This is a genomic window from Pantoea sp. GABEPS69, from assembly GCF_045780835.1.
In the GTDB taxonomy this organism is placed as follows: domain Bacteria; phylum Pseudomonadota; class Gammaproteobacteria; order Enterobacterales; family Enterobacteriaceae; genus Pantoea; species Pantoea septica.
This window is the reverse complement of record NZ_CP118618.1, coordinates 395,329-622,058: the sequence shown is the minus strand read 5'-3', so window position 1 is coordinate 622,058 and position 226,730 is coordinate 395,329. Positions and strand designations below refer to the sequence as shown.

The window sequence follows — 226,730 nt, the reverse complement described above, 5'->3', positions numbered from 1 at the left end:
CGTGTAGAGATAGGGCATCAGGCGGTAGCGCAGACGAATCGCCTCGCGGATTAGCGGCGTCACCTCCGGATACATCCAGGGCTCGTTCACGGTGTGATCGTCGTTCCAGGAGTGGATGGTGAAGCGCGGATGCATCACGCCGTTCTGCACCCAGCGCACAAAAAGCTCGGCGTCCGGCTTGTCGCCGGAGAAGCCGCCGACGTCGTGACCGACGTTAAACAAGCCTGAAAGGCTCATGCCCAGTCCCATGCGGATGTTGTAGCGCAGCGTCTGCCAGCTGGTGCGGTTATCTCCGCTCCACGTCTGCACGTAGCGCTGCATCCCGGCGCAGCCGGAACGGGAGATCAGATAGGGCCGCTTCTCCGGCGCGAAGCGCTGCTGCGCCTCCAGCGAAGCGCGCATCATCAGCAGCGGCATCACCGGGCGAATGTGTTTAATGGCGATGCTCTGCCCGAAACCGTGGCAGCGCGCTTCACCGTCCCACATTTCATATTCGTTGTTGTCGTTCCAGGTCGCGTCGATGCCCTTCTCCAGCAGCTGCGCGGTGACGTTCTCCTGCCACCAGCGCACCGCCTGCGGATGCGTAAAGTCGAGGTGCGATCCTTCATCGTCCCAGAACACCGAACGCTCGGGGCGATCCTGCTCTGAATCGCGAATAAACAGCCCCTGCGACGCCACTTCCTGATAGCGCGGATGATCCTGCAGCAGGCAGGGTTTGATATTGGCCGCCAGCTTCATGCCCGCCGCGTGGAACGCCGCGCTCATGCCGTTGGGATTCGGCACCTTGTCGTAGTTCCAGTTAAAGACATAGCGCTTGTTGTTGATCGAGGTATAACCCGACGAAAGCTGAAACGAGTCGCAGGGGATCTCATGCTCGCGGCAGAGGCGGATAAAGCCCTGCAGCTGCTGCTGCGCATCGGGGGCGTCGGTGTAGTGCATGGTCGAGCCGCTGTAGCCCAGGCTCCACTTCGGCTGAAAAATAGTCCGGCCGGTCAGGCGCACGAAGGCCTGAGTGACGTCCAGCAGCTTCGGTCCCAGCATCAGGTAGTAGTCGAGATCGCCCGCTTCGGCGCGGTAGCGACGATACGGCAGATGGTAGTTGTCCAGCTCGTTGCCGAGATCGAGCCAGCTGCTGCTCAGGTTGTCGTAGAACAGGCCGAAGCTGACGCCGTCGCGCTGCGTCAGGGTAAAGGGAATGTGCTTATAGAGCGGATCGGTGCTGGCGGCGTTATAGCCCATTGCGTCGAGATTGCGCATCTCGAAGCGGCGGCCGCTGCGGTTCAAGTCGCCGCTCTTTTCGCCGAGGCCGTAGACGCGATCCTGCGGCTGACGACGCTGATAGTGCTCCACGCCGTCGCCGTGCGCGTTCAGCAAATAGGCGCCGGTGTGGCGATCGGCCGCCAGCGGCTGCCACTGCCCCTGATGATAATGCTCCCAGCTCAGGCAGAGCGGATGATGCACCGTCACGCGCAGCCGGTCGGTGCTGATGCGCAGCTGGTTCGCCTCGTGCTCCAGCTGAAAGCCCGGCAGCCCGAACCCGTCGAGGGATTCGCGATCGCGCCCCTCCCAGGGCACGTCATCCCCTGGCGCGATGCTCCAGGTGCGGTTCAGGGCCAGCTCGCCGTCGCGCTTCAGCAGCACGCGCATCAGGCCAGACTCCAGCACATACAGGCGCAGCAGATGGCGGTTATCCACCTTCAGCTCGACAAAATGATCGGCGTGCTGACTCAGCGTCCAGTTCTTCAGGGTTTTCATAACGGTGTCCTTATTGTTCCACGCTGCGCTGCCGACGTTCGGCGATAAACATCACCAGGAAAATCGCGCCCACCAGGTCGAAAAAGCCCATGGCGACGAACAGCGGATTAAAACCAATGGTGTCGGCGGTGACGCCGATAATCAGAGAGAAGATAAAGCTGGCGATCCAGGCGCAGGAGCCGCGCATGCCGTTAACCGTTGCCATATGGCGACGATCGAAGCGCTCTACCACCAGCGCGCTGAGCATGCAGGAGATCACCTGATGGCCGAAGCCGCCGATCGAGATCAGGGCGATCGCCAGATAAGGATCTTTAACGAGGGTCATCAGCGCCAGCGAGATCATCAGCACGGCGCCGGTGATCGAACTGGCGACGATCGAGTTGACGCGCGTCAGGCCGAACCACTTCACGTAGATTTTGGTCAGGTAGCCGCTGGCGACGCTGCCGAGATCGGCGGCGAGAAACGGCAGCCAGGCGAACATCACGATTTGCTTAAGATCCATGCCGCGCTCGTTAGTCAGATAGAGCGGCACCCAGAAGCTCAGCACCGCCCAGGCGGGCTCGGCGAGAAACGCCGGAATGGCGATACCGTAAAATTTCTTCTCTTTGCCGATGGTTTTCAGCGCCTGAAAGAACGGCAGCTTTTCACCCACGGCTTCGTTGTCCTGCGTAATCCAGGCGCGCTCTTCGTCAGAGAGACGGGCATGTTTTTCCGGCGACTGATAGCCCCACCACCAGAGGCCGACCCACAGCAGCCCCAGGCCGCCGGTGAGCAGAAACGCGCCCTGCCAGCCGAAGGTGATATGCGCCACATAGATGATCGGCGGCGCCAGCATCGCGCCGACCGAAAAGCCGACGCCCGCCCAGCCTGCGGCGACCGGACGCTCTTTTTTCGGGAACCAGTCGCCGATCGCCTTGGCGTTGGCGGGCGTGGCCGCCGCCTCCGACGCGCCCATCACAAAGCGCAGCAGCGCCAGATGCAGCCAGCTTCCCGCGCCGGCGTGCAGCAGACAGGTCACCGACCAGACCAGCGCGCAGATCAGGAAGCCCATCTTCAGGCCGATGACGTCGATCAGCCAGCCGCAGAGCGGCTGAAACAGGGTATAGGCAAGCTGAAATGCCGCCACCACCCAGGAGTAGTGTTCGGTGCTCATATTCAGGCTGGTTTTTAGCTCCGGCGCCAGAATGCCGAGCGAATTGCGCGTCACATAGTTTACCGTCACGCCCAGTAGAAACAGTCCCAGCATCCACCAGCGGAGATTTTTAACGGCGCGCAGCGTTCGCGCGGCGCCGATTGGCTTAGTCGTTGATTCAAGGCTCATTTGTCAGCTCCTGTGCAGGCTTTTAACGGCCGGTTTGATCCTTCACACCGCCCTCCGGCGTACTGCGTGAACCTGTCTGGCACCTTAAAAAAGCGCGAAACGTCGGTATAGCCTCTTTTTTGCAAGCCTTTTCATGGCAAACTTTTTGGCGCGTTTAAACCAGCTTGCCTGCCTTATCTGACGCGATTCAGCACGCAATGAAAATTTTTTCATCAGCAGATTTGAGGACGATCACAAAATGAAGCAAAGGCTAAAAATCAGCGAAATTGCGGCGCTGAGCGGCGTCTCGATCAGCACCGTGTCGCGCGTGCTGGCCGGCAAAGCCAATACCCGCGCCAGCACGCGCGATAAAGTGCTGGCGGTGGCGCAGCAGCAGGGCGTGCTGGATAACCTGCACAGCGGCCGCCTGTTGCTGAATAATTTGATGGTGTTCGCGCCGCCGCGCGCGTTCGACGTGCGCAGCGATATCTTTTACTACAAGGTGATTCAGGGCATCGCCCAGGCGATCGCCCCGCACGAGGTGCGTTTACGCTACTGCGCGCTGGAGGAGAATGAGAGCGACACGGCGCTGTTTCTGGAGAAGATGCAGCAAACCGACGCCGCGCTGCTGGTCGGGATCGACGACGATCATATCCACCAGCTTGCGGCGGAGATCGATAAGCCCTGCGTGTTGATCAATGCGATGGATCGCCGCATGCGGCTCTCTTCGGTCTCGCCGCATCATCAGCTGATCGGCGAAAGCGCCGCCCGCTACCTGTTTGAGCAGGGGCACCGCCAGATTTTGTCGCTGCACTGCCTGCGCCGCTACACCATGGAGCAGCGTCTGCAGGGCGTGCGCGACGCCTGGCACGCCATGAACCTGCGCTTCGACAGCCGCCAGCATCTGTTGACGCTCACCAGCTTCAGTCGGATCGAGGCGGCGGAGAGACTGAGCGAATATCTGAAGCACTGCCCGCACGCCCAACGCCCTACCGCGATTCTCGCCAGCGGCGACTATATCGCCGCCGGCGCGGTGGAGGCGCTGCAGCAGGCCGGACTGCGCGTGCCGCAGGATGTTTCGGTGATGAGCATGGACGGCTTCAATCTCGCCGCCATTCACGACATTCCGCTCACTTCCGTGCAGGTGCCGCGCGACGAATTGGGCGCAGAGGCGGTGCGCATGGTGCAGAACATGCGCCTGAACGCGCAGACGCTGCCCGGCACCCTGCTGCTGCACGGCAAGCTGGTGGTGCGCGAGTCAGTGCGCCGTATCCGCGACAACCTGAGCCACGCGCCGGTGCAGCAGCACGGCCTCTACGATTAGGTCGGGCCGGAGAGCGCCTTCAGCCGCAGCTCCGAGGGCTGCGGGCGGCCGAAGTAGTAGCCCTGGAACAGGGTGCAGCCCTCTTCACGCAGCTTCGCGAACTGTTCGCTGCTCTCCACGCCTTCGGCGGTAATCTGAATATCCAGGCTGCGGCTCATGCCGGTAATGGCGCGGATAATTGCCAGCGCCTCGCGGCTGTCGCCCATATCGCTGATAAAAGATTTGTCGATTTTGATTTTGTCGAACGGAAAAGATCGCAGATAGCTGAGCGACGAGTAGCCGGTGCCGAAGTCGTCCAGCGCAATCTGCACGCCGAGTTTCTTCAGGCTCTCCAGCGTGCGGATATTGCCGAGCGAGTCGTCGAGCAGCACCGACTCGGTGATCTCCACCTCCAGCCGGCTCGGCTCCAGACCGGAGTCGCGCAGCGCGGCCTCCACCACCGAGACCAGCGAGCTGTTTTTAAACTGCAGCGGCGACAGGTTGACCGACACCGACTGCTTGCCGTCCCAGGTAGTCGCCTCGCGGCAGGCTTCGAACAGCGCATAGGCGCCAAGCATATGGATCAGCCCGCTCTCTTCCGCGATGGGAATAAAATCGTTCGGCATAATCAGCCCTTTCACCGGATGGTGCCAGCGCATCAGCGCCTCGTAGCCGATAATCGACTGCACCGCTGCGCCGTCGGTAATCGGCTGATAGTAGAGCTTAAGCTGCTGGCTGCCGATCGCCTCGCGCAGATCGTTCTCGATCAGGCGGCGGCTGCGCGCCACGTCGTCCATCTCCAGCGTAAAGTGCTCGTAGCGGTTGCGCCCGTTGCGCTTGGCCTCATAGAGCGCCATATCGGCGCAGCGCAGCATCTGTTCCGGCGTGTTGGTAATGGTCGCGCTCAGGGCGATGCCGACGCTGAGGCCGACGCTCAGGTTATGGCCTTCGATATTGACCGGCGGCCGTATCGCTTCGATCAGCCGCTGGGCGACCAGCGCCGCCTCTTCCGCGCTGCCGATAGCGGGCAGCACAATGGCAAACTCGTCGCCGCCGATGCGCGCCAGCGTGTCGCGATCGCGCAGCGCGGCGCGCAGGCGTTTCGCCACCGCGCGCAGCAGTTCGTCGCCGATCTGGTGGCCGAGCGCGTCGTTAACGTTCTTGAAGTTGTCGAGATCGAGGCAGAGCGTGGCGGTGTGGCGGCCGCTCTGGCTGTCGCCGCGCAGCGCTTCGCTCAGCCGCTGACGGAACAGAATACGGTTCGGCAGGCTGGTGAGGTTGTCGTGATGCGCCATATGGTGAATGCGCGCGTCGGCGGCGCGCTGGTCGGTGACATCCTCGACGAGCAGCATAATATAGTTCTGGCGCGCGTCCTGTCCGCGAATGATGGTGGCGCGGGTATGTAGAATGCGTTCGCCGCTGGCGGTGAGCAGCTGCTGTTCACGCTGGTGAATGCCTTCGCTGCGCAGCGCGATATCCGCCAGGCTGTTAAAGTAGTCGCTGAGTTCAGCCGACATGCATTCGTGCGGCTTTTTGTTGACCAGCAGCGCTTTCGAGACGCCGAACAGCTTTTCCGACCGGTCGTTGACCAGCAGAATTTCGCGCGTAACGGCGTCTTCGACCACCACGCAAGAGGGAATATTGGCGATGATATTGTCGAGGAATTTCGACAGCGCCGACATTTTCGCGCTCTGCGCTTCGGCCAGATCTTTGGCACGCAGCAGCTTCTGCTCCTGCTCGCGGCGCTCGGTGATGTCGCGGGTGATTTTGGCGAAGCCGATTAGTCGTCCTTCGTCGTTATGGATAGCGTCAATCACCACGTGCGCCCAGAAGGCGCTGCCGTCTTTGCGGTAACGCCAGCCTTCATCTTCGAAGCGGCCGTTCGCCAGCGCAATCGCCAGGTTAGCGTCCGGCGCGCCCAGCAAGCGCTCCTGCGCGCTGTAGAATACCGAGAAATGCTCCCCGACGATTTCCTCGGCAAGGTAGCCTTTGGCGCGCTGCGCCCCGGCGTTCCAGTTCACCACGCAGCCCTTCAGATCCAGCATATAGATGGCGTAGTCGGTCACGCCTTCCACCAGCAGGCGGAAGCGCTCCTCCTGCTCACGCTGCGCGCGCAGCATCGCCTGCTGTTCGGTGCAGTCGCGCGTGATCTTGGCGTAGCCGATCAGCTTGCCGCCGTCGTCGCGCACCGCGTCAATGATGACGTGCGCCCAGAAGGCGCTCCCGTCTTTGCGGTAGCGCCAGCCCTGGTCTTCAAAACGGCCGGTGCGATACGCCGTTTGCAGGTTTTTTTCCGGGATATGCGCCTGACGATCCTGGGCGCTGTAGAAGCGGGAGAAGTGCTGGCCGACGATCTCTTCCGCCACGTAGCCTTTGGCGCGCTGCGCGCCGGCATTCCAGTTCACCACCAGCCCGTCGTGATCCAGCATATAGATGGCATAGTCAGTGACGCCTTCCACCAGCAGGCGGAAGCGCGCTTCCTGCTCGCGCTCTTTGCGCTGCTGCGCCTGCTGCTCGGTGCAGTCGCGCGTAATCTTGGCGAAACCGATCAGTTCGCCGTATGGGTCGCGGATGGCGTCGATGACCACATGCGCCCAGAATGCGCTGCCGTCCTTGCGGTAGCGCCAGCCTTCGGTTTCAAAACTGCCGGTGCGCGCGGCGCTGTCCAGACCGCGCTGCGGCACGCCGTTTAAGCGGTCGCTTTTGCTGTAAAACAGCGAGAAATGCTTACCTACGATCTCATCCGGCGTGTAGCCTTTCGCCCGCTGCGCGCCAGCGTTCCAGTTAGCGACCGTGCCGTCTGGTTTCAGCATATAGATGGCGTAGTCGATCACGCTCTGTACCAGTAACCGATACATAACATCAGCATTTTTATCCATTGTTATTAGCCTGTTGCTGCGCTGCCTGAAATTGCCCCAAAAATTTAAGAATGGTCTTAATGACGACCCGACTACATCTGAAACCACCTGTTTTGACAAGTACAAATGAGCGGAACACGAAAGTTAGTAGGTGAGTTATCGGCAGCGGCGAGAAAATGTTCAACTGTAAATGCGCTTATGTTAGTGCGGGGAATCTGGCGGTGAAGGATAAGCAGTTAAAAATCAAAATGCACGCAAAGCCCAGCACTAAACGCTGGGCTTAAGCGCGCCGGGCAGCGCGCTACAGGCGATGAGTCGTCAGGCGCACGCCAGCGGCGCGCGCTTTAGCCTGACGCCTTCTGCGTCACTTCCTGATGCACCGCGATATAGCGGTCGTAGCGCGACGCTTTTAGCCGCGTAAGATCTACCAGCACCAGCCCGTCGATGCAGTGATTAAAGTCGGGATCGCTGCCGAAATCGATAAACTGCACGCCGCCAGACTCGCACAGCTCGGAATATTGCTTATAAAGCGGCGGGATGGCGCAGCCGAGGTTGCTCAACAGCTGCTTAAGCCTGCGCAGATCCGCCTGATAGTTGCCGCCGCTGAACTGCGCCAGCACGTCCGGCAGCGAAGCGGGATAAGGCTGGCGCGACGTCGCCAGCGGCAGCTCGGTAGGAAAATAGAGGCGGTAGAAGGCCACCAGCAGATCGCGTGCCGCCAGCGGCATGCCGCCGGAGATAGAGACCGGGCCGAACAGGTAGCGCGTCTGCGGGTAGCGCGCCAGATACGCGCCGATGCCGAGCCAGAGATAGTCGAGTCCGCGCTTGCCCCAGTAGGCGGGCTGAATAAAGCTGCGCCCCAGCTCGATGCTCTGCTGCAAAATCGGCATCATGCGCTCGTCGTAGTGGAACAGGCTGTGGCTGTAAAAGCCCTCCAGCCCGCGTCTGGCGAGCTGCTCGTCGCCGGGAATAAAGCGGTAGGCGCCGACGATCTCCAACTGCGCGTCGTCCCACAGGATCAGGTGATAGTAGTCGTCGTCGTAATTATCCAGATCGCGGCGGCGGCCGCTGCCCTCACCCACTGCGCGAAAGGCAATCTCCCGCAGCCTTCCCAGCTCGCGCAGCAGCGGCACCCAGGTGGCGCCGTTGCGCCGCCACAGGTAAATCTGCTTGCCGTCGCTGGTGGTGCCAAGATGCTCGCTCTCACGCAGCGCCCGCTTCAGCTCGCCGCGATCTTCGGCGCGCGCGATCGCTTTTTCCGTCTGGAACAGGCCGGGACGCTGCTGGCCAATGCGATAAAGGTGTTTGCGTAGCCGCTTCGCCAGCGCTTTACCCGGCGTATGGCCGTCATGCCAGTGCGCAAAGGGGATCTGCGCGCCGATATGCAGCTTGATGCGCGAGCCGCGCTGGCGGAACATCTCACGCACCAGCATCAGCAGCGCCAGCGGCTGGGCGATTTTAGCCGCCGCGTAGAACAGGCCGCTGTTGCGCCCGTCGACGAAAACCGGCACCAGCGGCGCACGGGCGCGCGCCGCCAGGCGCAGAAAGGCGTGATGCCAGCGGCCGTCGCGCACGCCGCGGCTGCCGAGGCGCGATACTTCGCCCGCCGGGAAAATAATCAGCACCCCGTCGTTGCTAAGGTGCTGCTGCATGCGCTGAAGCTGGTCGCGGCTGGTGCGGTTGCCCATGTTGTCCACCGGCAGCAGCAGCGTGCTGAGCGGCTCCAGCATCATCAGCATGCGGTTGGCGACAATTTTCACATCGCGCCGTACCTGCGCCACCGCCGCCAGCAGCGCCAGTCCGTCGAGCGCCCCCAGCGGATGATTGGCAACGATCACCACCGGCCCGCGCGACGGGATCTGCTCCAGATCGCGCTCGCTCAGCTCGCAGCGCACGTCGAGGTGCTCCAGCATCTGCTCGACCATATCCAGCCCTTTCAGATGCGGGTAGCGCGCGGCGAAGCGCTGAAACTCCTCTTCATGCAGCGCCCAGCGCAGCACACGACGCTGCCAGCCTGCAGGCTGAGCCTGCGGCCAGAAGCGTTCGACAACCTGATCGACAGAGAACATAACGCGCCTTATTTTCGACGATGATGACGCCAAAAATAAGGTGAGTTGTTTTCAAATTTATGACGCGGCGCAGGTCAGAAATGGTCGGCGATCGGCGTCCAGATATCGGTCAGCGCGCCCTCTTTGCCGGTAAAGGGATCGCGCGTCGGCAGCGGCACCTGCTTCACCTGCTGCTCGGCCGCGCGCAGTCTGGCCGGCTCGTCGCGGTTGGTCTCCGGCGCAAAGCCCTCCGGGTAGGCGCCGACCACCATAAAATCCTCGCTGGCATAGACCTGCTTATGGCCGACGCCCGCCGGGATCAGCACCGCGTCGCCCGCGCGCAGGGTCACCATACGGCCGGTGTCGCCGCCGAACAGGACTTCCGCCCAGCCCTGCGCCACGCCCAGCAGCTCATGCGTATTGGGATGGTAGTGGGTATAGGGAAAAATGTCGTAACGCCATGAGGGCGGCCAGCCGTTGCGCGCAAAAGTCTGCTCGAACCAGCCGGCAAGATCGGGCTCCTCCTCGTTCGCCTCATCCAGCGCCACGCGCGGCCAGATAATAAGCGGCAGAGGATTGTTTGGCACGCCGCCCGACGGGCTGGCGAGCATCAGATGCTGCGGATTATTCGACGAGCCGGCGGCAAAGGTGCCCGCCGCGAAGGACATCAGCAACATCAGACTGGAAGAAGAGGCAGTCATACAGGTTCTCCGGGTAGCTTTCCGCTAATTGTGGCAAACCTGATGATTGTTGCAATGTGCGCCCGCCAGCAGATCCGCCATAAAAGCATGATTTTGCTAACCAAACACAAATAACTAAGCAACAATCCTGCTACTTTGTGCGGTCAGCTTATCCCGGCAGCGCCGCGCAGAGCGCAGGCGACGGCAAGACGCCTTTTTTCTGCTCCGGTTCCGGCGCGAAATCGGGCAGCTCCTCGACCTTTTCCGGCGGAACGGGCTTGCCCAGCAGATATCCCTGTAGGGTATTGCAGCCTAAGCCGGTTAAAAAAGCCTGCTGTTCGGCGGTCTCTACTCCTTCCGCCACCACTTTGAGATCCAGCGACTGCGCCAGCGCGACGATGGCGGAAACGATAGTGGCGTCTTCGGTCTGATGCTGCAGTTCGTTAACAAACGCCCGATCGATCTTGAGCTCGCTGGCCGGCAGGCGCTTGAGATAGAGCAGGCTCGAATAGCCGGTGCCGAAGTCATCTATCGACGCCTTAACGCCCAGTCGCGTCAGTTCGGTCAGGATGCGCACGCTCTCGTCCGGATCGCGCATCGCGGTGGTTTCCGTCACTTCCAGCGTCAGCAGTTCGGGCGGAATGGCGTGCGTCGCCAGCGCCTCGGTCACCGTCTCCACCAGATTGCTCTGCTCAAACTGTAGCGCCGACAGGTTGACCGCGACCGACCAGTTGGTGTGCCCCTGCTGGCGCCACTCATGCAGCTGGCGGCAGGCTTCGTTAATGACCCAGCAGCCGATATTCAGGATCATCCCGGTCTTCTCCGCCAGCGGCAGGAAGATATCGGGCGTCAGCAGGCCGCGCGTCGGATGCTGCCAGCGCAGCAGCGCTTCAAAGCCGATAATCGGGCCGCGCGGCGCGCAATATTTCGGCTGGTAAAACAGCCGGAGCTCGTGATTTTCCTGGGCGTGCCACAGATCGTTATTAAGCTGCAGCTGACTCTGCGCCAGGGTATTCATCGAAGGCTGAAAGAAGTTATGCCCGTTGCGGCCGTTGTTTTTAGTGTGGTACATGGCGGCGTCGGCGTTGAACATCAGCTCGCGCTCGTCGTTGCCGTCGCCCGGATAGACGGCGATGCCGATGCTCAGCGACACCATCAGCTCGTAGCGGGAGATCTCAAACGGACGCTCAATAGCCTTCACCAGCGTGTCCGCCACCGTGGCGGCGTCGTTGGGATCGTTAATATCGATCAGCAGCACAAATTCATCGCCGCCCAGCCGCGCCAGCGTATAGTAGCCCTTCATCTGCTCGCTCATGCGCTCGGTGACGGCGATCAGCAGGCTGTCACCGACGTGATGGCCGAAGGCGTCATTCACCGCCTTAAAGCCGTCGAGATCCATAAACATCAGGGCGAACTGGGTGCGCTCGCGGTTAGCCTTATTGATCGCCTGCTCCAGACGATCCTCCAGCAGAATGCGGTTCGGCAGGCGCGTCAGGTTGTCGTGCAGCGCCAGCTGCGCCAGTTCGCGGTTTGCCTCTGCCAGCGAGCGCGCCAGAATGGCGGTGCGCGCCTGCATGCGCGCGTCAAGCATCGACACCAGCAGCGTAATGCCGAGGATCGCCAGCGTTACCACCGTCACCAGAATCGCCAGCCAGTTGCTGTTGACGCCCATCGAGCCGGCATGGCTGTGCGCCGGGAAGCTGGCCGCCGCCATGCCGGTATAGTGCATGCCCGCGATGGCGCATCCCATTACTACCGACGCGCCGACGCGCAGCAGCGTGGTGCGGCCGGTGGTGCCGTCGCGCAGGTTGAATGCCAGCCACAGCGCCGCGCCCGACGCCACCAGCGCAATCACTACCGAGAGCGCAATCCAGCCCCAGTTCCAGCTGATGCCCGGCGAGAACATCAGCGCCGCCATGCCGGTGTAGTGCATCGCCACCACGCCGCTGCCCAGCACCAGCGCGCCGCCCAGCAGTTTTTTTAGCGGCAGATCGCCCTGACAGACCAGCCAGAGCGCGAAGATCGAGGCGATAACGGCAATCGCCATCGAGACGCCGGTGAGCGACGCGTCGTAGCTCATCACCATCTCCATGGTCATCGACAGCATGCCGATAAAGTGCATCGCCCAGATGCCGACGCCCATGGCGAAACCGCCGCCGAACAGCCATATCAGCGCGACTTTTCCTGTCGAGGTGGCGACGCGGCCCGCCATATCCAGCGCGGTAAAGGACGCCAGCATCGCAACGAGAATGGAAACGATGACGGTAAACGAATCGTATGAGGTCACTAACATAGTGAAGTCCCGTTAAAGCGCAAAATCGCAGCCGTGGTGTTGTAATGAAAAAGTCACAAGGATGAATTATCTGCTCAGGTTATCGGCAAAAGGCAAAGGGTAATTAGCCTGCCACGATGAAAGCTTCCGATGCCTGTGAGCGTTAAAATCTATCGTCAGACGGTGGCGAAGTCGGCGATGCGATCGGCCGGCGTCGGTTTGCCCAGCAGATAGCCCTGCAAAGCGTCGAAGCCCAGCCGGGTCAGCAGCGTCTGCTGCTCTTCGGTTTCTACCCCTTCCGCCACCATATGCAGGTTAAGCGTCTGCGCCAGCGCCAGCATCGCGCTCACCACGGTGGCGTCCTGGCTGTCGGCGCGCAGGCTATTGATAAAGCTGCGGTCGATCTTCAGTTCGCTGGCCTCAAGGTGTTTCAGGTGCAGCAGGTTAGCGTAGCCGATGCCGAAATTATCGATCGCCACTCTGACCTCGATTTTTTGCAGCTCGCTGATGCGCTGCTGGCTGAACTGCGGATCGCGCATCGCGATGCTCTCCGTGATCTCCAGCGTCAGCGAGCCGCCCGGCAGCTGATGGCGCAGCAGCGCCTGGCGCACCGTATCCAGCAGATCGCGCTGGTGAAACTGCAGGGCCGAGAGGTTAACCGACACCGTCCAGTTTGGGTGCCCGTCGCTGTGCCACTGTTTGAGCTGGCGGCAGGCTTCGTTAATCACCCAGTTGCCCAGCGCGACAATCTGTCCGGTCTTCTCGGCGCGCGGCAGAAAGATATCGGGCATCAGCAGGCCGCGCGTCGGGTGCTGCCAGCGCAGCAGCGCTTCAAAGCCGATCAGTTCGCTGCTGCTGGAGCGGAACTTCGGCTGGTAGAACAGCTGCATCTCCTGACGCTCCAGCGCCTGCCACAGGTCGTTGGCCAGCGCCAGCTTATGCTGCGCGCTGGCGCTCATCGCCGGCTCGAACAGGCAGTAGCCGTTACGCCCGCTGTGCTTGATGTGGTACATCGCCGAATCGGCGTTGAACATCAGCTCCTGCTTGCTGCGACCGTGCTGCGGACAGAGCGCGACGCCGACGCTGAGCGAGACGCGCAGCAGGTAGCGATCCAGCTCGAACGGCTCGTCAATCGTATTGACCAGCCGCTGCGCCAGCGCCGCTGCTTGCCGGCTCTCGTTGCCCTGCGCCAGCAGCACAAACTCATCGCCGCCGAGGCGCGCCAGCAATATTTTTTCGTCGCTGAGCTGGCGGCGCAGGCGATCGGCGACCGCTATCAGCAGGCGATCGCCCACGTAGTGACCCCAGGTGTCGTTGACCGCCTTAAAGCCGTCGAGATCCATATACATCAGGGTAAAGCCCGGCGTATCGCGCGTTGTCTGGCTGAGCGCGACGTCCAGCCGCTGCTCCAGCATCACGCGATTGGGCAGCGCGGTGAGATTGTCATGCATCGCCAGCTGATGCAGCTCCTGATTCGCCTGGTTAAGGCGCTGCGCCAGACGCGCGGCGCGCAGCTGGGCGTCCAGCATCGAGGCGAGCAGCGTAAAGCCGAGAATAGAGAGCGTGCCGAGCGCGACCCACACCGCCAGCCCCTGGCCGCTAACGCCCTGCGCCAGCGGCATGCTGTGGCGGTCGAACTGCGCCGCCGCCATGCCGGTGTAGTGCATGCCGGCGATGGCGACGCCCATCACCAGCGCGCCGAGCGCGCGCATCGTCAGCAGATATTTTTCGCCCTGGCGCAGACGAAACGCCAGCCAGAGCGCGGCGGCGGAGGCGAGGTAAGCGATGGCGACGGAGAGCGCCACCAGCGAAAAGCGCCAGTGCAGCGCGGGCGAGATCATCAGCGCAAGCATGCCGGTGTAGTGCATCGCCACGATGCCGCTGCCGAGCATGGCGCTGCCCGCCAGCCAGCGTCGGCGGCTAAAATGCCCGTGCTGAGTCTGCGCGAACGCCAGCATACAGGCGACGCAGGCCGCCAGCAGCGACAGCACCGTCAGGCTCACGTCGTAGCGCATCGGCATCATCATCGCCAGCATGCCGATAAAATGCATCGCCCAGATGCCGATGCCCATCGCCATGCCGCCGGCCAGCAGCCATAAACGCGCTATCCAGCCGTGCGATACCGCGACGCGCCCTGCCGTGTCCAGCGCGGTAAACGCGGCGATAAAAGCGACGATCAGCGAAACGCCGACCAGGACGCTATCCCAGGTGACCAACAGCATGTGTAGCTCCCCACAGCCTGCCTGTGAGCAGGCGCTGTGTTGTAATCAACAAAGATTCCAAAAAAAACAGACGGATAAAAAAGTGGTCAGCCGTGCAGTTTATTATTTTCAGGGCCGATTAGCGCTGTCCCGATGCGGGCGGGACGTGATTAAGACTTTTCCTGGCATGGTAACTAAAAGGGTAACTGGACCTGATTAATGTATGAACATATCACTGTTAACGAGGCGGCGGTAGAGGGCAAAATACCCCGCGCTTTGCTTTTTTTTCTTTAACCCAAGGTATTGGTATTACAGGTTTATCGGCCTGAAATGCCAATTGATTAAGGAAAAATTCCGCTATCGCTTCACCGGCGCTTGCGCGCTGTTCTATATTAAGTAAAATTTATAAAAAACCCTTAGCTCAAAGCTAAGATTATCCTCAGGATGAGGCGCCCTTTCCCGCTTTGCCGGGGCCGCAGTTACTAAACTTTGTTTGATTTAATAATTAATCACCGGGCAAAAAAGCACTGACTCTGAATAATCGGTAAGGATTAATTATGAAATTCAAGCTTTTTTTGTTTGCCGCTGCGGGCCTGACCTCGGCACTCCCTGCTGTGACATTTGCCGCCACCACCACAGGGACGATCAACGCCACCCTGACGCTGACCACCGGCTGCCTGGTGAACGGCCAGTCCGCCACGACCGGCGTTAACTTCGGTACCTTGAACTTCGGCAGCAGCGCGGCGACCTTCGATACCCTTAACGCCACGCTGGTCGGCGCGTCCGGCAACGGCATCTACGTGCGCTGCACCACCGGCCAGACTTTCAACGTGCAGGTGACCAGCAGCAACGCGGCGCCCGCCACCATCTACGGCACCGTTTCCGGCCAGCCGCGCTACCTGATCCTCGGCTCCAACAATACTCAGGGGATCGCCTACACCCTTTATAGCGACGCGGCCTTTACCACTGCTATCGCCAATAACACCAATATCGCGCCCAGCGGTACCACCGATCCGACGCTGGGCACCAACTACGCCATATACGGTCGCGTCGTAGGCGGCGGCTTCAACCCGCTGATTCCGGCAGGCACCTATACCGACACCATTAACGTCGCCGTGAATTACTGATCGCGCGGTCAGGAGCATCCGGGTGGCTGCGCCGCGCGCTTTGCGCAGGCTGATCTACGCGCTGCCCCTGCTGACAGGAAGTCTTAGCGCCTGGAGCCTGCCCACCAGCACGTTTCAGGTGTCCGCTTCCATCGTGGCGGGCTGCATCGTCTCCGGTACCAATACCGGGGTTTTCGGCACGCTTGATTTCGGCTCGCAGTCGGGCGTTGCCCGCAACAGCGTCAGCGCCAGTTTTGTGCAGAGCGCCGCTATTACGCTCGCCTGCACCCCTGGCACGACGCTGAGCATGAGCATCAGCGGCGGCAGCAACTACACCACCACGCGCAACCTGAAGCACACCAGCAATACCAATACTGTGCCCTACACCCTCTACACCAACGCCAGCCATACCACCGCGATCCCGGTGAACAGCGCCGTCGCGCTGAGCTACAGCAATGCCAATAACATTACGCTGCCGATTTACGGCCTGCTGCAGCTGCCTGGCCCGACGCGCGCCGGCGTCTACACCGACACGCTGACCGTGACGCTGAGCTGGTAGCCGCATGCTTAAAGGAGAAAGTTGATGATGCGCGCCCTGTTGTTCTTTGTTTCCCTGCTGGCGGCCAGCGCCCAGGCGGCAAACTCGCTGATGATCTGGCCAATCGATCCCGCCATCAATCCGGAGGAGAAAGCGAGCGAGCTGTGGCTGGAAAACCGCGGCAGCGTCACCACGCTGATGCAGGTGCGTATCTTCAGCTGGCAGCAGGTCGGCGGCAAAGAGCAGTACGCCACGCAGCAGAGTATCGTCGCCAGTCCGCCGCTGGTGCGCATCGAGCCGGGGAAAAAGCAGCTGGTGCGCCTGATCAAGCAGACGCCGCCCGGCACGGGCCAGGAGCTGGCGTACCGCGTGGTGCTCGATGAGATCCCGACGCCGCGCACGCCGGGCGAAAACCAGGCGGGCCTGAATTTTCAGATGCGTTACTCGGTGCCGCTGTTCGTCTACGGCGACGGGCTGACGCGCGACGGGGCAAAACCGGATTTAAGCTGGCGGCAGGTGAGCGAAGGCGGCCGATCCTGGCTGCTGATCGCCAATCGCGGCAGCGGCCATGCGCGCCTCAGCAACGTCACCGTCGGCGGACGCAAGCTGGGCGACGGCCTGTTCGGCTACGTGCTGGCGCGCAGCGAAAACCGCTGGCCGCTGAAAACTCCTCTTAGCGGCCAGATGACGGCAGACACCAACGCCGGCGCGTGGCGCAGCGCGCCCAGCCGCTAAATGCCGCGCGCACTTCACCCCTGCGCGCTGGCGGTGGCCAGCGTTTGCGCCTGTCTGACGCCGGCCGCCGCGCTGGCGGAGACCTTTTCGTCGCTGCCGCCGCCGCCGTCGCAGGAGAGCAGCAGCGATCGTCAGCGCTATATGCTGGAGCTGGTGATCAACCAGCGCGAAAGCGGCGTTATCGTGCCGGTAGAGCGGCGCGACGGCCGCCTGCTGGTGCGCGCCGGCGATTTGCAGCGCGTCGGCATTCCCTCGGAGAAATTGCCCGACCCGCAGCAGGTCGACGTCAGCCAGTGGCCCGACGTCAAAGCGGATTACGACGATCGCCGCCAGCGGCTGCTGCTGACGGTGCCGCCCGCCTGGCTCCCCGGCCAAGTGATCGGCGAGGCGCAGAACGGGCCGCGCTACCCTGGACGCGCCACAACCGGCGCGCTGTTCAATTACGACCTCTACGCCACGCGCACCACCAACGCGGGCACGCGCCTTTCCTCCTGGAACGAGCTGCGCCTCTTCGGCTCCGCCGGCCAGTTTTCCAGCAACGGCGTCTGGCAGCAGCAGATTGAGGGCCGCGCCCCCGCGCAGGATGACGGCTATATCCGCTACGACACCTGGTGGAGCAACGAGGATGAGAACAATGCGGTCAGCTGGCGCGTCGGCGATCTCACCACCGACGCGCTGAGCTGGAGCAACAGCGTGCGTCTCGGCGGGATACAGGTCGGCCGCGATTTCAGCGTGCGGCCCGATCTGGTGACCTATCCGCTGCCCGCCTTCTCCGGCCAGGCGGCGGTGCCCTCCACCGTCGATCTCTTTATCAACGGCTACCGATCCAGCCAGGCGAACGTGCAGCCGGGTCCCTGGTCGCTGACCAACGTTCCTTTCGTCAACGGCGCGGGCGATGCGGTGATCACCACGACCGACGTGGTAGGACGTCAGGTCACGACGACGCTGCCCTTCTATGTCTCCAGCACGCTGCTGAAAGCGGGCCTGAGCGACTACTCCTTTTCCACCGGCGCGTTTCGCGACAACTATGGCATCCGCAATTTCGACTACGGCGAGGCGGCGGCGAGCGGCTCGCTGCGCTACGGCGTCGCCGACTGGCTGACGCTGGAAACCCATGCCGAAGGCAGCGACAGCCTGGCGATGGGCGGCGCGGGCGCGATGTTTCGCGTCGGCAGCCTCGGCGTGCTGAACGGCGCGGCGGCGCAGAGCCAGATGAGCGGCGCAGCCGGCACGCAGTACAGCTGGGGCTACCAGTACAACAACAGCTGGTTCAGCATCGGCACGCAGCATATTCTGCGCAGCCGCGACTTCGGCAACCTCGCGCTGCTTAGCAGCCGCACCGGCAACAGCGACACCAGCAATACCACCTATAGCCTGGCGCGCCGCAGCGCCCAGTACAACGCCAGCCTGTCGCTGAGCCAGTACGGCAGCCTCGGCGCCGCTTATATCGATATCAGCGGCGGCGACGGCCAGCATACGCGGCTGCTCAACCTCTCCTGGAGCAAAACCCTGTGGGGTAATTCCAGCCTCTACGTTTCCGCCAGCCGCGATCAGGAGCAGGGCGCATGGAGCGGCGCGATTTCGCTGGTGATCCCGTTCGGCGAGCACGGCAGCGCCTCGGTGAGCATGGAGCGCGACCAGCAGGGCGAAAATAATCAGCGGCTCTATCTCTCGCGCGCGATGCCGAGCGACGGCGGCTTCGCCTGGGACGCCTCCTGGGCTAATCAGGGCGGCGACAGCGGCGACTACCGCCAGGGAAGCCTGCGCTGGCGCAATAACAAAATCGACACCTCGGCGGGCTTCTACGGCGACGACGACTACAACACCCAGTGGGCGGATCTCACCGGTTCGCTGGTGCTGATGGACAATCAGACCTTCGCTGCCAACGCCATCAACGACGCCTTCGTGGTGGTGAAAACCAGCTATCCCGACGTCAACGTGCGCTATGAAAACCAGTCGATGGGGCGAACCGATCGCAACGGCTATCTGCTGGTGCCCTCGATCAGCAGCTACTATCCGGCGAAGTACGATATCGACACGCTCGACCTGCCCGCCGATATGACGACGCCCAACGTTGAACAGCGCTTCGCGGTGAAACGCCAGAGCGGCTATCTGCTGCACTTTCCGGTGGAGAAGCTGCGCGCCGCCAGCGTGATCCTGCAGGATGCCGACGGCCAGCCGCTGCCGGTCTCCAGCCAGGTGCTGCGCGAAGGCCAGGCAACCGAATATGTCGGCTGGGACGGCATCGCCTGGCTGGAAAACCTGCGCGCCCGCAACCCGATGCGCGTCGCCACGCCGGACGGACGCACCTGCAACGCCGAGCTGACCATCGCCAGCGGCCAGCCGCAGGCGCTGAAAACCTATGGCCCCATTACCTGCCCGCTGCCGCCCAGGCCAGCAGGCGCGCCGGTGCCCAGTGCCGATAACTCCACCTCAGGGATTATTCCATGAAAAAAATCCTGCTGCTGCTGGCGCTGATGGCGCTTTTCCCGACGCTGTCGCGCGCCGCCTGCGCCCTGCCCGCCTCCACCGCCAGCTTTGGATCGGTGACGACCTTTGTGGTCAACAGCACGGCGCAGGCGACCTCGACCAACGCCAACGTTAACTGCGGGTCCGGCTCCTCGCTCTCGCTGCTGGGCAATAACCAGATCACCTTTCAGCTGACCGGTGCCACCAACGTCAACGGCACGCGCGGCACGCTCAAGCGCAGCGGTGACACCGGCACCGATAATATTCCGGTGCAGCTCTGCATCGACAGCGCCTGCGCCACCGAGCTCACCATCGGCGCCGCCGCCTACGTCATCAGCCAGTCGGTGCTGGTCAATCTCGCCGGCCTGTTAGGCAGTCTTAACTTCGCCATTCCGGTCTATCTGCGCAGCGTGCCGGGCCAGACGGTGGCCGCCGGCACCTATACCACCACGCTGAACCTGGCGGTGACCTATAACATCTGCACTAGCGTCGGCGTCGGCAACATTTGCCTGTCGCCGCAGACCGGCAGCGGCGTGATCCCCATTACCGTCACCATGGTGGTCACCAACGACTGCACCACTATCACCGCGCCCAATATCAGCTTCGGCAGCGCGCCGCTGGTAGGCAGCTTCTCTGCCGTGTCGCAGACGATTAACGTGGTGTGCAGCAAAGGCAGCACCTACACGGTAGGGTTAAGCAATGGTAACTACCTTAGCGGCACGCAGCGTCAGATGGCGAGCGGCACTAACCGGTTAAGCTATGAGATTTACAAGGGAACCAGCAGCAACCGCTGGGGGCCGAGCGGCACCGAGCGCTACAGCAGCGCCAGCTCCACCAGCGTGAGCACGGACGGGCTGACGCGCGGCTACAGCTATACCGCGCGCATCCTCACCACGCAAAACACGCCGCCCGCGGGGAACTACACGGACAGCGTGGTGGTGGACCTGTCGTTTTAGATTGAGGCGCCGGCGGTCGCGCCGCTGTGGCGCGCACGATACTGCCTGACCATGCGGCCAATCATCAGCGTGCCGATCAGGCCGCAAACGGCGGCGAAGGTGAGCCAGACGCCGGGCATCGCCTTGTCGCCGGTGGCGTGGATCAGATAGCTGGAGATGGCGGGCGTAAAGCCGCCGAACAATGCAGTTGCCAGGCTGTAGGCGAGCGAGAAGCCTGAGGCGCGCACTTCAGCAGGCATGATTTCCGCCAGATAGACCACCATCGCGCCGTTATAGCTGGCATAGAGGAACGAGAGCCAGAGCTCCGCTTCCATCAGATGGGCGAAGGTCGGCGATCCCACCAGCCAGTGCAGCACCGGCCAGGTGGTGAGGATCATCAGCAGCGTAAAGGTAATCAACAGCGGACGGCGGCCGATGCGATCCGACAGCGCGCCCATCAGCGGCAGCCAGATCAGGTTGGAGACGCCGACGCACAGCGTCACCAGAAAGCTCTCTTTATCGCTCATCATCAGCACGGTTTTGCCGAAGGTAGGCGTAAAGGCGGTGATCATATAGAACATCACGGTGGTGGTGACCACCATCAGCATGCCCGCCAGCACCAGCGCCCAGTTGCTCGCCAGCGAACGCATAATCTGCTGCATGGTCGGATGCTGTTTGCGCTGGCTGAAGGCTTCGGTCTCTTCCAGCATGCGGCGCACCCAGAACAGAAAGGGCACGATCATACAGCCAACAACGAAGGGAATACGCCAGCCCCACTCCGTCACCGCCTCTTTCGCCAGCAGATGGTTGAGTAGCAGGCCGAGCAGCGCGGCGAAGATAACCGCAATTTGCTGGCTTCCCGACTGCCAGCTAACGAAAAAGCCTTTGCGCCCTTTTGGCGCCACCTCGGCCAGATAGACTGAGACGCCGCCCAGCTCGACGCCGGCGGAGAAGCCCTGCAGCAGGCGGCCAAGCAGGATGAGAATCGGCGCGGCGGCGCCCAGCGTGGCGTAGCCCGGCACCAGCGCGATAGTGAGCGTGCCGATCGCCATCAGCCCTAACGTCAGCAGCAGCCCCTTGCGGCGGCCATGATGGTCGATATAGGCGCCAAGCACGATCGCCCCTAACGGCCGCATCAGGAATCCGGCGCCGAAGGTCATCAGGGTCAACATGAGAGAGGCGAATGGATCGTCGCCAGGGAAGAAGGTTTTCGCTATGGCGGTGGCGTAGTAGCCAAACACCATAAAGTCATACATTTCAAGGAAGTTACCGCTGGTAACGTTAAAGATAGTTCGGGCGCTGCCCTGAGGCTTTTGTAAAGACGGAGTGTGACTCATAGTGGCTTCCTGCGTTTTTTCTCCGTTTTAGCCTGAGCGAGGCGCGAATAACGTGATTAACCTCACCATTTCACTTTACAATTATGAAACCAAGAGTAACAAACAATTAACCTTGCAATTATGCAGCAGGATTCACCTTTTCACCTGTCCGTGCGGACTGACTCTGCCTTCAGGTAGTCTACAAAGCGACGTATCAAATAAGCAGGTATAACGGGAAAAGTGTCAGAAGAGGCACAATAGCGATACACAGTGGCTTAAACAGCTTAACTTAACAGGGAAATGTCATGCATATCCGTGCCATGTTCGGAGAAACGCTTTTATTTATGTCACTCATATTCTCGGCAACCGCCGCGCAGCCTCTTACCCCGCCCGCTCCTCACGCGCAGCGTATCTCGGTACAGACGCAAGGCGCAGGAACGGATGTCATTTTGATTCCCGGGCTGGCGTCGTCGCGCGAAGTCTGGGCCGATTTAGCTGCAGAATTACGTAAGAAACACCGCATTCATCTGGTAGAACTTGCGGGCTTTGCGAATACGCCAGCCATTGCCAACCCTGAGGGAAAGGTCATCGCGCTGGCAGCTGAGGCCATCGCAGACTATATCCAGACCCAGCACATCAACGCGCCGGCGATTATTGGCCATTCTCTTGGGGGAGAGATAGCCTTGATGCTGGGCGCGCGCTACCCCAACCTGGTCGGTCGCCTGATGATTGTCGATGCTTTACCGTTCTACACGTTGATGATTGATCCTGCGGCGACCAGCGAAACGGCTGAGCGGCACGCCGCCCCTATGCGGGACTGGCTGCTGCAGCAGTCGCCAGAGCAATTCGAAGCGTCCCAGAAAGCATCCATAGCCCGTTTAGCCATGACCGAGGCGGTGAGGCCCGCACTGGTGGCGGCGAGCATCCGTTCCGATCGCAAAACCGTTGCGGATGCCGTGTATGAACTGATGGTGACCGATTTGCGTCCCGAGCTAGGCCGTATCAAAGCGCAGATGGAGATCGTCTATGCGTATGACGCCTTATTTGGCATACCGGCAACCCGCGTAGAGGCGATGTACCGTCAGGCCTATGCCTCTGCACCGCATATCCGTTTCACGCGTATTGATGAGAGTTTTCACTTTGTGATGCTTGATCAGCCAGAACGGTTCGCCAGTGCGGTTAAGGCATTTTTAAATGAATAAAGGATGTTCAGGGCGCAAGCACCGCTTCTGGCACCAGGCGGGCTGATATGCAGGCCGATGTCCGCTATGAGCGAGGAGCGGACGTTCGGTGCCAGAATAAACCACAGCAACTCTAAGGAACCAGGCGCCGCTCTGCAGACAAAATCCTTATAGCCAAATAACCAGTACAATACATTCGGAGTGAAATATTGCACTGCCTTGAGACGTTTCCGTGTTAAAAACACAGGATTAACTTACATGGAGATGTTGTTATTTATGGCTTTTTTTTCTGGGGTTACCGGGCGGCTATTTCTGATAAACGTGATGACCGCCATTTCATATGCCTTCATTTTGCCTGTAATGAGCCTGTTTCTAATAAACGGATTGCATGCAAGCCCGATTTTTATCACTTTCTACAGCCTGGGATTTGCCCTGTCGGGATTATTTTTCAGCCAGCTGATGGGCTCGCTTGCAGATAAAGGATATTCGGTCAGGCAACTTTTCATGATTTCTGTTATGGCGCTTTTTCTGGCGGGCTTAGCCTTCAGTTTCTGTCGTCAACCCATTGAGGCTCTGGCCATCGGCATTCTCCTGATGGGGCCAGGCAATGCGTCTATCCCGTTACTTCTGTCGATGATCCGAAAGCATTCACTGACCGCAGGACTTAACGCTACGCGGCTCAATACGCAAATGCGTTCGGGCGTTTCAATTGTATGGATTGCCGGTCCTGCCCTGGCATTTGTCTTTGCCGACAGATTTGGATTCAGCTTTAATTTTCTGGCCTCAGCCCTGCTTTCAGCCATGACCTTACTTGCCAGTCAGTTGCTGCTTCCAACGAATAAAAAAACCGTCGATACAGGCATAAAAAAAGCAACTCAAGCCGGTAAAGCCTCTGTCACGGGTATGATTTGGATGCTGGGCGCAGTAATGATGCTGGCAAACTTATCCAATAATATGTACCTGACCATTATGCCACTGTACCTGGTACACGAGCTTAATTTACCAGCCTCGTTTCCGGGCTTCCTGCTGGGCGCAACCGCGATAATGGAAATTCCCGTTATGCTTGCCGCTGCACATCTGGCTGAGAGAACAGGTAAAGAGCCGCTGATTATGGCTGGTTTTTTGTTTGCTGCCGTCTATTACTGCCTGCTTCAAATGGCCACCAGCATGACCGAACTTATCGTGTTGCAACTTTTTAACGGATTATTCTTCGGTATTTTTGTCGGCTTGGGCATTTCTCTTATTCAGGACGCGTTGCCGGAACGTAGCGGTTTCGCATCTGCATTTCACTCCAATGCCATGCGCACAGGCATGATGGCAGGTAACGGGATTGCCGGGCTGATGGCGCAACTGGCCGGTTTTAAAATGACTTTGCTTATTCCATTGTTATCAGTCTGTTGCGCTGCTTTACTGATGTTTTGCATAAACAGAAGTCATTCTGTAAAGAAGCGTTCGGTAACGGGCTGACTACGCACATATAAATAAGGGCTGGCAGAACTGCGCTGCCCTGGATGCATTTTATGGGCCTCGCGGTCTCTCTGTAAGGATGATGAAAACGAGCTGAACGTCCGCTGCTGGCACGAAGCGGACATTCGCACTAAAACGCCGTCATCTGCGCACAGCGCCTTCTTTAGAGATAAAAGTCTGACGCCCGGAGAGCAAAGCCTCCCGCGACAGGACAAAAACAAAAAGGGCAGCCCGCAGGCTGCCCTTTTCTCACGCGCGCAAATTTACTTCGCGGCGGTTTCCATCCCCATCAGGCCGATCTTGAGATAACCCGCGCCGCGCAGCTTATCCATCGCGCTCATCAGGGTCTCGTAATCGACCGACTTATCAGCCTGGAAGAAGATAGTGGTCTCTTTGTTGCCTTCGGTCTGGCTGTTCAGCACCGCCACCAGCGTCTCCGGCGTCACCTGCTCATTGCCGATATAAAACTGCTTGTCCGCTTTAATCGACAGATAGACCGGCTTCTCCGGCCGCGGCTGCGGTGCGCTGGTCGAGGCGGGCAGATTAACGCGAACATCCACGGTCGCCAGCGGCGCGGCCACCATAAAGATGATCAGCAACACCAGCATAACGTCGATAAACGGCGTGACGTTGATTTCATGCATCTCGCCGTCGGTTTCCAGATCGTCGTTTAATCGCATCGCCATAAACTTAACCTACGCGTAATTTCTGAGCGGTCGGGCGAGCTTCAGCGCTTTTCGCGTTAAGGTTGCCCAGGTCGATATCGCGGCTCTGCAGCAGCAGAATCTGCGCGGCCACGTCGCCCAGCGACGCTTTATAGCCCACGATCATGCGCGCGAAAACGTTATAGATCACCACCGCGGGAATCGCCGCCACCAGGCCGATAGCGGTGGCCAGCAGCGCTTCGGCGATGCCGGGCGCGACAACCGCCAGATTGGTGGTCTGGGTCTGCGCGATACCGATAAAGCTATTCATAATGCCCCAGACCGTCCCGAACAGGCCGATAAACGGTGCGACGGAACCGATAGTGGCGAGGAAGCCGTTGCCGCGACCGGCGTGGCGGCTAAAGGCGGCGACGCGGCGCTCAAGGCGAAAGCTGGTGCGCTCTTTAATGCCGTCGGTATCTTCGACGCCCGCCGAAAGCGCAATCTCGTTTTGCGCATCATTCAGCAATGCCGCGCTGTGGCTGTGGCTCTTGAACTGCGCGGCGGCGCGGGCGGCGTCGCCCAGGCTGCGGGCTTCGCCCAGCGCCTGCTGCTCGCTTTTCAGTCGACGTTTCGCCGCGCTAAGCTCGGCAAACTTTCCGAAAAAAATCGCCCAGGTGACGACCGACGCCAGCAACAGGCCGATCATTACCACTTTTACCACGATATCGGCATGTTGATACATGCCCCAAACAGAGAGATCCGTTTGCATTAAGTCACTGGCTACCACGCTGCGTCTCCAACTTCATATGCAGGAATAATGGATAAGCGCGAATAATAGCAAAAAACCGGCGAATTGATAGTAGTTCTCATTACTATTTACAAACAGTACGCCGCTCTCACCGGGCTGTTGCCAACCTTTTATGACACTTTTCAGCGCTATTTCAGAAATGTGATTTCCCGTATAAATTTATTAAAACATCGTTTCAAAATGTGAGCTTGTTCATTTAATCAACATTGCCGCATTTTCAGCCAGCACGATTTGCTTATTCTGGCAGCACGCGGGCCACTTCCTCTGCCGCCTATGACCTGTGCCCTCCTCTATCTGCCTGGAGAAAAAAATAATGAGAGTGAATAAATGGATCCTTGCCGTTTCCGTCTCTGCTGCGCTTGGCCTGAGCGCGGCTCCGGCATCGGCGAAGGTATTAAAAGTGGCGGAGGTCCAGCCCGCTGGCTACCCCACCGTCGTGGCGCTGCAGCATATGGGCGACAAGCTGAAACAGGCGACTAACGGGCGGCTGGAGATGAAAGTCTACGCTGGCGGCGTGCTGGGCGATGAAGATCAGACGCTGCAGCAGGTGCAGCTCGGCGCCATCGATATGATCCGCGTCTCGCTGGCACCGGTCACCACCATCGCGCCGGAAACCAGCGTGCTGACGCTGCCCTACATCTTTCGCGACGTCGACCATATGCACAAGGTGCTGGACGGTGAGGTCGGCAAGCAAATTGTCGACAAATTCGACGCCGACGCCAACGCGCGCATGGTGTTTCTCGGCTGGACCGACGCGGGCGAACGCAACATGATCACTAAAAAGCCGCTCAGCAAGCCGGACGATCTCAAAGGAATGAAAATCCGCGTGCAGAACAGCGCCATCTCGCTGGCAACGCTGAAAGCGATGGGCGCCAACCCGGTGGCGATGGGCGTCAGCGAAGTCTTCAGTGCCATGCAGACCGGCGTGGTGGACGGCACCGAGAACAACCCGCCGACCTTCGTCGCTCACAACTATCTGCCGGTCGCGAAGTACTACACCCTGACCGGCCACTTTATCCAGCCGGAGATGATCCTCTTCTCAAAAACCTCGTGGGCGCGCCTGTCGCCGGAAGACCAGGCGCTGCTGAAAAAGCTCGGCAAAGAGGCGCAGGATGAAGAGCGCCAGCTGTGGGCGACCTACACCCAGCAGTCGATCGAGAAGATGAAAGCGGGCGGCGTGACCTTTCAGGAGACCGACAGAGACTATTTCATGAAAGCGACGCAGCCGGTGCGCGATCAGTTTGGCGGCAAATATCAGGATCTGATGACGCAAATCGCCGACGTTAAATAACCTTCCGCCGCCGCGCCTTCCGCGCGGCGTTATTCAGGTAACGCATATGAACCGATACTCTCGTCTGATGGATGGGCTCTATCTGCTGTGCATGGGCATCGCCGCCGTCGCGCTGTTGATTATGGTGACGGTGATCCCTATCGGCATTTTCGCTCGCTATGTGCTTAACGGCGCGCTGGCCTGGCCCGAGCCGGTCGCCATCGTCTGCATGATTATTTTTACCTTTATCGGCGCGCCGGTCGGTTTTCGCGCCGGCACCCATATTTGCGTCTCGATGGTGACCGATCGCCTGTCGCCTGCCGCGCAGCGGCTGATGCTGCGCCTGTGCGATCTGCTGATGGTGGTGACCTGTTTGATCATCTTTCAGGCGAGCTACAACCTGTGCGTGGCGATGTGGATCCAGCCGCTCGCCTCGCTGCCCTCGGTGACCTACGGCGAGATGTATCTGCCGATCCCCATCGGCGCGCTGTTTACCCTGTTGTTTGTTATCGAGCGGCTGCTGAACGGCGATCAAAGCCAGCGGCCTGTGGTGGTTTTAGGCGGTACCCATTAAGGAGCGACCATGGACGCATTGATGTTGATCGGCAGCCTGGTTGTGCTGCTGTTGTTGGGATTTCCCGTCGCCTTCGCCGTGGGCCTCAGCGCCTTTATCGGCGCATGGTGGATCGATCTGCCGCTGGAAGCGGTGGTTATTCAAATTACGAACGGCGTCAATAAGTTCTCGCTGCTTACCATCCCCTTCTTTATCCTGGCGGGGGCGATTATGGCGGAAGGCGGCATCGCGCGGCGGCTGGTGAACTTCGCCTATATCTTTGTCGGCTTTATTCGCGGCGGGCTGTCGCTGGTGAATATCGTCGCCTCGACCTTTTTCGGCGCGATTTCCGGCTCGTCGGTGGCGGATACCGCTTCGATCGGCTCGGTGATGATCCCGCAGATGGAGCAGAAAGGCTATCCGCGCGACTTCGCGGCGGCGGTCACCGCCAGCGGCTCGGTGCAGGCGGTGCTGACGCCGCCCAGCCATAACTCGGTGATTTATTCGCTGGCGACCGGCGGCGTGGTGACCATCTCCTCGCTGTTCGTCGCCGGCATCTTTCCCGGCCTGCTGCTGGGCTTCTGCCTGATGGTGATGTGCCTCGCCTTCGCGCGCAAGCGCGGCTATCCCAAAGGTGAGCGCATTCCGTTTCGCCAGGCGGTGAAGATCTTCTTCGACGCCTTCTGGGGTCTCTTTACCATCGTAATTATCCTGGGCGGTATTCTCTCCGGCATTTTTACCGCGTCGGAGTCGGCGGCGATCGCCTGCCTCTGGGCCTTCTTCGTCACCATGTTCATCTACCGCGACTTTAAATGGAGCCAGCTGCATATCCTGCTGTTCCGCACTATTAAGACGGTGACTATCGTGATGGTGCTGATCGCCTTCGCGGCGGGCTTCGGCGCGGTGATGACCTTTATGCAGCTGCCGACCATTATCACCGACGCCTTTACCAGCCTGTCGGATAACAAGTACGTTATCCTGATGTGCATCAACCTGCTGCTGCTGGTAATCGGCACGCTGATGGATATGGCGCCGATTATCCTGATCCTGACGCCGGTGCTGCTGCCGGTGGCGACCGCGCTTGGCATCGATCCGGTGCACTTCGGCATGATCATGATGACCAATCTCGGCATCGGGCTGATCACCCCGCCAGTGGGCACGGTGCTGTTTGTCGCCAGCGCGGTGAGCAAACAGAAAATCGAGCAGGTGGTCGGCGCGATGCTGCCTTTTTACGGCATTCTGTTTTTGGTGCTGATGCTGATTACTTACGTTCCGGCGATTTCGCTGTGGCTGCCGCGTTTGATGGGGGTGATGTAATCGGTTAAAAGGCGGCGCGGCGCGCCGCCTTTCCACTCTCGGGCAGGTTCTGAATATCAGGATTTGGGGTCAACCCTGACCGGCAATTCGTGGTAACGTGAAGGCTTTGTAGCAGGCGGCAGGGCAGACACGAATGACGACCAAAAAAATCGATACCACCTTAGTCAGCGCGGGGCGCAGCAAACGTTACACGCAGGGCGCGGTCAACAGCGTGATTCAGCGCGCCTCTTCGCTGGTGTTCGATAGCGTCGCCGATAAAAAGCGCGCCACGGCGGGACGCGCCACCGGCGAGCTCTTCTATGGCCGCCGCGGCACCCTCACCCACTTCTCGCTGCAGGACGCGATGACCGAGCTGGAGGGCGGCGCGGGCTGCGTGCTCTATCCCTGCGGCGCGGCAGCGGTTGCCAACGCCATTCTCTCGTTCGTCGACGCGGGCGACCATGTGCTGATGTGCGGCGCCGTCTATGAGCCGACGCAGGACTTCTGCACCAAAATCCTCAGTAAGCTCGGCGTCGCTACCACCTTCTACGATCACACCATCGGCAGCGAAATCGGCGCGCTGGTGCGCCCGGAAACCCGCGTGGTGTTTCTCGAGTCTCCGGCCTCCATCACTATGGAGGTGCAGGATATTCCGGCAATCGTCGCGGCGGTGCGCGCAAAGGCGCCGGACGCGGTGATCATGATGGATAACACCTGGGCGGCAGGCTTTTTCTTCAACGCGCTGGCGCACGGCGTCGATATCTCGATTCAGGCGGGCACCAAGTACCTGATCGGCCACAGCGACGCAATGATCGGCACCGCAGTGGCGAACGCGCGCTGCTGGGAACAGCTGCGCGAGAACTCCTATCTGATGGGCCAGACGGTAGATGCCGACAGCGCCTATATGGCGAGCCGCGGCCTGCGCACCCTCGCCACGCGCCTGCGCCAGCATGAGGCGAGCGCGCTGCAGGTGGCGGAGTGGCTGGCGACGCGGCCGGAAGTGGCGCGCGTCAACCATCCGGCGCTGGCGCAGAGCAAAGGCCACGCCTTCTGGAAACGCGACTTCAGCGGCAGCAGCGGCCTGTTTTCTTTCGTGCTGCATGAAAAACTGGGCGGCGAAAAACTGGCGCATTACCTCGATCGCTTCCACCATTTCAGCATGGCCTACTCGTGGGGCGGCTACGAGTCGCTGATTCTGGCGAATCAGCCGGAAGAGCTGGCGGCGATCAGGCCGGCGGGCGGCGTCGACTTTGACGGCACGCTGGTGCGCCTGCATATTGGTCTGGAGCATGTCGACGACCTGATTGACGATTTAACGGCAGGTTTTGCACGCCTGACGCAGTAGTAACTTAAACAGAACCTCAACCACGCCATGGCGACCGGCCGCAGATCAAATTTCTCTGCCGGATTGCCGCTAAAATAGATTCCTTGTGACTCGATGGGATAGCAGATGAGTGTTTTACACGAGATTGTTCATGCGCTCTGGCATCAGGATTTTGCCGCGCTGGCCGATCCAAATGTGGTTTGGGTAGTTTACGGCGTGATGTTTCTGACGCTGTTTCTGGAGAACGGCCTGCTTCCCGCCTCTTTTTTGCCGGGCGACAGCCTGCTGCTGCTGGCGGGCGCGATGGTCGCCAAAGGGGTAATGGATTTTTTCCCCACCATGGTGATCCTCACCACGGCCGCCAGCCTCGGCTGCTGGCTGAGCTACCTTCAGGGACGCTGGCTCGGCAACACGCGCCTGGTGAAAAGCTGGCTGATGCATCTGCCGGCGCAATATCATCAGCGCGCGTGGCAGCTGTTTAACCGCCACGGCCTGATGGCGCTGCTGGTTGGCCGCTTCCTGGCGTTCGTGCGCACTATTCTGCCAACCATGGCGGGCATTTCCGGCCTGCAGAATGGCCGTTTCCAGCTGTTTAACTGGCTGAGCGGACTGCTGTGGGTGGCGATTGTGGTGGCGTTTGGCTACGGCATCAGTCAGGTGCCCTTTATCAAACGCCATGAAGATCAGGTGATGGCGATCCTGATGGTGCTGCCGATGGTGCTGCTGTTTGTCGGCCTCGCGGGCAGTATCGTGGTGATCTGGAAAAAACGTCGCCAGAAACAGGCCTGATCGCGCGGCGTCAGGCCTGTGGTTCCGCCACGGTCTGACGCACGCGGCTAATCTCCTCTCCCGGCGTCACGCCGAAATAGCGCTTAAACTCCCGTGAAAACTGCGATGGGCTTTCGTAGCCCACCCGCACCGCCGCCGCGCTCGCCTTCAGCCCGTCATGCAGCATCAGCAGCCGCGCCTGATGCAGACGATAGCGCTTCAGGTACTGCAGCGGCGAGGTTTGCGTCACCGCCTTGAAGTTGTGATGAAACGCCGAGACGCTCATGTTCACCTCTGCCGCCAGCGCATCGACGCTAAGGTTGTCCGCATAGTGGTTTTCGATGCGGCGCAGCGCGCGGGCGATCTGGCTGAACTGGGTCTGACGGCTCACCAGCGACAGCAGCGCGCCGCCCGTCGGCCCGGTCAGCACGTAGTAGATAATCTCCCGCACGATCTGCGGCCCCAGCACGCGCGCGTCGCGCGGATGCAGCATAACGTCCAGCAGGCGCTCCGCCGCGCACAGCATCGGCTCGGTCAGCCAGGCGGAGTGAATGCCGGAGGTCTGCGGCTGCGGATGGAAATCTTCGTCGTCGCCAATCTCGATCAGCAGATCCTGCAGGCTGGCGGTATCGACCGTCAGGAACATGCCTGCCACCGGCTCTTCCGGCGACGCCCAGGTTTCGCACTCGACCGGCAGCGGCACGGTGAGCATCAGATATTTCGTGGCGTCATAGGTAAAAACGGTGCTGCCGAGATAGCCGGTTTTGCTGCCCTGAAACAGAATCACGATACCGGGCTGGTACATCATCGGCGTACGCGGCTGATATTGATTAAGGTAGATCAGGTTGACGTTTTCCACCGGGCAAAGGCGGTTGCGTCCATGGGTCATTAGGGTCACGACCTGTTTCGCCAGGTGTTGACACAGAGCTTCGTGCGCCATGCATATCTCTCGCAGAGTAAAGAAACCAGTCTGCCAGGCTGCTGCGAAATTCGCCACTGAAATGGAGAAACAGGCAAGACTTCCGCAGGATCAGGCAGGGCAGGAAACGGAATTGCCAGCCACAATGAAAACGGGGTCAGGTTTGTTGACTAGACTTAAGCCTCACAGGTTCACTGCAACAGAAAGGAGCACCTATGGCAGATCAACCGATTATCAAACTGCACGACGGCAATATGATGCCGCAGCTGGGGCTTGGCGTATGGCAGGCGAGCAACGAAGATGCCCATCGTGCCGTGCTCAAGGCGCTGGAGGTCGGCTACCGCTCGATCGACACCGCTGCCGCCTATAAAAACGAAGAGGCGATCGGCCAGGCGTTACAGGATACCGACGTGCCGCGCGAAGAGATTTTCGTTACCACCAAGCTGTGGAACGACGATCAGCAGAATGTGCAGCAGGCGATGGAAACCAGCCTGAAAAAACTGCAGCTGGAGCAGGTCGATCTCTACCTGATGCACTGGCCGTGCCCGGAGAAAGATCACTATGTCGACGCCTGGAAAGAGATGATCAAGCTGCAGCAGCAGGGGCTGACCAAAAGCATCGGCGTCTGTAACTTCCACGAAGCGCACCTGAAGCGCCTGCTGGATGAAACCGGCGTCTCACCGGTGGTCAATCAGATCGAGCTGCATCCGATGCTGCAGCAGCGCACGCTGCACGCGTGGAACGCCATGCATCAGATCCAGACCGAATCCTGGAGCCCGCTGGCACAGGGCGGCGAAGGGGTGTTCGATCAGGAGATTATTCGCCAGCTGGCGAAGAAGTACGGCAAAACCCCGGCACAGATCGTTATCCGCTGGCATCTCGACAGCGGGCTGGTGGTGATCCCGAAATCGGTGACGCCTGAGCGTATCGCGGAGAACTTCGCCGTGTTCGATTTCCGCCTGGAGAAGACCGAGCTGAGCGAAATCGCGAAGCTGGATCGCGGCAACCGTCTGGGGCCGGACCCGGAAACCTTCAATTAATGCAGGCTATGCGCGCTGTCCTTGCGGGCAGCGCGCCCTTTTCGCCTGAATCCTTACGCCGTCGGCTGCACCAGCAGCTGTCCCGCCGTGCCGAGATCGGCCAGCTCCAGCGTCTGGCTGTAGTAGACAAAGGGAAAATGATCGGACGAGCTTTGCGGAAAGCTCACCAGCAGCTCGACCTCGCCATCCACCCAGACGGTATCTTTCCAGCCGCGATCTTCGCCCATCGGCTGCGCGCCGTTGACGCTCTTGATCAGGAACATCGCTCCCTGAATATGCATCGCCTGCGGCCGGTCGGCGCGCAGGATCCAGCGCTCGAAGGTGCCCTGCTGCACGGTAGTATCGATGCGGTTCAGATCCCACTGCGCGCCGTTGATGCCCGGCATATCCTCGCCGATGCGGAATTCGCGCGTGCGCGTCGCCATGCCGTCGAGGATCTGATCCGCCAGCAGGCGCATCGGCAGATTATCGGTCACCAGCGGCAGCAGACCGGTCGGACGTAGCGTCAGCACCAGCGTATTGGTGAGGATCGATGAAGGTTCGAACAGGCCGCGCAGGCGGTCCATAATGCCCGCCGCCGTGCCGGCGGTAATCGACACCTCGTCGCCCTGCGACATATCTATCAGCACTTCACGGCGCTCGCCCGGCGCTAGCGAGAGCTGCTGCACCGCCACCGGCGCGGGCAGAAAGCCCTGATCGCTGGCGATAACGGTAAAGGGACGGTTATCGCTTAGCGACAGCTGGTAGCGGCGCGCATTCGAGGCGTTGAGCAGGCGCAGGCGCACCCAGCCGCGCGACACCTCGACAAAGGGATTCTGCACGCCGTTGACCAGCAGCACGTCGCCGAGAAAGCCGCCGTCGCGCGGCGGATCGTAGGCGGGCGTGCCGAAGTTATCGAGGCGCTTGTCCTGAATGATCAGCGGGAAGTCGTCGACGCCGTAGTGGCGCGGCAGCGGCAGCTGCTTGCTCACCTCATCCTCGACAAGCCACATGCCCGCCAGCCCGTTGTAAATGTGCGGCGCCATGTGGTTCGGCGTGCTGGCGTGGTACCAGCAGGTCGCGGCGTTTTGGCGGATCGGCAGCACCGGCGCCCAGTCAGCGCCGGCGGACATCATGCGCGGCGCGCCGCCCATCAGCGCGCCCGGCACCTGCAGGCCGCTGACGGTCATCGCCACCGGCTCGTTAAGGCGGTTGCTGTAGATGAGCTTAACGTCGTCGCCGCTGTAGACGCGCACCGTCGGACCGAGATAGAGCCCGTTGACGCCCCATACCGGCACTTTGTTGTTGTCGCCGAGAAAGGACCAGTGGCTGCGCATCAGCGTCAGAAAGATCGGCTGACCGCGACGCGATTCGATAAGCGGCGGCACCGGCAGCGGCGTATCGCCGCCGGGCGCGGAGGCGGCGCGCGCCGCAGAAGGTAAGAGACCTGCGCTAAGCGCAGCGCCAGCAGAAAGCTGGATAAACTGTCGTCTGCTGAAAGACATAGAACGTCAAACCCTTTACGCGTGGCGCTTGCGCGCCAGCCGATTGTTATTCTTGATTTATTGCTGTGTTGCGTCGCGGCGGGCAGAGCGCGCCGCGTGCATCCGTGCGGGTGCCGGCGAGAGGCTGGCCGGTCAGAGTTTACCGCTTTTTTCGCGCGCTTCGACTTCGGCGTTGAGCGCTTCCAGTTTCTCCATCATCAGCTCACGGCAATGGGTGGCGAGCTTGCGCACCGACTGCGTTGTGTAGCCGCTGGTGTCGACCGGCGGCAGCATCTCGACGATCACCAGACCGTTTTTCAGGCGGTTAAGGTTGATCTTGCCGTGCGTGTTGGAGACCACGATAGGAATAATGGGCACGCCTGCCGCTACGGCCGCATGGAACGCGCCGGTTTTAAAAGGTAGCAGACCGCGGCCGCGGCTGCGCGTGCCTTCCGGGAACATCCAGAACGAGATGCGCTTCTTTTTAAACTGATCGACCAGCTGGCTGATGGTGCCATGTGCCTTAGAGCGGTTGTCCCGGTCGATCAGCAGGTTGCCGGTCAGCCAGTAGAGCAGACCGAAGAACGGCACCCACAGCAGGCTCTTTTTGCCGACCGTCACGGTCGTCGGCTGAACAATCTTCGCCGCCGTGATCATGTCGTAGTTGTTCTGGTGGTTGGCGATATAGATAGCGTTGCCGTAATGGGCCGCCTCAGGCGGTTTACGCAGCTCAACCTTTACGCCGAACACGCCGGAGAGACGGCCGAAGAGATGGCCGAAGGTGGCGACGTGGCGCGGGTTGCGCGGCGAAAACAGACACCAGATGCAGCCGAAAACACAGACCAGAATCGAGTAAATCACCACAAAGATGGTGCGCAGTACTAGTAACATATATCCCTCGTTATGGCGCGGCGGAGAAAAGGCTCCGCCGCATTGCTCAGGCTTCGCCGTCTTCGCTGACGGCACGCGCTGGGGCATCCAGCTCTACCTTGTCGATACGCTGCAGGCCGCGCGGCAGCAGCGTGCCGCGACGTCCGCGATCGGCGCGGAACTTCTGCAGCTCTTCGCTGCGCAGCACCAGCTTGCGCTTGCCGACGTAGAGCGTAATCGCGCTGCCCGGCGGCAGGATCATCAGCCACGCCAGCTTATCGTTGCCCGCTGCGGCGTCCGCCGCCGGGATAGAGATAATTTTGTTGCCCTTGCCTTTCGACATCTGCGGCAGCTCGCCGACCGGGAACATCAGCATACGTCCCGCCTGCGTAATCGCCAGCAGCATGTCATCTTCGTGATGCACCGCCATCGGCGTCATAACGCGCGCGTTCTCCGGCAGCGTCAGCAGCGCTTTGCCGGCGCGGTTGCGCGACACCAGATCGGCGAAGGTGCAGATAAAGCCGTAGCCGGCGTCGGACGCCATCAGCAGCTTCTGCTCGTCCGCCTCCATCAGCACCTGCTCCACCACCGCGCCCGGCGGCGGCGTCAGCTTGCCGGTCAGCGGCTCGCCCTGCCCGCGCGCCGACGGCAGCGAGGTGGGATCGAGCGTATAGCTGCGTCCGGTGGAGTCGATAAAGGCGACCGGCTGGTTGCTCTTGCCGCGCGCCGCCGCCAGATAGCTGTCGCCCGCTTTGTAGCTCAGTCCTGACGGATCGATATCGTGGCCCTTGGCGCTGCGCACCCAGCCCATCTGCGACAGAACGATAGTGACCGGCTCGGAGGGCACCAGTTCGTTTTCGCTCAGCGCTTTGGCCTCTTCGCGCTCGTGGAGCGGCGAACGGCGATCGTCGCCGTAGGCGGCGGCGTCCGCCTGCAGCTCTTTCTTCAGCAGGGTATTCATCTTGCGCTCAGAGGCGAGGATCGCCTGAATCTGATCGCGCTCTTTTTCCAGCTCGCTCTGCTCGCCGCGGATCTTCATCTCTTCCAGCTTCGCCAGGTGGCGCAGCTTCAGCTCGAGGATCGCTTCCGCCTGGGTTTCGCTGATGCCGAAGCGCGACATCAGCACCGGCTTAGGCTCATCCTCGCTGCGGATGATATGGATCACCTCGTCGATATTGAGGAAGGCGACCAGCAGGCCCTCAAGGATGTGCAGACGACGCAGCACGCGCTCAAGGCGATGGTTAAGACGACGCTTAACGGTGTCGCGGCGGAACACCAGCCATTCCGACAGAATCTCCAGCAGGTTTTTCACCGCCGGGCGGTTGTCGAGGCCGATCATATTGAGGTTAACGCGGTAGCTCTTTTCGAGATCGGTGGTAGCGAACAGGTGATGCATCACCTGATCGAGATCCACTCGGTTCGAACGCGGCACGATCACCAGGCGGGTCGGGTTTTCGTGATCCGACTCGTCGCGCAGGTCTTCCACCATCGGCAGTTTTTTATTGCGCATCTGAGCGGCGATCTGCTCCAGCACGCGCGCGCCCGAAACCTGGTGTGGCAGCGCGGTGATCACCACCTCGCCATCCTCTTTTTTCCACACCGCGCGCTGGCGAACAGAGCCGCGGCCGGTCTGATAAATTTTACGGATCTCGTCGCGCGGCGTGATGATCTCCGCCTCGGTGGGATAATCGGGGCCCTGTACGATATCCAGCAGCGCGTCGAGGCTGGTGTTCGGCTTATCGATCAGGGCGATCGCCGCCTGCGCCACTTCGCGCAGGTTGTGCGGCGGAATGTCGGTCGCCATGCCGACGGCGATGCCGGTCGTGCCGTTCAGCAGAATGTTCGGCAGCCGCGCGGGCAGCATTTTCGGTTCTTGCATCGTGCCGTCGAAGTTCGGCACGAAGTCCACCGTGCCCTGGCCCAGCTCGCCGAGCAGCACTTCCGCATATTTAGAGAGGCGGGATTCGGTATAGCGCATCGCCGCGAAGGATTTCGGATCGTCAGGCGCGCCCCAGTTGCCCTGGCCATCCACCAGCGGATAGCGATAGGAGAACGGCTGCGCCATCAGCACCATCGCTTCGTAGCAGGCGCTGTCGCCGTGCGGATGGTATTTACCCAGCACGTCGCCCACGGTACGCGCGGATTTCTTGAATTTTGCGCTGGCGCTCAGGCCGAGCTCCGACATGGCGTACACGATACGGCGCTGTACCGGCTTCAGACCGTCGCCGATATAGGGCAAGGCGCGGTCCATGATGACGTACATCGAGTAGTTCAGGTACGCGTTTTCGGTAAATGTATGCAGGGCAAGACGCTCTGCACCATCCTGCGTCAATTCACTCATTGAATTTTTATCCTCACTTCGTGTCCCGCAATGGCGAAACACCCGGCGGTTATTTGGCGAGGATAGTACCTCAATCGCCAGAATTAGTCACAGGAGAAGCGCAGTGCGGCCCAGGATTGCCGGCCGCGACTATCAGCGCGCCGCGCCCATCCACTGCGCCGCGATACGCCCATATTCGCCGGTAGCGGTGGCGAGGTGCAGCCACTGATCGATGTAGGCTTTCCAGCTCATATCGTCGCGCGGGATCATGTAGGCTTTTTCGCCGTACTGCAGCGGCGCCTGCGGATTAATGGCGCAGAGCTGCGGGTAGCGCTGCTGCTGATAGAGCGCTTCGGAGGCGTCGGTGATCATCACGTCGGCCTTTCCGTCCACCAGCTGCTGGAAAATCGTGACGTTATCGTGGAACAGGGTCAGCGTCGCCTGCGGCAGATGGCTGTGGACAAAGGCTTCGTTGGTGCCGCCCGCCGGTTCGATCACCCGCACCGCCGGCGCGTTAAGCTGCTCGACCGTGCTGTATTTCGCCTTGTCGGCGCAGCGCACCAGCGGGATCTTGCCGTCGACGCCGAGCGGCTGGGCGAACCAGGCGATCTGCTGGCGCTTCAGCGTCACCGACACGCCGCCCAGCGCGATATCGCACTGTTTCTCTTTAAAATCTTGCGACAGGGTTTTCCAGCTGGTCGGCACCCAGCTGATCTTCGCGTCCAGACTGGCGGCCAGCGACTGCGCCATGCTGATATCCAGCCCTTCGTACTGGCCGTCCGGGCGCAGGTAGGTGTAGGGCTTGTAGTCGCCGGTGGTGCAGACCTTCAGAGTTTTGCTGGCGAGGATCTGATCCAGACGGGAGTCCGCCTGCGCGACGCCGCTGGCCAGCAGCAGCGCGCTGATAAGGTATGTGCGCATTATTGTTCTTCTGTTTGACGTGATGAGTGTTGTCGGAGTGTGTCATAAGCCGCTGGATTATTGCTTCCAGCGCAAAAGTCTTGTGATCCGAATCCCATTTTTCCGCCGCCGCTAAGGGCGTAGAGTAACCCTCTATTGCAACACACATGAGATTAGCGAATGAACATTCTGATTATCGACGGCGGTAAAACCTTTGCCCACTCCAAAGGCGAGCTGAACCATACCCTGACCGAAGTGGCGGCCAGCCAGCTGCGCGATTTAGGCCATCAGGTTAACGTTACCCTGGCCGACAGCGACTATGTTATCGCGGACGAAGTGCAGAAGTATCTCGACAGCGACGTGGTGATTTACCAGATGCCGGGCTGGTGGATGGGCGAACCCTGGACGGTGAAGCGCTATATCGACGAAGTCTTTACCGAAGGCCACGGCTCGCTCTACGCCAGCGACGGCCGCTCGCGCGCCGACGCCAGCAAAAAATATGGCTCGGGCGGCCTGCTGCAGGGTAAAAAATATATGCTGTCGCTGACCTGGAACGCGCCGCTGGAGGCTTTTACCGATCCCGATCAGTTCTTTGAAGGCGTCGGCGTCGACGGTCTCTATCTGCACTTCCATAAAGCCAACCAGTTCCTGGGCATGGACCCGCTGCCGACCTTTATCTGTAACGACGTCATTAAGATGCCGGACGTGCCGCGCGATATCGCACGTTATCGGACACATCTCAGCGAGATCTTTGCTTAACTGACAGCGGACCCGCAAACAAGGAGACGGACATGCTAACGGTAGTGGCTGAAATTTGTATTAAACCAGGACATCGCAACAAAGTGCTGGAGGCGATCAAGTCGCTTATCCCCTCGGTGCTGGCCGAAGAGGGCTGCCATCAGTACGACGCGCTGGTCGATCATCAGGCGCAGGTGCCGTGGAAGCAGAATTCGCCCGACTCCATTTTTATGCTGGAGCAGTGGGAGTCGCTGCGCCACCTGGAGCAGCATCAGCAGATGCCGCACATGGAAACGCATCGCGAAAAGATTAAAGATGACGTGCTGGACGTGAAGATTCTGGTGCTGGAACCGACCGCCTGACGTCACAGGCTGTTACGCGCCGCGCGCCTCAGGACGCGCGGCTTTTTTTTGTCAGAACAGCGCCTGCGAGGCAATCTCCTGATGGAGAAAGTCGAGAAAACAGGTAATGCGCGACGCCAGTTCCGCGTTGCGGTAGTAAACGGCATGCACGGGCAGCCTGACGTCGTGCGTCTGCTGCACCAGCACCTCTTTTAACCGACCGGCGGCGAGATCCTGATGGCTGACGAAGTCGGATATGCGCGCAATGCCCTGGCCCGCCAGCGCGAGCTGGCGAATGATTTCGCCGCTGGAAGCGGCAATGGTCGGCTGAATGCGCAGCAGCTCGCCTTCACGCTGCCAGACGGGCCAGACGTTATGCATCTCCAGCTGGCTGAAGCCGATAAGCTGATGCTGCGCCAGCGCCTCGACGCTCTGCGGTTCGCCATATTTCTGCAGATAGGCGGGGCTGGCCAGCAGCCGAACCCGGCTGCTGCCGAGCATCCGGGCGCGCATGGTGGAATCCCGCAGCTCGCCGATGCGAATAGCGATATCAGTCTGCTGCTCCAGAAGATCGATCACGATGTCGTCGGTATTGAGCTCCAGCTGGATCAGCGGATAGCGCTGCCGGAACGCGCCGATCAGCGGCACGACGACGTGCTGCATAAAAGGCGCGGCGGCGTTTATGCGCAGGCGGCCAGAAGGCGTCTCCCGGCGTCGGGCGATCTGCTCTTCCGCCTGTTCGACGGAGAGCAAAATCTGGCGTGCATGGGTCAGGAAAAGCTGGCCCTCTTCGGTCAGGGCCAGCCGCCGCGTGGTGCGGTGCAGCAAGGTGCTGTTGAGTTTGGCTTCGAGGCGGCTCAGGGCGCGGCTCACGCCTGAACTGGTTTGATCCAGCAGCTCCGCCGCCGAGGTGATGGAACCGCAGTCCGCCACCGCCACCAGCACGCGCAGCTCTTCCAGCGTGACTTTCATCGTCTACTCCGGGTGCGCGGCGGACGCGCGATTCAGGCCGCAGCCCGGGATCGCGCGCCGCGCCGCAGCGCGATGATTACACTTCGATATCGGCCATATCGCCTTTTTCCTGCAGCCAGTTGCGGCGATCTTCCGAGCGCTTCTTGGCCAGCAGCATATCCATCACGCGCAGCGTCTGCTCGATGTCGCTATCGTCCACCGTTAGCTGCACCAGGCGGCGCGTATTGGGGTCGAGGGTAGTTTCGCGCAGCTGCAGCGGGTTCATCTCGCCCAGCCCTTTAAAGCGCTGCACGTTCGGCTTGCCTTTCTTGCGCTTGAGCTGCTCCAGCACACCCTCTTTCTCATCTTCGTCGAGGGCGTAATAGACCTCTTTGCCGAGATCGATACGGTAGAGCGGCGGCATCGCGACATAAACGTGACCGCCTTTCACCAGCGAGCGGAAGTGCTTCACAAACAGCGCGCACAGCAGCGTGGCGATATGCAGGCCGTCCGAGTCCGCATCGGCGAGGATGCAGATCTTGCCGTAGCGCAGCTGGCTGAGATCTTCGCTGTCGGGATCGATGCCGATCGCCACGGAGATGTCATGCACCTCCTGCGACGCCAGCACTTCGTCGGAAGAGACTTCCCAGGTGTTGAGGATCTTGCCTTTGAGCGGCATGATCGCCTGATATTCGCGATCGCGCGCCTGCTTGGCGGATCCGCCTGCGGAGTCCCCTTCCACGAGGAAAAGCTCGGTTTTATTTAGATCCTGCGCGGTGCAGTCCGCCAGCTTGCCCGGCAGCGCCGGTCCGCTGGTGAGCTTTTTGCGCACCACTTTTTTCGCCGCGCGCATACGGCGCTGCGCGCTGGAGATCGCCAGCTCGGCAAGCTGCTCCGCCGCCTGCACGTTCTGATTGAGCCACAGGCTGAAGGCGTCTTTCACCACCGCCGAGACAAAGGCGGCGCACTGGCGCGACGACAGACGCTCTTTGGTCTGTCCGGCGAACTGCGGATCCTGCATCTTCACCGACAGCACGTAAGCGCAGCGATCCCAGATATCTTCCGCCGACAGCTTCACGCCGCGCGGCAGGATATTGCGGTATTCGCAGAACTCGCGCATCGCGTCGAGCAGCCCCTGACGCAGACCGTTGACGTGCGTGCCGCCCTGCATGGTCGGGATCAGGTTGACGTAGCTTTCGGTCAGCAGTTCGCCGCCTTCCGGCAGCCACAGCAGCGCCCAGTCGACCGCTTCCGTCTCGCCCGAGAAGCTGCCGACGAACGGTTTTTCCGGCAGCGTCGGCAGGCCGTTGACCGCTTCGCACAGGTAGTCGGTGAGGCCGTCTTCGTAGCACCAGCGCTGTTCGGTATTGTTGACCTTGTCTTTAAAGACGATCTCCACGCCGGGACAGAGCACCGCTTTGGCCTTCAGCAGATGGGAGAGGCGGGAAACCGAGAAGCGCGGGCTGTCGAAGAAGCTTTCGTCAGGCCAGAAGTGCACGCTGGTGCCGGTGTTGCGCTTCGCCACCGTGCCGGTTTTGGTCAGCTCCTGCACCTTCTCGCCGTTCTCGAACGCGATGTTGTAGACCTCGCCGTTGCGGCGCACCGTGACCTCGACGCGCTTCGACAGGGCGTTGACCACGGAGATGCCGACGCCGTGCAGGCCGCCTGAGAACTGATAGTTTTTGCTGGAGAATTTGCCGCCTGCATGCAGACGACACAGGATCAGCTCGACCGCAGGCACGCCCTCTTCCGGGTGAATATCGACCGGCATGCCGCGCCCGTCGTCGATGACCTCCAGCGACTGATCGGCGTGCAGGATCACTTCGACCCGTTTGGCATGGCCCGCCAGCGCCTCATCGACGCTGTTATCAATGACTTCCTGACCCAGATGGTTAGGACGCGTCGTATCGGTGTACATGCCGGGACGACGGCGAACCGGCTCAAGGCCGGTCAGAACCTCAATAGCATCCGCGTTATAGCTTGATTGACTCATGATAAGTTTCTAATCAGAAGCGTGAAATTATGTGCAATTTCCGCGAGTTAGTCGTGATTCAGACCCAGAAAGTCCAGAATCTGCGGGAAATAGCGCTCGAATCCGATAAACGCATGATTGCCGCCCTGCTCTACCGTTTGTCGGCACGCGCTGTAGTAGTCGAGCGCCTGGCGGTAATCAAGCACTTCGTCGCCCGTTTGTTGCAGCAGCCAGAGTAAATCGGGCGCTTCCAGCGGGTCAATCTGCATGACTTTCAGATCGTAAATGTGGCGAGACTCTAACACATATTGCTGGCCCGTGTAGGGATTCTGGTTCACCCCAAGGTAATCCGCCAGCAGCTCGAAAGGACGCACCGCCGGATTGACCACCACGGCGGGCAGCATAAAACACTGGGAGAGCCAGGTGGCGAGATAGCCGCCCAGCGAGGAGCCGATTAAGCCGAGCGGCTGGCCGCTCAGGGCCATTACTTTCTCTTCCAGCAGCGCGGCGGCGTCGGCGGGAAAAGCGGGCAGCTGCGGCACGATCACCTCGATATGGGGATGCGTCGCCGCCATCCACTGCTGCAGCTGCGTCGCCTTGGCGGAGCGCGGCGAGCTGTTGAAACCGTGCAGATAGAGCAGCGCCGCCATGCGTCAGTATCCGTCCGATTCCAGGTCCGGCCGAAACGCGTCGGTTTGCAGCCTTTCTACTTCGGTTACGAAAGAGCCGTCCGGATAGAGGGTAAACCAGCGCCAGCCGGGGGCGACGGTGTCGATGGTGAAGCTGGTGCAGTGCGGTTTGAACTGCACGCAGGTCGAGGGCGTCGCCAGCACGCGGCGGCCGCGCCAGTCGATATCCAGCTCCTGATGAATATGGCCGCACACCAGGGTGCGCGCTAAAGGATAGTGTTGCAGCACCGCGTCGAGCTGATGGGAATTGCGCAGGCTGTGCTGATCGAGCCAGGTGCAGCCGCTGGCCAGCGGATGATGATGCAGCACCACCAGCGTGTGGCGCTGCGGATAGAGCGCCAGGGTTTTATCGAGCCATTCCAGCTGATAATCGCTCAGCATGCCGTGCGGCACGCCAAACACCTGGCTGTCGAGCATCACCAGCTGCCAGTGGTCGCCGAGCAGCACATGCTTGCGGGCGTCGATCTTCGCCTCGGCCAGCGTGTCGACCATCGCCGGCTGGAAATCATGATTGCCCGGCAGCCAGACGCAGGGTTTCGGCAGGCGTGCGATGCCCTCAGCGAAGTGCTGATAGGCTTCGACAGAGTGATCCTGAGCGAGATCGCCAGTGGCGATAATCAGATCGTACTCGCGCTGCTGCGCCGCAATGGCGTCCAGCACCGCGTCATAACTCGCCCAGGTATTCACGCCCAGCAGCGATTCATTTTTTCCAGCGAAAAGGTGGGTGTCCGTGATTTGCAAAATCCTGATCCCGGCCCCATTCGCCGCAGGAAGTGTTAGCAGGCTATCCAAAGCGTTTCCTTCGTCTCCACGCCGAATAATGCATTATCTGTGCGATCAGCAGACCGGCGCCGCCATCGCGCCCTGTGCCAGGCAGTAACGCAACCAGTCTGCCAGAAACTGGTTGATCTGATGTTTCTCGTCGCGCTGATGCAATTTTTTATTAGGATAATCATAGCGCGCTTTAAAGCGATAGATCTGCTGTGTTGAACACACTTCGGCGACCAGCGCGTCATGATAGAGCCGCACCGACATGGAAGGCAGGCTCCAGTAGCTGACGGTCGGCGCCACCTGGCGGATCTCCACCAGCGTGGTGTAGCGCGTGGACTCTTCTATGGTCAACTGATAGCGGGCGCCTTTTACCTGATAGACCACCGACGCGCCGGCCTCGTCGCTGCGCGGCAGCAAACGACGCAGCTGGGCGAAATTGGTTTCGCAAAGCCGCATCATTTCGGGGAAATCAGGGATATAGCGCTGTTTCATTTTAGCTTCCACTCTTCTCGTAGTTTTTCATGGTGCAACGCCAGCCATTGCAGAGCGATGACAGACGCCGCGTTGTCGATAATCCCCTCTTCCACCCAGCGGTAAGCCTGTTCGCGGCTTACCACATGCACAAGAATATCCTCATTCTCTTCCTCCAGACCGTGGCATCCTTTTGCCAGGCTGGCATCCACTTCTCCCACCAGGATCGACAAGCGTTCACTGGTGCCGCCAGGGCTGGCGAGGTAGTTTAACACGGGTTTAACCCGACCGACGGTCAGGCCCGCTTCTTCTACGGCCTCGCGTCGCACCACATCTTCGGCGCTTTCGTTAGGCTCGATAATGCCCGCCACCATTTCCAGCAGCCAGGGCGTTTCGCTGACGTCAAAGGCGGGAATGCGGATCTGTTCGATCAGCACCACTTCGTCGCGTAAGGGATCATAGGGTAGCAGCACCGCGGCGTGCCCACGCTCGAAAACTTCGCGCACCACCTCGTTGCTCATTTCGCCGTTAAAGCGGCGGTGGCGAAACCGGTAACGAACAATGGAAAAAAAACCTTTCCAGGCGGTTTCGCGTGCAATAATTTCTACATCGTTTTTTGTAAAAGTCACTGGAGATTTTTTTTCGCCGCTCATTGTCAGGCTCCTTATGCAGATTGGGACGGAGCGGCAAAAAGCCAACCATAGGTCTCCATCCGAGTGGTTCTTTCTGAATTATTTACGTAAATTAGGGGGAGAAGGCACGTTCAGCCAACTTATCTCACAGTCGCACTCTGCTAGAATCTGCGATTATTTTTTGGCTTATCCGGCAGCGCTACCCCTGTAATTTGCTGCAACAAAAGGAATGCAAATGAAAAAACTGCTCCCACTTCTCATTGGGCTGAGCCTGGCCGGTTTCAGCCTTGCCAGTCAGGCAGAGGACCTGCTGCAGGTCTATCAACAAGCGCGTCTGAGCAACCCGGATTTACGCAGCTCCGCAGCTACCCGCGACGCCGCCTTTGAAAAGATTAATGAAGCGCGCAGTCCTTTGTTGCCTCAGTTAGGTTTAGGCGCGGATTACACCTATAGCAATGGTTATCGCGACAGCAGCGGCCTTCATTCCAACACGACCAGCGGATCGCTGCAATTAACCCAGACCATTTTCGACATGTCGAAATGGCGCAACCTGACGCTGCAGGAAAAAACTGCCGGCATTCAGGATGTCACCTATCAGGTCGCGCAGCAGGATTTGATCCTGAATACCGCTACCGCCTATTTCAACGTCTTAAAGGCGATCGATACCCTTTCTTATACCGAAGCGCAAAAGCAGTCGATCTATCGCGAACTGGATCAGACTACTCAGCGCTTTAACGTCGGCCTGGTGGCGATCACCGACGTGCAGAACGCCCGCGCCCAGTACGACAGCGTGCTGGCGAACGAAGTGACCGCACGCAACAATCTCGACAATATGGTCGAGGCGCTGCGTCAGATTACCGGCAACGACTACCTTGCGCTGGCGTCGCTGAATATCGACCGTTTCAAAACCACCAAACCAGATGCGGTCAGCGCGCTGCTGAAGCAGGCGGAGAGCCGTAACCTGAACCTGCTGTCGGCGCGTCTGAACCAGGATCTGGCGCGCGAGCAGATCCGCTACGCCGAAACCGGCCATATGCCGACGCTGGATTTGACTGCGTCAACCGGTCTGTCGAACAGCAAGTATGGCGGCAGCCGCGCCAACCAGAGCGCGGGCAGCACCGACTCGATCAGCGGCACCAACCAGGTTGGCCTGAGCTTCTCGCTGCCGCTCTACAGCGGCGGCGCGGTCACCTCACAGGTGAAGCAGGCGCAGTATAACTACGTTAGCGCCAGCGAGCAGCTGGAGAGCGCGCATCGCTCCGCTGTGCAGACCGTACGCTCCTCCTACAACAACGTGAACGCCTCAGTGAGCAGCATCGAAGCCTACAAGCAGGCGGTGGTCTCCGCGCAAAGCTCGCTGGATGCGTCTGAAGCAGGTTATCAGGTCGGCACGCGCACCATCGTCGACGTGCTGGACGCGACTACCACGCTCTATAACGCTAAGCAGCAGCTCTCCCACGCGCGCTACAGCTACCTGATCAACCAGCTGAATATCAAATATGCGCTGGGTACGCTGAATGAGCAGGATCTGCAGCAGCTGAACAGCCAGCTCGGCAAAGAGATTTCGACTTCGCCGGAAAGCGTCGCGCCGGAAAATCCGCAGCAGACCGCTCGCGTTGACAACGGCCCGTCGGCGGAGCCGGCGGCTCCGACAGCGCGCCCTGCCGCCCAGCGCAGCAGCGGCAATCCGTTCCGCAATTAATCCTCAACGGGCCGCTTTGCGGCCCGTCTTGACGGTGCCAACGTGCGCGATATGGACCGATCGCAAAGTCGCAAAATCGGCATCCCAGCCTGCTCGACACGCGCCCTCCCTGGCGCGTGACGCTTTGCTCTTCGGTCTACATCACACCCGTTTCGAATTTCAGCCGCTGGCCATAACGGCCGCTTTGCGGCCCGTCTCGCCGTTAAACGTATAACAACGTAAAGATCCTTTCCTCATCAGGCCCTCAGCTTCATTTTCCACCAGCGATCCCCTATCCTGAGCATCACCTTTGGGCACAGGACGACAACGATGAAACGGACAAAAAATATTCGCCATGCCGCTTTCCGTAAAAGCTGGCAGGCACGCCATTTAACGCCGGTCGCATTGGCCATCGCTGCGGTATTTACCCTGGCGGGCTGCGAACAGAGCGATGAAACGGTCTCGATGTATCAGAACGCGGATGACTGCAGCAAGGCCAATCCAGGCCAGAGCTCGCAGTGCACCACCGCCTACAACAACGCGCTGAAAGAAGCAGAGCGCACCGCGCCGAAATACGCTTCGCGCGAAGACTGCGTTGCGGAGTTCGGCGAGAACCAGTGCCAGCAGGCGCCGGCGCAGGCTGGCGTCGGCACTACGCAGAACGCCGAAGCGCAGCAGAGCGGCAGCTTCTGGATGCCGTTAATGGCGGGCTACATGATGGGACGCCTGATGGGCGGCGGCGCGGGCTTCGCTCAGCAGCCGCTCTTCTCTCCGCGCACCCCGAACAGCCCGGCGAACGGCCAGTTTGTTGACGCGTCAGGCAAAAACTATGGCGCCGCCACTTCCGGTCGCACCATGAACGTGCCGAAAACCGCGCTGGCGCCGAAACCGGCTACTACTTCGACCATCACGCGCGGCGGCTTTGGCGAAACGGTCGCGAAGCAGAACAGCATGGCGCGCAGCAGCGCTACCGGCACCTCCAGCCGTTCGCTGGGAGGCTGAAGCCGTTATGCAACGCATTGCAATCAACGAGCGTCCCGACTGGCGCGAAAAAGCCACGGAATACGGCTTTCGTTTTCACACCATGCACGGCGAGCCCTACTGGTGCGAAGATGCCTACTACCAGTTCACGCTGGCGCAGATAGATAAGCTGGAAGCGACCACGGCGGAGCTGCACCAGATGTGTCTGCAGGTGGTGGAGAAAGTGGTGGCCAGCGAGCAGCTGCTGGAAAAATTCCGCATTCCGAAGCACACCTGGGATTTCGTGCGCGACTCATGGAAACAGCGCCAGCCGTCGCTCTACTCGCGCCTCGATCTCGCCTGGGACGGTCAGGGCGACGCTAAGCTGCTGGAAAACAATGCGGACACGCCGACCTCGCTTTACGAAGCGGCCTTCTTTCAGTGGATCTGGCTGGAAGATCAGCTCAACGCCGGTCAGCTGCCGCCGGGCAGCGATCAGTTCAACAGCCTGCAGGAGAAGCTGATCGAGCGTTTCGCCGCGCTGCATCAGCAGCACGGCTTTCAGTGGCTGCATTTCGCCTGCTGCCGCGATACCGAAGAAGATCGCGGCACGGTGCAGTATCTGCAGGACTGCGCCACCGAAGCGGGCTTGCCGAGCGAATTCCTCTATATCGACGAGATCGGCCTTGGCGACAAAGGTCAGTTCACCGACGTGCAGGATCAGGTGATCAGCAACCTGTTCAAGCTCTATCCGTGGGAGTTTATGCTGCGCGAGATCTTCTCCACCAAGCTGGCGGATGCGGGCGTGCGCTGGCTGGAGCCGGCCTGGAAAAGCATCATCTCCAACAAGGCGCTGCTGCCGATGCTGTGGCAGATGTTCCCCAATCACCCTAACCTGCTGCCCGCTTATTTCGCCGAAGACAAGGTGCCGCACATGGATAAATATGTGGTGAAGCCGCTGTTCTCGCGTGAAGGCGCCAATATTCGCATCGTGGAAAACGGTCAGGAGATTGCGCGCGTCGACGGGCCTTACGGCGAAGAGGGCATGATCGTGCAGCAGTTCTGCCCGCTGCCGAAGTTCGGCGACAGCTACACGCTGATCGGCAGCTGGCTGATAGACGATCAGCCGGCCGGTATCGGCCTGCGCGAGGATCGCGACCTGATCACTCAGGATCTTTCGCGCTTCTATCCCCACGCTTTTGTCGAATAAACAGAGCGGGCCGCTTCGGCCCGCCTTCGCTTAGCCTACCTGCACCGACAGCATGCTGATAGCGCCCATCTCCAGGCCCTCTACCGGCACGGTCACCGGCTCGCCAGACTGACGCGCGCCCAGCACATAGAGCAGTGGCAGATAGTGTTCCGGCGTCGGATTCGACAGCGCCGCATCCGGATGCTGCATAAAGTTCACCAGCGGATGCGCCTCGGTGCTGCCCTGATAGTCCAGGTTATCCCGTACGAACTGATTGAAGCGCTGCGCCCAGGGCCAGGCTTCCGCCGTTTCGTCCCAGCGCACCTTACGCAGGTTATGCACCACGTTGCCGCTGGCCACGATCATCACGCCGCTGTCGCGCAGCGCCGCCAGCTTTTTGCCCTGCTCAAAATGCCAGGCGGCCGGCTGCGTCGCATCGACGCTCAGCTGCACCACCGGAATATCGGCGTCTGGATACATCTTGATCAGCACGCCCCAGGAGCCGTGATCGAATCCCCATTCGTGGTCGAAGCGCACCGGCGTCGGCGCGAGCGCATCGGCGATCTCCTGCGCCAGCCCGGGCGAGCCCGGCGCCGGATAGCGCGTGTCGAACAGCGCCTGCGGGAAGCCGCCGAAGTCGTGAATGGTACGCGGATCTTCCATCGCCGTGACCGCCGTGCCGCGCGTGTACCAGTGTGCCGATACCGCGATAATGGCGCGCGGGCGCGGCAGCGTCTCGCCTGCATGACGCCAGGCCTGGGTGTAGCGGTTCTCTTCCAGCACGTTCATCGGGCTGCCGTGACCTAAAAACAGCGCAGGCATCGTCTGTTGCATTGTTCATCCTCACTCATTCTCAATGGGACAACGATACGCCCTTTAGCAGTGCCGGAAACGCGCATAAGCATGATGAAGAGCATCAGTGAATTTGAATAACTTTTGGCCGACACTTCTTTACCAAAAATAACTCGACCTTCCGTGGGGTTATCGTTAACTTTATGCGAATGATTATCATTAAGGAGAGTGCGATGTCGGTTCCTTTGCTGCTTACCATTCTGGCTGGCGGCGCTACGTTTATCGGTGCACTATTCGGCGTGCTGGGTCAAAAGCCCTCTAACCGCATGCTGGCGTTCGCGCTCGGCTTCGCTGCCGGGATCATGCTGCTGATTTCGCTGATGGAGATGCTGCCGACCGCGCTGCGTACCGAGGGGATATCGCCGATACTCGGATACGGCATGTTTATGCTGGGCCTGGTCGGCTATTTCGCGCTGGATCGCCTGCTGCCGCATCAGCATCCGCAGGATCTAATGACGGCGCAGCGTCATCCGGCGAAGCTGCGCCGCACGGCCATCCTGCTGACGCTGGGCATCAGCCTGCATAACTTCCCTGAAGGCGTCGCCACCTATGTCACCGCCAGCAGCGATATGGAGCTGGGGCTGGGCATTGCGCTGGCGGTGGCGATCCACAACATTCCCGAAGGTCTGGCGGTAGCCGGCCCGATGTACGCCGCAACCGGCTCGAAAAGCAAAGCGTTGTTCTGGGCCTGCGTCTCCGGCATGGCGGAGATCCTCGGCGGGCTGCTGGCGTTTGCGCTGCTCGGCCCGATGATGTCGCCGGTGGCGATCGCCGCGGTGATGGCGGCCGTCGCCGGTATTATGGTGGCGCTGTCGGTGGACGAGCTGATGCCGCTGGCGCGCGAAATCGATCCCCATAACAACCCGAGTTACGGCGTGCTGTGCGGCATGACGGTGATGGGTGCGAGCCTGGCGCTGCTGCAGGTAAGCGAGCTGGGCTAAGCGCCAGCTACAAACAAAACGGGCCGCTAAGCGGCCCGTTTTTCGTTGGTCAGCAGCGCAGCTTAGCTGGCCTGACGCGTCTCATGCGCGCGGCGATACGCCACCAGGTCTTCAATGGTGACGACCGGCATATTGTTCGCTTTGGCAAAGGTGATAGCTTCCGGCGCGTGCGCCATGGTGCCGTCGTCATTGGTCAGTTCACACAGCACGCCCGCCGGCTTAAAGCCCGCCAGCGTCACCAAATCGATGGTCGCTTCGGTATGGCCGCCGCGCGTCAGCACGCCGCCGTCGCGCGCGCGCAGCGGGAAGACGTGGCCGGGACGATTAAGATCGCTCGGCTTTGCGTTGTCAGCGATCGCTGCGCGAATGGTCGTGATGCGATCCTGCGCGGATACGCCGGTGGTGACCCCTTCAGCGGCCTCAATGGTCACGGTAAAACCGGTGCCGTAGGCGCTGGTGTTGGTCTCCACCATCATCGGCAGCTCAAGCTGCTGACGGCGTTCTTCCGTCAGGCAAAGGCAGACAATGCCGCTGCCGTGGCGAATGGTGAGCGCCATCTGCTCAACGGTCATGGTTTCCGCTGCGAAGATCATATCGCCTTCGTTTTCACGGTCTTCGTCGTCAAGCACCATCACGCCGCGTCCCTCACGGAGCGCAGCGACTGCACGTTCTACACGCTGTTCCGGCGTGCCAAATTCAGAAAGAAGCGTCTGATTCATGGTAATAAAACCTTATAAAATATATGAGTTACCAGAATCAGGGCGAGCTTAGGAGTGATGTCATCAAGACATGGCAATAACGCGAAGCGGGCGTAGCCCGGCAGATGTCGTTACCCTCTCCCATCCGGACTTTAACCGTCGGCCCCGGAATTACACCGGATCTGCTGACCTTCCCGTTGCCGGGAAGCGCTCGCGGGCTTTCAGCTCACGCTGATTTACCGCCGGTGGGGAATTTCGCCCCGCCCTGAGAATAAGCAAAATTACTATAGCGCCATTCAACAGGTCGGGCAATCAACAAAACCGCAAATGCTTTTGCATTTCAGGCTGTAGATAAGGCTCAACAGCGGCAGACAGGGTCCGAAGAGCAAAGCGTCTCGCGTCAGGGACAAAAACGCAGGGAGCGTTTTTGAACAACGCAGCGCGTTGGCCCGGCGACGGGCGCACCTCAAGGATGAGGTGCGTATTTACGCGAGCCGAGCGGGCAAGGATGCCGGGTTTTGCGTCTTTGCGATCGGGCCCTGTCTGCCGCCTGGCGCATTATTCATCACCGCGTACGTTTTGCATTTCCTGCCATGTCGATTTCGGGTTTAACCTTTTCGTTCCAGGCATTACACTTATCCATTATCAGGATCCACCCCCTGCTGTCCCCAGCAACACGAAACCAGGAAATCATCATGATCGACACGAAAAAAATTGAACAACTTGCGCGTCAGGTGCACGAGGCGATGCCGAAAGGGATTCGTGAATTTGGCGACGATGTCGAAAAGAAAATTCGCCAGGTTCTGCAGGCGCAGCTGACGCGTATGGATTTGGTCAATCGTGAAGAGTTTGACGTGCAGACGCAGGTGCTGCTGCGCACGCGTGAAAAGCTGGCCGCGCTGGAGCAGCGCCTGGCGCAGCTGGAAAGCCATCAGCCTTCCGCGCCCGCTCCAGCGGTCGTTACGCCCGATCCGGCAGGCAAGATCGACACCCCGCAGTAAGCTTTAACGGCGGGCGCGATGCGCCCGCCCGCATCACTACTCGCCGCGAATGGTTTTAATAATGTTGGTGGTTGAGATGCCGTCCTCGAAATTCAGCACGCGCACGTCGCCGCCGTTGGCCCACACCTCTTTGCTGCCCGCGATATCTTCCGGCTTGTAATCGCCGCCTTTTACCAGCAGATCCGGCAACACGCTGGCGATCAGGCGCTGCGGCGTATCCTCTTCAAACGCCACGACCCAGTCCACCGCTTCCAGCGCGCCGAGCACAATCATGCGATTGACCAGCGGATTCACCGGACGGCTGCTGCCTTTCAGGCGCTTCGTCGAAGCATCGCTGTTGACCGCCACAATCAGGCGATCGCCCAGCTTGCGCGCATTGGCCAGGTAAGAGACGTGGCCCGCATGCAGAATGTCGAACACGCCGTTGGTCATCACCACTTTCTCGCCGCGCTTGCGCGCTTGCTCGACCGCGATTTTAAGCTGCGCTTCGTTCATAATGCCGAAGCCCTCTTCCGGACGCGCATGAATGGCGTTTTCCAGCTCGACCGGACTCACGGTCGAGGTGCCCAGCTTGCCGACCACGACGCCCGCCGCCGCGTTCGCCATAAAGCAGGCATCCTCAAGGGAGTCGCCTGCCGCCAGGGTCGCCGCCAGCACGCCGATTACGGTATCGCCCGCGCCGGTCACGTCGAACACTTCCTGCGCCTGCGTCGGCAGATGCAGCGGCGCTTTGCCAGGCTGCAGCAGCGTCATGCCATTTTCAGAGCGCGTCACCAGCAGCGCCGAGAGCTCATAATCCGCCACCAGCTGCATGCCGCGGCTGACGATCTCCTCTTCGTTTTTACATTTGCCGACCACCGCTTCGAACTCTGACAGGTTTGGCGTCAGCAGCGTGGCGCCGCGATAGCGCTCGAAGTCGGTGCCTTTGGGATCGATCAGCACCGGCACGTTAGCCTCGCGCGCCAGGCGAATCATGGTCTGCACGCTGGCGAGCGCCCCTTTCGCATAGTCGGAGAGCACCAGCGCGCCGGCGGCCGCCAGCGACTGACGCAGGCGCTGATGGATCGGCTCTGGATCGACCTGATCGAACCCCTCTTCAAAATCGAGGCGCAGCAGCTGCTGGTTGCGCGACAGCACGCGCAGTTTGGTAATGGTGGGATGGGTTTTGACCGCCACGAAGTCACAGCGAACGTTGACGTTTTTCAGCGTTTCGCTCAGCACGCGCGCCGCATCATCTTCGCCGGTCAAGCCGATCAGCTGCGAGGCGGCACCCAGCGCTGCAATGTTCATCGCCACGTTTGCCGCGCCACCGGGACGCTCTTCGATAGCGTCCACTTTTACCACCGGCACCGGCGCTTCAGGAGAGATACGGCTGGTTGGGCCATACCAGTAGCGATCCAACATCACATCGCCTACGACCAGTACCGAAGCACGGTCGAACGCGGGCAAAGTAACTTTCATTCCAGACACTCCAGACTGCAGTAAAAATAGTGCGCGGATGATAGCACAGATGCGATCTGCGCTATCAACAGGCGCTTTAAGGTGCGGGCGGCGACGCCAGCCAGCGCTGCCAGCTCGCCATTACGGTTTGCCGCTCGGCGGCGAAGGCGTCCGGCTCGACGTGGCCGGGCAGCTCCTGCAGCGCCAGATGATGCAGCGCGTCGCGCAGCGTCACGTAAGCATGCGTCAACGCCTGCGCTTCCGCCTCCGGCATTTTGTCGTAGCGCGCCGCCAGTTCGAAAATGCGTACGTTGTCGGACCAGCGCGTCAGCTCGGGCTGCTCGGCGGCCCAGGCTAAGACAAAATATTGCGCGATGAATTCAATGTCGGTAATGCCGCCCTCATCGGTTTTGATCTCCCAGCGCCCTTTGTGCCGGTTGCTGAGGTGCGCGCGCATTTTTTCGCGCATCTCGCGCACCTCTTTTTGCAGCGCCTCCGGCGCGCGCGGCAGACAGAGAATGGCGCGGCGGATAGCATTAAAGCGCCCCGCGAGCGCCTCATCGCCAAACACCACGCGGGCGCGCACCAGCGCCTGATGCTCCCAGGTCCAGGCCTCGTGGCGCTGATACTCGTCAAAGGCGTCAAAGGTGCTGACCAGCATGCCTGCGGCGCCGGAAGGGCGCAGCCGTGCGTCCACTTCGTAGAGGATCCCCGAAGCGGTGCGCGTGCTAAAGAGATGCATAATGCGCTGCGCCAGGCGCAGATAGAACTGACGGCCGTCAATGCTGCGCTCGCCGTCGGTGACCGTCTCTGCCGGGCAGTCATGCAGAAACACCAGATCAAGATCGGAGCTGTAGCCCAGCTCCCAGCCGCCCAGCTTGCCGTAGCCCAGCACCGCAAAGCCGCGCTCGTGCTCGCTTTTCAGATGCTGCGGCCGGCCATAGCGCTGCACCATCATCTGCCACGCCTGCTGCACTACCGATTCGATGATAGCTTCCGCCAGCCATGTTAAGTGATCGCTCACTTTCATAACCGGCAGCGTACCGGCGATATCCGCCGCCGCAATGCGCAGCAGCTGCGCCTGCTTGAACTGGCGCACCGCCTCCAGCTGCTGCTCTTCATCATCTACCGGGATGCGCATCAGATACTGGCGCAGCTCGTCGCGATAGGCGTCGGTGGCGGTCGGCTGATAGAGCGTGGCGGGATCGAGCAGCTCATCCAGCAGCAGCGGATAGCGCGCCAGCTGGCTGGCGATCATCGGCGACGCCGCGCACAGGCGGATCAGGTGCCGCAGGGCGCCGTGATATTCGGTAAGCAGCTCCAGATAGGTGCTGCGCGTGAGTACGCCCAGCAAGAGCGGAACAAGGCGGCTGAAGGTGACCGCGGCGTCGTTGCGCGGACAGACTTCGCTCAGCAGCCGCGGCATCAGCTGGTCGATCGCCAGCCGTCCGCGCGGCCCGATGGTGCGGCGGCTGATGTCCTGGCGAAAATCGTCCAGCGCGCGATGCAGCGCCCGGCGCTGTTCATCGTCGAGCTGCGGCACCAGCGGCGCCAGCTCGGCATCTTCGAGCGAATCCTGCCACATACCGCTGTATTCCAGCAGCTCCGGCTGATCGCTTATTTCGGGAATATCTTCGCCGATTAGCTCGTCGAAAATGATGCGCACCGCCGCCATGTGCGTCTCAAGCTGCGCCGTCAGCGCGTGCCAGCTCTCGGCGTTCATCGCCCAGGCGAGCCGCGCACGGTTAAGCGCATCGCCTGGCAGCGTCTGGGTCTGTTCGTCATTGAGGCTTTGCAGCAGATTCTCCAGGCGACGCAGGAAGAGGTAAGCGTCGCGCAGCGTCGCGACCTGCTCCGGCGTCAGCAGCCCCAGCTCGCCGATGGCGGCAAGCGTTGGCAGCAGGGAACGCAGCTGTAGCGAGCGCTCACGTCCGCCGCGTATCAGCTGAAAGACCTGTACGATAAATTCGGTTTCGCGAATGCCGCCCGCGCCCAGCTTGATATTGTTGGTCAGCCCGCGCCGCCGCACTTCGCGGGTGATCATGCTTTTCATATTGCGCAGCGACTGGATCACGCTGAAGTCGATATAGCGGCGATAGATAAAGGGGCGCAGCATCTGCTGCAGCTCCTGGCTCCAGCGATCCTGATCGTCGCCCATCAGGCGCGCCTTGACCATCGCATAGCGCTCCCAGTCGCGGCCCTGCTCCTGGTAGTAATCTTCCAGCGCGGCGAAGCTCAGCACCAGCGGGCCGCTGTCGCCGAAAGGGCGCAGCCGCATATCGACGCGGTAGACGAAGCCGTCCATGGTGGGCTGATCCAGCACCTTGATCAGCCGCTGCCCCATGCGCGTGAAGAACTGCGCGTTATCCAGCTCGCGTCGTCCGCCGCGCGTCGCGCCGTTTTCCGGCCAGGCGAAGATCAGATCGATATCGGAAGAGAAGTTGAGTTCGCCGCCGCCCAGCTTGCCCATACCGAGGATCAGCATCGGCTGTGGTTCGCCCGCGCTGTTGCAGGGCGTGCCGAAATCCTGGCAGCACGCCTGGTAGACCCAGTCGCGCGCGCGGCCGATCAGCACCTCCGCCAGCACGCTAAGCTGCCGCAGGCTCTGTTCGGTGCTGGCTTCGCCCAGACACTGCATCCAGGCGACCCGCACCAGCATGCGGCGGCGAAACAGCCGCAGCGCGCGCATCAGCGCCGCCTCGCAGTCTACCGCGGCGAGGTCGTCATCCAGCCAGCGCGCATAGTGCCGCCACTCCTCCGGCTGCGGCGCCTGCTGCTGGATCGCCAGCCACCATTCAGGGTGACGTTGCAGGTTCTCGGCGATGAAATCACTGAACGCCAGCGCGGCGCGCTGCGCGTCGGTTAAGGCGTCGGCAGCGACGCCAAGGCGCTCGGCCGCGCTGGCCGCCTGCGCCTGTAATTCAGCGGGTAACTCTAACAACGTCTTCTCTCCCTGATGGGTCAGATTATCGTGGCGCGCTGCTGTTCAGCCAGAAAGCCGGCTGGCGAATCGCCTGGTTCGCCAGCGATCGCAGCCAGTGCTCCTGGTTTTGCGCAATTGACTGTTGCAGCTGCTGCCACGGCGCCAGCCAGACGGAAACGGCTTCCGCCGGGTAGGCGCCTGCCAGCAGATGCACCGCCAGCAGCTGACGCGACAGGCGCGTCGCCTTGTCATGATATTCGTTCAGCTGCTGCACGTCGCTGAAGGTCTCTTTGAGATCGGCTGCGATGCGGCTTAGCATGATGTCGCTAAAACGCTTGAAGGAGCCGTCGAGCTTCGCCTGGTTTTTGGCATCGATCCAGCGCCGCCACTGCGACTCCACCAGCCAGTGAGTAAGCGCTAACTGGGTCTCTACGGAGAGCGACGAGAAGCTCAGCGCCTGCGCATCTTTCACCGGCTCGGCGAGGGTCTCTTCCAGCGTAGTGAGCTTCTGACGCAGCTCGCTGCTCGCCTTGCGCGGCACCAGCGCGCCAAACAGAGAGAAAGCCTGACGCAGCGCTTCCAGCGCTTCGACGACGCTGCGCTGCGCCTCGGCGTTGCCGCGCAGCCAGACCTCTTCATGGTATTGCCAGTGGCTCAGGGCGCTCGACATCGCGGTCACCATCCCCTCTTCCACTGTCGCTTTCGGCGCGGCTTTCAGCAGCGGGAACGGACGCAGCGGTCGCGGCGGGTTGCCTTGCGCCAGCTGATAGCCGCGCGCCGCTTTGCTCAGACTGCCGAGACGCAGGCCGCCGATGGCGATCAGCTCGCGGGCGAAGGTCATCATGTCGCCGCGCTGGCCGCTTTTCAGTTCCAGCTCCACTTCAAACAGATCTTCGCTCAGCGTCTCCGTGGCGACCGCGCCGCGATCGAATGCTACTTCCACTTCGCTTTCGCCTACCTGAACCAGCCAGGTTTCGCGCTGGAAATGGGTGCTAAAGAGCGGCTGCAGGCGCTGCTGCAGCGCGGCGACGTCGGTGCCCTGCGGCCAGACCTCGGCGGGCAGCCGCGCGATATCGAGCTTCGCCTCGGGCAGGTCGATGTTATATTCCGCGCGCTGATGCAGGCCGCCGAGCGTTTTCCCGGCGCTCTTCAGCGTCATCTCATGGTGACCATCAACGCCGCGAATGCGCAGGCCCATATCCCAGCGGCGCAGCTGGTTGTCATCTGTCTCAAAATAGATGTTGCTTAGCGCCCGCGCGGCCTGATGCTGGTGCGGGTAAGCGGCGAGAGCCTGCGTCAGCTTGCTGGCGACGTCAGGCGTGGCAATGAACTTTAGTTCGATTTCGATGGTCATAATTTTTTATTCAATACGCTGCTGGCACTTACGAGGATTATCTGGCGAAGAGTAATGCACAGAAGGCGGGCTGTCTCGGCTTTCTTTGCGCTTTCGCTACCCTTTTCGCAGGGAAATGAGACCAGGATAGTTCTCATTCAGATTTATGCGAGGCGGTTCCAGACTGTGCCGGTAAATTTACAGACCCCCAAGCTAAAACGACATCGAATGAAAAAAATTGTAATCGCAGGCCTTACCTTGCTGGCTATCAGCACGCTCGCACCAGCCCATGCAGATGAAAAACGCTACATCTCCGACGAATTATCCACCTGGGTTCGCAGCGGACCGGGCGATCAGTATCGCCTGCTCGGCAAGCTGAACGCGGGCGAAGAAGTGCAGCTGGTGCAGACCAACAACGATACCAACTACGGCCAGATCCGCGATTCGGAAGGCCGTACCGTCTGGATCCCGCTGTCGCAGCTCAGCGCCGAACCGAGCCTGCGCACCCGCGTGCCGCAGCTGGAGCAGCAGGTCAAAGATCTGACCGCGAAGCTGGGCAATATCGACAACAGCTGGAACCAGCGCACCGCCGAGATGCAGAACAAGGTCGCCAACAGCGACAGCGTCATCAACGGGCTGAAAGAAGAGAATCAGAAGCTGAAAAACGAGCTGATCGTGGCGCAGAAAAAAGTCAGCGCCGCCAACGTTCAGCTGGATGACAAGCAGCGCACCATCATCATGCAGTGGTTTATGTATGGCGGCGGCGTGCTGGGCGTCGGCCTGCTGCTGGGTCTGGTGCTGCCGCATATGGTGCCGCGCCGTAAGAAAAAAGATCGCTGGATGAACTAAGCTTTTTCCCGCGTTTTGCGTTCCGTGCGCCAGGGGCATCCTTTGATGCCCTTTTCGTCATGCCTGCAATCTGGCCATTGTGTGCAACAATAGAGCAACAAGCGCGCTGAATGTTTAGCGGCGGATGTGCCGTCCGGCGCGCCTTTTTATTATCTCTGGAGTTGTTGAGTGAAGACGTATTTAGTAGGCGGCGCCGTTCGCGATGCGCTGTTAAAACTGCCGGTTAAAGACCGGGACTGGGTAGTGGTCGGCGCGACGCCGGAGGCGATGCTGGCGCAGGGCTTTCAGCAGGTCGGCCGCGATTTTCCGGTCTTTCTGCATCCGCAAAGCCGTGAAGAATACGCGCTGGCGCGCACCGAACGCAAAAGCGGCAACGGCTATACCGGCTTCGTCACCTGGTCCGCACCCGACGTGACGCTGGAGCAGGATCTGCAACGCCGCGACCTGACCATCAACGCCATCGCGCAGCGGGAAAACGGCGAGCTGATCGATCCCTTTCACGGCAAGCGCGATCTGCAGGCGCGTCTGCTGCGCCACGTTTCCGACGCCTTTAACGAAGATCCACTGCGCGTGCTGCGCGTGGCGCGCTTTGCGGCGCGTTTCGCCCACCTTAACTTCCGCATCGCCGACGAGACCCAGGCGCTGATGCGCCAGATGGCGGCCAGCGGCGAGCTGAGCCACCTCACCGCCGAGCGCGTCTGGAAAGAGACGGAGAAGGCGCTGACCGCGCGCAATCCGCAGGTCTACTTTCAGACGCTGCGCGACTGCGGCGCGCTTGAGGTGCTGTTCCCCGAGCTCGACAGGCTGTTCGGCATCCCCGCGCCGGCGAAGTGGCATCCGGAGATCGATACCGGCGTGCACACCCTGATGACTCTGACGCTGGCGGCGTCGCTGTCGGACGAGATCGATGTGCGTTTCGCCACGCTGTTCCACGACGTCGGCAAGGCGCTGACGCCGCCGGAGAAGTGGCCGAGCCATCACGGCCACGGCGCCGCGGGCGTGCCGCTGGTGGAAGCGCTCTGCCAGCGTCTGCGCGTGCCCAACGCCATTCGCGATCTGGCGCTGATCGTTACCGAATTCCACGACGTGGTGCATACCATCGAACGTCAGTCGGCGGACGCTTTAGTGGCATTGTTCGACCGCATCGACGCCTGGCGCAAGCCGCATCGGGTTGAGCAAATCGCGCTGACCAGCGAAGCGGACGCGCGCGGCCGCGCTGGCCTTGAGAGCATGCCCTATCCGCAGGGCGACTACCTGCGTCAGGCGTTCGCGCTGGCGCAGTCGGTGCCGACCAAAGCGGTTATCGAGGCGGGTTTTAAAGGGGCAGATGTGAGAGAGGAGCTGACGCGGCGTCGTATCGTCGCCGTGGCGCAGGGCATTGCAGAGATGCGGCCAGCCTGATTGCTGGCCGCGCAGGCGTTACATAAAGATGGCGTAGACCGCTGCCGCGACGATAAAGCGGTAGATGGCGAACGAGACGAACGAGATACGCTTGATCAGCTCAAGGAAGGCCTTGATGGCAATCAGCGCCACGACGAAGGCGGTCACGAAGCCGACGGCGAACATCGGCAGATCGTTCATCGTCAGGAAACCGATGCTTTTATAGAGATCGAGGCCGGTAGCGCCCATCATCATCGGCACGGCGAGGATAAACGAGAACTCCGACGCCGCGTAGCGGCTGACGCCCATCAGCATGCCGCCGGAAATGGTGGCGCCGGAGCGAGAGAAGCCCGGCCAGAGCGCGAGGCACTGGAAGCAGCCGATCATAAAGGCCTGGCGATAAGTGATATCGTCAATGCCCACCGCTTTCGGCTGTTTCGGCTTCAGGTATTCCGCCACCAGCAGCAGTACGCCGCCGACCACCAGCGCGTACATTACGTTGATCGGGTTAAACAGCGTTTTGATCTGGTCATGCAGCAGCAGCCCGATGACCACAGCCGGGATCATGCCCAGCAGGATATGGATCAGCGTCAGATGGCCGCGACCTACTCCTTCATGCTTCACCTGGCCGAAGTGAATGCCGATTAAGCCAAAGAGACGACGCCAGAACATCACCACAACCGCAAGAATGGACCCGAGCTGGATCACCACTTCGAAGGTTTCCGCTTTATCGCCTTCAAAACCCAGCAGGTGGCCGACAATAATCATGTGCCCCGTGGAGGAGACCGGCAGAAACTCCGTCAGCCCCTCCACGATGCCCAGGATTGCAGCCACCCAAAGCTGATGAATATCTGCCATCACATTTTCCTTATATCCGTTTCAAACCCATTAAAAAGGCGGTCGCGAGTCTGCTTCCGCCTGAAATTTTGCCATCGCCTGCCTGAGGGAAACCTTAAGGCTTTCGGCGACCTGTGCGTTTCACAACGCAACGGCGCCTGTTATGACAGACAATAATTTGGGTTGGTTTCATTGTGATGGCAATCACAACGTATTCATTTAGGAATAGTCCCGCGCTCGATGCGCACGCCCACCTGGTTTGCCTGCGCCACCGCGCCCGGTTTGGCGACTTTAATGCGCACGCCAGGCGTGCTGAAACGGGTCATCAGCAGGTCCGCGATTTCCTCCGCTACCCGCTCCACCAGCGCGAAACGCGTGCCGCTCAGGTGCGTGAGGATCGCCTCAGAGACGTCGGCGTAGCTCAGACAGTCGTTTACATCGTCGCTGCGCGCCGCCAGCCGATTGTCCCACGCCATTTCGACATCGAGCACCAGCTTCTGCTGAATGCCCTGTTCCCAGTCGTAAACGCCAATGGTGGTGTACACCGTGAGTTGTTCGATAAAAACGATATCCATGATGACAGTCTCTGTTTTTGGCTAAGCCGGATACCACTTCCGGCATATAATGCGTATTATCCACGGTTCACGAAGACAAAACGACCCTAAAGGAAACGGTACGGTAATATGAGTGCTATCGCGCCTGGTATGATTTTTTTCGCGTATCTTTGCGGTTCGATTTCGAGCGCCATTCTGGTCTGCAAAATCGCCGGACTGCCCGATCCGCGTACTCAGGGTTCAGGTAATCCTGGCGCGACCAACGTGTTGCGCATCGGCGGCAAAGCCGCTGCGGCCTGCGTTTTGATTTTCGATATTCTCAAAGGCATGGTGCCGGTCTGGCTGGCCTATCTGCTGCATCTCGCGCCGCTTTATCTTGGCCTTACCGCTATCGCGGCCTGTCTCGGCCATATCTATCCGGTCTTTTTTCGCTTTCGCGGCGGCAAAGGCGTCGCCACCGCCCTGGGCGCCATCGCGCCTATCGGCTGGGATTTAACCGGGCTGATGACCGGCACCTGGCTGCTGACGGTGCTGCTGAGCGGCTATTCGTCGCTGGGCGCCATCGTCAGCGCGCTGATTGCGCCTTTTTACGTCTGGTGGTTTAAGCCGCAGTTCACCTTTCCGGTGTCGATGCTGTCATGCCTGATTTTGCTGCGTCATCACGACAATATTCAGCGGCTGTGGCGCGGTCAGGAGAGTAAAATCTGGAAGCGCAGGAAAACGCGCGACGAAGAGAAGAAATAAAGCCGGCGATGCCGGCTTTTTTACGCTAGATAGCCGGCAGTTCCGCCAGCGGCCAGCGAGGCCGTACGCTGACGCCCAGTCCGCCGCGCGTGCCGCCCTTCAGACGCACCATGCCCGCATAGGCGATCATCGCGCCGTTGTCGGTGCAGAACTCAGGACGGGCATAGAAGACTTCTCCGCCGCGCGCCTGCATCATCTGCGCCATCCGCTCGCGCAGCGTACGGTTGGCGCTGACGCCGCCCGCGATCACCAGCCGCTTAAAGCCGGTTTGCTCCAGCGCGCGCTTGCACTTGATCATCAGGGTATCGACCACCGCATCCTCGAAGGCGCGGGCGATATCGGCGCGCGTTTGCGCGTCGTCCGCATTCTCGCGAATGGTATTGGCGGCAAAGGTCTTCAGGCCGGAAAAGCTAAAGTCGAGCCCGGGACGATCGGTCATCGGACGCGGAAAGGTAAAACGTCCCGCCACGCCCTGCTGCGCCATTTTCGACAGCATCGGTCCGCCGGGATAGTCGAGCCCCAGCAGCTTGGCGGTTTTGTCGAAGGCTTCCCCGGCGGCGTCGTCGATAGACTCGCCCAGCAGCGCATATTCGCCGATGCCGGTTACGCTAATCAGCTGGGTATGGCCGCCCGACACCAGCAGCGCCACAAACGGGAACTGCGGTGGGTTTTCCTCCAGCATCGGCGCCAGCAGATGCCCTTCCATATGGTGTACCGGAACCGCAGGCACCTTCCACGCGAAGGCGAGCGAGCGGCCAATAGTGGCGCCGACCAGCAGCGCGCCGACCAGGCCAGGCCCCGCCGTATAGGCGACGGCGTCGATCTGCTGCGGCTGCAGGTTCGCCTCTTTCAGCGCCGCCTGAATCAGCGGCACGGTTTTGCGCACGTGATCGCGCGACGCCAGTTCCGGCACTACGCCGCCGTAATCGGCGTGCAGTTTCACCTGGCTGTAAAGCTGATTGGCGAGCAGACCCGCTTCGTCATCATAGATTGCGATGCCGGTTTCATCGCAGGATGTTTCAATACCCAGAATTCGCATAGCGCTTACCCCTTACTTGCGGCGCGCAGTGTAGCATAGCCACGCCTGCGTTCGTCGACGCTTTCGCTGCAAAAAGTGATTTCGTGGCGCGCAAAGAGTGCGCTATACTCCGCACCCTTGAAATAAACCGGCAGCCGCATCGGCAAACGCTCCTGTTGGTTCTTAATTGTCCATGGTGCTTTACAAACCGACTCGCGTTGGAGTAAAATGCTGCACCATTTTGAAATGTGCTGACGCCGCAGTCAGCAGCAAAAACCGAATTTTATCGAGGTGAGAGTTACATGCCGGTAATTAAAGTACGTGAAAACGAGCCATTCGACGTAGCACTGCGTCGCTTCAAGCGTTCCTGCGAGAAAGCAGGCGTTCTGGCTGAAGTTCGTCGTCGTGAGTTCTATGAAAAACCGACCACAGAACGTAAGCGCGCTAAAGCGTCTGCAGTTAAGCGTCACGCCAAGAAACTGGCTCGCGAAAACGCACGCCGCACTCGTCTGTACTAAGTACCTCCGGAGGTTCGCCTCCACCGCGTGTTAAACGCAGACAGAGTCAAGTAAGAGGCCGTGCTTTCCGAAAGGAAGCGCGGCTTGTTGCCGTTTATGAGCTGAAAAACTGGGGCTTATGGCTGGAAGAATCCCGCGCGTTTTTATCAATGATCTGCTTGCCCGCACGGATATCGTGGATCTTATCGATGCCCGCGTTAAGCTGAAAAAGCAGGGTAAGAACTTCCACGCGTGTTGTCCCTTCCATAATGAGAAAACCCCCTCTTTCACCGTAAACGGCGAGAAGCAGTTTTATCACTGTTTCGGCTGCGGCGCGCACGGCAACGCCATCGACTTTTTGATGAATTACGATCGACTGGAATTTGTCGAGAGTATCGAAGAGCTGGCGACGCAGCATGGTCTGGAAGTGCCCTACGAAGCGGGCAGCGGTCCGAGTCAGATGGAGCGCCATCAGCGCCAGAGCCTTTATCAGCTGATGGAAAACCTTAACGGGTTTTATCAGCAGAGCCTGACGCAGTCCAATGCGCGCGCGGCGCGCGACTATCTCAGCAATCGCGGCTTAAGCGCCGAGGTTATTGAGCATTTCGCTATCGGCTTCGCGCCGCCGGGCTGGGATAACGTTTTAAAGCGCTTCGGCGGCAATAAAGAGGATCGCGAGTCCCTGATGGAAGCCGGCATGCTGGTTTCCAACGATAAGGGCCGCACCTATGACCGCTTTCGCGAGCGCGTCATGTTTCCGATCCGCGACAAGCGCGGACGCGTAATTGGTTTCGGCGGCCGCGTGCTGGGCAACGATACGCCCAAGTACCTGAACTCGCCGGAAACCCCGATTTTCCATAAGGGCCGCCAGCTTTACGGCCTGTATGAAGCGCAAAAGAATCATCCGCAGCCTGCCCGCCTGTTAGTGGTGGAAGGCTATATGGACGTGGTGGCGCTGGCGCAGTTCGGCATCGATTATGCCGTGGCGTCGCTGGGCACCTCTACGACGGCGGAGCATATCCAGCTGCTGTTCCGCAGCACCGATACCGTGATCTGCTGTTACGACGGCGACCGCGCGGGTCGGGAAGCCGCCTGGCGCGCGCTGGAAACCGCATTGCCTTACATGAATGACGGACGTCAGCTACGCTTTATGTTTTTGCCGGACGGCGAAGATCCGGACACGCTGGTGCGTAAAGAGGGCAAAGAGGCGTTTGAAGCGCGTATGGAGCAGGCGATGCCGCTCTCCTCTTTCCTGTTCGACTCGCTGCTGCCGCAGGTCGATCTGAGCACACGCGACGGCAAAGCGCGCCTGAGCACGCTGGCGCTGCCGCTGATTAGCCAGATCCCCGGCGAGACGCTGCGCATCTATATGCGTCAGGAACTGGGTAATAAACTCGGCATTCTTGACGATAACCAGTTAGAGAAGCTGATGCCGAAGCTGGCGCCCAGCGGCGCGGCGCCGACAGCGCCGCCGCTAAAGCGCACAACGATGCGCGTACTGGTGGCGCTGCTGGTGCAAAATCCGCATCTTGCGACGCTGGTGCCGACGCTTGAAGGTCTGGCGCAGGTAAAGATGGCCGGCCTACCGCTGTTTGCTGAATTAGTCAGCCGTTGCACCGAGAATCCTGGATTGACTACCGGACAGCTACTAGAGTTATATCGCGGAACAAATTTTAGTCAGACGCTTGAAACCTTAGCCACGTGGAACCACATGATAGTGGATGAGGAAGTTGAAGCGGTGTTTCATGATTCGCTGGCGAGTATTTACGACGCCGCGCTTGAACAGCGTCTGGAAGAGCTGATCGCTCGCGATCGCACCCAGGGTTTAAGCGCAGAAGAGCGCCGTGAATTCTGGACATTAAGCCAGGCGCTGGCGAAAAAGTAGAATTTTCACTGGGTCAGAATGTTGCGCGTAGCTAAAGGCGCATTTCTGGCCCATTCGTTTCTGGGGCAATGCGCCGCAAGCCGAGGCTAAGCGACTCGATAAGCCAAGCCGGAGACGTGACGAGTTTGGCATTACGCAGCGCGCGCTGTTAGCACGACTGGGGCGACGAAGCCGGCCAGTTCAGAGCGCGCTGGCAGACAGGCCAGAACGCACAGCAACAGAGGCGTAGCCTCGAACAGAATACAAAGCGGCTTAAGTGCCGATATATGAGGGGCAAAAGCCCTGGCCGCGACGAAGGCAGCGGCAATAATACAACGCCTTCACTGTTATAGTTGGCTCGCTGCCGACCGACACCAATCTAATTAACAGAAGTGTGGATACCGTCTTATGGAGCAAAACCCGCAGTCACAGCTTAAGCTGCTTGTCACCCGTGGTAAGGAGCAAGGCTATCTGACCTATGCTGAGGTCAATGACCATCTGCCGGAAGATATCGTCGACTCCGATCAGATCGAAGACATCATCCAGATGATTAACGATATGGGTATTCAGGTGGTGGAAGAAGCCCCTGACGCCGACGATCTGATGCTGAACGAAAACAGCGCCGATACTGACGAAGATGCCGCGGAAGCCGCCGCTCAGGTGTTATCCAGCGTAGAATCTGAAATTGGCCGCACCACCGACCCGGTGCGCATGTATATGCGCGAAATGGGTACCGTTGAGCTGCTGACGCGCGAAGGCGAAATCGACATCGCCAAGCGTATCGAAGACGGTATCAACCAGGTACAGTGTTCGGTTGCGGAATATCCGGAAGCCATTACCTATCTGCTGGAGCAGTACGACAAAGTCGAAGCGGGCGAATCTCGCCTCTCCGACCTGATCACCGGCTTCGTGGATCCAAACGCTGAAGAAGATCTGGCGCCTACCGCCACCCACGTCGGCTCTGAGCTGTCTCAGGAAGACCGCGACGACGACGAAGATGAAGACGAAGAGAGCGAAGACGACAGCTCCGACGACGATAACTCGATCGATCCGGAACTGGCGCGCGAAAAATTCGTTGAACTGCGCACGCAGTATGAAACGACCCGCCTTGTTATCAAGAGCAAAGGCCGCAGCCATGCTGACGCAGTAAAAGAGATTCAGAACCTTTCTGACGTCTTCAAGCAGTTCCGCCTGGTGCCGAAGCAGTTCGACTACCTGGTGAACAACATGCGCGAGATGATGGAGCGCGTGCGTACGCAAGAGCGCATCATCATGAAGCTGTGCGTTGAACTGTGCAAAATGCCGAAGAAAAACTTTATCACGCTGTTTACCGGCAACGAGACTAGCGAGAGCTGGTTCAAAGCCGCGCTGGCCATGAATAAACCCTGGTCAGAAAAGCTGAAAGAAGTGGAAGAAGATGTGATGCGCTGCCTGCAGAAACTGCATCAGATCGAAGAAGAGACCGGCCTGACCATCGAGCAGGTAAAAGATATCAACCGTCGCATGTCTATCGGCGAAGCGAAAGCGCGTCGTGCGAAGAAAGAGATGGTGGAAGCGAACCTGCGTCTGGTGATTTCAATCGCGAAAAAATATACCAACCGCGGTCTGCAGTTCCTCGATCTGATTCAGGAAGGCAACATCGGACTGATGAAAGCGGTTGATAAGTTTGAATACCGTCGTGGTTACAAGTTCTCGACCTATGCGACATGGTGGATCCGTCAGGCGATCACCCGCTCTATCGCCGACCAGGCGCGTACCATCCGTATTCCGGTGCATATGATTGAGACCATCAACAAGCTCAACCGTATCTCGCGCCAGATGCTGCAGGAGATGGGCCGCGAGCCGACGCCGGAAGAGCTGGCCGAGCGCATGCTGATGCCGGAAGACAAGATCCGCAAAGTGCTGAAAATCGCCAAAGAGCCTATCTCTATGGAGACGCCGATTGGCGACGACGAAGATTCGCATCTGGGCGACTTTATCGAAGACACCACGCTGGAGCTACCGCTCGACTCTGCCACCTCCGAGAGCCTGCGTTCAGCCACCCACGACGTGCTGGCGGGCCTGACCGCGCGCGAAGCCAAAGTGCTGCGCATGCGTTTCGGCATCGATATGAACACCGACCATACGCTGGAAGAGGTGGGCAAACAGTTCGACGTTACGCGTGAACGTATTCGTCAGATTGAAGCGAAAGCGCTGCGTAAGCTGCGCCACCCGAGCCGTTCGGAAGTGCTGCGCAGCTTCCTGGACGACTAATTCGCTAGCGTTAAAAAAACCCCGGCTCGCCGGGGTTTTTTATTGCCCTTTTTTCGCTGCCGGCTATTTCACGCCCTGCTGCAGCGCATCATAGAGCTGCCGGTATGCCTCGACGATCTCATCGAGCGAGGCGCGATTCAGCCCGCTGGGATTAGGCAGCACCCAGACCTGAGTCTTACCCATAAAGATGCCCTGTAAGCCCCACTCCACCTTGCGCTGATTGAAGGCGCGCTTGAAGGCGTCTTTGCCGAGGATCGCCAGCACGCGCGGCTGGTAGTTGAGTACTTTGTCAGTCAGGCGCGCGCCGCCGTCGCGCAGCTCCTCAGCGGCCAGCTGATTCGCCTGCACAGTGGGACGCTCTACCAGCATAGTGATGCCGCAGCCGGTCTCCAGCAGCCGCTGCTCCTCTTCGGGCCGGAGCTGCTCCCGGGTAAAGCCAGCCAGATAGAGCACCTTCCAGAAGCGGTTGCCGGGATGCGCGAAGTGATAGCCGGTGTGCGCCGTGGAGTGGCCGGGATTAATGCCGCAGAACAGCACTTCCAGCCCCGGGGCGATAATATCGCTGATATTGTGCTCGCTCATGCCGCCTGCTCCAGTCCGGTGCGGCGCTTCAGCGCCTCGCGGCTGCGCGCCAGCATGGCTGCCGAGAGCGCTTTATCGGAGCAGGCGCGCGCCAGCGCCAGCGCGCCGACCATCTCAGCCAGCAGGCTGCTGGCGAGTGCCTCGGCATCGCGCTGCCCCAGCTCGGCAAGCAGCTCGCCTAACCGCTGCAGCATTGACGTCACGCCCTGGGTAAAGACAGTTTTCGCCTCTTCCGGCAGATGACCGACCTCGCTGACCAGCGCGGGCACCGGACAGCCCTCGGCGCGGCAGTCGCGATGCGTCTCCGACAGATAGTAGTCGATCAGCGCGCTCAGCCGCGCGGCCGGATCCGCGCCCTGCCACAGCGGCGCCATCTGCTGCGTCGAGTCGGTGAACATTTCAGCGATAACCGCCTGCACCAGCGCCTCGCGCGAGTCGAAGTGCGCATAGAAGCCACCGTGCGTCAGCCCGACGCGCTTCATCAGCGCCGCCACGCCGATGCTTTCCGTGCCGCATTCGCGCATTACCCGCGCCGCCTCATCCAGAATGCGCTGCCGCGTGCGCGCCTTTTGGCTCTGTTTATCCATCGCTCTTTTCCCGCTGATAGGTTCTGCTGTTCATAGTAATTATTACGACCATCATATTCCAGCTTGACGATATATATGACGACCGTCATATTAACTACAAATATGACAATCATCATACAACAGAGGTTTACCATGTCAGCATCATCGCAAGGCTTTGCTTTAATCACCGGCGCATCCAGCGGTATCGGCGCCACCTACGCACAACGCCTCGCGGCGCGCGGCTACGATCTGATTCTGGTGGCACGCGACCAGGCGAGACTGGAGACGCTGGCGCAGACGCTACAACAGCAGCATCAGATTGAAGCACGTATTCTGCGCGCCGATCTGACCGATGCGGAGGATTTGCTGCACGTCGAGCAGGAGCTGCGGGACAACACGGCGATTACCCTGCTGGCGAATAACGCCGGCATGAGCGTCGACGGCGAGTTTATCGACGCCGATATCGATCGCATTCAGACCATGCTGGCGCTCAACATCATCGCCCCTACCCGCCTGGCGCATGCGGCGGCCAATGCGTTTCGCGCGCGCGGACGCGGCGTGATTATCAATGTCGCCTCGGTGCTCTCGCTGACGCATGAGATGTTTAACGGCGCCTATAACGGCAGCAAATCTTTTGTGCTGACGCTGACCCGCTCGATGCAGCGCGAGCTGGAGAGCAGCAGCGTGCAGGTGCAGGCCGTCCTGCCTGGTGCTACGCGTACGGAGATCTTCGACCGCTCCGGCAAGTCGATTGACGAGCTGCCGGCCGGTATGGTTATGGAAGTGGAAGAGATGGTGGATGCCGCGCTGGCGGGGCTAGAAGCGGGCGAAGCGGTGACTATCCCGGCGCTGGAAGAGATTGCGCTGTGGCAGGATTATGACCGAGCGCGCGGCGCGATGCTGCCCTATCTTTCGCTGAGCCAGTCGGCGTCGCGCTATCGGGAGTAAGGCAAGGGTGTATCGCTGCGGTTGCGGACGATGGCCGGTTTGCATGTGCTCGTTGTTTGCATAATGGAATGAATCGGGCCGCGTATTCTGGAAATCTGTAGTTTAATCAAGCACTCATGCGCTGGAGAATTTTTCAGCATCCGGCGGATGAGTGCTGGATCGCTCTAAACAGATACATTATAATCCCCGCTCCGCTGGCCCCTTAGCTCAGTGGTTAGAGCAGGCGACTCATAATCGCTTGGTCGCTGGTTCAAACCCAGCAGGGGCCACCAAATTATCAACGACTTACCTAAGAAGCTACAGTTAAGCTGGTTTTCCAGGATACTTATAGGATACCGGTCAGAAGTAAATCAAAGTAGCAATCCTTCCACCCCATCTTTATCTCGTCACTCTAAGCTGTTTCAGCCCTAAAATTACGTAATGATCAGGTCACCTGTGGCATAAAGCTGCTCAGCAAATGCAATGTCCTCTTTGAGCGATATGCAGACATTACCAATACAATTCACAATTAATCAATAAGGTGTAGGCCAATTACCGGCCCAGGCTATAGTTGAGCATTCAACTCAGTAATCCTTAGCTACAATGTCCGTGCTGGTGCTATAAGGCACAATCTCAAATATGTAGGATGACTCCAAACATGGGGATCTGATGGCGAAATCCCTCAAGCTCCCTACTGCAGAGATGTTCATTGTTGGCAGAAAAAATGCAATTTTTACTTACCTTGACTACATTAAGAATCGTAGTGCGCAACTTGCTGAAATTCCGGATTGTGGTCATTTCTCGATGTATTCAATCTCGATTTCCCTTTAGGGTAATACCAGCACGTTAAAGAGTTTGGATGGTGAAGGTTAAAGCCAATACAGCCTATTAAACTTTTCAATACTCTATCTAGGCCGTCTCAGATCCGAAACGATTAGTTCAGGGAATGGCTTTGCTATTTAATTTATGTTAAAGTGAAAAGATGATACCCCCTGAATTAATAATTAAATAACTCTTCACTTTTGATGTGGGGTTTAAACAAACCGGCTGTAACGCCGGCTTATTTTTTAGGCGTCTGTGAAAGTAGTCATGCTACTTTAACGAGTTTTAATAGCCATTAAAGCGTTAACTATTTTTTAATGTTTCCCTAAATTTTTGACTAAATTTTAGCTCTTGCCAACTTTCTCCGAATCTTTTTAGTGACATAATTTGGGGCATTATCTCGTCCCATTTTCTGACAATGTGCTTCATGTAAGGAATCACGCCGGGCCGAGATAGCATGCCCTGAATAAAGTAGTTATCGGGGATTCCTCCAAAGTTAGTATGGGCACGAATCCAGTAAAGCGACACTGTATTTGCGGCGCGACCACTTGCAATAACGAGTTTTTTCCTATCATCGCTATCAGGATCCGATAGCATCTCGAAAATGACAGGAATCATAAGTTCCAGTCTTACAAAAGGTTTAGGGTGAGTACCTGATGGAATGGATTGCTCTTCAAACAAATTTTGCCCATTGAAGCGATGCAGGACGACAGCCAGTCCCGTCATTAGGTAATTAGTTGCCAATAGTAAATCGTTTTTTGTATTGAAATGACGTATTAATTCGGCAACACACGTTGATGTTGCAAAATAATCAGCTGCAATCTCTGTGACATGCCATACTATAGATGTTTCCCCATTCATTTCTTTGCTGTTCTGGATGTCACATTCTACTAAAGTGCTGTTACATCTGGATGAATTTCCATTTCTTATTACTCCATGCTCCTGAGATAAATGTCCAAGTTCATGAAAATAAACCCATGTAACTGCTGCCATGTACATATTTTGTATATCTTGTTCTCTAGTAGTTAATGTTAGTAATGCATCAATATGTTTCTCTTCACCCCACCAATATTTAAATGCCTTATCATCCTTTCCGCTTTCAAGGTACTCAAAGTAATGTTTGATATCTAAATATAACTGCCATAACAAATTATATGAGATGCCGATGGCGTGAGAGGGCGTCCCCCCAGGGGCGTACTCGGAATAAGCTTGAGCCTGAAAAATTGGTTCCTCAATCCATTGAAGCTTAAGCTCGCCGCTGAGATCTTCATAATAAGTAGCATTCCAGTCGTCAGTGATGCCTGACAGAGCCTTATAAGCTAAATCGAAAACTTCTTGTTGAGTCATTTTAATTTCCTTATCAAAGAGCACGATAATTTTATGCTATTAGTCCGTCTATCGGATTTTAGGCAACCGGGAACTTGTAGGGCGTATTTTGCAACAGACCAGCTTGAAACGTTCCCGCGACCCGTTTAATGATAATGAACTTAAATCAGCTTAAGCTCACTTTAAGATGGTTGCCAGTGATCTGCAAGTTAACAGTGTAAAAATTATGTTAATACTTTCTATGGTCCTGATGAGCTGCTACCTCATCAGCAAATGCCAACTGGTATAAGTCGCGCATATTTGAGGAGATAATCGATTTAATTTAAGTCCCCCTCCGGCTCCACGGATTCCCGGCAGGATCGAAACGCCAAAGACTGCGTTTCGGGCCTGTCGGTTGGGGGGCTGATGGCAACGTTCACACCCCTCTCCTGTAGCGGGCTGAGGCTGGCGCCCTAACTGGCCAAAGACTGACATGGCCGCTTTTGACCGAACCAGCACACTGCCGCCATCCGGCGCTATGACCTGTTCATTTCCTGCTGTCCTGTTTTGCGCATCGAGTCTCCCCACCGTGCAGAAATCTGTCACCCGGGCGGCCTTATGCAAGGGCCGCTTAGCTAAATGTCTACACTCGGTCCCTGCGGGCTGCGGCTTTGCCGTTTTCCCCTGCATTCTGCTTGATGCCCGCGCTTCCGTTCTGCACTCACGGCGATGAACTCGGAAAAACATCACATGAACGCAAATGGAAGAAACAACATTTCACAGCAGAACGTCAACACACCGGCTTCTGAATCTGAAGAATCATCTCTCCACACCGTAAGTGACAACGTGTGCTTTTTAAGCCGCCTTCCCGTGCGGGATGCGCAGGGCAACTATGCGATGGCAACTGAAAGCCAGATCCTGGCGGAGGCAGAGCTGGCTATCGATTACCGCTATCCCACGGACACCGTCTTTGGCAAGGTGTTCGCCGTCGCGTATCTGAATAACCAGCACCAGATGTTGGACTACGAAGAGAATTTTTACGACTCAATTTTAAGCGTCGAAATTCATCCGCGTGAAATTGTCCGTCGTGCGCTTCAGCACAATGCCGCTGCTGTAATACTTGGTCACAACCATCCCTCATTTTCAACTGAATCGTCCCGGGCGGATATCAACTTAACATTACGTCTGAGGCGGGTTCTTGAAGGAGCCAGCGTTCGGGTTATCTATCACCTGATTGTGGCGGGTAATGAGGGCATATCGTAACAGCAGCCGTTCGTAAGACAGCATTTTACGGTTCTGTTCCTCACCTGATATGTTTATTCAGTGGTGCAGGGAAGATGATTAGGGTGCTATGGGCTTGCCCGATGAAGTTGAGCTTTATGGCATGGTGATGAAATATTGCGCTCGACGGGGCTGTATGAAACTCCTGAAAAATATCCCTGGAAGACTAAGGCGGATTACTGAATGGTCACTGGCTTATGCAGCACGATACGCACACAAGGCCTTTCTGAGCAGGAGCTACACCTTAAATGTCGCAGTGAATTGCGCAAAATGGCTGCGCGCCTCCAGTCTGCTGAGTTGATTCCGCCGCCTCGTCCTCAGGTTGAGAGCTATACGTGTCAGCCAGCACCGTAAGGGTAGTGGCGCATATCAGGCAGTTGAAGGCTTTGCTCAAAGCAAATGGCACAAACGTCAGTGTAAACTTCCGGTATGAGCGAGGAACAAAAATTAGCGTCGCTAGCATCTTTACTCGCATATTAGCTACCATTCGACTGTCGTCCTAAAGGGGGTGTTTCTTAAATACCCCTTTTCAATTATTTTTTAATTATTTAATTCTTACATTTTTTTATCTCACAAATTCACTTTTATAACTTCCTGTTAGCTGATTTCCTTCAAAATAAAACGCACCACTAAACTCTTGTTGGCCATAATGATGGTTTGAGGTGAGGGAGCCACCAATGACACCTTTTTCACCTAATAATGTCCAAACGATTTTGAAACCATTGTTATTTAGCATTGTTAAAAATGGTTCCTTTTTAACAAGTAAATGTGCTGTTGATGCATGCATTGTTTCAGCCGCAAAACAAACCATAGTTTCATTTTTATCATTGAAGCTACCTTCTGTTTTCCCAATTTTTAAACCCATCTTTTCAAAGATTAAATTGCTAGGCTTTAAAAAACTCAAAGTTTCTTTTTTTGATTGATCAAACTCTTCTCCCCACGAATAATTAACAGACGTGACACTAACATCAGCTATCTTAAGGCTAGACTCTTGGTCTGATACCGAGGTCCAAACTGAGCCACCATAATAATCTGTTTTGAAAAACTGGAATGCTTCGGACCAATAGAACTCCCTATTAAATAATTGGTACCTATCAGCGCCTTCCGGCATCCATCTGCCCATATAGTTTTGATGTATCGCCCAATCTCTAAAATTTTTAAATTCTTCTTCTTTCACGATATAACTTCTAATATGACACCAAACCTCTTTGCGTGGATGCCCCCAATCATCGTTTCCAATAATTTTTGGTTCTTTCCATGAAGGATAGCTTTCTAATACTATCCATTCAGCACCATTATCATCTTTAACTTCAATTAAAGCATATGGATTAGTTATCGTAGCAGAGCTTTTTACCCAATCTTCATTAGAGCAAGTCCAATCAAATATTTCATCATTTAGCCACCACATTTCTTGATTGCTTGACTTCTTCGTTCCAGTTTCTTTAAGTAAGATAGTAGGATCTATATCTCTTATGTAAGGCTCCCATGGCCCTTGGTATGGACTTTGCTCTCGTTCGTTACTATAGCCCTCGAAACGAATAAAATTATCGGCTAGCTTTGCCATATATTCATGATAAGCAATCCATTGGTATTTTTTACCAATCCGCTCTTGAAATAACTCTCTGCGTCCACGTCCAGTACCTATTTGTCGATCAAAAACGCCATGTTTCTCAGGATCCCAACCAAACTCCACAACACGATTAAATATAAATCTCTGAGCTATACTAAGATCAAAGTATTTATCAGTTTCCAACAAGTTATTATTGTGATCTAGATATGGCTCTATATCATTTTCAAACTCAATCAACAGGTCGTATAACAAAGAATTCTTAAACGCTTCTTTGTTCGCATTTATTTCCTCCTGTGTTTTTCTACCTTTCGCGATATCATGTCTGATCTTAATGTCCCCGAATGTAATTCCCTCCCCTCTATAATCATAAATTATAGGGTCTGTAGCTTCATACAGCTCCTTTTGTTGATCAGTTAGTTTGCATTTGAAAGTTTCAAAAGCTTTCTTGCGATCAACAGGAGTTTCACCAAACTTGCAACCAGACCAATTCGAACGATTATGATTTGTTCCAATTGTATATCGTGAGAAGTCTCCACTTCCCATGATCGAGCTCCAAAGTTCCCAATAAGAATCTTTATCATAAAGAGACTCTAGTTCTTCTTTAGACGGAATGTAGTCAGGCCAAATGCTGTTGTATGGTGGCCTAATTTTGGATAATTCAATACCGTCAAGATCCAATCCAAGATGAGCACAAAATTCAAGAATCTCTCTTGCATAGTCTCTAAGTAAGATATTTGGATACACATGCTCAGTACAAAATACTTTTTGGTAAACAGTTTCGGCTAAACATTTTAGTTCTTTGCAATTATCCGTTCGCAACGTACAGCCTAATGCAACTGCAAATATTCTTTCCCAAACGTAAGGATCGTCCACACCATAAAATTTCTCAATTATTTTTTTCAAGACAGGAATTCTTGTTTCAAGTAAACTCACTAAAGCTTTGGTTGAGCAATCCCGAAGTTGTCGGTTACTAGAAGTTAAGAACCAGCATAAACTAGTTGCAACCAGCTCGATTGACTCATCTGAAATGTAGCTTTTATCTGTTCTGTCCCATGCCCAATCTATTAGATGCCTAAATGCTGAGTCTTCATTATATTTATGTTTAAGTTTTGTAGTCCAAAACGCATCTCGATGCGGCAAAGGGTTATTTTTTAGCCAATTATGCAAGAAATTAGCATTAAAGGGATGGTCAACTAACCCTGAAATTGAGATCACTGCTTCTAGAAAATAATCAAAGCTAGTGTTAGATTTAAAAACTTGCTTATTAACGAAAGGTCGGATTTTTACATAATCAATAGCATCAATATCTCGCCATATCAAACTATCGATAAATGCTTCTAGTAATTTATCATTATTGCTAAACTCCGGCAAAAATTCATAAAGCTCTTTCCCATACTTTTCTGGCAATTGAATGGACAGAGCCTCCACGATTCCCGAATTTATAAAGAAATCATATTCATCATTAAAATAGCTTCTCAAAAGACCATTTGACTTGAATTCATTTTCGATATTTTCTATATCATCTAATAAGAACTTAACTGTTAAATGATCATCAAACCTTTCAAAAGCCACATAAACTACTTCTTCAGTAGAATTATCATCATTTCTTACTATGCCTTTAGTCAACAATCCTTCATCAATTAAGGCACTGAGGAAATGTTTATCGGTAACATAATCATTAACAACAGATTGAACTGCTGAATGAGCATCTTTAAGTGAAATGCTTTTGCCGCCAATCTTTGTTTTTAATTTTATGATTTCATTGAGAGCATCTTTAACAAGAGGAAAGCCAGAGTCGAATGCATATTTTTTTGGCGATGATAATGATTTATTCACACCTTCAACTAAAAAATTCAGAATATTTGAGATTCCACTGAATCCAACAGGCACTTTAGTTAAGCCATTTTTTTTGATTCCTTCGCACAATAATTTAAGAAATAGAGGGTTTCTAAACTCTGGATTAAGGTTAGGTGATGAAGGCTTCTCTATATTGTAATAATCATAAAAGAGACTGACAGCCTCTAGTTCAACATTCTGAAACCCACTATGTTCATAAATTTCAAAATTGTTCCGTCTTACATTTTCCATGGAAATTGTTACACTTCTATATGTTGTTCTGACTGACATTATCAGACCAAGCCATTCAAAGCATTTAATTTCATCGACAAAGCTGTTAATGTTGTCATTCCAAAATTTATTGCCATTCCCCTCATTAATAGCATCAATAAAAATCAGGACTCTTTTTCCGGTCTTCAGACCATATAAATTCAGTTTTTCCAAGAATTCTCTAGAAGTTATTTTAATTTGTAACCTCTTGAAGATTTGAGCCCAAGGAGATTCATCTGAATTAAGTTGTTGCCCTAGTATAAGTAGAGAAGGATAATCCGATAATACTCGTGTTTTTATCACGTCAGCAAGTAAATGAGACTTACCAATTCCAGCTTTTCCTTCGAGAAGGAGGAAGGGGTTATTAGCTAGTTTAACTGTTAAGGAGTTAATGAATGCAAATAAATCATTACACGCGTAGTTAAACTCCCGAAGCTCTCGCAGAGTAGATGAATACTTATCACTGTAGTGCCTAGTTTCACCTGATTTTTCTGAGTTTTCTCGGAGTTTCCACAATATTGACTCCGCCTCATCAGTAGCTGCTTGGCACATGGAAATATAGTCATTGAATTTGTTTTTCGGAATTTCATTTAACTTATGAAAATTCATTGCTTGATATGTATTTTCAATCTCCCTTAAGGTTTGAGCTATTGCAGATAATTGTGAAGAAATCACATCACAACTATTTAACTTATTTCCAACAATCAGAAAACTATCTATATTTAAATAAAACGCTTCAGAAAAACCACTAGTTCTGCCGAGGCCATCAAATATCTTAGCTATTTCTAGCTTTACGTTGAGTTCGGGTGTGTATCTCCCTCCCAAGTCCGCTATTGCTTGTCTACTTTTCTCATTTAACCAATCATCACTCAAGTGAAAAGTTAGTTTCTCATCTATAGATTGCAAAGAAAGTCTGATTTGAATAAGCTCGTCACTAATGTCAAATATTTTTTCTTTATAAGCTTCTTCAATATGGAGACTCTTTAGTGTGTTGCAATTGTTTATTTTAAATGTGAGGATTTTATAAAAACGCTCAAGTTGATTTTGAGTTGGAGGAAGTACGTTTGGAAAATCACTGAACTTATGCAACAAGTCAACCTTATTAGGGGGTCCTTTAAAGAAAATATATTCGTTTAGTGCATCGAATAAAAATTTAGAGTGATAAAATGGAACTTTATCTGACTCAATTGGATGTTCGGCTTCAAATTTTATAGCCGTTTCCTCAATCAACTGATAGAGCCTGTCTGCATATGTTTGCTTAGGGAAGAGCTTCCTTCGCAACCATCCGTACCCTTCCTGAGATATAAATTGGTCTACAAATTTTGTTGCAACGTAGTACGCTGCACTACTAATTGCTATTGAGACAGGTTCCATTTTTATTTATCCTGCATCTTTCATATTTTAATGAAGACTCGTAACCTCTTTGAGGAGCCACATTCAATTGTAGGGTAACCAAACAGAGGTTGCATCTTCGCGTTGCTTGATATATTCGCAGCATTCTCTACTAATGGTCAACTAATATAGGCTACATCTTTTGTCGAACGAATGTCCGCTCTTGGCACAAAGCGGACGTTCGACATGAGCTTTCATGTGCGATCAGTAATGTCAGGCCTGCCATATATAAGCAAGCAGCCACTACTCTCCTTCCCCCCTCGCTTTCCAGCAACAAATAATTGCGATGTTTGCATCGCTGATTTAAACCACTCGAGGCTGCCGACCTGCCAACCCTACCGACGGAGCCCATCACCATCAGCACGTTCGCATGAGATGAGCACTACATGGAGAAAACAGCCTTACCGATATGTCACATAAGCTGTTGTTTATTCCATTCTTCGTCACTTTGGTCATCATAGTCATGCTTTACCTAAAATTCTGCATCCAGAGGCGCCTAGAATGAGACAGAGCCCTGTGATTTTTAAGCTTCACCTACATATCTTAAATGGTGTCGTATAATCCCCACCTACTCGCCCCAGCTCAGTTACAGATTTCCTTTTTAATATCATGTAATTAACCGCTGCCCACCTGTCCCTGCTTTTGGCGGAATGGACACCTCAAAAACCGATTTAACTCATAAATTCAATTGGTTACGACACGTGGTGGTGTCCCTATGAAAATCGCAAAACTAGCCGTTTTCTGCGGGGCCGCCGCCTCGTGGACAGGGTACCCCTCCGGGAGGACCCGCTCATTATTCCCTGCCCTGACACTGCCACAATAATCGGCCATCATCTGGCTGGCTGGTTGGTTGGTTGGTTGGCCAGAAGTGAAAACCGTGCCTGAAAAACAAAACTCCCGGGCAGTCGCAATGACTTCCCAATAAGGGCAAACATACGGCTACAGCCTAAGGCTTTGATTTGTCCGGGACCGTCCCTTTGACCTCTTTATAAAGAGTGCAGTCAGGTCAATTGATGAATAACGCTTTGATTTTACTACGGGAGGTCACTGTGGCCTCCCGCGTCCTGACGCTTAATTCGGTCCCTCGTTTAAGGACCACCCGGCTCTTCGGTCAGGCACAGAGCACGTAAGCTATTGTTTATTTCATCCGTCCTCACTTTGAGGATACAGGCCATCCTCTCAATGAATTTATCTCTGTAGCGATTGTGGATGTTCAATACTTTACCAGCGCTTGTGCACTCAGCCATCATCAGGCTGGTTATCTGCTCAGAAGTCGATAACTTTGTCTGAATAAAGTTTTACCCAAAAAGTGCAAAACCCCTGGCAGCGACATTACCTCCCATTTTGCTAACGCTCAACTGCAACTTAAGTCGTTGATTTTTTTTCCATTCACCGTCACTTTGGTCCCGCCCGGGATGGTGTCGACGGAATATTCGATTGATAACACTCTGATTTCAGTATCGAGGGTACTAGCGACCTCTCGCCTAACTCACTATCGTGCCCATAGTATGAAGATGAGCCAGATATAGATCATGCCTCGGGCTTGAATCGTTACCATGACTCATAACTAGTTGAAAGGAATACAAGTCCTCATTTTGAGGTTGTCCACCAGCCTGACTTCCAAATATTACCAGCGCAACAATGCTTTATGCGTACGCTTGAAACGGACAACGTTTGTATGACTGGTTTGTAGAATTATAACTACCTTATCCTGCCTTCAGGCTTTATGTCCACTATGAGCTAAAAGCGGACGTTTGCATCTTTTTCATAAAGATATAGTCTTGGTTAACGTCTCAGTGACTTGATAAAATAGAAGAAGAAATAATCAAAATCATAAAAAAGACCTACAAAAAGTAGGCCTAATGTTATCCATAATTATTTGAATCTATAATGATTCTAAAATAGACAAAAAAGTTGAAAGCTGACTTTCTCTTACACGAAATCTACCAGTTCTTGATATCTCTGTTTCAATACCATTAACGAAAAAATGTACCGAATCTAGAATCGCCGAACCTTTCATATAGTTACCTTTATAATTTTCATAAAGGTTTTTCGAGCTTACTATTTTAGTTTTGGCTAATGTGAAAGGATCTACCGGTATATTAGAAAGTGACATAGACTTGATCTTAAGATCATATTGTTCAGAAAGACCGTTAATCACATTACGAAGGTCAAATTCAACTGGTTTTAAACCGCTTTCTTCTCCAAATAATTTATGTACCATAGTATAAGGTACTTTCATACTTACCGGAGGGTTTATAGCATACAATACTATTTTTTTGTTTTGTCTGATTCCGAAATTGACATTCAAATAAGTGGCCAATTCAACTTCAGAATGCTCACCATTTGCATACTCTATATTTTGCTTACTAATACTTCTTATGGTGAACTTAACTTCAAGTACCTCACCATCATTAACAATATGAAATCCATAACCCTTATCTTCATGATAGAGGTTATCATTAATCTTAAGCATTATCTCTTTACGAGATATATCTTTTTCTACCCTGTATATTTTCACCTTTATCATCATCCAGCTTCCTGATTTAATGTTACGCAAGACATAGTATTTGCTGGGTATCTTTTAGCATGTTCTTCGATAATAAAGTCATTAATTAAGAATATTTTCTCTTCTAATTGTTTCATGACCTGATCGAAATCCGCATCAGTCAGCTTATCTTTTGTCGCAGATGAGTGGGTTGTTTCTTTATATAATGCTCTAAACTTGATGTTTCGTCCATAGTACTTATCGTCGAAGCTAAGCTCGAAAGTTACCATGCAATTTTTTAATGACGAGGAAAATGATTTCCATCGGATTAAACTTCGATAAAATCCATCACTACACAACTCCTTAATTTGAGGCGCATTTACGAGAGATAAACCGTCATAAGAAGCGTTATTTATGTTGAAAGTCAAATTCTCATTATCGTCAGAGGCTATTTCTTGATCATATTCATCATCAAGACTTTCGCTATCTTCAGAGGACGTTAAGTCTTCTTTCTCTTCTTTTTCTGGAATGTCATCATTTTTAATATCTAAAGGAGTTTTGATTCTACTTACACGAACTTTTTCAAGACCTGCATATTCGAACCCAGTACTTTTGTAATCCCCATCAAAATCATAAAGATGAACAGCAAAAGTGTTACGGAGATCTGTGTCTGTAATACTTGATAAATCTATTTCGTTGATGGTTATATTGTTACTGACTGTCGATAAGTATGTATCAATAATCTGGTCTAATATTTCAGAAATACGCTGAGTATAGTTGTACCTGACGGATACATAGCCATTTCTGACTATAAATACAATGCTTCCGCTATAAAGTTTTTTCTGCTGAAATTTTCCTCTTCTGAAGTCAAATTCAGTATAATCAATAGAGATATGGTAAGTTTGTATGCCTGAGTAATGATCAATTTTTTCATGCCCTAATAATCTGGGCCTTTTATCCTTTACCCTGTTAACAACATCGTAAAGTTTTTCGATATCGAAATTTTCATATATTCTTTTTACTGAAAAAACATCTTGGCTAGACTTTGTTGCTAATTTGTCCTGTATCTCTCTGATATGATTATATGAAAAAGGGAGATCGGATATCTTTTCAATTAACTCTTCCTTTTTTAATTTTTCCGGAAAAATTATTCCTCTTTGAAAAGCGATTTTTCGCAACGTGACTTCTGTTATTCGAGCACCATTAGAATGTAAAGCCGTATAGATATCGCTCTCGTTCGAAAACAAAGTGGCTTGATATTTATTCACTTGATTCTTCCTCTAAGAAAAATGGCATGTTCTATTGAGTTGTTTACTGGCCACTTGGTACTCAAATATTGATAGCTTTTGGTTAGTGAAAGGGATTGAAACAACTTTATCCCTAAGGGTTTCGATATGATTATTTGTGAATGAGTAAATACCCGCATAGTTATCTATTGCTTCTTTAAGATAATCACCTGAAGTTGAAGAAAACGGAGTGGTAATGAATATTTTATCAAATTGATTTAGTAACTGGTAATTGAAAATATATTCAAGCATAAATATAAAATGTTCGCTAGAATTCACTTCCTCTTGCCAAAAAATATTTAGTATTTTATTATCAATCCTATTACCGTCATCGTCACGAATAAAATCATGCTCATATGAGTAAAGAAGCATTCCTGACGTAATCATCTCCAGCGTAGCAGGTAGGTTTTTGCCTTTAGTAGCAATCTTATTATGCTTGTCGGGGTAGAAGAAAGTACATTTCTCCACCTCAGGAATCTTATGCCATAATATATTTTTTTCTTGATGAGCCTTATCTGTATAAGCTCTCCTTTTTTCTAATGTCTCCGTGAAATCAAGCAAAAACCTTATTAGTTTCGGATCCATCACTGCTATAATAGATTTTTCGGGGAGACTATATTGAGCGCTTGCTGCGCCTGATAACTTATCGTAAAGATCTTTATCATATTCACTATCATGATTATATATAAACAACAACCCATGAACGTTATATTTTTCATGAGTATTATCGAGAAACGTTTTTTTCCAGAATGTATTTCTTGGGGCGCACTCTACCTGTTGGGATAAGCTTCGGATAGTCGCTAATATTTTCTTATTACCCTCAAGTGTTTTCGCGCAATAAGACTTTAAATCTGTTTGCACATATTGAGTTTCGTCGGAATAAGGATCTTTGTATTTGAACACCACATCAGTAGGGTGTGACTTTTTTGGATTTTCAGCCAGAAGTTGCTTAGCATTTAAATGTGATCTTAAGCAACAATCCCAGCTGATATCTGTAGTGACTTGAGTTTGCCAACCTAACTCATCAAATATTCTACTAGATATAATGCCTGCAATTTCATCAATATTTTTTGTCTCTCCGCCCATCATTCCTCCATAAGGCATTGTAATTTAAGGTTTAATAATTATTTATTTTTTCTTACTCAGACTCACTCACTGCGCGTGAAAAAATAAGAAAAATCCTAATTAATTTAAACTTTTTTATAAGATGCATCAAGCGACAAGCTAAAATCAAGGTGCGATTGAGCGATATCCTACTTCATACTTAACATACGTTGCTCTAACTCATCAGCCTCACGGGCGACATCCCGCACGACCAGCGAATGGCTCTCCTCACCCTCTTCATCCGTGAATATCTTTACCGGCTGCAGGTCGTATGCCCGGCGCTTCGGCTCCTCGGCGTCCTTCATTTTCGTGCACGTCAGTATCAGGGCGATTTGTCCAACCTCTGAATTATCGGACACATAAAGAGCAGCAATTCTGTTTTGAACGCACGAAAAAAAAGAATAGTGGTTTAAGTGTTCAGCTGTTCACCTTTGCAATTTTTATTATAATTATCATGCATTTAATTGGTGAACACTTGAAGAAAAAGTGTTCACCCCTTATAATTATGATAAATAAGGGTTTTTATACAGGATGAACACTGGTGAACACTTTTTTAATTAATTTATTTTTCTTGTGTAGTTTCAAAACAACGGGGCATCCATTCTTCAGCCTCGGGGGTAAGCAGTAGGTTTGACCTCATGCCCTGCTTTGTCTTCTTCTTCTCATACGGCTTTCCATACTCAGGCATGTCTGTGCCAAACCGCATGAGCGATACCGGCTTGCTCAGCCTGGTCGCCCGCATGTAAGCCATATAGGCGTGATAGAGATAGCGTCGCTGGCTGAACGGAATCATTTCTGCGTTACCGATCAGCATGCCTCGCACTGATTTGCCGTTGTCAGGTAACCGCATTCTGGAAAACAGCTGGCTATGCGATGCTGAAAAAGAATCGCCTACAGCAGTTAAAGTTAACTCATCCGTGGGCTGAGAACTTTTACGGATGCTGTTTTTTCAGCTAATGATATCTGTTAAATTCATTATCTCTTTAATCATTAGAAATTCTGCATGTTTAATATCAATGAATGGCTTCCGGCGTGGCTTAAAGAACATCCGATCTCCTCATGTCTGACTCTCCTCACTCTTGGTGGGGGAATAACCTATGAAGCTATGAATGTAACTGTCATCAGCGAGATGGACGTAAGGTCTGAAAGCCAAACTCATGAGAACGAGCTTCTGCACAAAAATCTGGAGTTGCTTCAGGCCCGATATGACGCGGCACTAACCAGCAGAGACGATGAAGTTGAAAAGAAAGTCACTGCAATGTCTGCCGTTTTAAATGAAAGTCAGAATACGCTGACAAACCGATATGTAGAGCTTTTAAAAGAAAATCAGAACCTGAAAAATACGATTCATGATCTAAGCAGTAATGACAGCCAGCGTCAGGTAGAGTTAAAAGAAAGTAAAATCAGAGAGCTAAGCGATAAACTTACGGCTAATAATCATAAGATAGATGAAGTCCAGGCATCGTTACATGAAACTAGTGCAAATGCAGGGTCTCACAAAAAACAGTGCGAAGAAAAAAAGGACTACGATGTATTTGCTTCACACTGTTCACTGGCCTCGAGGTATGAAGCTGAAGCCAGTTCTTTGCGAGAAAAGATAAACTCACTTGAAAAATATAGTGAAATAATTAACGCGCAGATTCTTACGCTTGAAGGCAGAAGCAGGTAACCCTACACTGCTTGTTTTTTCCGGATGGCACAGCGGATAAACTGGCCTATTATCCCTTCGTGCTGGCTCGCCGTTTCGCCTGCAGTTACTGTATTGGCAGCTGCTGGGGAAACCACAACATATATTTTCCTAGGCGTCACGACGGGGTAGAGGGCGCTATTCGGTGATATGGGCGTTTGCCGAATGCCAGTTTAGCAGCCTGAGAAACTTGCCTCACGGCGGCTTTTGAACAAAGCAAAATCGCTAATATCCGCTTCTGGCATACAGCAGACGTTCACATGAGCTTTCCTGAATGAGCCATAACGTCAGTCCAGCGATGTGTAAGCATACGGCCATTTAAGCCTCTCTTTCTACTCCCCACTTGTTACCCACTTTTTCAATTCCCCACTTGCTCCCCACCTGTTTTTTTCAAAACCCTGCCCAGCCCAGTACTGATGCGGGTTTCAGAGGTTCACCCCACTTTCTGGTTATATACAGGGGAAAAGTGGGGAATATGGGGTCCTGCTCCCCACCTTGCCCACCACCTCCCCACTTTTTTACCCACTTTTGTAATGAGAATGGAGCGTAAGGTGATCACCGTTCTGGATAACCAGACCATCATCAGTCAGCTTCTGCAGCCAGCGGGTAAAGTGCTTGGTATTAATCCCCATTGCTTTAAGATCGTCGCGTACAATCATTTTTGTACAGGCCTCCTGGCTGGCAATACGACTACGAATAGCCTGCCAGAGTGCCATATGATTTCCTGTTATGTTCGGTACACCAGCGAGTTCAGGTTCACGTTCCTCAGCCTTCCGGGCTATATCCCGCACGGCCAGCGAATGGATTTCCTCACCCTCTTCATCCGTAAACAGCTTTACCGGCTGCAGATCGTACGCCCGGCGCTTCGGCTCCTCGGCATCCTTCATTTTCGTGCAGGTCAGTATCATGGCGATTTGATCGCCCTCGCGCTTTACCTGAAACTCAGCATCCAGAGCCGCACGAAATGAGCTGGAGCCCCGCGCTCCTTTGGCCTCATCTTTTCCCGAATGGTGAACCACCAGCACCGTGGCGCCGGTCTTCTGTTTGATAACGTCACAGCCCTCGATAAACGCGCCCATATCACGGGCGTCGTTTTCATCATTTCCGCCAAAGCAGCGCGCCAGCGTGTCGATGACAATCAGGCGCACCGGCAGACCGCCATCTGACTCAATCTGCTTCGCCGCCAGGATAACCTCCTGCACCTCTGACTGACGCACCGGGAAGACGGGGCGGTTTACCAGCCAGACGTTTTCCACGCGCTGCTGATAAACCTGCTCCCATGCACGGATGCGGCGCGGTACGCCAATGCCGCCCTCACCCACGATGTACAGCACTGCACCACGGTTTACCTTGCGGTCTGCCCAAGGGAGGCCCGCCGAAATATGGCAGGCCCAGGAGACGGCAAGAAAGCTTTTAAACGAGCCGCTGGGACCATAAATGCTGCACAGAGCCTGCGCAGGCAGGATATGCTTCATCACATAGTCCTGACGGGCGTCAAAGCCCTCAGAGCCGCGTGACAGCGGCAGCCGGGTCCTCGTCTGGTCTGCTGCAGGAAAGACGCGCTGAATGCGCCCGATGTCGCGCAGGCAGGCGTTCAGCCCGTCTGAGCCCAGAATTTCAGCCACGACTGAGCGGCGAAGCGCCTTCACCTGCTCTGCGTCAGTACCCAGATAGCCGGCATCGCACAGGTCCTCATAAGTCATGCCGTGCAGCTGCATCAGGCGTACCACCAGCTTTCCACAGCGGGTAGTCGGGTCTTTATGCTGCCGGGCGGCCTTTTCCAGTTCTGAGCGGCTGCAGGGGCGACCGTGCGCCCACAGATAAACGCAGGCAAAGAGCGCATCAGAAAGAGGCTCAGTAAGCTGCAGAGGATTGCTCATTTCGGTAAGCCTCCGCTCATCTGGAACTTGCCAATCAGCGGGTGATACCAGTACGCCGAGCCGTACTTCCGCTTCGCTGCACGTAGTACCAACCGTGCCGCTTCACGAAACTTCTCGTCCGGGACTAGATAGCCTCCAGACTTATGCCGCACCAGCATCACGCCAGCGTTGTGCGCCAATTCCTCGGCTTTTTTGGTGGAAATACCAAACTCAGCCGCCAGCGCGCTGACCGGCGCCATACCGGGCGGGATGGTACCGCCCTGCGAATCCACCAGCGCATTCAGGCGGGCCTCAAGGTCTTCGACGCGCGCAGTGAGAGCCTCTACCCGGCCGGCCAGTTCGTTGAACTTCACGTTACTGATCATGTTGCTTTCCTCCGTCTGCCCTGAGCGCACGGTAGACCTCAAAGTTGATATCGCAGGCCAGACTGATGAGGTGCAGCAGCTGGGGCGAACACTCCTCACAAGCCTTATCCATAATCACCTCATACAGAGAGGTGGCCAGTTCGGCATGGTATTCAGCCTGATCTAAGTCCATGGGCTCACGCATTCCGGGCCTCCTGAGCGGGAAGCTGGCCCGCGAAGGAAAGGATGAAGTAAGGGGCCAGCAGGCGACGAGCCTCCTGCTCTGAGCCGGCATCGATGCAAAGACGGAACGGGGGAACCGACCGGTCCTGACGGGAAACGGCCAGGAAGCGATACTGATATTTGGGACGAGTTTGGGTATGCTTGTTCATAGCCATAACTGTTACCTCGATTAACGGTTTGGTAAGAGGCCCGTCGGTGTTGGTAGCACCTGCGGGCTTCGCTGTTTTTAAAGCTTGTTTGCTAAAGCAATGGTATATACCATCTATGATAACAATATATGAGTGGTATATACCAATGCAAGAGAAAAAAACTAAGCGCGATTTTGATCGCTCTAGCAGCACAGCCAAAAACATTCGGTTCGAAGATGACCTTTTGGAGCAAATCGATACTGCCGCAGGTCCTGGTAAGTTCAGCTCTTGGGTTAAAGAAGCATGCCGAGAAAAACTAGAGCGCCAGGGCATCGAACCCAAAGGCTGACCACGACTGGAAACCCCAGCGAGTGCATACACGCCGGAGACCACATCAAACTCATCCCGCCAGAAGCATGTGAAGGTTTGCTGAATCAGCATGGGTAACCTCACACGGTCTGCGTACGACGCGTGGACGCCAGATAAGCGTCCAGGTCTGACTGAAAATAGATAACTTTGCGGCCAATTTTGTAATGCGGGATCTGCACCTTTCCGGTGCTTGCCCAGTTGGCGAGGGTCTGCGGTGTAATCCCCAGATAGAGAGCCGCCTCTGAGCGGGTCAGACGGCAGGTTATTTTCGGGCTGACAGGGTGTTGCATGATTATCACCATCGCTAGCAGTTAAAAACCGATGGTGAATATCTATTGTCGGATAGGCCGGGGGTAGTCTCACAGCGCGCTGTGATCGGATCATAACGCGCTATAAGGGGATCATAACGCGCTATGAGGGTATGATCAGACGAAAAGGAGGACACGGCCGGACGACAGAAACTGGCCCCAGCTTCTCCTCCTTAATCCAGCGCGCCAGCGTCTCTTCACTGACCTGTCCCTTCAGGTGGGTATACACCTTTTTGATCATGGCATTTTTAGGGGTGTGCGGATAATGGCGCCAGGTTTCTGACATTATCGCGATCACCTCATCTGCATGTTTATTACGCCTTCCTGATGCATTCCTGCTGTTATGCCCGCAGTACACTTCCCGACGAAACTCTTCAGACTCACGCAGCTTATTCATGGCGATATCCACAAACGACGCGGTATCGGTCTGTCCCAGCATGTCGAAAGACTTCAGGGCAGGAAGGAGTGAAGTGGCTGTGTGGTAATGCTGCTCAAGCAGAAGCAGCAGATAAGATTTGAGAAGGGCCAGCCGGGCGCGGTCAAAGTTGTTTTTCACAAGGTCCGCACACCAGAGCGGATCTGAAATTTCGGTGATATACGCCCTGCGGTCTGCATCACTGAAGGACAATACCAGGTAAAACATGTTGATGTACGCTGTCACTGGCTCTGCCATGGCCAGTTCTTCCAGCTTTTTTGTCATTTCCGCTTTGATATCATCAATCATTTCCTGACCTCATTGGCCTTTTCCGAGAGTGAGAAAAGCAGTCTTCGCTTCTCATCATCACTGAGGTGTTCCAGCGCTTCTTTCAGTCGGGCATCCAGGCCATCGGGCCTATCTGCTCTCCCGCTGTAGCTCAGGATGGCATGCTCAATTTTTGCTGCAGGCGCCTGCAGCTCATCCGCGCCAAAGTGCAGATACCCCTGCGTGACATCGGCACTGCGCAGCGTCCGGTGGTTCATCAGCCGCTTCAGGATATAGCTCCCCACCCCGGCCAGCTCAGCCACTGTGCCGTAAGTTCGCCTCGCGTCATGCCACTTGAACGGGATGGGCTGCAGGTTGTCCGGGTTGGGATCAGGAACCGTTGACCGACTGATGCGCCCGGTGACATGGCGGTATTCTTTGATGGTGGTCTTTATGCCCGGGAAGACCAGAGGATGCTCCCCACGGCGGGCCGCAGCGCGTCGGCGGAATAACGCCAGTAATGTGCGGGTGATGGGCAGTTCAAGCGGATCGCCGTTTTTTGTCGTATCTATCCAGAAGTAGCGGCCGCCCAGGTTAACGCAGGACCAGGCGAGACCAAATATTTCGGACTTACGCAGGCCCGTAAACGTGGCCATCTCCACGGCATCACATATGGTCGCAGCAAAGTCATCACGTTCCAGTTCTGCCTGCCCCCTCACCTTCTCTATCGCAGATAACCAGCGGCCAAGATCATGGGTACGGATGCGGTCGCTTTTCCTGACCGTGCCATGCCATTTCCGCTTGGTGCTGAGCACCAGTGTGGGCGGATCGGGAAGCAGGGTTCGCCCTTCCTCATCCCGGTAGTGATCGTGTGCGAAACGGTAAACCGCCCTGAGTGCGCGGGCCCATAAATCCGCCTGTGCATGGCTACCCTGCCCTGTACCCCGTCGCAGGGAACGCTTGTCCGCACCATACCAGACCGTGCCATGCGTGATGGCTTTATGACGGGCTTCAACGCGATCGCGGGTGATGTAAGCCAGAGGCTGTGAGAGCCAGTCCCCCGAATAATTGCCCAGAATGCTCCGGTACTGTTTTGCGGTGGCCGGCTTCAGGCGATGCTCGCGGCTGAGAATATAGGTGTCCAGGGCGTCCTGCAGGGTGACGGCTGCCCGTTCATGCGTACGTTTCTGAATATTGGGGTTCTGACCGCTGAGGGCCATGTTGCCCATGACTTCCAGTGCTTTCGCCCGGGCATTCTCCACCGACAGCGCAGGAAAACGCCCCAGCGTTGCCCGGAAAAACTTGCCGTTTTTCTTGCGGGATACACAGAAACTTTTAATGCCGCTGACGCCGACCCGGATCCGTAGCCCGTTTACTACCGTGTCGCCATACTCCACCTGTCCCCTGGCAGCAGGAGGCAGCTCTTCCAGCCTGGTTTTCGTGAATTTGAACGTTTCCATTCAATCTCCTCGACCATACGATCAGGGTATCCTGCGAATCGCATGGTCCAGCTAGGATACCTATAGGATTCCCCGAGAGCGTATTTGGAATGATTTCTGGTTATTTATACAGCGGTCATTATATTGGGAAGGTACTGAAAAGCATAGAGAGGTAATTTGACGTAAGTTATTGATTTTGCACTCATAATCGCATGGTCGCTGGTTCAAACCCAGAAGGAACCGCCAAATTTAAGCTGCTAAAACAACAGATCAGAGCCACCTTTTAAGGGTGGATTTTTTGTTGGAGATGATAGGATACAGACGATCAGGCATGAATAAAAATAGGTATAGAATATACGAAATGCACAGGGTTTTAAAAAACGCTACCTGCTTGTTTTACTTTTTCCTGTCTTGCTATGGGCAGCGTTTAAAACTGCCCATTTCTCCCTGCTCGAACAACCTCTACTATAAACCATTCCCGTTACCTCTCAGGTAAGCCTCTATATCACCGAAGCCAGTGCAGGCGCCACGACCAGTTTTTCTTACCGCTTCTATTGATACGATGCCCACAAAGATGCCCATGCTTTTATGGCGAGCCTGAAAGATAGCAACCAACCCTTTATGATCACATCGGACCGTTACGCGCTACAGAAAGTCGATGATGGCGCGATCTATTTATCCGTAAAAGGCACCGTTTATCGCTTCACTAATACGCCTGCCTGCCGCGTCGGCAATAACATCTACTCGGTGCCCGTTTACCTCACTGCAACGCCGTACTGAACATCAGCTTTCAACCGGCCTGCATCTTCAAAGCGTTCTCTTATTCATCGGATTGGCATTCATCCTCAACAGGCTCTCAATGTCCGCAGGCTACGCATTCAGTAGTTCACTTCCGAAGCAATTAGGATTAATCTCACCCCTTACTTTTTTTGATAAGGAATTCTTAATGAAAATACTTTTTGGGGCTGCCCTTTTACTCGCTTCATCTGCTGCTAACGCAGGTTTCGTCCACCCGCTGGACTTTGATGGCTCAGAGGGCCAGAAGAAGGAAGTGATCAGCTACATTCAGAAGCGCGTGAAAGCGGATTATTGCGACGGTCAGCTAGATATGTGCCAGCCGACCACCTTACGCATGATGGAAAAGCAGAACCTGACTGCATTTAAAAAACTCACAAAAGTGAGCGACAGGACCGTATTAGATCGCGTCATCAAAGATTACTGTCAGGGAACTCTGGATATGTGCACCTACACAACGCTTGAAATGATGTACAAACAGAACGCCAAAGCCACCAAACAAGAACTTAGCTGGTAATAAACACAAACCACCTTCTCAGGTGGTTTGTGTTAGCCAGAGTTTTATCGGTAATAGTTATTGCTAACGCGGCAAGCTCCCTGCCCCCCATACACTTATCGCCAGAACTCCAAGAGGCGGCGCTGCCGCCATAAAAAAACCCGCTTACGCGGGCTTTGCTTTTCAAACGCCTAAACGCTCAGGCACGAACCTCAGGCTGCTTCTTTCCTGTCGCCACCTTCTCAATTTTACCCGGCGTCACGATCATGCCGGTCACGCTCTCGTGCGTCTTAAAGGTGCAGCTGCAGTTGATGTTCTGGCACTGGTTGTAGCGCTCTTTGGTCTCGTTAGAGATGTAACGGCTACTGCGCGTGTGGGCAGCGCTCTGACACAGCGGACAATGCATCATTTGTGAGTTCCTCAGTAGTTGACGCGCTCATTATCGCCCTAATAACTCACAAAATGCAAATTAATTAACTATTAGTTAGTTAATTCTCTCATATTCCACATCCGTGATGTCGTTTTCCAGCTCCAGCGTGGTGGTAAAACCGTTGTTAACGGTCAGATTGTGCGTCACCTTGCTGATCACCCAGGCGCTGGCATCTATCACCGCTTTAAAGCCGCTGACCCTGACCGGAGTTTCTGGATAGAGATCCGCGCGCCCGCTCGCCAGCTGAAAGGTAAACTGAGCCGCGCCGCGTTGAATCTCGTTCCACTTCGCCTGCGCTGCCTGCATCGCCGCCTCTTCGCTGCTAAAAACGTCCGGCAACACCAGCAGGCTCTCTTTCGCGCCGGAAAGATAATCTCCTTCCTGCTTACCCGTTAACTGCGGCGCGCTTTGCGCATCAGGATGGGCAACCGCAGCATCGTTCGTGGCCTTTGCCTTGCGCTGCATCTGCACCACATGCGTTTTCGCCTCTTTTGTTGAGAGCCATCGCGCCTGCACGCCGCTATAAGTGGTGCGATCGGCAACAGTAAAATTGTGTTTATCGCCATCCTGGCGCATCAGCGTCACCGTGGGTATCGCGCTGCCGCTGGCTAACTGGCCGCTGCCAGGCCGCAAAAAAAGCAGCCGCCCCGCTTTGATAACCGCGACCGCGCCATAGCGTTGCGCCAGGCGAGTGACAAAGCTGGGATCGGTTTCGTGGGTCTGATCGATATGATCGATCTTGATCCCGGCGAACCCTTCCGCCATCTGCAAAATCAATCCGCAGCGCTGGGCTATCTGCGTCACGATGCTGCCAAGCGTGGCGTCGTGATAAGAGAGAGAGCGCGCCTTGCCCAGCTCACCGCGAAAATCGACGCTGCGCGCCACAATGGTCAGCACATCGGGCGCGCCGCCGTGGCTCACCTGATCAACCGTAAAGTCGCCCTTGTTGTGCAGCTGGCCCACCCAGCCCAGGAACAGCGACACGACCGTGCCGCGCTGCGGCAGCTGCAGCAGGCCGTCGCTGTCGTCCAGAGCAAGGTTAAGCGTATCCGCTTCGAAGCCGCGATTATCGGTAAGCGTCAGTGAGATCAGCCGATCGCGCAGATTGGGCGTCACATCCTTGCTGCCGATCCACAGCATAAAATCGGGCGCCGGCCGGCTGCCCGCCTTAATCGCCATCGCGCTGAGTTCGCTCACAGTGAGAAGCCTCCCGCCGCAATGCCTGAAGAGAGATTGCCTGCCGCCGCTTCCGCCTTCGCCCACAGCGCGCTGCCCTGCGCTTTCAGGTCGCCGAACATCGAGACCAGCGACTCGTCGACGCGCAGCAGGTCGAGGGTGAAGGCAATCACGCGCGCGCTGCCGTCGGCGTAGAAGTCGCTGTGCGTCGTCTTAAAGCTCTCGATGACATACATGCCGTAGATAGTGCCGTCACCGCCGATCAGCGGCCAGGCGCGCCCTTCGTCAGCCAGCAGCTGAAACGCCTGCGCCTTAACCGGACCGCCGGTCAGCTCGGGGCGCAGCTCGCCGCTCAGAGAGATTTTGTCGCTGTCTTTGCCGGTAAACTGCGCTGCGGGGCGCATGCCGACGCGGCTGTTGCTGACCCAGTTCCAGCCGCTGCTGTGTATCAGCTGGTTATAGGGCAGCGTCTGCCGCATAAAGGGCAGCATGCCGTAGATCATCATCATGGATAGAATCCTCCTGTCATGGCGCTGCGCTGCCGGTTTTGCTGCTCAAACTGCTGTTGATCCAAATGCTGCTGCACAACCCGTCCAATCTCATGAGCATCCATGCCGGCTGGCGCATTCACCGTGATATTGCTGGTGTAGGCGTTCTGCTGCGTCATGCTGCCTGCGGCGGGCACCATCGCTGGCCGGTAGCTCGGGCCGCTGGTCAGCAGGTTACCTTGCAGCCCGCTGGCGGCGGGCGCGGCGTCGTTCTCGGCGGCTGTCGCATCTGGCGGCAGATCCGCCTTCAGCGCTTTGCTTTTACTGCTGGCGATGCCGAGCTTGTTCAGCACCCAGTCGATGCCGCTGGTGAGCTGGTCCAGCGCGTGGCCGGGGATCTTTAGCGCCTCGGCGAGCATATTGCCGAAGCTTTTCCCCATATCGCCGGCGGCAGCCAGCTGCTCCTGCGTCGCTTTCACCGGCTCCAGCAGCTGGGTAAAGCCGTTCCATACCAACTTAATCTTGTCCGTCACCCAGGCGAACACCGGCTGCAGCGGCGCGAAGGCGTCGCCGATCGGCCCCATCGCGGCGGAAAACCCCTGCGCGACGCCGCTGATAAAGGCGCTGATGGGCTCCCAGTACTGGCGGATCAGCAGCGCGCCGCCGACGATGGCCGCAACGATAGCGACCACCGGCAAGGTGATGGCACCGATGGCGGTGACGATAGCGCCGCCCACCACGGTGAACAGGCCGCCGAGGATCTCGACCCCGGCCATAATGGCGCCGACGCCGCTGACCACCGGCCAGACCGCCATGCCGATAGCGCCCAGCGCGCCGACAAAGGTCAGCGCCACCGCCGCCGCCGTGGCGATGCCGCTCGCCAGCGTCGGGTTATCCTGCAGCCACAGGTCGATGGTCTGCAGGAACTGCGTCGCCTCCTGCGTCAGCGTGCGCAGCGGGCCTTCAAGTGGTGCAAAAAGGTCAACGCCAATAGCCGCCTTCGAGGCGTCCAGCTTTTGCAGATCCCCGCCGAGGCTGTCCTGCTGCGCCTGCGCCATGCGCGTCGTGCCGCCGTCGGCGTGTTGTACTGAGGTGGTGAGCGTTTCCAGTTCGCCGCTGGCGGCGCCTTGCGTCAGCAGCGAGGCTGACGAAGCCGCCTTCGCGCCGACGATGCTCTTCAGCGCGTCCGCCTGCTGCGCCGCGTCCATCCCCTTACTGGCGAACGCGGCCTGGATATCTTTCAGCAGCGGCAGGATCTGCCGCGCGTCGCCGTTTTCGTCGCGAGTGGACACGCCAAGCGCGGCGATAGCGCCCTCGCCGTCGCGCGTCTGCAGCCGCGTCAGGATCGCGCCCACCTCTTCGCCCGCCGCCGCGCCGGTAATGTGATTTTGCGCCAGCAGCCCCAGCATGGCAGAGGTCTGCTCAACGCCGACGCCGGCGCTTTTCGCCACCGGCGCGACGCTGCTCAGCGCGCTGCTCAGATCTTCAAACTTCATGCCGGTCTGGTCGAGGGTGGCGTTAAGCACATCGCCAAGGTGGGCGATATCGCCGCTGTCGAGGCCGAACGCGCTTTTCGCGTCCATCAGCAGACCGGCGTTATCCCCCGCCGAGTGGCTATTGACCTGCGCCATGTTCAGCGCCACCGGCGTCGCGGAGGCGATATCATCGATCGAGCCGCCCGCCTGGGCGATATCGAGCTGGGTCTGTGCCACCGCGTGCGCCGGAATGCCAGTCTGCACGCTAAGGCTGCGCGCCTGTTTATCCAGCGCGACGGCCTGCGGCGAGCCTTTCTGCAGGCCGGTTTTGGCCTGCAAGGCGGCATCGGCGCGCGCCAGCTCGTAGCCGGGACGCAGCAGCGCGGCGCCGGCGGTGAAGCCCGTTTTCGCCAGGCCGAGCGCTGCTGCGCCGCCGCTGCGGATCTGGCCCGCCAGCGCCTGCCCTTTACGGTAGCGTTCCGCCGTCTGGTTCTGGCGCTCCTGCTGCTGGTTCAGCCGCTGAAGCTGCTGCTGTTGACCGTTAAGGTGCTGGCTGGCCTGCGCCGCGGCCGCTTTCAGCCGCAGCTGTTCGCTGCTCAGGCTGCGCGTGGAGATGCCCGCGTCGTTCAGGCTCGCGCGCTGCTGCTGCACGGCCAGACGCAGGCTCTGCGCCTGGCTTTGCAGCGCGGCGGTATGCTGACGCGCCTTTTCCAGCGCGCGGCTCTGCTGCTCCGCAGGTTGACTGCTGGCGCGCATTGCCAGCGCCAGCGCCGCTGTTTCCGCCTTCGCCTGTTTAAGCTGCTGCTGCGTGTCGCTCAGCTGGCGGCTGGCGGCGCGAAAGCCGTCGATTTTCGCCGACTGCGCCTGCAGCGCCGCCAGGCTCTGTTGCGTATCGGCAATCGAACTGGCGACGTTTTGCGTTTCGTTCTGGAGGCTCTGTAGCGGGCGCAGCGCCTGATTAACCGCCTTCAGCAGCGCCTGCAGTTTGAGGTCTTCACTCATCCGTATTTGCTCCGCTGCGGATCAGGGCTTTATGCCGCCAGTCGAGCAGCTCGGCCAGCGGCAGATCGTTCATTTCAGAAAGGGGCCAGTGAAAAATGGCGGCGATATCAGCCATCAGATCGTTGACCGTCAGTCCGCCAGGCCAGTCGACGCTGCCGACTTCGCTTGCAAAAAACCAATCACCTTGCCGCCGAGCGCGATGAGATCTACCGGGTCAAGGCTGTTGCACTCCGCTTTGGTCAGCGCAGGCAGCGTGATGCGCGGCAGCACCGTCAGCAGCGCATCGACGTCGCTTGATGCGAGATCGGCAAGGCGCACGCCGCGCAGCGAACCGGCGCTCGGCCTCATCAGCTCAACCTGCGCGATCGTGGCGTCGCCGCGTTTCAGCGGGGTTTCCAGCTCAACCATATTCTCTTTTTGTTCCATGTTTCTCTCTCATACAGATGAAAAAGCCAGCGCCGGGCGCTGGCGTCAGGGTTAAGCCAGGCCGAGATTTTTACGGCGCTGGGCAAGGCGGTCGTCGCCGTTCACCTTCTCGACCATGTTGACGGTGTCGATCTCGATCAGCTCTTTACCGTTCCAGGTGAGTTTGAAGTAGGTGTTTTTGGTGGTGATTTTGGTTTCGGTATCCTCGCCCTGTTTGGCTTCGCCGAAGTCGAACGCCTGATGACGGCCGCGCACCTCAATCTCCACCGCGATCTCTTCGCCGGTGTCGTCACGCTGGTAGGAGCCGGTGAAGCGCAGCGGTACGGCAGAACCGCCCCACTGCGTCAGCACCAGGTCGTCCATACCGGCGATGGTCCACTCCATATCGAGCGCGTCGTCGTCCAGACCGTTATCGATAAAGGCGGCGCCGTTCATGCCGCCGCCGCGATAGGCGTCCAGCTTGCGCGAGAGTTTCGGCAGGGTGACGGAAGAGACAACGCCCTGATAGCTGTTTGAATCATTGAAAAGGTTCAGCCCTTTCAGTTTGCGGGGTAGTGCCATTTATCCGGCTCCTCAGCTGTTAACGGATGCGGCGAAGTTCGCCAGATAGGTGTCGGTGATGCGCTGGCGCAGCGTCAGATCTTCCAGCGGCGGCACCGGCGTGTAGTCGTAGTCGATAAAGAGTTTGCCCGCCTTCAGGGTCGCGGCGTCGTTCGCGCTTTCGTCGTACCAGGCAGACGCGCCCAGCAGGTAGCCGGCGTTGACCAGCTCGCGGAATTTGGCGTTGATGCCCGCCACGATTTCGCGCACCAGCACCGGCGTCAGCGGTTTGTCATTGGCCCACATGTGCGCTTCGGCCATGGTGTCGGCCAGCACCTGCGCGGTGCGGGTGTAGTTTTCAAACACAAAGAGCGGATCGTCGCTGCAGGTGCGGTTGCCCCAGAAGCGGAAGCCATCTTTGCGGATCAGCGTGGTAACGCAGGCTTCGTTCAGCAGGTCGGCGTCAGTACCGCTCTGCTGCAGATCCCAGAAGACCGATGAGGAGATGCCGGTCACGCCGTTGACGCCGACGTTCGACAGGGTTTTATGCCAGCCGGTGTCGTTGTCGATTTTGGCGCGCAGGCCGAGGGCGCGCGCCGTCGCATAGGCAGTTTCGGCGGCGTTGGTGGCGGTGTTCCAGGCGACAAAGTCGGGCCAGATCACCATCAGCTCGCGCTGGCTGAAGTTTTTGCGGTAGTTCATCGCTTCGCTGATGGTTTTGCAGTTCCAGGCGGAGACATAGGCGAAGGCGCGCAGCTGCTGCGCGATGCCTGCCAGCGCGGTCGCCACTTCCTGCGAATCGAGCCCCGGCACGCCGAGAATGCGCGGCTTAACGTCGAGCTGCGTCTGCGCGGTAAGCAGCGCCTTCATGCCGGTGTACTGGCCGTTTTCATCGGTGGTGCCGATAAGGTTGGAGATCGTTTCCGCGGCGGTCGCCCCTTCGGCGACACGAACCACGACGGTAACCGGTTTCGACTGGTCGGCAATCGCCTGCAGCGACGCCGACAGCGTGCCTTTGCTGCCGGCTTTGGCGATAGCGGCCTGCACGTTGGTCAGCAGCACCGGGGTGTTGAGCGGAAAAGCCGCGGCGTCTGCGTCGTCTGCGGTACAGACCAGGCCGACTACGGCGGTGGATACGGTAGAAATGGTGCGCGTGCCGTCATTAATTTCGACAACGCGTACACCGTGATGATAATCAGACATCTGATGCACTCCGTGTTGAGGGTGCGCTCAGATTGTCAGGTCAGGTGAGAGAAATCATGCGGTTAGAGTTTACTGAAGGATGAGCGGACAGCGGCCTCTCGCAGGAAGGTTCACAGCACTTTTTTAGCGGTCGCCATGACGTTCAGGAGGTCGTTGCCGACTGGCCTTCAAGCGCCCTGGCTGGAAAGTATTTATAGAGGGTCGATAGCGCCACGTTATAAATGATCGCCAGCTGCTGGCGGCTATGTCCCTTAGCCAGCAGCCGGCTAATTTGCTCAACCTCATCCGGGCTTAGCGCTTTGGGCCGTCCGCCAAGTCGTCCTTTCGCTCTGGCCGCAGCCAGCCCGGCCAGGGTGCGCTCAACGATGAGTTCGCGCTCCATTTCAGCCAGCGCCGACATAACGTGAAAAAAGAAGCGCCCCATCGCGCTACTGGTATCGATGCTGTCGGTTAGCGAGCGAAAGTGCGCGCCGCGATCGTGTAGCTCGGATATCAGCGCGATCAAATTTTTCACACTGCGCCCAAGCCGGTCCAGCTTCCAGACGACCAGCGTATCGCCTTTGCGGATGCATTTAAGCGCCTGTTTGAGGCCAGGACGAGTTGCCGTCTTCCCGCTGATACGATCTTCAAAAATACGGTCACAATTCGCGCTTAAGAGCGCATCGCGCTGTAAGTCGCAGTTCTGGTCAATTGTTGATACGCGAATATAACCAATCACGGCCATACGTTTTTCTCTTAAGCTTGTCTGGGGCGGATTTTGGCGGATTTTGCCATGCGAGATGGGTTTATCAAAAACCTTGGTATTAGCGAAAAGTTTTCTGGCCGCTTCCTTAACCGGCAGATATTCATCACGCCAGGGGCCGTCAGCTATAAGCCGTCGCCTGGAACGAAGCGTATCAAAATCATTCTGACAGGCGGTGGCGGCAGAGGCTATGGCTACCTTGGCTGGGGCAATGGATTTCATTCGCGTGGCGCAGGCGGTGGGGCAGGCGGGACTACAATCGCCTGGCTGACAATTGATGAAGGCAAAACTTATGCAGGCGTTGTTGGCCAGGGAGCGGATGAGACGTCAGACTCATCAAGCAGTTCCTTTGATGGGCGATTAACCGCAGGCAACGGTGTTTCTGCGAATGGCAATGCGGGCGGCGGTGGCGGCAACGCGGTTGGCGGCGATTTAAATATTCGCGGTGGTGACGGCAGCGACGCGCCCGGTATTGTCAGCGATTCCTCTAATCCTTACTTCGGAGGCTCTGGCGATGGTGGCGCAAGTTACTGGGGCGGCGGTGCCCGCAGCGGTGAAGGGTCAAATTCAAATCGTGCGCCAAGGTTTGGTGCAGGCGGTGGTGGTAATACTCGAACCGATCCTTATGTTGGGGCTTTTGGCGCGCACGGAGTCATCTACATTGAGGAGTTTAGTTAATGAAAACTTATGCCCGAATTGAGGAACAGCGCGTTGTTGAAATGGTCTCACTCAGCGTTGATCCTTCTGCTATTTATCATCCTTCTCTAGAATGGATTGATATTACACTATTATCATCGCCGCCTGAAGTTGGTTACATTTTTAATAACAATGTGTTCACTGCACCTGTTATTGAATCTGAAAACGCTGGGTTGATTGCTGATATCACCTTCAATTTCTTGATGGAAGAAGCAACTAAAATTATTGCTCCTTTACAGGATGCTGTCGATCTCAACATGGCAAATGAAGAAGAAGTTGCACGGCTTGCTAAATGGAAAAAATACAGAGTGCTTCTCAATCGAGTCAATATGAAAAGTGCGCCAGATATAGAATGGCCAGACAAGCCTGAATAATTAATAAGTCGCACCTGAATTATATTCAGGTGCGGCTGCTTCAAGAGCCGCCTAAATAGAATGGGAGGCACGCTATCATGTGACGAAGTTTGCTTATTAAACAGCTACTACTGGCCATTTTATATCTGGCGCAGTGATGGTATCTGTTTTTTGTAGCGCTTTAATATAGGATAACCAGCTTATCAAAGTTGCTTTATCCTCATTTTCGATAATACCTAACTGCAGCTCAGTCTGCCAGATACTGATCTTTGCCTGCGCTTCTGCCAATAAGGATGCCTTTTTACGCTCTGCGGACTTAACTTGTTCAGCGTTTAGTTCCTCAGTATCTGTTACCCACTTTGTCCCGTCCCATTTATCGAAAACGGTAGCAGGCTTTGACGTGGTTGTTCCAGCTGGATAATCACCTGGCTCAGTAACTTCTATCTCAGCACCATCCGCAATCGCGTATACCGTTTCCCCCCGATGATCGGCGATGGCCTGCCATTTACCTTCACGAAAAACAGCCACATTATTTTTCTTAACAACTAGCGGCGCCACAATAGTTGAATTAGCCGGCACACCTAAGCCCTGCGGAAAATATTCTTCAGCGCTATTGATATACTCGCCAGTTTTTGCATCATAATTGTAAATAGTTATCATGCCGGCTGTATCTGCAAGACCATTTTTATCCAGAGTGATATTTATCATTATGCTGCTCTCACTATATAGTTAAATGCGATATTTCTCGGGCGAGTCTCGACTCCCCCTGTCTTTTCCATATAAATATATGTATGGCATCGGTTCCCTGTCATATTTGTCACATCGACGCTTTCGCTATTTTGGTCTGTATAAGCAATGATGTTCGCTGTAGGCGTACCATACTCATTCACAAAACGATGATTGTGCGATCTGAGTTCATCAGCCTGAAATGATAAAAGGCTTCGTCCGCTGTCTACCCCGCGCCCATCATCCCAGCCACGAATAAACTCGCCACGCAGATCGGGAAGCTTCAGTGACGGATATGCCTTGGCCAGCAACGGATAAGTCGCGGCATTAAACGCGGCGCCGTTGCACTTCAGCCAGCCTGTGGGCGGCGTAGCGGACGGCCAGGGAATAGGCACGCCCACCGGCAGCGCCGAGCCTTCTCCTAAACCAAGGTTTTGTAGAACATCCGCCACCTTCCCCGCACTCTTCACCTCCGCCAGCGCGTTCGCGATCTGCAGATACTGCTTATGCGGGTTCGCCGCCGCAACGTGGTCAGCGATGCCCTTATCCGCATACTGCTTCGCCTCGATAATGTTGTCATCCACATACTGGCGCGTCGCCAGCACCACCGACGGGTCGATCTTCAGCGTCACTGACGCGGCGCTGTTGACGATGATAATCATGCGCACCGTCTGCGTGCGGCCGCTGCCCTCCTGCAGCTGCGGCTTATAGGTCTCGGCGCAGTTAGCGACGGCAATCATCACGCCGTCGGCGTCAAACAGGCCGATTTCGCGGATCCAGAAGCCGCCTTCGTTCTCGGGAATAATCTGCTCGGCGATAATCTGGCTGCTGTTGGCCGCATCGACGCTTAATGAATTCAGCGCCGCGCGGCGTTTCTCGCCGATAAGCTTCGTCTGCGAGGCATCCGGCGTCGGCAGCGCGCCGCCGCCGTCGCCTACCGCCATGTCAGTGATCTGCAGCTTAGTGCCGAGCGCCGTGGCGTTCGCCAGCTTGGCCGCGCCCTGATTGGTCAGCAGGGCATAATATTTCGTTGTCATGTGCGCACTTCCGTCAGGTCAATTAAATGTACCGCTGAGCCGGTGTAGCCAGGCCCGTTCACGGTGATGATTTCAGGGGTGTAGGGATAAACCGTTAGCTCGTCGCCGCTGTAGCTGGCGGCCGCTACCGGCAGCGTTCCGCTCGAATCGAGATTGATCGAAAGGCCGATCAGATGCCGACTGCACGGCTTCGCATCGGCGATCAGCCGCTCCAGCTCGTTGTACATCTCCTCGGTTATGCCGGTATCGAGCACGCCGACGTCGAGGCGAAACGTGCCCGGCGCGTCGCCGGTTTTCCACCACTCGATAATGCGGATCAGATAGCCGAGCGGCTCGACGATGCGCCGCAGCGAACCGATGGTGCCTTTATGCCGGTGCACATACTCCGAGGCGGCGACGACGTTGCGTTTGGTCGCCTCGTTCCACCCGGCGTCCCAGCGGTCGACCGACCAGGCCCAGGCGAGATAAGGCAGCAGCGCCACCGGGCAGGTCTGCGCGTTCCATAGCTGGCGCAGCGGCACCGGCATCGCCTCGATATCGGCGCACGCCCGGGCGGCGGCGACCTCGAGCGGCGAGGAGCCGGTTGGCAGCAGCCGATCACTCATCGGAACCTCCTACCGTGATGCTGTAGCCGCTGCAGTACGCAGCCTGGGTTTTATCCAGCACCACATCGGCCGTCGGCTGCGCCAGCTCGACGCGCTGCACGCCTTCCACATGCAGCGCGGCGTAAAGCGCCGACTGGCGGATATCGCGTCCCAGCCGCGACTGGGCGTTGATAAAGGCGAGCAGCTTCGCTTCGGCGGCGGCGCGGATAGGCTCCGCTTCCGGGCCAGGATAGAGAAACAGCGTCGCGTCGACGCGGTAGCTGACGATAGCGGCCGCCTGCACCCGAACGCGATCGGCCACCGGACGCACATCTTCGTCGTTGAGCGCGTTGGCCACGATGGTCAGCAGATCGGCAGGCGCGGTGCCGTCGCCTTCGCGGCTCAGCACGGTGATCACCACCTCCGCCGGCGCCGGACTGGTGGCGGAAACGTCCGCTATGCGTCCATCGGCGCTTTTGGCGTGATACTCGTAGGCGCCGCTCGGCCCCGCCACGCTCAGCCCTTCGAACGCGGCGGCGATGCGCATACGGAAGTTGTCGTCGCTCTCCATCACCGCCGCGGTCGGCGGCAGCGTGCTGTTGTCCGCCGCTCTAAGCGTCAGTCGGGTCACGCCGTTGTTGGCGCCCAGCTGGTCGAGATCGGCGCCGGTCGCCCAGGCGACCATATTGGCTTTCGCCGCCTCGTTGATGCGCTGGCGCAGGATCAGCTCGCGATAGGCGTTCTCCTGCAGCAGCTTCACCAGCGGCTCCGACTCCAGCGCCAGCGTGCGGGTTATCGCCGGCTGCTGCTCGGCCGGATAGAGGGAAATCAGCGTCGCCTTACGCTCGGCCAGCAGGGTTTCATAATCCAGCGCCTCCACCACGTCGGGCGCAGGCAGCTGGCTCAGGTCAATGGTTGCCATAGGTTCAGCTCACGGGAATGGTCAGGGAAAATGCTTGCGCCGTATCGCTGCGGCTGCCGGTAAGCTCTACCGTCATGCCGCCGTCATACGACGCCTCATAGCTGATAGCGCTCAGCTGAATGCGCGGCTCCCACTGCAACAGCGCCATATAGCAGGCGGACATGATCTGCAGGCGCAGCGCCGGGTTTTGCGGCTGGTCGATCAGCGCCGAGAGCAGCGAGCCGTAGCGGCGACGCATGACTCTGGAGCCGAGCGGCGTGGTCAAAATATCGCGCACCGACTGGCGGATATGCTCCAGCTCCGCCAGCGCCGCGCCGCTGTCGCGGCTCATACCGATATATCTTTCGGCCATCACTGCGGTCCTCCAGAAAGATCGCCGCCCGACTTCACGCCGCCATGCTGATGGGCGTCCACCACGATGCCGTTAGAGCTCAGGCTGCCGCCGCTGTGGGTCACGTTGCCCTGCAGCGTGCCGCCGCCGGTCACCTCCAGCGTGGCGGTTTTCAGCTTTGCGCTGCACTCCACCAGCGGCGCGTCGAGCAGGATGCTGGTCGCCGCCTGCAGGCGAGCGGTCTGAATGCCGCTCGCCCTGAGCGCGCCGTTCTGCGGCTCATACTCGATAACCGCGCCGTCGGGAAACGCCCAGTGCAGCGCATCAGCCGAGGCGGAAGGCGCAGGATGGCTGTCGGAGAAAATACCCGGCAGGATAAAGCCGGTATTCAGCTCGCCGCCCAGGCTCAGCACCAGCACCTGCTCGCCGATTGACGGCGCGCTCCAGGCGCGAGAGCGTCCGGCGCGGGCGCTGAGCCACGGCAGCCAGCCGGTTTCATTGTCGCCGCTGCGTACGCGGCAGCGCCCGCTTTGCGGATCCACCGCCGAGACGGTGCCGATGCGGATAAGGTTGCGCAGCAGGCGCAGGATTTCGCTGATATGTTCGTTCATGTCGCTAGTGTTACCTCCGGTGCATGCGGCCAGCAACGCGACGCCGACCGCTGAGAGATGACAGAACAGCTTTAGCGCTGCCACTCGCTGACCAGCGCGCCGTGCACCCAGAGCTGCAGCGGCGCGTCGTCATTAGCGGGCGGCGTCGGCTCGCCGGGAAAGGTGACCTGCAGCGCGCTATCCTGCTGCGTGACCAGCACGCGCTCGGTCAGCTGCAGGCCGATGCGGAGCGCGCCGGCGGCGTCGACGGCGAAGGTAAAATCGCTGCGTCGCTTCTCGGCGTTGCCCATCATCTCCGGCTGGTTATCCCGCAGCCAGGCGAGCAGCGGCACGATAACGGCCTCGATATCCTGCTGCAGGTCGACGAGGGTTAATTCCAGCCGGTAGCGATACTCAAAGGAGAGCGACGGCGCGCTGGTCGCCACCACCGTTCCGGCGGCGATCGCCATGATCAGCCGCTCCGGGTTTTGCTGTAGCAGCGGCACGCTGCGGCTCAGCGCCGCGCGTAGCTGTTGAGGTTTCTGCATCCTGTTGCTCCTGACACGCTTTAATGGTTTCAATCTGCAGCCCGCAAGACGCGAGCGCAGCCTCTAGCTGACGGTTATCTGCCGCCAGATCGCCCTGCGTCTGCAGGCTGTTGCCCGGCACTGGACAGCTGTTCACGCGCGGACAGCCAGCCCAGATAATCGTGGGCGTTGTCGAAGGCGGGACGGCTGTGCAGCCCGATAAGATCGTCAGGCAGAGCGGCAGCAGACCACTCGCGTAACGCCTGGTTTGCATCGGTTTCCCTCGCTATTTGCACTTCGCGGTTAAGGGCGAGACGACTGGCCTGACTCTGCTGCTGACGCAGCGCCGCCTCGCGTTTGCTGTTCGCCTGCGCCTCCTGATTGAGGCGGGCGATGGTCCGATCGCGGCTGGCGAGATCGGCGGAGAGCGCGGCGCTGGCGCGCTGCGCCTCGCGTAACTGCGCACCGACCTGCGCGCCGCGCCAGCCGGTGAAGGCGAGCGCCAGCAGCAGCGCCGCCAGCAGCGCAAGACACAGGCGCATCATGGGACGCCTCGCAGGCACCAGGCGCGCTCCCGCTCGCGCCGCTGCGTCAGCCCGGCGCTTTTCACGCCGTTGACGTAGATCCAGCGCGGCAGCTGGTCGCACGCCGCGCGCCAGCGCTGCTGATTGAGATAGCTGGCCAGGGTCGAGCGGCAGGCGGCGCCGGCGCCGACGTTGAAGGCGAAGCTCGCCAGCGCGTCCCAGACCGGCTGCGGCATCGCCACCGGCACGCAGAGAGAGAGCTGGCGTTCGACACGTATCAGGTCGTCGACCAGATTGACCGCCGCCTGGCGCTCGCTGACAGCGCTCTGCGGCGTCACCCCTGCGGTATGGCCGATGCCGTTGGTCCAGACGCCGGCGCTGCACTGATAGGGCGAAGTGCGGCAGCCCTCCGCGTCGGCCAGCAGCTGCAAACCGCCGGAGGAGATTTTCAGGGTCTGAAAATGCGGCAGCAGCGCGGCGATCGCCAGCACGGCGACCACGGCGCAGCGCTTCGCGGTCTGGCTCACGACAGCCTCCCTGCGCGCCGGCGCTGAAGCTCATAGGTTTTGCGGCGGTAGTGCCAGTTGATGAAAAAGGTCGCTACGTTGACGATCAGGGTAATGATCGCCACGCCGGAGCCGACCAGAAAAGCGATATCCTGAATGGTGTGGCGGCCGAGCCACATCAGAAACAGGCTGACCAGGTAGTTAATCAGCGAGCTGGTTTTCTCCATCTTCAGTCCCACAGATTGACGGTTTCGCCGGTGGCCGCGTCTGGCAGTTCGGGCAGCGTCAGCGCACAGCCGTGCGGCAGGACGGCGCCGCGCTCGGCGAGGCCAGGATTGGCGGCGTAAACCTGCTCGACCGCCTGCTGCGTGCGGCCGTAGTAGCGATAGCAGATCTCATCGACCGTATCGCCCTGGAGCGCGTAGATATTCATGGCGATAGCTCCCCATCGGACCCGCGGACGGGCACGCTAAAATGGTGCGTCACTGTTGTTGTTCCCCGCTGGAGGTGGTGTCGGCAGACCCGGGTTCGGGCCGTTAAGTGCGGCAGCGCTTGCGCGCTATCCGGCATAGCCAGTCTCCTCGCTGCGGGGCGACGGCTCAACGCCGGCCCGCCCGCTGGGATATGGGCAAACAGCCAGATCGCGGCGCAAAAAAAACGGCACCCGAGGGTGCCGTTATTGCTTCCGTTCAGCCGTCGTCAGACGGCGCGAGCGTCAAAGGAAAAGTGTGGGATCTGCCGCTTATTATGCGTCGAGCCATCGCCTCTCATCGCTATACCTGCATTGTTATTTATTGGTGGGTATCGCGGAGAACGAAACGGCAAATTCCTTGTTTTTTATCATCATGTCGCCGGCAATCTCGGCGATCAAAGCGAGGGCCACTTCCCGGTCGCGTTCCCTGCAAACTCCTTCAGTGGTCAGACGTGCAATGAGCTCGACGCGCTCAAGCATTACCTGTTCTTGTAAATCAGTATCCACTTTCCCTCCCCCATTTTATAACTGTATATCTATACAGTAGCACAGCATGCAATCTGATATAAAGAAAATTAAGATCTGAACGACCTGCCTTTAGGCTATTGATATAGAAACTTTTTTGGCGTGATAACCCCTAAGCCAAATTAGTAAAAAAGGCGGAAAAAGCGCGTCAGGGCGGCGTATTTTGGCTGTATAAAGCGCCATCGCCAGCCGGTTTCGCCCTTTTTTTCACTGCCGGATCAGGCCAATGATTTAACCGCGCTAATACGCCTGGCGGGCGCGATATCCGCGTACAGTTAATGACAGAACTCCAAGCTGATGCGTCCTGCTCGAGATTGTCAGCCTCCGCTTTACGCTTCGGCACCAGCTTCCAGTTCACCAGCCGGGTCAGCAGCGGTTTCTCGTCGCCCGCAGCGCTGAGGTAGACACCTTTAATGCGTGTGATCTCTTCGCCCCAGCTGTTGCGCTCTTCGGCCTGTTGATACCAGACGCGCACCGCCAGCGCATCGCGCCGCACGAACGGGCCGCCCTGGGCGTTGACGTAAGCGGCCCAGTCGCCGCTGTCCGCCGCCGCGCGCGCTTCGGCCAGCTCGTCGCTCATTTTGCGCAGCCCCTCGCCGTCGGTGAGACGGCGCAGCTCGCGCCAGACGGTCACCGGCGCGCCGCCGACAAACTGAAACTGACGGATATGCCAGCGACCCGCCCAGGCGGAAACCGCGGCGGCGCAGTCGCGCAGCGGCTCGCCGCTCTCGCTGTCCCGCTCGCCGTCGAGCGCGTAGCCGTCGATGTTTTTGGCGATATATTTCGCGATGTAGCCGGTGGCGCAGCCCTTCTTCGGATCGATGGCGGTGGTGTGAAAGCGCGCCTTGCGCGCTTGTTCGCTGGTCAGCTCTTCGCTCTCCTGCTGGCAGGCGTACTCCGTCAGGATCTGGCGCACCTGCGCGGCCTGTTGGGGGCGCATAAACAGCAGCAGATGCCAGTGCGGCGTGCCGTCATGGTGGGGTTCGGCAACGCGAATGCCGAACAGACGGATCTGCTCGCGGTGTAGTCTGGCGCGCACCTTTTGCCAGAGCTGACAGAGGTAGCGCTGCGTCTCAGCCGGGCTGGCGCCGCGCCATTTCGGGTTGTGCTGGCCGCTGCCGAGCGTGGCGTGATAGCGCGCCGGCGCGGTCAGCGTGCAGAACTCGCCGACGTAACCCATCTCATGACAGATGTTTTCAAAGCCGCGAATACGCGTCATCAGCTCGCAGCGGCGGATAGCCGGGTTGGCGACGCTGCCGTCATGCTTGTCGATCAGGCTGATGCGGTTGCCCTCTTCGTCCTCCAGCTCCATGCTCTGTAAAAAGTCGCGGGTGCGGCGCTTCTGATCGCGCCATTCGGCAATGGTCGCGCGGCTGGCGTAGGGCGAACGCGTTTTGCTGACCTGCGCCAGCGCAATCTGCAGATGCTCGCGCCATTCGGCGGCGATGCGGCGCAGCCGCCCTTTCCACCACGTCTCTCCCTGCATACGCATAATCGCCGGCGTTACCTCTTCCGGCGCGAAGAGGCGCGTGGTGACCTTCTGCCACAGCGGCGGCGTCTGGCCGAATTCGCGGGTCAGGAGCGCGGCGGTCATATAGAGGCTGTGGCTGTAGCGCCAGTCCGATTCGCCGCGATTCTGCGCGTGCAGCTGCACCAGCTCAGCAAAGATAAAGCTGGCGATATCGCCCGCCAGCCGATCGACATCGGCGCGCGCCATATCGGGCAGCTGGTTAAAGCGGCGCATCAGCTCCCACAGCGCGCCTGCCGTCTCTGCCGCGCCTTTTTCCTGTGCGGCGTGGCCGCTCAGCCGCGCGGCCACGCCGCGACGCATTGCGCCGAGCCGATACTGCGCGTTGACCCGCTCCACGCGCGGCAGCAGGCGCTCGACAAAGGTGGTCGTCAAATAAGATGCGGCGCGGGCCGGGCCGCGCTCGCGCGTGAGCTGGCCGTGACGCAGCCTGATAGCGCGCTGCACCAGCGCCGGCTGTTGCTCCAGCGATCTCCACGCCTGCGACAACGCCGCCAGCTCGCGACTGCGCTGCTGCATCGCGGCGTGCGTGGGATATGGCGAGGCGATAGCCTGACGCGGCGCGTTCCACGGCCAGAAGAGACGCTGCATTACCGGCCGCCCTGATAGTGACGGCCGCGCAGCTCGGCGATCTCCTGACAGGCGACGCAGCGGGAGACGCCGCCGATGGCGCGGCGACGCGCCTCGGGGATGGCGCTGTCGCACTCCTCGCAGAAGAAGGCACTGACGCCTTTCGGCCGCTGCGTCACGGCGGCGATATCGAGCGCCAGCTGCTCCGCCTGACGCTGCTGCTCAATGTCCATGCTGTCGACCATTAGCGCAGCTCCTGCGATTCATCGCGGTAGCGCTGCGCTTCATAGCGGAGCAGCTCGGCGGCCTCGACGCCGCTCAGTCCCTGGCGGCCGATATGCGTCGCCATCGCGGCCAGACGATCGGCGACCGCCTGCGCGCGGCCTCTGCGTTCGTCGCAGCGTGCGGCGGTTAGCAGAACGTTCAGCGCGTCGTTGTCGGCGTGAGGATTCGGGTATTTCATCTTATCTCTCCTGAATGCGGGCAAAGGGAAGCCCGACGGGTTGACGTCATCGATTTGCGGTTAAGGTCAGTTACTCAGACAGATACTGGTCGGCGTCGGAAAAGGGACGCGGCAGCAGCCTGCCCCAGCGCACCAGTTTGTTCATGGCGGCGATAATCAGCGCGCGGCGCGGCTCATCGAAGGATTCAAAGGCGTCGCCGACCTCCTGTAGCCGGAAGCTCCCCGGTTTTTCCCGGTTCGCCAGCGTCAGCACGCAGAACTTAAATTCCTCGCTCTGCCGGTTAAAGGCGACCAGCGCTGGATTACGGCTGTCGCTCCGCATTCGCCGCCAGCTTTTGCGGAACTCATCGAAGCTCATGGCCGCCCCAGGTTCAGAATGGCTATTCATCATAAGTGAATCAGGCTGGCTGAAAGTTAACAGAAAAAGAACAGGGCGTTTTTGTCGCCCGCGCTGGCGCGCTCTGCATGCCGCGCGTCGCTATAGCCGATGTGCAGGGCCTGCCGCAAAACGCAGGCGAGAGGCGCTCTGCCTGAATAAAAAGCGCTGAAACGGGACGTTTTACGCCGATCCGTAATAAAAGGAGCGCAGCTATGGCATTTGTAATATCAGGCCTCATAGGGCATCATCTCCAGTTAACGTAATGTCAGTTATATGCGATAACATTCACAACGCAGTGATGCTAATTCAAATATGTTAGTAACACAAGAGGAAGCTCAAAAATGTTAGTCACTAATTTTAACGGGAGCGGCGGGGCTATCCTCGACAGGCTGATTCAGGCCTATGGGTTTAAACAGAAGTCGCAGTATGCCGAGCATGTCGGCCTCTCTTCCAGCAACCTGGCAATGCGTTATAAAAGAGACGCTTTCCCGGCTGATCTGGTGGTGCAGTGCCTTATCGATACCGATGCCGAACTGAACTGGATCCTCTATGGCCAGGGCAATCCCCCTAGCGCGGTGCAGGCGCAGACGGCGGAAAAAGGCAGCGAAAGTCACCCGATGAAGAGCCTCACCGATATTGAGCGAGTGAAATTAACAAATGGTGAGCTCGCGCCTGTCGATTTTGTGACTCTGGAGAGCAAGCTGTTCCTGGATAAGGTGGCGCCCCACAGCAATCTGCTGGCGGTGATTGAAGGCGAGCAGCAGTACATCGTTAACCGCAGCTTTAAGGCGGTGGTGGACGGCAAATGGTTGCTGGATATCGAGGGCATGGCCAGCCTGCGCAACCTCGCGCGCCTGCCTGGCGGCCGAGTCAGGATCAGCGGCGGCGACGCGGAGTTTGAGTGCGCGCTGAACGAGATTTCCCCCACCGGCATCGTGGTGATGACGTTAATTTAAAGGAGCCGCGCTTCGCCCCGGCGAACCGAACCGATACATGCGATTCAGACTTAACATTCTCATCCCCCTTATCCTGCTCTGCGTAGCCGCCGGCTGGTACTGGCTGACGCCACACTACAGCAAAGAGGATGAGGCCTATTACATCTCGGTATTCTGCGCGATTCACCATGACGACAGCCGCCGCTTTGTGGCGGATATGCGCACGGTTATCGAAGGCGGCAACTCCGACTACGCGCTGCAAAAAATTCACTTCCAGCCGCGCCTGGGCCAGCACGTGGCGGACGCCTGGCAGACGCTGAGCGCTGAGCAAAAGACGCAGGCCAGCGCCGACGCCGCCCAGTGCCGCGCCCTGCTCTCCGCGACGCTGAATTAAGCCGACGCTACGCTGCGCCCCGCCGTTACAGCGCGAAATCCGCGTGTTATCTTGTGGGTTTCGCAACATCCTTTCAGGCAAACTCTCATGACAAAACTGCGGGTAGGCATTGTGTTCGGCGGCAAATCGGCCGAGCACGAAGTATCGTTACAGTCGGCTAAAAATATCCTTGATGCGATCGATAAAACGCGTTTCGAGCCGGTGCTGTTAGGCATTGATAAACAGGGTCAGTGGCATCTTAACGACGCCTCGAACTTTCTCATCAACGCGCAAGATCCGGCGCTCATCGCGCTTAACCGCGCTGGCGAAAGCGTGGCGTTGGTGCCTGGCGCGTCGCAGCAGCAGGTGATCGCCCGTCAGAGCGGTCATGCGCTGTCGCAGATCGATGTGATTTTCCCTATCGTGCACGGCACGCTCGGCGAAGATGGATCGCTGCAGGGCTTGCTGCGCGTGGCGTCGCTGCCTTTTGTCGGCTCTGGCGTGCTCGGCTCGGCGGTCAGCATGGATAAAGACTTCACCAAACGTCTGCTGCGCGACGCCGGGCTGCAGGTCGCACCCTGGATTAGCGTCACGCAGGCGCAGCGGTCGCGTATTCAGGCGGCGGAGATCGTCGCGCAGCTCGGCCTGCCGCTGTTTATCAAACCGGCCAATCAGGGCTCTTCAGTGGGCGTCAGCAAAGTCGACAGCGTCGACGACTTCGACCGCGCGCTGGATCTCGCCTTTACCTTCGATCGCAAGGTGTTGATTGAAACCGGCATCAAAGGCCGCGAGATCGAGTGTGCAGTGCTGGGCAACGACGATCCGCAGGCGAGCCCGTGCGGCGAAGTGGTGGTGCACGACGCCTTCTACTCCTACGAGACCAAATATATCAGCGAAACCGGCGCGCAGACGCAGGTGCCTGCCGCTATCGACGACGCGCACAGCGAAGCGATCCGCGCCGTGGCGATTAAGGCGTTTCAGGCGCTGGAGTGCAGCGGAATGGCGCGCGTCGACGTTTTCCTGACGGAAGCGGGCGAGATTATCGTCAACGAGGTGAATACCCTGCCCGGCTTCACCAATATCAGCATGTATCCCAAGCTGTGGCAGGCGGCGGGACTGAGCTATCGCGATCTGATTACCCGCCTTATTGAGCTGGCGCTGGAGCGCCATCAGCAAACCAGCCAGCTGAAAAGCAGCGTTTAGTCGCGAAGCGTCGCGTTACGCCACGTCGCTGGTGGCCAGCGCAAGGGTTCTGAAGGCGGGCGTGGTCTGATTGCGCCCGTTGCGCTTGGAGAGATAGAGGTTTTTATCCGCGGCGGAGATCAGCTGGTTGACCAGGCTGTGCCAGTCGCGCTCTTCGCCCGCCTTGCCCTGCGCCAGCCCCAGGCTGACGGTGACGGTAACGGTATTGCCCTGCAGCCAGAACTTCTCTTTGCCGATCGCCTGTCGCACCGCTTCCGCCAGCTGGTAGAGGCGCTCAGGACGCGCGTCGAACAGCACGATGGCAAACTCTTCCCCGCCGAAGCGGCAGATGCGCCCCTGCTGGCCCACCACTTGCTGCATGCGCCGCGCAATCTCCTCCAGCACGCCGTCGCCGGCGTCATGACCGAAGTTGTCGTTGATGGCTTTGAAATAGTCGACATCCAGCAGGATGACGCCAACGTTGCGCTGCGCCGAGAACGGCTCCTCTTTCAGGCTTTCATACAGCCCGGAGCGCGACAGCAGCTGGGTAAGAAAATCGTAGTTGGCGCGCAGCGCGAGACGCTGATTAAGCTGACGTACCGCATCCATACTGACGGCGACGATCAGCGGGCTGATGGCGACGGTGGCGACGCCGAGACGCGCCGAGGTGAGATGACTTAAATGCAGCAGGTTATCGTTGCCCTGAATGTTCATGACGCCGTGCGATACCAGCACGATTTCGCTGATGCCGGTCAGCAGGATCACCAGGCTGGTGACCGGGATCGGCAAGACGATGGCGCACCAGATCAGCGCCGGAACCGGAAAAGTCAGGCTGCCGGCGCCGCCCATCATCGCCCCGACCGCCAGCGACAGCACCACGCTCAGCAGCGGCAGCCATTTGCCCGGCGAGAGCAGCGCGGTAAACGACAGGCCGCGCCAGTTACGCGCCAGCAGGAACGGCAGCAGCATCACGCCGGTAGAGAACTGTTCGCTGAACCAGTCGCCCCAGGCGGTGGCGAAGCGGGTGTCGAAGCTTAAATCCTGCGCCAGCCCGCCCCAGGTGGCGCAGGCAAAGGCGGCCAGCAGGCAGGCGGGAAAGATGCGCAGCGCGTTGCTGATCTGCCTGCGGTCGGAGTCGCGCAGGTAGTGCTTCACCAGCATCGAGACGGAGATAATGATAAACAGCAGGTTGGCGACGTTAAGCGTCACGGCGGGCCACGCCCAGCCGGAAAAGAGGGTGTCGTTCACCACCATGGCGGCGAAGCTGGCAAGATAGTAGCGAATGCGATGCAGCCAGGGATGCCGAACGATGACGGCGGCGGCGATGGCGTTTACCGGCCAGAAGAGAGAAAGCTCCGCAGGCACGCGCAGATGGCTGCCCAAAAAGCAAAACAGCAGGGTGATCAGAAACAGCGAGAGGAGATTTATTGTGGTGTTGTGCTCTGCAAACAGCTTAACGCGCATAGGTCTGAACCCTGTAGCCTGTAATTTCCCCGCTCCCTGCCTGTTTCGGACGATTGTCGCACGCCATTAAACCGCATTCGCCGCCTGGGCAATTCAGTGAATAAACGGCAGAGATCGACGCTACTCGCAATCTGGGCTGCGCCGTCTGGCTTACGGCGCGAAAATTATGCCTTAAATAAAAAAATCGGCTATCCGAGATATCCGATTTTTCAGACAGCAACTGAGTCAAACTAGCGGGTGCCTAACAGGCGAATCCCTCTTTTACTTCACCGCCACCGGCCACTGGCTGAGGCGAATGCCGCGCTTATCTGCGTTGTCGCCGAAATCCTTCAGCACCGCCTTCACGTCGGGATCCAGATACTCGGCGTTATCGTGATCCACGATCACCACGCTGTTCTCCGGGATCTCCGCCAGCAGCCCCTGCAGTTTCGGGTTGTGCAGAAAGGTCAGATTCTGCTGAAAGCGCAGCACATAGTGATCGTCATAGCGCGTCAGCTGCAGCGCGTTGCGGTGGCTCTTGTAGAGGCTGTAAAGCATCTGCGTCGCCAGACCGATGCCGATGCCTGCCAGCATGCCGAACAGGATAATACCGCCGATGGTGGCGAGGAACGGCACGTACTGCTGTGCGCCCATACGGAACTGCTCCACAAACAGGCGCGGCGTCGCCAGCTTATAGCCGGTATAGAGCAATACCGCCGCCAGGCTGGCCAGCGGAATGGCGTTCAGCATATCGCTGAACCAGAGTCCGCAGATCAGCAGCAGCACGCCGTGGATCAGAATAGAGAGCTTGGTCTGCGCGCCGGTGCTGACGTTCACCGAACTGCGCACGATCACCGCGGTAATCGGCATGGCGCCCAGCAGGCCGGCGCTGAGATTGCCGATCCCCTGCGCAAACATCTCGCGATTGGGCGACGGCGGCGGATTCTGCGGGCGCAGCTTCTTCAGCGCCTCCTGGCTCAGCAGCGTCTCCAGGCTGGCGACCAGCGCCAGCGTCACCGCCACCACCCAGACCGACGGATTTTGCCACGCGTTCCAGGCCGGACTCTCCAGCTGCGCCGCCAGCGCGGAGAGGCTGTCGAACTCCGGCAGCGCGATGCGCGACAGCTGAGCCGCCATCTCCGGCATCCACTGTCCGCCGAATACCGTGGCGGCGCAGCCGAACAGCACCGCCACCAGCGGACCGGGTATCCAGCCCAGCACGCCCGCCTTTTTCACCAGCGGCGTGGTCCAGAGCCAGAGGATCGCCAGACTGCCGCCGGCGACCAGCATGGCGGGCGCGGAAAAGGTCGCGGCGCCGCTGGCGAATCCGGCCAGACCGGCATCGCCCTCGATACCGAACGCCACCGGGATCTGCTGGATAATCAGCAAAATGCCGATAGCCGCCAGCATGCCTTTAATGACGCTGCCCGGCACCAGCGAGATAAAACGGCCGGCGCGCAGCAGGCCGAGGCCGCACTGCATCAGGCCAGCCAGCACCAGCGCGGTAAGAAAAGCGCTGAAGCTGCCGAGCGTCTCGATAGAGGCGACGACGATCGTCACCAGACCCGCCGCCGGGCCGCTGACGGCAAAGCGCGACGGGCTGAGCGCGGTAACCAGCAGCCCGCCGAGCACCCCGGTCAGCAGGCCGGCGAACGGCGGCAGTCCGCTCGCCTGTGCGATGCCCAGACAGAGCGGCAGCGCCACCAGAAAAACCACCAGGCCGGCAGGAATATCCTGACGAAGCGTATTCACATTCATGGCGAAGATTCCTCTGCTGATTGCTGGATTAACTCTTTAAGGTGGCCCGACTGCAGATCGTAAACGCAGCCGAACAGATCTAATGTCTGGCCCGCGCGCCACGCGTCGCGCACCGGCGCGGCAGCGGCGAGACGGGCGAACTGCGCCAGCACGTTAACTTCCACCAGCCGGTTCAGCGTCTCCGCTGCTGGCTGCGGCTCATCGGGCAGTTCGTTTCCCAATGCCTGACGCAGCGCGGCGATACGGCGCGCCAGCGCCGAGTCTTCGTACGCCAGCGGGCTCTGCGGCAGGTCAAGCGCCGCCTGAACGCCGCCGCAGCCGTAGTGGCCGCACAGCACGATGCGTTTTACGCCAAGATAGATGATGGCGTACTGCAGCACGCTCATCAGGTTGTCATCGCCGTCGACCACCATGTTGGCGATATTGCGATGAACGAAGAGTTCGCCAGGATGCGAGCCGGTCAGGACTTCGGCCGGTACGCGGCTGTCTGAACAGCCAATCCAGAGTGAATGCGGTTTTTGTTGATGGAGGTATTTTTCAAAATAGTCAGGATTACGCTCGCGGCGCTGGAGCGCCCAGCTGCGATTTTTCGCTAATAAAGGTTTCAGTGTCGTCACAATCGTCTCTCTCAACAACCGGGGATCGAATATTCAGGCGAACAAGGCGGTGAACCGGCTCACAGTTAGCCGGCGTCGGTTTAAGAAATAACGCAGTTGATCACAGAAATTGTTTATAGACGTTTATGATTAATTACGCATCCGTAATTTTTCTCCAGGCCAGGGCGGCCCGCTTTTTGTAAGGAATAATTCAGCAGAGGTAAATTTAAGGTAAAACTATTTAAGTACGCCTGATTTAAGCGATGCGGGGATAACCATTAAAAATTATTATTATCAATGCATTGAAATAACCTTATTATTTAAAAGCTCTTTCTGCTGACAAATAATGACATTCCAGCTGCGCTGGCTTTTACACACGCTCAGTTACCAGCGGTACTTTATTACAGAAAAATCCGAATTAATTTTTTAACCAATAGCGATTAACACTGGCTGCTGGCAAAAAAGGCAGCGTAATAAACTTAATAAAGGTGGTTTTGAAAGTAAGAGATAATTAAATTAGTTTGCAGCAAAATAGTTACCTGTAAACGTAAATATCGGCGGATAAAAAGCAGAGCCTGCTGACGCAGGCTCTTTCGCTTGACGAATTATTTACCGTTCCACGCTTTCAGCTGCGCATCGCGCGTTGAGAGCTGCTGCGGCGGCGTCAGCTTATTGTAGTTTTCCGCCATGCCGCTCTCCCAGTCGCCATAGAGCGGATTAGGCAACACGATGAACTGGGTGCCGAACAGCGCGTGGTTCTGGCTGACAAAGGCGCGACGCTGCGCGTTGCCCTGATGCCAGGTCGACGCGCCGAAATCGTTGAGGTTATCGCCGACGTAGAGCACCACGTTGTAGCCCGCTGCCTTGATGGCGTCGAAACGCGCCTGCTTGTTAGAACTGCCGGTGCTAAGGCGCACGGTCTGCGGCGTGACCTGCGGGAAGCCGAGCTGTGTCAGCCTGGCGACGGTGGCGTCGAAATCTTTCTGGTCGCGGTTCGACACGTAGAACAGCGTGCCGCCGTGCGAGGTGACGTAGCGGGCGAAATCGACCGCGCCGGGCACCGCCAGCGCCTGCTTCGCCTGGGTCCACGTCGACCAGCTTTGCGCGCTGAACGGCTGGCCGTTTTTCGCCTGCCAGGCGCTGTAGGCGCTGTTGTCGATCATAGTTTCATCGAGATCGACGATTACCGCCTTGGGCTTGCCAGTCAGCGACGGCGCGGCGTCGAACGCCAGCCGCGCGCCGTTGAAGGCCTGCCACGTCAGCGCCTGATACTCGCCGGACTGCTGGAACCAGTTCAGAGCCAGCACCGACTGCTGGCCGAGCTGTTGCTGCGCATGTTGCGTTGTCTGCGAGGCGCAGCCCGACAGCATCAGCGCCATCAGGCCGCTGGTCAGCAGCGTTGCGGTCATTTTCATCCTGTTATCCTTAAGCCGAAAGTGGGAAGAGGTAACGCTTTAAAAATGTAGCAGTTAACCTAAGCTGAATGCAGCCAAACGCCTCAGAGGAGATTCATATGGGAATCCGCGTACGCTCTACCCTGCTTGATGCGCTGGAGTGGGTTGACTATGCCTTTCAGCCCGCAGGCGAAGCGCCGCCCGACGATGTCGCTTACGGCCGTCAGCGCCACAGCGCCACGGTGGTGGATGACGAAGCCAACGTGCCGCCGAAAAGCTGCGAGTCCGACGGGATTATCGGACTGGGCGCCCGGCCGGTCGCGGTCTATACCGCCGACTGCCTGCCGGTGCTGATTGCCGATACGCAACAGCGGCGCGTGGCGGCGGTGCATGCCGGGCTAAAAGGCACGCTGGCGGGCGTGCTGGAGCGCGCCGTCGACAGGCTGTGCGAAACGGGCAGCTCGCCGGAGGGTCTTTATGTCGCCATTGGGCCAGCCATCGCGCCCTGCTGCTATGAGCTGGGCGAGGAGATGCTGAGCGCCGTCGCGCCCACGCTCTCCGGATCGCAGCCGCCCTGCTGGCACCGCGAGCAGCCACACAATCCACTCGCCGTCAGGCCGCAGGCGAAGGCGACCCGCAACGGCGTCTGGTTCGATCTGCCGCAGCTGGCGACGCTAAGACTGACAGAGGCGGGCGTGCCGGCGGCGAACATCGAAAACGTCAGCTTTTGCACCTACTGCATGGCGGAAACCGGCTCCAGCTATCGCCGCAACACCCACTTCAATAGCGGCTATCAGTCGCGCTTCTCATGGATACGCCGTCGAGGCGGCTAAGGCTCGCTTTTATGATGCGCCTCACAGCGCGGTAAACTTTCACTTTTTTTTAACATCACGGCAGCTACATTACACTCATCCGACCACTTACCTGAGTGATGCCGCCGTGAAGAGTCACGCCTACCCTGCCCTGTTCGCCCCGCTCGACCTGGGGTTTACGCAGCTGCGCAACCGCTTCCTGATGGGCTCGATGCATACCGGACTGGAAGAGCATGCCGACGGCGCCCAGCGCCTTGCCGCATTTTATGGCGAGCGCGCGCGCGAAGGCGTCGCGCTGATCGTCACCGGCGGCGTCGCGCCCAATGCCCAGGGCGTGGCGATGAAGCATGGCGCGACGCTGGTCTCGCCGAAACAGTGCGGCTGGCACCGCCAGATCACTGACGCGGTACATGCGGAAGGCGGCAAAATCGCTCTGCAGATCCTGCATACCGGCCGCTACAGCTACCAGCAGGATTTGGTGGCGCCCACGGCGATCCAGGCGCCGATTAATCCTTATCTGCCGCAGGAGATGAGTGAGCAGGCGATCCTGCAAACCATCGACGATTTCGCACGCTGCGCGCGGCTGGCGCAGCGCGCGGGCTATGACGGCGTAGAGATCATGGGCTCGGAAGGCTACCTGATTAATCAATTTTTAGCGCCGCGCACCAACCAGCGCAGCGACCGCTGGGGCGGCGACGCGCCGCGCCGCCAGGCGTTCGCGCTGGCCGTCACCCGCGCGGTGCGCGACGCCGTGGGCCGCGACTTTATTGTGATTTTCCGCCTGTCGATGCTGGATCTGGTGGAAGACGGCAGCTCGCTGGAAGAGACACTGACGCTGGCGACCGCGCTGGAGAAAAGCGGCGTTACCCTGTTCAATACCGGCATCGGCTGGCACGAAGCGCGCGTTCCCACCATCGCCACTTCGGTGCCGCGCGCGGCCTTCGCTTCGGCGGCGCGGCGGCTGCGTCAGCATGTTTCGGTGCCGGTGATCGCCACCAACCGCATCAACCATCCGCAGGTGGCCGAGCAGCTATTGCAGAGCGGCTGCGCCGATATGGTGTCGCTGGCGCGTCCGTTTCTCGCCGACGCCGCCTTCGTCAGCAAATCGGCGCGCGGCGCGGCGGAGAGCATCAATACCTGCATCGCCTGCAACCAGGCCTGCCTCGACCAGATCTTTGTCGGCAAGATCACCTCCTGTCTGGTGAACCCGCGCGCCTGCCACGAAACCCTGATGCCGGTAACGCCCTGCGCCGCACCGAAGGTTATCGCGGTGGTGGGCGCCGGTCCGGCAGGCATGGCCTTCGCGCTGCAGGCGGCGCAGCGCGGCCATCGGGTGCAACTCTATGAAGCTGCTGACGCCATCGGCGGCCAGTTCAACATCGCGCGCCAGATCCCGGGCAAAGCGGAGTTTAGCGAAACCCTGCGCTACTTTGCTCACCAGCTTGCCGCGGCCGGCGTCGAGCTGCAAACCGGTTGTCGGGTGACGGCGGCGGATCTGGCCGAGGCGGACGAGGTGGTGCTGGCAACCGGCATTCAGCCGCGCACGCCGGCGATTCCCGGCATCGATCATCCGAGCGTGCTCAGCTATCTTGAGGTGCTGCGCGACAAAAAGCCGGTGGGCAGCCGCGTCGCCATTATCGGCGCAGGCGGCATCGGCTTCGATACCGCCATGTACCTCTCTCAGCCGGCAGAAGCGCAGACCAGCGAAAGCTTCTGCCGCGAATGGGGCATCGACCTGACGCTGGCGCAGCGCGGCGGCCTGACGCACGCCGAGCCGCAGCCTGCTACGCGCGCCATCTGGCTGCTGCAGCGCAAACCAGGCAAACCGGGCGCGGGTCTGGGCAAAACCACCGGCTGGATCCATCGCGCCACGCTGCAGGCGCGCGGCGTGCGCATGTGGGGCGGCGTCGAGTATCTGGCGATCGACGATGAGGGGCTGCTGCTGCGCCGCGACGGCGCAGTAGAGAGAGTCGTAGTGGATAACGTCATTATCTGCGCCGGTCAGGAGCCGCAGCGCGAGCTGGAGGCGGCGCTGCGCGCCCACAGCAAAAGCGTTCACCTTATCGGCGGCGCCGACGTGGCGCTGGAGCTGGATGCCCGCCGGGCGATCGCCCAGGCGGTGCAGCTCGCGCTGACTATCTGATCAGCGCATCTTCACCGCGCGCAGCACCACGAACTTCTGGTTCGAGGCCACCAGCGTGCAGTTGCCGAACAGTTTTTTCAGTTTGTGGTGATAGTCGAGGTGGCGGTTGCCGACAATGCGCAGCTCGCCGCCGTACTGCAGGCAGCGTTTGGCGTCGCGGAACATCTGCCACGCCAGGTGATCGGTGACGGCGTGCTGCTGATGGAACGGCGGGTTGCAGAGCACCGCGTGCAGACGGTCTGACGGATAGCCGCTCAGCACGTTGTTGACGCGAAAGACGCAGCGCGTCACATCCTGCGGGCGGTTCACCTCGACGTTGAGCTGGCTCGACGCCACCGCCATGTAAGACTCGTCAAGAAAATGCACTTCCGCCTGCGGATTGCTCTCCAGCGCCATCAGGCCAATCACCCCGTTGCCGCAGCCGAGATCGACGATCTCGCCTTCGATATTTTCCGGCAGGTGATGCATAAAGAGGCGCGCGCCGATATCCAGCGAGGTGCGCGAGAAGACGTTGGCGTGGTTGTGGATCTGATAAGGCGTCTCGTCCAGCGGCCAGACGGTGGTCGCCGCCTGCGGCGCCAGCGTCGGCGCGCTGAACTGGGTGTAGATCAGACGCGCTTTTTTCCACGCCAGCGAGGTGCGCGTGTCGCCGAGGATCTTCTCGAACAGCTGCAGCGTGGAGTTATGGATCTCTTTAGCGCGCGCCGCCGCCAGGATCACCGTATCAGCGGTCACCACCTCGCGCAGGGCGCGCAGCTGCTGCTCCAGCAGCGCCAGGGTTTTCGGCACCTTGATCAGCACCGCGGCCGGCGCGGCGGGCAGCGGGTCGAGGCTGCTGAGAAAGCGCACTTCGCCGTCGTCAAGTTCATTCAGGCGCAGGTTTTGCCGCGTCGCCTGCTGGCTGAGCCAGGAGTCGCTGACGTGCCAGACCGGACGCGGATTGAGCGCGCAGGTGAGCGCGCCGAAGCTGTCGTTGAACACCAGGATCGGCCCTTCCGGCAGCGTCTGCTGCAGCAAATATTCATCTGCCGCATCCCACGCCTGAAGCGGGCTCTCTTCACGCATTTGCGGAAAACGATGCAGGATCAGGGTGCGATCCGCTAGTTCAAGTTGGCTCATGAATTCTCCGGCTGGTACAATCTGGCTGTTTTACGCCCTAAAAAGGGGGCGCAGTATACTGTCTTTCGCCGGGAATCCCTAATGTCCTCACTCATCTATCTGCAGGGTTATCCTGAGAACATCCTTCAGCAGGTTCAGACGCTGATCAAACATGAAAAGCTTGGCGCTTTTTTGCAGCAGCGCTATCCCGACACCCACAATATCGTTAGCGATAAAGCGTTATATGACTATACCCAGGCGCTGAAAAATCGCTTTATGCGCAACGCGCCGCCGATCAGCAAAGTCATCTGGGACAATAAAATCAAGGTGATGAAACACGCGCTGGGCCTGCATACGGCCGTTTCACGCGTTCAGGGCGGCAACCTCAAGGCCAAAGCGGAGATCCGCGTCTCGACCTTTTTCCGCCTCGCCCCCGAGCCTTTCCTGCGCATGATCGTGGTGCACGAGCTGGCGCACCTGAAAGAGAAAGATCACGACAAGGCGTTCTATCAGCTCTGCTGCCATATGGAGCCGGACTACCATCAGCTGGAGTTCGACGCCCGGCTCTGGATGACGGATCAGGCGATGCGCGGCAACGCGGCCTAAAGGAACTCCTGCGCTTTCTGGATCAGGCTGGTTTTGGTCAGCGCGCCGAGAAAGCGCTTCTCCTGCGGATTATTCAGCACCGGCAGGCGCTCCAGCGTCACGCGCGCGAACGCCTCCCAGCCTTCGCGCATGCTCTGGCTCTGGTAGACAAAAGGAAAGTTGTCGTCCATGACCGTAGAGACCGGCGAATCCAGCGTGATCTCCTGCGCCAGCACCTTACGCGCGATATCGTGGATCGAGACCACGCCGAGAAAAGCGCCCGCCGCGTTAATCACGTAGACGTAGCGCTCGCGCTTCAGCGAGCTGACCGCCAGCGCCTGCCCGACTGACTCCTGCGGCTGCAGCGCCGCCCCCGGAATAATCAGCTCCGCCACGCGCATATTGTCGAAGTCATATTTCGCCTCCGAGCGGTTAAAGTGGTTGCCGACCACCGGATAGGTGCTGGCGGATTGCAGGCGATAGACCACCATCGATGCCAGCACGGCGGCGATCATCACCGGAAAAAGCAGCGAGCTGTTGAGGGTCATCTCCAGCACCATCAGGATCGCCATCAGCGGCGCCTGACTGACGGCAGCCAGCACAGCCGCCATGCCGATGGCCGCGTAGAGCAGCAGGTTGCCGAGCGGCAGATGCAGCGCTGCGCCCAGCGTCGCCAGCGCCACGCCGAGCAGCGCGCCGATCAGCAGCGACGGCGTAAAAAGACCGCCCACCGCGTTGGAGCCGACCGACAGCGTGGTCGCCAGCGTCTTCAGCAGCAAGAGCAGCAGCAGGCCCGGCAGCAGATAGTCGCCCGCCATGATTTTAACGATCACTTCGTAGCCGTTGCCCAGGATATCGGTGGAGATCAGCGCCAGCAGCCCGACCGCCAGCCCACCGGCGCCCAGCCGCAGCGGCAGCGAACGGATATGGCCGAACAGCGCTTTGCTGCGCGCGATAAGCTTAATCAGCAGCCAGCCCGCCAGCCCGGCGGCCAGGCCAATGACAACCGTCAGCAGCAGGCTGCTTACGTCCATCTGAAAGCTGGCGTCCGCCAGCGGATAGAGCGCGTTGCGGAAGCCCAGCGACCACATGGCCATCACGGCGACCGACGAGGCGATCACCAGCGGGATCAGGCGCTGCAGCGCCGAAATGCCGAAGGCGATTTCAGCCACGAAAATCGCCGACGCCAGCGGCGCGTGGTAGACCGATGAAAGTCCGGCGGCGGCGGCCATCGCCACCACGTCGCTGTTTTTCAGGTTGAGCGAGGCGGGGATCCAGCGGCCCAGCACGCTGCCGCACAGCGCGGAGAGCTGCACCATCGGCCCCTCTTTACCGATAGAGGCGCCCGAGCCGATGCTGGCGATAGAGGAGAGCGCACGAAACAGCGAGGTGCGGGTCGGCACCGCGTCGAGCCGCGCGTTAATCACCTCCAGGTAGTCTGTCTTTACCGTCTGCTGCTGTTCGATGCTCACCGCGTAGCGCAGGAAAAAACCCGCCAGCACGCCGCCCGCGCCCACCAGCAGCGGCCAGAAGATCCATGGCCAGACGTGCATCGCCACGGTAATCTCACTGCCGCTGTTGAACAGCAAACGGTTGATCAGCTCGATAACGCCGCGGAACGCCAGCGTCACCAGCGACGCCGCCAGTCCGACCGGGATCGCCACCAGCAGCGTGGTCCAGTTCAGTGCGTGTTTACTTCCTTTCAAGCGCGTTCTCCACCTTTTTCAGCCAGTCGCCGTCACTATCGCGCGGTTCCCTCTTGCGGGATATATATCATAAAACGTAACAAGGAGGCTGGCGTGAAGCATGAGAGGCGACTCACTTGCAAAGGCTGGATGGACTGGCGATGAACCATCATGTCGTGCCTCTTGCTTTTATAAGCTGTAGCTTATAGCATTTTTATAAGCTACAGCTTATAAGGATATTCTATGTGGACTGTGCTTTTCGGTAAGGTATTCGATGCGTGGTTCGAAGAACAGGAAGAGGCTTTACAGGAAAAAATCCTTGCCGATCTTATCAACCTCAGGACGTACGGACCTGTGCTGCCTCGGCCTTATGCAGATTCGGTGAATGGATCGCGACACAAGAATATGAAAGAACTTCGTATTTAATATGCTGGAAAGCCGGTACGCGCTTTTTTCGCGTTTGATCCCGTACGCAGAGCGGTCATCCTTTGCGCAGGTGATAAAAGCAATGATAAAAATTTTTACCCGCGCATGATACGTATTGCCGACGATGAATTCACGGCGCACCTGAACAACCTGAAGGGGAAACGATGAGAACGCTTGATGACGCTATTGCCGCACGCTCAGCGGAAAGCCAGCAGCGCATACGCGATATGGCAGACGAGATGGTGCTCGAAACCGGCTTACAGATGATGCGAGAGGAGCTGCAACTGTCGCAAAAAAGCGTTGCGGAAGCGATGGGCATCAGCCAGCCCGCGATTACTCAGCTAGAGCAACGCGGCAACGAGCTTAAGATAGCAACACTTAAGCGCTACATTGAGGCAATGGGGGGCAAGCTCAGCCTGGATGTAGAATTGCCTTCTGGCAAACGCATCGCTTTTCACCTCTAAACAACATGTGCTCTTTACCTCCCGGAATCTGTCGCTTGTACCTGACTGGAAGGCGGATCGCATAATTAAATTGCCTTTACTATCAGCGCTTGCGCCCGGTGCCGGCCGTGTTACTCTGCCGCTATTTGCCGCAGGAGAGCCGACGTGATCCGTTTTGCTATTGTGGGAACCAACTGGATAACGCGCCAGTTTATCGATGCCGCGCACGAAACCGGCCATCTGCGCCTGAACGCCATCTATTCGCGTTCGCAGCATCAGGCGGAAACCTTTGCCGCAGACTATCCCTGTTCACATCTCTTTACCTCGCTGGAGGCGCTGGCCGCCTCCGATCTTATCGATGCGGTTTACCTGGCGAGCCCGAATGCACTCCACTGCGAGCAGGCGCTGCTGTTTATGTCGCACGGCAAGCACGTTATCTGCGAAAAGCCGCTCGCCTCCAACTTGCATGAGGCGGAGCGGATGATCGCCTGCGCCCGGCAGCACCAGGTGGTACTGTTCGAGGCGTTTAAAACCGCCAGCCTGCCTAATTTCGCGCAGCTGCAGCAGGCGCTGCCCGCCATCGGGCCGCTGCGCAAGGCGCTGTTCAGCTACTGTCAGTATTCGTCGCGCTATCAGCGCTACCTTGACGGCGAGAATCCCAATACCTTTAATCCGCGCTGGTCAAACGGCTCGATCATGGATATCGGCTACTACTGTCTGGCGACGGCGGTGGCGCTGTGGGGCGCGCCGCAGGCGGTAAAAGCGAGCGCGACGCTGCTGGCCAGCGGCGTCGACGGCCACGGCAGCGTGCTGCTCGACTATGGCGATTTCGACGTTACGCTGCTGCACTCCAAGGTCAGCGACTCGCGCATTGCCAGCGAGATTCAGGGCGAAGCGGGCTCGCTGCTGATCGAAAAGCTGTCGGAGATGCAGTCGGTCAGCCTGGTGCCGCGCCAGAGCGCCGCTCAGGTGCAGGATCTCAGCCAGCCGCAGCATATCAATACCATGCTTTATGAGGCCCAGAGTTTTGTGCAGCTGGTGCGCCAGCGTCATATCGAGCATCCAGGCCTTGAAACCTCGCGTATTACCGCCGCGCTGCTGACCGAAATCCGCCGTCAGACCGGCGTGGTTTTCCCGGCCGACGAGCCGGCTGTGTAAATATGTCTAAATATGAATGGCTGTGCTTGCCTCTTTCATGGCCAGCGCCTATCTTAACGGACAGCAAAGGGGAGTAACTTGTAAGCTGCACGATCGTCATTACGGTGCGTAAGCATCCGGTCGTCAGGCAACCCGGAATCTGATTCTGCGTTGTAAGTGAGACCTTGCCGGAAGGCGAGGTTTGCTTACATCCCTGTAAAGCGGCTGACGTCTTCTGACTTCAGCCGTTTTTCATTTCAGGGCAGGAAACGCTATGCAGACAGTAGGAACGCCTCTTCTCTGGGGCAGCTTTGCAGTAGTGGTGCTGATTATGCTGGCGATCGATCTCTTTTTGCAGGGACGACGCGGCGCGCAGACCATGAGTTTTAAACAGGCGGCCGTCTGGTCACTGATTTGGGTGTCGGTGTCGCTGCTGTTCAGCGCCGCCTTCTGGTGGTATCTCGAGGGAAGCGCCGGGCGCGAAGTCGCCACCACGCAAACCCTGGCATTTTTGACCGGTTACGTGCTGGAAAAAGCGCTGGCGGTCGATAACGTCTTCGTCTGGCTGATGCTCTTCAGCTACTTCTCCATTCCCGCCGCGCTGCAGCGCCGCGTGCTGATTTACGGCGTGCTGGGCGCCATCGTGCTGCGCACCATTATGATTTTCGCGGGCAGCTGGCTGGTAACGCAGTTTAGCTGGATCCTCTATCTGTTCGGCGCTTTCCTGCTGCTGACCGGCCTGAAGATGGCCTTTTCCAAAGAAGATGATGAGAACGCGGTGGGCGACAAGCCAGTAGTACGCTGGCTGCGCAAGCATCTGCGCATGACCGACGAGCTAGAGGGCGAGAAGTTTTTCACCCGCAGGAACGGCGTGCTGTTTGCGACGCCGCTGCTGCTGGTGCTGATTATGGTAGAGCTGAGCGACGTGATTTTTGCGGTCGACAGTATTCCGGCGATCTTCGCCGTGACCACCGATCCCTTTATCGTACTGACCTCTAACCTGTTCGCTATCCTCGGCCTGCGCGCGATGTATTTTCTGCTGGCCAACGTCGCCGAGCGTTTCTCGATGCTCAAATATGGCCTGGCGATCGTGCTGGTCTTTATCGGCATTAAAATGTTGATCGTCGAGTTCTACCATATTCCGGTGGCGATCTCGCTGGGCGTTGTCGGCGTGATCCTCGGTTCAACCCTGTTGATCAACGCCTGGGTGAATCGCAAAAGCGACCAGAAAAAACTCTCGCAATAATCCGCTACAGGGGCAGGTAATGCCCCTGTTTTATTTTGCCAGCCCCGGATGCGACATTTCATCGCTCTGTCACACTCTCTTCATACAGCATAATAGAAATCCGATCGCCCTCGCACCGACAGAATTATCTCTTTCTTCGCCCGCTCTTTTCCTTATACTCCGCCGGGCAAACCGCTTCAGGCGCGTTAATCGACGCCCTCTGAAGCCACATACCGCTACAACCTAAAGAACAATTATGCAGAACTCACTTTCCGGTCGTCTGGGCGCCCTGTTCGCAGGAAGTCTGGTGAAACAAATTATGGTAGGACTGGTGGCTGGCGTAGCGCTGGCCTGGGTCTCGAAGGATGCCGCACTGGCCGTTGGCCTGCTAGGTGAGCTGTTCGTCAGCGCGCTGAAAGCCGTTGCACCGCTGCTGGTGCTGATGCTGGTGATCGCCTCGATTGCGAATCACCAGCAGGGCCAGAAGACCAATATCAAACCCATTATCGCGCTCTACCTGCTGAGCACCTTTTTCGCGGCGGTGGTCGCGGTGGTGTTTAGCCATCTGGTGCCGCAGACGCTGACGCTGGCCGTAGGCACCACCGAAATCACGCCGCCGTCCGGTATTACCGAGGTGCTGCGCGGCCTGCTGATGAGCATGGTAGCGAACCCCATCACCGCGCTGATGCAGGCCAACTATATCGGCATTCTGGTATGGGCGATTGGTCTGGGCCTGGCGTTCCGTCATAGCTCACAGACTACGCGCGACCTGCTTAATGACGCCTCAAACGCCGTAACCTGGCTGGTGCGCTGCGTGATCCGCTGCGCGCCGATCGGCATTTTCGGCCTGGTAGCGTCGATTTTGGCCTCTACCGGCTTCGGCGCGCTGTGGCAATATGCGCATCTGCTGGCGCTGCTGCTGGGCTGTATGCTGCTGATGGCGCTGGTGGTGAATCCGCTGCTGGTCTACAGCAAGATTCGCCGCAACCCTTATCCGCTGGTGTTTACCTGCCTGCGCGAAAGCGGCGTGACCGCCTTCTTTACCCGCAGCTCGGCGGCCAATATTCCGGTGAATATGGCGCTGGCGAAACGTCTGAACCTGGATGAAGACACTTATTCAGTGTCGATTCCGCTGGGCGCCACCATCAGCATGGCGGGTGCTTCCATCACCATTACCGTGCTGACGCTGGCGGCGGTGCATACCCTGGGGATCAGCGTCGACGTACCAACGGCGATACTGCTGAGTCTGGTGGCATCGCTGTGCGCCTGCGGCGCATCCGGCGTGGCGGGCGGTTCGCTGCTGCTGATCCCGGTCGCCTGCAATATGTTCGGCATTCCTAACGATCTGGCGATGCAGGTGGTCGCGGTCGGCTTTATTATCGGCGTGCTGCAGGATTCCGCCGAAACGGCGCTGAACTCCTCGACCGATATTCTGTTTACCGCGGCGGTTTGTCAGGCGGAAGCCGAGCGCGAAACCAGCCGGGCTTGATAACAAAATGGCGACCATAAAGGTCGCCATTGCTGTCTTTTCGCTGGGTGCCGTCGCGGGTGGCATGGACCGATCGCAAAGTCGCTTTACGCATCCCTGCTCGCTCGGCCCGCGACATCCCTGTCGCGGGACGCTTTGCTCTTCGTTCCATGCCACCCGCTCTCTGAGCTTTTGCGCCGTCTGAAACAGCGACATCAGCGCCTGTGCTCTGTAGCTCAGCTATAACGTCACGCCGCTTTTAAAAATCGCCAGCTCGCGGAAATCGTTCTTCTCGTTGTTGGTCAGCTCGCCGCTGGCAATCGCCACGATGGTGTCGACGAAATCCTCCAGCAGCGCATCCATGCTCATTCCTTCCAGCAGACGACCGGCGTTAAAGTCGATCCAGTGCGGCTTCTTCTCCGCCAGCGGCGAGTTGGTCGCCAGCTTCACCGTCGGCACAAAGCCGCCGTAGGGCGTGCCGCGTCCAGTGCTAAACAGCACCATATGGCAGCCCGCGCCCGCCAGCGCGCTGGTGGCGACCGCGTCGTTGCCCGGCGCGCTCAGCAGATTCAGTCCCGGCGTCTTCAGCCGCTCGCCATACTTCAGCACGTCCACCACCTGGCTGGAGCCCGCCTTCTGGGTGCAGCCCAGCGACTTCTCTTCCAGCGTGGTAATACCGCCCGCCTTATTGCCCGGCGACGGGTTCTCATAAATCGGCTGCTGATGGTCGATAAAATAGCGCTTGAAGTCGTTAATCATCGCCACCGTTTTCTCAAAGGTCGACTCATCGCGACAGCGGCTCATCAGGATACGCTCCGCGCCGAACATCTCCGGCACCTCGGTCAGCACCGTGGTGCCGCCGTTAGCGATCATCTGATCGGAGAAACGCCCCAGCAGCGGGTTGGCGGTAATGCCGGAGAAACCGTCCGATCCGCCGCACTCCAGGCCGAACTTCAGCTCGCTCAGCTTGCCCGGCTGGCGCTTGTCATGGCGCATCGCCTCATACAGGGCGCGCAGATGCTCCAGCCCTGCTTCCACTTCGTCGTCGTGCTGCTGGCACACCATATACTGGATGCGATCGCTCTCCGGCAGGCCGAGCGTCTCGCGGAAGGCGTCGACCTGATTGTTTTCGCAGCCGAGGCCGATCACCAGCACCGCGCCGGCGTTGGGATGACGCACCATATTTTGCAGCATGGTGCGGGTATTCTCATGATCCTGGCCCAGCTGCGAACAGCCGAAGGTATGGCTAAACAGAAACGCGCCGTCGGTGCCCGCCGCGTTGTCGGTCTCTTTCATAAAGCGCTGCAGGATCTGACGCGCGATGCCGTTGACGCAGCCTACGGTCGGCAGGATCCACAGCTCGTTGCGGATCCCAACGTCGCCATTGGCGCGGCGATAGATCTGCACCTCGCGATCGCCCGGCTGCGGCGGCACCTCGACAAACTCCGGCCGGTAGTCGTACTCGTCCAGATCGCTCAGGTTGGTGCGCGCGTTGCTGGAGTGGATCACCTCGCCTGCGGCGATCGGTTGCGTGGCGTGGGCGATCGGCAGCCCATACTTGATCACCAGCTCGCCCTCGGCGATGGGCCGCAGCGCGAACTTATGGCCGCGCGTCACTGCCTGCTGCAGTTGCACCGCCGTCTGCTGCAGATCGATGGTCTGCCCTGCGTCTAAGTCGCGCAGCGCCACGGCGACGTTATCCTGAGAGTGAATCTTAATCGCGTCTTGCATAGCTTTATCCCAGTGTGCTCAACGCCTCACGCATGCCGTGGACGATGATATTTTGCAGGTGTCGGCTGACCTCGGCCGCCAGCTGAGGCTGCCGGGTCAAATCTTCGCCCCAGTGCTGCGCGTCGCTTAACACCTCGCGCACCAGCTGTTCTGGGGAGATCTGGTCGTTATTAAGGGCCTGCCAGTTTTTTTCAAAGCGCGCCAGCCAGTGCGCGTCATCCTGCAGCGGCCAGCTTTTTTCCGCCGATGCGCCGCGATAGAAGGCGATCAGCGCCGCCAGCGCAAAGGTCAGACGCGGCGGCCAGACGCCGCTCTGCGCGTGCGACGCCAGCAGCGGCGTCAGCAGGCGAGTGCGGAACTTGGTCATGCCGTTGAGCGCGATCGAGAGCAGCGCATGGCGGATAAAAGGGTTACGGAAACGTCGCTCGACCGCGTCGGCGAAAGCGTGCAGCTCGCTGCGCGGCAGATCGAGCGTGGGAATGATCTCCTCGCGCAGCAGGCGATCGACGAAGCCTGCAATGGCCGGATCCGCCATCGCCTCGCCGACGCTCTCCAGACCGGCCTGAAACGCCACCGGCACCATCGCGGTGTGGGCACCGTTGAGGATCGCTACTTTCTGCGCCTTCCACGGCGCGATGTCATCCACCCGCCGCACCTGCGGCGCCAGCGCATCGAGCTTCAGCTCGTCGAACAGCGCGCGCGGCCCCTGCAGAATGAACTGGTAGTAGACCTCGCCCGCCACCAGAAAACGATCTTCATAGCCGAGCTGAGCGGCGAGCGCCTCGCTCTCCTGCGGGAAACCGGTCACGATGCGATCCACCAGCGTGTTGTAGAACACGCAGTGCTGCGACACCCAGGCGGCGAAGCTTTCCGGCAGCTGCCAGTGGCGCGCATAGCGCAGCACCAGCTCGCGCAGCGCGTCGCCGTTATGGTCGATCAGCTCGCAGGGCACAATCAGCCAGCCTTTGTCTTCAGCGCCGTTAAAGTGCTCAAAGCGCGTCCACAGCAGCTGCGTCAGCTTGCCGGGAAAGCTGGATGCGGGTGCATCCGTCAGGCGATCGTCATCGACAAAAGCGATGCCCGCTTCGGTGGTGTTGGAGAAGACGAAGCGCATCTGCGGCGCGTGCGCCAGCGCCAGAAAATCCTCGTGCTGGACGTAAGGCTGGATTTCGCGATTCAGGCTGCGGATCAGGCGCGTTTCGCTGACGCGCTCGCCCTGATCGTTAAGCCCGCGGATCAGCGTGGTATAGAGCCCGTCCTGCTGATTCAGGCTGTCGCTGACGGCCCGGTTGCGCGGCCGCACCACCACCACGCCCGCGTCGGTGCCCTGGTGCTGGTTCAGCCAGTCGAGCTGCCAGTCGATAAAGGCGCGCAGAAAGTTGCCTTCGCCGAACTGGATGACGCGCTCGCTGTAGGTCGCGCCGGGAAAGTCGTGACGGTTTAGCCGCTGCATGATCAGGCTCCCAGCTCGATGCCAAAGTAGTCGCGCGCGTTATTGAAGCAGATGTTTTGCACCATCTGGCCCAGCAGCGCCTCGTCGCCCGGCGCTTCGCCGTTCTCGACCCAGCGGCCGATCATCTGGCACAGCAGGCGGCGGAAATATTCGTGGCGCGTATAGGAGAGGAAGCTGCGGCTGTCGGTCAGCATGCCGACAAAGCGGTTGAGCAGGCCGATCTGCGCCAGCTGCGTCATCTGGCGCTGCATGCCGTCGAGCTGATCGTTGAACCACCAGGCGGAGCCGAACTGCATTTTGCCCGCCTCGCCTTCGCCCTGGAAGTTGCCCGCCATGGTCGCCAGCACTTCGTTGTCGCGCGGGTTCAGGCAGTAGAGGATGGTTTTCGGCAGCGCGTTATGCAGATTTTGCGCGCCCAGCAGCTTCGCCAGCGGTTCCGCCAGCGGCTGATCGTTAATCGAGTCGAAGCCGACGTCCGGCCCCAGCAGTTCGAACTGGCGGCGGTTGGTGTTGCGCAGCGCGCCGATATGGTACTGCTGCACCCAGCCGCGACGCGCATATTCGCCGCCCAGCCACACCAGCACGGCGGTTTTGAACTGCGCGATCGCCTGCCCGTCCGGCGCCTTGCCGGCGCGGCGGCCAGCCAGGATGGCGTCCAGCGTCGCATCGTCCGCTTCGGCGTAGAGCACCACGTCGAGCGCGTGGTCCGACACTTTGCAGCCGTGCTCGGCGAAGTAGTCGAGACGCTTGCTGAGCGCGCGGCGCAGATCGTCGAAGCGACGCACGCTGACGTCGGTCAGCGACTCCAGCTTCTCAATCCACGGCAGGAAACTTTCCGCTTCGATATTAAAAGCTTTATCCGGACGCCAGCTCGGCAGCACCTTGACGCCGAAGCTGCCGTCCTGCGCCAGCGCACGGTGGTGCTGCAGATCATCCAGCGGATCGTCGGTGGTGCCGACCATTTTCACGTTCATCTGCTGCATGATGCCGCGCGCGGTAAAATCATCCTGCGCCAGCAGCGCGTTGCAGCGCTCCCAGATGCTGTCGGCGGTTTTTTCAGAGAGCAAGGTGTCGGTAATGCCGAAAGGACGACGCAGCTCAAGGTGCGTCCAGTGGTAAAGCGGATTGCCGATGGTGTGCGGCACGGTGCGCGCCCAGGCGTCGAATTTTTCGCGATCGCTGGCGTCGCCGGTGCAGAAGGCCTCCGACACGCCGTTAGCGCGCATGGCGCGCCACTTGTAGTGATCGCCTTTCAGCCAGATGTCATAGAGGTTGGCAAAGCGGTAATTTTCGGCAATCTGCTGCGGGGGAAGATGGCAGTGATAGTCGAAAATCGGCTGATCCTTTGCGTAGTCATGATAAAGACGACGGGCAAATTCGGTATCCAGCAAAAAATCCTCGGTCATAAAACGCGACATACTTGCTTCCTCTTGGATAGAGCCTTAATGCGCTCAAAGTTATCATACCAATTTTCACCAGCCACAGAATTCTTTGAGATCTCGCTCACATAAACAGCAGCTATTCACTGAGCTCATGGACGTTTTTGCTCTCCGCAGCGTGCTAACTGGCTGTCATTACGCAGGTTTAAAGTATCCCACATTGCAAAAGGGGCTTTTGTGATGGCTCTCAACTTTTAAAGTTGTATAACAAGTTACGCTCTCGCTCCGTAATGGCAAGGTAAACACAGGGTCGCTTTTGCGCGACCTGCGGGCGTGAGATTAAGTCGGCTCACGGTTGTCCCGCTCCAGATAACAACAGCGGCAAGACCGCAGACAGAACACTGGAAGAGGTAAATGATGCGTAAGATTAAAGGGCTACGCTGGTATATGATCGGGCTGGTGACGCTGGGCACCGTGCTGGGTTATCTCACCCGTAATACCATCGCCGTCGCCGCGCCGACGCTCCAAACCGATTTGCATATCACCACCCAACAGTACTCCTACATCGTGGCGGCCTACTCCGCCTGTTATACCGTTATGCAGCCGGTCGCCGGCTATGTGCTCGACCTGCTCGGCACCAAAGTCGGCTATGCCGTATTCGCCGTGCTGTGGGCGATCTTCTGCGCCGCGACGGCGATGGCCGGCAGCTGGGGCGGATTCGCGCTGGCGCGCGGCGCGGTGGGTGCGGCGGAAGCAGCGATGATCCCGGCGGGCCTGAAGGCGAGCAGCGAGTGGTTCCCGGCTAAAGAGCGTTCCGTCGCCGTGGGCTACTTCAACGTCGGCTCTTCTATCGGCGCCATGCTGGCGCCGCCGCTGGTCGTGTGGGCGATCGTGGCGCACAGCTGGCAGATGGCGTTTATCATTACCGGCGTGCTGAGCCTGCTCTGGGCGATCTGCTGGCTGATCTTTTATAAACACCCCAAGCAGCAGACCAAACTCAGCGAAGAAGAGCGTCAGTACATTATTTCCGGTCAGGAAGCGCAGCATCAGACCGGCAATACCAAAAAAATGACGGCGCGTCAGATCCTGCGCAACCGCCAGTTCTGGGGCATCGCGCTGCCGCGCTTTCTGGCGGAACCGGCCTGGGGCACCTTCAACGCCTGGATCCCGCTGTTTATGTTTAAGGTTTATGGCTTTAACCTGAAAGAGATCGCGCTGTTTGCCTGGATGCCGATGCTGTTCGCCGACCTCGGCTGCATTCTCGGCGGTTATCTGCCGCCGCTGTTTCAGCGCTGGTTCGGCGTGAACCTGATCGTGTCGCGCAAGCTGGTGGTCACCATGGGCGCGGTGCTGATGATCGGCCCCGGCACCATCGGTCTTTTCACCAGCCCTTACGTCGCTATCGGCCTGCTCTGCGTCGGCGGCTTCGCCCATCAGGCGCTCTCCGGCGCGCTGATCACCCTCTCTTCCGACGTTTTTGGCCGTAACGAAGTCGCGACCGCCAACGGTCTGACCGGCATGGCGGCCTGGACAGCCAGCACCATGTTCGCGCTGGTGGTCGGCGCGCTGGCCGATACGCTGGGCTTCAGCCCGCTGTTCGCCGCGCTGGCGGTGTTCGATCTGCTGGGCGCGGTGGTGATCTGGACGGTGCTGCGTAATAAGCCCGTCTCGGAGCTGGAAAAAGAGATAACGCCGCCGCAGGCCGCGCCGGTACGCGGCTAGCAGCGCTGACCGAAGAGCAAAGCGTCCCGCGCCATCCTTGCGCGGGACCTTTTATTTAACGGCCGCAAAGTGGTATAACAACTTTATTTGCGACACGAGAATGCGCTATGGAACTGACCGAACCTCGTCGACTTTATCAACAGCTCGCCAGCGATCTGAAAAGCCGTATTGAAACAGGCATTTACCCGGTGGGAGACAAGCTACCTGCGGAACGCCTGATCGCGGAAGAGATGAACGTCAGCCGCACCGTGGTGCGCGAGGCGATCATTATGCTGGAGGTAGAAGGCTACGTTGAGGTGCGCAAAGGTTCAGGTATTCACGTTATCGCCAGTCAGCAGCAGAATCGAGTGATGACCTCCAGCCAGCTCGAATTCGCCAGCTTTGGCCCGTTTGAACTGCTGCAGGCGCGCCAGCTGATTGAGAGCAACGTCGCCGAGTTTGCTGCGACGCAGGTGACGCGTCAGGACATTATCGAACTGATGGCGATTCAGGAAAAGGCGCGTCAGGAAGACCACTTTCGCGACTCCCAATGGGACATGCAGTTTCACGTGCGTATTGCACAATCCACCCAAAACAGCGCGCTGGCGGCCATCGTCGAAAAAATGTGGCTGCATCGCCTGCACAATCCCTACTGGCTCAAACTCCACGAGCATATCGACCAGCGCAGCATCCTCAGCTGGTGCGACGACCACGATCAAATCCTCAAAGCGCTGATGCGCAAAGATCCTGCCGCCTGCAAACTGGCGATGTGGCAACATCTGGAAAATACTAAGCAGATGCTGTTTAACGCGACCGCCGATGACTTTGAATTTAATGTGGATCGTTACATGTTTGCCGAAAATCCCGTCATCCTGCCGGACGGCGCAAGCAATTAACCTTGATTCTGCTGCGTTTTCACGCAGGAAAGTCAGTTAATCTGCAATAGTGTCAGGTCGTGTAAAGCTCCTTTTGGCGGACCGCGTCAGCAGGTAAAACTCCTGTTCGGCGGGCACATTCCCCTGTCTCAAACCTGTGATTTTTGTTACAGTTATCGACCCTTTCTTACCCTTTGCGACAGGGTTTAAAAATTCGCTGATTTAACAATCTATTCTGGAAGGATCCGGAAAACTCTGCACAGACTGCGCTCCTAAAACAGATAACCAACCGCCGGTCTGCGCTTATGTCTTTTAAGACGCGTTAAACAATGATGTTCAGGAATGATTGATGGATATTTTGCAAGCGTTGCTGCAGGCGTTGTGGCAACAGGACTACGAAACCCTCTCCGATCCGACGCTGGTCTGGGCCATTTACGGCGTGCTCTTCTTGATCCTTTTTCTGGAGAATGGCCTGTTGCCCGCCGCCTTTCTGCCAGGCGACAGCCTGCTGATTCTGGTGGGCGTGCTGATCGCCAAAGGCACCATGAGCTTTCCGCTCACCGTACTGGTGCTGACCACCGGCGCCAGCCTCGGCTGCTGGGTCAGCTATATCCAGGGCCGCTGGCTCGGCAACACGCCGACGGTGCAGAAATGGCTCTCTCATCTTCCCGCGCAGTATCACGCCCGCGCGCACAGCCTGTTTCATCGTCACGGGCTGTCGGCCCTGCTGATTGGCCGATTTATCGCTTTCGTGCGCACTCTGCTGCCGACCATTGCCGGTTTATCCGGGCTGAATAACGCCCGCTTCCAGTTTTTTAACTGGGTCAGCGCGCTGCTCTGGGTGCTGATTCTGACCGTGTTCGGCTTTGCGCTGGGCAAGACGCCCATTTTCCGCCGCTATGAAGATGAGCTGATGTTCTGCCTGATGCTGCTGCCGCTGGTGCTGCTGGTAATTGGCCTGGTTGGATCGCTGGTGGTGCTGTGGCGCAAACGCCAGGCGAATCAAAACGGCAAGGGCGAGTCATGAAAATTTATGGCCCTGTCCCCCGCCGCATGCTGCCCTGGCTGACTATCGCCGTGCTGCTGCTGGCGATCTGCCTGACGCCGACGCTGCTGCGGCACGAAAGCGTAGTGCAGATCCGCGTATCCCATGCCGGCGGCCCGCTGCCGGACGGGTTTTACCTCTATCAGCAGCTGACGGCGCAGGGCATCCGCATTAAAAGCATTACCCCGTCGGGCGATGCGCTGATTATTCATTTCGAGAACGAAGAGCAGAGCCTCGCCGCGCAAAAAGTGCTGCGCCGCCTGCTGCCGGACGGCTTTGTGGTCGCCAGACATCCCGACTCCGCTTCCGCCGCCTCGACAACGCTAAATATCTCCTGACTCGACATTGCCGTCCTGCGCTGGCAGGGCGGCAACAGAATAATCCGTATCCCCCCGTCTTTTTTGAACTTTTTGCAGGCGCTGTCTATGCTTAGTGAATAGCTCAGCTATCTGACACGCCAGGAGATGACGCTGTCCGCTCGCGGCAGGTCAACAACAAAGGAAGGTAATAAGCCTGATGAAACATCAATTACTTCTTGGCCTCGCGCTGTTTTCTCTCTCAGGTTCGCTGATGGCGGCGGAATCGCTCTGTCAGCAGAAAGAGCAGGATATTCAGCATGAAATTGCGATGGCGAAACAGCATAACAATCAGCGTCGCGTTAACGGACTGGAGCGCGCTCTGACCGAAGTGCGCGCTAACTGTAGCGACAATAAACTGAAAGCGTCTCACCAGGCGCGCATCAAGGCGCAGCGAGAGAAAGTCGCAGAGCGCGAGCGCGAGCTGAAAGAGGAGCGTCAGGATGGCGACGATAAGGAAAAAATCGCCAAACGTGAACGTAAACTGGAAGAAGCACGCCAGGAGCTGAAAAAGTTACAGGCGGAGCCTTATTAACCCGGACTCAACCACTGAAGCTAAAAGGAACATTACATGTCAAAAGACACTTCATCAGAACATTTGCGTGCTGAGTTAAAGAATCTGGCGGACACTCTGGAAGAGGTGCTGAGCAGCACAACGGATAAGTCCAAAGGCGAACTGGATAAGCTGCGTCAGAAAGCGCGCGTCGCGCTCGATAGCTCGCGCGAGAAGCTGGGCGATTCTGGCGAATATCTGGCACAGACCACGCGTGAAGCCGCGCAGAAAGCGGACGGCTACGTGCGTGATAATCCCTGGCATGGCGTTGGCATCGGTGCGGCAATCGGCGTGGCGATCGGCATGCTGATTTCACGGCGTTAATTATGGCGGATTCACAGCAGAGCCACGGCCCCGGCAAAGGGGTCATCAACATTGGTCAGCGCATCGTTACTACGCTGGTCAGCATGGTCGAGACCCGCGTACGGCTGGCGGTGGTCGAGCTGGAAGCGGAAAAGGCTAACCTGATTCAGCTGCTGCTGATGGTTGGCCTGACCATGCTGTTTACCGCATTCGGGCTGATGAGCCTGATGGTGTTGATTATCTGGGCCGTCGACGCACAGTATCGCCTGATGGCGATCGGCATCACTACCGGCGTTCTCTTTCTTCTGGCGATTATTTTCGGCCTGTGGAGCCTGCGCAAATCGCGTCAGTCCACGCTGCTGCATCACACCCGCAAAGAGCTGGAGACCGATCGCAAGCTGCTGGAGGATGACCGCGTATGAGCCGCAGCAAACTGGAGCGTGAAGCGCGCATTCATGACTTAATCGGCGAAATACAGCAGCAGCGGCTTGACCTGAGCGCCAGCCGCCGCGACTTCCTGCTGAGCACGGCGCAGTACGATCGCGGCTGGCTGACGTTTCTCAGCATGCGGCGCTATCTGGCCATCGGCAGCAGCGCATTAGCTATCTGGTCGGTGCGCAGCCCGAATAAGTTTATGCGCCTGCTCAAGCGCGGATTCGGCGTCTGGAGCACCTGGCGTATGCTGAAATCGGCTCTGCCGCAGCGCTAAACCCCTCTGCATTCAGCCGGTGCGAAATCGCCGGCTTCGCTTCATCAGATTTCCTGAATAACACCTACAGAATATCTCGCTTACAACCTTTCCCCTGCGCGACTATTATCTCCAGCTATCAGCTCAGCAAACGGCAACGCCGCCTTTCGCTGGGAATTATCTAACGCAGGCGCGACTGCCCTGCCGACAATCTAGCCTGGAGTTAATGATGAAAAAATTCGAAGATACTGGTCTGCTGCTGGCGCGTATTTTAATGCCAATCCTGTTTATCACGGCCGGCTGGGGCAAAATTACCGGCTATGCGGGCACGCAGCAGTATATGGAAGCGATGGGCGTGCCGGGCTTTATGCTGCCGCTGGTGATCCTGCTGGAGTTTGGCGGCGGCCTGGCGATTCTGTTCGGCTTCCTGACCCGCTTTACCGCGCTGTTTACCGCCGGCTTCACCATCCTGACGGCGTTCCTGTTCCACAGCAACTTCGCGGAAGGCGTCAACCAGCTGATGTTTATGAAGAACCTCTCTATCGCGGGTGGTTTCCTGGTGCTGGGCCTGGTCGGTCCGGGCGCGTACAGCATCGACAGCCTGCTGCGTAAGAAATCTGCGCCAGCTGCGGCGCTGCGTTAAGCACACATCTGGCGTAATGCCACATATACTTAGCAGGGCGAGGATACTCCTCGCCCTGTTTGCATTGGAGGCGATATGGGCCAACTGATTGACGGTGTCTGGCACGACACCTGGTACGACACCAAATCAACCGGCGGACGCTTTAAGCGCACTGAAGCGGTCTGGCGCAACTGGGTGACCGCAGACGGCAGCGCCGGTCCGACGGGCGACGCGGGCTTTAAGGCCGAACGCGATCGCTATCATCTGTATGTTTCTCTCGCCTGTCCCTGGGCGCACCGCACGCTGCTGATGCGTCAGCTCAAAGGACTGGAGTCGATGATTGACGTCTCCGTGGTGCATCCGCTGATGCTGGAGAACGGCTGGACGTTCGACGACAATTTTCCTGACGCCACCGGCGACAAGCTTTATCAGAACGAATTTCTCTATCAGCTTTATCTGCATGCCGATCCGCACTACACCGGACGCGTGACCGTGCCGGTGCTGTGGGACAAGCAGCAGGGCACCATCGTCAGCAACGAATCGGCGGATATCATCCGCATGTTCAACAGCGCCTTCGACGCCGTCGGCGCGCGCGCCGGGGATTACTATCCGCCCGCCCTGCGTGAAAAGATCGACGAGCTGAACGGCTGGATTTACGACACGGTCAACAACGGCGTCTATAAGTCGGGCTTCGCGACCTCGCAGGCGGCCTATGACGAGTCGGTGACCGCGCTGTTCCATTCGCTGTCGCGCCTCGAGCAGATTCTGGGGCAGCACCGCTATCTGACCGGCGACCAGCTCACCGAGGCGGATTTGCGTCTCTGGACCACGCTGGTGCGTTTCGATCCGGTCTACGTTACGCATTTTAAGTGCGATCGCCACCGTATCGGCGACTATCTCAACTTGAGCGGTTTCCTGCGCGATATCTACCAGATGCCGGGTATCGCCGAGACGGTGAACCTGCCGCATATCCGCCACCACTATTACGTGAGCCATAAAACCATCAACCCGAACGGCGTGATTTCGCTGGGACCGGCGTTTGACTGGGATGAGCCGCACGGGCGCGGCTAAACGCGCGCGCCGTTCTTACCGGGACGGCGCGCCTCAACTGTTATAAAAATTCTGCGTGTTTCTGTGTCTGCCCCGGCTAACTGTTATCTGTTCTACTGAGCAGAAAAATAACGGTGAGGTGAACAATGGACGCCATTAAACAAATCTTAATCGACGAAATCGCGACGCTTAATCGTGAAGAGCGCCGCGATAACCGGCCGCGTTTTAGCTTCTCTTTTCTGAAAACCCACCCTGGCCTTTGGGCGCTGATGTATCTCTGCTACGGCCTGTGCGTGGCGCTGATCTTCTCCACCGAGATGCTGGGCTGGCCCGCCTTCTGGTTCGCTACCCTGTTCGTGCTGGTGATGAGCTTTCTGATGCTGCTGGATATCAACCCGAAATATCGCTTCGAGGATATCGACGCGCTGGATCTGCGCGTCTGCTATAACGGCGAGTGGTATTACGTGCAGCCGGTCTCTGAAGGCGGCGTAAAAAAGATCCTGAATTTGCCGGACGCACCGGAAGAGGTGAAAAGCGGCATTCATCGCCTGCTGCGGCAGAAAGGCGAAGTGGATTTCTATGATGTTTACTATCTGACCTGGGGACACCAGCAGGCGGCGCAGGTTTAACCGCTCCGCTGGTCGGCAATCAGCCTGCCCAGCGTCTCGACCGCTGCCTCGGCGCGCGTATCCCACGGCCAGGCGGCGTTAATACGAAAACAGTGGGTAAACTCCTCGCCCGCTGAAAACAGCCGCCCCGGCGCGATGCTGATCCCCTGCTGCAACGCCTGCTGATAGAGCTGCGTGGTGTCATAGCCGCGCGGCAGCGTCACCCACAAAAAGAAGCCGCCCGGCAAATCGCTTACGCTGGCGTCCGCCGGCAGCGCCCGGCAGAGCGCCTCGCGCACCCACTCTTTGCGTCGCGCCAGCGTCTGCCGCAGTTTTTTCAAATGGGTATCGTAGCGGCGCGTGGCGAGGAAGTCCGCCAGCGCCAGCTGCATCGGCGCGCTGGTGGAGAGCGTGCTCATCAGCTGCAGCCGCTGGATACGCTGCGCGTGCTGCCCCGCCGCGACCCAGCCCACGCGGAACCCCGCCACCAGACATTTGGAAAAAGAGCCGCAGTGCAGCACGTCGCCGCCGCGATCCCAGTATTTAGCCGGATGCGGCGCCTCAGCGCCCGTCCAGAGTTCGGCGTAAACGTCATCCTCGATCAGCGGCACCTGATAGCGCGCCAGCAGCGCCACCAGCTGCGCTTTGCGCGCGGGCGAGAGCGTCACGCCGAGCGGATTTTGCAGCGTGGTCATCAGCCAGCACGCTTTTACCGGCCAGCGCTGCAGCGTCTCTTCCAGCTGCTGCATATCGATGCCGTGCTGCGCGTCGCTCGGCACCGCGAGCGCTTTGAGCTTGAGCCGCTCGATCGCCTGTAGCGCGCCATAGAAGGTCGGCTGTTCGATGACCACGTAGTCGCCGGGTTCGGTCAGCGCCTGCAGGCTGAGATTGAGCGCTTCCAGCGCGCCGTTGGTGATGACGATTTCATCCGGCGACAGCGTGATGCCCTGCCGCGCGTAGCGCTGCGCCAGCATCTGTCGCAGCGCGGCGTTGCCTGGCGGAAGATTGTTAAGCGCGTCAAGCGGCGTCAGCTGATGGGAGACGTTGGTCAGCGAGCGCATCAGCTGACGCTGGGGGAAGAGTTCGGGATCGGGAAAAGCGGAGCCAAACGGGACAATCGCCGGGTCGCGGATCGCCTGTAGCACGTCGAAGACAAAGTCGTTGATATCGACCTGCTCGCTGAGCGCCACCTGCGCCTGCGCGGTTTGCAGCGCGCGCGGCGCGACGTAGTAGCCGGACTGCGGCCGCGAGACGATCCAGCCTTGGCTCTCTAGCACCTCGTAGGCGTGCATCACCGTCATCAGGCTCAGCCCGTGCTGCGCCACCTGCTGACGCAGCGACGGCAGCTTTGTGCCCGGCGGCCAGATGCCCGCCTCGATCTGCTGCTGAATCTCATCCGTCAGTTGCTGATATTTCGCCACGGGCTGCTCCTTTCGTTGCCGGGGCGCAGTTTAGCATGGCGGGAACCGCAGTGGCGTCGTCTGACCGCGAGGAAGCGTGAAATGCGGCGGGATTGAGATAAGCGACAAAGCGCCCGGCGTGCAACAAATAGCAGAAAGCAAAAACCCCGCTTGCGCGGGGTTTTCACCTGAAAAGTCGAAACTGACCGATAAGTCAGCTTTGTATCCCATGCAATCAAGCACCAGAAGCGGTGGAATGCGGGTTGTAGCCCACAATGTATCCCATTCTGTATCCCATTTGAAGTGTACGATACGCCGATCTGCTTGCAAGGGATCAAATGCCAAGAGCTGGGGATGCATCCATCCTGGGGTGTTCATATGCATTTAGCTCCGTGATAGTCACACCTGCACTTATTCACTTAATTAATCAAGGAAAGTTTGCTGGCTCCCCTTGCGTTTCTGTGGAAAAATTGAGCTTCGAACTTTCAGACAACAGAGGGATGCTTATGTCGGTTTTTCAGGACTGGCTGCTCAGGATAGCTGGTGACAATTACTTTCTCTATATCAAACGATTGTCTGCCAATGATACTGGCGCAACAGGTGGACATCAGGTAGGACTATATATTTCTTCCGACATCGCTGAAAAACTACTTCCTTCCATCAACAATACCCAAGAACTGAACCCGTCTGTTTTTCTTACCGCGCATGTTTCATCACATGAGTATCCGGACAGCGAGGCTCGGGCTATCTATTACAATAATCGTTTTTTTGGCGGGACCCGGAATGAGAGAAGAATCACTCGCTGGGGAAGAGGAAGCCCACTCCAAGATCCTGAAAATACAGGAGCCCTTACGCTTCTGGCCTTCAAGCAGGATGAGCAAGGCGGTGATAGTTCAGAGGTGAACATATGGGTCTGCGTCAATCCTGATGAAGAGAATATTATTGAGTCCGTTATAGGGGAAGTCATCCCTGGGACGCTTTTATTTGGGCCATCCAGTGAAATTCTGGGGGGATTGTCTCTACAACATGTCCCAGTGAATCATAAATACAATATACCTGACGCCTGGAAGCAGCAGTTCCCATCAGGTAGTGAAATTATCCAGTATGCTGGCGGGCACTACGCAAAAAACTCCAATGACCCAGACGAACAGTTGATCGATCGACGCCGTATAGAGTACGACATTTTTCTTCTGGTAGAAGAGTTTCACGTACTGGACATCATTCGTAAGGGGTTTGGCTCAGTCGATGAGTTCATTGCACTGGCAAATTCCGTCAGTAATCGCCGAAAATCAAGAGCGGGAAAGTCACTTGAGCTACATCTTGAACATCTTTTCGTTGAGCATGGTCTACGACACTTTGCCACGCAAGCAGTAACTGAGGGCAATAAAAAACCTGACTTTCTGTTCCCATCTGCTGAGGCTTACCACGATATCGGATATCCCGAAGAAAATCTCCGTATGTTAGCCGTGAAGACAACATGCAAAGACCGTTGGCGTCAGATACTAAACGAGGCGGATAAAATTAGGCAGATACACCTTTTCACTCTACAGGAGGGAGTTTCTCAGGCTCAGCATAGTGAAATGCGAGATGCAGGGGTAAAACTGGTTGTACCATCATCATTACACAGGAAATATCCGGAAGCGGTGAGAGGTGAACTAATGACGCTGGGGGCTTTTATCGCTGAGCTCACAGGGCTTTACGCAGAACTGCCATAAGAAGCTCCCGGCATGTGGAAGCCGGGAGTATCCGTTATGTCTTATCAGGCTTGGCAGAAATAGCCTTGAGAATGTAAGGCTCCAGTAGTCTGGCTACTGCTTCAAAGACAGGGACCACAACGGAATTACCGAACTGACGATATGATTGAGTGTCAGAAACCGGAATCCGGAAAGGCTTGCCGTCTGGCGTTTCAAAGCCCATGAGGCGTGCGCACTCGCGGGGAGTCAGTCTACGTGGGCGGCGAGCTTGGTTTTCAGCATTCGCAAAATCGACTTCACCTACTGCCATATCCCAGCCACGGTCTATCAGAATCTCGGATCCATCTTTATGGTAACGAGCAGAAAGTGTGCGGGCCACGCTTTCTTTATCTTCGGGGTTAACGAGACCAAAACCAAAACCGTTGCCCTTAGCTGCATGCTTTTTAGCATAGTTGTAAAGGTACTCCCAGAGTTTAGGCGTGAGGATATATTTGCTATCAACCACTGGTTCCAGTAGCTCTCCAAAGGATGGACGTTGTTCGGGATAAAATCGACTGACATCGCGGAGGGTAAAGCCATTGTGAATATTCAGGTCGCGACGGAAACCCACCAGAACGATACGTTCACGATGCTGAGGAAGAAAACGCTTACCATCTATGACTTTAGGATCACTTTTCCCCATGTCATTTGCATCGGCAACTTCATAACCCAACTCGTCAAGCGTTTCCATGATGACCTTAAAGGTTTTACCTTTGTCATGGCTTTTCAGGTTTTTGACGTTCTCAAGCACAAAAATGGCTGGTTTTTTTGCCCGGATAATGCGTGCCACATCAAAGAAAAGTGTTCCTTGAGCCTCACACTCAAAACCATGTGCGCGACCCAGCGAATTTTTCTTACTCACTCCCGCAAGGCTGAAGGGCTGGCAAGGGAAGCCAGCCAGAAGCACATCATGGTCTGGAACATGTTCGTCGATGTAGGCATAAGCATCTGTCTCTGATACCTCTGGCTTGTCACTAAGGGTGACTTCTCGGATATCGAGATTAAATGTATGCGCTTGCTCGTCATTAAACCAGTTAGCTTTATAGGTGCGTACCGCTTGTTTATTCCATTCGCTTGTAAAGACACACTGGCCCCCGATCGCTTCGAATCCCTTACGAATCCCGCCAATCCCGGCAAAAAGGTCAACGAAACGAAACGCGTACTCTGGATGATTTGCTGGCGGTTCCGGAAGCATTTTTCGAAGAAGTGCCTCTTCGGCTGAGCTCAATGACTTGGGGGAACATTTATCATTGATCCAGCGGTTAAGCGTTTCCCGGCTCCAATCGTTTTTGCCAACTTTTCTTAAGAGCTCAGCCACATACTTTTGATCATAGATTTCCAGTACCTGCTCAATGAGTTTTCTATCATTTTCCTGTCGCTGCTTTTCTTCTGCTTCTACTTTTTCAAGAAGATCCTGCGCCAGTAATTCAAATTCTGACATAATGCCTCCAATGGGTCTCATGAGTGACACTCTATCACTCATTTAACCCAGATGGAAATTTTATTACTGTTTATTTAAACAGTGTTTTACATTTTTTCTATCAATACTTGAAATCTGTCTCCAATGACACTGCACGCAAGACTAAAAATTATTTAATATCAAAAAGATACTAACAAAAACTTAGGTTAGTAACTGGTTTACCGCGCCAATGCTTAAAGAGTTAAGCACCGTTCAAAAGAGCTCCGCCTTACTCACTGGCATCTCCGCCGAATATCAGTAGGCAATTAATCACTCCCTTCCAATGAGCATGCAATTTATCTTTTAAAATCAATTTATTAGTTAAAGATTCAATATTTTTAGGCTTGTCTAATCAATCGCTTAATCATCCTATATATTGGTGTGTAGAAAAAACACTGACTGACTTTGCCCCTCTTGAAAGAGCAACGTAAAGATGCCTCGCGTTCATTCCACGGCCTTGAGCATTAAGGATCAAACAATGGTCTGCTTCAAGCCCTTTCAATAGTAACGTGGAACCTATTGCCCTTTTTGGTATTCGATTATCTCCTACTTGTCGTAAACGCTCGCGAATGATAGAAGCTGACTCAAACATACTTTTCTGTGGACTACCAATAGACATAGATATTGTATCTTTTAAGGCTTTAAAGGCTGCTTTACGATAAACACGTGCCCCGTCATTCTTTTCCAATTGCAGAAGAGCAGATAAAATACTTGACCGTGAATTGGAATTTACAACATCACATAATGCTTGTTCGCATTCTGTAGCCGGTTTTTCATTACGACCGTTTAGAATGGTATCAATACGGCGCTTAGTTACTGCTGCATCAACATTCGTAATCATTTTAGATACATTATCTACGATTGAATCAGCAAGTGATTTTCCTTTCTTTTCGTCAAATTCTTGAGCTGCCGTTATAATTCCCGAAAGTTGGACCTGTTCAACAACATCTATACGGGGATTTCCCTGAGCATAACTGTGACGAGATTGTTCATCCATAGACGCTCCAATGACTAATAAGCTGTCATTAGGATAGAGTTCTAATATCGATCGTTCGACTTTGTAATTGCTGGAACGATCAGTTTGATAATCTCCACTAAGGGGATGCCAAAAAATGTGCTGGGGGCAAGAACTCAAATCGACCTTTTCTCCAGACATTAAAATTTCACGAGCCTGAAGAATCCATTCTCCCAATATTGGAGAATTGGCATTATTCCATCGCCAAGGTGTCGTTAGGGTTCCTAACAATGGAAACTGTTGCTCAACCTCAGACACCCAGTCAGGCATTGCACCACTAAAATCAAAGATACATTGCATAGGATCACCAAAAACTACTGTCGGTAATTGGTTGGAAAGTGAAACGATTAACTGGTGCTGATCCATATTACAGTCTTGATACTCATCAACATAAAGTCGTGAGTACGATGCTTTAAGAATTTTAGACAGAGCACCAGAAGCAATGAATGTGTTAACAACCCGCCGCATCTCGGGATAAAATAGCTTAGGGCTTTCTGCCGACGAGTGCATGGGGCAAGATGCAGCAAAATTGTGAGCAACTCGTAATGCCCAACCATCGATAGTTGTTACCACAAAATTTTGGTTTGCTATTTTAAATTTCCTAAGTCTCTTCTTAAGGGCTGCAACCCCAGCAGTTGTATGAGTTAGAACCAAAATAGGTTTACTGTGTGGATTATTTAAAGCGGCAACGATTAGCTGTGTTTTACCGCATCCAGCGGGAGCTACAACAGACCCACGTTCAGAAGTAAGTATTTGGTTTATATTCATTGCTGATGGCCTTCTTCACAAGCCCACTGATAAATTCCATTCAGTACAATTTGGAACTCATTTTTAAAAGTTTTGAAGTTTGGTCCAATATATTTTCGTGATAACTCTTCAGATTTCGCTATATTTTTAAACCACTTATAGCTTCCTGCTGCCTGATATAAGGCCATGCGCATTCTTTCTTCCGGCTGGTTTAAACAATTCTCCAATTTAAACTGATTAGCTGACTTGTTTTCAATATGCTGGGCAACCTCTTGTCGACCATTAAGTTCTATAGCAAGGTTGATTAGCTTAGGAATAAGCGTAATATCACACCAATAAAAAATGGCACCCTCTGTTGATAAACCATGCCCCCACTCATAAATCCTTACACCTTTTGCAATACATTGCGCTGTTTGGCCCGCATGTGCGGCATCTTGAATATCTGAATCCTTAAGGATTGCCGTAGGATAACCGAGACTTGAGAAAATCTCAGCACGAACAAAATAATTACTTCCGCCGTTCCCGTCAGTGCAAAAAACACCTTTAGATAGAAAGCCTTCGTGATTGATATCTTGACAATATAATTCTAATCCTCGAATAATTCCGACTTCAGTAGCACCTTCACCAACTATTACCTTTTTACTAAAAAATGCCTCAGCACAAGCTCTCAGCGTCGCCTGCTGATCATCACCACCACCTAAGCTGAGAATATTATGAGATATACCATCGGCCTGATGCAGGGGAGGTTTTTTTCTTATAACATGCAATTGTTTTGACTGTAATTCTCGCAAAACATATGGTGAATGAGTAGTTAAAAATACTTGTTGTAATGGGTTCTCTTCTTTCGCCCCTAATTCGTTAAGGAGCCTTGATATTCTGTATGGTTCCAGCCCATACTCGGCCTCATCAACCAGTAACATTGTTGACTGACTCGTAGCTTTCTGTATACCGCTAATAAGTAACCGGGAGGATCCAGTACCTAACTGCCGCAAAGGAGTCCCATCGCTACCATGCAGACTAATAGCTCCGTTAGACAAGGTAATTCCATTAACGTCTAATAATGCCTTAAGCTCTCCTAAAGGCACGCCCAATTTGTTACCTATTGATTTTACGTCTTCAAGAACTTTATCCAAACCTTCTATCGGATTAGCAGCAAACGCATTACGAGTCTGTCGTGATAATTGTGTTAAGACAGATGTGACATCAAACCTCTCCTCCGAAAGTTTGTTAAGCACTGATCGACTACCCCATGCGAGATTATTGTAAGGAGTAACACCTAATCTTGATGGAGAAATCATCTCACGATGTTTCCATGGAAGACGACGCTCAACTCCGTCAACATCTGCTCTTAATGAATAGAGCCGCCAATCTGGTTCTAAATCACTCTCAACAACAAGTTTTAACGTTAATACAGGTTCATAGTCCAGATGTGGTTCATCATGAATTTCACATGTTTCAGAATTAAATGATCTTAAAAAAGGCCCATATCTTTCAAAGTTCAATAATTCATCATTAAGCATTCCGATCGTTATAGAAATAGTGATCTTTTTAGTTACATCTAAGCCATAGAAATCAGCATCATTAAATGTGTAAGATCTCCTTGCCCCAAGAGCAAGGTCAATGGCATCAAGAATCGTCGATTTGCCTGAGTCGCCAGGACCAATTAAACAGTTGAGACCAGGGGATGGTGACCACGAAAGTTTTTTTATTACCCGAAAATTCTCTACCTCTATATGACGAATCTTTGGCATGAGATTGACTTCCTTTCACACTTTATAGTTAGAAATATCAATGTATCAGCTTTCAGTTATCGTCTAAAGAATCATCAATTCTGTTTACCCTCTCAAATCACAAATTTCTTACCTTCATCTTAGAGGTCTCTTTAGGGTATACCTCACTGACAACGTGATATTTAGTATCATTAGGGTATCGATAGTAGGGAATTGATAACGTTTCATCCATACTGTATACTTTGAGTATTGAAATGAAGCCTCAAAGAGACAAATGATGAACGTCCTAATTTATGCACGAGCCTCTACCAGAGAACAAGATTCCACACGTGCTGTCCCGGCGTTGCGTGAGTTTGCAGGGGAACGTGGATGGGCTATCAGCAAGGAATATGTCGAGAATGCTTCCGGTGCTTCCCTTGAACGTCCTCAGCTATCTCTGTTGCTTGATGAGGCTAATAACGGGGATTTATTGCTGGTAGAGTCTATCGACCGCCTGAGCCGTCTGGAGGCCACACAATGGGAAAGTTTGAAGCGTACCATTCAGGATAAGGGATTAAAGCTGGTGGTGGTGGATTTGCCCACCTCATGGAATATGCTTCAAGGGAAAAAATCTTCCCTTGTAGTGGACGGCATCATGGCGGCAGTTAACAACATGCTGATCGATATGCTGGCTACCATGGCCCGTCAGGATTATGAGACTCGTCGTGCACGTCAAAAGCAAGGTATCGAGAAAGCAAAAAAGGCGGGTGTGTATGTCGGTAAGGCTAAGGATGAAAGAGCGAGGGAGGTTGTTAAATCATTACTCAGTGCAGGACACAAACCCGCTAAAGTGATGGAACTGGCTGGCGTATCACGCGCCACTTTTTACCGCATCAAAAAGGAAATGGCGTGATTGCTCACGCCTAATTTTAAGCCTCAGAACACAAACTAAGCGTATAGATAGCGGTCTGCCCGTCGTTGTTAGTTGGGCGCATAACGAAAACAGGATCACTACCGTTGTCAATATAAGTGACCGCTATTCCACCGTCAGGGGTGGCATACATCTTCGCAATACTTTTCTCTCCAATGAAACCCAGCCGCCAAGTTTTACCACCCATGCTAACCTTCATGCTTTTGTCCTGCACATCGAGGCGAGTCTCGACTGAAGATTTTTGGCTACCAGAATCGATCTGCCCTTCCTGAATGGCCTTACAGGTGAATGTGGTTGCACTTGAGGCGAAGGGGAGAATGATCAGCGCCGTGAGAATCAATCTTTTCATGGTCTTCCTTTTTTGGTTGTCAGTTAAGAATTCATCGGGAGCCATTATAAAATTGTTAATTGACAAAAACGATCAATTTCTATTGAATCGATCGATAAAATTGATCAACATTGAAACTATAACATTTATGTGCAGTTGTTATGAATGGATAGATTTTGATAACGAAATCAACGGGAGGAAGTTGTGAGAAGAGAAATGGTGGTGATATGTGGGCTACTATTTTCACCGTTGGCGGCAGCAGGACAGATCACAATGTCCGCTCCTCAGCAGGAAACGACGGAGAGTGGAAAGACTCTCTGTACGTACCAGAGCAGCATTTATCTGTTCACCTACGTCACCAAAGGAAAATGTCCATATACCAAAACCTTTCAAACCGATGATGCAGAGTAAGTGCACAGCAATGTGATGAAAACGCCACTCCTGCCGTACATTTTATCAATCACAAGTGCCTGTGGAGGCAATAAACCGCCCATCTTCAATACGCCAGCGCCACGCTCGGTTTCCACTCAAGTTCAGATAGAACTCTTCCAGATCGTAATTAATCGGCTCACGCGATTCTGCTGGTAGGATTACATCGTTCAGATCCTGCTGCAAAACCAAGAAACCAGGAACTACCTCTACGAAAGGCAATCCCTCCCATTCGTTGTAAACACCGTTTATAGCGCCTGTTGGCGCACCCAACGCTCTTAACTGAGCATCAATTTCAGAGTTTTTTTGTCTTGCCATAGATAAAGTCTCTGGCGCTCTGCTGCGCCATTTGGGGAATGATGAATCCTGTCCGATATTCCTCGGATCAGGGGATAGATAAGTTTTTTTAATTTCGCGTTTACACGAAGTTGTTAAGCAAACATGCGTTTTCGTCGTGGTGGCGACCTTCGCCATTAGCCAAGGTGCCACGCATAACGAACGATTGGACACGTGTTATGTTCCAACTGGGTTGTCACAGTCTTAATGAATAAGAAAAAAAGATTTAGGGCCGTTAGGGACGCTTGCCCCGTTTAGGCCTTATTTCCCAAGGGCTGGGATAGTACGGCTCTATTTTGTCAGGGCCGTATTAGGGCTGTTATGCAGCTTCGATCTGAGGGTAGTATTTCGACAGATACCATTCACGTGCGTGTCCCTTATCCATGTCAGAATGATACCAAAGCGCACCCTTTGTTAATGGAGTGTCCTTAAATCGAGTGAGTGTGAATAATCTTGCGCTGGTATAACCGTGTTTACTTAGCCAATCCGTTGCTTCATTGTCCCGACTGAATGCCGGACAACCTTCACGAAAAGCATTGAAAGAGAACACTTGGTGGCTTTCGGTGAATACTGCCGCTTCTGACTCTGCCGGGGAGACACTTGCCTGTTTCATCCGTTCCAACGCTGCGCTGTGTGGTGGTCGGTATGGATTGAAGTCACTGAGATCGTATTGCATGAACCAACGATAGATGGCCTCCAGCCCGCCAGCTTCTAACCAGTCGCTAAGGCGTACGATGAATGCTGCTGTTTCATCGTGATCCACTTGGTGCTTAATGAAGTGTGTCGCATAGTGGCGGCGGTCGTTATCGTCCACTTCTATTGGCGTTGGACTGTTGCTAAACGTCATGAATCGCGTGTATGTCGCTACCTTACGGGCATTCTCGTATAACGGTCTAATGTCCACTGTTGGTTCGGTCTGTATAGACTTCAGTGATTCTGCAACTCGGCGGCTTGCTTTCGGAGGATCATCGAAAACAATTATCAGATTATCAGCTAACGCGCCGTTATGTTTTTCGGTCAGCTGAGCGTAGCTCGAATAATGTTTGGTTTGTCCCGCCAACAGTGGTGTCAGTATTTGCTGAAAGAGGAACCCTTTACCCGTTCCGGTATCAGATGGGATCACGAGATGCCATGTTGGGCGTTCTTCTGGACGCTGGAAGCAGTGTGCTAACCATGCGCAGACGTTGGTGCGATCCGTTTCATCCGGGAACATCCTCACTAAGTATTCGAACCATGGTGTAAGGATGTCTACTGGAGCCTTGTCACTGGAGAATCTGCGATATGTGTTCAGTGTCCCATCCTCAGAAAGGCCAGACGGCAACGCCGGATTGAAGATGCTTTGAGCGATGAATGGAAGTGTTCTAAATACAACTGACTGCCATTGTGGGTTCCATGAGCCTCCTGAAAAACGAGCGTAATGTACTGCAAGGGAATCGAGACCGTGATCAGTGCATGTGTTAATGTTGCGTAGCTTAACTCCACCAGGCAGTGAAATCAGGGCGTATCCTTGACTACGCAGGTGTAACGAGAAGGCTTCAACTGGAAGTGTGGCTGAGTGTGTGGTCGTCTTTTGGATCATAGGTATCGTGCTCCTGTGCGTCGTATAAAAGTTTAATAATCTGTGCTGCGCGTGAACGGTGTTCGCGCGTTTCGTCTAACCATTGTTCAATGTCTTTTGGAACGATTAACTGCATGGCTTAGTTTCCTGTTGTTGAAGGCTTTTCATAAAGCAAATGGTCGTAGTACGCCCATGCTGTCCCGTAATAAACGCCGAGGTTTCTGATGTACTTCAGGAAATGTTCCCAGCTAAGGTAGTGCCAGATCTCCAGAGCGAACTCATAAAGTTGCGTGGTTACTGCATCATTACGTCCCAACCATGCATCAAATAACGGCTGAGCGAACTGCTGCGGCTTCCAACCCTGCTGAATTAGGAAGGCTCGCACCTTTCCCTCAAACGTGTTTGTTGAGCGATTGAGGACCAACCTACATGTCCCTGTATCGTGGTCATGGTCGATGCATGGAGAATTTAGTCTGGTGCCGGTAATAGGGTCTTTACCATCCTGGAGTGAGGACATCATTTCTCTGTAAGCCGGGCGTTGCCGGGAGGCTAACCGCCGGGAATCTGACGGCATAGCGAACTGTTGAAATTGTACGTCTACCATCACACCTCGAATGCTGCGAAGATCGCTTGTTCAGTAGTGATAGCGTCTTTGGCTGACTGTTCGGCTGCTACTGCTTCCTGCTTTCGCTGGCGTTGTTGACGGACGATTTCCAACACTTCTGCGGCGATATCAGACTTCAGACGTTCAGATGCCGCCGCTACAGCCTCCTGGCGTTCCTGTACCAGCAGAATCTCCGGTTTAAACATGCTCACCTCGAAGAAAGGCGAAGATTGATAATGGTTGCAGGCTTGAGGATTGAGGATGTAACCGTTGTCCAGATAAGTAGCCGCCTTAGTGATGACCAGCGGGAACACCTCGTTGAAGACGATGGTGGTGCTGACTTCGGACAATGCTACTTTTTCCGCTTGCGTGATACGTTCGTCATAAAGACGCTGGATGAGGGCTGTTTGTTCTTGAGTTAGCTTCATTAATAATGCGCTCCTTTGCTTTTAGGATTTTGTTCAGGTTGATAGATTTGCAGCACTTACAGCGGAATGGGCTATCGTAGCTGGTAGCTGCTTGACTTAGGAAATAGCCATCATGTTGATGGATAAGCTCGTTTTTTTCATACTCATTAAGATGCAGGTGGGCGTTGTTGTAGCCCCACTTGTTCACATAATCTTCGAAGGTAAAGACGTGATGCTGCTGGTATTCAAGCCAGAGAAGGAAGCCGATTCGCTTCGGTGTCTGCGGCAGTCCTGCCATCTTCAGCCGCGATTTGCACGCGTGCCATGTGGTGTGGTCTACCTTGCCGCGCAGACGTGCGGAGTCCGTTACGTCGATTGACGCTAAGTTTTTATTTTCCAAATAATGATTTCCTGATGGTAATAAAAAACCCGCAAGCGGATTGATCCAGCCTACCAAGGAGAAGAGGCAGAAACTGGCACCTGCGGGATTTTATGTGTTTCGGTGAGTTGTCGGGGAAATCTTCCCCTTAACTACATAGTAACACGAATCATTCTCATTTGTCAAGGGGTTTATTATCTTTATTATTGAAATCAATAAACTACACCATACTAAGTGGCGACGCACTTGATGAGAGACACATTTTGTGTGCCATAATTTATAAAAGTAGGGGGAGAATTCCCCCTGCACTTACAGAAGAGTTGGTGGGAGTTTAGTCCCAGCAAATACCATCAACTACTGGAAGTAAATTCGTCACAGTAAACTTGTGGGTGTATCGCTGGGTTTGCCCTTCCCCACTATGCTCATGTCCGACCACCTTCTGAACTGGCGTAAGCTCGTTAGTTTTTCGCGCTTCTGTAATAAAAGTGTGGCGAAGGCTGTGCACAATGCGGCGAGCGCCATAGTCATTGAGATAAGGGATCTCAAGAGCCTCACGAATATCGTGGAAAAAGTGGGTGATCTGGTTGAAGTTAGTCAGGTCAGGGAAAAGCGAATCGCCAGCAGAGAATCCCTCTACGTAGTCCAAAAATCCAAGCTCAAGCAGATTAAGTGATAGCGGTACTTGCCTCGTACCTGCTTCGGTTTTGGTATCATCAATCATGATGTAGTAACGCTGGGAATCATCATCAAGACGAACATCCGAACGCTTTAGTTTGGCGATCTCTGCCCGACGTGCACCAGTATAGGCAAGGAGGAGCGGTATCCACTTTTTCCAACCTGATAGAGTTTTGAAGTGGGCCACCAGCCTGCGCATTTCTGTTTTACTATAGTCTCCATAGCTTTTGCTGTGCGCTTCATAACGGACGTTTAGCGTCGGTGAAGATGCCAGTATATCCATTTCAGATGTTAGGTAGGTAGAGAACAACCCCTGGCATAGCTTCAGATAATCTTTAACGGTCTTCGGTGCCACAAGATCATCTTCGGGAATATCATCAAGATCTAAGCACTCTCGAACCGTCATCTTGTTATATGGCTTCTTGTTCTGAAGGGGTAGGCCCTCCACCACTTCGAGCAAGTTTTTGATATCGCGGCGGGTAATTTGGTTCACTGGCGTATCAGCCCCCAGTACTTCCCTGATAACCGTGAAGTACTTTTCGTTTCCCTTCCGAATCTTTGGATTCCAATCTGATTTGAACACCAGAAAACCATCCCATGCCTCTTGCAGTGTCATCACTGGCGCAGGCTCTTCAACCGGAGACACTGCGACAGGTAGAGGAGTTTTCTGTTTCAGATCGTTGAGGATCCGGGAGTACGTCGAAAAATCTTTACTCAGAAAAGCTGCATTGGCCTTCTGAGACTGGTGCAAAAGAATATCGTACTTTGACGCTGCGGCGGCAATGGCACTTTCCATGCCCGTTATGTCGAAACGCAAAGCCAGAGACTCAAGAAAAAAGGATTCTGTCGGGGATGCTTCACCGTTGAGGAGTTGATCTTCGTAGAACTCTTGAAAAAACGCTGCGAACACCTGACCTACATCAGGTGATAACGGCGGAGTTTCATCTCCCCTAATTTTTCGCTGGCGGGCGTCAGAGGGGATATTCTCAACATAACCATAAATCTCCGCATGTTGTGCGGCAACAAAAGCATCAATGTCATGCTGGGAGAGTTTTTTCATCATTCGTATGATTCTCTGTAACTGATCGCGGTGGATAGTACCAGATCGCAAAAGAGTGAAGAATGGCGTTAATCGGGAGATCAGAAACAGGCATCGACGCGGGCTATCCGTACCAAGCGAGCAACGGAAAAACTGGTTATCAGACAATCTGAGGTAAGCGTAGAAAACGCCATTACGCTGAAGCGTATGAGGTAGGTAACAAACGTTGATGTATCCCATGCTGTATCTCATTTGTGCCTCTAAGTGCCTGAGATACATCAACTTATTGTTTTTAAAGAAGTTGAAGCTGACCGATAAGCCGGGTTCTGTCGTGGACAGTCATTCATCTAGGCCAGCAATCGCTCACTGGCTCAAGCAGCCTACCCGGGTTCAGTACGGGCCGTACCATGCGAACCCCTATTTGGCCTTGCTCCGGGTGGAGTTTACCGTGCCGCGAACTGTTGCCAGACGCGCGGTGCGCTCTTACCGCACCCTTTCACCCTTACCTGATCCCATAAATGGGCCATCGGCGGTTTGCTCTCTGTTGCACTGGTCGTAGGCTTGCGCCCCCCAGGCGTTACCTGGCACCCTGCCCTATGGAGCCCGGACTTTCCTCCCCTCTGCCCGTCTCCCTACAAGAGGGACGACGACAAAGCGGCGACTGTCTGGTCAGCTTCGGCGCGAGATATTAGGGCATTCGGCCGCATTTGTCACGCCTCTTGCTGATCGAGCGCAAAGCGATAGAGCGCATTTTTCTTCACGCCGTGGATTTCCGCCGTCAGCGCCGCGGCCTTTTTCAGCGGCATTTCTTTCTGCAGCAGCGCCAGCGTGCGCAGCGCCTCGGCGGGCAGCGCCTCTTCATCCGCCTTATGCCCTTCGACGACCAGCACCATCTCGCCTTTGCGACGATTTTCATCCTCTTTGATCCAGGCGAGCAGCTCGCCCACCGGCGCGCCGTGAATCGATTCCCAGGTTTTGCTCAGCTCGCGCGCCAGCACCACGTAACGATCGGCACCGAGTTCCTTCACCATATCTTCCAGGCTGTCGAGCAGACGGTGGGTGGACTCGTAGAAAATAAGGGTGCGCGGCTCCTGCGCCAGCGCGCGCAGCGCGTCGCAGCGCGCCTTGGTTTTGGCGGGCAGAAACCCTTCGTAACAGAAACGATCGGACGGTAACCCGGCGGCGCTTAATGCTGTGACGGCGGCGCAGGCGCCAGGCAGCGGCACGACGCGGATACCCGCCTCGCGACAGAGGCGCACCAGATGGTAGCCCGGATCGTTGATCAGCGGGGTCCCGGCATCGGAGACCAGCGCGATGCTCTGCCCTTGCTGCAGCTTCGCCAGCAGCAGTTCGGCCTTCTGCTGTTCGTTGTGGTCATGAAGTGCGAAGAGCCGCGCAGCGATGGCGAAATGTTGTAGCAACAGTCCGGTATGACGTGTATCTTCCGCTGCGACCAGATCGACGCCCGAAAGCACCGTCAGCGCCCGCTGGGTGATATCACCCAAATTACCAATCGGGGTTGGAACGATGTAGAGCGTGCTGGCAGAAATCTCTGCCCGATCGAGTTGTTTCATTGTTTCATCCGAATTGCCGATTTAATATTGAGCATCTTGAAAAAAACATCACTGGATACAGTATGCTTCCTTCAAAAGTCGTTCGTCATAAAGCAGGACGCTTTGTGCCTGTCCTTCTTGCTGGGCTGATTTTAGCCGCCTGTAGCGGTCAGGGGCCGCAAACCTCAAACGTAAATATTCAGGGGCCCATTACCGGCGGGTCTGATTACTATCTGCAGCAAGTGCAGCAAAGCAGCGATGATAGCAGGACAGACTGGCAATTACTTGCCATCCGTGCCCTGATGAAAGAAGGAAAGTATCCTCAAGCCGGCCAGCAGATCAACCTGCTGCCGAGCCAGCTCAGCGACACGCAACAGCAGGAGCTGCTGCTGCTTAAATCGCAGTTCCTGTTCAGCCAGCAGAACGTGCCGGGCGCGACGCAGCTGCTGAATCAGGTCAAAGTCGACGACCTGTCGAAAGAGCAGCAGGCACGCTATTACGGCCTGCAGATCGCGGCCGCGCAGGGCAAACCCTCGCTGGCGCTGCTGCGCGCCTATATTGCGCAGGAGCCGCTGCTGAGCGGCGACGATCGTCAGAAAAACATCGATGCCACCTGGCAGGCGCTGACGCAGATGACGCCGCAAGAGGCGAGCAGCCTGGTGATCAACGCCGATGAAAACACGCTGCAGGGCTGGCTGGATCTGCTTAACGTCTGGCGCGCCAACGCGCAGGACGGCGAGATGCTGAAATCCGCCCTGAAAGACTGGCAGACGCGCTATCCGCAAAATCCGGCGGCTAAAACCCTGCCGACGCCGCTGAGCCAGGCGCAGAACTTCACCAAAGCCTCTACCAGCACCATCGCGCTGCTGCTGCCGCTGAACGGTCAGGCGCAGGTCTTCGCCAGCGCCATTCAAAAAGGCTTCAACGATGCGAAAAACGGCGCCCTGAACGCCGCGCCGCAGCCGGCCGCGCAGCCAGCGAACCCGCCGACCGCTGCGGAAAGCGCGCAGCCTGCGCCGACCAGCGAAGCCAACGCCGTGGTCAGCCCGGCCGCCGCGGCTATTACGCCGGCGGCGACCGCGCAACCCACCGCTGCCCAGACTCAGCCTGAAGCCAGCGCGCCCTCCAGCAGCGCGCAGATCAAGGTCTACGACACCAGCAGCCAGCCGATTCAGCAGGTGATGCAGCAGGCGCAGCAGGATGGCGCGACGCTGGTGGTCGGCCCGCTGCTGAAAAACAACGTCGAAACGGTCGCCAACAGCCAGACGCCGCTCAACGTACTGGCGCTCAACGCGCCGGAGCAGATCCAGAACCATCCGAATATTTGCTATTTTGCGCTTTCTCCTGAAGACGAAGCGCGCGATGCCGCGCACCATATGTGGAACCAGGGCAAGCGCCAGCCGCTGCTGCTGGTGCCGCGCAGCAGCTTCGGCGATCGCGTGGTCAACGCGTTTGCACAGGAGTGGCTGAAGCTGGGCGGCACGGCGCCGCTGCAGCAGCGTTTCGGCTCGACCGCTGAGCTGAAACAGGGCATCAACAGCGGCGCGGGCATTACGCTGAGCGGCACGCCGGTCAACGTCCAGCCAGCCGCCGCCGAATCCCAGGGCGTGACCATCGCCGGGCTGACGATCCCGTCGCCGCAGCAGCAGAGCGAGCCGGCGGCGGCGAGCGGCGGCAACGTCGATTCGGTCTATATCGTGTCGACGCAGGATGAGCTACAGCTGATTAAGCCGATGATCGCCATGCGTACCGGCAGCCGCAGCTCGGCCTCGCTCTACGCCAGCTCGCGCAGTTACCAGGCGGGCGCGGGTCCCGACTTCCGTCTGGAGATGGAAGGGTTGCAGTTCAGCGATATTCCGCTGCTCTCGGGCCGTAACCCGGCGCTAATGCAGCGCGCGGCGCAGTCGTTCAACAACGACTACTCGCTGGTTCGCCTCTATGCGATGGGCATCGACGCCTGGACGCTGGCGAACAGTTTTAACCAGGTGCGCCAGACGCCGGGCTTCACCATCGACGGCAATACCGGCAAGCTGAGCGCGAATCAGGATTGCGTGATCAACAGGACGTTGTCATGGAGCCAGTATCGTCAGGGCGAGATCGTTCCCGCCTCCTGAACACCCGGCGCTTCGGCGCCGAACAGGAACAGCGCGCCCGGCGCTATTTAGAGCGTGCCGGACTGCGCTGGGTCGCCAGCAATGTGACTTATCGCGGCGGCGAGCTGGATCTCATCATGCGCGACGGCGCATGCTGGGTCTTCGTGGAGGTGCGCTACCGGCGCGATGCGCGCTACGGCGGGGCGCTGGCCAGCGTCACTCGCCTCAAGCGGCAAAAGCTGTTGCGCGCCGCCGCACTCTGGCTCGCCCAGCGCGGCGGCAGTTTTGAGACGGTGGATTGCCGTTTCGACATCATCGCCATTACCGGTACGGCGCTGGAGTGGCTGCCCAATGCCTTTAATGCAGACGTTTAGAACCAGGTGGTCGTGTGCAGGACAGAATTAAAGCGTGTTTTACTGAAAGTATTCAAACCCAGATTGCCGCCGCAGAAGCGCTGCCGGACGCCATTTCCCGCGCCGCGATGACGCTGGTGCAGTCCCTGCTTAACGGCAATAAAATCCTCAGCTGCGGCAACGGCGCATCAGCCGCCAACGCGCAGCATTTCGCTGCCAGCATGATCAACCGTTTTGAGACCGAGCGTCCCAGCCTGCCTGCGCTGGCGCTCAGCGCGGACAACGTGATGCTGACGGCGATCGGCAACGATCGTCAGCACGATGAAATCTACGCCAAGCAGGTGCGCGCGCTGGGTCAGGCCGGCGACGTCCTGCTGGCGATCTCTACCCGCGGCAACACGCGAGACATCGTTAAAGCGGTGGAAGCCGCGGTTACCCGTGATATGACCATCGTTGCGCTCACCGGCTATGACGGCGGCGAGCTGGCGGGCCTGCTCGGCCCGCATGACGTGGAAATTCGCATCCCGTCGCACCGCAGCGCCCGCATCCATGAGATGCATATGCTGACGCTGAACTGTCTGTGCGACCTGATTGATAACACCCTGTTTCCACACCAGGAATGACTGAAGGAGCAAACATGAAAGCATTGAATGCTGTCGCTATCCTGTTAACCGCCATGCTGTTGCAGGGCTGCGTTGCCGTCGTCGCCGGCGGCGCGGCCGTCGCCACCAAAACCGCCACCGATCCGCGCACCGTCGGCACCCAGGTTGACGACAGCACGCTGGAGCTGCGCGTCAGCAACGCGCTGGCGAAAGATCAGCAGATTAAAACCGACGCGCGCATTATCGCCACCGCCTATCAGGGCAAAGTGCTGCTGACCGGCCAGGCGCCGTCGCAGGATATCGCCAGCCGCGCCAAACAGATCGCCATGGGCGTCGACGGCGCGACCGAGGTCTTCAACGAAATTCGCATCGGCCAGAAGGTGAGCCTCGGCACTTCGTCGTCCGATACCTGGATCACCACCAAAATCCGCTCGCAGCTGCTGGGCAGCGATCAGGTGAAATCCTCAAACGTGAAAGTGACCACCGAGAACGGCGAAGTGTTTCTGTTAGGTCTGGTGACGGCGGAAGAAGCGAAGGCGGCGGCGGATATCGCCAGCCGGGTCAGCGGCGTGAAGCACGTCACCACCGCGTTTACGATGCTGAAGTAAGCGTGCATCAGGCCGCTCATCCGCTGGCACAGCGGCAACATACACAAAAGGGCGGCTTTAGCCGCCCTTAACTTCACTGGCATTGTGCCAGCGCGGGTGATATGGCCCGATCGCAAAGACGCAAAAACGGCATCCCTGCCAGCTCGGCCCGCGCAATTACGCCCCTCATCCCTGAGGGGCGCCCGTCACCGGGCCAACGCGTTGCGTTGTTCAAAAACGCTCCCGGCGTTTTTGTCCCTGGCGCGGGACGCTTTGCTCTTCGGTCCATATCACCCGCTTTTACGGTTTGTGAGCCGTCTGTCGAAGGGCTACCCCATCAATTTTTTTATACCGGTATATCGATCACCAGCGCCCAGGTCGCGGTTTTCGCCCGCAGCCTGATCTGCTGCTCCTCCTGCAAAAACGCCCCGTCGCCGCAGCCCAGCTTCTCCGGACGATCCTCGCGCGTGACCGCCTCCAGCGAGCCGTGAATCGACTGCAGATAGGCGCGCGGCCCGCGCAGCGTCAGCGACTGCTCTTCGCCCGGCGCCAGCCGCAGCTGATGCACCCACACCTGCTGACGCAGCTGCAGGCTATTGCCCGCGCCGTCCGGCGAGGCGATCAGCTGCAGATTGCCGCGCTCCGGCAGCGCGATCTTTTGCAGCGTCGGGTTTTCCCGCTCGGGACAGGCGGCCAGCCAGAGCTGCATCCGCGTCAGCGGCTGATCCTTGCGCAGGTTGATTTCGCTGTAGCTGACGCCCGGCTGCGTGGCGAGCAGCAGCGCTTCGCCCTCGCGCGCGACGATATGGTTGCCTTCGCTGTCGCGATACTCCGCCTCGCCCTGCAGCACGATATTCAGCACGTCCACCTGCGGATAGGTGCGCGGCTGAAAGGCGGCTCCTGGCGCCAGCACTTCCTGATTCAGCACGCGTAGCGAGGCGTAGCCCATTAATTTGGGATCGAAATAGTGACCAAAAGAGAAACTGTAGCGTGCCTGCAACCAGCCGAAATCGGCCTGACCGCACGCGGACGCACTACGCGTCGTTATCATGATTTACCTCCAGCTCGCTGCGGCAGAGAACGACCGCAGACTTGATACCCATTATGGTAAAAGGCTGGACGCCGTATTGTTAGCCAGTTAATCTGCCGTGCATATTCAAATTTCCTGAAAGAGAGTTCGGATGGCTAAAGAGCGTGCCTTAACCCTTGAAGCGTTGCGCGTAATGGATGCGATCGATCGCCGCGGCAGTTTTGCGGCAGCGGCGGATGAGCTGGGGCGCGTTCCTTCGGCGCTCAGCTATACCATGCAAAAGCTGGAAGAGGAGCTGGACGTGGTGCTGTTCGACCGCTCCGGCCACCGGACGAAATTCACCAACGTCGGGCGCATGCTGCTGGAGCGTGGACGCGTGCTGCTGGAAGCGGCGGACAAGCTCACCACCGACGCCGAAGCGCTGGCGCGCGGCTGGGAAACGCATCTGACCATCGTCACCGAAGCGCTGGTGCCGACCGACGCTCTCTTCCCGCTGGTGGAGAAGCTGTCGGAAAAGGCCAATACCCAGATTTCGCTGATAACCGAAGTGCTGGCGGGCGCGTGGGAGCGGCTGGAGCAGGGCCGCGCCGATATCGTTATCGCGCCCGATATGCACTTCCGCGCCTCAACCGAAATCAATACGCGCAAGCTCTACACCATGATGAGCGTCTATGTGGCCAGCGCCGACCATCCGATTCACAACGAGCCGGAACCTCAGTCTGAGGTGACGCGCGTGAAGTATCGCGGCATCGCCGTGGCCGATACGGCGCGCGAGCGCCCGGTGCTGACGGTGCAGCTGCTGGACAAACAGCAGCGTCTGACGGTCAGCAGTATGGACGACAAGCGCCGCGCGCTGCTGGCGGGGCTCGGCGTCGCCACCATGCCCTATTCGCTGGTAGAGAAAGATATTGCGGAAGGTCGGCTGCGCGTCGTCAGCCCGGAATATACCCGCGAAGTGGATATTATTATGGCGTGGCGCCGCGATAGCATGGGCGAAGCCAAAGCCTGGTGCCTGCGCGAGATCCCGCGCCTGCTGGCGAAGAAAAGCTAAACCCCGCCCTTCGGCTCCAGCCTGCCCTGCGGGCTGGAGCCTGCTGTTACAACCGCCCCAGACACTCAATCGCCACCGCCTTGAATGCGGCGAAATCTTTGCTGTCGCGCAGCCGGGGCATCGCCCTTTCGCGCAGAAAGGTCACGAAGAGATCGTAGATCGCCATCGCCTCTTCATATTCGCTTTTACTGATCGCCAGCAGAAAGATGACCGAGGCGGTGTCGTCGCCCCAGGGAATGCCCTGCGGCGCCAGCACGGTATAGACCACGGTTTTTTTCGCCAGCAGGCCGAGCGAGTGCGGCAGCGCGATGCCTTCGCCCAGCATGGTGCTGACGATCGCCTCGCGCTCCTCTACCGAGGGATAAAAGCTCGCGTCGACAAATCCTTCCGCCTCCAGCCGATCGCACAGCTGGCGGAACAGCTGCGACTGCGTCATCGGCTTATCGACGATCAGGAAGTGCTGCGCGTCGAAAAACTTCTCCAGCATATAGGGCCGGGTGCGGTCCACCAGCACCAGCTTGCCGATCTGCTCCAGCTGGAAACCGGTAGGAAACGGCGACATCACCACCACCGGCTTATCCTTCTCGCTCAGCCGCGTGGTAGAGATAACGAAATCTTCATCGATGCGCGCGCGCGCCTCATATTCGCGCTGCGACAGCCGACCGGCGACCTGTAGCTGCGGATATTTGCGCAGCAGCATCGCCTCAATCATCCGCAGCGTGGAGTTACCGCTGTCGCACACCAGCAGCACCTGCGGATGGCGCTGGTAGCCGACATCGTAATGACGCTCCAGCCCGACGCCGATATGCAGCACCAGAAAGCCGATCTCATTCTCGCTGATCACGTAAGGCGTATATTTGCCCCAGCTAGAGACCGCCGCCAGCGTCACGTCATAGGCCATCGGATAGTGCTGTTTAATATTATCCAGCAGCGGGTTGGGAATATGGATCTGGTATCGCACGCGGGTGATCATGGTTTTAATGTGCGTCAGCAGATCGGCGCGCAGCTGTTCATCGCCCTGCAGATCGTAGTTGTAGTGGGTATTGATATAGCTCAGCAGGTAGTCCACCAGCGCGTCGGCGTCATCGGCGTTGATGGCGCTCGGCGCCACCTCCTGCATCTGGCGCGCCGCGATATTAACGCGCAGCCAGCCCTCTTCCGCCGGCGACACCGGCTTGCCCACCAGCGGCCGCAGCAAATTAATCAGCTCGCGCGCCGCCTCGCGCACGTCCAGCCCGACATCCTCCGCGCCGGGATCGCTCAGCGGATAGCCTTCGCTGATGCGCCGCACCGCGACCGCGCAGTAGAGGCGCAGATAGCGCTCGCCCTCGTCGCTGAGGCGAACGTTATGGCGCGTCAGGCACTGCTGCAGCAGCGGGCGCAGCGTCTCCAGAATATTGCTGTGCAGCGCTTCGATAGTGATCAGCGGGCTGTCGGCCTGCTCCTGGTCGATCTGCCACAGCAGATCGGTTAAACAGGTGCGGATCGCCACTTCGCTGCCGAACAGCTTCATGCCGTAGTGAGGTTTACTCTCGATATGCAGGTGATAGCGCGCCAGCCACTCGCGCACCTCGGTCATGTCGTTTTGCAGCGTGGCGCGGCTGACAAACCACTCATCGGCCAGATCCTCCAGCTTGAGCGACCAGGCGGCGGTCAGAAAGCGCGTCAGCATATAGCGCACCCGTTCGGCGGAGGTGCGCGGCACGCGCAGCGGCGAGCGGTTTTGGCGCTCCAGACGCTGGAAGCGCTGCGCGTCGTCGATTTTTAGCTGATAGCCTGCACCGCGGCTGAGTACGAACTGCGCGCCGTACTCCTCTAACAGCGCGTTGAGCGCGCTGATGTCGGCACGCACGGTGCGGGTTGAAACGGCGAAGCGCCGCGCCAGCTCATCCTGAGGCAGCGTTTCGTTTTGCAGGGCGTCAAACAGTTGCGCAAGGCGTTGATTTGGAAATCTCAAGGCGGTCTACCTGTTACGGCGCTGGCATGCATTCAGCGGCATCATGTCGAAAAATAGCAGCTTAAAGCGAACGGCGCGTGACCTCCAGGCAAGCGCCGACGCCCTGTGAAGCGCGCCGGCGTGACTGTCGCTACGGCAGCAGTTTTTTGCAAATGGCCAGCAGCTGGCGCACATCTTCCACGCGCGTATCGCCGCTGACGGGATCGATAATGGAGCTGTAGACGTGCGGGATAATTTTACTGACGCCCGCTTCCAGCGCGATCGTCAGGATCGCCTCGACGTTATCGAGATCGATGCCGCCGGTCGGCTCCAGCCAGAAGTCATGCGCCGCGCACGCCTGGGCGACAGCGCGGTACTCGTCGACCGCCTTTAGTCCGCCCATCGGGAAATATTTCACCGAGCTGCCGCCCATATCCTTCAGCAGCGCGATGGCGCTGTCAATCGGCACCCGCGCGTCGCTGCCCTGCGAGCTGAGCGGGCCGGTAGAGATCTTCACCAGCCCTGGCGTGCCGGTCGGCGAAATCAGGCCGTTGACCACGGTTTGCGACTGCCCCAGCAGCGCGCGGCTGGTAGCGACGCCGGTGAACACCTGGTTAACGTGCTGCGGCTGCAGCACCGCGGAAATCTCGCTCACCATTTTTGACTGATTCGGGTCGCCCGCGCCGAGTCCGACCGAGAGCGCGTTGTCGATCAGCGCGGCATAGTCGCGCATATCGGCGATAGCCGCCTCGTTGCTGCTGTAGTTTTTCGACAGCACGCCCACCAGTACATGTCCTTCCGCTGCCTCCCAGATGGCGCGCGCGTTGGCTTTCGAGCCTGCCAGCACGTTAAGACAGAGACGATCCTGATAGAAATTCGGGGTCAGCTTCATGCGGTTTTTCCTCCGTTCAACAGCGTTTGAATCGAGGTGAAGATGGTGTGCAGCTGTTCAGCGCTGACGCTGCGCACATCCGCCTCGATAATGCCCTCATTGGCTTTGTAGCCGCGAAAATAGATAGCGGTCGCGCCATTTTTCAGCGCCTGCACGATGTCGCCGGTACGCTGGCCGATGGCCGCCTCGTCGAATTTGATCTCGGCGCGGGCGATATCGCGTCCCGCCGCGTCCCACACTACGCGGGCGCTCACGCCGCGCAGCTGATTGAGGTTGTCGATAAAGGGCGTCATTTTCTCCACCATCTGCGCGCCGCTGGTTTTTTCCAGCCGCAGATAATTTTCAATCGCCTGCGTCAGGCCGAGAATGCCCTCTTTGCCTACCTTCATCGCCCGGCCGATGCCATTGCTCTGGCGCTTCACCCACTCCACAGGCTGCGCTCTGCCGATTACCAGCCCGCTGGTCGGCCCTTCAATCGCCTTCGCGCCGCTGTAGATCACCAGGTCGGCGCCGTACTGGTAGTAGCACTGCAAATCTTCTTCGGCGGCCGCGTCGACGATCAGCGGCACGCCGTGTTTGCGCGCCACGACCGCCGCCTGCTCGACGTTCAGGTGGCTTTTCTGCACGCAGTGGTGCGATTTCACGTAGAGGATGGCGGCGGTCTGCGGCGTGATCGCCGCCGCCAGCTGCTCGGGCGAACACTCGTTGCTGTAGCCCGCCTCCACCAGACGACCGCCGCCCAGCGCCACCATACTGCCGACCGGCGCGCCGTAGTTAACGTTATGGCCTTTCGGCACCACGATGTCGTGCGGCACCTCAAGCGGCGCGGCATGCAGATTATCCAGCAGCCAGTCGTTATCTTTGACGATTACCGCCGCGACGCACTGCGCGATGCCTGCCGAGGCGCAGGAGACCACCACCGCGTTTTCCACATTCAGCAGCTGCGCGATGTAAGCGCCGGTCTTGTTGACCAGATCTTTCATTTCAAAATAGTGGCTGAGGCCAATCTGCACGGTATCGACCACGTCCGGCGACGGCGTAGAGACGCCGAGGATCGTCATGCGGCCAGAGGCGTTGATGACCGGCTTCAGGCCATATTTTTCATAGATCGAAGACATTGGCTTTCCCTTCTTCTGTCAGGAACCACTCGCCCGCCACCACGGCGGCCAGCGGCGTAAGATGTTTCTCCCCGGTGAGCTGTTCGCCTTCGGAATCGACAAACAGGCGGGGCGCTTCGGTAACGCTGAAAAGCGTGAGATCGGCGTCGAAACCAACTTCAAGACGCCCTTTGCGCGTCAGGCGCAGCCCGTCCGCCGCCTTCCAGGTGACGCAGTCGATCACCTGTTGCAGCGTCATGCCGACGCTGAAAAACTTCGACATGACGTGCGCCAGGTTATGCACCGGGCCGTTGAGGCGGTTGCGGCAGTAGATATCCGAGCTGATGGTGTCGGGCAGAATGCCCTGCGCGATGGCGACGCGCGCTACCTCAAAGCTAAAGCTGGCGCTGCCGTGGCCGACGTCCATCCTGACGCCGCGCGCGATGGCGTTGCGCACCGACGCCTTCAGTTCGCCCTGCGGCGTCAGCACGCGATTGGGCTTGCCGTTAAAGCAGTGAGTAATGATGTCGCCGGCGGTGAGGCGCTCGGCGATCTCCGCCAGATCCGGCGGGTTATTGCCGATATGCACCATCAGCGGCAGACCGCCGACCCGCTGCTGGATCGCTTTGGCTTTGATCAGCGGTTGAATGCCGTTCTCGCCGACTACGCTGCTGCTCATGCGCGCCTTCAGGCCGACGATAAAGTCGGGCAGCCGTTCTACGGCTTGCTGCACCGCATCGCCGTCGATCTGCCGCATATCCGCCAGCTCGTTCTGGGTCACGATGCCGGTGCGCGCGATATTGATCAGCGCGTAGACCTGGGTGGCGGCGGCGCGGGTAATGGCATAAAAATCATCGATATGATCGGCGCCGGTGCTGCCCGCGTCGATAACCGTCGTGACGCCCGTGGCGACGCCGATAGCGTCCGCTTCATCGTGATAGATGGGCGATTTGGGGTAGCAGTGGACGTGAGAATCGATCCAGCCTGCGCTGACGTAGCAGCGTCCGGCCAGATCGCGTTCGCTTTTCGCCTCGCCCGGCAGGCTGTCGGCGATGGCGGCGATTTTACCGTCCTGCAGCGCGATATCCACCAGCCGCTCATCCGTCAGCCGTGCGCGGCGAAGAATCAGATCGAACATAGCAACTCCTTAACGCGGCGGCCCGCTGGCGAGCCGCCGCCAGCTTCAGATAGCGACCGGGAAAATCGCGCCGAGGATCATGGCGCCGAGGATCGCGCCGCCGGTGATCGGCTTGTTCCAGAGGTAGAAGAGCAGCGCGCCGAGCAGCGAGCCCAGGCCGATAGGAATCGAGGCCGCCATCGCGGAAAGAATGATCAGCGGCCCTAAAAAGCGGCCGGAGGCGTTGCCCGCGCCCATCATCACGTCCGCGCCGTAGGTCGAGTCGCTCTGGTTGATGGTGAACTTGCGCGCCAGAATGATGATGTAGCCGATCGCCAGGCCAATCACCAGGCCGGTCGCCAGCGAAGCGGCGAAGTTAGCTACTGGAAAGACGATGCCCGCGCCCAGCAGCAGCGCCGGCACGCCCAGGCCGACGCCGGTCTGAATGGCGCCGCCGATATCGAGGATGCCCACCAGCGAGCCTTCGATGATACGGGCGAAGAGAAAGCTCGCGCCGAAGGCCGCCACCGCGCCGTAGACGCCGGTTTCCATGCCGGCACGCAGCATAGAAACAAACGCCACTTCGTTAAACGCGCCGATGCCGTAGAGGTAATACATGTGCGTACCGGCGAACACGCCCGCCGAGAGCAGGCCGACGAAGATCGGGAAAGACCAGTCGGCGTACCAGAAGCCTTTATTTTCAGTCATGTCGTTAGCCTTACTTGCCGCTCAGAGAGTTGTGGATCGCGTCGAGCCAGCCGGGAATGCCCAACTGGAAGGACTGCAGCAGTTTCATATCGAAGCCGCGGAAGAAGCCGCTCAGCACGAACAGCAGCACGATCGCCACCATCATCACTTTGGTCACCTTGTTCCAGCCGCTCTCCTCGACGCCTTTGCCGATCAGGATGCCGAGCACCAGGCCTGGCACGGCGTTGCCCATGATCAGCTGCGCCAGGCCGCCGAAAATCGTCGCCCAGAAGCCCGATTTTTTGCCGGCGTCGATGGCCGCCAGCCAGAAGATCACCGGCATGACGGTATTGACCAGCAGGTTTGCCGCCGGTACCAGCACTTTCACCGCGGTTACCTGCAGCGCGGCCGGCACCGCCGAGGCGGTAGAGTTCAGAAAGGCGACGACGATCATGCCGATAATGCCGCAGGCGATGGCCATCTTTTTCGGGTCGTGCAGGGTTTCGGCCAGGTTGCGGTTTTTCACCATCAGCGCGGCCGCGCCCCAGTTAGGAATGATGCGGTGGTCGACGTCCTGAGTGAAGGAGCCTGCCGCGACGGATGATGCCCAGGCATTGAAGAAAAAGCCGAGACCAAAGGAGAAGTGCGAGGCGGGATCGCCTTCGCAAGAGTTGAGCTCGCCCAGCGTACGGAACGCGCCCATCCCCTGCGAGGTCGGCGCGTGGAACATGCGCGCCGCACCGGCGCCGACGCCCACACCGACAAGCCCCCCAATGATCAACGACTTAAACAAAATAATTAAAAACATGTTTTTTTACCTTTGTTGTCGTCTGTTTTTACGGTGCCGCCGTGAATGTCACCTGCCCGGTATCAATCACGGTGACGCTGACGGAGATCTCCAGCTCGACGCTGTAGTTCCGCCGCTGGCGCGCCAGAAAGAAGAACAAAAACTTCTCCGTTTTGACGCTCTCCTGCGCGCGCAGCACCCGAACATCCAGGGGTTCGATGCGCAGCAGAATTTTTTGCGTCGCGCGCAGAACCTGGTTCTGCACGCGACTCAGAGCATCGGCAAAAGCTTTCTCTTTACTGTCGCCTTTGCCCTGCACCGTCACCTGAGTAACGTATTGTTCTTTCATCATCAGCTGCCGTGTTTCTTGTTCCAGGCCTGCACCAGCCGCTCGCCCAGCTCTTCTTTGTCCATAAAGCCGAAGCCGAGCACGTTGGCGCCTTCGTTGATGGCGGTGACGCCTTCGTCAACGGAACGCATGCCGTGGCGCGCCTTGTAGCCATATTTGTTCTGTGCGGTGATGGCGCCTGCGCCGCCGCTGCCGCAAAAGGAGATGCCGAAGTCGGCGTTTTCCGCCTTCATCACGTCGCCCAGCTTCATATCCGCCGCCACGCCCGGCACCACGACGGCGCGGCCGCCCGCCTTTTCTACGCCCGCCGCTACCTTCTGTCCTTTACCTAAACGATCGCCAATCACTACGGTTACCATGATGATTTCCTCTTTATACAGTCAGTTAGATCGAGCCACTTCTATATGGACGGAGAGAAGCCAGGCCTCTTCGCGCGGCAGATTGCCGAACAGATCGACCACCTGCTGCGCCAGCTGCATGGTCTCCGGCGAAATATCTTCAAACAGCTCCGCTTCCACCTCGGGAAGGGGTTCGCCGGTTAGCGAGCGCAGCGCCATGGCGCGTACGTGCGACGCCAGCATCTGCTGCTGCACCGCGTTGGGCGCGATATCGTGTTGGGCGTAGATCGCCGCGATTTGCGCCATCACCTTGTCGGCCAGGGCCTGAATCTCTTCCGGCGTTGCCTGCCGTACCGAAGCTCCGTTACTGCTCACCTTGCTACTCCTGTTCACGAAAATTCGCGTTGCGAATAAATTACGGCGTGACGAGGTGGAAGTGCAGACGCACTTTTTCCGCATGGAAGTGGAAATCGCAGGGCAGGCTGTGCGCCAGATCGCAGGACGCACAGATTGTGTGACAGACGCCGCGTTATGCGTGCTTTAAAAGTTAAAAAGGGGTATCAAAAGAGAAGTGTGCAGGCAGCAGCGCGTGGCACGACGGTAAAAAAAGATGAGATAAGAAAAGCTGATGACGCGATAAAGCCGGTCGCGCGGACCGGCCCGAGAGTCAGCGGAACTTTTTATGATTGGCGTTGCGGATCTCCGCCAGCTTTTTCGCTTCGGTTTTGGCGCCGTCCAGGTTGTTGGCCTGCGCCAGCTTGTCGACCACGTCGATCTGCGCAATCAGCGAATCCAGGCCGGCATGGAAATCCTTCATCTGCGCGCTGTCGGCCGGCTGTCCTTCGAGCTTATCCGGCGTCGATTTTTTCGCATCCTGCGCCGCCTGGCGCATCTCGCCCAGCGCTTTATGCATCTCCTGCGCGTCGCCTGTTTTCATCACGGTATTCAGCCCGTCTTTCAGCGTATCCATATCATTTTCTAAATCCGCCGCGTACAGGCTGGCGCTTCCAGACAACAAGGAGAGAGACAACATTGCAATCACACGCTTACGCATCGGTATATCCTTTTTATTGTGGGTAAAAAAAAAGCAGCCAGAGCGGCTGCTTTCAGGAAGCGAGTTTTATTATTGTCCGGCGATTTTCATCTCCGGCAGCAGCACCGAACCACATTGTATGTTGCTGCGGGTTTCAATGTCGTTACCGACCGTGACGATATTGCGCCACATATCCTTGAGATTTCCTGCAATAGTGATCTCGCTCACAGGATACTGAATCTCGCCGTTCTCTACCCAGTAGCCGGCCGCGCCGCGCGAATAGTCGCCGGTAATGGCGCTGACGCCCTGCCCCATCAGTTCAGTAACCACCAGGCCGCGTCCCATCTGCCTGAGGAGATCCTCAAAGCTGCTGCCCTGGCCGGCGATGCGCCAGTTGTGGATGCCGCCCGCGTGGCCGGTGCTTTTCAGGCCCAGCTTGCGCGCCGAATAGCTGGTCATTAGCCAGGTTTGCAGTACGCCATCCTTAACGATGTCGCGCGCCTGGGTACGTACGCCTTCGCTGTCGAACGGCGTTGATGCCAGGCCTTTCAGCAGATGCGGCTGCTCCTGAATGGTGAGCCATTCCGGCAGGATCTGCTGGCCGAGCGCGTCAAGCAGGAAGGTCGATTTACGGTAGACGCTGCCGCCGCTGATGGCGCCGACCAGATGGCCGAAGAGGCCGGTGGCGACTTCCGGCGCGAAAATCACCGGCGCTTTCATGGTAGAGAGCTTGCGCGGCGCCAGCCGCGACAGCACGCGACGCGCGCACTCTGCGCCAACCCACTCGGGACTTTGCAGATCCTCGAAGGCGCGACCGATGGTATAGGCGTAGTCGCGCTCCATATCGCCATCCTGCTCGGCGATAACGGAACTGGAGAGCGAATGACGGCTCGAGCAGTAGCTCTGCAGCATGCCGTGGCTGTTGCCGAAGACTTTAATGCCGACGTGGCTGTTGAAGCTACCGCCTTCGGTATTGGTAATACGCGGATCCGCTTTCAGCGCCGCCTGCTCCGCCTGCGCGGCGAGCTCGATGGCGCGATCGGCGTCGATCTCCCAGGGATGATAGAGATCGAGATCCGGCGCGTCGAACGCCAGCAGATCGGCATCCGCCGGGCCAGCATAAGGATCCGTCGAGGTGTAGCGCGCGATATCGATCGCCGCCTGCACGGTACGTTTGATCGCCTCCGGGCTAAGGTCGGTCGATGAGGCGCTGCCCTTGCGGTTCTGATGATAAACGGTGATGCCGAGCGCGCCGTCGCTGTTGAACTCGACGTTCTCCACTTCGCCGTAACGGGTGCTGACGCCGATTCCGGTGGTTTTGGTCACTGCCACTTCCGCGCCGTCGGTGCTGGCTTTCGCCAGATCGAGCGCCTGCGCCACTGCCTGTTCCAACACTTTTCGCTGTTCTGCAACCTGAGTAGATACGTTCATCGGCCTGCCGTCTAATCTTAAGTATGAAAGTTTTGAGTCTATCAGAGTCAGAGAACAATTTCGCAGTCACCCGATAAACTGATAGGATTAGCCTCTTTTTTTAGGGGAGCCCAGAAAATGACCAAACAGCCCGATGAGTGGCTCGACGATGTGCCGGATAATCAGGAAGAAGAAGATGAAGAGATTATCTGGGTCAGTAAAAGCGAAATTAAACGCGACGCTGAAGAGCTAAAACGCCTGGGTGCCGAACTGGTCGATCTGGGTAAGAACGCCCTGGAGAAGATCCCGCTGGATGAAGAACTGCTGGCCGCCGTCGAGCTGGCGCAGCGCATCAAGAAAGAGGGCCGCCGCCGCCAGCTGCAGCTGATCGGCAAAATGCTGCGCTCGCGCGACGTCGATCCGATCCGTCAGGCGCTGGACAAGCTGAAGAACCGTCACAACCAGCAGGTTGCGCTGTTCCACAAGCTGGAAGCGCTGCGCGATCGCCTGATCGAACAGGGCGACGAAGCGATGAACGAAGTGATTACGCTCTATCCGCACGCCGATCGTCAGCAGCTGCGCAGCATGATCCGCAACGCGCAGAAAGAGAAAGCGGGCAATAAAGCGCCTAAATCGTCACGTCAGATTTTCCAGTATCTGCGCGAGCTGGCGGAAAGCTAAGCCACGCCGAGGCGGGCAAAGCTGCCCGCCAGAACAGCGGTTAACGATAGTTGTAGAGAATGCCGGCGCGCAGACGCAGCTGGAGGTCGAAACGGTTAGCGGTGCGATGACGATCGATATCGCAATAATAATAGCGGAGAGAGTAGAGAGATCGGTTTCAAATATTAACGCGACCGTCTGAAAAAAATAAAAAAACAGGCCAGCGCTGACGGGAAGTAAAAAGGCGCCCTGACATGGGCGCCCGATGCGTTAAGCGAGTCGATCCAGCAGCTTTTGATGAATGCCGCCAAATCCGCCGTTGCTCATAACGAGAATCGAATCGCCCGGCTGGGCGGCTTTCGCTACCATTTCCACCAGCGTATCGATATCGGCGCTCCAGTGCGCCGGCGGCATACAGGCTTCCGCCACGTCGGAGACCTGCCAGGGAATATGGTGCGGCTGGAACAGAAACACCTCGTCCGCGCGCGCCAGCGAAGGCGCCAGGTCGCTTTTGCTCACGCCCATTTTCATGGTGTTTGAGCGCGGTTCCAGCACCGCCAGAATACGCGCCCGGCCGCCAACTTTGCTGCGCAGCGCCGACAAGGTCGCCAGAATCGCCGTCGGATGATGGGCGAAATCGTCATAGACCTTGATGCCGTTGACGTCGCCGCGCAGCTCCAGGCGGCGACGCGCGTTGATAAAGCTGTCGAGCGCCTGCGCCGCGTCTTCAGGTTTGACGCCGACGTGACGCGCAGCGGCGATCGCCATCAGGCCGTTATGCATGTTGTGCTCGCCCACCAGCGACCAGTTCACCTCGCCGACCCTTTCGCCGTCGAGCAGCACTTCCCAGCGCGAGGCGTCCTGCACCAGCTTCTTCGCCTGCCAGCGGCCGCCCTCGCCGACGCTCTCCTGCTCGCTCCAGCAGCCCATCGTCATCACCTGGCGGATGTTGTGATCGTGCTCCGGCAGCAGGATTTTGCCCTGGCCCGGCACGATGCGCACCAGATGGTGGAACTGCTTCTGGATGGCGCGCAGATCGTCGAAGATGTCCGCATGATCGAACTCAAGGTTATTGAGGATCAGCGTGCGCGGGCAGTAGTGAACGAATTTGGAACGCTTGTCGAAGAAGGCGCAGTCATACTCATCCGCCTCGATGACGAAGAATGGACTTTTTCCTAATTTTGCCGAGACGTCGAAGTTGCCGGGCACGCCGCCGATGATAAAGCCCGGCTCCAGTCCGCACGACTCCAGTATCCAGGCTACCATACCAGAAGTGGTTGTTTTGCCATGAGTTCCTGCTACCGCCACTACCCAGCGATCGCGCAGCACGAAGTCATGCAGCCACTGCGGGCCGGACAGGTAGGGAATGTTGCGCTCCAGCACCGCTTCCACGCAGGGGTTGCCGCGCGTCATGGCGTTACCGATGATAACGAGGTCCGGCGCGGGATCGAGCTGAGAGGCGTCATAACCCTCAGTTAATTCAATGCCTTGCTGCTCAAGCAGCGTGCTCATCGGCGGGTAAACGTTGGCGTCCGAACCGGTCACCTGATGGCCAAGGGAACGTGCCAGCATCGCCAGACCGCCCATAAACGTGCCGCAAATCCCAAGGATATGAATACGCATAACGAGATCCATTACTCAAAAGTTCGGCGCACAGTGTAACCCCGCTCGCAGACTTAAGAAACGGATTAGGACTATGGTTTTTGAAGTTCATTCGGCTAAACTGCGTACGCAAACGTTGGCGGTTTGCCAGGCAGGCTGCCACTCCATCGAAGATTCAGGGAATGTGTTATGAAAACGTTAGGCGAATTTATCGTCGAGAAACAGCACGACTTTCCTCACGCAACAGGTGAACTGACGGCGCTAATTTCCGCTATTAAGCTGGGCGCGAAAATCATCCATCGCGACATCAACAAAGCCGGCCTGGTAGATATTCTCGGCGCAAGCGGCGTTGAAAACGTCCAGGGCGAGCAGCAGATGAAGCTCGATCTCTTCGCGAACGAGAAGCTGAAAGCGGCGCTGAAAGCGCGCGGCATCGTGGCGGGGATCGCCTCGGAAGAAGAAGACGAGTTCGTAATCTTCGAAGGAGCAGAGAGCGGCAAATACGTCGTGTTGATGGATCCGCTGGACGGCTCGTCCAATATCGACGTTAACGTCTCCGTCGGCACTATTTTCTCTATCTACCATCGCGTCAGCGCGCCTGGTACGCCGGTCACCGAAGCGGACTTTATGCAGCCAGGCCACAAGCAGGTCGCGGCGGGCTACGTGGTGTATGGCTCCTCAACCATGATGGTCTACACCACCGGCTGCGGCGTTCACGCCTTTACCTACGATCCGTCGCTCGGCGTTTTCTGCCTGAGCCACGAGCGCATGACCTATCCGCCGACGGGCTACACCTACTCGATTAACGAAGGCAACTATATTCGTTTCCCGCAGGGCGTGAAGAAATACCTGAAGTTCTGCCAGGAAGAGGATCATGCCTCGCACCGTCCTTACACCTCGCGCTACATCGGCTCGCTGGTGGCGGATTTCCACCGCAACCTGCTGAAAGGCGGCATCTATCTCTACCCGAGCACCGCCAGCCATCCGAACGGCAAGCTGCGTCTGCTCTATGAGTGCAACCCGATGGCGTTCCTCGCCGAGCAGGCAGGCGGCAAGGCGAGCGACGGCGCGAAGCGTATCCTCGACATCCAGCCGGAAACCCTGCATCAGCGCTGCCCGTTCTTCTGCGGCAATAACGCGATGGTCGACGACGTTGAGCGCTTCCTGCGCGAATACCCGGACGCCGCGCAGTAAAAGCGGACTCAGCTGACAAGGGCGCGAATCTCGCGCCCTTTTCTTTTACGCCGTTTCCAGCCGGAACAGCGATACCGTGGATTGCAGATGCTGCGACTGCGCCTCCAGCGACTGGGTCGCCGCCGTAGCCTGCTCAACCAGCGCCGCGTTCTGCTGCGCCGCCTCGTCCATCTGCGTCACCGCCTGATTCACCTGCTCGATGCCGCGGCTCTGCTCATCAGACGCCATGGAGATCTCCTTCATCAGCGTCGTGACGCGCATCACTTCGCTGGAGATCTCATCCATGGTCTCACCCGCGCGCGTCGCCATATCGCTGCCCTCTTTCACCCGCGTCTGCGACTCAGAGATCAGCCCGCGGATCTCTTTCGCCGCGTTGGCGCTGCGCTGCGCCAGCGTGCGCACTTCGTTGGCCACGACGGCGAAGCCGCGCCCCTGCTCGCCCGCGCGCGCCGCTTCTACCGAGGCGTTCAGCGCGAGGATGTTGGTCTGAAAGGCGATGCCGTCGATCACGCCGAGAATGTCGCCGATGCGGTTCGCGCTGGCGGTAATCTCCTGCATTTTCTCCATCACGTAGCTCACCACCTCTGCGCCGCGGTCGGCGCTGTCGGAGACGCTGCTCGCCAGCTTATTCGCCTGCTGCGCGTTGGCGGCGTTGAGGCGCACCGTAGCGGTCAGCTGCTCCATGCTGGCGGCGGTTTGCTCCAGCGACGCCGCCGACTCTTCGGTGCGCTGGGAAAGATGCACATTGCCCGCCGCCAGCTCGCGGCTGCCGACGTCGATCTGCTGGCTGGCGTGGAGCACCTGGCTTACCTGAGCGCGCAGCGCCTGCTGCATATCTCCTAGCGCGCGGTTAAGGCGACCCAGCTCGTTGTCGCCCGTCGGCGGCAGCGTCTGCGACAGATCGCCTGCCGCGACCTGCTCCAGATGGGTAATGGCGCGGTTCAGCGGCAGCAGCAGCAGACGGCGCATCAGTACCCAGGCCAGCACGAACAGCAGCAGCGTCAGCGCCACCGCCGTGCCGATAAGCGCCTTCATCAGCGTTTCGTTCCAGGCCGCCTGCGCCAGCTGCGCGTCGGTCACCTGAGTGGCATAGCTGCCGAACGCCGCTACCGCGTTGCTGTAATTCAGGGCGAGCTTCGCGAGATTGCCCTCCAGCACGCTGTAATATTCGTCGGTGTACTGTTTTTCCAGCGCATCCATAATGGGTTTGATACCCTGCGCCAGGTAGGCGTTGTAGGACGATACGATGTCGTCAGCCAGCTTTTTTCCGTGCGCCGTTACCGTTCCCGCCGCGATAAAAGCTTTCATATTCCGCTGCGAATCCTGCACGTCAGCCTGCGCCTGTTTCACCGAGGCGGCGCCCTCGTCCAGCAGACCGATCTCGATTTTGCGCACCGCCAGCGCGGCGGTGGCGCGCGCGCGCATCAGGTCGCCGTTGCTTTGATAGAGCGCGTTAAGTTCGATACCCTGGATGCGGTTGATCACATCCAGCGATCGGTTTCCTTTGTTAATGGCAATGATACCCATGACGCTGACCGCCAGCAGCAGCAGAGTCATAAAGGCGAGTAAAGCTAATAATCCTGTGCGTAGTGAGAGCTTTTTCATGATGTTGTTTTCCGTTTGCTTATATAAAGGCAGAAAATCCAGTCGCCCTAAAACGTACAAGTTATCGGCAGTTGCTCAGGGAAACTTTACCGACGTTGATGGTCATTTCCCTGATGATCACCCACGCTTAACCTTTCTTAATAAGGATTCACAGCATGAAAAAAGGTATGGCCGCCGCCGGTCTGCTGTTCTGCATCTCTGCGCTGGCAGCGCAAAATCCGATCGATCATGCGCTGGAGCAGTGCCTCAACGGCGCATCCACCACCGTGGCGATGGTGTCGTGCTATGACCGCGCCAGCCAGGCATGGGATAGCGAGATGAACACGCAATATGGCCAGTTAATGAAGAAGCTCACCGGCGAGCCTAAAAATAAGGTGCGTGGCGCGCAGCGTCAGTGGCTGGCGTATCGCGACAGCTGGCAGTCGGCGAGCGCGGCCTATTTCAACAGCACGCAGGGCACGCTGGCGCAGATTTCGCTGGCGGCGCAGCGCGTCGATCTGGTGCGTAATCAGGCGCTGTTGCTGCGATCGATGAATAAAGGCAGTTGCGCCGACGGCGGCGATTGTTGATAAATGGAGACGGTGCTTTTATTCACGCGTCGGCATCGGCTGGCGCATCCGTCTATTTTCAGGGAGAAATCATGGCTGCGTACGCCTCTACCCTTATTCTTATCGGCCTCGCGGTCCTCAGTTATTTCGTTCACAACAGCGCGGTCACCATCTCTATTCTGATCCTGCTGGCGATCAAGCTTACCCCGCTGTCGCAGTTCTTTCCCTACGTCGAGAAACAGGGCATTCAGCTCGGCATTATTATCCTGACGGTCGCCGTAATGGCGCCGCTCGCCAGCGGTTCGCTTCCCGCCTCGTCGCTGCTGAAATCTTTCGCCAGCTGGCAGTCGATCGTGGCGATTCTGGTCGGCATTTTCGTCGCCTGGCTGGGCGGGCGCGGCGTGAGCTTTATGAGCGCGCAGCCGTCGGTAGTCGGCGGCCTGTTAATCGGCACGGTGATTGGCGTCGCCTTCTTTCGCGGCGTGCCGGTCGGACCACTAATTGCTGCGGGGATCGTCTCGCTGTTCGTCGTCGCGAAGTAGGACGAGGAGCATTCCGAAAGGTCAAAATTGGGGCATACTTTCCCAGGCAGTTGGCTATAATAGCCGACACTCAACATGTGACTATTGAAGGAATGCCCGATGAGTTTGAACCAGGTGCCTGCCGGTAAAGAACTGCCAGAAGATATCTACGTTGTCATTGAGATCCCGGCCAACGCCGATCCGATCAAATACGAAGTCGACAAAGATTCCGGCACCCTGTTCGTAGACCGCTTTATGTCTACGGCGATGTTCTACCCGTGCAACTACGGTTATATCAACCACACCCTGTCACTGGATGGCGATCCGGTTGACGTGCTGGTTCCGACCCCGTATCCGCTGCAGCCGGGCTCAGTGATCCGCTGCCGTCCGGTTGGCGTGCTGAAAATGACCGACGAGTCTGGCGAAGATGCCAAACTGGTTGCCGTGCCGCACACCAAGCTGACCAAAGAGTACGATCACATTAAAGATGTGAACGACCTGCCGGAACTGCTGCGCGCGCAGATCACCCACTTCTTCGAGCAGTATAAAGCGCTGGAAAAAGGCAAATGGGTGAAGGTTGAAGGCTGGGATAACGCCGAAGCGGCGAAAGCTGAAATCATCTCCTCTTTCGAGCGCGCCAAGCAGAAATAATCTGCCGCCGCCCGATAAAAAACACCGTCCTCTGGACGGTGTTTTTGTTTGTGCGCCGGGTGATAAAAAAACACCGCCCTCTGGGCGGTGTTTTCGTTTATGCGTCTGACGGAGGATCGTCACGCCGTAGCCAGTCGCCGCTGGCGATGCGCTCACGTCCCTTAACCGGGCGCTGATAGACGTAAAGCCATGCGCTGCCGTAAGGCGTTTGCATCAGCTGGCGTTTGTATTCGCCAGCCTTAGTGCGCAATGCATCCAGCTCGCCCAGCGTCGTGGCGTCGATGCGGTAAACTTCACAATAGACGGTTCCTTCGCCCGGGATCACGCCCGGATAATGGCCGAGACTGTAGAGCTCGTAGCCCTCAATCTGCATATCCCCCAGCCATTGCGCATTCGTCATCCAGTGACTGTTTCCCTGTTTGCGCCGTAAACTGCCGTAGACAATTATTCGCATTGCTAAAACTCAAACTGATAGAGCAAATCAAGAGCCTGGTCCACACCAGACACGGCTTCCAAATAGAGTTTGGGCATCAGGCGATAACGCAAGGTTAAGGTCGCCAGTGAATCAAATATGCCGACACCATATTTTACTTGTAGACCCGGCAGCACATAGCCGCTGACCTGCACCTGCTGGCTGTCGCCAACGCCGGTGGTATCCAGGGCAAGATTGCTGACGCCGAACGTCTCGCCGATTTTACCCACAACCTGACCACTTTGCGCAACCCCCAGACCAATTAAGGCGGAGGTTAATGCGTTGCCGTCGCCGTCCGAGCCCAGTCCCTGGCCGCGCAGCAGGTAGGAAAGCGCTTCCTGCTGCGACATCGCCGGATCGGAGAAGACCTCGACCTTCGGCTCATCCGCCAGCCCGGTCACGCGCAGACCGGCCGTCACGTCGTCCTCTGTGGCTTCGGGGTTACGAATCGCCTCGAGGTTGATATAGGGCTGATCCGGCGGGCCGGCGAACTGCAGTTCGCCTTTGCGTACGATAAGATCCTGGCCGTAAGCGTGGAAGCGGCCGGACGGAATATTGATCTGGCCGTTGAGGCCCAGTCCGGTTTTGTCCTGCACCACTTTCAGGTCGCCGTTGAGCTTCGCCTTCAGGCCAAAGGCCGACAGCCGCACGTCGTTGCCAACGTGGATCACCAGATTGCTGTTAATCGGGATGGCGGCGGTTTTCGGCTGAATCGGCTGCAGATTTTTATCCAGCAGCACCTCGTCCGACGACACGCCGGTGGCGCTCTCCGGCACCTCCTGCACCGTGATGCGCGCCCAGGGAATATCGACGCTGCCATCCAGGCTAAAGGCCGCCGGCGTCACCTCGAAAACCAGATCCGGCGAGACGTCCATGCGCACCATCGGCGGCACGGTCACGCGCACGCGGCTGCCCTGCGCGGCGATGCGGGCGCGCCAGTTGTCGAGCTGGCTCCAGTCCGCATTGCCGTTGAGGTTGATATTGCCCTGCGCGGTCTGCACCAGACCGTTGAGCGTCGAGCTCATGCCGTTGAACATCATATTCAGGTTCGCGGCGGTGAGATCGACCGGCATAAAGTTGCCGTCGACGTCGACACCCTGCAGGCCGAGCTGGCCGAAGATCTGCGGCTGCTTCACGCTGCCGCCGAGGCGCAGCGCGCTGTTAAGGCTGCCTTTGATCTTCTCGCCCTGCATCAGCGCCGGATTGAGCATCGCCAGCGAGATATTGCGGATGTTGACGTTGCCGCCCAGCGTACGGCGGTTCTGCGGATCGCCGATCTGCACGTTGCCGTCGAGCTGGCCGTTGTTGGCGATGCGGATCAGCCAGTCGAGATCGGCGCGGCCGTTGCGCAGCGCCGCGTTAAGGTTGAGCGCGCTGAAATCGACAGGCAGCGTATTGCCCTGCACGTCCTGCCGCACCTTAACGCCGTTGCCTTTCAGCGAGACGGTGCCGGTCGGCAGCGCGCCGTCCGCCGTCCAGTTCACGCGCGCGTCGCCGCTAAAGACGCCTGCCAGCTGGGTTTCATCCGGCAGGAAGGGCTTAATCATCGCGAGGTCGAAGCGGTTAAGCTGGATATGCGCGTGGCCGCTCGGGCCAGCTTCGACCGGCTCGGGTACGCAGAGCTGCGCGTTAGGGTTCTGCCAGCAGTGCGGCCCAATGGTGGCGGTCTGCTTCGCGTTGAGGTAGTCGATCGCCATCGCGCGCGTCAGTCGCCATTCGCCCACCGGCGTGTCAAAGCGCGTATTGTTAAGCGTACCCTGCCAGCGCTGCTGCTGGCGATCGAAGCTGCCGTTGAGCGCCAGCTGGCCGGAAACCGGCTCGCCCTGCACGTTAAGTTTCAGCTGATGCGCTTTTTCATTGCCGTCGGCGTTAAGCGTCAGCAGGCCGATCTTGAGCGCGTCCTGCTGCAATTGCTCAACGCGCAGCTGCAGCTTGCCGGCCACCTGATCGCTGGAGCGTACGTCGCCGTCCAGCGTGACGCGACGAATCTGCAGCTGCTGCCAGCGCAGGCCGGTAGCATTGAGATCGGCCAGCAGCTGCGGCGCCTGCAGCGTGCCGCGCGCCTTGATGGTGCCTTTGGCGACGCCGCCCAGCCCCGGCAGCGCGTTATCGAGATGAGGCGCGTCAATGGTGGCGTCCAGATTAAGCGCGTCGCCCAGCGAGCCTTTAACGTCCAGGTTGTTGCGGCCCAGCACGATTTTCACACCCGGGATATCCCACTGGTTATAGCTGTTGCCTTTCAGCGAGCCTTCGGCGCTGACCGCATTCTGTTTAACGTTGCCCTTCAGCTGCAGCTGCGGCACGCTCATCTGCCAGCTGCCGCCGTAAAGGCTGCCGCGCGTGGCGATTTTGCCGTCCAGCTTCGCCGGCCAGTCGGGATACTGACGCGCGGTGTCGATGCCGGAGAGCGTCAGCTCGCTGCGCCAGCTGATGGCTTTGCTCCAGTCCACCAGCGCCGTCAGGTCGACGTTGCCCTGCAGCGCGCCGATGCGCAGCTTGTCGAGATTGAACTGCTCGACGTTGCCTTTGCCGTCCAGCGCCACGGTGGCAGGCGGCACGCTGTCGCCTTTGACCGCCGTGCGCAGCGACATCACATAGTCAGTGGCTTTGCCTTTGAACTGGTAGTCGAGATTGTCCGCCTGGTACTGCACCGCGCCGGTCAGCGGCCAGCGCAGCTGCGGGCTGGTGAGGCGCAGCGACAGCGGCAGCCCCGCCACCGCCAGCTGGGTGGCGGCGTCGAGCTGGGCGCGTACCGGACCAGAGAGATTCAGGCCCAGCTTCAGCTCGTCGCGCATGGCGCCGCCTAGCTCCAGCTTGATCTTCTCTCCTTTCAGCGGATCGACGTTCGCCGTGCCGTTAAGCGTGAAATTCACCGGCCAGTTGTCCGCCAGCGTCGCTTCGCCGCTGCCGTTAAGCTGGCCGAGGTTCGAATCAACGTCCAGCGTCTGCAGCTGCAGCCGCCGGTCGGCGGTTTTCGCCTTCAGCAGCAGGCGATTCACCGCAATGTCGGTATCGCCGGTGAGGCGCAGCTGTTCGCCGAGGATCTCCTGCACGTCGATATCGAGCGGCAGACGGAAGTCGGGCAGCTCAGGCAGCAGCGGTTTGGCGAACATCGCCTGCAGCGTTTCGCCCAGCGGCTTCTCATCCGGCTGCGGCTGCTGCACCTTGGGCTGTACCACCTCTTCGTTGGCGACCTGCGCCGCTTTCGGCAGCGCCACCAGCAGGCTCTGGATGTGGGTCGGATTAAGCGTCAGCGCGCGATCCTGCCACTGCAGACCGGTGGTGAAGTCGAGCAGCGAGATAGCGGTGTCGTCGATCTTCACATTGATGTTATGCAGGCCAAGATGACGCAGCGTAATCGGATAAGGCGTGCTGAGATCGCCGCCGCCGCTCTCCTCTTCCGGCGGCGCCTCCTGCGCTGGCGTCATCTTTTTGCTGTCGACCACCACGCTGACGTCTTTTAGCGCAATATCGTTGACGCACACCGAGGAGTGCAGCAGGCAATTAAGATCGACCGCCAGATGAAAAGTGCCGGCATCGACGTTGACGCCGGGCATCTCATAGCGCAGCCCGCTGATGGTCAGGTTGCGCCAGCCGCCGTCGACCTGCTTGATCGATAAGCCCGGCACCCAGCGCGCCGCGCCGTTCAGCACCAGATGCAAGCCAGGCGTGGTGCCGATTAAAAACGCCACGCCGCCCAGCAGCAGCACCAGAAAGATCAGTACGCCGATCAGGACCTTTTTCCACAGCTTCATAGTTCAGGCCCCAGTCCGATATAAAATTGCAAACCATGCTCCTCGCTGTCGCCAATCGGCCGGGCGATATCCAGTTTGATCGGCCCGACCGGCGACGCCCAGCGCACGCCGAAGCCCGCGCCGGTTTTAAAATTGCTCTGTTTGATGTCGTTGACCGCTTCGCCCGAGTCGATAAAGGCCGCGCCCCACCATTTCCCGGTGACGTTGTACTGATACTCCAGCGAGCCGGTGGCGAGCTTCGAGGCGCCGGTCAGCTTGCCGTCATCGTCGCGCGGAGAAATATCTTTATATTTGTAGCCGCGAATGCTGCGGTCGCCGCCCGCGAAGAAGCGCAGATCCGGCGGCACTTTTTCGAAGTTGTTGGTTTCGATCCAGCCAAGGTTGCCGCGCGCCACAAAGCGGTGCTTATCCGCCAGCGTGCGGATCCAGACGTTCTGCGCCTGCATGATCAGGAAGTCGACGTCCGATCCCCATGTGGTGTCGGAGACGTCGATAGAGTAGCGCTGCGAATCGCCCCACGTCGGCATCAGGCCGCCGCGCGAGCGCGTGCGGTTCAGGCTGACGCCTGGATAGAGCAGCATCGTGGTGTTGGTGACGCTGCCCTGGGTAAAGTGATCGAGGCTCCACTTGAGGTTGACCGCTTTCTGCCAGCCGGTGCTGTTCTCCCAGTAGCGCGACACGCCGAGCGTGGTGGTATCGGCTTTGGTGTCGTTCAGATCGGTGCGCTTCAGGCCGCCGGAGAAGATGTAATACTGCTCCAGCGGGCTTTTCAGCAGCGGCACTTTGTAGCTCAGGTCGAGCTGCTGTTCCGGCGCGGAGAGATAGGCGCTGGCCGCCATGCTATGGCCGCTGTCGTTAACCCAGGGCTTTTTCCACGTCGCCTTCAGGCGCGGCCCGACGTCGGTAGAGTAGCCGACGCCGGTTTCGATAGTGTTTTCGGTGCGCGGCGTAACGGCGGCGTTGAGCGGCAGCACTTTGGTTTTCCGCCCCTGCGCGAACTCCGGCGCGACCACCACCGAGTTAAACCAGCCGGTGGCCGACAGGCGGCGGTTCAGCTCGGCGAGATCGCGCGAGCTGTAGTAGTCACCTTTTTTAAACGGGACCAGGTTTTCCAGATACTCCTCGCGGATTTGCGAGCCGGAGAAGCTGACGTCGCCGAAGCGGTAGCGCTGACCGCTGTCGTAGTCGATATCCCAAAAGGCTTCGCGCCGCTCGACGGAGACGCCGAGCTGGCTCTTTTTAAAGTCGCCGTCGAAATAGCCGTTGCGCAGCGCGAGGTTCGAGAAGCCGCTTTTAAATTTGTCATACTCGCCGTGATTGAGCTGCCGCCCTTTTTTCGGCGTGCCCTCTTTCACCCAGGCCTGATAGTCGGGGTCGCGCAGCGCGTCGCCTTCGAGCACGATGGTGCTGCCGGCGATTTTAACCGGCTCGCCGGGTTTGACGTGGGCGATAAGCACCGGCCGTCCGCCCTGCGGCGGTGCCGGACGCGCCTCGAAGTCGATATCGGGCTCATAGTAGCCGAGCGCTTTGAGTCCCTGCTGAATCGCCTCTGAAACGCGCGCGCGAAAACGGCCATCGTTCGACACCTCGTCGGCGCCGATGGTCGAGAGGCGAGCACGCACGTTCTTGTTAAGGTCCCCGGTTAAGCCTTGCACTTCAAGGCGCACTTTCGCTGCCTCAGCGACCGGCGCGGCGGCCAGCAGGCAGGTCATAAAACAGACGTGAATTCGTGGCACGCGTACTCCTGTTAATCATGCCGACCCCTATTCCGCGGGGCGTGATATATCCCTGGATAAGAACATCGCAGCGGCGCAGTCATCATCATAGCCGTAGAAAGCGGCCTGCGGCTGCGAAAAAACGGTAACAAAGCCAAATAGCGCTCTATTGTCGGCAAATGGCCGGAGCGATACAACCGCTGCGCAACAGATGCGCGCGCCACTCGGATTAATCTGAGCTCAACGGCGTTACTGCGAACTCTGGCGGCGTTGAGGGCGCTGCTGCTATAATCAGCGGCGCAGGCTTCGCCTGCTCTATTTCTGCCCCGGCGCTGCTTCGCATCGTCGATAAGGCGCAGACATTTTTGGCACGGACAGCCCAGACGATGAGGTGAGTACGAACGGTACGCCTTTCAGGCGCGCTGCCCAGGCCAAAAATGACAAGTGGATAACCCTTTGGAAACCCTATGTTAGATAGCTTGCTTGTCATATTGTTGCTGATCGTGATCAGCGCCTTTTTCTCTCTCTCGGAAATCTCGCTGGCGGCCGCCCGCAAGATCAAACTCAAACTGCTGGCCGACGAAGGCAATATTAACGCGCAGCGCGTGCTGAAGATGCAGGAAACGCCCGGCACCTTCTTTACCGTGGTGCAAATCGGCCTGAACGCGGTGGCTATCCTTGGCGGTATCGTCGGCGATGCGGCCTTTTCGCCCGCCTTCAGCAGCCTTTTTAGCCGCTTTATGGAGCCGGCGCTCGCCGACCAGCTCAGCTTTATCTGTTCCTTCATCATCGTCACCAGCTTCTTTATTCTGTTCGCCGATCTGACGCCGAAGCGCGTCGGCATGATCGCGCCGGAAGTGGTGGCGCTGCGCATCATCAACCCGATGCGTTTCTGCCTGCTGGTGTTTAGTCCGCTGGTCTGGCTCTTCAACGGCCTGGCGAACGTCTTCTTCCGCGTCTTTAAGCTGCCGATGGTGCGTAAAGACGATATCACCTCCGACGATATCTACGCGGTGGTGGAAGCGGGCGCGCTGGCGGGCGTGCTGCGGAAGCAGGAGCACGAGCTGATCGAAAACGTGTTCGAGCTGGAGTCGCGCACCGTGCCCTCCTCGATGACCTCGCGCGAAAACGTGGTCTGGTTCGATCTGCGTGAAGATGAAACCACGCTGAAGACCAAAATCGCCGAGCATCCGCACTCGAAGTTTCTGGTGTGCGACGGCGATATCGACCATATCGTCGGCTATGTCGATTCCAAAGAGCTGCTGCTGCGCGTGCTGGGCAATCAGAGCATGGCGCTCAACAGCGGCGTGCAGATCCGCGCGGCGCTGATCGTGCCGGATACGCTGACCCTCTCCGAAGCGCTAGAAAGCTTTAAGACCGCTGGCGAAGACTTCGCGGTGATCATGAACGAATATGCGCTGGTGGTGGGCATTATCACGCTTAACGATGTCATGACCACGCTGATGGGCGATCTGGTAGGCCAGGGGCTGGAAGAGCAGATCGTGGCGCGCGACGAGAACTCCTGGCTGGTAGAGGGCGGCACGCCGATCGACGACGTGATGCGCGTGCTGCATATCGACGAATTCCCGCAGTCGGGCAACTACGAAACCATCGGCGGCTTTATGATGTATATGCTGCGCAAGATCCCGAAGCGCACCGATTTCGTCAAGTTCGCCGGATTTAAGTTCGAAGTGGTGGATATCGACAGTTATCGTATCGATCAGCTGCTGGTGACGCGGATTGACGATCGTCCGCCGGTGCTGAATGTGGCGAAAGCCACGGAAGCTGAAGAGTAGAAAATCAGAGGGCGCCGTCGGCGCCCTTTTTTATCAGTTGAACTCCGCCTGAAGGCGCAGAACCTGACGGTTAATCTCGGACATCACGCTCAGATGCTGAATGTCCTTTACGCGCGGAATCAACACTTTTCCTTTGTCGAATTCGAACGCGCCAACGTCCTTGATATACATCCGTCCTTTGAACAGCGTTTTTACGTATTTCGCTATTTGCAATGGATTATAGCGTTGGAAGATCTTCATGCTGTCTAACTCCTGTACATTTATAAATACGCTTCGCCGTTGCCAAGTTCGGTACGAGCCCATGAAGCGCAAAGTGCCGGTAAACTATAGAACACACCACGATGGTATTGTTCCGAAAACTGAACTTTTTTACTGAATTGACACATCATTACAGAATAGTCTGTTATGTCGCTTTACCAACACAGTATAAATCCAAACTTGTTAAGAGATTGTGGCATACATAGCAAACCTGAAACCTTAACAAGACAGGCGCATCATCCCCGCTTACTATTGCAGAAAAATGACTAACTGGTCCGATCACCGAGGAGACTGATAATGCGACTCGCCTGCACTCTGTTTGCGCTGGTTCTCTTGCCTGGCGCCGTTTTCGCTCACAGCCTGAAACAAGACCAGCGCGTGCCCGCGGTTGGTGTCGAAGATAAAGGGGAGCTGCTCTATCAACAGGATGATTTCCGCTATCAGCGCTGGAACAGCGCGCAGCTCGCCGGCAAGGTGCGCGTGATTCAGCACATCGCCGGACGCTCATCCGCGAAAGAGAAGAACGCCGCCGTGATTGAGGCGATTAAAGCCGCTGCCTTCCCGCACGATCGCTATCAGACCACCACCATCGTCAATACCGACGACGCCATTCCCGGCACCGGGATGTTTGTGCGCAGCAGTATTGAGAGCAATAAAAAGCAGTATCCCTGGTCGCAGTTTATCGTCGATAGCAAAGGTAACGTAAAGCACGCCTGGCAGCTGGCGGACGCCGGCTCGGCGATTGTGGTGCTGGACAAGAGCGGCCGCGTGCGCTTCGTTAAAGACGGCGCGCTGACGCAGGAGGAAGTGATGCAGGTGATTAGCCTGGTGCGGACGCTGCTGAAATCCTGAAAAAGGGAGGCGATGGCCTCCCCTCTTGATCAGAACAGTGAGACGCGGAATCCCGGATTAAGGAAGGATTCACGCGGCGCGTAATCCAGGGTTTTGCCTGTCCAGTCGTGAACGTGCGCGCCAGCCGCCACGGCGACGGCGTGCCCCGCGCCGGTATCCCAGATGTTGGTGGGCCCAAAGCGCGGATAGAGCTGCGCTTTACCCTCCGCCACCAGGCAGAACTTCAGCGAGGAGCCGATGGCGACGGTCTGATGTTCGCCCAGCTGCTTGAGATACTCTTTCAGCTCCTCGTCGGCGTGGGAACGGCTCACCACCACCAGCGGCGGTCGCGCCTCCTGCACGTGGATCTGCGTCTTGTTGCCGCCCTCTTCTTTCCAGGCTTTGCCTTCAGCGGCAGCATAAAGCACGCCGAGCGCAGGCGCGTAGACCACACCCAGCACCGGCTTGCCTTGATCGATCAGCGCGATATTGACGGTAAACTCGCCGTTACGCTTGATAAACTCTTTGGTGCCGTCGAGCGGATCGACCAGCCAGTAGCGCTGCCACTGCTGGCGCTCGCTCCATGAAGGGGGATCTTCCTCCGACAGCACCGGCACTTCTGGCGTTAGCTGCTTAAGCCGCTGCAGAATAATATCGTGCGCGGCAATATCCGCAGCGGTCACCGGGGAGTCGTCGGATTTGCGGGAAACGTCTACCGGCGTTTCTTTTTCATAAATCAGCATGATCGCGTTGCCCGCTTCGCGCGCCAGCTGGCAAATTTGCTCTAACATTTTTCACCTCCTTTTCGGTGGCAGCCGCACGAGGTTATCGTGCGCTACTTTGGTTAAATTTTAGCAGCTACTGCGCTTCCGCCCGGCCTTCCAGGCGTTAAAGTCTCAATATTTTAACAATATCAATACCATAGATTGCGACCCGCCGCTATGCCGCGCGCTTTTCAGCTTATTCAACGCGCAAAACGTTAAACCCATCACGTAATCCTCTGACACATCATCATTCTTTTACATTAATTTGAGAGACTTAACTTTTTGCAGCAGGAGCACGCATGTTTAAACCGACTATGACCCTTCTGGCGCTGAGTCTCTCATTGAGCTTGCACGCCGCTACCGTTGATCTCCGTCTGCTGGAAACCACCGATCTGCACAGCAACATGATGGATTTCGACTACTACAAAGATACCCCGACCGAAAAGTTCGGGCTGGTGCGCACCGCGTCGCTGATCCATGCCGCGCGTCAGGAGGTGAAGAACAGCGTGCTGGTGGATAACGGCGATATTATTCAGGGCAGCCCGCTCGGCGACTATATGGCGGCGAAAGGCCTTCAGCAGGGCGAGATCCATCCGGTCTACAAGGCGATGAATACGCTGGACTACAGCGTCGGCAACCTCGGCAATCATGAATTCAATTACGGCCTGCCCTACCTGCGCAAGGCGCTGGCGGGCGCGCGCTTTCCCTATGTGAACGCCAATATCATCGATCTCCAGACCAACCGGCCGATGTTTACGCCCTGGCTAATCAAGACCGTTGAGGTGACGGATCGCGACGGCAAGCCGCAGCAGCTGAAGATCGGTTTTATCGGCTTCGCGCCGCCGCAGATTATGGTGTGGGACAAAGCCAACCTGCAGGGCAAAGTGCGCGTCGAAGACATCACCGAAACCGCGCGTCGCTATGTACCGCAGATGCGCGCCCAGGGTGCGGATCTGGTGGTGGCGATCCCTCACTCCGGCCTCAGCAGCGAGCCTTACCATGCAATGGCGGAGAACTCGGTCTACTACCTCAGCCAGGTCGAAGGCATCGACGCGATTCTCTTTGGCCATGCGCACGCCGTTTTTCCCGGCAAAGAGTTCGCCGCCATCAAAGGGGCCGATATCGAGAAAGGCACGCTGAACGGCGTTGCGGCGGTAATGCCCGGCATGTGGGGCGATCATCTCGGCGTGGTGGATCTGGTGCTGACCAATGAAGCTGGCCGCTGGCAGGTCAGCGATCGCAAAGCGGCCGCGCGGCCGATTTACGATGCGGCGCAGAAAAAGTCGCTGGCGGCAGAGGATCCGGCGCTGGTGAAGGTGCTGGCGGACGATCATCGCGCCACGCGCGAGTTTGTGGCGAAGCCGATCGGCAAGTCGGCGGACGTGATGTACAGCTATCTTTCACTGGTGCAGGACGATCCGACCGTGCAGATCGTCAATAACGCGCAGCGCGCCTACGTAGAGCATTTTATTCAGGGCGATCCCGATCTGGGCCATTTGCCTGTGCTCTCGGCCGCCGCGCCCTTTAAGGCGGGCGGGCGCAAGAACGATCCGGCCAGCTACACCGAAGTGGAGAAAGGCGAGCTCACCTTCCGCAACGCCGCCGATCTCTATCTCTATCCCAACACGCTGGTGGTGATGAAAGTCAGCGGCGCGCAGGTAAAAGAGTGGCTGGAGTGCGCCGCAGGCCAGTTCAACCAGATCGATCCGCAGCGCCGCGATCCTCAGTCGCTGATCAACTGGGATTTCCGCACCTACAATTTCGACGTGATCGACGGCGTTGACTACCAGATCGACGTCACCCAACCGGCCCGCTACGACGGCGAATGTCAGCTTATCCATCCAGACGCTTCGCGCATTAAAAACCTGAGCTGGCAGGGCAAGCCGGTCGATCCGCACGCCACCTTCCTGGTCGCCACCAATAACTATCGCGCCTACGGCGGCAAGTTTGCCGGCACCGGCGATCGCTTTATCGCTTTCGCCTCGCCTGATGAGAACCGTGCGGTAGTCGCGGCCTATATCAGCGCCGAGACTAAAAAACAGGGCGAAGTGCGTCCGCAGGCGGACAATAACTGGCGGCTGGCGCCGATAGAGAGCAGCGTTCCGCTTGATATCCGCTTCGAAACCGCGCCGGGCGAGAAGGCGACCGCCTTTATTCGCAGCCATGCGCGCTATCCGATGCAGCCGCAGGGCAGCGATGAGATCGGCTTTGCGCTGTGGAAAGTCGACTTACAGCAGAAATAAGCGCGTAAAAAAGCCAGCCCTCGGGCTGGCTTTTGCGTGCTGAAAAGCGGCGAAGATTAAAGAATTTCCAGCAGCTCGACTTCGAAGATCAGGGTGCTGAACGGCGGAATCGATGCGCCTGCGCCGCGCTCGCCATAGGCGAGGTTGTGCGGGATGGTCAGCTCCCACTTCGAGCCGACCGGCATCAGGGTCAGCGCTTCAATCCAGCCTGCAATCACGCCGGTCACCGGGAATTCCGCCGGTTCGCCGCGCGCGACCGAGCTGTCGAATACCGTGCCGTCGATCAGCTTACCGGTATAGTGCACGCGCACGCGATCCTGACGTGACGGGATCGGACCGTCGCCCTGCTTGATCACGCTGAACTGCAGGCCCGACTCGGTGCTGTTGACGCCTTCGCGCTGCGCGTTTTCCGCCAGGAAGGTCTGGCCTTCGGCAGCCATCGCCTCGACGCGCTCGCGGCGTACGCCTTCCGCACGCTCATGCACTTCACGCAGCGCGCGATGCACGACGTCGACCGGCACGGCCGGCGAATTCCCTTCCAGCGCGTCGCGCAGGCCCGCGAGCAGCGCTTCCGGCTGAAGTCCCTGCAGACCGGACTCGAGCAGCTGCTGGCCAACCTGTAAACCAATTCCGTAACTTGCTTGTGATTCGACGCTGTCGAATGAAGGGGTCGTCATCTTGATACCTGTCTCTTTCGCTAATTTGAACCGGCAGCATAGCAGCGCGGGCCGCTGGCGTAAAATCCCACGCCGCGCAGGTGACTTTTGGCGGTGAAACAGAAACAATACGCAGGTCATATTTCTTGAGGCTGACAGGCACGTCGCGCCCGTATTGCCCATACTATAACTCTGGACGAGGGCAACCTCGGCAGCGTACTGAAAGAAGAGAAGATACATGGGTCAAATCGCCCCACAACGCCGCAGGACGCGCGCGCCACGCACTTTGCGCACATTGCGCCAACGCTTCGCCTGGCGGCCTGCTAAACCGTCGCGCGCCGCTGGCGATGAGGAGGATTCACGAATGGCTTCAGAGGCGCCTTCCCGCTTGCCCGCCTGGCTCAGCTCGGTCTGGCACTATACGGATACTATCCGCTGGATGTCCCCGCTGCCGCCCGCGCACCGACGCGGCATCGTTATCGCCCTGCTGGTGATGCTGCTGGCCTTTTTATGGCCCTCCAGCTCGCCGCAGTATCCTGTCGAGCGTCCGCAGACGACAGGCGGCGAAAAAGAGGTGCCGATGCAGGCGGAGATCTACGACCAGAAAGCGCCGCAGCAAAATGCGCAGCCGCCGAAAGCGGATTCTCAGGGCGAGTGGCGCAACTATACCATCGCCTCAGGCCAGACTCTGGCGCAGCTGTTTCGCGATAATAATCTGCCGGTGGGCGACGTATTCGCCATGGCGCGCGTCGAGGGCAGCGATCAGCCGCTGAGCGCGCTGCAGAGCGGGCAGCAGGTGAAGATTCGACAGAATGCGCAGGGCGTGGTGACGGGACTGACCGTGGACGGCGCCAGCGGGCCGGTGCTCTTTACGCGTCAGCCGGACGGCAGCTTTATTCGCGCGCAGTAGCCGTGCGGCAAAAACAAAAAAGCCGGCGCAAGGCCGGCTTTTTCGCATTACCGAGTAAAATTACTCAGCAACTACATTCACAACCAGTTTAGCGAAAACTTCGCTGTGAACCTGGAAGTCAACTTCATGCTCACCGGTGGTGCGCAGAACGCCGTTCGGCAGACGAACTTCGCTCTTAGCCACTTCAACGCCAGCCGCAGTTACAGCGTCAGCGATGTCGCGAGTACCGATAGAACCGAACAGTTTACCTTCGTCGCCTGATTTAGAGGCGATGGTCACTGAACCCAGTGCATTGATTTTCTCAGCGCGTGCGTTGGCAGCAGCCAGAACGTCAGCCAGTTTGGCTTCCAGTTCAGCGCGGCGAGCTTCGAAATATTCAACGTTTTTCTTGGTAGCCGGGACAGCTTTGCCCTGCGGTACCAGGAAGTTGCGCGCGTAGCCCGCTTTAACGTTGACCTGGTCACCCAGGCTGCCCAGGTTTGCTACTTTATCAAGCAGAATAACTTGCATTACCTTATCCTCTTAAAGTCGTTAATGGACAGTTGCCGATTACTGATGACGATCAGTGTACGGCAGCAGAGACAGGTAACGCGCGCGCTTGATAGCACGAGCCAGCTGACGCTGGTATTTTGCGCGAGTACCGGTGATACGGCTCGGTACGATCTTGCCGCTTTCAGTGATGTAGTTTTTCAGCGTTGCGATATCTTTATAATCGATCTCTTGAACGCCTTCCGCGGTGAAACGGCAGAACTTGCGACGACGGAAATAACGTGCCATTTGGCTAGTCTCCAGAATCTATCAATTCAATCTGCTCGGCATGCAGCACCATTTTACTCTGTCCATTTCGCGCCTGATGGCAGCTAATGAAGCCTTCGAGAATGAGCGGCGTGCCGACCGTTATATGTTGAGTAATCTCCTGATGGAGCGTGCCGCTGATAATCACGGGCATTCTGCACCAGGCTTGCCGGTGGAAACCGGCTTCTTCCTGCACTGAGCGGTGCTCAAGCACGAACTGACAGTGAGGAATTCCTGACGGGCTCACTTTTCGAACCGGCGTCTTGCACACGGTGCCAGACAGGCGCAGTCGATTGGCCGTCACGGATGATTACTCTTCAGAATCCCCAGCATCTGACTCGTCAGAGGTTTCGTTAGCAAAATCTTCACGACGCTCACGGCGCTCGTCTTTCGCTTTAACCATCGGAGATGCTTCGGTTACCGCGTGCTTAACGCGCATAACCATGCTGCGGATAACGGCGTCGTTGAAGCGGAAGTTCGTTTCCAGCTCGTCGATCACTTCCTGCGGCGCTTCTACGTTCAGCAGAACGTAGTGAGCTTTGTGCAGTTTGTTGATCGGGTAAGCCAGCTGACGGCGGCCCCAGTCTTCCAGACGGTGAATCGTGCCTTCTGCACCAGTGATAGCACCAGTGTAACGCTCGATCATGCCCGGAACCTGTTCGCTCTGGTCAGGATGGACCATAAATACGATTTCGTAATGACGCATCGAAATTGCTCCTTACGGATTATTCAGCCTCCTGTCAGGGTCAGCTGCGGCCCACGGAAGCAAGGAACGTTATAGGTCGTGAAACATTCGCTGAATGTAACGCGCCCCTGAATGCAGCTGAAAAATTGACGCGTAATCATACTGACGCAGGGCGCTAAACTCAAGCGCACATTTCATTAAATCGTCATTAAAGAGGCTTTCCGTGCTAAGGCAGGCGATTCAGCGGGTTGCGCGGCCTTTATCAATTTTCCTGATGAAGGTGTTCAACGGCGCGGTCTGGCATTGGCGACGGCGCGCGCTAAAATTAATCAATGACGGCGCTTTTTTAATCAGCAGCGTCGCAGAGTGTGTTCCCATCAGTGAGGAGTCGGGCATGAAAACGTTCGTCATCGCCACTTTACTGGGTCTCTTCCTGTCTCCACCCGCCCTTGCCAGCCAGACTGACTGTGCGCAGCAGATGAGAAGTAACAGCAGCAAAGCGGCCTCAGGCTATGTCTACGTCAATCGACTGGACGCGCCGGGCAATACGCACGCCAGCGCAACGACCAGCGCGGCGCAGCGATTATCGAATCAGTTGTGATCTCTGCAGGGCAACGGGCTGACGGCGCGCCGCCAGCCCGGCTGCGTCATAAATTCCGCTTAAAGAAATCCACCAGCGCGCGCAGCGCGAAAGGGGTGATTTTGTGACTGATGCCTTTTTCCGCGAAGAAGGTCATCTTGTCCGCCTTGCCGCTCTTCTGTAGCGCCTCTACCAGCCGCGCGGTTTCCGCGAAAGGCACCACCTCATCCGCTTCGCCGTGCCACAGCAGCAGCGGCCGGTTCGCCAGCGCGTCCAGCTTTTCGCTGGGATCGTAAGCCGCCAGCGGCGCCATCAGCCGATCGAACTGCGCCCGATCCTCAGGGGAGCTGACGCTTACCGGCGGAAAAAGCGAGTGGCTGAGCCGCATAAAGTAAGCCGATCCCATCAGGCAGGCGACGCTGCGGATCTGCGGATAGCGCGCCATCGCCCCTAGCGCGGTCATGCCGCCCAGCGACGCGCCCGCCACGGCGAAGCGATCGCCATCGATTAGACCCCCAGCGCGCAGCGCGTTCTCCAGCTGCGGCATCTCGTCGATATTGCGCTGCAGAATCTGCCAGAAGCGGGAAAGCCGCACCGCGTCGTTGCCGTTGTCGCGCGCCCCGTGCAGATCGGCGTCGGGCATCACGGCGCGAAATCCCGCCTGCGCCAGCGCCACGGCCAGATAGGCGTACACCTCTTTAGAGGAGGTAAAGCCATGGTAAAGCAGCACCGTCGGCAGCGCCGCGTCGCGCTGGCCCGCAGGCGCGGCGTGCAGCACCTGAATGCCCGCCAGCCGTTCCGTATTCAGTTCAATCATGCTCGCTCCGCTGTGATGTCGCCTCCGCTGAGTTTACGTGCCCCGCGTCTAATCTGCGAACCACTTCACACATCTGCTGTTTTATTTAAGGCGTAAACCTTTTGCCGCCGATGCCGTTAATCGAATCTCCATTAAACCGATCTAAAGGTAATTTATGAAGCGTCTCTCTCTCAGCCGCATGAGTCTTGGAGTCAAGCTGTCTGTACTGACGTCTCTCAGCGTCGCGCTGCTGCTGCTCGTCCTGACACTGACTCAAAGCCACAACGCCGCCCGTCAGCTGGAAAGCCTGGCCACGGATGATATGCACAATCAGGTGCAGGGCATCAGCGAAATGGCGTCGATGTTCAACGCCACCCTCACCGAAGAGGTCAACAATTACACCCAGCTGTTCGCCAGCTTTTTGCCGCAGCGCTTTAGCCGCGACGAGAGTTCGCGTATTCAGGTCGGGGAGTTTTCGACCCCGACCCTGCGCGCCGGTCTGAAAACCCTGAACCTCGATCAGGTCGCGGTCGACGACTTTTTACAGCGCACCACCGCCGTCTCCACCATCTTCGTGCGCGACGGCGACGATTACTACCGTATCTCTACCTCCCTGAAGAAAGAGGACGGCAGCCGCGCCATCGGCACTCGCCTCGATCGCGCCAGCGCGGCGTGGAAAAGCGTCAGCCGCGGCGAGATCTATCGCGGGCTGGCGACGCTGTTCGGCCACCGCTATATCACGCAGTATCAGCCGGTTAAAGATGAAAGCGGCGCGGTGGTCGGCATTCTGTTCGTCGGCGTGCAGATCGATAAGCAGTACGCGCTGATGCGCGACAAGGTACTGGCGCGCAAGCTAGGCGACAGTGGCCATTTCTACGTGCTGAACGGCGCGCCGGGCGCAGCGCAGGGACAATATCTTTTTGCCGCGCAGAATGAAGGCAAACTGCCAGGCTGGGACGCCAGCGTGCAGCAGGCGCTGCTGAGCCAGCCGCAGGGCGTGCAGGAAGCGGAGCTGGACGGCGAAAGTAAAATGCTGGCCTGGCAGCAGCTGCCAGGCTGGAACTGGATAGTCGTGGGCGAGGTGAGCCGCGACGCGCTGCTGGCGCCGATTACCCATAGCCGCAACCTGTTTATGCTGACCGGCCTGGCGCTGGTGCTGTTTTTTGCGCTGGGCTTTGTGTTTTACAGCCGCCGCGCCATTACGCGTCCGCTGCAGCAGGTCATTCACCTGGCCGAAGAGTATGCGGCGGGCAACCTGCGCGTCCATCTGGATACGCGCCGTCATGACGAAGTCGGCCAGCTAATTACCGCTATCAACGGCATCGGCGACGGGCTGGAGAAGATCGTGGGTCAGGTGCGCGTCGCCGCGCAGGAGATCAGCGACGGCACCGACACCATCGCCGCCAGCAGCCTCAATATCAGCGAGCAGATTGGCCGCCAGGCGAGCAGCGTCGAAGAGACCTCGGCGAGCATGGAGCAGTTCGGCGCCACGGTCGAGCATACCGCCGACAACCTGCGCCAGGCGATGACGCTGGTGGCGGAAGCGAGCGGCCTGGTCACGCACGGCAGCCAGACGGTGAGCCGTTCGGTAAACACTATGTCAGCGATTCAGATCTCTTCCCAGAGCATTGCCGATATTACCCACGTGATCGAGTCGATCGCGTTTCAGACCAATATTCTGGCGCTTAACGCGGCGGTAGAAGCGGCGCGCGCCGGCGAACATGGTCGCGGCTTCGCGGTGGTCGCGGCGGAAGTGCGCGCGCTGGCGCAGCGCAGCGCCCAGGCGGCCAAAGAGATCGACGGCCTGATCGCCACCTCAATCAGCAACGTCTCGGAAGGGCATCAGCTGTCGCAGCAGACGCATGACGCCATGACCCATATCGTGTCGCATATCGAACAGGTGCAGGCGCTGATGAGCGAAATCAACGTCGCGGCGCAGCAGCAGGCGGCGGGGATCGGTCAGGTGAATCAGGCGATGAACCAGATCAGCCAGGCGACCCATGAGAACAGCGAGCTGATGGCGCAGGCAGACGCGTCGGCGCAGAACCTGAGTCACAAAGGTCATCATCTGACGCAGCTGGTCAGCGTATTTCACCTGAAATCCTGACCCGCTTTGGGACGGTGGCTTACACTTACTGCACCGTCCCTCTGGAGTAAACCTTATGCGTTACGCTTACTTACTGACCATGGCGCTGCTGTTAAGCGGCTGTTCCGCGCTGAAAACCACGCCGCAGCCGCCGCCTGCGCCCACTCATCAGGCGCAGGAGATCACGCGCGCGCAGAGCGGCGGGCTGCCGAGGCTCGGCAGCGTTAGCACGCAGGTTCGCGGCTCGCCGGATGACGCGCAGCGCGCGCTGGCGGCGGAAGCCAATCAGCGCGGCGCGGTCTACTATCAGGTCATCATGGTGGACGAAACGGTGACGCCGGGATACTGGTACGCCACGGCGATCCTTTACGGCGCGTCACCCGCCGCTGGCGCGCAGCAGTAAGCGCTCCGCTATCTGACTTTCCAGCGGTCGGACGCCGCGCGCGTCGAGCCACTGCCGGCACCAGGCGTCCGCCAGCGGCGGCTCACCATATTTCAGCAGCTGCGCGCCGGTCGCCAGCAGAAACAGGCGCTGGGCGATCTCACGCCCCTGACTCTCCTGCAGTCGGTTCAGGCGTAGCTTTAGCTGTCGCCAGGCGGCGTCAAACAGGCGATTCACACCTCTGACCGCCTCGAACTCCTGATGCAGCATCTCTGCCGCGCCGGGCTGTTTCCGCAGCACGCGCAGCACGTCGAGACACATGACGTTGCCCGATCCTTCCCAGATGCTGTTGACCGGCATGTCGCGATAGAGGCGCGGCAGTTCGCTCTCCTCGCAGTAGCCCGCGCCGCCCAGTACTTCCATCGCTTCGGCGACAAAGGGCATGCCCGCCTTGCAGACGGCGTACTTCGCCGCCGGCGTGAACAGTCGGGCGAACACCCCTTCCAGCGGCTGCGCCGGCTGCGACCAGGCGCGCGCCAGCCGCATCAGCAGCGCCGTCTGTCCCTCAAGCTGCAGTGCCTGCGCCGCTAAAACCTGACGCATCAGCGGCTGATCCACCAGATTTTTGCCCATCGCCTGGCGCTGGTGCGCATGGTACAGCGCGACAGAGAAGGCGCGGCGCATCTGGCCGTGGCTGCCGAGCGCGCAGTCGAATCGGGTCATGCCGCCCATTTTGAGGATCAGCCGCACGCCGTCGCCCTCTTCCCCCACCAGCCAGCCGGTGGCCTCCTGAAACTCCGCTTCGCTGCTGGCGTTGGCGCGGTTGCCCAGCTTATCTTTGAGCCGCTCAAGGCGAATGGCGTTGCGCGTGCCGTCCGGCAGCAGACGCGGCAGGAAGAAGCAGCTTAAGCCGCTGCCGCTTTGCGCGAGGATCAGATGCGCGTCGCTCTGCGGCACGGAGAAGAACCACTTATGGCCGGTGATGCGCCAGATCGAACCGGGGGCGCGATCCGCCAGCGGCTCCGCGCGCGTGGTGTTGGTCGTAACGTCGCTGCCGCCCTGCTTTTCCGTCATGCCCATGCCGATCAGCAGGCCGCGCTTCTGATCGCCAGGCAGCGCGTGGGTGTCGTAGCGATCGCTGAGCAGCGGATCGCGCCAGCCGCTGAAAGCGTCGGGCAGCCAGCGCTGCAGCAGCGGGACGGCGGCGTGCGTCATGGTCGCCGGACAGAGCGTGCCGGCTTCGACCTGAGCGTGGAGGATAAAGCGCGCGGCGCGCGCCACCATGGCGCGATCGAGCACGTCGGGCTGCCAGCTGAGATTGTGCAGTCGGCTGGCGCAAACGCCCTGCATCAACAGGTGCCACGCGGGATGAAAACGGACCTCGTCGATGCGTACGCCGCGCGCGTCGTAGCGCAGCAGCTCCGGCGGCGCGGCGTTGGCCAGCCTGCCTAACTCCAGCGACTCGGCCCCGCCAAGCTGGGCGCCTACCGAGGCCAGCCATTCGCGATCCCACTCGGCGCCTTCACGCGCGAGCGCTTCGCGCAGCGGCGTGTCGGAAAGAAAGAGATTGCTGTTGCTAAGAGGCTGCGGCTGATTAAAAACGGTATGGGTTGTCCAGGTCATAACCACTCCTCGCGATGCGTATCCCGCTAAGTATGGGAGAGCGACGCGCAGTTATGCCTGGCACTGAGGGGGTTTTGCGGCGGCGATCACGCCCCGCGCTGGCGTACCGCTTCGAACAGGCAGACGCCGGTGGCCACAGAGACGTTAAGCGATGAGACGCTACCCGCCATCGGAATGCTGATCAGCTCGTCGCAGTGTTCGCGCGTCAGGCGGCGCATGCCTTCGCCTTCCGCGCCCATCACCAGCGCCATCGGCCCGGTCATTTTGCTCTGATAGAGCGTATGATCCGCTTCGCCAGCCGTGCCGACTACCCAGATGTTGTACTCCTGCAGCAGACGCAGCGTGCGCGCCAGATTGGTGACGCGGATCAGCGGCACGTTCTCCGCCGCGCCGCTGGCGACTTTTTTCGCCGTGGCGTTCAGCGAGGCGGAGCGGTCTTTCGGCACGATCACCGCATGTACGCCTGCGGCGTCGGCGCTGCGCAGGCAGGCGCCGAGGTTGTGCGGGTCGGTCACGCCGTCCAGCACCAGCAGCAGCGGTTTTTCCAGACTTTGCAGCAGATCCGGCAGGTCGCCCTCCTGGTACTGACGGCCAGGTCGGATGCGCGCCACGATACCCTGATGCACGCCGCCTTCAACCTGACCGTCCAGCCACTGGCGGTTCGCCAGCTGGATAACGATGCCCTGAGCTTCCAGCGCCGCCACCAACGGCTGCAGGCGACGATCGTCGCGGCCCTTGAGGATAAAGACTTCCTGGAAGCGTTGGGGATCGCGCTCCAGCAGCGCCTGCACGGCATGGATACCAAAAATAATTTCGCTCATCGATCTGCTCAGTTAGGAATTGAATGGACTTCAGCGGACGCTCTCTGCGCGGCAGAAAGCGTCCGTTAACGCATCAGGCGGAATCAGGCCTGCTTTTTCGCGGCGCGCTTCGCCTTAGTGGCGGCGGCGATTTTACGGGTTTTTTCCGACGGGGTTTTGCTTTTTTTCTCTTTCTTCGGCTTATCAGACGTCGGCTTCGCGTCGCGGAACGCTTCGTTCGGCTCGAAGTTGCCTTTTTTGCCCATCTGACGGCGGCGCTTCGGCGGCGCTTTGCCTTCGCGCTTCGCTTTGTCGCGTGCGGTTTTGCCTTCGCCGCGCGGCTGACGCTGGCTGGAGATCAGCGCGAAGTCGATCTTGCGCTCGTCCAGATGCACCGCCTCTACCCGCACTTCAACCGCATCGCCCAGACGATAGGTGCGTCCGCCCGACTCGCCGATCAGACGCTGTCCCACCGCATCGAAACGGTAGTAGTCGTTGTCCAGCGTGGAAACGTGCACCAGACCGTCGATAAAGAGATCGTTCAGGCGCACGAAGAAGCCGAAGCCGGTGACGCTGGAGATGACCCCGTTAAAGGTATTGCCGACCTGATCCTGCATAAAGTCGCATTTCAGCCAGTCAGCGACGTCGCGCGTAGCCTCGTCGGCGCGGCGCTCGGTCATCGAACAGTGCTGGCCGAGCTGCAGCATCTGCGCCATCTCGTAGTGGTAGCCGCCGGTCGCCGTGGTGTTGCCTTTTACCTCGCCTTCCGCCTGCGCCAGCAGATATTTAATGGCGCGGTGCAGCAGCAGGTCGGGATAGCGACGGATCGGCGAGGTAAAGTGCGCGTAAGACTGCAGCGCCAGGCCGAAGTGTCCACGGTTTTCCGGATCGTAGACCGCCTGTTTCATCGAGCGCAGCAGCATGGTTTGCAGCATTTCCGCATCCGGGCGATCGGCAATCTGCGTCAGCAGCTCGGCATAGTCGACAGGCTCAGGTTTGGCACCGCCCGGCAGCGAAAGGCCCAGTTCGTTGAGCACGGTGCGGAAGCTGGTGATGCTGTCGTCGCTGGGACGATCGTGATCGCGGAACAGCGCCGGCTCCTGATGCTTCTCGACAAAGCGCGCCGACGCGATGTTGGCGAGGATCATGCACTCTTCGATCAGCTTGTGCGCGTCGTTGCGCACGGTGCGCTCTACGCGCTCGATACGGCGTTCGGCATTGAAGATAAACTTCGCTTCTTCGGTCTCGAACGAGATGCCGCCGCGCGCTTCGCGCGCCTGTTCCAGCACCTTATACATGTTGTGCAGCTCTTCCAGCGGCTTCACCAGCGGTGCGTACTGTTCGCGCAGCTCCGGGTTGCCCTGCAGGATATTCCACACTTTGTTGTAGGTCAGACGCGCATGCGAGTTCATTACCGCTTCATAGTGTTTGAAGCCGGTCAGCTTGCCTGCGGAAGAGATGGTCATCTCGCACACCATGCAGAGACGATCGACCTGCGGGTTCAGCGAGCAGAGTCCATTGGAGAGCACTTCCGGCAGCATCGGCACTACCTGCGACGGGAAGTAGACCGAGGTACCGCGCTGCAGCGCTTCGTCGTCCAGCGGCGTGCCGGGACGCACGTAGTAGCTGACGTCGGCAATGGCTACCCACAGGCGCCAGCCGCCGCCGCGTTTTTTCTCGCAGTAGACCGCATCGTCGAAGTCGCGCGCGTCTTCGCCGTCGATGGTGACCAGCGGCAGCTGGCGCAGATCGACGCGCCCTTTTTTCGCCGCTTCAGGGACTTCTTCGCTGAGCTTGCTCACCTGTTTTTCAACTTCCGGCGGCCAGCTGTGCGGGATTTCATGGGTGCGCAGGGCCATATCGACCGCAAGGCTGGTACCCATATCATCGCCGAGGATCTCTGCGACTTTACCGATGGCTTTAGTGCGGCGCGTCGGGCGCTGCACCAGCTCGACCACCACCACCGATCCCATACGCGCCTGCAGGGTCTCTTCCGGCGGGATCAGGATGTCGAAGCTCAGACGGCTGTCGTCCGGCACCACGAAACCGGCGCCCGCATCGGTGAAGTAGCGGCCGACGATCTGGTTGTTGCGCGGCTCCAGCACGCGCACCACGCGCGCTTCGCGGCGGCCTTTGCGATCGGCGCCCAGCGGCTGCGCCAGGATAACATCGCCGTGCATGCACATTTTCATCTGCTCGGCGGAGAGATAGAGGTCATCTTTCTGCCCCTCCACGCGCAGGAAGCCGTAGCCGTCGCGGTGGCCGATGACCTTGCCGCGCAGCAGATCGAGACGTTCCGGCAGCGCATAGCACTGGCGGCGGGTGAAGACTAACTGTCCGTCGCGCTCCATGGCGCGCAGACGACGACGCAGCGCTTCAAGGTGCTCTTCGTCGGTAAGGTTCAGCTCTTGCGCCAGCTCATCGCGGCTGGCCGGCTTTTCGCGTTTTTCCAGGTGAGCCAGAATAAATTCACGGCTCGGAATAGGGTTTTCATATTTTTCAGCTTCTCGTTGCTGAAAAGGATCGTTTGACATAGCGGTTCCTCCGATGTCATTTCAGATTCATTGCCACCGGCGGTTCGGACAATAAAATTTGGTATAAGGGTTCATTCCCCTCGACTAAGTCTGCCAGCGTATAGCTGTCCAGTTCCCGCAGGAACAGCTGTACCGCATCGTTTAGCGCCTTTTTTAAGCGGCAGGCTGGCGTGATGGCGCAAGTCGCGCAGTCTACTAACTGTAGCGGCTCCATTTTGCGCACCACATCGCCGATGACGATATTATGCGGATCCATCCCAAGACGGATGCCGCCGTTTTTGCCGCGCGTCGCGGCGATAAAGCCCGCCCGGCTGAGTTGATTGATGATTTTCACCATATGGTTGCGCGACACGCCGTAGGTCTCGGTGACTTCAGTAATATTCGTCATTCTGCCTTGCGGCAAACTAGCCATATAAATCAAGGCCCGCAGACCATAATCGGTAAAACTTGTCAGCTGCACAATTACCTCGGTAGATCACCCATAGCGTGTTTATTCATTTCGTCCGCGTTGCGGTTGATTTTAATAGTAAACCGGCTTGCGGCTACTGTAGATGATAAACCAGAGTCGAATCCAGAGTGTGTTTTTTTCAGCCGAAGGGCGATGCGGCAAAGCGAAGGGAGAGAAAGCGGCTTGCTAAGCGGGAAACAGAGGCCGGCGCTGCGCCGGCCTCTGCAGGATTATGCGTCGAACGGATCGCGCAGAATCATGGTTTCGCTGCGGTCCGGGCCGGTAGAGATAATATCAACCGGTACGCCCGTTACTTCTTCCACGCGCTTGATATAGTCGCGCGCGGCCTGCGGCAGCCCTTCCAGCGTTTTCACGCCGAAGGTGGTTTCGCTCCAGCCTGGCAGGGTTTCATAGATCGGCTCAATGCCTTCCCAGTTCTCTGCCGCCAGCGGCGTGGTGGTCACTTCGCGACCGTCCGGCAGGCGATAGCCTACGCAGATTTTCACTTCTTTAAGACCATCCAGCACGTCCAGCTTGGTCATGCAGAAACCTGACAGGGAGTTGATCTGCACCGCGCGGCGCACGGCGACCGCATCCAGCCAGCCGGTGCGACGACGACGGCCGGTGGTTGCGCCGAACTCATTACCTTTAGCGCACAGGAACTCGCCGATGTCGTCGAACAGTTCGGTCGGGAACGGGCCCGCGCCGACGCGCGTTGAGTAAGCCTTCACGATGCCCAGCACGTAGTCGACGCAGCGCGGACCGATGCCTGAACCGGTCGCCACGCCGCCAGCGGTGGTGTTAGAGGAGGTCACATAGGGATAGGTGCCGTGGTCGATATCCAGCAGCGTGCCCTGCGCGCCTTCGAACATGATCAGGTCGCCGCGCTTCTGCGCCGTATCCAGCAGATCGGAGACGTCAACCACCATGCTGGTCAGCACGTCGGCTACCGCCAGCACGTCGCTCAGCACTTTGTCGTAGTCGACCGCGTCTTCTTTGTAGTAGTTCACCAGCTGGAAGTTGTAGTAATCGACAATCTCTTTCAGCTTAACGGCGAAGGTCTCTTTGTTGAAGAGATCGCCGACGCGCAGACCGCGGCGCGCCACTTTATCTTCATAGGCCGGGCCGATGCCGCGACCGGTGGTGCCGATGGCTTTGGCGCCGCGCGCTTTTTCGCGTGCCAGATCCATTGCGACATGGTATTGCAGGATCAGCGGGCAGGCTTCAGAAATCAGCAGACGTTCGCGTACCGGTACGCCACGCTCTTCCAGGCCTTTCATCTCTTTCATCAGAGCTTCAGGCGACAGCACCACGCCGTTACCAATGATGCTGGTAACGTTTTCGCGCAGAATGCCGGATGGAATTAAATGGAGGACGGTTTTTTCACCGTTGATGACAAGCGTATGGCCTGCATTGTGGCCACCCTGGTAACGCACCACGTAATTAGCGCGTTCAGTCAGCAGATCTACAATTTTACCTTTGCCTTCGTCACCCCATTGGGTGCCCAGTACGACGACGTTCTTACCCATTTTCAAAATCACCGATTGCTTAAAAATGGATTCTACCATCTGATCTTGCGGCTTTCAGCACTTTTAGCATACGTTTGCGCGCATTTTTCGCCTGAGTTTTGCGCACTACAACATCCTGGGGAAGCGGCGCGCGGCAGGCACAATTTAGCCCTGCTGGCAGAACAATCAGCTGCCGCCATGCGCGCCGATCATGTAGTAAATGACTACGCCTGCCACCACCAGTCCGCCGCCGAAACGGTGCAGCAGGCGATCGGGCAGTTGCGCCATGCTCAGGATCATACGACGCCAGATGCGCGGCAGAAACATCGGCCCCAGCCCTTCCAGCACCAGTACCAGCGCCAGCGCCATCCATATGGTTTGATTCATTTACCATTCCCAAAAAAAAGGCCGACATCATTGTCGGCCCGTAGGTTATAGCAGTTCTTATCGCGTCGCGTTAGAGGGCGCTTTCATATAGCGGAAGAAATCGCTGTCCGGGCTAAGCACCATCACGTCCTGATTGTCGCTGAAGCTATTTTCATAGGCGCGCAGGCTGCGGATAAAGGCGTAGAAGTCCGGATCCTGACTGAACGCGTCGGCAAAGAGCTTCGCTGCTTCGGCATCGCCGTCGCCTCGGGTGATCAGCGCGGTACGCTGCGCTTCCGCCAGCGTGCGGGTGACCTGATAGTCCGCCTGCGCACGCAGTTTTTCCGCCTCTTCCTGACCCTGAGAACGCTGACTGCGCGCGACGGCTTCACGCTCGGCGCGCATACGATTGTAAATCGCGTCCGAGACCTCGGTCGGCAGATTGATCTGCTTGATGCGCACGTCGACGACCTGAATGCCCAGCGCTGCCATGCTGTTCGGGTTAATCGCCGGCTCTTTGCTGTTGGTTTCGCGCTCAACGCGCGCCGCCGCGCTGGCGATGGCGTCATCCGCCGCCGGCGTCTGCACGTCGTCGTCGCTGCCGGCGCTGCCGGTATTCAGCGCGTCGCGCACGTCGGTGGTCAGACGGCCGCGAGAATCCGTCACGATATCTTTCACATCAAGACGGCCCATCTCAGAACGCAAACGGTCGCTGAATTTACGCTTCAGCAGCACTTCCGCCTGCGAAACGTCGCCGCCGCCCGTTGCCAGGTAGTAGCGGCTGAAGTCGCTGATGCGCCACTTGATGTAAGAGTCGACGATCAGGTCTTTCTTCTCTTTAGTGACGAAGCGATCCGCCTGGTTGTCCATGGTCTGAATACGCGCGTCCAGCGTTTTTACCGTCTCGATAAACGGCACTTTCATATGCAGACCCGGCGCGAACACCTGCGGTTTGTTTTCATCGTCGCGCAGCACTTTACCGAAGCGCAGCACGATGCCGCGTTCGCCTTCCTGCACCACGAACAGTGAAGCGTAGAGCGCCACCAGTACAACAATAATGACTACAATTATGGGCTTACGCATCGATTACTCTCTCCCTTCGCGCTGGGTATCGTTGCGCAGAGCATTGGCCCGACGCTGATCCATGATGCTGTCTGGATTGTAGGCTGACGTGTCGCTGCGGCTGGCAGTGCTGCCAGGCGAAGCGGGCAGCGTGTTCAGACTCGCGCCTTTGTGGCCGCTCTGCGCCGCGCCGGTTGCGCCGCGCATCAGCTGGTCGAGCGGCAGCACCATCAGATTATTGCCGCGATCGTTAACCAGCACTTTGCGGGTATGACTCAGCACGCGTTCCATGGTTTCGATGTAGAGACGCTCTTTAGTGATGTCCGGCGCCGCCTTGTATTCAGGCAGCAGCTTGGCGAAACGCGCCACTTCACCCTGCGCTTCCAGCACGGTACGTTCTTTATAAGCGCGCGCCTCTTCGAGGATACGCTGCGCCTGACCATTCGCGCGCGGCTGCACTTCGTTCGCATAGGCTTCCGCCTCGCGCACGTACTGCTCGCGGTTTTCACGCGCGGCGATGGCGTCGTCGAACGCGGCTTTCACCTCTTCCGGCGGACGCGCCGCCTGGAAGTTGACGTCAAGCAGCGTGATGCCCATGTTGTAAGGGCGAATGGTTTCGTCGATTTCGCGCTGCGTATCGCTACGCACCACGGTACGGCCTTCGGTCAGAATGCGGTCCATCGTAGAGCGGCCGATGACGCCGCGCAGCGCGCTGTCGGTCGCCTGGCGCAGGCTGTCGTCTGCGCTGGTGACGGCGAACAGGTAGCGTTCAGGATCGGTTACGCGGTACTGCACGTTCATCTCGACGCGCACCACGTTCTCATCCGAGGTCAGCATCACGCCGGAGGCAGCAAGCTCGCGCACCGCTTCGACGTTTACCGCACGCACCTGATCGATAAAGGTCGGTTTCCAGTTCAGGCCTGGCTCCACCAGATGACTGAACTTGCCGAAGCGCGTGACGACGCCGCGCTCCGCTTCTTTAATGGTGTAGAATCCGCTGGCGGCCCAGATTACAACCGCCGCGACAGCGACGATCCCGACCAGTTTGCCACCGCTGCCGCCGCTGCGCTGGCCATTGTCACTCTGTTTGCCACCGCCCAGTCCGCCGAGCTTTTTGCTCAACTTACGGAAGATATCATCCAGATCCGGCGGTCCCTGTTCACGACCGCCTTTGTTTCCCCCAGAGTTGCCGCCTTTATTATTGCTGCTTCCCCACGGGTCGCGGTCCTGTCCGTTATTACCGGGCTGATTCCACGCCATGTTCTACTCCATTTATTGTAAGTGCGCTGTTTACCCTGCAGCTTTCAGGCTGTAGCTGTGTTGGCTGCCTTTGTTCGCCCTAAAGAGCTAAAGAAAAAGATCCCAGAAAAGCGGCAGCCGCCTGCTACACCATACCAGCTATTGCGTAAGGACGTTTGGGCAACGTGTCAAACTATGTAATCAAGCAGCGCCGGTTCCTGCTTGCACAGGCGTCGCCAGTCAACCATCGGCAGACGCACGCGTAGGCCGATGCCGCCTTCTTCTTCATTCCATTCATCTTCAATGGCCTGCAGCTGGTAGAAGCGGCTGCGCAGGCGCCCCGCTTCCGGCGGCAGGCGCAGTTCGAACTGCGCGATTTCGCCTGCCAGACGCTCGGAGAGCGCCTGCCATAGCAGCGGCAAACCTTCGCCGCTCTGTGCAGAAAGCCAGACGCGGATCGGCTGATTTTCTTCATTGCGATCGATGCGCGGAACGAAGCCGTCCAGCATATCGATTTTATTCATCACCAGCAGCGTGGGAATTTCATGCGCCTCGATCTCTTCCAGCACCGCATCGACCGCTTCGATGTTCTCACTGACGCGCACGTCGGCGGCGTCGATCACATGCAGCAGCAGCGTCGCCTGTCGCGTTTCCTGCAGCGTCGCTTTAAACGCGGCCACCAGATCGTGAGGCAGATGACGAATAAAGCCGACGGTATCCGCCAGCACCACGTCGCCGACGTCCGCCACGTTCAGACGGCGCAGCGTCGGATCGAGCGTCGCAAACAGCTGATCCGCCGCATAGACGTTAGCGGAGGTGACGGCGTTAAACAGGGTGGATTTACCGGCGTTGGTGTAGCCGACCAGCGACACGGTTGGCACGTCCGCTTTGGCGCGCGCCTGACGTCCCTGATCGCGCTGTTTTTCTACGCGTTCTAGGCGGGACAAAATCTGACTGATTCGATTGCGCAGCAAACGACGGTCGGTTTCCAGCTGGGTTTCACCCGGGCCGCGTAAGCCGATGCCGCCTTTCTGACGCTCAAGGTGCGTCCAGCCGCGTACAAGTCGCGTAGCAAGATGGCGCAGCTGGGCCAGTTCGACCTGCAGCTTACCTTCATGCGTTCGGGCGCGTTGGGCGAAGATATCCAGGATCAGACCGGTACGATCAATGACGCGACATTCGCACAGGCGCTCCAGGTTGCGTTCCTGCGCAGGGGTTAAGGCATGATCGAATAATACGACCGATGCTCCACTTGATTTTACCGCATCGGCAATTTCAGCTGCCTTTCCTTCACCGACAAAATATTTGGGATGTGGCGCTTTACGACTGCCGGTAATGACCTGCAGCGCTTCTACGCCCGCAGAAGAGACCAGGGTTTCGAATTCCTGGAGATCTTCCATCTCTTTGTCTTGGGAGAACCAGATGTGTACCAGTACGGCCTGCTCACCGGCTTCATAACGGTCAAACAAGCTATAACCTCGCTTAGAAAATAGAAGACCAGGACGGAAAACGGTCTGCGTTCTCCCGCCCTGGCTTGTACGGGTAGCGCGTTATTCCGCGTTATCGCCGTCTTGTTGTGGCTGCGACGGCGCAGAAGCGTTGCTACCGCCGTGGTGGTAGTTGTTGCTGCCGCCACCGGTGTTGTTGCTGTGATGAGAAACCGGGCGCGATGGAACCACGGTAGAAATGGCGTGCTTGTAAACCATCTGGCTTACCGTGTTCTTCAACAAAATCACGAATTGATCGAAAGACTCAATTTGTCCCTGCAGCTTGATACCGTTGACCAAATAAATCGAAACCGGAACACGTTCACGACGCAGTGCGTTCAAAAACGGGTCTTGTAATGATTGCCCCTTAGCCATTCTATCTTTTCCTTATATGCTTGTTGTTTATTACTTGTAGAACCGAAGTTCTGAAAAAAACTGCGTAAAAATTTGCGCACGATAACCAGCCAATTGTACACAATCACCCATGCTTCGCACTAAGAACCTGAAGCACCTCGTCACGCGCGGATTCTGGGCTGTCGCTGTCAAGCCAGCGTACATTTTCCCAGCCGCGTAACCAGGTCATCTGGCGTTTAGCGAGCTGCCGGGTTGCGCAAATTCCCCGATAAACCATCTCGTCGTAATCGATCTCGCCAGCCAGGTACGACCACATCTGACGATAACCGACACAGCGAATGGAAGGCATATCCGTATGCAAATCACCTCGTGCAAACAGGGCCCGAGCCTCCGCTTCAAATCCTGACGCCAGCATCTGCTGAAAGCGTAGTTCGATGCGCTGATGCAGCAGTTCACGGGTCGCGGGGGCGATGGCGAACTGATACACATCGTAGGGTAACGCTTCGCCGGATGTTTTAGTCAGTTCCGTTAAAGTTTTACCCGAAATAAAAAAAACTTCCAGTGCTCGCGAAAGTCTCTGCGGATCATTCGGATGAATACGACTCCCGGCCACCGGGTCGATGTCGCACAGCTGACGATGCAGCGCCTCCCACCCCTTTTCGCGCGCCATTTGCTCAATGCGCTGACGTATCTCAGGATCGGCCGAGGGGAGCGGCGACAATCCTTCCAGTAACGCCTTGAAATAGAGCATGGTTCCACCGACCAGCAGCGGAATGCGGCCGCTCTGAACGATCTCCGCCATCGCCGCCAGCGCATCGCGGCGGAAGTCGGCGGCGGAATAGGCTTCCGAGGGATCGCGGATGTCCAGCAGGCGGTGCGGCGCCTGCGCCAGCTCTTCTGCCGAAGGTTTGGCCGTGCCGATATCCATCCCGCGATAGATTAAGGCAGAGTCGACGCTGATAAGTTCCACCGGCAGCTGCTTTCTTAGTGCTATCGCCAGCGCGGTTTTGCCCGAAGCGGTGGGCCCCATCAAAAAAATAGCCTTTGGTCGGCCAGCCGGGTTGTGTTCACTCATGGGTTAATGCAGCAAGCGCGCTCTCAATATCCAGGGCCTGAATCAGGCCAGAAGGCGGCGATTTCAACAGTTGCGGACAGAGCCGTTCCAGCTCCGCCAGCAGCGTGATCGCCTGCGAGTGATTCCAGTGAGGCGCGTCGGTATCGCAACGTCGCGCCAGCCATTGAGCCAGCTGAGGGGCGCCGCTCTCCGGCTGCTGGGCGAGATAGCCTAGCAGCTCTGGAATCAAGATTTGTAAATTTTGCGTGCGCAAGGGTAAAGGCACCGCGCGCAGGGTTACGTGGTCGCCTTCCGGCTGCAGATCGACGCCCATCTCGTTCAGCAGGTTCTGCCTCTCTGCGGCGATCTGACGCTCTGGCCGCGCGACCTTCATGCGCACCGGGATGAGCAGCGGCTGTGACTTCAGTCCCGTCTCGCCCGGCTGTAGCTGCGCATGCCGCACCCAGCGCGCCGCCACCGGCAGCGACAGCAGCAGCAGCGCCTGCTCCTGCTCCAGTAGCGCATAACGCTCCCGCACCACCGTTAACACGCGGCCGAAGCTTTGCGCATGCGAGGAAAGCGGCGCCTCGGCTGGCTGCGCGCGCGGTACAACCGGCGGCGCGGCCGGTTCAGCTGGCGCGCGCTGACCTGCGGCCGGCGTTTTCAGCAGCTGCTGATAAACCGCGCCTTCACGCTTGCTGTAGCCATTCTCTTTATTCTGCCAGCCCGGCTGCGCGGCTGGCGGTGATGCTGGCGCCGCCGCGCCGCCTTCGCTGCGGCGCGGCGCGGCAGGCTGGGAAAAGTGGTTGCCGCCCGCCGCCTGGCGATTTTCCGGCTGCCAGCGCGGCGCCGGCTCTTCTGCCTGAATCGACGGCAGGGTCGGCGCGCTGCTCTCCTGCAGCACGCTCATCACGCCCTGAAAGATAAAGTCGTGCACCAGCCGTGACTGATGGAAGCGCACCTCATGCTTGGCGGGATGCACGTTGACATCCACCTGATGCGGATCGATTTCCAGGTAGAGCACATAGGCTGGCTGCTGGTCTGCCTGCAGCTGCGTCTGAAACGCCTGCCGTATCGCATGATTGATCAGTTTGTCGCGCATCATGCGACCGTTGACGTAGCAATACTGAATATCGGTCAGCTGGCGCGATCCGGCCGGATCGGCGACCCAGCCGCGCAGCAGCAGATCGTCATGTCGCCAGTCGATGCGTAGCGCATGCTGCATAAAGGTCGTGCCGCAAATCGCTCCCAGCCGCCGTTCGCGCTGCGCCTCGTCATTGACCGCGCGATACTGGCGCATCAGCTTGCCGTTATGGTTGAGCGAGATGGAGACGTCAAAACGCGCCAGCGCGATGCGACGAATCACCTCGTCGATATGGCCAAATTCGGTTTTCTCGGTGCGCATAAATTTGCGACGCGCGGGCGTGTTGTAGAAGAGATCGAGCACCTCCAGCGTAGTGCCGCACGGATGCGCCGCTGGCTTAACCGTGACCGCCATATCGCGGCCTTCGGCATACGCCTGCCAGGCCTCGCTCTGCGCTTCGGTGCGCGAAGTCAGGGTCAGGCGCGAAACTGAACTGATGCTGGCCAGCGCTTCGCCGCGAAAGCCCAGGCTCATAATCGCTTCCAGATCGTCAAGCGAGGCGATTTTGCTGGTAGCGTGGCGCGCCAGCGCCATCGCCAGCTCTTCTTTGCTGATGCCGCAGCCGTTATCGCGAATACGGATCAGTTTCGCGCCGCCTTTTTCAATGTCGATGTCGATGCGCGTCGCGCCGGCGTCGAGACTGTTTTCCACCAGCTCTTTTACCACCGATGCTGGACGCTCGACGACTTCGCCCGCCGCAATCTGGTTAGCCAGCTGCGGCGGTAAAATTTGAATGGGCATGGTGATTATCCTTGTAGAGCCTGGCCCGGCGCCTGGCCGGGCTGACCGTCAGGAGGCGGGTATTTTCAGGGTTTGCCCCAACATCACGTTTGAGGACTTCATATTGTTCGCCTGGATGATCGCCTGCGGGCTGACACCATAATGCGCGGCGATAGCCGTCAGCGAGTCGCCCCGCACCACTTTATGACGTGCCGGACCGCGCGCGGCCACCGTATTGCTGGCCGGCACCTTCAGGCGCTGTCCGACCCAGACCACATCGCGCTTCAGCCGGTTCATCTCGCGCAGCGTCCCCATGCTAACGCCATATTTCGCGGCGATGCCGGAGAGCGTTTCGCCGCGGGTGACGGTATGACGCTGCACCGCGCCGGTATACTGCGTGGTGCCGGTCGCCGGATTACTGGCGACGCTCACCGTCGGCGATGAGCCGATCGGACGGTTTTCCTCCTTTGGGAGCGATTGTAGCGGGTGCGCCAGGAAATAATTGCGCAGGCCTTTGTAGATAGCCATCGCAATTTTATCCTGGTAAGCGCTACTGCCGAGCAGTCGCTCCTCCGAGGCATTACTGATGAAGCCGGTTTCCACTAACAGTGAGGGAATATCCGGCGAACGCAGCACGCCGAGGCTGGCGTGCTCCGGCAAACGCTTATGCAACGGCGAAACGCCGCGCAGCTGCTGCAACACTTTCATCGCCACGTCATAACCGACGCGCTGCGAATGACCGAACTGCAGATCCAGCACCGCCTGGCTCAGGTAGGGATCGGCCTGGCTGTTCGCCAGCAGATCGCCTGCCCCGCCCAGCAGCTCCGACTGTTTCTCGCGCTGCTCCAGCCAGTTCGCCATTTCGCTGTTGGCGCGTCGGTTCGACAGCACCCATACCGACGCGCCGGTGGCGCTGTGGCTCGGCGCCGAGTCGGCATGAATGGAAACCAACAGGTTGGCGTTCTCTTTACGCGCCACTTCGGAACGGCCCATCACCGAAATAAAGTAGTCGCCGTCGCGTGTTAGCACGCCTTTAAACATCGGATCGTTGTTCAGCAGCACCTTCAGCTTGCGCGCGATGGCGATGGTGACGTTCTTTTCATGCAGTCCGCGCTGGCCGGTAGCGCCGGGATCCTGGCCGCCGTGGCCGGCGTCGATCGCCACAATCACCGTGTCGTTGCTGGTGGGCAGCGCATTGCCTGGACGCGTGGTGGTGTTGGTATTGCTGACCGCCGTCACCTGGTTGGCGTTGAACGGGTTGGCGGCGGGTCGGCTCGGTGCCGCCCGGCCCGGCGTCGTCGTGGTCGCGGTAGAAACCGGCGCGGCGCGGCTGACGGGCTGCTTGCCCTGTATAGTGAACACCACGTTATAGCTGCTGCCGTTGCGCTGGGTCACCGCGCGGGTTTTGCCCGCCTGCGTCAGCTCGAACACCAGCCGAATGCTCTGCTTATCCTTTGGCGTGCTGGTGCGAATACGCCTGACAATATTTTCGCCGCTGAAGTTAAGCGGCAGCCCCTGAATCACGCCGCTCTGACGAATATCCAGCACCACGCGATCGGGGTTGCGCAGCGGAAAGAAGCCGTACACCGGCTGTCCGGCGAAGCTCAGGGTTACCGTCGCCTTGCTGTCACCGTTTTCGACTTTGATATCAGAGAGGCTAGCCGCCAGCGCGGGCGCTGTCGCCAGACAGAGTATCAGCAGCAGCGCGCTTTTCATCCGTGCGATCATGCCTGCGCCACCTGCTCTGTCAGGAGTTCGCCCAGCGCGGAGTGCGCCTCAAGGCGCGCCTCGCGCGCGGCGCCGACGTAGCTTAGCGTTAGCGCCAGATCGGGCGGCGGCAAGACGCCCGCGCCCTGCTGCGGCCACTCCACCAGACAGATAGCCTCGCCGGTGAAATAGTCGCGGATCCCCATGAACTCCAGCTCTTCCGGATCGGCCAGGCGATAGAGATCGAAGTGATAGAGCGCGCGCGCGTCGAGCTGGTATGGCTCTACCAGCGTATAGGTCGGGCTTTTGACGTTGCCCTGGTGGCCAAGCGCCTGCAAAAATCCACGGCTGAAGGTCGTTTTACCCGCGCCCAGATCGCCATAGAGATAGATTACCGCCGCACCGGTACAGGCGCGGGCCAGCTTAGCGCCCAGTTCGAGGGTCGCCGCCTCATCGGGCAAGGAAATAACACAGGTCTTCATGCTTTATTATTGGGTCATCTCTGGATTAACAAACTGCCAAAGCAGCTCGAATAAATCTGTTGCCAACATGCCGCGCGTTCCGCGCCGCGCCGCCACTGCGTCCGCCGCCGCGCCGTGTGCCACGCAGCCTGCGCAGGCCGCGTCGAACAGCGCCAGTTGCTGCCCCATCATCGAGGCGATAATACCACTTAATACGTCGCCCATGCCGCCGGAAGCCATACCGGCGTTGCCAACGTCGGCGAAGGCCATGTCGCCCTGCTCGCTGGCGATAAGGGTGCCGGCGCCTTTCAACACCGCGACTCCGCCGTAGCGCGCCGCGAGTTTCTGCGCGGCGAGTAGGCGATCGCTCTCGACTTCGCTGGTCTTAATGCCTAACAGTCGCGCCGCTTCGCCTGGGTGCGGCGTAATGATGCGATTCTGACGTTTCTCCGCATTGATTGCCAGCAGGTTAAGCGCATCAGCGTCCCAAAGCATTGGCTTTTCACTGGCGGCAACCGCTTTCAGCGCATTCTGTCCCCATTCCCGCTGTCCCAGGCCCGGACCGATAGCGATGACGTCCGCCCACTTCAGCCCGCTTTGCAGGCTGGCGTCGGTCAGCTCGTCCACCATGATCTCCGGACGCGCCGTCAGTACCGGCGCAATATTATCGCGATGCGTCAGGACGCGCACCAGACCCGATCCGGCGCGCAGCGCCGCTTCGGCGGTCATGCGAATCGCGCCGGCGGTGCCGGTGTCGCCGCCCACCACCAGCAGGCGGCCGTGGTTGCCTTTGTGCGAGGTAGGCTTGCGCGGCTTCAGCCAGCGCGAAAGCGAGGTGGCGTCGTAGCGCGCCATCGGCGCGTTTTCACCGGCGAGAAAGGCGCTCAGGCCGAGATCGGCGTAGCGCAGCTCGCCGATAAGGTCGCGCGCTTTGCCGGTGATCTGGCCGGGCTTCAGCGCGATAATGCTCAGCGTCTGCGTAGCAGCGATCGCCTCGCCCGGCGCGCAGCCGGTCGCGGCCGACAGCCCTGACGGCATATCGATCGCCAGCACCGGCGCGGCATGGGCATTCGCCTGTTTAATCAGGCTGAGGTAAGGTTCGGCAGGCGCGCGGTTGATGCCGGTCCCCAGCAGCGCGTCGACGATAAGATCGACCTGCTCCGGCCAGGGGGCGTCAGCGGCATGGATCTCGCCGCCCGCTTCCAGCCAGGCCTCGCGCGCGCGCTGCGCCTCGTCGGGCAGCGGTTTATCGCTGTCGCACGCCAGCAGCGTGACCGCATAGCCGGCCGCCTGCGCCAGTCGTGCCGTGACATAGCCGTCGCCGCCGTTATTGCCATGCCCGCAGAGAATCAACCAGCTGCGCGCCTGCGGCCACTGCGCGCGCGCCAGCTCGAACGCCGCCTGCCCGGCGCGCTGCATCAGCTCGTAAAGCGTAATGCCCAGCGCGTCGGCGCCGTCGCGCTCGAGCTGGCGCAGAGCCTGCGCAGGCCAGACGGAATATGGTAAACTGCAGCCGTTCGCTTTCGATTCCTGGTTACTCATGTCATACCCTCTCGATCTTCATCAGCTTGCTCAACAGATTAAACAGTGGGGCAAGGATCTCGGCTTTCAGCAGGTCGGCATCACCGACACCGATCTCAGCGCGGAAGAGCCGCGTCTGCAGGCGTGGCTGGACAAACAGTATCACGGCGAAATGGAGTGGATGGCGCGCCACGGCATGATGCGCGCACGTCCGCATGAACTGCTGCCCGGCACGCTGCGCGTTATCAGCGTACGCATGAACTACCTTCCGGCCAAAGCCGCCTTTGCCAGTACGCTGAAAAACCCGCAGCTCGGCTATGTCAGCCGCTACGCTCTGGGACGCGATTACCACAAAGTATTGCGCAATCGTCTGAAAAAGCTCGGAGAAATGATTCAGGAAAAGTGCGGCGAGCTCAATTTCCGCCCCTTTGTCGACTCTGCGCCGCTGCTGGAACGTCCGCTGGCGGCCAAAGCGGGCCTCGGCTGGACCGGTAAACACTCGCTGATCCTGAACCGCGAGGCGGGCTCATGGTTTTTCCTCGGCGAACTGCTGATCGATCTGCCGCTGCCGATCGACGCGCCGCAGGAAGAGCAGTGCGGCCGCTGCGTCGCCTGTATGACCATATGTCCGACCAACGCCATCGTCGAACCCTATGTGGTAGATGCGCGCCGCTGCATCTCCTATCTCACCATCGAGCTTGAGGGCGCTATTCCGGAAGCGCTACGCCCACTGATGGGCAACCGCATTTACGGCTGCGACGACTGTCAGCTGATCTGTCCCTGGAATCGCTATGGACAACTCAGCGATGAAACGGACTTCTCGCCGCGCGCCGCGCTGCATGCGCCGGAGCTAATAACGCTGTTCCAGTGGGATGAGAAAACCTTTTTACGCGTGACGGAAGGCTCGGCGATACGCCGTATCGGCCATCTGCGCTGGCTGCGCAATATCGCCGTGGCGTTGGGTAACGCGCCCTGGCGCGCTGAAATCGCAGGCGTGCTGGAGAAGCGGCTGGGCGAAAACCCGCTGCTTGACGAACATATCGAATGGGCGCTGCTTCAGCAGCAGGAAAAACGACAGGCGCTGGCGATTGATGTGCAGCCCGCGCAGCAAAAGCGGCTGGTACGCGCTATTGAGAAGGGTTTGCCGCGTGACGCATGATTAACCAGCGGCGATCGCCAGCTACTTTTCCACAAGCTGTGCATAAAAATAAAAAGCTGTTGTCATTCAACTGACACAGGGCGCGTCAAAGAAGATTTTAACAAAATGAAATATCTTCACTACCTGTTAATTCAAGCAGTTAAACAGATAATGTGTACAAATAAGAATGTGGATAGCGTACGAAGGCAGCGAGAAAGTTGTGGATAACTCTGTTTAAAATAGTTTTACAGATCGCCCTGAGCAGCGGTAAAACACGGCTGGCGCGCTGTGGATAACCTGATAAGCGCAGCGTTACGCGGCGATCGTCAACGGCTCAACTAAGCGTATGATTATTAGTGATGTAAAATTTGGAGCGGGAAACGAGACTCGAACTCGCGACCCCGACCTTGGCAAGGTCGTGCTCTACCAACTGAGCTATTCCCGCACTGGAAAGGTACTGCTAAACAAATTTTGGAGCGGGAAACGAGACTCGAACTCGCGACCCCGACCTTGGCAAGGTCGTGCTCTACCAACTGAGCTATTCCCGCTTAGGAAAGGTACTGCTAATCAAATTTTGGAGCGGGAAACGAGACTCGAACTCGCGACCCCGACCTTGGCAAGGTCGTGCTCTACCAACTGAGCTATTCCCGCGCCTTGTACCGTTGTATAAATTCTTCATCGGTACGGGGTGCGCATTATACGAGAAATTATTGCTGCTGCAAGAGTCTAAAAGCAAAATTTTGCGCTTTCGATTCGTTTGCCGATTAAAGCAGCAACCTGCTGTTTTCCTGCGCACCTTTCAGGGCTAAAGCTGCAAAAAGTGCTCGCGGTAGTATGCCAGCTCGGCGACCGATTCGCGAATATCATCCAGCGCCTGATGCGTGCCCGCCTTTTTGAAGCCTGGCAGAATTTCCGGCTTCCAGCGACGCGCCAGCTCTTTTAAGGTGCTGACGTCGAGATAGCGATAGTGGAAGTAGGCTTCCAGCTCCGGCATGTATTTGAAAAGAAAGCGGCGATCCTGACCAATGCTGTTGCCGCAAATCGGCGAGCTGTTAGCAGGCACCCACTGTTTAAGGAATTCAATCGTCGCCAGTTCGGCGCGGCGATCGTCGAACTCGCTGGCTTTGACGCGCTCCACCAGCCCGCTCGCGGTATGGGTGCGCACGTTCCACTCGTCCATCAGCGCCAGCTGCGCATCGGACTGATGCACCGCCATGACTGGCCCTTCAGCCAGAATATTGAGATTCGCGTCGGTTACCAGCGTGGCAATCTCGATAATGCGGTCGCGCTCCGGATCCAGTCCGGTCATCTCCAGATCGATCCAAATCAGATTATTTTCATTTCCTGTCGCCATGCTTTTTCCCGCCGTAGCCGTAGTCGTCATCAAGAGTGAATAAGGTGTATCATAGACGTTTTGCCCAACCGGGCGAAGTCTGACGAAAGCCTGAGAGGATGCGTGAGCAAAAATAAACTGTCGAAAGGTCAACAACGTCGCGTCAGCGCTAACCATCAGCGTCGTCTGAACCAGCGCGATGCGCCGGAAGCTGACGACAATCTGTTCGGTGAAGCGGCGGAAGGCGTCGTGATCAGCCGTTTCGGCATGCACGCAGACGTCGAAGACCGCGCGGGCGAGGTGCATCGCTGCAACCTGCGCCGCACTATCCGTTCGCTGGTGACCGGCGATCGCGTCGTCTGGCGCCCGGCGCTCGGCGGCGGCAAAGGCATTGTCGAAGCGGTGCACGAGCGCAGCAGCGTGCTGACGCGTCCCGACTACTACGACGGGCTGAAGCCGATCGCCGCCAATATCGACCAGATCATTATCGTTTCGGCGATTTTGCCTGAGCTGTCGCTTAATATTATCGACCGCTATCTGGTGGCGAGCGAAACCCTGGGCATCGAACCGCTGCTGGTGCTGAACAAGACCGATCTGCTGGATGACGAGGCGCGCGCCTTCGTCGACCAGCAGATGGATATCTATCGCCGTATCGGCTATCGCGTGCTGATGGTCTCCAGCCATGCCAAAGCGGGCCTGGCGGATCTCGAAGCGGCCCTGACCGATCGCATCAGCATCTTCGCCGGACAGTCCGGCGTCGGCAAATCGAGCCTGCTGAACGCCCTGCTCGGCCTGGACGCGGCGGTGGAAACCGCCATCGTGACCAACGACGTCTCTGACGTTTCCGGGCTGGGCCAGCACACCACCACCGCGTCGCGCCTGTACCACTTTCCTCACGGCGGCGACGTGATCGATTCGCCGGGGGTGCGCGAGTTCGGCTTATGGCATCTTGAGCCGGAACAAATTACCCGCGGATTTGTCGAATTTCGTGAATTTCTCGGCAGTTGTAAGTTCCGCGACTGTAAGCACGGCAGCGATCCCGGCTGCGCTATCCGCGCCGCCGTCGAGGCGGGCCAGATAGACGTTTCGCGCTTCGACAACTATCACCGTATTCTGGAGAGCATGGCGCAGGTGAAAACGCGCAAGAATTTCTCCTCCAGCGAGTGATACTCGCTGCTTACCGCGGCATTGACCCTGCATCGCCTCTGTAACGGACGCGATCACGGGGAAATTCGCCATCTGACCGGGGCGCTGATATGATTCGCCCCCTTTTTGATTGACGCGAAACAAAGCCAGGAGGCTAAGTGTTTGATCGTGTAAAACTCGGCCTGAATCATGTACTGCCGAAAAAATGGTTAACGGAACTTGCCGGTTGGGGTGCCAGCCGTCGTGGCGGCTGGTTGACCAAACTGGTGATTGATATCTTCGTCTGGTTCTACAAAGTGGATATGTCGGAAGCGCGGAAGTCCGATACCGCCAGCTATCGCACCTTTAACGACTTCTTTGTGCGCCCGTTGAAAGATGACGCGCGTCCGGTCGATCCCGACGCGAACCTGATCGTGCTGCCTGCCGACGGCGCCATCAGCCAGCTGGGCCGCATCGAAGGCGACCAGATTTTCCAGGCGAAAGGCCATCACTATACGCTCGACGCGCTGCTGGCGGGTCAGGAAGCGATGGCGGCACAGTTCCGCGACGGCCATTTCGTCACCACTTACCTTGCGCCGCGCGACTACCACCGCGTGCATATGCCGTGCAACGGCATCCTGCGCGAGATGATCTACGTGCCGGGCGATCTCTACTCGGTGAACCCGCTGACGGCGCGCAATATCCCCAATTTGTTCGCGCGCAACGAACGCGTTATCTGCTATTTCGATACCGATATCGGTCCGATGGTGCAGATCCTCGTGGGCGCCACTATCGTCGGCAGCATCGAAACCAGCTGGGCCGGCACCATTACGCCGCCACGCGAAGGGGTGATCAAACGCTGGCACTATCCGGCTGCGGATAGCGAAGGCGCCGTTGTGCTGCTGAAAGGCCAGGAGATGGGCCGCTTTAAGCTCGGCTCCACCGTGATTAATCTGTTCGCGCCGGGACGCGTGAAGCTGGCAGAGAGCCTGGAAGCTGAAAGCAAGACCCGCCTCGGTCAGCCGCTGGCTATCGCGCTGCCGCAGACCGACCCCGTCGACGTTATCGCCGACTAACCGCTGAGAGTGTTTTTGCTGTGCGATCGTTTCTCATCCTGCTGCTGAGCCTCTGGCTCAGCACCTCAGCGCTGGCGGCCACCGTGCCGGACGCCAGCCAACTTAAACAGGCGCTGGACGAGGCGAAAGCGGCAAAAAGCTCTCCCGCGCAGGCGGAGCAGGTGCAGTCTCTTGAGGCTGCCCTCAACTATCTTTCCGAACGCGATGCGTCGCTGGAGCGCGCAAAGCAGTATCAGCAGGTCATCGACGACTTCCCCCGCCTCGCGCGCGAACTGCGCCAGCAAATCACCTCGCTAGACGACGGCAGCAAAAGCGTGCGCAGCACCAGCAGCATGAGCAGCGCTCAGCTCGATCAGGAGATCCTGCAGGTCAGCAGCCAGCTGCTGGAAGAGGGCCGCCAGGCGCAGCAGGAGCAGGACCGCGCCCGCGAGATCAGCGACTCGCTGTCGCAGCTCCCGCAGCAGCAAACCGACGCGCGCCGGGCGATGACCGAAAGCGATCGCCGCTTGCAGAGCGGATCCGCCGCCGCCTCGCCGCAGAGCCAGGCGCAGATTTGGGCGCGCCAGGCGGAAAACGCGGTCAATAAAGCACGCGTGGACGAGCTGGAGCTGGCGCAGCTCTCCGCCAACAATCGTCAGGAGCTGGCGCGCATGCGCGCCGATCTGCATCAGCGCAAAGCGGCGCAGCTCGACAACTATCTGCAGGCGCTGCGCAATCAGTTAAACGAACAGCGTCAGCGCGAGGCGGAGCTGGCGCTGGCGCGCACCGAACAGCTGGCGGAAAACAGCGGCGACCTGCCGCCCATTATCAGCGATCAGTTTCGCGTTAACCGCGACCTTTCCGCCGCTCTGAATCAGCAGGCGCAGCGCATGGATCTGGTGGCCTCTCAGCAGCGGCTGGCGACCAATCAGATTATCCAGGTGCGTCAGGCGCTGGGCACTCTGCGCGAACAGTCACAGTGGCTCGGCGCTTCCAATCTGCTGGGCGAAGCGCTGCGCGCGCAGGTGGCGCGACTGCCTGATATGCCTAAGTCGCAGCAGATCGATAACGAAATGGCGCAGCTGCGCGTGCAGCGCCTGCGCTACGAGGACCTGCTGCAGCAGCAGGAAACGCTGCGCAAAGCGCATCAGCCCGACGGACAGCCCTTCAGCGCCGAACAGCGCCGTATTCTGGATGCGCAGTTGAAAACCCAGCGCGAGCTGCTTAATTCGCTGATCTCCGGCTGCGATACGCTGATCCTCGAGATTACCAAGCTCAAGGTCGCCAATACCCAGCTGCAGGATGCGCTGACCGACGTGAAAGACGCCACCCACCGCTACCTGTTCTGGACGGCTGACATCAGTGCGATCGGCCTGAACTATCCGGTGGAAGTGGCGCGGGATCTGTCGCGCCTCCTGTCGCTCGATACCCTGGGCCAGCTGGGCAAAGCGCTGGCGATGATGGTCACCAGTCGCGAGACCGTGCTGCCCTTGATCGGCGCGGTGCTGCTGGTCGGCTTCAGCCTCAGAACGCGCCGCCATTTCAACGCCTTCCTGGCGCGCTCGGCGAGCAAGGTGGGCAAAGTTACGCAGGATCGCTTTCGTCTGACGGTGCGCACCGTTTTCTGGTCGATTCTGGTGGCGCTGCCGCTGCCGGTGCTCTGGGCGGCGCTCGGCTATGGGCTACAGCACGCCTGGCCCTACCCTATCGCGGTGGCGTTCGGCGACGGCATTACGGCGACGCTGCCGCTGCTGTGGGCCTTTATGATCAGCGCCGCGTTCGCCCGGCCGAACGGCCTGTTCGTGGTGCATTTTCGCTGGCCGCAAACCCGCGTGGCGCGCGCGACCCGCTACTACTCGCTGACTATCGGCTTGATCGTTCCGCTGATTATGCTGCTGATCGCCTTCGCCAATATGGAGGATCGCCAGTTTTCCGCTTCGCTTGGCCGACTCTGCTTTATCCTGATCTGCGGCGCGCTGTCGATCGTGACCGTGAGCCTGAAGCGCGCCGGCATCCCGCTCTATCTGGATAAAGAGGGCAACGGCGAGAATCTGGTGAACCGCGTGCTGTGGAACCTGATGATCGCCATTCCGCTGGCGGCCGCCCTCGCCTCGATGATCGGCTATCTGGCGACCGCGCAGGCGCTGCTGGCGCGACTGGAGACCTCTGTCGCTATCTGGTTCCTGCTGCTGGTGATCTACCACATTATCCGCCGCTGGATGCTGATCCAGCGTCGGCGCATCGCCTTTGACCGCGCGCGTCAGCGCCGTGCCGATATGCTGGCCAACCGTGCGCGTCACGAGGACGAAAAAGAGTCCGCCGCGCAAAACGGCGAGGTCGACGTAGATGAGCCGATTATCGACCTCGACGCCATCAGCGCGCAGTCGCTGCGGCTGGTGCGTTCGATCCTTACCCTGATTGCGCTGGTGTCGGTGATCGTGCTCTGGTCGGAGATTCATTCCGCCTTCGGCTTTCTCGAGAATATTCGTCTGTGGGACGTCAGCACCACGGTGCAGGGCGTGGAGAGCATTCAGCCTATTACGCTGGGCTCGGTGCTGATTGCGATTCTGGTGCTGATTATCACCACCCAGCTGGTGCGCAATATGCCCGCGCTACTGGAGCTGGCGCTGCTGCAGCACCTTAATCTGACGCCCGGCACCGGTTACGCCATTACCACGCTGACCAAGTATGTGCTGATGCTGGTCGGCGGCCTGATTGGCTTCTCAATGATCGGTATCGAGTGGTCGAAGCTGCAGTGGCTGGTTGCCGCGCTCGGTGTGGGACTCGGTTTTGGTCTGCAGGAGATTTTCGCCAACTTTATTTCCGGCCTGATTATCCTGTTCGAAAAGCCGATCCGTATCGGCGATACCGTAACCATCCGCGATCTGACCGGCAGCATTACGCGCATCAATACGCGCGCCACCACCATTATCGACTGGGACCGCAAAGAGATTATCGTACCGAACAAGGCCTTTATTACCGAGCAGTTCGTCAACTGGTCGCTGTCCGACTCGGTGACGCGCGTGGTGCTGACTATTCCTGCGCCCGCGCATGTGGACAGCGAAGAGGTGACGACGGTGCTGAGACAGGCGTGCGAACGCTGCAGCTATGTACTGGACGTGCCAGCGCCGGATGTCTTCCTGGTCGATCTGCAGCAGGGCATTCAGCTGTTCGAGCTGCGTATCCACGCGGCGGAGATGGGCCACCGCATGCCGCTGCGTCACGAGCTGCATCAGCTGATCCTGAAAGGCTTTGCCGAGCACGGCATCGAAATGCCCTTCCCGCCTTTCCAGGTGCGTATGGAGACGCTGGGCAAGAAGACGCCAGCCAGCAACGGCACGCCGGCAGCGCGCACCTTTAAATCTGGCGGTCTGTAGCGCGGCGGTGAACGGGTAAAGGCGCGTAATGAAGGGAAGTGGAAAGCGGTTCGCACGCTGCAGAGGCCCGTTAAGCCGGGCCTCTTCAGCGGGGAAAAGAGTCTGAACGCAGCGCTTACTGCTTCACAAACTCCTCGCCCTGCGCGATATCTTTCTTCAGCGTCTCCAGCATGCCGTTTAGCGCCTGCTGTTCAAAATCGCTCAGCGCGCCGATAGCGCGCCGCTCGGCGATGCCGTTCTTGCCCAGCAGCAGCGGCTGCGAGAAGAAGCGGGCGTACTCGCCGTCACCCTCTACGTAAGCGCACTCCACTACGTTCGCCTCGCCCTGCAGGGCGCGCACCAGCGACAAGCCAAAGCGCGCCGCGGCCTGGCCCATCGACAGCGTCGCGGATCCGCCGCCCGCTTTAGCTTCGACCACTTCCGTCCCGGCATTCTGGATACGTTTCGTCAGGCTGGCGACCTCGTCGTCGCTAAAGCTCACGCCTTTCACCTGCGACAGCAGCGGCAGGATAGTCACGCCCGAGTGGCCGCCGATGACCGGCACCTCAATCTCGTCTGGCTGCTTGCCTTTCAGCTCGGCGACAAAGGTATTGGCGCGGATAATATCCAGCGTAGTAACGCCGAACAGGCGATTTTTGTCATAAACGCCGTGCTTTTTCAGCACGTCGGCAGCGATCGCCACCGTGGTATTGACCGGGTTGGTAATAATGCCAATAAGCGCTTTAGGCGCGGTTTGCGCCACCTGCTCGATCAGGTTGCGCACGATGCCTGCGTTAACGTTAAAGAGATCGGCGCGATCCATGCCCGGCTTACGCGCGACGCCTGCCGAGATCAGGATGACGTCCGCACCGTGCAGCGCAGGCGTCGCGTCTTCGCCGCTAAAGCCCTGGATTTTAACCGCGGTAGGAATATGACTGAGATCTACCGCTAGGCCGGGCGTCACCGGCGCAATATCATAGAGCGTGAGTTCGGAACCCGCCGGAAGCTGGGTTTTTAACAGAAGGGCGAGCGCCTGACCGATTCCGCCAGCAGCGCCAAGAACGGCAACTTTCATTCTGTACTCCTTATTAAGGTGGGGCAGAGTAGAGCCGAATTTCCATCTGTGTCCAGACCTGAATCAACTTCTCAGACGATGACAAACCCACTGTTCATTATGCGTGCAGCAGCACTTAATCTTTTGGGTTGCTACTTTGTCAGCACAACGCGCCTGAATGACCGACAACGATGTCGATGGCAGATAGAGCACGGCCGTGATAGCTATCCATATGACACCTCAATTGTATAACAATTCTGCAACCTTCGCTTTTCCTGCTCTTGCGTCGTTTTGGTCTGCGCAAAAAATTTTGTTATCATTGCCGCCCGCAACCTGCGGCGCCCGCCTTTTTTATCGACTAATTGCATAAAAATTCATTCATATGCATAATAATGTATCTGCCGTCGGCGGGCGTTCGGCATTTTTCTTTACTGGTAGCTTATGCGAAACCCATCTAAACAAGACGAATTGATTAAAGCGTTTAAAGCCTTGTTAAAACAAGAGAAATTCAGCTCTCAAGGCGAGATAGTACAGGCGCTGCAGGAGGAAGGCTTCGACAATATCAATCAGTCGAAGGTGTCTCGTATGCTGACTAAATTCGGCGCGGTGCGCACGCGTAACGCCAAAATGGAGATGGTTTACTGTCTGCCGGCGGAACTGGGTGTGCCGACGACCACCAGCCCGTTAAAAAATCTGGTGCTGGATATCGACTATAACGATGCGCTGATCGTTATTCGCACCAGTCCTGGCGCAGCGCAGCTGATTGCCCGTCTGCTTGACTCCCTGGGTAAAGCGGAAGGCATTCTCGGTACTATCGCCGGCGACGATACGATATTTATTACGCCCGCGCGTGCCTTTACCGTCAAAAAGCTGCACGGCGCGCTTCTTACCGTCTTTGAACAAGAGCTGTAACCCGCGTCGTTGACCGGCAGTCGCGCTGCCGGTCGCCTTACCTGCCCCGTCAGCCATTTCATATCCTGCTTATCCAGTCCGTTAACTTATTCTATTTCCAGCTGACGCCCTGAACGGCTATGGTCATACCTTTCTGCCTGCTTAACCTTTCGCACTATTTTACGCTGCTTTACACTACGCGATTAGCGATAATGCCCAGATCCAAATCAATAACCAGCCACATCCACCACGACCTTTCGCACAAAAAGTTAAAGCAACTTAATATACTGTTTTTAAAACCATTTTTGTCTAAATGCCGCTTTTTCACGCACTTTTTATAACTATAAAGAATAAAAAAGAGCCATAAGGATAAAGAATCACAACAAAACATTATTAGGCAGATATTAATTTCAGACGTTATTAGTTCTATACTTCTTTTCGTGACGCAAATCACATCAAACAAAAAGACAAAAACAGACGACGAGGAAATATATATGAACGTTAAAACTACTATCGCAACCCTGAGTATTCTATCTGTTCTGTCATTCGGCGCTTTTGCAGCAGAATCCGTTAATGCG

General features: G+C 57.7%; 213 protein-coding genes, 4 tRNA genes, 1 other RNA gene, 4 pseudogenes and 1 riboswitch (2 of these 223 only partly in view). Of the genes and pseudogenes, 83 read left to right on the top strand and 139 right to left on the bottom strand.

What is annotated here, in order from left to right; genetic code table 11:
* A protein-coding gene (locus PVE98_RS03030; RefSeq protein ID WP_333620642.1) for a glycoside hydrolase family 31 protein crosses the window boundary here: on the bottom strand, positions 1-1,755 show its 5' portion. It extends 606 nt beyond the left edge of the window; 1,755 of the gene's 2,361 nt are visible here — the first part of the coding sequence; its start codon is at positions 1,753-1,755; its stop codon lies off the left edge, out of view.
* Between the two features lie 10 nt (positions 1,756-1,765).
* Positions 1,766-3,076: an MFS transporter gene (locus PVE98_RS03025; protein WP_333620643.1), complete on the bottom strand. Its 1,311-nt coding sequence runs from the start codon at positions 3,074-3,076 to the stop codon at positions 1,766-1,768.
* Positions 3,077-3,314: 238 nt separating this feature from the next.
* Here PVE98_RS03025 and PVE98_RS03020 point away from each other — a divergent pair, with 238 nt between their 5' ends.
* Positions 3,315-4,379 (top strand): LacI family DNA-binding transcriptional regulator, encoded by a 1,065-nt coding sequence (locus PVE98_RS03020; RefSeq protein ID WP_096073801.1) that lies wholly within the window; start codon positions 3,315-3,317, stop codon positions 4,377-4,379.
* Here the strand turns inward: PVE98_RS03020 and PVE98_RS03015 are convergent.
* From PVE98_RS03015 to PVE98_RS02995, 5 genes are all read right to left on the bottom strand, one after another.
* Complete coding sequence (locus PVE98_RS03015; protein ID WP_096073802.1) at positions 4,376-7,237, bottom strand: EAL domain-containing protein; 2,862 nt, start codon at positions 7,235-7,237, stop codon at positions 4,376-4,378. The two genes, PVE98_RS03020 and PVE98_RS03015, sit on opposite strands and share 4 nt — an antisense overlap.
* A 323-nt stretch (positions 7,238-7,560) precedes the next feature.
* Positions 7,561-9,285, bottom strand: a complete 1,725-nt coding sequence (locus PVE98_RS03010) for a lysophospholipid acyltransferase family protein (protein ID WP_096073803.1) — start codon at positions 9,283-9,285, stop codon at positions 7,561-7,563.
* Positions 9,286-9,359: 74 nt separating this feature from the next.
* Entirely contained in the window at positions 9,360-9,965 is a 606-nt protein-coding gene (locus PVE98_RS03005; protein ID WP_096073804.1) for a cupin domain-containing protein, read from the bottom strand.
* Between the two features lie 148 nt (positions 9,966-10,113).
* Complete coding sequence (locus PVE98_RS03000; protein ID WP_096073805.1) at positions 10,114-12,237, bottom strand: bifunctional diguanylate cyclase/phosphodiesterase; 2,124 nt, start codon at positions 12,235-12,237, stop codon at positions 10,114-10,116.
* A gap of 155 nt (positions 12,238-12,392) precedes the next feature.
* Positions 12,393-14,438 (bottom strand): bifunctional diguanylate cyclase/phosphodiesterase, encoded by a 2,046-nt coding sequence (locus tag PVE98_RS02995; protein WP_096073806.1) that lies wholly within the window; start codon positions 14,436-14,438, stop codon positions 12,393-12,395.
* A 536-nt stretch (positions 14,439-14,974) separates the two neighbouring features.
* Here PVE98_RS02995 and PVE98_RS02990 point away from each other — a divergent pair.
* Genes PVE98_RS02990 through PVE98_RS02970 form a run of 5 tightly spaced genes read left to right on the top strand, consistent with a single transcriptional unit; the run spans position 14,975 to position 20,221 of the window.
* Complete coding sequence (locus tag PVE98_RS02990) at positions 14,975-15,544, top strand: spore coat protein U domain-containing protein (RefSeq protein ID WP_033752425.1); 570 nt, start codon at positions 14,975-14,977, stop codon at positions 15,542-15,544.
* Positions 15,545-15,593: 49 nt separating this feature from the next.
* A complete protein-coding gene (locus PVE98_RS02985) occupies positions 15,594-16,082 on the top strand; it encodes a spore coat U domain-containing protein (RefSeq protein ID WP_227741516.1) in 489 nt (162 codons plus the stop codon).
* A gap of 24 nt (positions 16,083-16,106) precedes the next feature.
* Complete coding sequence (locus tag PVE98_RS02980; RefSeq protein WP_187143665.1) at positions 16,107-16,796, top strand: molecular chaperone; 690 nt, start codon at positions 16,107-16,109, stop codon at positions 16,794-16,796.
* Positions 16,797-19,247, top strand: coding sequence for a fimbria/pilus outer membrane usher protein (locus tag PVE98_RS02975; RefSeq protein WP_096073809.1), 2,451 nt, complete (start codon positions 16,797-16,799; stop codon positions 19,245-19,247). It begins immediately after the preceding gene.
* Positions 19,244-20,221: a spore coat U domain-containing protein gene (locus tag PVE98_RS02970; RefSeq protein WP_033752429.1), complete on the top strand. Its 978-nt coding sequence runs from the start codon at positions 19,244-19,246 to the stop codon at positions 20,219-20,221. Before PVE98_RS02975 ends, PVE98_RS02970 begins: the two co-directional genes overlap by 4 nt.
* Here PVE98_RS02970 and PVE98_RS02965 read toward each other — a convergent pair.
* Complete coding sequence (locus PVE98_RS02965; protein WP_096073810.1) at positions 20,218-21,537, bottom strand: MFS transporter; 1,320 nt, start codon at positions 21,535-21,537, stop codon at positions 20,218-20,220. The two genes, PVE98_RS02970 and PVE98_RS02965, sit on opposite strands and share 4 nt — an antisense overlap.
* Positions 21,538-21,821: 284 nt before the next feature.
* On the opposite strand from PVE98_RS02965, the gene PVE98_RS02960 reads away from it, so the two are divergent.
* Both PVE98_RS02960 and PVE98_RS02955 read left to right on the top strand, forming a co-directional pair.
* Positions 21,822-22,718, top strand: coding sequence for an alpha/beta fold hydrolase (locus tag PVE98_RS02960; protein WP_096073811.1), 897 nt, complete (start codon positions 21,822-21,824; stop codon positions 22,716-22,718).
* A gap of 237 nt (positions 22,719-22,955) precedes the next feature.
* A complete protein-coding gene (locus PVE98_RS02955) occupies positions 22,956-24,164 on the top strand; it encodes a sugar efflux transporter (RefSeq protein WP_200879039.1) in 1,209 nt (402 codons plus the stop codon).
* A 263-nt stretch (positions 24,165-24,427) separates the two neighbouring features.
* On the opposite strand, the gene exbD is transcribed toward PVE98_RS02955, so the two are convergent.
* Positions 24,428-24,850, bottom strand: coding sequence for a TonB system transport protein ExbD (gene exbD, locus PVE98_RS02950; RefSeq protein WP_033792211.1), 423 nt, complete (start codon positions 24,848-24,850; stop codon positions 24,428-24,430).
* Between the two features lie 4 nt (positions 24,851-24,854).
* Entirely contained in the window at positions 24,855-25,580 is a 726-nt protein-coding gene (exbB, locus tag PVE98_RS02945) for a tol-pal system-associated acyl-CoA thioesterase (protein ID WP_333620471.1), read from the bottom strand.
* 352 nt (positions 25,581-25,932) lie between these two features.
* On the opposite strand from exbB, the gene PVE98_RS02940 reads away from it, so the two are divergent.
* The 5 genes from PVE98_RS02940 (at position 25,933) to PVE98_RS02920 (ending at position 30,851) form a co-directional block, all read left to right on the top strand.
* Positions 25,933-26,910 carry a TRAP transporter substrate-binding protein gene (locus tag PVE98_RS02940; RefSeq protein ID WP_313619052.1) on the top strand — a complete coding sequence of 326 codons (978 nt, stop codon included), beginning with the start codon at positions 25,933-25,935 and terminating at the stop codon, positions 26,908-26,910.
* A 46-nt stretch (positions 26,911-26,956) separates the two neighbouring features.
* On the top strand, positions 26,957-27,463 hold the full coding sequence (locus PVE98_RS02935) for a TRAP transporter small permease (RefSeq protein ID WP_033752443.1): 507 nt from the start codon (positions 26,957-26,959) through the stop codon (positions 27,461-27,463).
* A 9-nt stretch (positions 27,464-27,472) separates the two neighbouring features.
* Positions 27,473-28,759: a TRAP transporter large permease gene (locus PVE98_RS02930; protein WP_033752445.1), complete on the top strand. Its 1,287-nt coding sequence runs from the start codon at positions 27,473-27,475 to the stop codon at positions 28,757-28,759.
* A gap of 133 nt (positions 28,760-28,892) precedes the next feature.
* A complete protein-coding gene (metC, locus tag PVE98_RS02925) occupies positions 28,893-30,083 on the top strand; it encodes a cystathionine beta-lyase (protein WP_096073813.1) in 1,191 nt (396 codons plus the stop codon).
* Between the two features lie 105 nt (positions 30,084-30,188).
* Positions 30,189-30,851, top strand: a complete 663-nt coding sequence (locus PVE98_RS02920; protein ID WP_033752447.1) for a DedA family protein — start codon at positions 30,189-30,191, stop codon at positions 30,849-30,851.
* Between the two features lie 10 nt (positions 30,852-30,861).
* On the opposite strand, the gene PVE98_RS02915 is transcribed toward PVE98_RS02920, so the two are convergent.
* Positions 30,862-31,770: an AraC family transcriptional regulator gene (locus PVE98_RS02915; protein ID WP_033752449.1), complete on the bottom strand. Its 909-nt coding sequence runs from the start codon at positions 31,768-31,770 to the stop codon at positions 30,862-30,864.
* 194 nt (positions 31,771-31,964) lie between these two features.
* On the opposite strand from PVE98_RS02915, the gene dkgA reads away from it, so the two are divergent.
* Positions 31,965-32,789, top strand: a complete 825-nt coding sequence (gene dkgA / locus PVE98_RS02910) for a 2,5-didehydrogluconate reductase DkgA (protein WP_033752450.1) — start codon at positions 31,965-31,967, stop codon at positions 32,787-32,789.
* A gap of 53 nt (positions 32,790-32,842) precedes the next feature.
* Here the strand turns inward: dkgA and ftsP are convergent, their stop codons facing one another.
* The 4 genes from ftsP to PVE98_RS02890 all read right to left on the bottom strand — a co-directional run bounded on the left by ftsP (position 32,843) and on the right by PVE98_RS02890 (position 38,363).
* Complete coding sequence (gene ftsP, locus PVE98_RS02905; protein WP_096073815.1) at positions 32,843-34,273, bottom strand: cell division protein FtsP; 1,431 nt, start codon at positions 34,271-34,273, stop codon at positions 32,843-32,845.
* Between the two features lie 132 nt (positions 34,274-34,405).
* On the bottom strand, positions 34,406-35,143 hold the full coding sequence (locus PVE98_RS02900) for a 1-acylglycerol-3-phosphate O-acyltransferase (RefSeq protein ID WP_033752568.1): 738 nt from the start codon (positions 35,141-35,143) through the stop codon (positions 34,406-34,408).
* Between the two features lie 46 nt (positions 35,144-35,189).
* Entirely contained in the window at positions 35,190-37,463 is a 2,274-nt protein-coding gene (parC, locus tag PVE98_RS02895) for a DNA topoisomerase IV subunit A (protein ID WP_096073816.1), read from the bottom strand.
* Between the two features lie 132 nt (positions 37,464-37,595).
* Positions 37,596-38,363, bottom strand: coding sequence for a transporter substrate-binding domain-containing protein (locus tag PVE98_RS02890; protein ID WP_096073817.1), 768 nt, complete (start codon positions 38,361-38,363; stop codon positions 37,596-37,598).
* A 159-nt stretch (positions 38,364-38,522) separates the two neighbouring features.
* Between PVE98_RS02890 and PVE98_RS02885 the strand changes: the two genes are divergently transcribed.
* Both PVE98_RS02885 and PVE98_RS02880 read left to right on the top strand, forming a co-directional pair.
* Positions 38,523-39,101: an NAD(P)H-dependent oxidoreductase gene (locus PVE98_RS02885; RefSeq protein ID WP_033752457.1), complete on the top strand. Its 579-nt coding sequence runs from the start codon at positions 38,523-38,525 to the stop codon at positions 39,099-39,101.
* 32 nt (positions 39,102-39,133) lie between these two features.
* The gene (locus PVE98_RS02880; RefSeq protein WP_033752459.1) at positions 39,134-39,442 is read left to right on the top strand and encodes a putative quinol monooxygenase; all 309 of its coding nucleotides are present in this window, start codon (positions 39,134-39,136) and stop codon (positions 39,440-39,442) included.
* Positions 39,443-39,493: 51 nt separating this feature from the next.
* On the opposite strand, the gene PVE98_RS02875 is transcribed toward PVE98_RS02880, so the two are convergent.
* The 6 genes from PVE98_RS02875 to nudF all read right to left on the bottom strand — a co-directional run bounded on the left by PVE98_RS02875 (position 39,494) and on the right by nudF (position 44,928).
* The gene (locus PVE98_RS02875; RefSeq protein ID WP_033752461.1) at positions 39,494-40,393 is read right to left on the bottom strand and encodes a LysR substrate-binding domain-containing protein; all 900 of its coding nucleotides are present in this window, start codon (positions 40,391-40,393) and stop codon (positions 39,494-39,496) included.
* A 76-nt stretch (positions 40,394-40,469) separates the two neighbouring features.
* A complete protein-coding gene (gene parE, locus PVE98_RS02870) occupies positions 40,470-42,365 on the bottom strand; it encodes a DNA topoisomerase IV subunit B (protein ID WP_048783586.1) in 1,896 nt (631 codons plus the stop codon).
* 47 nt (positions 42,366-42,412) lie between these two features.
* A complete protein-coding gene (gene yqiA, locus PVE98_RS02865) occupies positions 42,413-42,994 on the bottom strand; it encodes an esterase YqiA (RefSeq protein WP_096073818.1) in 582 nt (193 codons plus the stop codon).
* A 3-nt stretch (positions 42,995-42,997) separates the two neighbouring features.
* A complete protein-coding gene (gene cpdA / locus PVE98_RS02860) occupies positions 42,998-43,825 on the bottom strand; it encodes a 3',5'-cyclic-AMP phosphodiesterase (protein WP_096073819.1) in 828 nt (275 codons plus the stop codon).
* Positions 43,826-43,870: 45 nt separating this feature from the next.
* Entirely contained in the window at positions 43,871-44,296 is a 426-nt protein-coding gene (locus tag PVE98_RS02855) for a DUF1249 family protein (protein WP_033752467.1), read from the bottom strand.
* Complete coding sequence (gene nudF / locus PVE98_RS02850; RefSeq protein WP_033752469.1) at positions 44,293-44,928, bottom strand: ADP-ribose diphosphatase; 636 nt, start codon at positions 44,926-44,928, stop codon at positions 44,293-44,295. Before nudF ends, PVE98_RS02855 begins: the two co-directional genes overlap by 4 nt.
* A gap of 214 nt (positions 44,929-45,142) precedes the next feature.
* On the opposite strand from nudF, the gene tolC reads away from it, so the two are divergent.
* The 3 genes from tolC to PVE98_RS02835 all read left to right on the top strand — a co-directional run bounded on the left by tolC (position 45,143) and on the right by PVE98_RS02835 (position 48,758).
* Positions 45,143-46,609 (top strand): outer membrane channel protein TolC, encoded by a 1,467-nt coding sequence (gene tolC / locus PVE98_RS02845; RefSeq protein ID WP_407568541.1) that lies wholly within the window; start codon positions 45,143-45,145, stop codon positions 46,607-46,609.
* Positions 46,610-46,918: 309 nt separating this feature from the next.
* Positions 46,919-47,590 (top strand): DUF1190 family protein, encoded by a 672-nt coding sequence (locus PVE98_RS02840; RefSeq protein WP_096073820.1) that lies wholly within the window; start codon positions 46,919-46,921, stop codon positions 47,588-47,590.
* A 7-nt stretch (positions 47,591-47,597) separates the two neighbouring features.
* On the top strand, positions 47,598-48,758 hold the full coding sequence (locus PVE98_RS02835; RefSeq protein ID WP_096073821.1) for a glutathionylspermidine synthase family protein: 1,161 nt from the start codon (positions 47,598-47,600) through the stop codon (positions 48,756-48,758).
* Positions 48,759-48,788: 30 nt separating this feature from the next.
* On the opposite strand, the gene ygiD is transcribed toward PVE98_RS02835, so the two are convergent.
* A complete protein-coding gene (gene ygiD / locus PVE98_RS02830) occupies positions 48,789-49,571 on the bottom strand; it encodes a 4,5-DOPA dioxygenase extradiol (RefSeq protein WP_333620468.1) in 783 nt (260 codons plus the stop codon).
* A 191-nt stretch (positions 49,572-49,762) separates the two neighbouring features.
* Between ygiD and zupT the strand changes: the two genes are divergently transcribed.
* Entirely contained in the window at positions 49,763-50,530 is a 768-nt protein-coding gene (gene zupT / locus PVE98_RS02825) for a zinc transporter ZupT (protein WP_033752479.1), read from the top strand.
* A 62-nt stretch (positions 50,531-50,592) separates the two neighbouring features.
* Here the strand turns inward: zupT and ribB are convergent, their stop codons facing one another.
* Complete coding sequence (gene ribB / locus PVE98_RS02820) at positions 50,593-51,249, bottom strand: 3,4-dihydroxy-2-butanone-4-phosphate synthase (RefSeq protein ID WP_033752483.1); 657 nt, start codon at positions 51,247-51,249, stop codon at positions 50,593-50,595.
* Positions 51,250-51,357: 108 nt separating this feature from the next.
* A riboswitch (FMN riboswitch) is annotated at positions 51,358-51,505 on the bottom strand.
* A 418-nt stretch (positions 51,506-51,923) separates the two neighbouring features.
* On the opposite strand from ribB, the gene ubiK reads away from it, so the two are divergent.
* Entirely contained in the window at positions 51,924-52,229 is a 306-nt protein-coding gene (ubiK, locus tag PVE98_RS02815; RefSeq protein WP_033752486.1) for a ubiquinone biosynthesis accessory factor UbiK, read from the top strand.
* 36 nt (positions 52,230-52,265) lie between these two features.
* Here the strand turns inward: ubiK and hldE are convergent, their stop codons facing one another.
* The 3 genes from hldE to PVE98_RS02800 all read right to left on the bottom strand — a co-directional run bounded on the left by hldE (position 52,266) and on the right by PVE98_RS02800 (position 57,946).
* Entirely contained in the window at positions 52,266-53,690 is a 1,425-nt protein-coding gene (gene hldE / locus PVE98_RS02810; protein WP_096073823.1) for a bifunctional D-glycero-beta-D-manno-heptose-7-phosphate kinase/D-glycero-beta-D-manno-heptose 1-phosphate adenylyltransferase HldE, read from the bottom strand.
* A gap of 76 nt (positions 53,691-53,766) precedes the next feature.
* Positions 53,767-56,610: a bifunctional [glutamate--ammonia ligase]-adenylyl-L-tyrosine phosphorylase/[glutamate--ammonia-ligase] adenylyltransferase gene (glnE, locus tag PVE98_RS02805; protein ID WP_096073824.1), complete on the bottom strand. Its 2,844-nt coding sequence runs from the start codon at positions 56,608-56,610 to the stop codon at positions 53,767-53,769.
* A gap of 25 nt (positions 56,611-56,635) precedes the next feature.
* On the bottom strand, positions 56,636-57,946 hold the full coding sequence (locus PVE98_RS02800; protein ID WP_033752491.1) for an inorganic triphosphatase: 1,311 nt from the start codon (positions 57,944-57,946) through the stop codon (positions 56,636-56,638).
* A gap of 207 nt (positions 57,947-58,153) precedes the next feature.
* On the opposite strand from PVE98_RS02800, the gene PVE98_RS02795 reads away from it, so the two are divergent.
* Both PVE98_RS02795 and PVE98_RS02790 read left to right on the top strand, forming a co-directional pair.
* On the top strand, positions 58,154-58,774 hold the full coding sequence (locus PVE98_RS02795; RefSeq protein WP_033752493.1) for a TIGR04211 family SH3 domain-containing protein: 621 nt from the start codon (positions 58,154-58,156) through the stop codon (positions 58,772-58,774).
* 168 nt (positions 58,775-58,942) lie between these two features.
* Positions 58,943-60,175 carry a multifunctional CCA addition/repair protein gene (locus tag PVE98_RS02790; RefSeq protein ID WP_096073826.1) on the top strand — a complete coding sequence of 411 codons (1,233 nt, stop codon included), beginning with the start codon at positions 58,943-58,945 and terminating at the stop codon, positions 60,173-60,175.
* An 18-nt stretch (positions 60,176-60,193) separates the two neighbouring features.
* Here PVE98_RS02790 and bacA read toward each other — a convergent pair whose 3' ends face one another.
* Complete coding sequence (bacA, locus tag PVE98_RS02785) at positions 60,194-61,012, bottom strand: undecaprenyl-diphosphate phosphatase (protein WP_033792242.1); 819 nt, start codon at positions 61,010-61,012, stop codon at positions 60,194-60,196.
* A gap of 194 nt (positions 61,013-61,206) precedes the next feature.
* Positions 61,207-61,566 (bottom strand): bifunctional dihydroneopterin aldolase/7,8-dihydroneopterin epimerase, encoded by a 360-nt coding sequence (gene folB / locus PVE98_RS02780; RefSeq protein WP_033752500.1) that lies wholly within the window; start codon positions 61,564-61,566, stop codon positions 61,207-61,209.
* A gap of 108 nt (positions 61,567-61,674) precedes the next feature.
* Here folB and plsY point away from each other — a divergent pair, with 108 nt between their 5' ends.
* Complete coding sequence (gene plsY / locus PVE98_RS02775) at positions 61,675-62,289, top strand: glycerol-3-phosphate 1-O-acyltransferase PlsY (RefSeq protein WP_096073827.1); 615 nt, start codon at positions 61,675-61,677, stop codon at positions 62,287-62,289.
* 25 nt (positions 62,290-62,314) lie between these two features.
* Here the strand turns inward: plsY and tsaD are convergent, their stop codons facing one another.
* Positions 62,315-63,328: a tRNA (adenosine(37)-N6)-threonylcarbamoyltransferase complex transferase subunit TsaD gene (gene tsaD / locus PVE98_RS02770; RefSeq protein ID WP_096073828.1), complete on the bottom strand. Its 1,014-nt coding sequence runs from the start codon at positions 63,326-63,328 to the stop codon at positions 62,315-62,317.
* A 281-nt stretch (positions 63,329-63,609) separates the two neighbouring features.
* On the opposite strand from tsaD, the gene rpsU reads away from it, so the two are divergent.
* The 3 genes from rpsU to rpoD all read left to right on the top strand — a co-directional run bounded on the left by rpsU (position 63,610) and on the right by rpoD (position 67,921).
* Positions 63,610-63,825: a 30S ribosomal protein S21 gene (gene rpsU / locus PVE98_RS02765; protein ID WP_001144069.1), complete on the top strand. Its 216-nt coding sequence runs from the start codon at positions 63,610-63,612 to the stop codon at positions 63,823-63,825.
* A gap of 118 nt (positions 63,826-63,943) precedes the next feature.
* Positions 63,944-65,689: a DNA primase gene (gene dnaG, locus PVE98_RS02760; RefSeq protein WP_096073829.1), complete on the top strand. Its 1,746-nt coding sequence runs from the start codon at positions 63,944-63,946 to the stop codon at positions 65,687-65,689.
* A gap of 387 nt (positions 65,690-66,076) precedes the next feature.
* Entirely contained in the window at positions 66,077-67,921 is a 1,845-nt protein-coding gene (gene rpoD, locus PVE98_RS02755) for an RNA polymerase sigma factor RpoD (protein ID WP_033752514.1), read from the top strand.
* Between the two features lie 63 nt (positions 67,922-67,984).
* Here rpoD and mug read toward each other — a convergent pair whose 3' ends face one another.
* Both mug and PVE98_RS02745 read right to left on the bottom strand, forming a co-directional pair.
* Positions 67,985-68,503, bottom strand: a complete 519-nt coding sequence (gene mug, locus PVE98_RS02750) for a G/U mismatch-specific DNA glycosylase (RefSeq protein WP_033792248.1) — start codon at positions 68,501-68,503, stop codon at positions 67,985-67,987.
* Positions 68,500-69,090: a TetR/AcrR family transcriptional regulator gene (locus tag PVE98_RS02745; RefSeq protein ID WP_096073830.1), complete on the bottom strand. Its 591-nt coding sequence runs from the start codon at positions 69,088-69,090 to the stop codon at positions 68,500-68,502. Before PVE98_RS02745 ends, mug begins: the two co-directional genes overlap by 4 nt.
* Before the next feature lie 132 nt (positions 69,091-69,222).
* Between PVE98_RS02745 and PVE98_RS02740 the strand changes: the two genes are divergently transcribed.
* Both PVE98_RS02740 and PVE98_RS02735 read left to right on the top strand, forming a co-directional pair.
* Complete coding sequence (locus PVE98_RS02740; RefSeq protein WP_096073831.1) at positions 69,223-70,017, top strand: SDR family oxidoreductase; 795 nt, start codon at positions 69,223-69,225, stop codon at positions 70,015-70,017.
* A 196-nt stretch (positions 70,018-70,213) separates the two neighbouring features.
* Positions 70,214-70,289: transfer RNA gene (locus tag PVE98_RS02735), tRNA-Ile, on the top strand.
* 832 nt (positions 70,290-71,121) lie between these two features.
* On the opposite strand, the gene PVE98_RS02730 is transcribed toward PVE98_RS02735, so the two are convergent.
* On the bottom strand, positions 71,122-72,165 hold the full coding sequence (locus PVE98_RS02730) for a hypothetical protein (RefSeq protein WP_333620467.1): 1,044 nt from the start codon (positions 72,163-72,165) through the stop codon (positions 71,122-71,124).
* Between the two features lie 708 nt (positions 72,166-72,873).
* On the opposite strand from PVE98_RS02730, the gene PVE98_RS02725 reads away from it, so the two are divergent.
* The gene (locus PVE98_RS02725) at positions 72,874-73,386 is read left to right on the top strand and encodes a JAB domain-containing protein (protein WP_187143666.1); all 513 of its coding nucleotides are present in this window, start codon (positions 72,874-72,876) and stop codon (positions 73,384-73,386) included.
* Between the two features lie 583 nt (positions 73,387-73,969).
* Here the strand turns inward: PVE98_RS02725 and avs2 are convergent.
* The 6 genes and pseudogenes from avs2 to PVE98_RS02695 form a co-directional block, all read right to left on the bottom strand.
* The gene (gene avs2 / locus PVE98_RS02720) at positions 73,970-78,454 is read right to left on the bottom strand and encodes an AVAST type 2 anti-phage system protein Avs2 (protein WP_096073835.1); all 4,485 of its coding nucleotides are present in this window, start codon (positions 78,452-78,454) and stop codon (positions 73,970-73,972) included.
* A 1,903-nt stretch (positions 78,455-80,357) separates the two neighbouring features.
* Positions 80,358-81,005 (bottom strand): hypothetical protein, encoded by a 648-nt coding sequence (locus PVE98_RS02715; RefSeq protein ID WP_333620466.1) that lies wholly within the window; start codon positions 81,003-81,005, stop codon positions 80,358-80,360.
* Positions 81,002-82,228, bottom strand: coding sequence for a hypothetical protein (locus PVE98_RS02710; RefSeq protein WP_313619113.1), 1,227 nt, complete (start codon positions 82,226-82,228; stop codon positions 81,002-81,004). The genes PVE98_RS02715 and PVE98_RS02710 overlap by 4 nt, the downstream gene beginning before the upstream one ends.
* A gap of 12 nt (positions 82,229-82,240) precedes the next feature.
* Positions 82,241-83,335, bottom strand: a complete 1,095-nt coding sequence (locus tag PVE98_RS02705; protein WP_227741499.1) for a hypothetical protein — start codon at positions 83,333-83,335, stop codon at positions 82,241-82,243.
* A gap of 164 nt (positions 83,336-83,499) precedes the next feature.
* A complete protein-coding gene (locus tag PVE98_RS02700) occupies positions 83,500-83,655 on the bottom strand; it encodes a hypothetical protein (protein ID WP_187143667.1) in 156 nt (51 codons plus the stop codon).
* 257 nt (positions 83,656-83,912) lie between these two features.
* Positions 83,913-84,199: pseudogene (locus PVE98_RS02695) on the bottom strand (primase-like DNA-binding domain-containing protein); the annotation flags it as partial.
* A gap of 154 nt (positions 84,200-84,353) precedes the next feature.
* On the opposite strand from PVE98_RS02695, the gene PVE98_RS02690 reads away from it, so the two are divergent.
* Positions 84,354-85,019 carry a hypothetical protein gene (locus tag PVE98_RS02690; protein WP_127908395.1) on the top strand — a complete coding sequence of 222 codons (666 nt, stop codon included), beginning with the start codon at positions 84,354-84,356 and terminating at the stop codon, positions 85,017-85,019.
* Between the two features lie 536 nt (positions 85,020-85,555).
* On the opposite strand, the gene PVE98_RS02685 is transcribed toward PVE98_RS02690, so the two are convergent.
* From PVE98_RS02685 to PVE98_RS02670, 4 genes are read right to left on the bottom strand one after another with little or no spacing between them, the layout of a single operon-like run.
* Positions 85,556-86,917 (bottom strand): helicase RepA family protein, encoded by a 1,362-nt coding sequence (locus PVE98_RS02685; RefSeq protein WP_096073841.1) that lies wholly within the window; start codon positions 86,915-86,917, stop codon positions 85,556-85,558.
* On the bottom strand, positions 86,914-87,282 hold the full coding sequence (locus tag PVE98_RS02680) for a hypothetical protein (protein ID WP_096072077.1): 369 nt from the start codon (positions 87,280-87,282) through the stop codon (positions 86,914-86,916). Before PVE98_RS02680 ends, PVE98_RS02685 begins: the two co-directional genes overlap by 4 nt.
* Positions 87,272-87,466, bottom strand: coding sequence for a hypothetical protein (locus PVE98_RS02675; RefSeq protein ID WP_096073842.1), 195 nt, complete (start codon positions 87,464-87,466; stop codon positions 87,272-87,274). The genes PVE98_RS02680 and PVE98_RS02675 overlap by 11 nt, the downstream gene beginning before the upstream one ends.
* Positions 87,459-87,659, bottom strand: a complete 201-nt coding sequence (locus PVE98_RS02670; RefSeq protein ID WP_096072076.1) for a host cell division inhibitor Icd-like protein — start codon at positions 87,657-87,659, stop codon at positions 87,459-87,461. Before PVE98_RS02670 ends, PVE98_RS02675 begins: the two co-directional genes overlap by 8 nt.
* A 139-nt stretch (positions 87,660-87,798) precedes the next feature.
* Between PVE98_RS02670 and PVE98_RS02665 the strand changes: the two genes are divergently transcribed.
* Entirely contained in the window at positions 87,799-87,981 is a 183-nt protein-coding gene (locus PVE98_RS02665) for a YlcI/YnfO family protein (protein ID WP_096072075.1), read from the top strand.
* Positions 87,982-88,081: 100 nt separating this feature from the next.
* Here PVE98_RS02665 and PVE98_RS02660 read toward each other — a convergent pair whose 3' ends face one another.
* The 3 genes from PVE98_RS02660 to PVE98_RS02650 all read right to left on the bottom strand — a co-directional run bounded on the left by PVE98_RS02660 (position 88,082) and on the right by PVE98_RS02650 (position 90,451).
* The gene (locus tag PVE98_RS02660; RefSeq protein WP_227741500.1) at positions 88,082-88,291 is read right to left on the bottom strand and encodes a helix-turn-helix domain-containing protein; all 210 of its coding nucleotides are present in this window, start codon (positions 88,289-88,291) and stop codon (positions 88,082-88,084) included.
* A gap of 121 nt (positions 88,292-88,412) precedes the next feature.
* The gene (locus tag PVE98_RS02655) at positions 88,413-89,033 is read right to left on the bottom strand and encodes a hypothetical protein (protein ID WP_096073843.1); all 621 of its coding nucleotides are present in this window, start codon (positions 89,031-89,033) and stop codon (positions 88,413-88,415) included.
* Positions 89,030-90,451 carry an integrase family protein gene (locus PVE98_RS02650; protein ID WP_096073844.1) on the bottom strand — a complete coding sequence of 474 codons (1,422 nt, stop codon included), beginning with the start codon at positions 90,449-90,451 and terminating at the stop codon, positions 89,030-89,032. Before PVE98_RS02650 ends, PVE98_RS02655 begins: the two co-directional genes overlap by 4 nt.
* A gap of 600 nt (positions 90,452-91,051) precedes the next feature.
* Between PVE98_RS02650 and PVE98_RS02645 the strand changes: the two genes are divergently transcribed.
* Positions 91,052-91,210, top strand: coding sequence for a hypothetical protein (locus PVE98_RS02645; RefSeq protein ID WP_227741461.1), 159 nt, complete (start codon positions 91,052-91,054; stop codon positions 91,208-91,210).
* Between the two features lie 166 nt (positions 91,211-91,376).
* Positions 91,377-91,742: a hypothetical protein gene (locus PVE98_RS02640; RefSeq protein ID WP_096072072.1), complete on the top strand. Its 366-nt coding sequence runs from the start codon at positions 91,377-91,379 to the stop codon at positions 91,740-91,742.
* Positions 91,743-91,920: 178 nt separating this feature from the next.
* Here PVE98_RS02640 and PVE98_RS02635 read toward each other — a convergent pair whose 3' ends face one another.
* The 9 genes from PVE98_RS02635 to PVE98_RS02595 form a co-directional block, all read right to left on the bottom strand.
* Positions 91,921-92,130 (bottom strand): ogr/Delta-like zinc finger family protein, encoded by a 210-nt coding sequence (locus PVE98_RS02635; RefSeq protein ID WP_096072071.1) that lies wholly within the window; start codon positions 92,128-92,130, stop codon positions 91,921-91,923.
* A gap of 75 nt (positions 92,131-92,205) precedes the next feature.
* Positions 92,206-93,330, bottom strand: a complete 1,125-nt coding sequence (locus PVE98_RS02630) for a contractile injection system protein, VgrG/Pvc8 family (protein ID WP_096072080.1) — start codon at positions 93,328-93,330, stop codon at positions 92,206-92,208.
* A gap of 14 nt (positions 93,331-93,344) precedes the next feature.
* On the bottom strand, positions 93,345-93,836 hold the full coding sequence (locus tag PVE98_RS02625; RefSeq protein WP_096072070.1) for a phage tail protein: 492 nt from the start codon (positions 93,834-93,836) through the stop codon (positions 93,345-93,347).
* A complete protein-coding gene (locus PVE98_RS02620) occupies positions 93,833-96,292 on the bottom strand; it encodes a phage tail tape measure protein (protein WP_096072069.1) in 2,460 nt (819 codons plus the stop codon). Before PVE98_RS02620 ends, PVE98_RS02625 begins: the two co-directional genes overlap by 4 nt.
* Positions 96,285-96,407, bottom strand: coding sequence for a GpE family phage tail protein (locus tag PVE98_RS02615; protein ID WP_051905658.1), 123 nt, complete (start codon positions 96,405-96,407; stop codon positions 96,285-96,287). Before PVE98_RS02615 ends, PVE98_RS02620 begins: the two co-directional genes overlap by 8 nt.
* A 14-nt stretch (positions 96,408-96,421) precedes the next feature.
* A complete protein-coding gene (locus PVE98_RS02610; RefSeq protein WP_096072068.1) occupies positions 96,422-96,718 on the bottom strand; it encodes a phage tail assembly protein in 297 nt (98 codons plus the stop codon).
* A 51-nt stretch (positions 96,719-96,769) separates the two neighbouring features.
* Complete coding sequence (locus PVE98_RS02605; protein ID WP_048786510.1) at positions 96,770-97,279, bottom strand: phage major tail tube protein; 510 nt, start codon at positions 97,277-97,279, stop codon at positions 96,770-96,772.
* 12 nt (positions 97,280-97,291) lie between these two features.
* Positions 97,292-98,461 (bottom strand): phage tail sheath protein, encoded by a 1,170-nt coding sequence (locus PVE98_RS02600; protein WP_096072067.1) that lies wholly within the window; start codon positions 98,459-98,461, stop codon positions 97,292-97,294.
* A 142-nt stretch (positions 98,462-98,603) separates the two neighbouring features.
* Positions 98,604-99,185: a recombinase family protein gene (locus PVE98_RS02595; RefSeq protein WP_096072066.1), complete on the bottom strand. Its 582-nt coding sequence runs from the start codon at positions 99,183-99,185 to the stop codon at positions 98,604-98,606.
* A 33-nt stretch (positions 99,186-99,218) separates the two neighbouring features.
* On the opposite strand from PVE98_RS02595, the gene PVE98_RS02590 reads away from it, so the two are divergent.
* Together PVE98_RS02590 and PVE98_RS02585 are read left to right on the top strand one after the other, a co-directional pair.
* Entirely contained in the window at positions 99,219-99,881 is a 663-nt protein-coding gene (locus PVE98_RS02590) for a hypothetical protein (protein ID WP_227741462.1), read from the top strand.
* Positions 99,881-100,273, top strand: a complete 393-nt coding sequence (locus PVE98_RS02585; RefSeq protein ID WP_096072063.1) for a tail fiber assembly protein — start codon at positions 99,881-99,883, stop codon at positions 100,271-100,273. Before PVE98_RS02590 ends, PVE98_RS02585 begins: the two co-directional genes overlap by 1 nt.
* Positions 100,274-100,369: 96 nt before the next feature.
* On the opposite strand, the gene PVE98_RS02580 is transcribed toward PVE98_RS02585, so the two are convergent.
* From PVE98_RS02580 to PVE98_RS02500, 17 genes and pseudogenes are all read right to left on the bottom strand, one after another.
* Positions 100,370-100,960, bottom strand: coding sequence for a tail fiber assembly protein (locus tag PVE98_RS02580; RefSeq protein WP_096072064.1), 591 nt, complete (start codon positions 100,958-100,960; stop codon positions 100,370-100,372).
* Positions 100,960-102,015, bottom strand: a complete 1,056-nt coding sequence (locus PVE98_RS02575) for a phage tail protein (protein WP_096072081.1) — start codon at positions 102,013-102,015, stop codon at positions 100,960-100,962. Before PVE98_RS02575 ends, PVE98_RS02580 begins: the two co-directional genes overlap by 1 nt.
* On the bottom strand, positions 102,012-102,620 hold the full coding sequence (locus PVE98_RS02570; protein ID WP_033755085.1) for a phage tail protein I: 609 nt from the start codon (positions 102,618-102,620) through the stop codon (positions 102,012-102,014). Before PVE98_RS02570 ends, PVE98_RS02575 begins: the two co-directional genes overlap by 4 nt.
* A complete protein-coding gene (locus tag PVE98_RS02565) occupies positions 102,613-103,521 on the bottom strand; it encodes a baseplate J/gp47 family protein (RefSeq protein WP_096072061.1) in 909 nt (302 codons plus the stop codon). The genes PVE98_RS02570 and PVE98_RS02565 overlap by 8 nt, the downstream gene beginning before the upstream one ends.
* Before the next feature lie 4 nt (positions 103,522-103,525).
* The gene (locus PVE98_RS02560) at positions 103,526-103,873 is read right to left on the bottom strand and encodes a GPW/gp25 family protein (RefSeq protein WP_096072060.1); all 348 of its coding nucleotides are present in this window, start codon (positions 103,871-103,873) and stop codon (positions 103,526-103,528) included.
* Positions 103,873-104,463, bottom strand: coding sequence for a phage baseplate assembly protein V (locus PVE98_RS02555; RefSeq protein ID WP_033755077.1), 591 nt, complete (start codon positions 104,461-104,463; stop codon positions 103,873-103,875). The genes PVE98_RS02560 and PVE98_RS02555 overlap by 1 nt, the downstream gene beginning before the upstream one ends.
* Before the next feature lie 71 nt (positions 104,464-104,534).
* Positions 104,535-104,990, bottom strand: a complete 456-nt coding sequence (locus PVE98_RS02550; RefSeq protein ID WP_096072082.1) for a phage tail protein — start codon at positions 104,988-104,990, stop codon at positions 104,535-104,537.
* A pseudogene (gene lysC / locus PVE98_RS02545) lies at positions 104,929-105,243 on the bottom strand (Rz1-like lysis system protein LysC); the annotation flags it as partial. The pseudogene lysC and the gene PVE98_RS02550, both read right to left, overlap by 62 nt.
* Positions 105,164-105,511 (bottom strand): annotated as a pseudogene (locus tag PVE98_RS02540) (LysB family phage lysis regulatory protein); the annotation flags it as partial. The pseudogenes PVE98_RS02540 and lysC, both read right to left, overlap by 80 nt.
* Positions 105,511-106,020 (bottom strand): lysozyme, encoded by a 510-nt coding sequence (locus tag PVE98_RS02535; protein ID WP_096072084.1) that lies wholly within the window; start codon positions 106,018-106,020, stop codon positions 105,511-105,513. The pseudogene PVE98_RS02540 and the gene PVE98_RS02535, both read right to left, overlap by 1 nt.
* Positions 106,017-106,226 (bottom strand): HP1 family phage holin, encoded by a 210-nt coding sequence (locus PVE98_RS02530; protein WP_096072085.1) that lies wholly within the window; start codon positions 106,224-106,226, stop codon positions 106,017-106,019. The genes PVE98_RS02535 and PVE98_RS02530 overlap by 4 nt, the downstream gene beginning before the upstream one ends.
* Before the next feature lie 2 nt (positions 106,227-106,228).
* Positions 106,229-106,432: a tail protein X gene (locus PVE98_RS02525; protein WP_048782408.1), complete on the bottom strand. Its 204-nt coding sequence runs from the start codon at positions 106,430-106,432 to the stop codon at positions 106,229-106,231.
* A 354-nt stretch (positions 106,433-106,786) separates the two neighbouring features.
* A complete protein-coding gene (locus PVE98_RS02520) occupies positions 106,787-106,978 on the bottom strand; it encodes a hypothetical protein (RefSeq protein ID WP_033755060.1) in 192 nt (63 codons plus the stop codon).
* A 166-nt stretch (positions 106,979-107,144) separates the two neighbouring features.
* A complete protein-coding gene (locus tag PVE98_RS02515) occupies positions 107,145-109,115 on the bottom strand; it encodes a replication endonuclease (RefSeq protein ID WP_096072086.1) in 1,971 nt (656 codons plus the stop codon).
* Positions 109,115-109,339, bottom strand: a complete 225-nt coding sequence (locus PVE98_RS02510) for a TraR/DksA C4-type zinc finger protein (RefSeq protein ID WP_033755058.1) — start codon at positions 109,337-109,339, stop codon at positions 109,115-109,117. The genes PVE98_RS02515 and PVE98_RS02510 overlap by 1 nt, the downstream gene beginning before the upstream one ends.
* The gene (locus PVE98_RS02505; RefSeq protein WP_096072087.1) at positions 109,339-109,557 is read right to left on the bottom strand and encodes a DUF2732 family protein; all 219 of its coding nucleotides are present in this window, start codon (positions 109,555-109,557) and stop codon (positions 109,339-109,341) included. The genes PVE98_RS02510 and PVE98_RS02505 overlap by 1 nt, the downstream gene beginning before the upstream one ends.
* A 70-nt stretch (positions 109,558-109,627) precedes the next feature.
* A complete protein-coding gene (locus PVE98_RS02500) occupies positions 109,628-109,915 on the bottom strand; it encodes a hypothetical protein (protein ID WP_096072088.1) in 288 nt (95 codons plus the stop codon).
* Between the two features lie 362 nt (positions 109,916-110,277).
* Between PVE98_RS02500 and PVE98_RS02495 the strand changes: the two genes are divergently transcribed.
* The 3 genes from PVE98_RS02495 to ddlA all read left to right on the top strand — a co-directional run bounded on the left by PVE98_RS02495 (position 110,278) and on the right by ddlA (position 112,447).
* A complete protein-coding gene (locus PVE98_RS02495; protein WP_033755053.1) occupies positions 110,278-110,892 on the top strand; it encodes a phage repressor protein CI in 615 nt (204 codons plus the stop codon).
* Between the two features lie 37 nt (positions 110,893-110,929).
* Positions 110,930-111,265, top strand: a complete 336-nt coding sequence (locus PVE98_RS02490) for a hypothetical protein (protein WP_033755050.1) — start codon at positions 110,930-110,932, stop codon at positions 111,263-111,265.
* Between the two features lie 87 nt (positions 111,266-111,352).
* Positions 111,353-112,447 (top strand): D-alanine--D-alanine ligase, encoded by a 1,095-nt coding sequence (gene ddlA, locus PVE98_RS02485; RefSeq protein ID WP_096072089.1) that lies wholly within the window; start codon positions 111,353-111,355, stop codon positions 112,445-112,447.
* A 15-nt stretch (positions 112,448-112,462) separates the two neighbouring features.
* On the opposite strand, the gene PVE98_RS02480 is transcribed toward ddlA, so the two are convergent.
* From PVE98_RS02480 to PVE98_RS02465, 4 genes are all read right to left on the bottom strand, one after another.
* Entirely contained in the window at positions 112,463-113,890 is a 1,428-nt protein-coding gene (locus tag PVE98_RS02480) for a GGDEF domain-containing protein (RefSeq protein WP_096072090.1), read from the bottom strand.
* Between the two features lie 261 nt (positions 113,891-114,151).
* Positions 114,152-115,621, bottom strand: a complete 1,470-nt coding sequence (locus PVE98_RS02475; protein ID WP_096073846.1) for a SulP family inorganic anion transporter — start codon at positions 115,619-115,621, stop codon at positions 114,152-114,154.
* Between the two features lie 2 nt (positions 115,622-115,623).
* Positions 115,624-116,244, bottom strand: a complete 621-nt coding sequence (locus tag PVE98_RS02470; protein WP_096072091.1) for a carbonic anhydrase — start codon at positions 116,242-116,244, stop codon at positions 115,624-115,626.
* 584 nt (positions 116,245-116,828) lie between these two features.
* Complete coding sequence (locus PVE98_RS02465) at positions 116,829-117,638, bottom strand: 5'-nucleotidase, lipoprotein e(P4) family (RefSeq protein ID WP_096072092.1); 810 nt, start codon at positions 117,636-117,638, stop codon at positions 116,829-116,831.
* Positions 117,639-117,736: 98 nt separating this feature from the next.
* On the opposite strand from PVE98_RS02465, the gene PVE98_RS02460 reads away from it, so the two are divergent.
* Positions 117,737-118,450, top strand: coding sequence for a polyphenol oxidase family protein (locus PVE98_RS02460; protein ID WP_096072093.1), 714 nt, complete (start codon positions 117,737-117,739; stop codon positions 118,448-118,450).
* Positions 118,451-118,556: 106 nt separating this feature from the next.
* Complete coding sequence (locus PVE98_RS02455; protein WP_369826103.1) at positions 118,557-120,572, top strand: FAD-dependent oxidoreductase; 2,016 nt, start codon at positions 118,557-118,559, stop codon at positions 120,570-120,572.
* On the opposite strand, the gene rlmG is transcribed toward PVE98_RS02455, so the two are convergent.
* On the bottom strand, positions 120,573-121,691 hold the full coding sequence (gene rlmG / locus PVE98_RS02450) for a 23S rRNA (guanine(1835)-N(2))-methyltransferase RlmG (protein WP_096072095.1): 1,119 nt from the start codon (positions 121,689-121,691) through the stop codon (positions 120,573-120,575). It abuts the gene before it with no gap.
* 81 nt (positions 121,692-121,772) lie between these two features.
* Here rlmG and PVE98_RS02445 point away from each other — a divergent pair, with 81 nt between their 5' ends.
* Entirely contained in the window at positions 121,773-122,276 is a 504-nt protein-coding gene (locus PVE98_RS02445) for a M48 family metallopeptidase (RefSeq protein WP_033755025.1), read from the top strand.
* Here the strand turns inward: PVE98_RS02445 and PVE98_RS02440 are convergent.
* Positions 122,273-123,961 carry a chloride channel protein gene (locus PVE98_RS02440; RefSeq protein ID WP_333620421.1) on the bottom strand — a complete coding sequence of 563 codons (1,689 nt, stop codon included), beginning with the start codon at positions 123,959-123,961 and terminating at the stop codon, positions 122,273-122,275. The genes PVE98_RS02445 and PVE98_RS02440 overlap by 4 nt on opposite strands.
* Before the next feature lie 222 nt (positions 123,962-124,183).
* On the opposite strand from PVE98_RS02440, the pseudogene PVE98_RS02435 reads away from it, so the two are divergent.
* The 5 genes and pseudogenes from PVE98_RS02435 (at position 124,184) to sstT (ending at position 128,660) form a co-directional block, all read left to right on the top strand.
* Positions 124,184-124,534, top strand: a pseudogene (locus PVE98_RS02435) (type II toxin-antitoxin system RelE/ParE family toxin).
* Positions 124,531-124,830: a helix-turn-helix domain-containing protein gene (locus PVE98_RS02430; RefSeq protein WP_033755019.1), complete on the top strand. Its 300-nt coding sequence runs from the start codon at positions 124,531-124,533 to the stop codon at positions 124,828-124,830. The pseudogene PVE98_RS02435 and the gene PVE98_RS02430 overlap by 4 nt, the downstream one beginning before the upstream one ends.
* A 144-nt stretch (positions 124,831-124,974) precedes the next feature.
* A complete protein-coding gene (locus tag PVE98_RS02425; RefSeq protein ID WP_096072097.1) occupies positions 124,975-125,967 on the top strand; it encodes a Gfo/Idh/MocA family protein in 993 nt (330 codons plus the stop codon).
* A gap of 253 nt (positions 125,968-126,220) precedes the next feature.
* Positions 126,221-127,192: a TerC family protein gene (locus PVE98_RS02420; protein WP_096072098.1), complete on the top strand. Its 972-nt coding sequence runs from the start codon at positions 126,221-126,223 to the stop codon at positions 127,190-127,192.
* A 235-nt stretch (positions 127,193-127,427) separates the two neighbouring features.
* Complete coding sequence (gene sstT, locus PVE98_RS02415; protein WP_096072099.1) at positions 127,428-128,660, top strand: serine/threonine transporter SstT; 1,233 nt, start codon at positions 127,428-127,430, stop codon at positions 128,658-128,660.
* A 219-nt stretch (positions 128,661-128,879) separates the two neighbouring features.
* Here the strand turns inward: sstT and PVE98_RS02410 are convergent, their stop codons facing one another.
* The 3 genes from PVE98_RS02410 to uxaC are packed head-to-tail and all read right to left on the bottom strand — an operon-like array spanning position 128,880 to position 133,241.
* Positions 128,880-130,370, bottom strand: coding sequence for a UxaA family hydrolase (locus PVE98_RS02410; RefSeq protein ID WP_096072100.1), 1,491 nt, complete (start codon positions 130,368-130,370; stop codon positions 128,880-128,882).
* 4 nt (positions 130,371-130,374) lie between these two features.
* Positions 130,375-131,823: a tagaturonate reductase gene (locus PVE98_RS02405; protein ID WP_096072101.1), complete on the bottom strand. Its 1,449-nt coding sequence runs from the start codon at positions 131,821-131,823 to the stop codon at positions 130,375-130,377.
* Positions 131,824-131,825: 2 nt separating this feature from the next.
* Positions 131,826-133,241: a glucuronate isomerase gene (uxaC, locus tag PVE98_RS02400; RefSeq protein WP_333620422.1), complete on the bottom strand. Its 1,416-nt coding sequence runs from the start codon at positions 133,239-133,241 to the stop codon at positions 131,826-131,828.
* A gap of 378 nt (positions 133,242-133,619) precedes the next feature.
* On the opposite strand from uxaC, the gene PVE98_RS02395 reads away from it, so the two are divergent.
* The 11 genes from PVE98_RS02395 to PVE98_RS02345 all read left to right on the top strand — a co-directional run bounded on the left by PVE98_RS02395 (position 133,620) and on the right by PVE98_RS02345 (position 141,024).
* Complete coding sequence (locus PVE98_RS02395) at positions 133,620-134,924, top strand: MFS transporter (protein ID WP_033755298.1); 1,305 nt, start codon at positions 133,620-133,622, stop codon at positions 134,922-134,924.
* A 107-nt stretch (positions 134,925-135,031) separates the two neighbouring features.
* A complete protein-coding gene (exuR, locus tag PVE98_RS02390; protein ID WP_033755003.1) occupies positions 135,032-135,799 on the top strand; it encodes a transcriptional regulator ExuR in 768 nt (255 codons plus the stop codon).
* A gap of 328 nt (positions 135,800-136,127) precedes the next feature.
* Positions 136,128-136,805, top strand: a complete 678-nt coding sequence (locus tag PVE98_RS02385; RefSeq protein WP_033755000.1) for a DedA family protein — start codon at positions 136,128-136,130, stop codon at positions 136,803-136,805.
* Positions 136,802-137,161 carry an EnvZ/OmpR regulon moderator MzrA gene (mzrA, locus tag PVE98_RS02380; RefSeq protein ID WP_096072103.1) on the top strand — a complete coding sequence of 120 codons (360 nt, stop codon included), beginning with the start codon at positions 136,802-136,804 and terminating at the stop codon, positions 137,159-137,161. The genes PVE98_RS02385 and mzrA overlap by 4 nt, the downstream gene beginning before the upstream one ends.
* A 178-nt stretch (positions 137,162-137,339) precedes the next feature.
* Positions 137,340-137,714: a DUF1090 domain-containing protein gene (locus PVE98_RS02375; protein ID WP_033754994.1), complete on the top strand. Its 375-nt coding sequence runs from the start codon at positions 137,340-137,342 to the stop codon at positions 137,712-137,714.
* Positions 137,715-137,750: 36 nt separating this feature from the next.
* On the top strand, positions 137,751-138,056 hold the full coding sequence (locus PVE98_RS02370) for a YqjD family protein (RefSeq protein WP_033754991.1): 306 nt from the start codon (positions 137,751-137,753) through the stop codon (positions 138,054-138,056).
* A 2-nt stretch (positions 138,057-138,058) separates the two neighbouring features.
* The gene (locus tag PVE98_RS02365; RefSeq protein WP_187143609.1) at positions 138,059-138,457 is read left to right on the top strand and encodes a phage holin family protein; all 399 of its coding nucleotides are present in this window, start codon (positions 138,059-138,061) and stop codon (positions 138,455-138,457) included.
* Positions 138,454-138,744: a YqjK-like family protein gene (locus PVE98_RS02360; protein WP_048784370.1), complete on the top strand. Its 291-nt coding sequence runs from the start codon at positions 138,454-138,456 to the stop codon at positions 138,742-138,744. The genes PVE98_RS02365 and PVE98_RS02360 overlap by 4 nt, the downstream gene beginning before the upstream one ends.
* 208 nt (positions 138,745-138,952) lie before the next feature.
* Positions 138,953-139,366, top strand: a complete 414-nt coding sequence (locus PVE98_RS02355) for a DoxX family protein (RefSeq protein ID WP_033754981.1) — start codon at positions 138,953-138,955, stop codon at positions 139,364-139,366.
* 75 nt (positions 139,367-139,441) lie between these two features.
* Positions 139,442-140,416 (top strand): glutathione S-transferase family protein, encoded by a 975-nt coding sequence (locus PVE98_RS02350; RefSeq protein ID WP_096072104.1) that lies wholly within the window; start codon positions 139,442-139,444, stop codon positions 140,414-140,416.
* A 125-nt stretch (positions 140,417-140,541) separates the two neighbouring features.
* Complete coding sequence (locus PVE98_RS02345) at positions 140,542-141,024, top strand: YlaC family protein (protein WP_033754976.1); 483 nt, start codon at positions 140,542-140,544, stop codon at positions 141,022-141,024.
* Here PVE98_RS02345 and PVE98_RS02340 read toward each other — a convergent pair.
* Both PVE98_RS02340 and PVE98_RS02335 read right to left on the bottom strand, forming a co-directional pair.
* The gene (locus PVE98_RS02340) at positions 141,021-142,424 is read right to left on the bottom strand and encodes a PLP-dependent aminotransferase family protein (protein WP_096072105.1); all 1,404 of its coding nucleotides are present in this window, start codon (positions 142,422-142,424) and stop codon (positions 141,021-141,023) included. The genes PVE98_RS02345 and PVE98_RS02340 overlap by 4 nt on opposite strands.
* A gap of 30 nt (positions 142,425-142,454) precedes the next feature.
* Positions 142,455-142,787 carry a hypothetical protein gene (locus PVE98_RS02335; RefSeq protein ID WP_333620424.1) on the bottom strand — a complete coding sequence of 111 codons (333 nt, stop codon included), beginning with the start codon at positions 142,785-142,787 and terminating at the stop codon, positions 142,455-142,457.
* Positions 142,788-142,909: 122 nt separating this feature from the next.
* Between PVE98_RS02335 and PVE98_RS02330 the strand changes: the two genes are divergently transcribed.
* Positions 142,910-144,118 (top strand): type II restriction endonuclease, encoded by a 1,209-nt coding sequence (locus tag PVE98_RS02330; protein ID WP_047351815.1) that lies wholly within the window; start codon positions 142,910-142,912, stop codon positions 144,116-144,118.
* Between the two features lie 34 nt (positions 144,119-144,152).
* Here PVE98_RS02330 and PVE98_RS02325 read toward each other — a convergent pair whose 3' ends face one another.
* The 3 genes from PVE98_RS02325 to PVE98_RS02315 form a co-directional block, all read right to left on the bottom strand.
* Complete coding sequence (locus tag PVE98_RS02325; RefSeq protein ID WP_063155341.1) at positions 144,153-145,577, bottom strand: DNA cytosine methyltransferase; 1,425 nt, start codon at positions 145,575-145,577, stop codon at positions 144,153-144,155.
* A 382-nt stretch (positions 145,578-145,959) separates the two neighbouring features.
* Positions 145,960-147,378 carry a UvrD-helicase domain-containing protein gene (locus PVE98_RS02320; RefSeq protein ID WP_074143544.1) on the bottom strand — a complete coding sequence of 473 codons (1,419 nt, stop codon included), beginning with the start codon at positions 147,376-147,378 and terminating at the stop codon, positions 145,960-145,962.
* Positions 147,375-149,108 carry an ATP-dependent endonuclease gene (locus tag PVE98_RS02315; RefSeq protein ID WP_105604600.1) on the bottom strand — a complete coding sequence of 578 codons (1,734 nt, stop codon included), beginning with the start codon at positions 149,106-149,108 and terminating at the stop codon, positions 147,375-147,377. The genes PVE98_RS02320 and PVE98_RS02315 overlap by 4 nt, the downstream gene beginning before the upstream one ends.
* A gap of 256 nt (positions 149,109-149,364) precedes the next feature.
* Between PVE98_RS02315 and PVE98_RS02310 the strand changes: the two genes are divergently transcribed.
* Positions 149,365-149,979: a recombinase family protein gene (locus PVE98_RS02310; RefSeq protein ID WP_163368774.1), complete on the top strand. Its 615-nt coding sequence runs from the start codon at positions 149,365-149,367 to the stop codon at positions 149,977-149,979.
* 16 nt (positions 149,980-149,995) lie between these two features.
* Here the strand turns inward: PVE98_RS02310 and PVE98_RS02305 are convergent, their stop codons facing one another.
* The 9 genes from PVE98_RS02305 to rsmI form a co-directional block, all read right to left on the bottom strand.
* Positions 149,996-150,346 (bottom strand): hypothetical protein, encoded by a 351-nt coding sequence (locus PVE98_RS02305; protein WP_063155294.1) that lies wholly within the window; start codon positions 150,344-150,346, stop codon positions 149,996-149,998.
* A 435-nt stretch (positions 150,347-150,781) separates the two neighbouring features.
* The gene (locus PVE98_RS02300; RefSeq protein WP_163368772.1) at positions 150,782-151,072 is read right to left on the bottom strand and encodes a hypothetical protein; all 291 of its coding nucleotides are present in this window, start codon (positions 151,070-151,072) and stop codon (positions 150,782-150,784) included.
* 337 nt (positions 151,073-151,409) lie between these two features.
* On the bottom strand, positions 151,410-152,669 hold the full coding sequence (locus PVE98_RS02295; protein WP_063215981.1) for a primase-helicase family protein: 1,260 nt from the start codon (positions 152,667-152,669) through the stop codon (positions 151,410-151,412).
* Positions 152,670-152,787: 118 nt separating this feature from the next.
* On the bottom strand, positions 152,788-153,252 hold the full coding sequence (locus tag PVE98_RS02290) for a hypothetical protein (RefSeq protein WP_109962969.1): 465 nt from the start codon (positions 153,250-153,252) through the stop codon (positions 152,788-152,790).
* Positions 153,252-153,680, bottom strand: a complete 429-nt coding sequence (locus tag PVE98_RS02285) for a hypothetical protein (protein ID WP_163368770.1) — start codon at positions 153,678-153,680, stop codon at positions 153,252-153,254. The genes PVE98_RS02290 and PVE98_RS02285 overlap by 1 nt, the downstream gene beginning before the upstream one ends.
* Positions 153,634-154,059 carry a hypothetical protein gene (locus tag PVE98_RS02280; RefSeq protein WP_074185066.1) on the bottom strand — a complete coding sequence of 142 codons (426 nt, stop codon included), beginning with the start codon at positions 154,057-154,059 and terminating at the stop codon, positions 153,634-153,636. The genes PVE98_RS02285 and PVE98_RS02280 overlap by 47 nt, the downstream gene beginning before the upstream one ends.
* A 310-nt stretch (positions 154,060-154,369) precedes the next feature.
* A complete protein-coding gene (locus tag PVE98_RS02275) occupies positions 154,370-155,776 on the bottom strand; it encodes a tyrosine-type recombinase/integrase (RefSeq protein ID WP_223825988.1) in 1,407 nt (468 codons plus the stop codon).
* A 275-nt stretch (positions 155,777-156,051) separates the two neighbouring features.
* Positions 156,052-156,429: RNase P RNA component class A (gene rnpB / locus PVE98_RS02270), an RNA gene on the bottom strand.
* Between the two features lie 33 nt (positions 156,430-156,462).
* Positions 156,463-157,326: a 16S rRNA (cytidine(1402)-2'-O)-methyltransferase gene (gene rsmI, locus PVE98_RS02265; RefSeq protein WP_096072106.1), complete on the bottom strand. Its 864-nt coding sequence runs from the start codon at positions 157,324-157,326 to the stop codon at positions 156,463-156,465.
* A gap of 62 nt (positions 157,327-157,388) precedes the next feature.
* Here rsmI and PVE98_RS02260 point away from each other — a divergent pair, with 62 nt between their 5' ends.
* The 4 genes from PVE98_RS02260 to dolP are packed head-to-tail and all read left to right on the top strand — an operon-like array spanning position 157,389 to position 160,961.
* Positions 157,389-159,419, top strand: a complete 2,031-nt coding sequence (locus PVE98_RS02260) for a penicillin-binding protein activator (RefSeq protein WP_096072107.1) — start codon at positions 157,389-157,391, stop codon at positions 159,417-159,419.
* Entirely contained in the window at positions 159,377-159,772 is a 396-nt protein-coding gene (locus PVE98_RS02255; RefSeq protein WP_033754965.1) for a YraN family protein, read from the top strand. The genes PVE98_RS02260 and PVE98_RS02255 overlap by 43 nt, the downstream gene beginning before the upstream one ends.
* 14 nt (positions 159,773-159,786) lie before the next feature.
* The gene (gene diaA / locus PVE98_RS02250) at positions 159,787-160,374 is read left to right on the top strand and encodes a DnaA initiator-associating protein DiaA (RefSeq protein ID WP_033754962.1); all 588 of its coding nucleotides are present in this window, start codon (positions 159,787-159,789) and stop codon (positions 160,372-160,374) included.
* Positions 160,375-160,388: 14 nt separating this feature from the next.
* On the top strand, positions 160,389-160,961 hold the full coding sequence (gene dolP / locus PVE98_RS02245) for a division/outer membrane stress-associated lipid-binding lipoprotein (protein ID WP_033754960.1): 573 nt from the start codon (positions 160,389-160,391) through the stop codon (positions 160,959-160,961).
* Positions 160,962-161,286: 325 nt separating this feature from the next.
* On the opposite strand, the gene PVE98_RS02240 is transcribed toward dolP, so the two are convergent.
* Positions 161,287-161,991 (bottom strand): pirin family protein, encoded by a 705-nt coding sequence (locus PVE98_RS02240; protein ID WP_033754957.1) that lies wholly within the window; start codon positions 161,989-161,991, stop codon positions 161,287-161,289.
* Between the two features lie 130 nt (positions 161,992-162,121).
* Here PVE98_RS02240 and PVE98_RS02235 point away from each other — a divergent pair, with 130 nt between their 5' ends.
* A complete protein-coding gene (locus PVE98_RS02235; RefSeq protein WP_048784382.1) occupies positions 162,122-163,021 on the top strand; it encodes a LysR family transcriptional regulator in 900 nt (299 codons plus the stop codon).
* A gap of 46 nt (positions 163,022-163,067) precedes the next feature.
* Here PVE98_RS02235 and PVE98_RS02230 read toward each other — a convergent pair whose 3' ends face one another.
* From PVE98_RS02230 to pmbA, 11 genes are all read right to left on the bottom strand, one after another.
* Positions 163,068-164,978 (bottom strand): transcription antiterminator, encoded by a 1,911-nt coding sequence (locus PVE98_RS02230; RefSeq protein WP_033754953.1) that lies wholly within the window; start codon positions 164,976-164,978, stop codon positions 163,068-163,070.
* 130 nt (positions 164,979-165,108) lie between these two features.
* Positions 165,109-165,849: a 2-dehydro-3-deoxy-phosphogluconate aldolase gene (gene dagF, locus PVE98_RS02225; protein WP_096072109.1), complete on the bottom strand. Its 741-nt coding sequence runs from the start codon at positions 165,847-165,849 to the stop codon at positions 165,109-165,111.
* Complete coding sequence (locus PVE98_RS02220; protein ID WP_033754947.1) at positions 165,846-166,967, bottom strand: DgaE family pyridoxal phosphate-dependent ammonia lyase; 1,122 nt, start codon at positions 166,965-166,967, stop codon at positions 165,846-165,848. The genes dagF and PVE98_RS02220 overlap by 4 nt, the downstream gene beginning before the upstream one ends.
* Positions 166,951-168,084: an amidohydrolase/deacetylase family metallohydrolase gene (locus PVE98_RS02215; RefSeq protein ID WP_096072110.1), complete on the bottom strand. Its 1,134-nt coding sequence runs from the start codon at positions 168,082-168,084 to the stop codon at positions 166,951-166,953. Before PVE98_RS02215 ends, PVE98_RS02220 begins: the two co-directional genes overlap by 17 nt.
* A 45-nt stretch (positions 168,085-168,129) precedes the next feature.
* Entirely contained in the window at positions 168,130-168,771 is a 642-nt protein-coding gene (locus PVE98_RS02210; RefSeq protein ID WP_033754941.1) for a DUF4310 family protein, read from the bottom strand.
* A 10-nt stretch (positions 168,772-168,781) separates the two neighbouring features.
* Positions 168,782-169,558, bottom strand: coding sequence for a DUF4311 domain-containing protein (locus tag PVE98_RS02205; RefSeq protein ID WP_033754938.1), 777 nt, complete (start codon positions 169,556-169,558; stop codon positions 168,782-168,784).
* A gap of 28 nt (positions 169,559-169,586) precedes the next feature.
* The gene (locus tag PVE98_RS02200; protein ID WP_033755294.1) at positions 169,587-169,886 is read right to left on the bottom strand and encodes a DUF4312 family protein; all 300 of its coding nucleotides are present in this window, start codon (positions 169,884-169,886) and stop codon (positions 169,587-169,589) included.
* A gap of 2 nt (positions 169,887-169,888) precedes the next feature.
* Positions 169,889-170,251, bottom strand: a complete 363-nt coding sequence (locus tag PVE98_RS02195) for an SFCGS family glycine-rich protein (RefSeq protein ID WP_096072111.1) — start codon at positions 170,249-170,251, stop codon at positions 169,889-169,891.
* Between the two features lie 15 nt (positions 170,252-170,266).
* The gene (locus PVE98_RS02190) at positions 170,267-170,599 is read right to left on the bottom strand and encodes a glycine dehydrogenase (protein ID WP_048784390.1); all 333 of its coding nucleotides are present in this window, start codon (positions 170,597-170,599) and stop codon (positions 170,267-170,269) included.
* 292 nt (positions 170,600-170,891) lie between these two features.
* Positions 170,892-171,278 (bottom strand): cytochrome b562, encoded by a 387-nt coding sequence (cybC, locus tag PVE98_RS02185; RefSeq protein WP_033754930.1) that lies wholly within the window; start codon positions 171,276-171,278, stop codon positions 170,892-170,894.
* Positions 171,279-171,347: 69 nt separating this feature from the next.
* The gene (gene pmbA, locus PVE98_RS02180) at positions 171,348-172,688 is read right to left on the bottom strand and encodes a metalloprotease PmbA (RefSeq protein WP_096072112.1); all 1,341 of its coding nucleotides are present in this window, start codon (positions 172,686-172,688) and stop codon (positions 171,348-171,350) included.
* Between the two features lie 117 nt (positions 172,689-172,805).
* Between pmbA and yjgA the strand changes: the two genes are divergently transcribed.
* A complete protein-coding gene (gene yjgA / locus PVE98_RS02175) occupies positions 172,806-173,348 on the top strand; it encodes a ribosome biogenesis factor YjgA (RefSeq protein ID WP_033754925.1) in 543 nt (180 codons plus the stop codon).
* A gap of 249 nt (positions 173,349-173,597) precedes the next feature.
* Here yjgA and mpl read toward each other — a convergent pair whose 3' ends face one another.
* On the bottom strand, positions 173,598-174,950 hold the full coding sequence (mpl, locus tag PVE98_RS02170) for a UDP-N-acetylmuramate:L-alanyl-gamma-D-glutamyl-meso-diaminopimelate ligase (protein WP_033754923.1): 1,353 nt from the start codon (positions 174,948-174,950) through the stop codon (positions 173,598-173,600).
* A gap of 168 nt (positions 174,951-175,118) precedes the next feature.
* Between mpl and fbp the strand changes: the two genes are divergently transcribed.
* Positions 175,119-176,123: a class 1 fructose-bisphosphatase gene (gene fbp / locus PVE98_RS02165; protein WP_033754919.1), complete on the top strand. Its 1,005-nt coding sequence runs from the start codon at positions 175,119-175,121 to the stop codon at positions 176,121-176,123.
* A 45-nt stretch (positions 176,124-176,168) separates the two neighbouring features.
* On the opposite strand, the gene PVE98_RS02160 is transcribed toward fbp, so the two are convergent.
* Positions 176,169-177,728, bottom strand: a complete 1,560-nt coding sequence (locus PVE98_RS02160; protein WP_096072113.1) for a methyl-accepting chemotaxis protein — start codon at positions 177,726-177,728, stop codon at positions 176,169-176,171.
* A gap of 155 nt (positions 177,729-177,883) precedes the next feature.
* Here PVE98_RS02160 and PVE98_RS02155 point away from each other — a divergent pair, with 155 nt between their 5' ends.
* The 3 genes from PVE98_RS02155 to ppa all read left to right on the top strand — a co-directional run bounded on the left by PVE98_RS02155 (position 177,884) and on the right by ppa (position 179,448).
* Positions 177,884-178,297, top strand: coding sequence for a lysozyme inhibitor LprI family protein (locus PVE98_RS02155; protein WP_096072114.1), 414 nt, complete (start codon positions 177,884-177,886; stop codon positions 178,295-178,297).
* Positions 178,298-178,368: 71 nt separating this feature from the next.
* On the top strand, positions 178,369-178,818 hold the full coding sequence (locus PVE98_RS02150; RefSeq protein WP_033754911.1) for a DUF441 domain-containing protein: 450 nt from the start codon (positions 178,369-178,371) through the stop codon (positions 178,816-178,818).
* A 99-nt stretch (positions 178,819-178,917) separates the two neighbouring features.
* Positions 178,918-179,448 (top strand): inorganic diphosphatase, encoded by a 531-nt coding sequence (ppa, locus tag PVE98_RS02145; RefSeq protein ID WP_033754908.1) that lies wholly within the window; start codon positions 178,918-178,920, stop codon positions 179,446-179,448.
* Between the two features lie 97 nt (positions 179,449-179,545).
* On the opposite strand, the gene PVE98_RS02140 is transcribed toward ppa, so the two are convergent.
* Genes PVE98_RS02140 through PVE98_RS02130 form a run of 3 tightly spaced genes read right to left on the bottom strand, consistent with a single transcriptional unit; the run spans position 179,546 to position 185,387 of the window.
* Positions 179,546-179,902 carry a gamma-glutamylcyclotransferase gene (locus PVE98_RS02140; protein ID WP_033754905.1) on the bottom strand — a complete coding sequence of 119 codons (357 nt, stop codon included), beginning with the start codon at positions 179,900-179,902 and terminating at the stop codon, positions 179,546-179,548.
* Between the two features lie 2 nt (positions 179,903-179,904).
* Positions 179,905-183,675, bottom strand: coding sequence for a translocation/assembly module TamB domain-containing protein (locus PVE98_RS02135; protein WP_407568540.1), 3,771 nt, complete (start codon positions 183,673-183,675; stop codon positions 179,905-179,907).
* Positions 183,672-185,387, bottom strand: a complete 1,716-nt coding sequence (locus PVE98_RS02130; protein WP_187143668.1) for an autotransporter assembly complex family protein — start codon at positions 185,385-185,387, stop codon at positions 183,672-183,674. Before PVE98_RS02130 ends, PVE98_RS02135 begins: the two co-directional genes overlap by 4 nt.
* Before the next feature lie 470 nt (positions 185,388-185,857).
* Between PVE98_RS02130 and PVE98_RS02125 the strand changes: the two genes are divergently transcribed.
* On the top strand, positions 185,858-187,186 hold the full coding sequence (locus tag PVE98_RS02125; protein WP_033754895.1) for a hemolysin family protein: 1,329 nt from the start codon (positions 185,858-185,860) through the stop codon (positions 187,184-187,186).
* Positions 187,187-187,219: 33 nt separating this feature from the next.
* On the opposite strand, the gene PVE98_RS02120 is transcribed toward PVE98_RS02125, so the two are convergent.
* On the bottom strand, positions 187,220-187,426 hold the full coding sequence (locus PVE98_RS02120) for a DUF1107 domain-containing protein (protein WP_033754894.1): 207 nt from the start codon (positions 187,424-187,426) through the stop codon (positions 187,220-187,222).
* 315 nt (positions 187,427-187,741) lie between these two features.
* Between PVE98_RS02120 and PVE98_RS02115 the strand changes: the two genes are divergently transcribed.
* Positions 187,742-188,296 (top strand): YtfJ family protein, encoded by a 555-nt coding sequence (locus tag PVE98_RS02115; protein ID WP_033754893.1) that lies wholly within the window; start codon positions 187,742-187,744, stop codon positions 188,294-188,296.
* A 29-nt stretch (positions 188,297-188,325) separates the two neighbouring features.
* Here the strand turns inward: PVE98_RS02115 and cysQ are convergent, their stop codons facing one another.
* Positions 188,326-189,066 carry a 3'(2'),5'-bisphosphate nucleotidase CysQ gene (cysQ, locus tag PVE98_RS02110; RefSeq protein WP_096072116.1) on the bottom strand — a complete coding sequence of 247 codons (741 nt, stop codon included), beginning with the start codon at positions 189,064-189,066 and terminating at the stop codon, positions 188,326-188,328.
* A 272-nt stretch (positions 189,067-189,338) separates the two neighbouring features.
* Between cysQ and PVE98_RS02105 the strand changes: the two genes are divergently transcribed.
* The gene (locus PVE98_RS02105) at positions 189,339-191,282 is read left to right on the top strand and encodes a bifunctional 2',3'-cyclic-nucleotide 2'-phosphodiesterase/3'-nucleotidase (protein ID WP_033754890.1); all 1,944 of its coding nucleotides are present in this window, start codon (positions 189,339-189,341) and stop codon (positions 191,280-191,282) included.
* A 56-nt stretch (positions 191,283-191,338) separates the two neighbouring features.
* On the opposite strand, the gene fklB is transcribed toward PVE98_RS02105, so the two are convergent.
* A complete protein-coding gene (gene fklB, locus PVE98_RS02100; RefSeq protein WP_033754889.1) occupies positions 191,339-191,959 on the bottom strand; it encodes an FKBP-type peptidyl-prolyl cis-trans isomerase in 621 nt (206 codons plus the stop codon).
* A gap of 343 nt (positions 191,960-192,302) precedes the next feature.
* Between fklB and PVE98_RS02095 the strand changes: the two genes are divergently transcribed.
* A complete protein-coding gene (locus PVE98_RS02095) occupies positions 192,303-192,848 on the top strand; it encodes an OapA family protein (protein ID WP_096072117.1) in 546 nt (181 codons plus the stop codon).
* A 60-nt stretch (positions 192,849-192,908) separates the two neighbouring features.
* Here PVE98_RS02095 and rplI read toward each other — a convergent pair whose 3' ends face one another.
* From rplI to rpsF, 4 genes are read right to left on the bottom strand one after another with little or no spacing between them, the layout of a single operon-like run.
* Positions 192,909-193,358, bottom strand: a complete 450-nt coding sequence (gene rplI / locus PVE98_RS02090) for a 50S ribosomal protein L9 (RefSeq protein WP_033754882.1) — start codon at positions 193,356-193,358, stop codon at positions 192,909-192,911.
* Positions 193,359-193,397: 39 nt separating this feature from the next.
* Positions 193,398-193,625, bottom strand: coding sequence for a 30S ribosomal protein S18 (rpsR, locus tag PVE98_RS02085; RefSeq protein WP_000135199.1), 228 nt, complete (start codon positions 193,623-193,625; stop codon positions 193,398-193,400).
* 4 nt (positions 193,626-193,629) lie between these two features.
* Positions 193,630-193,947, bottom strand: a complete 318-nt coding sequence (gene priB / locus PVE98_RS02080) for a primosomal replication protein N (protein WP_033754872.1) — start codon at positions 193,945-193,947, stop codon at positions 193,630-193,632.
* 6 nt (positions 193,948-193,953) lie between these two features.
* Positions 193,954-194,349 (bottom strand): 30S ribosomal protein S6, encoded by a 396-nt coding sequence (gene rpsF / locus PVE98_RS02075; RefSeq protein ID WP_033754871.1) that lies wholly within the window; start codon positions 194,347-194,349, stop codon positions 193,954-193,956.
* 373 nt (positions 194,350-194,722) lie between these two features.
* On the opposite strand from rpsF, the gene PVE98_RS02070 reads away from it, so the two are divergent.
* Positions 194,723-194,929 carry a hypothetical protein gene (locus PVE98_RS02070; RefSeq protein WP_033754868.1) on the top strand — a complete coding sequence of 69 codons (207 nt, stop codon included), beginning with the start codon at positions 194,723-194,725 and terminating at the stop codon, positions 194,927-194,929.
* Between the two features lie 46 nt (positions 194,930-194,975).
* Here PVE98_RS02070 and yjfP read toward each other — a convergent pair whose 3' ends face one another.
* Positions 194,976-195,725 (bottom strand): esterase, encoded by a 750-nt coding sequence (gene yjfP, locus PVE98_RS02065; protein WP_096072118.1) that lies wholly within the window; start codon positions 195,723-195,725, stop codon positions 194,976-194,978.
* A 154-nt stretch (positions 195,726-195,879) separates the two neighbouring features.
* Between yjfP and PVE98_RS02060 the strand changes: the two genes are divergently transcribed.
* Together PVE98_RS02060 and bsmA are read left to right on the top strand one after the other, a co-directional pair.
* Complete coding sequence (locus PVE98_RS02060; RefSeq protein WP_096072119.1) at positions 195,880-197,811, top strand: methyl-accepting chemotaxis protein; 1,932 nt, start codon at positions 195,880-195,882, stop codon at positions 197,809-197,811.
* Positions 197,812-197,866: 55 nt separating this feature from the next.
* Positions 197,867-198,193, top strand: a complete 327-nt coding sequence (gene bsmA, locus PVE98_RS02055; RefSeq protein WP_048784407.1) for a biofilm peroxide resistance protein BsmA — start codon at positions 197,867-197,869, stop codon at positions 198,191-198,193.
* Here the strand turns inward: bsmA and PVE98_RS02050 are convergent.
* From PVE98_RS02050 to nnr, 15 genes are all read right to left on the bottom strand, one after another.
* Positions 198,167-199,795, bottom strand: coding sequence for an isovaleryl-CoA dehydrogenase (locus tag PVE98_RS02050; RefSeq protein WP_096072120.1), 1,629 nt, complete (start codon positions 199,793-199,795; stop codon positions 198,167-198,169). The two genes, bsmA and PVE98_RS02050, sit on opposite strands and share 27 nt — an antisense overlap.
* A gap of 86 nt (positions 199,796-199,881) precedes the next feature.
* The gene (gene rlmB / locus PVE98_RS02045; protein ID WP_033754857.1) at positions 199,882-200,616 is read right to left on the bottom strand and encodes a 23S rRNA (guanosine(2251)-2'-O)-methyltransferase RlmB; all 735 of its coding nucleotides are present in this window, start codon (positions 200,614-200,616) and stop codon (positions 199,882-199,884) included.
* Positions 200,617-200,699: 83 nt separating this feature from the next.
* A complete protein-coding gene (gene rnr / locus PVE98_RS02040) occupies positions 200,700-203,129 on the bottom strand; it encodes a ribonuclease R (protein ID WP_033754855.1) in 2,430 nt (809 codons plus the stop codon).
* A gap of 16 nt (positions 203,130-203,145) precedes the next feature.
* A complete protein-coding gene (gene nsrR / locus PVE98_RS02035) occupies positions 203,146-203,589 on the bottom strand; it encodes a nitric oxide-sensing transcriptional repressor NsrR (protein WP_033754853.1) in 444 nt (147 codons plus the stop codon).
* Positions 203,590-203,807: 218 nt separating this feature from the next.
* A complete protein-coding gene (locus PVE98_RS02030; protein WP_033755291.1) occupies positions 203,808-205,106 on the bottom strand; it encodes an adenylosuccinate synthase in 1,299 nt (432 codons plus the stop codon).
* A 165-nt stretch (positions 205,107-205,271) separates the two neighbouring features.
* Entirely contained in the window at positions 205,272-205,472 is a 201-nt protein-coding gene (locus PVE98_RS02025; RefSeq protein ID WP_033754850.1) for a DUF2065 family protein, read from the bottom strand.
* 57 nt (positions 205,473-205,529) lie between these two features.
* The gene (hflC, locus tag PVE98_RS02020; RefSeq protein ID WP_048784412.1) at positions 205,530-206,534 is read right to left on the bottom strand and encodes a protease modulator HflC; all 1,005 of its coding nucleotides are present in this window, start codon (positions 206,532-206,534) and stop codon (positions 205,530-205,532) included.
* A 3-nt stretch (positions 206,535-206,537) separates the two neighbouring features.
* On the bottom strand, positions 206,538-207,773 hold the full coding sequence (gene hflK / locus PVE98_RS02015; protein WP_033754845.1) for an FtsH protease activity modulator HflK: 1,236 nt from the start codon (positions 207,771-207,773) through the stop codon (positions 206,538-206,540).
* Positions 207,774-207,940: 167 nt separating this feature from the next.
* Positions 207,941-209,221, bottom strand: a complete 1,281-nt coding sequence (gene hflX, locus PVE98_RS02010; protein ID WP_033754842.1) for a ribosome rescue GTPase HflX — start codon at positions 209,219-209,221, stop codon at positions 207,941-207,943.
* 81 nt (positions 209,222-209,302) lie between these two features.
* On the bottom strand, positions 209,303-209,614 hold the full coding sequence (gene hfq / locus PVE98_RS02005; protein WP_033754840.1) for an RNA chaperone Hfq: 312 nt from the start codon (positions 209,612-209,614) through the stop codon (positions 209,303-209,305).
* Positions 209,615-209,717: 103 nt separating this feature from the next.
* A complete protein-coding gene (miaA, locus tag PVE98_RS02000) occupies positions 209,718-210,668 on the bottom strand; it encodes a tRNA (adenosine(37)-N6)-dimethylallyltransferase MiaA (protein WP_096072121.1) in 951 nt (316 codons plus the stop codon).
* Positions 210,661-212,532 carry a DNA mismatch repair endonuclease MutL gene (gene mutL / locus PVE98_RS01995; RefSeq protein ID WP_096072122.1) on the bottom strand — a complete coding sequence of 624 codons (1,872 nt, stop codon included), beginning with the start codon at positions 212,530-212,532 and terminating at the stop codon, positions 210,661-210,663. The genes miaA and mutL overlap by 8 nt, the downstream gene beginning before the upstream one ends.
* A 48-nt stretch (positions 212,533-212,580) precedes the next feature.
* Positions 212,581-214,239, bottom strand: coding sequence for an N-acetylmuramoyl-L-alanine amidase AmiB (gene amiB, locus PVE98_RS01990; RefSeq protein ID WP_096072123.1), 1,659 nt, complete (start codon positions 214,237-214,239; stop codon positions 212,581-212,583).
* Positions 214,236-214,700 (bottom strand): tRNA (adenosine(37)-N6)-threonylcarbamoyltransferase complex ATPase subunit type 1 TsaE, encoded by a 465-nt coding sequence (tsaE, locus tag PVE98_RS01985; protein WP_033754831.1) that lies wholly within the window; start codon positions 214,698-214,700, stop codon positions 214,236-214,238. Before tsaE ends, amiB begins: the two co-directional genes overlap by 4 nt.
* A gap of 6 nt (positions 214,701-214,706) precedes the next feature.
* Positions 214,707-216,221 (bottom strand): bifunctional ADP-dependent NAD(P)H-hydrate dehydratase/NAD(P)H-hydrate epimerase, encoded by a 1,515-nt coding sequence (nnr, locus tag PVE98_RS01980; protein ID WP_096072124.1) that lies wholly within the window; start codon positions 216,219-216,221, stop codon positions 214,707-214,709.
* Between nnr and queG the strand changes: the two genes are divergently transcribed.
* On the top strand, positions 216,220-217,359 hold the full coding sequence (gene queG / locus PVE98_RS01975; RefSeq protein ID WP_033754829.1) for a tRNA epoxyqueuosine(34) reductase QueG: 1,140 nt from the start codon (positions 216,220-216,222) through the stop codon (positions 217,357-217,359). The genes nnr and queG overlap by 2 nt on opposite strands.
* A gap of 348 nt (positions 217,360-217,707) precedes the next feature.
* Here queG and PVE98_RS01970 read toward each other — a convergent pair.
* The 4 genes from PVE98_RS01970 to orn all read right to left on the bottom strand — a co-directional run bounded on the left by PVE98_RS01970 (position 217,708) and on the right by orn (position 218,692).
* Positions 217,708-217,783, bottom strand: a tRNA-Gly gene (locus tag PVE98_RS01970).
* A gap of 27 nt (positions 217,784-217,810) precedes the next feature.
* A tRNA-Gly gene (locus tag PVE98_RS01965) sits at positions 217,811-217,886 on the bottom strand.
* Positions 217,887-217,913: 27 nt separating this feature from the next.
* A tRNA-Gly gene (locus tag PVE98_RS01960) sits at positions 217,914-217,989 on the bottom strand.
* Between the two features lie 154 nt (positions 217,990-218,143).
* The gene (gene orn, locus PVE98_RS01955) at positions 218,144-218,692 is read right to left on the bottom strand and encodes an oligoribonuclease (RefSeq protein WP_033754827.1); all 549 of its coding nucleotides are present in this window, start codon (positions 218,690-218,692) and stop codon (positions 218,144-218,146) included.
* A gap of 102 nt (positions 218,693-218,794) precedes the next feature.
* Between orn and rsgA the strand changes: the two genes are divergently transcribed.
* From rsgA to mscM, 3 genes are all read left to right on the top strand, one after another.
* Positions 218,795-219,838: a small ribosomal subunit biogenesis GTPase RsgA gene (rsgA, locus tag PVE98_RS01950; RefSeq protein WP_033754826.1), complete on the top strand. Its 1,044-nt coding sequence runs from the start codon at positions 218,795-218,797 to the stop codon at positions 219,836-219,838.
* Positions 219,839-219,975: 137 nt separating this feature from the next.
* Entirely contained in the window at positions 219,976-220,872 is an 897-nt protein-coding gene (gene asd / locus PVE98_RS01945) for an archaetidylserine decarboxylase (RefSeq protein WP_033754823.1), read from the top strand.
* A gap of 20 nt (positions 220,873-220,892) precedes the next feature.
* Entirely contained in the window at positions 220,893-224,228 is a 3,336-nt protein-coding gene (gene mscM, locus PVE98_RS01940) for a miniconductance mechanosensitive channel MscM (protein ID WP_096072125.1), read from the top strand.
* A 115-nt stretch (positions 224,229-224,343) separates the two neighbouring features.
* Here mscM and mdh read toward each other — a convergent pair whose 3' ends face one another.
* On the bottom strand, positions 224,344-225,282 hold the full coding sequence (gene mdh / locus PVE98_RS01935) for a malate dehydrogenase (protein ID WP_333620601.1): 939 nt from the start codon (positions 225,280-225,282) through the stop codon (positions 224,344-224,346).
* A 420-nt stretch (positions 225,283-225,702) separates the two neighbouring features.
* On the opposite strand from mdh, the gene argR reads away from it, so the two are divergent.
* Together argR and yhcN are read left to right on the top strand one after the other, a co-directional pair.
* Positions 225,703-226,173, top strand: coding sequence for a transcriptional regulator ArgR (argR, locus tag PVE98_RS01930; RefSeq protein ID WP_033754814.1), 471 nt, complete (start codon positions 225,703-225,705; stop codon positions 226,171-226,173).
* 473 nt (positions 226,174-226,646) lie between these two features.
* Positions 226,647-226,730, top strand: partial view of a peroxide/acid stress response protein YhcN gene (yhcN, locus tag PVE98_RS01925; protein ID WP_096072126.1) — the beginning only. Its footprint extends 180 nt past the window's final position; only the first 84 of its 264 coding nucleotides appear in the window; it begins with the start codon at positions 226,647-226,649; its stop codon lies off the right edge, out of view.

Excerpts from the sequence above, each read along its gene's own strand:
- PVE98_RS03025 (WP_333620643.1), bottom strand. The coding sequence starts at position 3,076 with ATGAGCCTTGAATCAACGACTAAGCCAATCGGCGCCGCGCGAACGCTG.
- PVE98_RS03020 (WP_096073801.1), top strand. The coding sequence starts at position 3,315 with ATGAAGCAAAGGCTAAAAATCAGCGAAATTGCGGCGCTGAGCGGCGTC.
- PVE98_RS03015 (WP_096073802.1), bottom strand. The coding sequence starts at position 7,237 with ATGGATAAAAATGCTGATGTTATGTATCGGTTACTGGTACAGAGCGTG.
- PVE98_RS03010 (WP_096073803.1), bottom strand. The coding sequence starts at position 9,285 with ATGTTCTCTGTCGATCAGGTTGTCGAACGCTTCTGGCCGCAGGCTCAG.
- PVE98_RS03005 (WP_096073804.1), bottom strand. The coding sequence starts at position 9,965 with ATGACTGCCTCTTCTTCCAGTCTGATGTTGCTGATGTCCTTCGCGGCG.
- PVE98_RS03000 (WP_096073805.1), bottom strand. The coding sequence starts at position 12,237 with ATGTTAGTGACCTCATACGATTCGTTTACCGTCATCGTTTCCATTCTC.
- PVE98_RS02995 (WP_096073806.1), bottom strand. The coding sequence starts at position 14,438 with ATGCTGTTGGTCACCTGGGATAGCGTCCTGGTCGGCGTTTCGCTGATC.
- PVE98_RS02990 (WP_033752425.1), top strand. The coding sequence starts at position 14,975 with ATGAAATTCAAGCTTTTTTTGTTTGCCGCTGCGGGCCTGACCTCGGCA.
- PVE98_RS02980 (WP_187143665.1), top strand. The coding sequence starts at position 16,107 with ATGATGCGCGCCCTGTTGTTCTTTGTTTCCCTGCTGGCGGCCAGCGCC.
- PVE98_RS02975 (WP_096073809.1), top strand. The coding sequence starts at position 16,797 with ATGCCGCGCGCACTTCACCCCTGCGCGCTGGCGGTGGCCAGCGTTTGC.
- PVE98_RS02970 (WP_033752429.1), top strand. The coding sequence starts at position 19,244 with ATGAAAAAAATCCTGCTGCTGCTGGCGCTGATGGCGCTTTTCCCGACG.
- PVE98_RS02965 (WP_096073810.1), bottom strand. The coding sequence starts at position 21,537 with ATGAGTCACACTCCGTCTTTACAAAAGCCTCAGGGCAGCGCCCGAACT.
- PVE98_RS02960 (WP_096073811.1), top strand. The coding sequence starts at position 21,822 with ATGCATATCCGTGCCATGTTCGGAGAAACGCTTTTATTTATGTCACTC.
- PVE98_RS02955 (WP_200879039.1), top strand. The coding sequence starts at position 22,956 with ATGGAGATGTTGTTATTTATGGCTTTTTTTTCTGGGGTTACCGGGCGG.
- exbD (WP_033792211.1), bottom strand. The coding sequence starts at position 24,850 with ATGGCGATGCGATTAAACGACGATCTGGAAACCGACGGCGAGATGCAT.
- exbB (WP_333620471.1), bottom strand. The coding sequence starts at position 25,580 with ATGCAAACGGATCTCTCTGTTTGGGGCATGTATCAACATGCCGATATC.
- PVE98_RS02940 (WP_313619052.1), top strand. The coding sequence starts at position 25,933 with ATGAGAGTGAATAAATGGATCCTTGCCGTTTCCGTCTCTGCTGCGCTT.
- PVE98_RS02935 (WP_033752443.1), top strand. The coding sequence starts at position 26,957 with ATGAACCGATACTCTCGTCTGATGGATGGGCTCTATCTGCTGTGCATG.
- PVE98_RS02930 (WP_033752445.1), top strand. The coding sequence starts at position 27,473 with ATGGACGCATTGATGTTGATCGGCAGCCTGGTTGTGCTGCTGTTGTTG.
- metC (WP_096073813.1), top strand. The coding sequence starts at position 28,893 with ATGACGACCAAAAAAATCGATACCACCTTAGTCAGCGCGGGGCGCAGC.
- PVE98_RS02920 (WP_033752447.1), top strand. The coding sequence starts at position 30,189 with ATGAGTGTTTTACACGAGATTGTTCATGCGCTCTGGCATCAGGATTTT.
- PVE98_RS02915 (WP_033752449.1), bottom strand. The coding sequence starts at position 31,770 with ATGGCGCACGAAGCTCTGTGTCAACACCTGGCGAAACAGGTCGTGACC.
- dkgA (WP_033752450.1), top strand. The coding sequence starts at position 31,965 with ATGGCAGATCAACCGATTATCAAACTGCACGACGGCAATATGATGCCG.
- ftsP (WP_096073815.1), bottom strand. The coding sequence starts at position 34,273 with ATGTCTTTCAGCAGACGACAGTTTATCCAGCTTTCTGCTGGCGCTGCG.
- PVE98_RS02900 (WP_033752568.1), bottom strand. The coding sequence starts at position 35,143 with ATGTTACTAGTACTGCGCACCATCTTTGTGGTGATTTACTCGATTCTG.
- parC (WP_096073816.1), bottom strand. The coding sequence starts at position 37,463 with ATGAGTGAATTGACGCAGGATGGTGCAGAGCGTCTTGCCCTGCATACA.
- PVE98_RS02890 (WP_096073817.1), bottom strand. The coding sequence starts at position 38,363 with ATGCGCACATACCTTATCAGCGCGCTGCTGCTGGCCAGCGGCGTCGCG.
- PVE98_RS02885 (WP_033752457.1), top strand. The coding sequence starts at position 38,523 with ATGAACATTCTGATTATCGACGGCGGTAAAACCTTTGCCCACTCCAAA.
- PVE98_RS02880 (WP_033752459.1), top strand. The coding sequence starts at position 39,134 with ATGCTAACGGTAGTGGCTGAAATTTGTATTAAACCAGGACATCGCAAC.
- PVE98_RS02875 (WP_033752461.1), bottom strand. The coding sequence starts at position 40,393 with ATGAAAGTCACGCTGGAAGAGCTGCGCGTGCTGGTGGCGGTGGCGGAC.
- parE (WP_048783586.1), bottom strand. The coding sequence starts at position 42,365 with ATGAGTCAATCAAGCTATAACGCGGATGCTATTGAGGTTCTGACCGGC.
- yqiA (WP_096073818.1), bottom strand. The coding sequence starts at position 42,994 with ATGGCGGCGCTGCTCTATCTGCACGGTTTCAACAGCTCGCCGCGCTCC.
- PVE98_RS02855 (WP_033752467.1), bottom strand. The coding sequence starts at position 44,296 with ATGAAACAGCGCTATATCCCTGATTTCCCCGAAATGATGCGGCTTTGC.
- nudF (WP_033752469.1), bottom strand. The coding sequence starts at position 44,928 with ATGAGCGGCGAAAAAAAATCTCCAGTGACTTTTACAAAAAACGATGTA.
- tolC (WP_407568541.1), top strand. The coding sequence starts at position 45,143 with ATGAAAAAACTGCTCCCACTTCTCATTGGGCTGAGCCTGGCCGGTTTC.
- PVE98_RS02840 (WP_096073820.1), top strand. The coding sequence starts at position 46,919 with ATGAAACGGACAAAAAATATTCGCCATGCCGCTTTCCGTAAAAGCTGG.
- PVE98_RS02835 (WP_096073821.1), top strand. The coding sequence starts at position 47,598 with ATGCAACGCATTGCAATCAACGAGCGTCCCGACTGGCGCGAAAAAGCC.
- ygiD (WP_333620468.1), bottom strand. The coding sequence starts at position 49,571 with ATGCAACAGACGATGCCTGCGCTGTTTTTAGGTCACGGCAGCCCGATG.
- zupT (WP_033752479.1), top strand. The coding sequence starts at position 49,763 with ATGTCGGTTCCTTTGCTGCTTACCATTCTGGCTGGCGGCGCTACGTTT.
- ribB (WP_033752483.1), bottom strand. The coding sequence starts at position 51,249 with ATGAATCAGACGCTTCTTTCTGAATTTGGCACGCCGGAACAGCGTGTA.
- ubiK (WP_033752486.1), top strand. The coding sequence starts at position 51,924 with ATGATCGACACGAAAAAAATTGAACAACTTGCGCGTCAGGTGCACGAG.
- hldE (WP_096073823.1), bottom strand. The coding sequence starts at position 53,690 with ATGAAAGTTACTTTGCCCGCGTTCGACCGTGCTTCGGTACTGGTCGTA.
- PVE98_RS02800 (WP_033752491.1), bottom strand. The coding sequence starts at position 57,946 with ATGACCATCGAAATCGAACTAAAGTTCATTGCCACGCCTGACGTCGCC.
- PVE98_RS02795 (WP_033752493.1), top strand. The coding sequence starts at position 58,154 with ATGAAAAAAATTGTAATCGCAGGCCTTACCTTGCTGGCTATCAGCACG.
- bacA (WP_033792242.1), bottom strand. The coding sequence starts at position 61,012 with ATGGCAGATATTCATCAGCTTTGGGTGGCTGCAATCCTGGGCATCGTG.
- folB (WP_033752500.1), bottom strand. The coding sequence starts at position 61,566 with ATGGATATCGTTTTTATCGAACAACTCACGGTGTACACCACCATTGGC.
- plsY (WP_096073827.1), top strand. The coding sequence starts at position 61,675 with ATGAGTGCTATCGCGCCTGGTATGATTTTTTTCGCGTATCTTTGCGGT.
- tsaD (WP_096073828.1), bottom strand. The coding sequence starts at position 63,328 with ATGCGAATTCTGGGTATTGAAACATCCTGCGATGAAACCGGCATCGCA.
- rpsU (WP_001144069.1), top strand. The coding sequence starts at position 63,610 with ATGCCGGTAATTAAAGTACGTGAAAACGAGCCATTCGACGTAGCACTG.
- dnaG (WP_096073829.1), top strand. The coding sequence starts at position 63,944 with ATGGCTGGAAGAATCCCGCGCGTTTTTATCAATGATCTGCTTGCCCGC.
- rpoD (WP_033752514.1), top strand. The coding sequence starts at position 66,077 with ATGGAGCAAAACCCGCAGTCACAGCTTAAGCTGCTTGTCACCCGTGGT.
- mug (WP_033792248.1), bottom strand. The coding sequence starts at position 68,503 with ATGAGCGAGCACAATATCAGCGATATTATCGCCCCGGGGCTGGAAGTG.
- PVE98_RS02745 (WP_096073830.1), bottom strand. The coding sequence starts at position 69,090 with ATGGATAAACAGAGCCAAAAGGCGCGCACGCGGCAGCGCATTCTGGAT.
- PVE98_RS02740 (WP_096073831.1), top strand. The coding sequence starts at position 69,223 with ATGTCAGCATCATCGCAAGGCTTTGCTTTAATCACCGGCGCATCCAGC.
- PVE98_RS02730 (WP_333620467.1), bottom strand. The coding sequence starts at position 72,165 with ATGACTCAACAAGAAGTTTTCGATTTAGCTTATAAGGCTCTGTCAGGC.
- PVE98_RS02725 (WP_187143666.1), top strand. The coding sequence starts at position 72,874 with ATGAACGCAAATGGAAGAAACAACATTTCACAGCAGAACGTCAACACA.
- avs2 (WP_096073835.1), bottom strand. The coding sequence starts at position 78,454 with ATGGAACCTGTCTCAATAGCAATTAGTAGTGCAGCGTACTACGTTGCA.
- PVE98_RS02715 (WP_333620466.1), bottom strand. The coding sequence starts at position 81,005 with ATGATGATAAAGGTGAAAATATACAGGGTAGAAAAAGATATATCTCGT.
- PVE98_RS02705 (WP_227741499.1), bottom strand. The coding sequence starts at position 83,335 with ATGATGGGCGGAGAGACAAAAAATATTGATGAAATTGCAGGCATTATA.
- PVE98_RS02700 (WP_187143667.1), bottom strand. The coding sequence starts at position 83,655 with ATGAAGGACGCCGAGGAGCCGAAGCGCCGGGCATACGACCTGCAGCCG.
- PVE98_RS02690 (WP_127908395.1), top strand. The coding sequence starts at position 84,354 with ATGTTTAATATCAATGAATGGCTTCCGGCGTGGCTTAAAGAACATCCG.
- PVE98_RS02685 (WP_096073841.1), bottom strand. The coding sequence starts at position 86,917 with ATGAGCAATCCTCTGCAGCTTACTGAGCCTCTTTCTGATGCGCTCTTT.
- PVE98_RS02680 (WP_096072077.1), bottom strand. The coding sequence starts at position 87,282 with ATGATCAGTAACGTGAAGTTCAACGAACTGGCCGGCCGGGTAGAGGCT.
- PVE98_RS02675 (WP_096073842.1), bottom strand. The coding sequence starts at position 87,466 with ATGCGTGAGCCCATGGACTTAGATCAGGCTGAATACCATGCCGAACTG.
- PVE98_RS02670 (WP_096072076.1), bottom strand. The coding sequence starts at position 87,659 with ATGGCTATGAACAAGCATACCCAAACTCGTCCCAAATATCAGTATCGC.
- PVE98_RS02665 (WP_096072075.1), top strand. The coding sequence starts at position 87,799 with ATGCAAGAGAAAAAAACTAAGCGCGATTTTGATCGCTCTAGCAGCACA.
- PVE98_RS02660 (WP_227741500.1), bottom strand. The coding sequence starts at position 88,291 with ATGCAACACCCTGTCAGCCCGAAAATAACCTGCCGTCTGACCCGCTCA.
- PVE98_RS02655 (WP_096073843.1), bottom strand. The coding sequence starts at position 89,033 with ATGATTGATGATATCAAAGCGGAAATGACAAAAAAGCTGGAAGAACTG.
- PVE98_RS02650 (WP_096073844.1), bottom strand. The coding sequence starts at position 90,451 with ATGGAAACGTTCAAATTCACGAAAACCAGGCTGGAAGAGCTGCCTCCT.
- PVE98_RS02645 (WP_227741461.1), top strand. The coding sequence starts at position 91,052 with ATGATCACATCGGACCGTTACGCGCTACAGAAAGTCGATGATGGCGCG.
- PVE98_RS02640 (WP_096072072.1), top strand. The coding sequence starts at position 91,377 with ATGAAAATACTTTTTGGGGCTGCCCTTTTACTCGCTTCATCTGCTGCT.
- PVE98_RS02635 (WP_096072071.1), bottom strand. The coding sequence starts at position 92,130 with ATGATGCATTGTCCGCTGTGTCAGAGCGCTGCCCACACGCGCAGTAGC.
- PVE98_RS02630 (WP_096072080.1), bottom strand. The coding sequence starts at position 93,330 with ATGGCGATTAAGGCGGGCAGCCGGCCGGCGCCCGATTTTATGCTGTGG.
- PVE98_RS02625 (WP_096072070.1), bottom strand. The coding sequence starts at position 93,836 with ATGATGATGATCTACGGCATGCTGCCCTTTATGCGGCAGACGCTGCCC.
- PVE98_RS02620 (WP_096072069.1), bottom strand. The coding sequence starts at position 96,292 with ATGAGTGAAGACCTCAAACTGCAGGCGCTGCTGAAGGCGGTTAATCAG.
- PVE98_RS02615 (WP_051905658.1), bottom strand. The coding sequence starts at position 96,407 with ATGGCTGATATCGCCGCCATTTTTCACTGGCCCCTTTCTGAAATGAAC.
- PVE98_RS02610 (WP_096072068.1), bottom strand. The coding sequence starts at position 96,718 with ATGGAACAAAAAGAGAATATGGTTGAGCTGGAAACCCCGCTGAAACGC.
- PVE98_RS02605 (WP_048786510.1), bottom strand. The coding sequence starts at position 97,279 with ATGGCACTACCCCGCAAACTGAAAGGGCTGAACCTTTTCAATGATTCA.
- PVE98_RS02600 (WP_096072067.1), bottom strand. The coding sequence starts at position 98,461 with ATGTCTGATTATCATCACGGTGTACGCGTTGTCGAAATTAATGACGGC.
- PVE98_RS02595 (WP_096072066.1), bottom strand. The coding sequence starts at position 99,185 with ATGGCCGTGATTGGTTATATTCGCGTATCAACAATTGACCAGAACTGC.
- PVE98_RS02585 (WP_096072063.1), top strand. The coding sequence starts at position 99,881 with ATGAAAACTTATGCCCGAATTGAGGAACAGCGCGTTGTTGAAATGGTC.
- PVE98_RS02580 (WP_096072064.1), bottom strand. The coding sequence starts at position 100,960 with ATGATAAATATCACTCTGGATAAAAATGGTCTTGCAGATACAGCCGGC.
- PVE98_RS02575 (WP_096072081.1), bottom strand. The coding sequence starts at position 102,015 with ATGACAACGAAATATTATGCCCTGCTGACCAATCAGGGCGCGGCCAAG.
- PVE98_RS02570 (WP_033755085.1), bottom strand. The coding sequence starts at position 102,620 with ATGAGTGATCGGCTGCTGCCAACCGGCTCCTCGCCGCTCGAGGTCGCC.
- PVE98_RS02565 (WP_096072061.1), bottom strand. The coding sequence starts at position 103,521 with ATGGCAACCATTGACCTGAGCCAGCTGCCTGCGCCCGACGTGGTGGAG.
- PVE98_RS02560 (WP_096072060.1), bottom strand. The coding sequence starts at position 103,873 with ATGGCCGAAAGATATATCGGTATGAGCCGCGACAGCGGCGCGGCGCTG.
- PVE98_RS02555 (WP_033755077.1), bottom strand. The coding sequence starts at position 104,463 with ATGAACGAACATATCAGCGAAATCCTGCGCCTGCTGCGCAACCTTATC.
- PVE98_RS02550 (WP_096072082.1), bottom strand. The coding sequence starts at position 104,990 with ATGCAGAAACCTCAACAGCTACGCGCGGCGCTGAGCCGCAGCGTGCCG.
- PVE98_RS02530 (WP_096072085.1), bottom strand. The coding sequence starts at position 106,226 with ATGGAGAAAACCAGCTCGCTGATTAACTACCTGGTCAGCCTGTTTCTG.
- PVE98_RS02525 (WP_048782408.1), bottom strand. The coding sequence starts at position 106,432 with ATGAATATCTACGCGCTCCAGGGCGATACGGTCGATGAGATCTGCTAT.
- PVE98_RS02515 (WP_096072086.1), bottom strand. The coding sequence starts at position 109,115 with ATGCAGCGTCTCTTCTGGCCGTGGAACGCGCCGCGTCAGGCTATCGCC.
- PVE98_RS02510 (WP_033755058.1), bottom strand. The coding sequence starts at position 109,339 with ATGGTCGACAGCATGGACATTGAGCAGCAGCGTCAGGCGGAGCAGCTG.
- PVE98_RS02505 (WP_096072087.1), bottom strand. The coding sequence starts at position 109,557 with ATGAAATACCCGAATCCTCACGCCGACAACGACGCGCTGAACGTTCTG.
- PVE98_RS02500 (WP_096072088.1), bottom strand. The coding sequence starts at position 109,915 with ATGAGCTTCGATGAGTTCCGCAAAAGCTGGCGGCGAATGCGGAGCGAC.
- PVE98_RS02495 (WP_033755053.1), top strand. The coding sequence starts at position 110,278 with ATGTTAGTCACTAATTTTAACGGGAGCGGCGGGGCTATCCTCGACAGG.
- PVE98_RS02490 (WP_033755050.1), top strand. The coding sequence starts at position 110,930 with ATGCGATTCAGACTTAACATTCTCATCCCCCTTATCCTGCTCTGCGTA.
- ddlA (WP_096072089.1), top strand. The coding sequence starts at position 111,353 with ATGACAAAACTGCGGGTAGGCATTGTGTTCGGCGGCAAATCGGCCGAG.
- PVE98_RS02480 (WP_096072090.1), bottom strand. The coding sequence starts at position 113,890 with ATGCGCGTTAAGCTGTTTGCAGAGCACAACACCACAATAAATCTCCTC.
- PVE98_RS02465 (WP_096072092.1), bottom strand. The coding sequence starts at position 117,638 with ATGAAAATGACCGCAACGCTGCTGACCAGCGGCCTGATGGCGCTGATG.
- PVE98_RS02460 (WP_096072093.1), top strand. The coding sequence starts at position 117,737 with ATGGGAATCCGCGTACGCTCTACCCTGCTTGATGCGCTGGAGTGGGTT.
- rlmG (WP_096072095.1), bottom strand. The coding sequence starts at position 121,691 with ATGAGCCAACTTGAACTAGCGGATCGCACCCTGATCCTGCATCGTTTT.
- PVE98_RS02445 (WP_033755025.1), top strand. The coding sequence starts at position 121,773 with ATGTCCTCACTCATCTATCTGCAGGGTTATCCTGAGAACATCCTTCAG.
- PVE98_RS02430 (WP_033755019.1), top strand. The coding sequence starts at position 124,531 with ATGAGAACGCTTGATGACGCTATTGCCGCACGCTCAGCGGAAAGCCAG.
- PVE98_RS02420 (WP_096072098.1), top strand. The coding sequence starts at position 126,221 with ATGCAGACAGTAGGAACGCCTCTTCTCTGGGGCAGCTTTGCAGTAGTG.
- sstT (WP_096072099.1), top strand. The coding sequence starts at position 127,428 with ATGCAGAACTCACTTTCCGGTCGTCTGGGCGCCCTGTTCGCAGGAAGT.
- PVE98_RS02410 (WP_096072100.1), bottom strand. The coding sequence starts at position 130,370 with ATGCAAGACGCGATTAAGATTCACTCTCAGGATAACGTCGCCGTGGCG.
- PVE98_RS02405 (WP_096072101.1), bottom strand. The coding sequence starts at position 131,823 with ATGCAGCGGCTAAACCGTCACGACTTTCCCGGCGCGACCTACAGCGAG.
- uxaC (WP_333620422.1), bottom strand. The coding sequence starts at position 133,241 with ATGTCGCGTTTTATGACCGAGGATTTTTTGCTGGATACCGAATTTGCC.
- PVE98_RS02395 (WP_033755298.1), top strand. The coding sequence starts at position 133,620 with ATGCGTAAGATTAAAGGGCTACGCTGGTATATGATCGGGCTGGTGACG.
- exuR (WP_033755003.1), top strand. The coding sequence starts at position 135,032 with ATGGAACTGACCGAACCTCGTCGACTTTATCAACAGCTCGCCAGCGAT.
- PVE98_RS02385 (WP_033755000.1), top strand. The coding sequence starts at position 136,128 with ATGGATATTTTGCAAGCGTTGCTGCAGGCGTTGTGGCAACAGGACTAC.
- mzrA (WP_096072103.1), top strand. The coding sequence starts at position 136,802 with ATGAAAATTTATGGCCCTGTCCCCCGCCGCATGCTGCCCTGGCTGACT.
- PVE98_RS02375 (WP_033754994.1), top strand. The coding sequence starts at position 137,340 with ATGAAACATCAATTACTTCTTGGCCTCGCGCTGTTTTCTCTCTCAGGT.
- PVE98_RS02370 (WP_033754991.1), top strand. The coding sequence starts at position 137,751 with ATGTCAAAAGACACTTCATCAGAACATTTGCGTGCTGAGTTAAAGAAT.
- PVE98_RS02365 (WP_187143609.1), top strand. The coding sequence starts at position 138,059 with ATGGCGGATTCACAGCAGAGCCACGGCCCCGGCAAAGGGGTCATCAAC.
- PVE98_RS02360 (WP_048784370.1), top strand. The coding sequence starts at position 138,454 with ATGAGCCGCAGCAAACTGGAGCGTGAAGCGCGCATTCATGACTTAATC.
- PVE98_RS02355 (WP_033754981.1), top strand. The coding sequence starts at position 138,953 with ATGAAAAAATTCGAAGATACTGGTCTGCTGCTGGCGCGTATTTTAATG.
- PVE98_RS02350 (WP_096072104.1), top strand. The coding sequence starts at position 139,442 with ATGGGCCAACTGATTGACGGTGTCTGGCACGACACCTGGTACGACACC.
- PVE98_RS02345 (WP_033754976.1), top strand. The coding sequence starts at position 140,542 with ATGGACGCCATTAAACAAATCTTAATCGACGAAATCGCGACGCTTAAT.
- PVE98_RS02335 (WP_333620424.1), bottom strand. The coding sequence starts at position 142,787 with ATGCATATGAACACCCCAGGATGGATGCATCCCCAGCTCTTGGCATTT.
- PVE98_RS02330 (WP_047351815.1), top strand. The coding sequence starts at position 142,910 with ATGTCGGTTTTTCAGGACTGGCTGCTCAGGATAGCTGGTGACAATTAC.
- PVE98_RS02325 (WP_063155341.1), bottom strand. The coding sequence starts at position 145,577 with ATGTCAGAATTTGAATTACTGGCGCAGGATCTTCTTGAAAAAGTAGAA.
- PVE98_RS02320 (WP_074143544.1), bottom strand. The coding sequence starts at position 147,378 with ATGAATATAAACCAAATACTTACTTCTGAACGTGGGTCTGTTGTAGCT.
- PVE98_RS02315 (WP_105604600.1), bottom strand. The coding sequence starts at position 149,108 with ATGCCAAAGATTCGTCATATAGAGGTAGAGAATTTTCGGGTAATAAAA.
- PVE98_RS02310 (WP_163368774.1), top strand. The coding sequence starts at position 149,365 with ATGAACGTCCTAATTTATGCACGAGCCTCTACCAGAGAACAAGATTCC.
- PVE98_RS02305 (WP_063155294.1), bottom strand. The coding sequence starts at position 150,346 with ATGAAAAGATTGATTCTCACGGCGCTGATCATTCTCCCCTTCGCCTCA.
- PVE98_RS02300 (WP_163368772.1), bottom strand. The coding sequence starts at position 151,072 with ATGGCAAGACAAAAAAACTCTGAAATTGATGCTCAGTTAAGAGCGTTG.
- PVE98_RS02295 (WP_063215981.1), bottom strand. The coding sequence starts at position 152,669 with ATGATCCAAAAGACGACCACACACTCAGCCACACTTCCAGTTGAAGCC.
- PVE98_RS02290 (WP_109962969.1), bottom strand. The coding sequence starts at position 153,252 with ATGGTAGACGTACAATTTCAACAGTTCGCTATGCCGTCAGATTCCCGG.
- PVE98_RS02285 (WP_163368770.1), bottom strand. The coding sequence starts at position 153,680 with ATGAAGCTAACTCAAGAACAAACAGCCCTCATCCAGCGTCTTTATGAC.
- PVE98_RS02275 (WP_223825988.1), bottom strand. The coding sequence starts at position 155,776 with ATGATGAAAAAACTCTCCCAGCATGACATTGATGCTTTTGTTGCCGCA.
- rsmI (WP_096072106.1), bottom strand. The coding sequence starts at position 157,326 with ATGAAACAACTCGATCGGGCAGAGATTTCTGCCAGCACGCTCTACATC.
- PVE98_RS02260 (WP_096072107.1), top strand. The coding sequence starts at position 157,389 with ATGCTTCCTTCAAAAGTCGTTCGTCATAAAGCAGGACGCTTTGTGCCT.
- PVE98_RS02255 (WP_033754965.1), top strand. The coding sequence starts at position 159,377 with ATGGAGCCAGTATCGTCAGGGCGAGATCGTTCCCGCCTCCTGAACACC.
- dolP (WP_033754960.1), top strand. The coding sequence starts at position 160,389 with ATGAAAGCATTGAATGCTGTCGCTATCCTGTTAACCGCCATGCTGTTG.
- PVE98_RS02240 (WP_033754957.1), bottom strand. The coding sequence starts at position 161,991 with ATGATAACGACGCGTAGTGCGTCCGCGTGCGGTCAGGCCGATTTCGGC.
- PVE98_RS02235 (WP_048784382.1), top strand. The coding sequence starts at position 162,122 with ATGGCTAAAGAGCGTGCCTTAACCCTTGAAGCGTTGCGCGTAATGGAT.
- dagF (WP_096072109.1), bottom strand. The coding sequence starts at position 165,849 with ATGAAGCTGACCCCGAATTTCTATCAGGATCGTCTCTGTCTTAACGTG.
- PVE98_RS02220 (WP_033754947.1), bottom strand. The coding sequence starts at position 166,967 with ATGTCTTCGATCTATGAAAAATATGGCCTGAAGCCGGTCATCAACGCC.
- PVE98_RS02215 (WP_096072110.1), bottom strand. The coding sequence starts at position 168,084 with ATGTTCGATCTGATTCTTCGCCGCGCACGGCTGACGGATGAGCGGCTG.
- PVE98_RS02210 (WP_033754941.1), bottom strand. The coding sequence starts at position 168,771 with ATGACTGAAAATAAAGGCTTCTGGTACGCCGACTGGTCTTTCCCGATC.
- PVE98_RS02205 (WP_033754938.1), bottom strand. The coding sequence starts at position 169,558 with ATGTTTTTAATTATTTTGTTTAAGTCGTTGATCATTGGGGGGCTTGTC.
- PVE98_RS02200 (WP_033755294.1), bottom strand. The coding sequence starts at position 169,886 with ATGAAAGAACAATACGTTACTCAGGTGACGGTGCAGGGCAAAGGCGAC.
- cybC (WP_033754930.1), bottom strand. The coding sequence starts at position 171,278 with ATGCGTAAGCGTGTGATTGCAATGTTGTCTCTCTCCTTGTTGTCTGGA.
- pmbA (WP_096072112.1), bottom strand. The coding sequence starts at position 172,688 with ATGAACGTATCTACTCAGGTTGCAGAACAGCGAAAAGTGTTGGAACAG.
- yjgA (WP_033754925.1), top strand. The coding sequence starts at position 172,806 with ATGACCAAACAGCCCGATGAGTGGCTCGACGATGTGCCGGATAATCAG.
- mpl (WP_033754923.1), bottom strand. The coding sequence starts at position 174,950 with ATGCGTATTCATATCCTTGGGATTTGCGGCACGTTTATGGGCGGTCTG.
- fbp (WP_033754919.1), top strand. The coding sequence starts at position 175,119 with ATGAAAACGTTAGGCGAATTTATCGTCGAGAAACAGCACGACTTTCCT.
- PVE98_RS02160 (WP_096072113.1), bottom strand. The coding sequence starts at position 177,728 with ATGAAAAAGCTCTCACTACGCACAGGATTATTAGCTTTACTCGCCTTT.
- PVE98_RS02155 (WP_096072114.1), top strand. The coding sequence starts at position 177,884 with ATGAAAAAAGGTATGGCCGCCGCCGGTCTGCTGTTCTGCATCTCTGCG.
- PVE98_RS02150 (WP_033754911.1), top strand. The coding sequence starts at position 178,369 with ATGGCTGCGTACGCCTCTACCCTTATTCTTATCGGCCTCGCGGTCCTC.
- ppa (WP_033754908.1), top strand. The coding sequence starts at position 178,918 with ATGAGTTTGAACCAGGTGCCTGCCGGTAAAGAACTGCCAGAAGATATC.
- PVE98_RS02140 (WP_033754905.1), bottom strand. The coding sequence starts at position 179,902 with ATGCGAATAATTGTCTACGGCAGTTTACGGCGCAAACAGGGAAACAGT.
- PVE98_RS02135 (WP_407568540.1), bottom strand. The coding sequence starts at position 183,675 with ATGAAGCTGTGGAAAAAGGTCCTGATCGGCGTACTGATCTTTCTGGTG.
- PVE98_RS02130 (WP_187143668.1), bottom strand. The coding sequence starts at position 185,387 with ATGACCTGCCTGCTGGCCGCCGCGCCGGTCGCTGAGGCAGCGAAAGTG.
- PVE98_RS02125 (WP_033754895.1), top strand. The coding sequence starts at position 185,858 with ATGTTAGATAGCTTGCTTGTCATATTGTTGCTGATCGTGATCAGCGCC.
- PVE98_RS02120 (WP_033754894.1), bottom strand. The coding sequence starts at position 187,426 with ATGAAGATCTTCCAACGCTATAATCCATTGCAAATAGCGAAATACGTA.
- PVE98_RS02115 (WP_033754893.1), top strand. The coding sequence starts at position 187,742 with ATGCGACTCGCCTGCACTCTGTTTGCGCTGGTTCTCTTGCCTGGCGCC.
- cysQ (WP_096072116.1), bottom strand. The coding sequence starts at position 189,066 with ATGTTAGAGCAAATTTGCCAGCTGGCGCGCGAAGCGGGCAACGCGATC.
- PVE98_RS02105 (WP_033754890.1), top strand. The coding sequence starts at position 189,339 with ATGTTTAAACCGACTATGACCCTTCTGGCGCTGAGTCTCTCATTGAGC.
- fklB (WP_033754889.1), bottom strand. The coding sequence starts at position 191,959 with ATGACGACCCCTTCATTCGACAGCGTCGAATCACAAGCAAGTTACGGA.
- PVE98_RS02095 (WP_096072117.1), top strand. The coding sequence starts at position 192,303 with ATGGCTTCAGAGGCGCCTTCCCGCTTGCCCGCCTGGCTCAGCTCGGTC.
- rplI (WP_033754882.1), bottom strand. The coding sequence starts at position 193,358 with ATGCAAGTTATTCTGCTTGATAAAGTAGCAAACCTGGGCAGCCTGGGT.
- rpsR (WP_000135199.1), bottom strand. The coding sequence starts at position 193,625 with ATGGCACGTTATTTCCGTCGTCGCAAGTTCTGCCGTTTCACCGCGGAA.
- rpsF (WP_033754871.1), bottom strand. The coding sequence starts at position 194,349 with ATGCGTCATTACGAAATCGTATTTATGGTCCATCCTGACCAGAGCGAA.
- PVE98_RS02070 (WP_033754868.1), top strand. The coding sequence starts at position 194,723 with ATGAAAACGTTCGTCATCGCCACTTTACTGGGTCTCTTCCTGTCTCCA.
- yjfP (WP_096072118.1), bottom strand. The coding sequence starts at position 195,725 with ATGATTGAACTGAATACGGAACGGCTGGCGGGCATTCAGGTGCTGCAC.
- PVE98_RS02060 (WP_096072119.1), top strand. The coding sequence starts at position 195,880 with ATGAAGCGTCTCTCTCTCAGCCGCATGAGTCTTGGAGTCAAGCTGTCT.
- bsmA (WP_048784407.1), top strand. The coding sequence starts at position 197,867 with ATGCGTTACGCTTACTTACTGACCATGGCGCTGCTGTTAAGCGGCTGT.
- PVE98_RS02050 (WP_096072120.1), bottom strand. The coding sequence starts at position 199,795 with ATGACCTGGACAACCCATACCGTTTTTAATCAGCCGCAGCCTCTTAGC.
- rlmB (WP_033754857.1), bottom strand. The coding sequence starts at position 200,616 with ATGAGCGAAATTATTTTTGGTATCCATGCCGTGCAGGCGCTGCTGGAG.
- rnr (WP_033754855.1), bottom strand. The coding sequence starts at position 203,129 with ATGTCAAACGATCCTTTTCAGCAACGAGAAGCTGAAAAATATGAAAAC.
- PVE98_RS02030 (WP_033755291.1), bottom strand. The coding sequence starts at position 205,106 with ATGGGTAAGAACGTCGTCGTACTGGGCACCCAATGGGGTGACGAAGGC.
- PVE98_RS02025 (WP_033754850.1), bottom strand. The coding sequence starts at position 205,472 with ATGAATCAAACCATATGGATGGCGCTGGCGCTGGTACTGGTGCTGGAA.
- hflC (WP_048784412.1), bottom strand. The coding sequence starts at position 206,534 with ATGCGTAAGCCCATAATTGTAGTCATTATTGTTGTACTGGTGGCGCTC.
- hflK (WP_033754845.1), bottom strand. The coding sequence starts at position 207,773 with ATGGCGTGGAATCAGCCCGGTAATAACGGACAGGACCGCGACCCGTGG.
- hfq (WP_033754840.1), bottom strand. The coding sequence starts at position 209,614 with ATGGCTAAGGGGCAATCATTACAAGACCCGTTTTTGAACGCACTGCGT.
- miaA (WP_096072121.1), bottom strand. The coding sequence starts at position 210,668 with ATGAGTGAACACAACCCGGCTGGCCGACCAAAGGCTATTTTTTTGATG.
- mutL (WP_096072122.1), bottom strand. The coding sequence starts at position 212,532 with ATGCCCATTCAAATTTTACCGCCGCAGCTGGCTAACCAGATTGCGGCG.
- amiB (WP_096072123.1), bottom strand. The coding sequence starts at position 214,239 with ATGATCGCACGGATGAAAAGCGCGCTGCTGCTGATACTCTGTCTGGCG.
- tsaE (WP_033754831.1), bottom strand. The coding sequence starts at position 214,700 with ATGAAGACCTGTGTTATTTCCTTGCCCGATGAGGCGGCGACCCTCGAA.
- queG (WP_033754829.1), top strand. The coding sequence starts at position 216,220 with ATGTCATACCCTCTCGATCTTCATCAGCTTGCTCAACAGATTAAACAG.
- nnr (WP_096072124.1), bottom strand. The coding sequence starts at position 216,221 with ATGAGTAACCAGGAATCGAAAGCGAACGGCTGCAGTTTACCATATTCC.
- orn (WP_033754827.1), bottom strand. The coding sequence starts at position 218,692 with ATGGCGACAGGAAATGAAAATAATCTGATTTGGATCGATCTGGAGATG.
- mdh (WP_333620601.1), bottom strand. The coding sequence starts at position 225,282 with ATGAAAGTTGCCGTTCTTGGCGCTGCTGGCGGAATCGGTCAGGCGCTC.
- argR (WP_033754814.1), top strand. The coding sequence starts at position 225,703 with ATGCGAAACCCATCTAAACAAGACGAATTGATTAAAGCGTTTAAAGCC.